General features: G+C 44.4%; 234 protein-coding genes, 1 tRNA gene, 15 pseudogenes, 3 riboswitches and 1 other annotated feature (2 of these 254 cut by a window edge). Of the genes and pseudogenes, 111 read left to right on the top strand and 139 right to left on the bottom strand.

The window, feature by feature from the left end; all coding sequences use genetic code 11:
- Nucleotides 1-238 carry the 5' end (the start) of a cupin domain-containing protein gene (locus tag AC0OMA_RS06850; protein ID WP_033884358.1) on the bottom strand. 260 nt of this gene lie to the left of the window's left edge, so the window shows 238 of its 498 coding nt (coding positions 1-238); it begins with the start codon at nt 236-238; its stop codon lies off the left edge, out of view.
- 131 nt (nt 239-369) lie between these two features.
- Here AC0OMA_RS06850 and AC0OMA_RS06845 point away from each other — a divergent pair, with 131 nt between their 5' ends.
- The 3 genes from AC0OMA_RS06845 (at nt 370) to AC0OMA_RS06835 (ending at nt 2,968) form a co-directional block, all read left to right on the top strand.
- Complete coding sequence (locus AC0OMA_RS06845; RefSeq protein WP_167559924.1) at nt 370-1,344, top strand: DMT family transporter; 975 nt, start codon at nt 370-372, stop codon at nt 1,342-1,344.
- A 119-nt stretch (nt 1,345-1,463) separates the two neighbouring features.
- Complete coding sequence (locus AC0OMA_RS06840) at nt 1,464-2,216, top strand: ABC transporter ATP-binding protein (protein ID WP_251218243.1); 753 nt, start codon at nt 1,464-1,466, stop codon at nt 2,214-2,216.
- Nucleotides 2,216-2,968 (top strand): ABC transporter permease, encoded by a 753-nt coding sequence (locus tag AC0OMA_RS06835; protein WP_003232776.1) that lies wholly within the window; start codon nt 2,216-2,218, stop codon nt 2,966-2,968. Before AC0OMA_RS06840 ends, AC0OMA_RS06835 begins: the two co-directional genes overlap by 1 nt.
- 45 nt (nt 2,969-3,013) lie before the next feature.
- Here the strand turns inward: AC0OMA_RS06835 and AC0OMA_RS06830 are convergent, their stop codons facing one another.
- On the bottom strand, nt 3,014-3,829 hold the full coding sequence (locus AC0OMA_RS06830; RefSeq protein WP_047182466.1) for a uroporphyrinogen-III synthase: 816 nt from the start codon (nt 3,827-3,829) through the stop codon (nt 3,014-3,016).
- A 173-nt stretch (nt 3,830-4,002) separates the two neighbouring features.
- Between AC0OMA_RS06830 and AC0OMA_RS06825 the strand changes: the two genes are divergently transcribed.
- Nucleotides 4,003-4,191, top strand: coding sequence for a DUF8096 family protein (locus tag AC0OMA_RS06825; protein ID WP_003232781.1), 189 nt, complete (start codon nt 4,003-4,005; stop codon nt 4,189-4,191).
- 40 nt (nt 4,192-4,231) lie between these two features.
- Here AC0OMA_RS06825 and AC0OMA_RS06820 read toward each other — a convergent pair whose 3' ends face one another.
- Together AC0OMA_RS06820 and yjiB are read right to left on the bottom strand one after the other, a co-directional pair.
- Complete coding sequence (locus AC0OMA_RS06820; protein WP_327844295.1) at nt 4,232-5,410, bottom strand: glycosyltransferase; 1,179 nt, start codon at nt 5,408-5,410, stop codon at nt 4,232-4,234.
- A gap of 22 nt (nt 5,411-5,432) precedes the next feature.
- A complete protein-coding gene (gene yjiB / locus AC0OMA_RS06815) occupies nt 5,433-6,623 on the bottom strand; it encodes a monooxygenase YjiB (RefSeq protein ID WP_474221995.1) in 1,191 nt (396 codons plus the stop codon).
- A 390-nt stretch (nt 6,624-7,013) separates the two neighbouring features.
- On the opposite strand from yjiB, the gene AC0OMA_RS06810 reads away from it, so the two are divergent.
- A complete protein-coding gene (locus AC0OMA_RS06810) occupies nt 7,014-7,292 on the top strand; it encodes a hypothetical protein (RefSeq protein WP_003232791.1) in 279 nt (92 codons plus the stop codon).
- Nucleotides 7,293-7,322: 30 nt separating this feature from the next.
- Here AC0OMA_RS06810 and AC0OMA_RS06805 read toward each other — a convergent pair whose 3' ends face one another.
- The 4 genes and pseudogenes from AC0OMA_RS06805 to fdhF form a co-directional block, all read right to left on the bottom strand.
- Nucleotides 7,323-7,949 (bottom strand): NUDIX hydrolase, encoded by a 627-nt coding sequence (locus AC0OMA_RS06805; protein WP_100506162.1) that lies wholly within the window; start codon nt 7,947-7,949, stop codon nt 7,323-7,325.
- A 73-nt stretch (nt 7,950-8,022) separates the two neighbouring features.
- Nucleotides 8,023-8,668, bottom strand: a pseudogene (locus AC0OMA_RS06800) (DUF4352 domain-containing protein).
- Nucleotides 8,669-8,864: 196 nt separating this feature from the next.
- The gene (locus AC0OMA_RS06795) at nt 8,865-9,425 is read right to left on the bottom strand and encodes a helical membrane plugin domain-containing protein (protein WP_029726254.1); all 561 of its coding nucleotides are present in this window, start codon (nt 9,423-9,425) and stop codon (nt 8,865-8,867) included.
- Nucleotides 9,418-12,375, bottom strand: coding sequence for a formate dehydrogenase subunit alpha (gene fdhF, locus AC0OMA_RS06790; protein WP_181218917.1), 2,958 nt, complete (start codon nt 12,373-12,375; stop codon nt 9,418-9,420). The genes AC0OMA_RS06795 and fdhF overlap by 8 nt, the downstream gene beginning before the upstream one ends.
- Before the next feature lie 145 nt (nt 12,376-12,520).
- Here fdhF and AC0OMA_RS06785 point away from each other — a divergent pair, with 145 nt between their 5' ends.
- Together AC0OMA_RS06785 and AC0OMA_RS06780 are read left to right on the top strand one after the other, a co-directional pair.
- Nucleotides 12,521-13,096, top strand: coding sequence for a YjgB family protein (locus tag AC0OMA_RS06785; RefSeq protein WP_181218914.1), 576 nt, complete (start codon nt 12,521-12,523; stop codon nt 13,094-13,096).
- 101 nt (nt 13,097-13,197) lie between these two features.
- Nucleotides 13,198-13,596: a ribosomal maturation YjgA family protein gene (locus AC0OMA_RS06780; protein WP_009967034.1), complete on the top strand. Its 399-nt coding sequence runs from the start codon at nt 13,198-13,200 to the stop codon at nt 13,594-13,596.
- A gap of 8 nt (nt 13,597-13,604) precedes the next feature.
- On the opposite strand, the pseudogene AC0OMA_RS06775 reads toward AC0OMA_RS06780, so the two are convergent.
- A pseudogene (locus AC0OMA_RS06775) lies at nt 13,605-14,489 on the bottom strand (DUF2268 domain-containing putative Zn-dependent protease).
- Nucleotides 14,490-14,615: 126 nt separating this feature from the next.
- Between AC0OMA_RS06775 and AC0OMA_RS06770 the strand changes: the two are divergent.
- Nucleotides 14,616-14,783 (top strand): YjfB family protein, encoded by a 168-nt coding sequence (locus tag AC0OMA_RS06770; RefSeq protein WP_014476499.1) that lies wholly within the window; start codon nt 14,616-14,618, stop codon nt 14,781-14,783.
- A 128-nt stretch (nt 14,784-14,911) separates the two neighbouring features.
- Nucleotides 14,912-15,385 (top strand): YjfA family protein, encoded by a 474-nt coding sequence (locus tag AC0OMA_RS06765; RefSeq protein WP_015383395.1) that lies wholly within the window; start codon nt 14,912-14,914, stop codon nt 15,383-15,385.
- A 39-nt stretch (nt 15,386-15,424) separates the two neighbouring features.
- Here AC0OMA_RS06765 and pdaC read toward each other — a convergent pair whose 3' ends face one another.
- Nucleotides 15,425-16,828 carry a peptidoglycan-N-acetylmuramic acid deacetylase PdaC gene (pdaC, locus tag AC0OMA_RS06760; protein WP_181218912.1) on the bottom strand — a complete coding sequence of 468 codons (1,404 nt, stop codon included), beginning with the start codon at nt 16,826-16,828 and terminating at the stop codon, nt 15,425-15,427.
- Between the two features lie 253 nt (nt 16,829-17,081).
- Here pdaC and cotT point away from each other — a divergent pair, with 253 nt between their 5' ends.
- The 4 genes from cotT (at nt 17,082) to AC0OMA_RS06740 (ending at nt 19,737) form a co-directional block, all read left to right on the top strand.
- Nucleotides 17,082-17,315, top strand: coding sequence for a spore coat protein CotT (gene cotT / locus AC0OMA_RS06755; RefSeq protein ID WP_014479515.1), 234 nt, complete (start codon nt 17,082-17,084; stop codon nt 17,313-17,315).
- A gap of 111 nt (nt 17,316-17,426) precedes the next feature.
- On the top strand, nt 17,427-18,428 hold the full coding sequence (gene cyoE / locus AC0OMA_RS06750) for a heme o synthase (protein WP_174616633.1): 1,002 nt from the start codon (nt 17,427-17,429) through the stop codon (nt 18,426-18,428).
- A gap of 619 nt (nt 18,429-19,047) precedes the next feature.
- On the top strand, nt 19,048-19,377 hold the full coding sequence (locus AC0OMA_RS06745) for a YjdJ family protein (RefSeq protein ID WP_003232822.1): 330 nt from the start codon (nt 19,048-19,050) through the stop codon (nt 19,375-19,377).
- A gap of 165 nt (nt 19,378-19,542) precedes the next feature.
- Entirely contained in the window at nt 19,543-19,737 is a 195-nt protein-coding gene (locus AC0OMA_RS06740; RefSeq protein WP_024572451.1) for a DUF4177 domain-containing protein, read from the top strand.
- 40 nt (nt 19,738-19,777) lie between these two features.
- On the opposite strand, the gene ybaK is transcribed toward AC0OMA_RS06740, so the two are convergent.
- Nucleotides 19,778-20,257 carry a Cys-tRNA(Pro) deacylase gene (gene ybaK, locus AC0OMA_RS06735; protein WP_474221994.1) on the bottom strand — a complete coding sequence of 160 codons (480 nt, stop codon included), beginning with the start codon at nt 20,255-20,257 and terminating at the stop codon, nt 19,778-19,780.
- Between the two features lie 228 nt (nt 20,258-20,485).
- Here ybaK and AC0OMA_RS06730 point away from each other — a divergent pair, with 228 nt between their 5' ends.
- Nucleotides 20,486-20,881, top strand: a complete 396-nt coding sequence (locus AC0OMA_RS06730) for a hypothetical protein (RefSeq protein WP_009967031.1) — start codon at nt 20,486-20,488, stop codon at nt 20,879-20,881.
- Nucleotides 20,882-21,099: 218 nt separating this feature from the next.
- On the top strand, nt 21,100-21,606 hold the full coding sequence (locus tag AC0OMA_RS06725; protein ID WP_474221993.1) for a GNAT family N-acetyltransferase: 507 nt from the start codon (nt 21,100-21,102) through the stop codon (nt 21,604-21,606).
- A gap of 45 nt (nt 21,607-21,651) precedes the next feature.
- On the opposite strand, the gene AC0OMA_RS06720 is transcribed toward AC0OMA_RS06725, so the two are convergent.
- The 4 genes from AC0OMA_RS06720 to manR all read right to left on the bottom strand — a co-directional run bounded on the left by AC0OMA_RS06720 (nt 21,652) and on the right by manR (nt 27,313).
- Nucleotides 21,652-22,134: a YjdF family protein gene (locus AC0OMA_RS06720; protein WP_080030658.1), complete on the bottom strand. Its 483-nt coding sequence runs from the start codon at nt 22,132-22,134 to the stop codon at nt 21,652-21,654.
- A gap of 169 nt (nt 22,135-22,303) precedes the next feature.
- Nucleotides 22,304-23,251 carry a mannose-6-phosphate isomerase, class I gene (manA, locus tag AC0OMA_RS06715; RefSeq protein WP_322839555.1) on the bottom strand — a complete coding sequence of 316 codons (948 nt, stop codon included), beginning with the start codon at nt 23,249-23,251 and terminating at the stop codon, nt 22,304-22,306.
- A gap of 14 nt (nt 23,252-23,265) precedes the next feature.
- Nucleotides 23,266-25,218 (bottom strand): PTS mannose transporter subunit IIABC, encoded by a 1,953-nt coding sequence (gene manP, locus AC0OMA_RS06710; protein WP_322839554.1) that lies wholly within the window; start codon nt 25,216-25,218, stop codon nt 23,266-23,268.
- Nucleotides 25,219-25,366: 148 nt separating this feature from the next.
- Complete coding sequence (gene manR / locus AC0OMA_RS06705; RefSeq protein ID WP_047182458.1) at nt 25,367-27,313, bottom strand: mannose transport/utilization transcriptional regulator ManR; 1,947 nt, start codon at nt 27,311-27,313, stop codon at nt 25,367-25,369.
- A 561-nt stretch (nt 27,314-27,874) separates the two neighbouring features.
- Between manR and AC0OMA_RS06700 the strand changes: the two genes are divergently transcribed.
- A complete protein-coding gene (locus AC0OMA_RS06700) occupies nt 27,875-28,222 on the top strand; it encodes a BLB8/JUQZ-1 family protein (protein WP_003232839.1) in 348 nt (115 codons plus the stop codon).
- 159 nt (nt 28,223-28,381) lie between these two features.
- Here AC0OMA_RS06700 and AC0OMA_RS06695 read toward each other — a convergent pair whose 3' ends face one another.
- Together AC0OMA_RS06695 and AC0OMA_RS06690 are read right to left on the bottom strand one after the other, a co-directional pair.
- On the bottom strand, nt 28,382-29,137 hold the full coding sequence (locus AC0OMA_RS06695) for an SDR family oxidoreductase (RefSeq protein WP_181218903.1): 756 nt from the start codon (nt 29,135-29,137) through the stop codon (nt 28,382-28,384).
- A 239-nt stretch (nt 29,138-29,376) separates the two neighbouring features.
- The gene (locus AC0OMA_RS06690) at nt 29,377-29,694 is read right to left on the bottom strand and encodes a putative quinol monooxygenase (RefSeq protein WP_080009786.1); all 318 of its coding nucleotides are present in this window, start codon (nt 29,692-29,694) and stop codon (nt 29,377-29,379) included.
- 113 nt (nt 29,695-29,807) lie between these two features.
- Between AC0OMA_RS06690 and AC0OMA_RS06685 the strand changes: the two genes are divergently transcribed.
- Nucleotides 29,808-30,209 carry a hypothetical protein gene (locus tag AC0OMA_RS06685; RefSeq protein ID WP_252494321.1) on the top strand — a complete coding sequence of 134 codons (402 nt, stop codon included), beginning with the start codon at nt 29,808-29,810 and terminating at the stop codon, nt 30,207-30,209.
- 491 nt (nt 30,210-30,700) lie between these two features.
- Here the strand turns inward: AC0OMA_RS06685 and AC0OMA_RS06680 are convergent, their stop codons facing one another.
- Complete coding sequence (locus tag AC0OMA_RS06680) at nt 30,701-31,081, bottom strand: hypothetical protein (RefSeq protein ID WP_063335057.1); 381 nt, start codon at nt 31,079-31,081, stop codon at nt 30,701-30,703.
- Between the two features lie 197 nt (nt 31,082-31,278).
- On the opposite strand from AC0OMA_RS06680, the gene AC0OMA_RS06675 reads away from it, so the two are divergent.
- On the top strand, nt 31,279-31,938 hold the full coding sequence (locus AC0OMA_RS06675; protein ID WP_100506172.1) for a hypothetical protein: 660 nt from the start codon (nt 31,279-31,281) through the stop codon (nt 31,936-31,938).
- Between the two features lie 33 nt (nt 31,939-31,971).
- Here AC0OMA_RS06675 and AC0OMA_RS06670 read toward each other — a convergent pair.
- A pseudogene (locus tag AC0OMA_RS06670) lies at nt 31,972-32,076 on the bottom strand (peptidoglycan-binding domain-containing protein); the annotation flags it as partial.
- Nucleotides 32,077-32,212: 136 nt separating this feature from the next.
- On the opposite strand from AC0OMA_RS06670, the gene AC0OMA_RS06665 reads away from it, so the two are divergent.
- The 3 genes and pseudogenes from AC0OMA_RS06665 to AC0OMA_RS06655 all read left to right on the top strand — a co-directional run.
- A complete protein-coding gene (locus AC0OMA_RS06665) occupies nt 32,213-34,027 on the top strand; it encodes a T7SS effector LXG polymorphic toxin (RefSeq protein ID WP_181218901.1) in 1,815 nt (604 codons plus the stop codon).
- Nucleotides 34,028-34,047: 20 nt separating this feature from the next.
- Nucleotides 34,048-34,368 (top strand): hypothetical protein, encoded by a 321-nt coding sequence (locus tag AC0OMA_RS06660; RefSeq protein WP_063335055.1) that lies wholly within the window; start codon nt 34,048-34,050, stop codon nt 34,366-34,368.
- A gap of 61 nt (nt 34,369-34,429) precedes the next feature.
- Nucleotides 34,430-34,774 (top strand): annotated as a pseudogene (locus tag AC0OMA_RS06655) (tyrosine-type recombinase/integrase); the annotation flags it as partial.
- A gap of 130 nt (nt 34,775-34,904) precedes the next feature.
- On the opposite strand, the gene AC0OMA_RS06650 reads toward AC0OMA_RS06655, so the two are convergent.
- Nucleotides 34,905-34,977, bottom strand: a tRNA-Val gene (locus tag AC0OMA_RS06650).
- Nucleotides 34,978-35,145: 168 nt separating this feature from the next.
- On the opposite strand from AC0OMA_RS06650, the gene AC0OMA_RS06645 reads away from it, so the two are divergent.
- The gene (locus tag AC0OMA_RS06645) at nt 35,146-36,336 is read left to right on the top strand and encodes a DUF819 family protein (protein ID WP_322840043.1); all 1,191 of its coding nucleotides are present in this window, start codon (nt 35,146-35,148) and stop codon (nt 36,334-36,336) included.
- A 69-nt stretch (nt 36,337-36,405) separates the two neighbouring features.
- A pseudogene (locus tag AC0OMA_RS06640) lies at nt 36,406-36,943 on the top strand (GNAT family N-acetyltransferase).
- 29 nt (nt 36,944-36,972) lie between these two features.
- Here the strand turns inward: AC0OMA_RS06640 and metC are convergent.
- Both metC and metI read right to left on the bottom strand, forming a co-directional pair.
- Nucleotides 36,973-38,145 carry a cystathionine beta-lyase gene (metC, locus tag AC0OMA_RS06635; protein ID WP_015483095.1) on the bottom strand — a complete coding sequence of 391 codons (1,173 nt, stop codon included), beginning with the start codon at nt 38,143-38,145 and terminating at the stop codon, nt 36,973-36,975.
- Entirely contained in the window at nt 38,138-39,259 is a 1,122-nt protein-coding gene (metI, locus tag AC0OMA_RS06630) for a cystathionine gamma-synthase/O-acetylhomoserine thiolyase (protein WP_003232857.1), read from the bottom strand. Before metI ends, metC begins: the two co-directional genes overlap by 8 nt.
- Nucleotides 39,260-39,326: 67 nt before the next feature.
- Nucleotides 39,327-39,446: riboswitch (SAM riboswitch) on the bottom strand.
- A gap of 167 nt (nt 39,447-39,613) precedes the next feature.
- Here metI and AC0OMA_RS06625 point away from each other — a divergent pair.
- From AC0OMA_RS06625 to AC0OMA_RS06615, 3 genes are read left to right on the top strand one after another with little or no spacing between them, the layout of a single operon-like run.
- Complete coding sequence (locus tag AC0OMA_RS06625; protein ID WP_015383376.1) at nt 39,614-40,336, top strand: esterase family protein; 723 nt, start codon at nt 39,614-39,616, stop codon at nt 40,334-40,336.
- Nucleotides 40,337-40,372: 36 nt separating this feature from the next.
- On the top strand, nt 40,373-40,888 hold the full coding sequence (locus AC0OMA_RS06620) for a YjcG family protein (RefSeq protein WP_015383375.1): 516 nt from the start codon (nt 40,373-40,375) through the stop codon (nt 40,886-40,888).
- Between the two features lie 3 nt (nt 40,889-40,891).
- Nucleotides 40,892-41,314 (top strand): GNAT family N-acetyltransferase, encoded by a 423-nt coding sequence (locus AC0OMA_RS06615; protein ID WP_015383374.1) that lies wholly within the window; start codon nt 40,892-40,894, stop codon nt 41,312-41,314.
- 71 nt (nt 41,315-41,385) lie between these two features.
- On the opposite strand, the gene AC0OMA_RS06610 is transcribed toward AC0OMA_RS06615, so the two are convergent.
- On the bottom strand, nt 41,386-41,640 hold the full coding sequence (locus AC0OMA_RS06610) for a hypothetical protein (protein WP_003232866.1): 255 nt from the start codon (nt 41,638-41,640) through the stop codon (nt 41,386-41,388).
- Between the two features lie 116 nt (nt 41,641-41,756).
- Between AC0OMA_RS06610 and AC0OMA_RS06605 the strand changes: the two are divergent.
- Nucleotides 41,757-44,037: pseudogene (locus tag AC0OMA_RS06605) on the top strand (ATP-dependent helicase).
- A 73-nt stretch (nt 44,038-44,110) separates the two neighbouring features.
- On the opposite strand, the gene spoVIF reads toward AC0OMA_RS06605, so the two are convergent.
- The 4 genes from spoVIF to yjcA form a co-directional block, all read right to left on the bottom strand.
- Nucleotides 44,111-44,365: a sporulation-specific transcription regulator SpoVIF gene (gene spoVIF, locus AC0OMA_RS06600; RefSeq protein ID WP_014479471.1), complete on the bottom strand. Its 255-nt coding sequence runs from the start codon at nt 44,363-44,365 to the stop codon at nt 44,111-44,113.
- 132 nt (nt 44,366-44,497) lie between these two features.
- The gene (gene yjcZ / locus AC0OMA_RS06595) at nt 44,498-44,647 is read right to left on the bottom strand and encodes a sporulation protein YjcZ (RefSeq protein WP_003232872.1); all 150 of its coding nucleotides are present in this window, start codon (nt 44,645-44,647) and stop codon (nt 44,498-44,500) included.
- Between the two features lie 81 nt (nt 44,648-44,728).
- Nucleotides 44,729-44,935, bottom strand: a complete 207-nt coding sequence (locus tag AC0OMA_RS06590; protein ID WP_017695696.1) for a hypothetical protein — start codon at nt 44,933-44,935, stop codon at nt 44,729-44,731.
- A 280-nt stretch (nt 44,936-45,215) separates the two neighbouring features.
- On the bottom strand, nt 45,216-45,572 hold the full coding sequence (yjcA, locus tag AC0OMA_RS06585) for a sporulation protein YjcA (protein WP_014476457.1): 357 nt from the start codon (nt 45,570-45,572) through the stop codon (nt 45,216-45,218).
- Nucleotides 45,573-45,731: 159 nt separating this feature from the next.
- Between yjcA and cotV the strand changes: the two genes are divergently transcribed.
- The 5 genes from cotV to cotZ all read left to right on the top strand — a co-directional run bounded on the left by cotV (nt 45,732) and on the right by cotZ (nt 48,308).
- Complete coding sequence (gene cotV / locus AC0OMA_RS06580) at nt 45,732-46,118, top strand: spore coat protein CotV (protein WP_015483093.1); 387 nt, start codon at nt 45,732-45,734, stop codon at nt 46,116-46,118.
- A gap of 40 nt (nt 46,119-46,158) precedes the next feature.
- Entirely contained in the window at nt 46,159-46,488 is a 330-nt protein-coding gene (gene cotW / locus AC0OMA_RS06575; protein WP_014476455.1) for a spore coat protein CotW, read from the top strand.
- Nucleotides 46,489-46,576: 88 nt separating this feature from the next.
- On the top strand, nt 46,577-47,092 hold the full coding sequence (cotX, locus tag AC0OMA_RS06570; RefSeq protein WP_014476454.1) for a spore coat protein CotX: 516 nt from the start codon (nt 46,577-46,579) through the stop codon (nt 47,090-47,092).
- A gap of 150 nt (nt 47,093-47,242) precedes the next feature.
- The gene (cotY, locus tag AC0OMA_RS06565) at nt 47,243-47,731 is read left to right on the top strand and encodes a spore coat protein CotY (protein WP_003239243.1); all 489 of its coding nucleotides are present in this window, start codon (nt 47,243-47,245) and stop codon (nt 47,729-47,731) included.
- A 127-nt stretch (nt 47,732-47,858) separates the two neighbouring features.
- Complete coding sequence (gene cotZ, locus AC0OMA_RS06560; RefSeq protein WP_003239244.1) at nt 47,859-48,308, top strand: spore coat protein CotZ; 450 nt, start codon at nt 47,859-47,861, stop codon at nt 48,306-48,308.
- A 93-nt stretch (nt 48,309-48,401) separates the two neighbouring features.
- Here cotZ and cotO read toward each other — a convergent pair whose 3' ends face one another.
- From cotO to AC0OMA_RS06510, 10 genes are all read right to left on the bottom strand, one after another.
- Nucleotides 48,402-49,085, bottom strand: coding sequence for a spore coat protein CotO (gene cotO, locus AC0OMA_RS06555; RefSeq protein WP_015383369.1), 684 nt, complete (start codon nt 49,083-49,085; stop codon nt 48,402-48,404).
- 100 nt (nt 49,086-49,185) lie between these two features.
- On the bottom strand, nt 49,186-49,962 hold the full coding sequence (fabI, locus tag AC0OMA_RS06550) for an enoyl-ACP reductase FabI (RefSeq protein WP_003232896.1): 777 nt from the start codon (nt 49,960-49,962) through the stop codon (nt 49,186-49,188).
- A gap of 135 nt (nt 49,963-50,097) precedes the next feature.
- Nucleotides 50,098-50,913 (bottom strand): bifunctional hydroxymethylpyrimidine kinase/phosphomethylpyrimidine kinase, encoded by an 816-nt coding sequence (gene thiD, locus AC0OMA_RS06545; protein ID WP_251218232.1) that lies wholly within the window; start codon nt 50,911-50,913, stop codon nt 50,098-50,100.
- A gap of 18 nt (nt 50,914-50,931) precedes the next feature.
- On the bottom strand, nt 50,932-51,942 hold the full coding sequence (gene thiF, locus AC0OMA_RS06540; RefSeq protein WP_047182439.1) for a thiazole biosynthesis adenylyltransferase ThiF: 1,011 nt from the start codon (nt 51,940-51,942) through the stop codon (nt 50,932-50,934).
- Entirely contained in the window at nt 51,939-52,709 is a 771-nt protein-coding gene (gene thiG / locus AC0OMA_RS06535; protein WP_010886483.1) for a thiazole synthase, read from the bottom strand. The genes thiF and thiG overlap by 4 nt, the downstream gene beginning before the upstream one ends.
- Nucleotides 52,706-52,906, bottom strand: a complete 201-nt coding sequence (gene thiS / locus AC0OMA_RS06530) for a sulfur carrier protein ThiS (protein WP_072173897.1) — start codon at nt 52,904-52,906, stop codon at nt 52,706-52,708. Before thiS ends, thiG begins: the two co-directional genes overlap by 4 nt.
- A complete protein-coding gene (thiO, locus tag AC0OMA_RS06525; RefSeq protein WP_474221990.1) occupies nt 52,906-54,015 on the bottom strand; it encodes a glycine oxidase ThiO in 1,110 nt (369 codons plus the stop codon). Before thiO ends, thiS begins: the two co-directional genes overlap by 1 nt.
- Nucleotides 53,999-54,616, bottom strand: a complete 618-nt coding sequence (tenI, locus tag AC0OMA_RS06520) for a thiazole tautomerase TenI (protein ID WP_474221989.1) — start codon at nt 54,614-54,616, stop codon at nt 53,999-54,001. Before tenI ends, thiO begins: the two co-directional genes overlap by 17 nt.
- Nucleotides 54,591-55,301 (bottom strand): thiaminase II, encoded by a 711-nt coding sequence (tenA, locus tag AC0OMA_RS06515; RefSeq protein WP_015383363.1) that lies wholly within the window; start codon nt 55,299-55,301, stop codon nt 54,591-54,593. Before tenA ends, tenI begins: the two co-directional genes overlap by 26 nt.
- A gap of 78 nt (nt 55,302-55,379) precedes the next feature.
- Nucleotides 55,380-55,488: riboswitch (TPP riboswitch) on the bottom strand.
- A 61-nt stretch (nt 55,489-55,549) separates the two neighbouring features.
- Nucleotides 55,550-57,394 (bottom strand): monovalent cation:proton antiporter family protein, encoded by a 1,845-nt coding sequence (locus tag AC0OMA_RS06510; protein ID WP_015383362.1) that lies wholly within the window; start codon nt 57,392-57,394, stop codon nt 55,550-55,552.
- 232 nt (nt 57,395-57,626) lie between these two features.
- Between AC0OMA_RS06510 and prpE the strand changes: the two genes are divergently transcribed.
- Nucleotides 57,627-58,361: a bis(5'-nucleosyl)-tetraphosphatase PrpE gene (prpE, locus tag AC0OMA_RS06505; protein ID WP_015383361.1), complete on the top strand. Its 735-nt coding sequence runs from the start codon at nt 57,627-57,629 to the stop codon at nt 58,359-58,361.
- 12 nt (nt 58,362-58,373) lie between these two features.
- Here prpE and AC0OMA_RS06500 read toward each other — a convergent pair whose 3' ends face one another.
- From AC0OMA_RS06500 to AC0OMA_RS06485, 4 genes are read right to left on the bottom strand one after another with little or no spacing between them, the layout of a single operon-like run.
- Nucleotides 58,374-59,273: an RluA family pseudouridine synthase gene (locus AC0OMA_RS06500; protein WP_474221988.1), complete on the bottom strand. Its 900-nt coding sequence runs from the start codon at nt 59,271-59,273 to the stop codon at nt 58,374-58,376.
- 14 nt (nt 59,274-59,287) lie between these two features.
- Entirely contained in the window at nt 59,288-60,088 is an 801-nt protein-coding gene (locus AC0OMA_RS06495; protein WP_003232918.1) for an NAD kinase, read from the bottom strand.
- An 18-nt stretch (nt 60,089-60,106) separates the two neighbouring features.
- Entirely contained in the window at nt 60,107-60,742 is a 636-nt protein-coding gene (yjbM, locus tag AC0OMA_RS06490) for a GTP diphosphokinase (protein ID WP_003245294.1), read from the bottom strand.
- 28 nt (nt 60,743-60,770) lie between these two features.
- Entirely contained in the window at nt 60,771-61,139 is a 369-nt protein-coding gene (locus AC0OMA_RS06485) for a UPF0738 family protein (protein WP_003232922.1), read from the bottom strand.
- Between the two features lie 124 nt (nt 61,140-61,263).
- Here AC0OMA_RS06485 and AC0OMA_RS06480 point away from each other — a divergent pair, with 124 nt between their 5' ends.
- From AC0OMA_RS06480 to AC0OMA_RS06460, 5 genes are all read left to right on the top strand, one after another.
- Nucleotides 61,264-61,836 carry a CYTH domain-containing protein gene (locus AC0OMA_RS06480; protein WP_015252351.1) on the top strand — a complete coding sequence of 191 codons (573 nt, stop codon included), beginning with the start codon at nt 61,264-61,266 and terminating at the stop codon, nt 61,834-61,836.
- Nucleotides 61,837-61,850: 14 nt separating this feature from the next.
- Nucleotides 61,851-62,585: a bifunctional muramidase/murein lytic transglycosylase gene (cwlQ, locus tag AC0OMA_RS06475; protein WP_474221987.1), complete on the top strand. Its 735-nt coding sequence runs from the start codon at nt 61,851-61,853 to the stop codon at nt 62,583-62,585.
- 254 nt (nt 62,586-62,839) lie between these two features.
- Nucleotides 62,840-63,238, top strand: coding sequence for a globin domain-containing protein (locus AC0OMA_RS06470; RefSeq protein ID WP_003232928.1), 399 nt, complete (start codon nt 62,840-62,842; stop codon nt 63,236-63,238).
- Entirely contained in the window at nt 63,235-64,134 is a 900-nt protein-coding gene (gene spxH / locus AC0OMA_RS06465; protein WP_003245184.1) for a protease adaptor protein SpxH, read from the top strand. Before AC0OMA_RS06470 ends, spxH begins: the two co-directional genes overlap by 4 nt.
- A 314-nt stretch (nt 64,135-64,448) precedes the next feature.
- Nucleotides 64,449-64,616 carry a hypothetical protein gene (locus AC0OMA_RS06460; RefSeq protein ID WP_003244944.1) on the top strand — a complete coding sequence of 56 codons (168 nt, stop codon included), beginning with the start codon at nt 64,449-64,451 and terminating at the stop codon, nt 64,614-64,616.
- Nucleotides 64,617-64,653: 37 nt separating this feature from the next.
- On the opposite strand, the gene pepF is transcribed toward AC0OMA_RS06460, so the two are convergent.
- Entirely contained in the window at nt 64,654-66,483 is a 1,830-nt protein-coding gene (gene pepF / locus AC0OMA_RS06455; RefSeq protein WP_003245178.1) for an oligoendopeptidase F, read from the bottom strand.
- A gap of 229 nt (nt 66,484-66,712) precedes the next feature.
- Nucleotides 66,713-67,834 (bottom strand): competence protein CoiA, encoded by a 1,122-nt coding sequence (gene coiA / locus AC0OMA_RS06450; protein ID WP_474222424.1) that lies wholly within the window; start codon nt 67,832-67,834, stop codon nt 66,713-66,715.
- Between the two features lie 73 nt (nt 67,835-67,907).
- Here coiA and AC0OMA_RS06445 point away from each other — a divergent pair.
- Nucleotides 67,908-68,029: pseudogene (locus AC0OMA_RS06445) on the top strand (hypothetical protein).
- Here AC0OMA_RS06445 and mecA read toward each other — a convergent pair.
- Together mecA and AC0OMA_RS06435 are read right to left on the bottom strand one after the other, a co-directional pair.
- Nucleotides 68,024-68,680: an adaptor protein MecA gene (gene mecA / locus AC0OMA_RS06440; RefSeq protein WP_015383354.1), complete on the bottom strand. Its 657-nt coding sequence runs from the start codon at nt 68,678-68,680 to the stop codon at nt 68,024-68,026. The pseudogene AC0OMA_RS06445 and the gene mecA overlap by 6 nt on opposite strands.
- Entirely contained in the window at nt 68,647-68,787 is a 141-nt protein-coding gene (locus tag AC0OMA_RS06435) for a hypothetical protein (protein ID WP_119122854.1), read from the bottom strand. Before AC0OMA_RS06435 ends, mecA begins: the two co-directional genes overlap by 34 nt.
- Before the next feature lie 169 nt (nt 68,788-68,956).
- Between AC0OMA_RS06435 and AC0OMA_RS06430 the strand changes: the two genes are divergently transcribed.
- Nucleotides 68,957-69,613 (top strand): TerC family protein, encoded by a 657-nt coding sequence (locus AC0OMA_RS06430; RefSeq protein ID WP_024573350.1) that lies wholly within the window; start codon nt 68,957-68,959, stop codon nt 69,611-69,613.
- Between the two features lie 42 nt (nt 69,614-69,655).
- On the opposite strand, the gene spx is transcribed toward AC0OMA_RS06430, so the two are convergent.
- From spx to oppA, 8 genes are all read right to left on the bottom strand, one after another.
- A complete protein-coding gene (spx, locus tag AC0OMA_RS06425) occupies nt 69,656-70,051 on the bottom strand; it encodes a transcriptional regulator Spx (RefSeq protein WP_014476435.1) in 396 nt (131 codons plus the stop codon).
- Between the two features lie 180 nt (nt 70,052-70,231).
- On the bottom strand, nt 70,232-70,810 hold the full coding sequence (locus AC0OMA_RS06420) for a GNAT family N-acetyltransferase (protein ID WP_003224597.1): 579 nt from the start codon (nt 70,808-70,810) through the stop codon (nt 70,232-70,234).
- A gap of 162 nt (nt 70,811-70,972) precedes the next feature.
- Entirely contained in the window at nt 70,973-72,190 is a 1,218-nt protein-coding gene (locus tag AC0OMA_RS06415) for an MFS transporter (protein ID WP_474222423.1), read from the bottom strand.
- A gap of 105 nt (nt 72,191-72,295) precedes the next feature.
- The gene (gene oppF, locus AC0OMA_RS06410; RefSeq protein ID WP_047182432.1) at nt 72,296-73,213 is read right to left on the bottom strand and encodes an oligopeptide ABC transporter ATP-binding protein OppF; all 918 of its coding nucleotides are present in this window, start codon (nt 73,211-73,213) and stop codon (nt 72,296-72,298) included.
- A gap of 1 nt (nt 73,214) precedes the next feature.
- Nucleotides 73,215-74,291, bottom strand: a complete 1,077-nt coding sequence (gene oppD / locus AC0OMA_RS06405; RefSeq protein ID WP_077670618.1) for an oligopeptide ABC transporter ATP-binding protein OppD — start codon at nt 74,289-74,291, stop codon at nt 73,215-73,217.
- Nucleotides 74,292-74,295: 4 nt separating this feature from the next.
- Nucleotides 74,296-75,213, bottom strand: coding sequence for an oligopeptide ABC transporter permease OppC (gene oppC / locus AC0OMA_RS06400; RefSeq protein WP_003232954.1), 918 nt, complete (start codon nt 75,211-75,213; stop codon nt 74,296-74,298).
- Between the two features lie 3 nt (nt 75,214-75,216).
- Nucleotides 75,217-76,152 (bottom strand): oligopeptide ABC transporter permease OppB, encoded by a 936-nt coding sequence (oppB, locus tag AC0OMA_RS06395; RefSeq protein ID WP_003245554.1) that lies wholly within the window; start codon nt 76,150-76,152, stop codon nt 75,217-75,219.
- Between the two features lie 107 nt (nt 76,153-76,259).
- Entirely contained in the window at nt 76,260-77,897 is a 1,638-nt protein-coding gene (gene oppA / locus AC0OMA_RS06390; protein WP_015252360.1) for an oligopeptide ABC transporter substrate-binding protein OppA, read from the bottom strand.
- A gap of 470 nt (nt 77,898-78,367) precedes the next feature.
- Nucleotides 78,368-78,582: a binding site (T-box leader), on the top strand.
- A 58-nt stretch (nt 78,583-78,640) separates the two neighbouring features.
- On the opposite strand from oppA, the gene trpS reads away from it, so the two are divergent.
- Entirely contained in the window at nt 78,641-79,633 is a 993-nt protein-coding gene (gene trpS, locus AC0OMA_RS06385; protein ID WP_015483084.1) for a tryptophan--tRNA ligase, read from the top strand.
- A 34-nt stretch (nt 79,634-79,667) separates the two neighbouring features.
- On the opposite strand, the gene AC0OMA_RS06380 is transcribed toward trpS, so the two are convergent.
- From AC0OMA_RS06380 to fabH, 9 genes and pseudogenes are all read right to left on the bottom strand, one after another.
- Nucleotides 79,668-80,420 carry a YjbA family protein gene (locus tag AC0OMA_RS06380; protein WP_003239298.1) on the bottom strand — a complete coding sequence of 251 codons (753 nt, stop codon included), beginning with the start codon at nt 80,418-80,420 and terminating at the stop codon, nt 79,668-79,670.
- 205 nt (nt 80,421-80,625) lie between these two features.
- Nucleotides 80,626-81,540 carry an oligopeptide ABC transporter permease gene (gene opp4C / locus AC0OMA_RS06375; protein ID WP_474221986.1) on the bottom strand — a complete coding sequence of 305 codons (915 nt, stop codon included), beginning with the start codon at nt 81,538-81,540 and terminating at the stop codon, nt 80,626-80,628.
- A 15-nt stretch (nt 81,541-81,555) separates the two neighbouring features.
- A pseudogene (locus tag AC0OMA_RS06370) lies at nt 81,556-82,507 on the bottom strand (ABC transporter permease).
- 78 nt (nt 82,508-82,585) lie between these two features.
- On the bottom strand, nt 82,586-84,214 hold the full coding sequence (locus AC0OMA_RS06365) for a peptide-binding protein (protein WP_187955979.1): 1,629 nt from the start codon (nt 84,212-84,214) through the stop codon (nt 82,586-82,588).
- A gap of 87 nt (nt 84,215-84,301) precedes the next feature.
- Nucleotides 84,302-85,291, bottom strand: coding sequence for an oligopeptide ABC transporter ATP-binding protein AppF (appF, locus tag AC0OMA_RS06360; protein WP_474221985.1), 990 nt, complete (start codon nt 85,289-85,291; stop codon nt 84,302-84,304).
- Nucleotides 85,288-86,274, bottom strand: coding sequence for an oligopeptide ABC transporter ATP-binding protein AppD (gene appD, locus AC0OMA_RS06355; protein WP_322840032.1), 987 nt, complete (start codon nt 86,272-86,274; stop codon nt 85,288-85,290). Before appD ends, appF begins: the two co-directional genes overlap by 4 nt.
- A 191-nt stretch (nt 86,275-86,465) precedes the next feature.
- Entirely contained in the window at nt 86,466-87,251 is a 786-nt protein-coding gene (locus AC0OMA_RS06350) for a DUF2268 domain-containing putative Zn-dependent protease (protein WP_309529712.1), read from the bottom strand.
- A gap of 75 nt (nt 87,252-87,326) precedes the next feature.
- Nucleotides 87,327-88,568 (bottom strand): beta-ketoacyl-ACP synthase II, encoded by a 1,242-nt coding sequence (gene fabF, locus AC0OMA_RS06345; protein WP_003244890.1) that lies wholly within the window; start codon nt 88,566-88,568, stop codon nt 87,327-87,329.
- Between the two features lie 22 nt (nt 88,569-88,590).
- Entirely contained in the window at nt 88,591-89,529 is a 939-nt protein-coding gene (fabH, locus tag AC0OMA_RS06340; RefSeq protein ID WP_015483083.1) for a beta-ketoacyl-ACP synthase III, read from the bottom strand.
- Nucleotides 89,530-89,693: 164 nt separating this feature from the next.
- Between fabH and yjzB the strand changes: the two genes are divergently transcribed.
- The gene (gene yjzB / locus AC0OMA_RS06335) at nt 89,694-89,957 is read left to right on the top strand and encodes a spore coat protein YjzB (RefSeq protein ID WP_322840031.1); all 264 of its coding nucleotides are present in this window, start codon (nt 89,694-89,696) and stop codon (nt 89,955-89,957) included.
- A 29-nt stretch (nt 89,958-89,986) separates the two neighbouring features.
- On the opposite strand, the gene comZ is transcribed toward yjzB, so the two are convergent.
- From comZ to AC0OMA_RS06315, 4 genes and pseudogenes are all read right to left on the bottom strand, one after another.
- A complete protein-coding gene (gene comZ / locus AC0OMA_RS06330; protein ID WP_003224559.1) occupies nt 89,987-90,178 on the bottom strand; it encodes a ComG operon transcriptional repressor ComZ in 192 nt (63 codons plus the stop codon).
- A 14-nt stretch (nt 90,179-90,192) separates the two neighbouring features.
- Nucleotides 90,193-91,145: pseudogene (gene med / locus AC0OMA_RS06325) on the bottom strand (transcriptional regulator Med).
- 89 nt (nt 91,146-91,234) lie between these two features.
- Nucleotides 91,235-91,792 (bottom strand): hypothetical protein, encoded by a 558-nt coding sequence (locus AC0OMA_RS06320; protein WP_322840030.1) that lies wholly within the window; start codon nt 91,790-91,792, stop codon nt 91,235-91,237.
- A gap of 81 nt (nt 91,793-91,873) precedes the next feature.
- Nucleotides 91,874-92,608 carry a hypothetical protein gene (locus AC0OMA_RS06315; RefSeq protein WP_474221984.1) on the bottom strand — a complete coding sequence of 245 codons (735 nt, stop codon included), beginning with the start codon at nt 92,606-92,608 and terminating at the stop codon, nt 91,874-91,876.
- 250 nt (nt 92,609-92,858) lie between these two features.
- Here AC0OMA_RS06315 and AC0OMA_RS06310 point away from each other — a divergent pair, with 250 nt between their 5' ends.
- A complete protein-coding gene (locus AC0OMA_RS06310; protein ID WP_003245236.1) occupies nt 92,859-93,044 on the top strand; it encodes a YjzD family protein in 186 nt (61 codons plus the stop codon).
- A 45-nt stretch (nt 93,045-93,089) separates the two neighbouring features.
- On the opposite strand, the gene AC0OMA_RS06305 is transcribed toward AC0OMA_RS06310, so the two are convergent.
- The 13 genes from AC0OMA_RS06305 to AC0OMA_RS06245 all read right to left on the bottom strand — a co-directional run bounded on the left by AC0OMA_RS06305 (nt 93,090) and on the right by AC0OMA_RS06245 (nt 106,353).
- Entirely contained in the window at nt 93,090-93,269 is a 180-nt protein-coding gene (locus AC0OMA_RS06305) for a YjzC family protein (protein ID WP_003245356.1), read from the bottom strand.
- A gap of 85 nt (nt 93,270-93,354) precedes the next feature.
- A complete protein-coding gene (gene argF, locus AC0OMA_RS06300) occupies nt 93,355-94,314 on the bottom strand; it encodes an ornithine carbamoyltransferase (protein WP_100506189.1) in 960 nt (319 codons plus the stop codon).
- Entirely contained in the window at nt 94,302-97,394 is a 3,093-nt protein-coding gene (locus AC0OMA_RS06295) for a carbamoyl phosphate synthase large subunit (protein ID WP_474221983.1), read from the bottom strand. Before AC0OMA_RS06295 ends, argF begins: the two co-directional genes overlap by 13 nt.
- On the bottom strand, nt 97,387-98,448 hold the full coding sequence (locus tag AC0OMA_RS06290) for a carbamoyl phosphate synthase small subunit (protein WP_474221982.1): 1,062 nt from the start codon (nt 98,446-98,448) through the stop codon (nt 97,387-97,389). The genes AC0OMA_RS06295 and AC0OMA_RS06290 overlap by 8 nt, the downstream gene beginning before the upstream one ends.
- 72 nt (nt 98,449-98,520) lie before the next feature.
- Nucleotides 98,521-99,678, bottom strand: a complete 1,158-nt coding sequence (locus tag AC0OMA_RS06285) for an acetylornithine transaminase (RefSeq protein WP_474221981.1) — start codon at nt 99,676-99,678, stop codon at nt 98,521-98,523.
- Entirely contained in the window at nt 99,675-100,451 is a 777-nt protein-coding gene (gene argB / locus AC0OMA_RS06280) for an acetylglutamate kinase (protein ID WP_339202494.1), read from the bottom strand. The genes AC0OMA_RS06285 and argB overlap by 4 nt, the downstream gene beginning before the upstream one ends.
- Before the next feature lie 14 nt (nt 100,452-100,465).
- A complete protein-coding gene (gene argJ, locus AC0OMA_RS06275; RefSeq protein WP_474221980.1) occupies nt 100,466-101,686 on the bottom strand; it encodes a bifunctional ornithine acetyltransferase/N-acetylglutamate synthase in 1,221 nt (406 codons plus the stop codon).
- 19 nt (nt 101,687-101,705) lie between these two features.
- Nucleotides 101,706-102,743 carry an N-acetyl-gamma-glutamyl-phosphate reductase gene (gene argC, locus AC0OMA_RS06270; RefSeq protein WP_474221979.1) on the bottom strand — a complete coding sequence of 346 codons (1,038 nt, stop codon included), beginning with the start codon at nt 102,741-102,743 and terminating at the stop codon, nt 101,706-101,708.
- Between the two features lie 204 nt (nt 102,744-102,947).
- Complete coding sequence (locus AC0OMA_RS06265) at nt 102,948-103,487, bottom strand: MFS transporter (protein ID WP_046340226.1); 540 nt, start codon at nt 103,485-103,487, stop codon at nt 102,948-102,950.
- Nucleotides 103,487-104,917, bottom strand: a complete 1,431-nt coding sequence (locus tag AC0OMA_RS06260; RefSeq protein ID WP_181218819.1) for an FAD-binding oxidoreductase — start codon at nt 104,915-104,917, stop codon at nt 103,487-103,489. Before AC0OMA_RS06260 ends, AC0OMA_RS06265 begins: the two co-directional genes overlap by 1 nt.
- 61 nt (nt 104,918-104,978) lie before the next feature.
- Entirely contained in the window at nt 104,979-105,149 is a 171-nt protein-coding gene (locus tag AC0OMA_RS06255) for a YqaE/Pmp3 family membrane protein (protein ID WP_003232996.1), read from the bottom strand.
- Between the two features lie 64 nt (nt 105,150-105,213).
- Nucleotides 105,214-105,522 carry a metal-sulfur cluster assembly factor gene (locus tag AC0OMA_RS06250; RefSeq protein WP_014479422.1) on the bottom strand — a complete coding sequence of 103 codons (309 nt, stop codon included), beginning with the start codon at nt 105,520-105,522 and terminating at the stop codon, nt 105,214-105,216.
- 63 nt (nt 105,523-105,585) lie between these two features.
- Nucleotides 105,586-106,353: a prolyl oligopeptidase family serine peptidase gene (locus AC0OMA_RS06245; protein WP_100506196.1), complete on the bottom strand. Its 768-nt coding sequence runs from the start codon at nt 106,351-106,353 to the stop codon at nt 105,586-105,588.
- Between the two features lie 120 nt (nt 106,354-106,473).
- On the opposite strand from AC0OMA_RS06245, the gene yitU reads away from it, so the two are divergent.
- From yitU to AC0OMA_RS06230, 3 genes are all read left to right on the top strand, one after another.
- On the top strand, nt 106,474-107,286 hold the full coding sequence (gene yitU / locus AC0OMA_RS06240) for a 5-amino-6-(5-phospho-D-ribitylamino)uracil phosphatase YitU (RefSeq protein WP_014476412.1): 813 nt from the start codon (nt 106,474-106,476) through the stop codon (nt 107,284-107,286).
- A 103-nt stretch (nt 107,287-107,389) separates the two neighbouring features.
- Nucleotides 107,390-107,542 carry a hypothetical protein gene (locus tag AC0OMA_RS06235; protein ID WP_015483078.1) on the top strand — a complete coding sequence of 51 codons (153 nt, stop codon included), beginning with the start codon at nt 107,390-107,392 and terminating at the stop codon, nt 107,540-107,542.
- Nucleotides 107,543-107,740, top strand: a complete 198-nt coding sequence (locus AC0OMA_RS06230) for a DUF3813 domain-containing protein (RefSeq protein ID WP_003245613.1) — start codon at nt 107,543-107,545, stop codon at nt 107,738-107,740.
- 30 nt (nt 107,741-107,770) lie between these two features.
- Here the strand turns inward: AC0OMA_RS06230 and AC0OMA_RS06225 are convergent, their stop codons facing one another.
- Together AC0OMA_RS06225 and AC0OMA_RS06220 are read right to left on the bottom strand one after the other, a co-directional pair.
- Nucleotides 107,771-108,226, bottom strand: a complete 456-nt coding sequence (locus AC0OMA_RS06225; RefSeq protein ID WP_047182417.1) for a BsuPI-related putative proteinase inhibitor — start codon at nt 108,224-108,226, stop codon at nt 107,771-107,773.
- An 18-nt stretch (nt 108,227-108,244) separates the two neighbouring features.
- On the bottom strand, nt 108,245-109,087 hold the full coding sequence (locus AC0OMA_RS06220; RefSeq protein WP_003245017.1) for a YitT family protein: 843 nt from the start codon (nt 109,085-109,087) through the stop codon (nt 108,245-108,247).
- Between the two features lie 137 nt (nt 109,088-109,224).
- Between AC0OMA_RS06220 and AC0OMA_RS06215 the strand changes: the two genes are divergently transcribed.
- Entirely contained in the window at nt 109,225-110,076 is an 852-nt protein-coding gene (locus AC0OMA_RS06215) for a DegV family protein (RefSeq protein ID WP_015252379.1), read from the top strand.
- Nucleotides 110,077-110,121: 45 nt separating this feature from the next.
- Here AC0OMA_RS06215 and nprB read toward each other — a convergent pair whose 3' ends face one another.
- The 4 genes from nprB to AC0OMA_RS06195 form a co-directional block, all read right to left on the bottom strand.
- Complete coding sequence (gene nprB, locus AC0OMA_RS06210; protein WP_474221978.1) at nt 110,122-111,738, bottom strand: neutral protease NprB; 1,617 nt, start codon at nt 111,736-111,738, stop codon at nt 110,122-110,124.
- A gap of 135 nt (nt 111,739-111,873) precedes the next feature.
- A complete protein-coding gene (locus AC0OMA_RS06205) occupies nt 111,874-112,167 on the bottom strand; it encodes a DUF3784 domain-containing protein (RefSeq protein WP_003233021.1) in 294 nt (97 codons plus the stop codon).
- Nucleotides 112,168-112,186: 19 nt separating this feature from the next.
- Complete coding sequence (locus AC0OMA_RS06200; protein WP_017695665.1) at nt 112,187-112,774, bottom strand: HAAS signaling domain-containing protein; 588 nt, start codon at nt 112,772-112,774, stop codon at nt 112,187-112,189.
- A complete protein-coding gene (locus AC0OMA_RS06195) occupies nt 112,771-113,118 on the bottom strand; it encodes a PadR family transcriptional regulator (RefSeq protein WP_003245674.1) in 348 nt (115 codons plus the stop codon). The genes AC0OMA_RS06200 and AC0OMA_RS06195 overlap by 4 nt, the downstream gene beginning before the upstream one ends.
- Before the next feature lie 177 nt (nt 113,119-113,295).
- Between AC0OMA_RS06195 and AC0OMA_RS06190 the strand changes: the two genes are divergently transcribed.
- The 3 genes from AC0OMA_RS06190 to AC0OMA_RS06180 are packed head-to-tail and all read left to right on the top strand — an operon-like array spanning nt 113,296 to nt 115,327.
- Nucleotides 113,296-113,832 (top strand): SdpA family antimicrobial peptide system protein, encoded by a 537-nt coding sequence (locus tag AC0OMA_RS06190; RefSeq protein ID WP_015383323.1) that lies wholly within the window; start codon nt 113,296-113,298, stop codon nt 113,830-113,832.
- Complete coding sequence (locus tag AC0OMA_RS06185) at nt 113,817-114,746, top strand: sporulation-delaying protein SdpB family protein (protein WP_003233028.1); 930 nt, start codon at nt 113,817-113,819, stop codon at nt 114,744-114,746. The genes AC0OMA_RS06190 and AC0OMA_RS06185 overlap by 16 nt, the downstream gene beginning before the upstream one ends.
- Nucleotides 114,743-115,327: a sporulation delaying protein family toxin gene (locus AC0OMA_RS06180; RefSeq protein WP_003244950.1), complete on the top strand. Its 585-nt coding sequence runs from the start codon at nt 114,743-114,745 to the stop codon at nt 115,325-115,327. Before AC0OMA_RS06185 ends, AC0OMA_RS06180 begins: the two co-directional genes overlap by 4 nt.
- A 51-nt stretch (nt 115,328-115,378) precedes the next feature.
- On the opposite strand, the pseudogene AC0OMA_RS06175 reads toward AC0OMA_RS06180, so the two are convergent.
- Nucleotides 115,379-116,276 (bottom strand): annotated as a pseudogene (locus tag AC0OMA_RS06175) (CvfB family protein).
- A gap of 98 nt (nt 116,277-116,374) precedes the next feature.
- On the opposite strand from AC0OMA_RS06175, the gene AC0OMA_RS06170 reads away from it, so the two are divergent.
- The 7 genes from AC0OMA_RS06170 to AC0OMA_RS06140 all read left to right on the top strand — a co-directional run bounded on the left by AC0OMA_RS06170 (nt 116,375) and on the right by AC0OMA_RS06140 (nt 123,640).
- Nucleotides 116,375-116,866 carry a YajQ family cyclic di-GMP-binding protein gene (locus AC0OMA_RS06170; protein WP_047182413.1) on the top strand — a complete coding sequence of 164 codons (492 nt, stop codon included), beginning with the start codon at nt 116,375-116,377 and terminating at the stop codon, nt 116,864-116,866.
- Between the two features lie 106 nt (nt 116,867-116,972).
- Nucleotides 116,973-117,090: riboswitch (SAM riboswitch) on the top strand.
- 89 nt (nt 117,091-117,179) lie between these two features.
- The gene (locus AC0OMA_RS06165) at nt 117,180-119,018 is read left to right on the top strand and encodes a bifunctional homocysteine S-methyltransferase/methylenetetrahydrofolate reductase (RefSeq protein WP_047182412.1); all 1,839 of its coding nucleotides are present in this window, start codon (nt 117,180-117,182) and stop codon (nt 119,016-119,018) included.
- Nucleotides 119,019-119,108: 90 nt separating this feature from the next.
- A complete protein-coding gene (locus AC0OMA_RS06160) occupies nt 119,109-119,558 on the top strand; it encodes a GNAT family N-acetyltransferase (RefSeq protein WP_029726279.1) in 450 nt (149 codons plus the stop codon).
- A 4-nt stretch (nt 119,559-119,562) separates the two neighbouring features.
- Nucleotides 119,563-120,411 carry a GNAT family N-acetyltransferase gene (locus AC0OMA_RS06155; RefSeq protein WP_474221977.1) on the top strand — a complete coding sequence of 283 codons (849 nt, stop codon included), beginning with the start codon at nt 119,563-119,565 and terminating at the stop codon, nt 120,409-120,411.
- A 111-nt stretch (nt 120,412-120,522) separates the two neighbouring features.
- Nucleotides 120,523-121,791 (top strand): MFS transporter, encoded by a 1,269-nt coding sequence (locus AC0OMA_RS06150; RefSeq protein ID WP_047182410.1) that lies wholly within the window; start codon nt 120,523-120,525, stop codon nt 121,789-121,791.
- Between the two features lie 8 nt (nt 121,792-121,799).
- Nucleotides 121,800-122,915 carry a mandelate racemase/muconate lactonizing enzyme family protein gene (locus AC0OMA_RS06145; RefSeq protein WP_327830558.1) on the top strand — a complete coding sequence of 372 codons (1,116 nt, stop codon included), beginning with the start codon at nt 121,800-121,802 and terminating at the stop codon, nt 122,913-122,915.
- 95 nt (nt 122,916-123,010) lie between these two features.
- The gene (locus AC0OMA_RS06140) at nt 123,011-123,640 is read left to right on the top strand and encodes a YitT family protein (protein ID WP_009966972.1); all 630 of its coding nucleotides are present in this window, start codon (nt 123,011-123,013) and stop codon (nt 123,638-123,640) included.
- 44 nt (nt 123,641-123,684) lie between these two features.
- Here the strand turns inward: AC0OMA_RS06140 and AC0OMA_RS06135 are convergent, their stop codons facing one another.
- Together AC0OMA_RS06135 and AC0OMA_RS06130 are read right to left on the bottom strand one after the other, a co-directional pair.
- Entirely contained in the window at nt 123,685-124,443 is a 759-nt protein-coding gene (locus tag AC0OMA_RS06135; protein ID WP_327830557.1) for a phosphosulfolactate synthase, read from the bottom strand.
- Nucleotides 124,440-125,126, bottom strand: coding sequence for a 2-phosphosulfolactate phosphatase (locus tag AC0OMA_RS06130; protein ID WP_063335023.1), 687 nt, complete (start codon nt 125,124-125,126; stop codon nt 124,440-124,442). The genes AC0OMA_RS06135 and AC0OMA_RS06130 overlap by 4 nt, the downstream gene beginning before the upstream one ends.
- Nucleotides 125,127-125,312: 186 nt before the next feature.
- On the opposite strand from AC0OMA_RS06130, the gene AC0OMA_RS06125 reads away from it, so the two are divergent.
- The 3 genes from AC0OMA_RS06125 to cysC all read left to right on the top strand — a co-directional run bounded on the left by AC0OMA_RS06125 (nt 125,313) and on the right by cysC (nt 127,901).
- Complete coding sequence (locus tag AC0OMA_RS06125; protein ID WP_080467289.1) at nt 125,313-126,023, top strand: phosphoadenylyl-sulfate reductase; 711 nt, start codon at nt 125,313-125,315, stop codon at nt 126,021-126,023.
- A 112-nt stretch (nt 126,024-126,135) separates the two neighbouring features.
- Nucleotides 126,136-127,305 (top strand): sulfate adenylyltransferase, encoded by a 1,170-nt coding sequence (gene sat, locus AC0OMA_RS06120; RefSeq protein ID WP_367147917.1) that lies wholly within the window; start codon nt 126,136-126,138, stop codon nt 127,303-127,305.
- A complete protein-coding gene (cysC, locus tag AC0OMA_RS06115) occupies nt 127,302-127,901 on the top strand; it encodes an adenylyl-sulfate kinase (RefSeq protein ID WP_309529725.1) in 600 nt (199 codons plus the stop codon). The genes sat and cysC overlap by 4 nt, the downstream gene beginning before the upstream one ends.
- Before the next feature lie 27 nt (nt 127,902-127,928).
- On the opposite strand, the gene AC0OMA_RS06110 is transcribed toward cysC, so the two are convergent.
- On the bottom strand, nt 127,929-128,735 hold the full coding sequence (locus AC0OMA_RS06110; protein ID WP_367147918.1) for an alpha/beta fold hydrolase: 807 nt from the start codon (nt 128,733-128,735) through the stop codon (nt 127,929-127,931).
- A gap of 205 nt (nt 128,736-128,940) precedes the next feature.
- On the opposite strand from AC0OMA_RS06110, the gene AC0OMA_RS06105 reads away from it, so the two are divergent.
- Entirely contained in the window at nt 128,941-129,579 is a 639-nt protein-coding gene (locus tag AC0OMA_RS06105) for a pentapeptide repeat-containing protein (RefSeq protein ID WP_474221976.1), read from the top strand.
- A gap of 7 nt (nt 129,580-129,586) precedes the next feature.
- Here AC0OMA_RS06105 and AC0OMA_RS06100 read toward each other — a convergent pair whose 3' ends face one another.
- Nucleotides 129,587-131,041, bottom strand: a complete 1,455-nt coding sequence (locus AC0OMA_RS06100) for an aminotransferase-like domain-containing protein (protein WP_100506204.1) — start codon at nt 131,039-131,041, stop codon at nt 129,587-129,589.
- 66 nt (nt 131,042-131,107) lie between these two features.
- Between AC0OMA_RS06100 and AC0OMA_RS06095 the strand changes: the two genes are divergently transcribed.
- Both AC0OMA_RS06095 and AC0OMA_RS06090 read left to right on the top strand, forming a co-directional pair.
- On the top strand, nt 131,108-131,770 hold the full coding sequence (locus AC0OMA_RS06095; RefSeq protein ID WP_100506205.1) for a LysE family transporter: 663 nt from the start codon (nt 131,108-131,110) through the stop codon (nt 131,768-131,770).
- A 49-nt stretch (nt 131,771-131,819) separates the two neighbouring features.
- On the top strand, nt 131,820-132,329 hold the full coding sequence (locus AC0OMA_RS06090) for a DinB family protein (RefSeq protein ID WP_047182401.1): 510 nt from the start codon (nt 131,820-131,822) through the stop codon (nt 132,327-132,329).
- Nucleotides 132,330-132,379: 50 nt separating this feature from the next.
- On the opposite strand, the gene iolX is transcribed toward AC0OMA_RS06090, so the two are convergent.
- The 3 genes from iolX to AC0OMA_RS06075 all read right to left on the bottom strand — a co-directional run bounded on the left by iolX (nt 132,380) and on the right by AC0OMA_RS06075 (nt 135,511).
- Complete coding sequence (iolX, locus tag AC0OMA_RS06085) at nt 132,380-133,408, bottom strand: scyllo-inositol 2-dehydrogenase (protein WP_474221975.1); 1,029 nt, start codon at nt 133,406-133,408, stop codon at nt 132,380-132,382.
- A 208-nt stretch (nt 133,409-133,616) separates the two neighbouring features.
- Nucleotides 133,617-134,630 carry a transcriptional regulator DegA gene (gene degA / locus AC0OMA_RS06080; RefSeq protein ID WP_474221974.1) on the bottom strand — a complete coding sequence of 338 codons (1,014 nt, stop codon included), beginning with the start codon at nt 134,628-134,630 and terminating at the stop codon, nt 133,617-133,619.
- Nucleotides 134,631-134,647: 17 nt separating this feature from the next.
- Nucleotides 134,648-135,511 (bottom strand): AraC family transcriptional regulator, encoded by an 864-nt coding sequence (locus AC0OMA_RS06075; RefSeq protein WP_003245539.1) that lies wholly within the window; start codon nt 135,509-135,511, stop codon nt 134,648-134,650.
- A 123-nt stretch (nt 135,512-135,634) separates the two neighbouring features.
- On the opposite strand from AC0OMA_RS06075, the gene AC0OMA_RS06070 reads away from it, so the two are divergent.
- Entirely contained in the window at nt 135,635-137,002 is a 1,368-nt protein-coding gene (locus AC0OMA_RS06070) for an MATE family efflux transporter (RefSeq protein WP_014476390.1), read from the top strand.
- A 29-nt stretch (nt 137,003-137,031) separates the two neighbouring features.
- Here AC0OMA_RS06070 and AC0OMA_RS06065 read toward each other — a convergent pair.
- Together AC0OMA_RS06065 and asnB are read right to left on the bottom strand one after the other, a co-directional pair.
- Nucleotides 137,032-137,861, bottom strand: a pseudogene (locus tag AC0OMA_RS06065) (phytoene/squalene synthase family protein).
- 81 nt (nt 137,862-137,942) lie between these two features.
- Nucleotides 137,943-139,787 (bottom strand): asparagine synthase (glutamine-hydrolyzing), encoded by a 1,845-nt coding sequence (gene asnB, locus AC0OMA_RS06060; protein ID WP_015383301.1) that lies wholly within the window; start codon nt 139,785-139,787, stop codon nt 137,943-137,945.
- A gap of 145 nt (nt 139,788-139,932) precedes the next feature.
- Here asnB and AC0OMA_RS06055 point away from each other — a divergent pair, with 145 nt between their 5' ends.
- Nucleotides 139,933-140,514 carry a DUF2777 domain-containing protein gene (locus tag AC0OMA_RS06055; RefSeq protein ID WP_072692655.1) on the top strand — a complete coding sequence of 194 codons (582 nt, stop codon included), beginning with the start codon at nt 139,933-139,935 and terminating at the stop codon, nt 140,512-140,514.
- Nucleotides 140,515-140,544: 30 nt separating this feature from the next.
- Here the strand turns inward: AC0OMA_RS06055 and wprA are convergent, their stop codons facing one another.
- From wprA to AC0OMA_RS06040, 3 genes are all read right to left on the bottom strand, one after another.
- Nucleotides 140,545-143,229 carry a cell wall-associated protease WprA gene (gene wprA / locus AC0OMA_RS06050; RefSeq protein WP_474221973.1) on the bottom strand — a complete coding sequence of 895 codons (2,685 nt, stop codon included), beginning with the start codon at nt 143,227-143,229 and terminating at the stop codon, nt 140,545-140,547.
- 167 nt (nt 143,230-143,396) lie between these two features.
- Complete coding sequence (locus AC0OMA_RS06045) at nt 143,397-143,753, bottom strand: YisL family protein (protein WP_014479397.1); 357 nt, start codon at nt 143,751-143,753, stop codon at nt 143,397-143,399.
- 115 nt (nt 143,754-143,868) lie between these two features.
- On the bottom strand, nt 143,869-144,774 hold the full coding sequence (locus tag AC0OMA_RS06040) for a fumarylacetoacetate hydrolase family protein (RefSeq protein WP_015383297.1): 906 nt from the start codon (nt 144,772-144,774) through the stop codon (nt 143,869-143,871).
- Between the two features lie 154 nt (nt 144,775-144,928).
- Between AC0OMA_RS06040 and AC0OMA_RS06035 the strand changes: the two genes are divergently transcribed.
- The 8 genes from AC0OMA_RS06035 (at nt 144,929) to AC0OMA_RS06000 (ending at nt 148,524) form a co-directional block, all read left to right on the top strand.
- Nucleotides 144,929-145,852 (top strand): CotH kinase family protein, encoded by a 924-nt coding sequence (locus AC0OMA_RS06035; RefSeq protein WP_322840018.1) that lies wholly within the window; start codon nt 144,929-144,931, stop codon nt 145,850-145,852.
- Between the two features lie 145 nt (nt 145,853-145,997).
- Complete coding sequence (gene yisI / locus AC0OMA_RS06030; protein WP_003233086.1) at nt 145,998-146,168, top strand: aspartyl-phosphate phosphatase YisI; 171 nt, start codon at nt 145,998-146,000, stop codon at nt 146,166-146,168.
- Nucleotides 146,169-146,589: 421 nt separating this feature from the next.
- A complete protein-coding gene (locus AC0OMA_RS06025; RefSeq protein WP_003233088.1) occupies nt 146,590-146,811 on the top strand; it encodes a spore germination protein in 222 nt (73 codons plus the stop codon).
- A gap of 14 nt (nt 146,812-146,825) precedes the next feature.
- Complete coding sequence (locus tag AC0OMA_RS06020; RefSeq protein WP_015483061.1) at nt 146,826-147,059, top strand: spore germination protein GerPB; 234 nt, start codon at nt 146,826-146,828, stop codon at nt 147,057-147,059.
- Nucleotides 147,060-147,082: 23 nt separating this feature from the next.
- On the top strand, nt 147,083-147,700 hold the full coding sequence (gene gerPC, locus AC0OMA_RS06015) for a spore germination protein GerPC (RefSeq protein WP_014476381.1): 618 nt from the start codon (nt 147,083-147,085) through the stop codon (nt 147,698-147,700).
- Nucleotides 147,697-147,873, top strand: a complete 177-nt coding sequence (gene gerPD, locus AC0OMA_RS06010; RefSeq protein ID WP_014476380.1) for a spore germination protein GerPD — start codon at nt 147,697-147,699, stop codon at nt 147,871-147,873. Before gerPC ends, gerPD begins: the two co-directional genes overlap by 4 nt.
- Nucleotides 147,873-148,274, top strand: a complete 402-nt coding sequence (locus AC0OMA_RS06005; protein ID WP_046340225.1) for a spore germination protein GerPE — start codon at nt 147,873-147,875, stop codon at nt 148,272-148,274. Before gerPD ends, AC0OMA_RS06005 begins: the two co-directional genes overlap by 1 nt.
- 31 nt (nt 148,275-148,305) lie before the next feature.
- Nucleotides 148,306-148,524, top strand: a complete 219-nt coding sequence (locus AC0OMA_RS06000) for a spore germination protein (protein WP_003233096.1) — start codon at nt 148,306-148,308, stop codon at nt 148,522-148,524.
- Between the two features lie 36 nt (nt 148,525-148,560).
- Here AC0OMA_RS06000 and hlpB read toward each other — a convergent pair whose 3' ends face one another.
- The 5 genes from hlpB to addB form a co-directional block, all read right to left on the bottom strand.
- On the bottom strand, nt 148,561-148,863 hold the full coding sequence (gene hlpB, locus AC0OMA_RS05995) for an HNH nuclease-like protein HlpB (RefSeq protein WP_003233097.1): 303 nt from the start codon (nt 148,861-148,863) through the stop codon (nt 148,561-148,563).
- A 13-nt stretch (nt 148,864-148,876) separates the two neighbouring features.
- Nucleotides 148,877-152,269 carry an exonuclease subunit SbcC gene (gene sbcC, locus AC0OMA_RS05990; protein WP_474221972.1) on the bottom strand — a complete coding sequence of 1,131 codons (3,393 nt, stop codon included), beginning with the start codon at nt 152,267-152,269 and terminating at the stop codon, nt 148,877-148,879.
- Entirely contained in the window at nt 152,266-153,441 is a 1,176-nt protein-coding gene (sbcD, locus tag AC0OMA_RS05985; protein WP_047182392.1) for an exonuclease subunit SbcD, read from the bottom strand. Before sbcD ends, sbcC begins: the two co-directional genes overlap by 4 nt.
- 71 nt (nt 153,442-153,512) lie before the next feature.
- Nucleotides 153,513-157,211 carry a helicase-exonuclease AddAB subunit AddA gene (gene addA, locus AC0OMA_RS05980; protein ID WP_474221971.1) on the bottom strand — a complete coding sequence of 1,233 codons (3,699 nt, stop codon included), beginning with the start codon at nt 157,209-157,211 and terminating at the stop codon, nt 153,513-153,515.
- A complete protein-coding gene (gene addB, locus AC0OMA_RS05975; protein ID WP_474221970.1) occupies nt 157,198-160,698 on the bottom strand; it encodes a helicase-exonuclease AddAB subunit AddB in 3,501 nt (1,166 codons plus the stop codon). The genes addA and addB overlap by 14 nt, the downstream gene beginning before the upstream one ends.
- 183 nt (nt 160,699-160,881) lie before the next feature.
- On the opposite strand from addB, the gene AC0OMA_RS05970 reads away from it, so the two are divergent.
- Nucleotides 160,882-161,319 (top strand): ferritin family protein, encoded by a 438-nt coding sequence (locus tag AC0OMA_RS05970; RefSeq protein ID WP_047182389.1) that lies wholly within the window; start codon nt 160,882-160,884, stop codon nt 161,317-161,319.
- Between the two features lie 117 nt (nt 161,320-161,436).
- The gene (locus AC0OMA_RS05965; protein ID WP_009966950.1) at nt 161,437-161,763 is read left to right on the top strand and encodes a four-helix bundle copper-binding protein; all 327 of its coding nucleotides are present in this window, start codon (nt 161,437-161,439) and stop codon (nt 161,761-161,763) included.
- Between the two features lie 29 nt (nt 161,764-161,792).
- Here AC0OMA_RS05965 and AC0OMA_RS05960 read toward each other — a convergent pair whose 3' ends face one another.
- A complete protein-coding gene (locus tag AC0OMA_RS05960; protein ID WP_474221969.1) occupies nt 161,793-163,520 on the bottom strand; it encodes an ABC transporter substrate-binding protein in 1,728 nt (575 codons plus the stop codon).
- A gap of 113 nt (nt 163,521-163,633) precedes the next feature.
- Here AC0OMA_RS05960 and AC0OMA_RS05955 point away from each other — a divergent pair, with 113 nt between their 5' ends.
- Nucleotides 163,634-164,839: an MDR family MFS transporter gene (locus AC0OMA_RS05955; RefSeq protein ID WP_474221968.1), complete on the top strand. Its 1,206-nt coding sequence runs from the start codon at nt 163,634-163,636 to the stop codon at nt 164,837-164,839.
- Between the two features lie 106 nt (nt 164,840-164,945).
- On the top strand, nt 164,946-166,100 hold the full coding sequence (locus tag AC0OMA_RS05950) for an AbrB family transcriptional regulator (protein ID WP_015383286.1): 1,155 nt from the start codon (nt 164,946-164,948) through the stop codon (nt 166,098-166,100).
- Between the two features lie 220 nt (nt 166,101-166,320).
- Here the strand turns inward: AC0OMA_RS05950 and ntdR are convergent, their stop codons facing one another.
- Nucleotides 166,321-167,310: an NTD biosynthesis operon transcriptional regulator NtdR gene (ntdR, locus tag AC0OMA_RS05945; protein WP_474221967.1), complete on the bottom strand. Its 990-nt coding sequence runs from the start codon at nt 167,308-167,310 to the stop codon at nt 166,321-166,323.
- A 103-nt stretch (nt 167,311-167,413) separates the two neighbouring features.
- On the opposite strand from ntdR, the gene ntdA reads away from it, so the two are divergent.
- The 4 genes from ntdA to glcP all read left to right on the top strand — a co-directional run bounded on the left by ntdA (nt 167,414) and on the right by glcP (nt 171,902).
- Nucleotides 167,414-168,739, top strand: coding sequence for a 3-dehydro-glucose-6-phosphate--glutamate transaminase (gene ntdA / locus AC0OMA_RS05940; protein ID WP_474221966.1), 1,326 nt, complete (start codon nt 167,414-167,416; stop codon nt 168,737-168,739).
- Nucleotides 168,711-169,559: a kanosamine-6-phosphate phosphatase gene (ntdB, locus tag AC0OMA_RS05935; protein ID WP_100506216.1), complete on the top strand. Its 849-nt coding sequence runs from the start codon at nt 168,711-168,713 to the stop codon at nt 169,557-169,559. Before ntdA ends, ntdB begins: the two co-directional genes overlap by 29 nt.
- 13 nt (nt 169,560-169,572) lie before the next feature.
- Nucleotides 169,573-170,625, top strand: coding sequence for a glucose-6-phosphate 3-dehydrogenase NdtC (gene ntdC, locus AC0OMA_RS05930; protein WP_474221965.1), 1,053 nt, complete (start codon nt 169,573-169,575; stop codon nt 170,623-170,625).
- 71 nt (nt 170,626-170,696) lie between these two features.
- Entirely contained in the window at nt 170,697-171,902 is a 1,206-nt protein-coding gene (gene glcP, locus AC0OMA_RS05925) for a glucose/mannose transporter GlcP (RefSeq protein WP_015383281.1), read from the top strand.
- Nucleotides 171,903-172,059: 157 nt separating this feature from the next.
- Here the strand turns inward: glcP and AC0OMA_RS05920 are convergent, their stop codons facing one another.
- The 4 genes from AC0OMA_RS05920 to AC0OMA_RS05905 all read right to left on the bottom strand — a co-directional run bounded on the left by AC0OMA_RS05920 (nt 172,060) and on the right by AC0OMA_RS05905 (nt 175,474).
- Complete coding sequence (locus tag AC0OMA_RS05920) at nt 172,060-172,587, bottom strand: MarR family transcriptional regulator (protein ID WP_327830545.1); 528 nt, start codon at nt 172,585-172,587, stop codon at nt 172,060-172,062.
- 76 nt (nt 172,588-172,663) lie between these two features.
- Nucleotides 172,664-174,163: a monooxygenase gene (locus AC0OMA_RS05915; protein ID WP_327844235.1), complete on the bottom strand. Its 1,500-nt coding sequence runs from the start codon at nt 174,161-174,163 to the stop codon at nt 172,664-172,666.
- A 179-nt stretch (nt 174,164-174,342) separates the two neighbouring features.
- A complete protein-coding gene (gene lepB / locus AC0OMA_RS05910; RefSeq protein ID WP_003233128.1) occupies nt 174,343-174,849 on the bottom strand; it encodes a signal peptidase I in 507 nt (168 codons plus the stop codon).
- A 1-nt stretch (nt 174,850) separates the two neighbouring features.
- Nucleotides 174,851-175,474 carry a TVP38/TMEM64 family protein gene (locus AC0OMA_RS05905; protein WP_010886465.1) on the bottom strand — a complete coding sequence of 208 codons (624 nt, stop codon included), beginning with the start codon at nt 175,472-175,474 and terminating at the stop codon, nt 174,851-174,853.
- Nucleotides 175,475-175,625: 151 nt separating this feature from the next.
- Between AC0OMA_RS05905 and AC0OMA_RS05900 the strand changes: the two genes are divergently transcribed.
- The 3 genes from AC0OMA_RS05900 (at nt 175,626) to AC0OMA_RS05890 (ending at nt 177,862) form a co-directional block, all read left to right on the top strand.
- A complete protein-coding gene (locus AC0OMA_RS05900; RefSeq protein ID WP_474221964.1) occupies nt 175,626-175,988 on the top strand; it encodes a YhjD family protein in 363 nt (120 codons plus the stop codon).
- Between the two features lie 207 nt (nt 175,989-176,195).
- Nucleotides 176,196-176,396 (top strand): DUF3311 domain-containing protein, encoded by a 201-nt coding sequence (locus tag AC0OMA_RS05895; RefSeq protein ID WP_003224377.1) that lies wholly within the window; start codon nt 176,196-176,198, stop codon nt 176,394-176,396.
- A complete protein-coding gene (locus AC0OMA_RS05890) occupies nt 176,393-177,862 on the top strand; it encodes a sodium:solute symporter family protein (RefSeq protein WP_063334996.1) in 1,470 nt (489 codons plus the stop codon). Before AC0OMA_RS05895 ends, AC0OMA_RS05890 begins: the two co-directional genes overlap by 4 nt.
- Before the next feature lie 43 nt (nt 177,863-177,905).
- Here AC0OMA_RS05890 and AC0OMA_RS05885 read toward each other — a convergent pair whose 3' ends face one another.
- Entirely contained in the window at nt 177,906-178,175 is a 270-nt protein-coding gene (locus tag AC0OMA_RS05885) for an excalibur calcium-binding domain-containing protein (protein WP_015483052.1), read from the bottom strand.
- Nucleotides 178,176-178,392: 217 nt separating this feature from the next.
- Here AC0OMA_RS05885 and AC0OMA_RS05880 point away from each other — a divergent pair, with 217 nt between their 5' ends.
- Nucleotides 178,393-179,292 (top strand): SDR family oxidoreductase, encoded by a 900-nt coding sequence (locus AC0OMA_RS05880; protein WP_063334995.1) that lies wholly within the window; start codon nt 178,393-178,395, stop codon nt 179,290-179,292.
- A 46-nt stretch (nt 179,293-179,338) separates the two neighbouring features.
- Here the strand turns inward: AC0OMA_RS05880 and comK are convergent, their stop codons facing one another.
- Complete coding sequence (comK, locus tag AC0OMA_RS05875; RefSeq protein WP_015483050.1) at nt 179,339-179,917, bottom strand: competence transcription factor ComK; 579 nt, start codon at nt 179,915-179,917, stop codon at nt 179,339-179,341.
- Nucleotides 179,918-180,209: 292 nt separating this feature from the next.
- On the opposite strand from comK, the gene AC0OMA_RS05870 reads away from it, so the two are divergent.
- Entirely contained in the window at nt 180,210-180,443 is a 234-nt protein-coding gene (locus tag AC0OMA_RS05870) for an IDEAL domain-containing protein (RefSeq protein WP_003233142.1), read from the top strand.
- A gap of 27 nt (nt 180,444-180,470) precedes the next feature.
- Here the strand turns inward: AC0OMA_RS05870 and AC0OMA_RS05865 are convergent, their stop codons facing one another.
- The gene (locus AC0OMA_RS05865) at nt 180,471-181,328 is read right to left on the bottom strand and encodes an SDR family oxidoreductase (protein WP_015483049.1); all 858 of its coding nucleotides are present in this window, start codon (nt 181,326-181,328) and stop codon (nt 180,471-180,473) included.
- 111 nt (nt 181,329-181,439) lie between these two features.
- Between AC0OMA_RS05865 and AC0OMA_RS05860 the strand changes: the two genes are divergently transcribed.
- The 7 genes and pseudogenes from AC0OMA_RS05860 (at nt 181,440) to phoE (ending at nt 188,289) form a co-directional block, all read left to right on the top strand.
- Nucleotides 181,440-182,969 (top strand): FAD-dependent oxidoreductase, encoded by a 1,530-nt coding sequence (locus tag AC0OMA_RS05860; protein ID WP_268549576.1) that lies wholly within the window; start codon nt 181,440-181,442, stop codon nt 182,967-182,969.
- A 54-nt stretch (nt 182,970-183,023) separates the two neighbouring features.
- Nucleotides 183,024-183,650, top strand: a pseudogene (locus tag AC0OMA_RS05855) (protoglobin domain-containing protein); the annotation flags it as partial.
- A gap of 240 nt (nt 183,651-183,890) precedes the next feature.
- Entirely contained in the window at nt 183,891-184,406 is a 516-nt protein-coding gene (locus tag AC0OMA_RS05850) for a methyl-accepting chemotaxis protein (protein WP_416720726.1), read from the top strand.
- Nucleotides 184,407-184,540: 134 nt separating this feature from the next.
- Nucleotides 184,541-185,101, top strand: coding sequence for a biotin transporter BioY (locus AC0OMA_RS05845; RefSeq protein ID WP_181218742.1), 561 nt, complete (start codon nt 184,541-184,543; stop codon nt 185,099-185,101).
- Nucleotides 185,102-185,105: 4 nt separating this feature from the next.
- A pseudogene (locus AC0OMA_RS05840) lies at nt 185,106-186,546 on the top strand (acyl-CoA synthetase).
- The gene (locus AC0OMA_RS05835; RefSeq protein ID WP_474221963.1) at nt 186,543-187,637 is read left to right on the top strand and encodes an acetyl-CoA C-acyltransferase; all 1,095 of its coding nucleotides are present in this window, start codon (nt 186,543-186,545) and stop codon (nt 187,635-187,637) included. Before AC0OMA_RS05840 ends, AC0OMA_RS05835 begins: the two are co-directional and overlap by 4 nt.
- Nucleotides 187,638-187,707: 70 nt before the next feature.
- Nucleotides 187,708-188,289, top strand: a complete 582-nt coding sequence (phoE, locus tag AC0OMA_RS05830; protein ID WP_003233157.1) for a phosphatase PhoE — start codon at nt 187,708-187,710, stop codon at nt 188,287-188,289.
- Between the two features lie 31 nt (nt 188,290-188,320).
- Here phoE and AC0OMA_RS05825 read toward each other — a convergent pair whose 3' ends face one another.
- The 3 genes and pseudogenes from AC0OMA_RS05825 to AC0OMA_RS05815 form a co-directional block, all read right to left on the bottom strand.
- Complete coding sequence (locus AC0OMA_RS05825) at nt 188,321-189,292, bottom strand: ABC transporter substrate-binding protein (protein ID WP_063334991.1); 972 nt, start codon at nt 189,290-189,292, stop codon at nt 188,321-188,323.
- A 215-nt stretch (nt 189,293-189,507) separates the two neighbouring features.
- On the bottom strand, nt 189,508-190,500 hold the full coding sequence (locus AC0OMA_RS05820; RefSeq protein WP_181218738.1) for an NADPH:quinone oxidoreductase family protein: 993 nt from the start codon (nt 190,498-190,500) through the stop codon (nt 189,508-189,510).
- A 71-nt stretch (nt 190,501-190,571) separates the two neighbouring features.
- A pseudogene (locus AC0OMA_RS05815) lies at nt 190,572-190,999 on the bottom strand (N-acetyltransferase family protein).
- A gap of 426 nt (nt 191,000-191,425) precedes the next feature.
- Here AC0OMA_RS05815 and aprE point away from each other — a divergent pair.
- On the top strand, nt 191,426-192,571 hold the full coding sequence (aprE, locus tag AC0OMA_RS05810; RefSeq protein WP_046340224.1) for a subtilisin AprE: 1,146 nt from the start codon (nt 191,426-191,428) through the stop codon (nt 192,569-192,571).
- A 38-nt stretch (nt 192,572-192,609) separates the two neighbouring features.
- Here the strand turns inward: aprE and AC0OMA_RS05805 are convergent, their stop codons facing one another.
- Nucleotides 192,610-193,890, bottom strand: coding sequence for a M48 family metallopeptidase (locus tag AC0OMA_RS05805; RefSeq protein WP_015383266.1), 1,281 nt, complete (start codon nt 193,888-193,890; stop codon nt 192,610-192,612).
- Nucleotides 193,891-194,038: 148 nt separating this feature from the next.
- Between AC0OMA_RS05805 and AC0OMA_RS05800 the strand changes: the two genes are divergently transcribed.
- Complete coding sequence (locus tag AC0OMA_RS05800) at nt 194,039-194,434, top strand: YhfM domain-containing protein (protein WP_181218736.1); 396 nt, start codon at nt 194,039-194,041, stop codon at nt 194,432-194,434.
- 38 nt (nt 194,435-194,472) lie between these two features.
- Here AC0OMA_RS05800 and lcfB read toward each other — a convergent pair whose 3' ends face one another.
- The 4 genes from lcfB to AC0OMA_RS05780 form a co-directional block, all read right to left on the bottom strand.
- Nucleotides 194,473-196,014, bottom strand: a complete 1,542-nt coding sequence (gene lcfB / locus AC0OMA_RS05795; protein WP_181218735.1) for a long-chain-fatty-acid--CoA ligase LcfB — start codon at nt 196,012-196,014, stop codon at nt 194,473-194,475.
- A 117-nt stretch (nt 196,015-196,131) separates the two neighbouring features.
- The gene (locus AC0OMA_RS05790) at nt 196,132-196,776 is read right to left on the bottom strand and encodes an SDR family oxidoreductase (protein WP_181218733.1); all 645 of its coding nucleotides are present in this window, start codon (nt 196,774-196,776) and stop codon (nt 196,132-196,134) included.
- Nucleotides 196,777-196,840: 64 nt separating this feature from the next.
- Entirely contained in the window at nt 196,841-197,836 is a 996-nt protein-coding gene (gene lplJ / locus AC0OMA_RS05785; protein WP_014479356.1) for a lipoate--protein ligase LplJ, read from the bottom strand.
- A gap of 12 nt (nt 197,837-197,848) precedes the next feature.
- A complete protein-coding gene (locus tag AC0OMA_RS05780) occupies nt 197,849-198,583 on the bottom strand; it encodes an MBL fold metallo-hydrolase (RefSeq protein WP_474221962.1) in 735 nt (244 codons plus the stop codon).
- A 157-nt stretch (nt 198,584-198,740) separates the two neighbouring features.
- On the opposite strand from AC0OMA_RS05780, the gene yhfH reads away from it, so the two are divergent.
- Together yhfH and gltT are read left to right on the top strand one after the other, a co-directional pair.
- On the top strand, nt 198,741-198,875 hold the full coding sequence (yhfH, locus tag AC0OMA_RS05775) for a protein YhfH (RefSeq protein WP_003244802.1): 135 nt from the start codon (nt 198,741-198,743) through the stop codon (nt 198,873-198,875).
- A 270-nt stretch (nt 198,876-199,145) separates the two neighbouring features.
- Nucleotides 199,146-200,435 (top strand): glutamate/proton symporter GltT, encoded by a 1,290-nt coding sequence (gene gltT / locus AC0OMA_RS05770; protein ID WP_003245579.1) that lies wholly within the window; start codon nt 199,146-199,148, stop codon nt 200,433-200,435.
- A 36-nt stretch (nt 200,436-200,471) separates the two neighbouring features.
- Here gltT and AC0OMA_RS05765 read toward each other — a convergent pair whose 3' ends face one another.
- Both AC0OMA_RS05765 and AC0OMA_RS05760 read right to left on the bottom strand, forming a co-directional pair.
- Nucleotides 200,472-200,879, bottom strand: coding sequence for an ASCH domain-containing protein (locus AC0OMA_RS05765; protein ID WP_047182373.1), 408 nt, complete (start codon nt 200,877-200,879; stop codon nt 200,472-200,474).
- Between the two features lie 12 nt (nt 200,880-200,891).
- Entirely contained in the window at nt 200,892-201,932 is a 1,041-nt protein-coding gene (locus AC0OMA_RS05760; RefSeq protein ID WP_474221961.1) for a M42 family metallopeptidase, read from the bottom strand.
- A gap of 137 nt (nt 201,933-202,069) precedes the next feature.
- On the opposite strand from AC0OMA_RS05760, the gene AC0OMA_RS05755 reads away from it, so the two are divergent.
- A complete protein-coding gene (locus AC0OMA_RS05755) occupies nt 202,070-202,264 on the top strand; it encodes a hypothetical protein (protein WP_041517777.1) in 195 nt (64 codons plus the stop codon).
- 83 nt (nt 202,265-202,347) lie between these two features.
- Here AC0OMA_RS05755 and AC0OMA_RS05750 read toward each other — a convergent pair whose 3' ends face one another.
- On the bottom strand, nt 202,348-203,124 hold the full coding sequence (locus AC0OMA_RS05750) for a YhfC family intramembrane metalloprotease (RefSeq protein WP_227057349.1): 777 nt from the start codon (nt 203,122-203,124) through the stop codon (nt 202,348-202,350).
- 130 nt (nt 203,125-203,254) lie between these two features.
- Between AC0OMA_RS05750 and fabHB the strand changes: the two genes are divergently transcribed.
- A complete protein-coding gene (fabHB, locus tag AC0OMA_RS05745) occupies nt 203,255-204,232 on the top strand; it encodes a beta-ketoacyl-ACP synthase III FabHB (RefSeq protein ID WP_003233200.1) in 978 nt (325 codons plus the stop codon).
- 41 nt (nt 204,233-204,273) lie between these two features.
- On the opposite strand, the gene AC0OMA_RS05740 is transcribed toward fabHB, so the two are convergent.
- The 6 genes from AC0OMA_RS05740 to AC0OMA_RS05715 form a co-directional block, all read right to left on the bottom strand.
- Nucleotides 204,274-206,601 carry a YhgE/Pip domain-containing protein gene (locus AC0OMA_RS05740; protein WP_181218729.1) on the bottom strand — a complete coding sequence of 776 codons (2,328 nt, stop codon included), beginning with the start codon at nt 206,599-206,601 and terminating at the stop codon, nt 204,274-204,276.
- Between the two features lie 70 nt (nt 206,602-206,671).
- A complete protein-coding gene (locus AC0OMA_RS05735; protein WP_014479348.1) occupies nt 206,672-207,247 on the bottom strand; it encodes a TetR/AcrR family transcriptional regulator in 576 nt (191 codons plus the stop codon).
- 146 nt (nt 207,248-207,393) lie between these two features.
- On the bottom strand, nt 207,394-208,806 hold the full coding sequence (gene hemY / locus AC0OMA_RS05730) for a protoporphyrinogen oxidase (protein ID WP_181218726.1): 1,413 nt from the start codon (nt 208,804-208,806) through the stop codon (nt 207,394-207,396).
- Between the two features lie 14 nt (nt 208,807-208,820).
- Entirely contained in the window at nt 208,821-209,753 is a 933-nt protein-coding gene (gene hemH / locus AC0OMA_RS05725; protein ID WP_014663414.1) for a ferrochelatase, read from the bottom strand.
- 71 nt (nt 209,754-209,824) lie between these two features.
- Nucleotides 209,825-210,886 (bottom strand): uroporphyrinogen decarboxylase, encoded by a 1,062-nt coding sequence (gene hemE, locus AC0OMA_RS05720; RefSeq protein WP_015483035.1) that lies wholly within the window; start codon nt 210,884-210,886, stop codon nt 209,825-209,827.
- Between the two features lie 121 nt (nt 210,887-211,007).
- A complete protein-coding gene (locus AC0OMA_RS05715; protein WP_474221960.1) occupies nt 211,008-213,152 on the bottom strand; it encodes a transglycosylase domain-containing protein in 2,145 nt (714 codons plus the stop codon).
- Nucleotides 213,153-213,273: 121 nt separating this feature from the next.
- Here AC0OMA_RS05715 and hmoB point away from each other — a divergent pair, with 121 nt between their 5' ends.
- The 4 genes and pseudogenes from hmoB to sndC all read left to right on the top strand — a co-directional run bounded on the left by hmoB (nt 213,274) and on the right by sndC (nt 216,856).
- The gene (hmoB, locus tag AC0OMA_RS05710) at nt 213,274-213,774 is read left to right on the top strand and encodes a heme-degrading oxygenase HmoB (RefSeq protein ID WP_181218722.1); all 501 of its coding nucleotides are present in this window, start codon (nt 213,274-213,276) and stop codon (nt 213,772-213,774) included.
- A gap of 44 nt (nt 213,775-213,818) precedes the next feature.
- Nucleotides 213,819-214,136 (top strand): annotated as a pseudogene (locus AC0OMA_RS05705) (hypothetical protein).
- Nucleotides 214,137-214,201: 65 nt separating this feature from the next.
- Nucleotides 214,202-215,593, top strand: coding sequence for a hypothetical protein (locus tag AC0OMA_RS05700; RefSeq protein WP_181218719.1), 1,392 nt, complete (start codon nt 214,202-214,204; stop codon nt 215,591-215,593).
- 72 nt (nt 215,594-215,665) lie between these two features.
- Nucleotides 215,666-216,856: an N-acetyl amino acid acetylase SndC gene (gene sndC / locus AC0OMA_RS05695; RefSeq protein ID WP_181218717.1), complete on the top strand. Its 1,191-nt coding sequence runs from the start codon at nt 215,666-215,668 to the stop codon at nt 216,854-216,856.
- Nucleotides 216,857-216,873: 17 nt separating this feature from the next.
- Here the strand turns inward: sndC and AC0OMA_RS05690 are convergent, their stop codons facing one another.
- The 3 genes from AC0OMA_RS05690 to ecsA are packed head-to-tail and all read right to left on the bottom strand — an operon-like array spanning nt 216,874 to nt 219,566.
- Nucleotides 216,874-217,584, bottom strand: coding sequence for an EcsC family protein (locus AC0OMA_RS05690; RefSeq protein WP_047182363.1), 711 nt, complete (start codon nt 217,582-217,584; stop codon nt 216,874-216,876).
- Nucleotides 217,585-217,603: 19 nt separating this feature from the next.
- Entirely contained in the window at nt 217,604-218,830 is a 1,227-nt protein-coding gene (gene ecsB, locus AC0OMA_RS05685) for an ABC transporter permease EcsB (protein ID WP_181218714.1), read from the bottom strand.
- A complete protein-coding gene (gene ecsA, locus AC0OMA_RS05680) occupies nt 218,823-219,566 on the bottom strand; it encodes an ABC transporter ATP-binding protein EcsA (RefSeq protein WP_003233230.1) in 744 nt (247 codons plus the stop codon). Before ecsA ends, ecsB begins: the two co-directional genes overlap by 8 nt.
- Nucleotides 219,567-220,052: 486 nt before the next feature.
- On the opposite strand from ecsA, the gene AC0OMA_RS05675 reads away from it, so the two are divergent.
- The 3 genes from AC0OMA_RS05675 (at nt 220,053) to trpP (ending at nt 222,359) form a co-directional block, all read left to right on the top strand.
- Nucleotides 220,053-220,490 carry an HIT family protein gene (locus tag AC0OMA_RS05675; protein ID WP_003233231.1) on the top strand — a complete coding sequence of 146 codons (438 nt, stop codon included), beginning with the start codon at nt 220,053-220,055 and terminating at the stop codon, nt 220,488-220,490.
- Between the two features lie 146 nt (nt 220,491-220,636).
- Nucleotides 220,637-221,716: a 3-phosphoserine/phosphohydroxythreonine transaminase gene (gene serC / locus AC0OMA_RS05670; protein ID WP_047182362.1), complete on the top strand. Its 1,080-nt coding sequence runs from the start codon at nt 220,637-220,639 to the stop codon at nt 221,714-221,716.
- Between the two features lie 124 nt (nt 221,717-221,840).
- The gene (gene trpP / locus AC0OMA_RS05665; protein WP_003233236.1) at nt 221,841-222,359 is read left to right on the top strand and encodes a tryptophan transporter TrpP; all 519 of its coding nucleotides are present in this window, start codon (nt 221,841-221,843) and stop codon (nt 222,357-222,359) included.
- 73 nt (nt 222,360-222,432) lie between these two features.
- Here trpP and yhzF read toward each other — a convergent pair whose 3' ends face one another.
- Nucleotides 222,433-222,624, bottom strand: a complete 192-nt coding sequence (yhzF, locus tag AC0OMA_RS05660) for a membrane protein YhzF (protein ID WP_014476318.1) — start codon at nt 222,622-222,624, stop codon at nt 222,433-222,435.
- Between the two features lie 128 nt (nt 222,625-222,752).
- Between yhzF and AC0OMA_RS05655 the strand changes: the two genes are divergently transcribed.
- Nucleotides 222,753-223,109 carry a YtxH domain-containing protein gene (locus tag AC0OMA_RS05655; protein WP_003245875.1) on the top strand — a complete coding sequence of 119 codons (357 nt, stop codon included), beginning with the start codon at nt 222,753-222,755 and terminating at the stop codon, nt 223,107-223,109.
- A gap of 177 nt (nt 223,110-223,286) precedes the next feature.
- A complete protein-coding gene (locus AC0OMA_RS05650; protein WP_003239501.1) occupies nt 223,287-223,898 on the top strand; it encodes an HTH-type transcriptional regulator Hpr in 612 nt (203 codons plus the stop codon).
- Here the strand turns inward: AC0OMA_RS05650 and AC0OMA_RS05645 are convergent.
- Nucleotides 223,895-224,236: a YhaI family protein gene (locus tag AC0OMA_RS05645; RefSeq protein WP_009966921.1), complete on the bottom strand. Its 342-nt coding sequence runs from the start codon at nt 224,234-224,236 to the stop codon at nt 223,895-223,897. The two genes, AC0OMA_RS05650 and AC0OMA_RS05645, sit on opposite strands and share 4 nt — an antisense overlap.
- A gap of 207 nt (nt 224,237-224,443) precedes the next feature.
- Between AC0OMA_RS05645 and AC0OMA_RS05640 the strand changes: the two genes are divergently transcribed.
- Together AC0OMA_RS05640 and AC0OMA_RS05635 are read left to right on the top strand one after the other, a co-directional pair.
- A complete protein-coding gene (locus AC0OMA_RS05640; protein ID WP_003245590.1) occupies nt 224,444-224,962 on the top strand; it encodes a DUF3267 domain-containing protein in 519 nt (172 codons plus the stop codon).
- Between the two features lie 107 nt (nt 224,963-225,069).
- Nucleotides 225,070-225,252, top strand: coding sequence for a hypothetical protein (locus AC0OMA_RS05635; protein ID WP_024571667.1), 183 nt, complete (start codon nt 225,070-225,072; stop codon nt 225,250-225,252).
- Nucleotides 225,253-225,304: 52 nt separating this feature from the next.
- On the opposite strand, the gene yhzE2 is transcribed toward AC0OMA_RS05635, so the two are convergent.
- Both yhzE2 and yhzE1 read right to left on the bottom strand, forming a co-directional pair.
- Nucleotides 225,305-225,391 (bottom strand): sporulation protein YhzE2, encoded by an 87-nt coding sequence (gene yhzE2 / locus AC0OMA_RS05630; protein ID WP_003155248.1) that lies wholly within the window; start codon nt 225,389-225,391, stop codon nt 225,305-225,307.
- A 124-nt stretch (nt 225,392-225,515) separates the two neighbouring features.
- Nucleotides 225,516-225,602, bottom strand: a complete 87-nt coding sequence (yhzE1, locus tag AC0OMA_RS05625; protein ID WP_003327753.1) for a sporulation protein YhzE1 — start codon at nt 225,600-225,602, stop codon at nt 225,516-225,518.
- A 159-nt stretch (nt 225,603-225,761) separates the two neighbouring features.
- Between yhzE1 and prsA the strand changes: the two genes are divergently transcribed.
- Nucleotides 225,762-226,640, top strand: a complete 879-nt coding sequence (prsA, locus tag AC0OMA_RS05620) for a peptidylprolyl isomerase PrsA (RefSeq protein ID WP_015383240.1) — start codon at nt 225,762-225,764, stop codon at nt 226,638-226,640.
- A 40-nt stretch (nt 226,641-226,680) separates the two neighbouring features.
- Here prsA and yhaL read toward each other — a convergent pair whose 3' ends face one another.
- The 3 genes from yhaL to sbcE all read right to left on the bottom strand — a co-directional run.
- The gene (yhaL, locus tag AC0OMA_RS05615; RefSeq protein WP_003233252.1) at nt 226,681-226,893 is read right to left on the bottom strand and encodes a sporulation protein YhaL; all 213 of its coding nucleotides are present in this window, start codon (nt 226,891-226,893) and stop codon (nt 226,681-226,683) included.
- A gap of 124 nt (nt 226,894-227,017) precedes the next feature.
- Nucleotides 227,018-227,962, bottom strand: a complete 945-nt coding sequence (yhaM, locus tag AC0OMA_RS05610) for a 3'-5' exoribonuclease YhaM (protein WP_003245698.1) — start codon at nt 227,960-227,962, stop codon at nt 227,018-227,020.
- A 73-nt stretch (nt 227,963-228,035) separates the two neighbouring features.
- Nucleotides 228,036-229,126: the 3' portion of a DNA repair/recombination ATPase SbcE gene (sbcE, locus tag AC0OMA_RS05605; RefSeq protein ID WP_474221959.1), read on the bottom strand. It continues 1,801 nt past the right edge of the window; only the last 1,091 of its 2,892 coding nucleotides appear in the window; its start codon lies off the right edge, out of view — the gene reads right to left on this strand; the stop codon is at nt 228,036-228,038.

Raw genomic sequence — 229,126 nt, 5'->3', positions numbered from 1 at the left:
CAAACTGAATCACAGCCTCTCCCCTAAGGGCAATCAGGACTTCATGCGTATTGCTGTGATAATGATGGTATGGAAAAACACTCCCTGACCAGCTGTTTGACCAGCCATGCCGGATGACGATCCGCTCTGCCAGTCCGGTGTCCTTAAGCGCGTTTTGATACACCACGAGCGGAAAATCAGGGTGATTCGGAATCCTGCCGTCATCCGGAAAGAAGTATGTCTGTGTCTCTTTTTCCATCAATTACACCTCCCTTTTTTGTCTTCCACACATAGCGGTTCGCAAAACATGATGTTTTTCTCATGATTCCATTGATCTGCATGATACCGAATAGTATAGTATAAAAAAATAATGCCAGAATGAGGGATATCATGAAAGCTATCGTTATCGGAATATTGGCTTCACTCTTTTTCGCCGTTACCTTTATATTAAACAGAGCGATGGAGTTATCAGGAGGCAGCTGGCTTTGGAGCTCTTCGCTGCGCTTTATTTTTATGGTGCCATTTTTATGTTTGATTGTCATCATGAGAGGGACATTCACGCCTCTCTTACTAGAGATGAGGAAAAAGCCGTTTTATTGGATCAAATGGAGCTTCGTCGGCTTCGTGCTTTTTTACGCGCCGATTACATTTGCGGCTGCATACGGTCCGGGGTGGCTCATAGCCGGAACCTGGCAAATTACAATTGTAGCCGGGGTGCTCTTATCTCCTTTGTTTTATGTCAAACAAGATATGCCGGGCGGTCCGCAGCTCGTTCGCCAAAAGATTCCCCTGGTTTCACTTGGCACTTCCATGATCATCCTGATTGGAGCGGCTCTGATTCAGCTTCAGCATGCAGAATCGCTTTCTGGGAGGATGCTGCTTTTCAGTGTGCTGCCGGTTGTCATTGCGGCTTTTGCCTATCCGTTAGGAAACAGGAGAATGCTCGAAGAATACGGAGGCAGGCTTGATACATTTCAGCGCGTGCTTGGAATGACATTGGCAAGCCTTCCATTCTGGCTTATATTAGCAGCTTACGGCTGGTGGTCAGATGGCCTTCCAACAGCAAGTCAAACCGTTCAATCCTTTATCGTTGCCATCAGCTCAGGCATCATTGCGACGGTTTTATTTTTCTGGGCCACTGATATGGTAAGAGACAATCCGCAAAAACTCGCAGCTGTTGAAGCCACTCAATCCGGTGAAGTGATTTTCGCGCTGCTTGGTGAAATTGTTCTGCTGTCAGGCGTTTTCCCATCTCTTTTATCATTTGCCGGTTTATTCATTATAATAGCGGGGATGATGTTACATACCTTCGCTTCACAGCCGAGAAAACCGAAAAAGAAAGCACAGTCAAATCTGACTGCGTAGCATCTGCAGGAGAATGGGTGAAAGCCTGTTCTCCTTTATTTGTGCTACCAAAAGGGATCTGTTTCACGTTATAGTTAAATATAATGTCAGCCTACTTATATTGAAAGGTGATTATTGTAATGGAAGCAAACGATCAAACACAAAACATACCAGCCATCTCCTTCAGATCAGTCAGAAAAAGCTATAAACAAGATGGACAAACCTATGATGTGCTGCAGGATGTCACCGGAGACATTCAACAGGGCGAAATCGTAGCCGTTTTAGGTCCTTCCGGCTCAGGCAAAAGCACCCTCCTTTCTATGTGTAATTTAATGAGAACGCCTGACAGCGGCGAAGTCAACATATACGGAAAGGAAGTCAGAGAATGGAATGTCAATGAGCTGAGGCGAACGGCAGCCCTCGCGTTTCAATCGGCTCCCGTGCTCGACGGGACAGTGCGTGACAATTTAAGTCTTGTACAAAGGCTGCATCAATCCCAGCTGTACTCTCCTGAAAAGCTGGCTTCTCTTGCAGGGCTGCCGCCAGAGTTGTTAGACAGAAGCGCCAGAGACTTATCGGGCGGGCAGCGGCAAAGACTGTCACTGGCCAGAACGCTCTCAAATCCTTCCTCCATTCTATTGTTGGACGAAATCACATCGGCCTTGGACCCGGTTTCTGCTCTTGAGATTGAAGAACTGATCAAACGTCAGCATCAAGAGAAAAAATGGACAGTCATGTGGGTCACTCATAATATGGAGCAGGCAAAACGAGTAGCCGATACCATTTGGTTTATGGCAGATGGCCGGCTGCTTGAAATCGCAGAAACCGACACATTTTTCTCCGCTCCGCAGCATGAAGCAGCGAAAGAATTTTTGAAGGGAGGCACTCGGTAATGGATTACCTTTCTCTCTCTTTAACGATGATCTTTGTTTTGATCGCCTTGTTTTTATCAAAATCCTTTAAAGCCGGTGTAGAAAAAGACATGATCATCGCCACCATCCGGGCCGCGGTGCAGCTGCTTATCATCGGTTATGTTTTGTCGCTGATTTTTCGCGGAGACCACCCTGTTTTTATCCTGCTGATGGTGCTGTTAATGCTCGCGGTGGCGGCACAAAATGTCATCAAGCGAAAGAAAAATACTATCGGTTCGTTTTGGAGGGTGTTTGCCGCGTTAGCAATCGTAGAAATTGTGACGCAGGGAATTCTGCTGTCTCTTCATATCATTCCGCTTACGGCACGATATGTCATTCCGATCAGCGGGATGGTCATCGGAAATTCGATGGTGCTCTCAAGTTTGTTTCTAAACCGGCTCAACTCAGAAGTCGGCGTTCGCAAAGAAGAAATTCAATTAATATTGTCACTTGGCGGCACACCGAAGCAATCCATACAGCGCATTCTTACGTCAGCGATGAAAATGAGTATGATCCCGACGCTCGAAAGCCAGAAAACACTGGGTCTTGTTCAGCTTCCCGGCATGATGACTGGCCAGATTCTAGCCGGCGCGGACCCGATTCAGGCAGTACGCTTTCAACTCTTAATCGTGTTTACAACGATGGCCTCAGCCGCGCTGACTTGTGTAATCTTAAGCGTGCTGACATACCCATCATTATTCACCGTTCATCAGCAGCTGAAGCAGAATGAATGACAGACAAAAGCCGCTTTCCAAGGGAAAAGCGGCTTTTTGTACTTGTTATTCCTTTTCTTCATAATACTTGGCCAGCTCAACAATCATCGCACCCATCCGCTCAATCTCTGGCGCAAGCAGTCTCGTAATGCCCTCTTCCCGCAGTGCTTCAGCAGTCACTTTTCCGACAGCAGCTGCGATGGCACGTTCTTCGAATACCTTCTTCACTTCATTGATATAACCTCGCCCCTTAGCAAAATCAAACAGGGAACGAACCTGAATGGCCGTTGTAAAACAAACGGCATCGATCTCACCGTTCATCAGCTCTCGGCATAACCGCTCCACCGTTTCCTCCTCCGGCGGGATGTGCTGATAAGGCAGAATCGGCAGGACAGACGCGCCTTTTTCTTCAAGAAATGCCATGAGAGCCGGCGCTTTTTCGCCATGAAGCTGTACCATGACTGTTTTTCCTGAAAAGTCGTGAGGCTCCAAAGAACGGATTAAGCCTCTTGTTGTCCCGTCTTCATCCGAAGCTTCCGGTGTGATCCCAAGCTTTTTCAGCGCAGACAGCGTTTTGTATCCCCTGCATGCCGCTTTCGCTTGGCGAATGGCCTGCAGAAACTCATCTTTCAGTCCAATTTTCTCTGCCATATCGACAAGAGTCTCCAACCCGATGCCTGTCGTGAAAATAACCCAGTCAGCTTTTTTTCCCTCCACAAACGTCCGCAAATCCGGCTCCACCTGCTTCTCTGCTAAGTAAACTGTACCTTGGAGAGGCCGGATGACAGGTATTCCGCCCTGTTTTTCAATGATTGTACTGATTTCTTCCGTTTTTCGTGAGCCACCGATTGCCACGCGTTTTCCAAGTAACCCTTTTCCCATACCCGTTTCCTCTCCTCTTTGCATAGGCTTTTTATGTATATAAGCTTAATAAAGCTATTTTGGCGCAAACCAAGGGAGAAATCAAGATAAACCAAAACCCCTAAAATCCATTGAATACGCCGGAAGCTTGCTGTAAGATAAACAGCAGACACGTCTTGTAACGGAGGGACGACATGGAAACAAAAAAAGAAGAATATGAAACAAAAGGCTACGATACATCGATTGTTTACGAATTCAATGAATATCCGGACGCCCGCAGCGGGCGCTGCGACAACTGTGATTACACACTGTTCAAAAGCTCTGTAAAAGGCGGAAAATTTCTTAGAGAATGCCGGAGATGCGGGATGAAAAAAAATATTTAAACAGAAAACCGAAATCAATTTGATTTCGGTTTTTATGTTTTTACTGCGGGACAGCGGATTTTTTCATAAACGCTTCAATCTCAGCTGCCGCACGCTCCGCTCCGCCAGCTTCTTTTACATCCTTTTGCATATTCTTGACGCGGCTGAGCAGCTCTTGATCACTGGATACAGCCTGAACCGCTTCCTGCAGGCTGGAAACAGTCACTTCCTCTTTCGGCAAATAAACGCCAAGGCCTAATTCATCAACCCGATTTGCAGTGAGCTCTTGCTCATACATTTGCGGAATGACGACAAGCGGCACACCTGCGTTCATCGCTTCCATCGTACTGTTCATCCCGCCATGAGAGATGAACAAATCAGCTTTCTCTAACACCTCAAGCTGCGGCACACTTTGGCGAATGGTAAAGTTAGCAGGAATATCCTCCAAGCTTTCTGGATCAATCGTTTTCCCAACCGACATGATTACTTGCCATGAAGAATCCCGAAATGCCTTGATGCACATCTTGTAAAATTCCGGCCATGCGTTAAACGCCGTACCCAAAGAAATCAGCATAAGCGGGCGATCATCCTTGTCAATCAACAGGCTTTCTTTCTCCTTCCGGTCTCCGAGGGAGGGGCCGACAAAACAGAAACGGTCATCGAACGTCTCATGCTGAATCTGAAAAGACTTCGGCATAAAGACAATATTTAATGCTTCCGGCACAGCTAACTGTTCAAATGAAACAGCCGGCAACTTCTCTTGCTCCAAGTAGGCTTTAAATTCAGCCTCTGCTTCTCTTATTTTTTTCAGCATGTCTTCATTTCCTAACTGAAAGGATTCATTTTGGGCATATGACGAACAGAGCTTAATGACCGGAACATTAAGCTTTTCAGCAAACAATTTTCCAGCCAGCGCAACAAAATCATAGATGATCAGATCAGGCTGATCATCCTTATATAACTCCTCAACCTGCGGCAGAATGCTGAGTGATTCTTTTAAAAGGCTGAGGGGCGCGTCATCCTTTTCCATCATCTCCCTGATTTGCTTAGGATCAATATTCAAGGATGTATGATAGATCAATGCCTCGCCACCGGCTTGCTGAACAGCGGGCGCAAACTCCTCAGTCGTCGCGTACGTGACACGATGCCCTTTCTCACAAAGCTTCTCTACTAAAGCAAGCGTAGGATTGACATGTCCGTACGCCGGGATATTGATCATCGAAATATGGTACTTTTTCATGAATCTCCAGTCTCCTTATCTATTACATTTTCACACGGAAGCTCTTTAATCCGTATATCACACTGTTTTCAATCGGAGTGATACTGACGCACTCCATATGAGGAAAAGCAGAAATCAAAGACGTTAACGCGATATTTGCTTCTAGACGGGCAAGCGGAGCCCCAAGGCAAAAATGGATGCCATGGCCAAACGCAATATGCGGGTTGGGATGGCGGCGGATATCAAACATGTGCGGCCCGTCAAACTTTGCTTCATCACGATTTGCCGATGCCACAAACGCCAAAACCATATCACCTTCTTTAATCAGGTGCCCCCCGATCTCCGTATCCCGCTTGGCAATCCGCCTCAAAACCGGGGCCGGTGCTCTGAAACGCAGGGCTTCCTCCACTGCCTGAGGCATCAGTTCAGGATGGCTGCGCAGTTCCTCGTAAACGCCTGGCGTTTCTAATATGCTGTACATCGCATTTGAAATCAGGTTTGTAGTGGTTTCATTTCCGGCCACCAGCAGCAGCGTGCAAAACGGAATCAGCTCTTCACCGGACAGCTTCTTGCCGGTTTCTTCCGCTTCCACTAAAATAGAAATAATATCCTGTGCCGGTTTGTTTCGCTTTTCTTCTATGATGCCGGCAAAAAACGCAGCCAGTTCTTCCTCACACTTATCTCGTTCTTCCAAAAAGGCTTTTTCAGCTTCTTCACTTTTATCCTTCGGTGTACTGACCAGAAGATCAGACCATGCTTTAAACTGATCCATATGCTTTGAAGGCACTCCCAGCAGCTCAGATATCACAATAACCGGAAGCGGGTATGAAAAATCGTGCACAAGGTCAAACTCACTACGCTCCTGAAATTTTTGAATCAGTTCATCTGTGATTTCTTGAATTCTCGGTTCCCATTGCTTCATCACACGCGGAGTGAAGGCTTTATTCACGACTGAACGGATTTTTGTATGCTTCGGCGGGTCCATGTTAATGATGGAATTTCCAATAGAGCTTGTCTGCTGCGGCATGTAACTGGAAAACAGCTCTTTATCCCCAACAACTTTTTTGACATCATCATAAAGAAAAATGCTCCACACTTGGTTTTCTTCATCAAAGGAAACAGGCGCATCCGCTCTCATCGATTCGTACCATGGAAATGGATGATACGCATCCTGTTTGTTTTTCCCATTGAGCAGCGCTCGCTGCAAGGCTTGCCGGCGGTTTAACACATTCATGTATGGTCACTCCCCTTGAAAGAATTCAGCAATTAATGTTCTACTTCACCTCCCGCTTTCGAAAAAGAGAGGGACTACCACAAATAATCAAATTGATAACAGCAGGCAGGCGATCACGATGTTCGATGCAGGCATCATATATTCCCCCTCGAATTTCGTTCATCTTACCATAATCTTTCAATTTTTTTCTATTCTGCACTGCTGTTTTGGCTCACAACGTGACCTTAGGCATAAGCACGCAAATCCAATATGGATTCAATTGCACCGCTCCGCTAAAAAAACGTCTCTGTTTTCAACCAAATGCACTAACTCCAAAAATGACTTTCCCATTATGTAAAATAAGCTGATTCTATGATTAAATAGAAGGTAAAAGGTGAAGGAGAGAACAACGTGGCAGCACAGACTGATTACAAAAAACAAGTTGTCGGCATCCTACTTTCACTTGCATTCGTACTGTTTGTGTTCTCTTTTTCTGAGAGACATGAAAAACCGCTTGTTGAGGGAAAAAAACAGGAAAACTGGCATACTGTCGTCGACAAAGCCTCTGTCAAAATTTATGGCAGCCGATTAGTTGAAGAAAACAAATTAAAGCAAAAACTCGGCCATAAACAAGCCGATTCTATTTTGACCCTTCTGAAACTCGCCAACGAAAAACACATTACATTATAAAAAAGAAAGAGCCCATAGGCTCTTTCTTTTTTAGTCAAATATCGTTTTCTTGTCCGGATGGCGCAAAAAGTCAAACAGCATGCTAAGCTGTGAGGGTGTGTTTCGTTTAGGAGAAAGCGGCGGGAGGCTGTCTTCCGGAAAAAAAGCGGTATGATTCGTCTCGATCCCTGTTTCCCCCTGCCCGCCCGTCATGCTGCATGCGATGAAGATTTTATAATAGTGATAAGGCTGAGGGGGATGGGAGTGTTTATGGCTGTCTAGCACGGCCAGCAATCGAGACGGCTCTGTATCATACCCCGACTCTTCTTTGATTTCCTTGACGACGTTTTCAGCTGGCGATAAACCAATCTCGCAAAATCCACCCGGCAGCGACCACAGCTCATCATGCTTCTCCCGGACAAGCAAAATCTGATTCTCTCGGAATACTGCGCCGCGCACATCCGCTTTCGGTGTTGGATAGCCGCTCTCCCCACTCCATAAATCAGTGATAACTTCAATGTTCGTCTGTGAGTAATCCACCATCATTTCTGCACTGAGCTTCATTAGCTCTTCGTACCTCTCCCTGTCGTACACATCCTTGGAAAAAGCAAGCCCCGCCTGTGCGATCGCCCGAATCCGCTGTGCCCGTTCCAGCCATTTGGTTTGCACTTTTATCACTCTCCCCTTCACATTATTTGTCACTATAAAAAAAGCACGCTTCTTCCCTGATGAAAACGTGCTTTTTTTAATGCTATTTTTCTAATTTTATCAAATAATCTATATTGTATTTTGCGCTTTCTTCAATTCTATCACTTCCAGTATCTATTAAAAAAGGGTTATACACTAATGTGTAATTTTTCTGTTCCCCTTTGGGTATTACATAACTAACTACTCCTGTCACCTTTTTTCCTGACGCCAGATTCCCCCCCCAAAAACATTTTTCCTTTATCCTCCAATGAAATGACTGAGCGAACTGATTTATTCTTCTTGTCTTTCAGATCTAATCCTAATCGGTTGTATTCCATTGAACCTTTTCCAACGTATTCTAGGGTCACTTCTATAATTAACCGCTCTTCATTATCTTTTACTGTTTTTGTTTTATCATAGTCTTTTCCACCCAAATCTCCATATTGGCCATTCTGTTCACGATCCACTTTATTCACCGTGAAATTAATATCATTTACTTTAATTGTTTCTCCTATTTTATGTATTTGATCATCTTTTTTTGTCTTCGGCTCACCGCCTTTTTTCAATTCCTTATCAAGTTCCTTTTCAAGCTCTTCTTGCGATTTTTTCTCTTTCGGTTTTTCCTTCTCTGACGCATCGCTCGATTGGCTGCAAGCTGAAAGCGCTAACCCGATCGTCAAGACAAATAATAGTAATAAGACTTTTTTCATGATTGTTCCCCCATCTAAAGTAATCGATTTCTATTATAATCAGATTTTTCCTTTTCTTAACAGGTAAGAAAGTAACGATTATTTCTATCTCATTCATCACAATCTTACTTCTTCCTAGTATTTGAATATTTTTTACTAGTCCAATAGACCTTTTTATCAAAAAACCCGAGCTGGCTGAAGCCGCTCGGGCGGGAGATCAATCTCGTTTATTCATTCCTCTTTTCTCTCGAGGTTCCTGATGATGTTTTTGGTGTTCCGGAGGCTGCGTCGTGCGTTCCAGCTCCTTTGTATCTTGTCCCATTCCTTTTAAAAAGGAAAAGAGCAGTGTAATTGATTTGTTGATTTCCGGGTCTTTTAGCGAGCGGATAATATCAAAATAACCTGTCTTTTCTTCGCTGTTTTTCTGCTCTACAGCACTTGCCACTCCCGCATTTACTTTCAAAATGAGGGGCTCCAGCTGCTTCACGTCCAGCATGCCGAGTGTCCCAAACAGAAGAAGCAGATTTTTCAGCGTATTGGCTGTTTCCTCTGTATCTGCCTTTTTCACCAGAATATCAAGAACTTTATCCCCTTGACCAAAAAGGCCGCGGAGCAACGGCAGGACACCGCGCTCGTTCATATGGCCCAGCATATGCAAGGTTTCGAGAATCGCTTCTTTGTGATCAACTAGAGCATCTTCAATTTCCCGCAAATCACGCTTCCGCTGATCCTCTTCGGTTACCTCGATTTTTTGGATTCGTTTAATCGCTTTAGCCATTATGGCCCATCCCCCTTTTCACAGCGTCACCAGGGAAAATATAATCCTTCCGCGCCCATTTCTTTTGAACCTGCACACCGATTTGCGGCTGCGGATTGCCGTTGCGGTGGTTGATCTTAGGCAGCGGGCTGATTCCGTCGTGCTTCAAAATTTCCATCTTGGCCGATGTTTCTTTGTAAGCAGGCGTATCGGTATCCTTATCGGCATGGCTGCCTGTTAACAGGTTGATCGCCGCTTCCCCTGAATCGTTCATTGGCAGATATACTTCCTTCCCTTTGACTCGATCAGTAATCAGGCACTTCACTTTGACATTTCCGAAAGGCGATGTGAGTCTGACGAGGGTTCCGTCCTGAATCCCTCGTTCTGCCGCAAGCTCAGGAGAAATTTCTAAGAACACTTCCGGTGTTTTCTCCGAAATCCCTTTTGATTTGTAAGTCAGATTCCCTTCGTGGAAATGCTCCAAGAGCCGCCCATTGTTGACATGGATATCATATTCCTCACCGAATTCCTCAGGCTCTGTCCACTGGACAGGGTAGAGAATGGCCTTGCCGTCCGGGAAAGGGAAGCGCTCTATAAAGAGTAAAGGCGAATCCTTTCCATCAGCGTTTACAGGCCATTGCAGGGAATTATAGCCTTCAAGACGTTCATAGGTGACACCGGCATAAATCGGCGACAGCTTGGCTGCTTCCTCCATAATGTCTGCAGGATGCTCATAGTGCCAGCCGGCGCCAAGCTTATTGGCAACCTCCATAATAATCTGCCAATCCGGCTTTGATTCGCCCAGCGGTTCAAATACCTGATACAAACGCTGAATCCGGCGTTCTGTGTTTGTAAAGGTTCCTTCTTTTTCAAGGCTTGGGCTCGCAGGAAGAACCACATCAGCAAACTCCGCTGTACGTGAAAGGAAAATGTCCTGCACCACAAAGAAATCAAGCTTTTCATATGCGGCGTGTACATGATTGATGTTGGAATCCACCAGGCCCATTTCTTCACCTTTTACATACATCGCTTTCAGCTGTCCGGAATGGATTTTTTCAATCATTTCGTGGTTGGTCATACCCGGCTCCTTCGGCAGCGGCACGCCCCACGCCCGCTCGTATTTTTGGCGGACTTGTTCGTCCGTCACTTTTTCATAGCCCGGCATTCTGTCAGGCATGCTTCCGAAGTCACTTGCTCCCTGCACATTGTTATGGCCGCGCAATGGGTAAGAACCTGCTCCCGGTTTTCCGTAGTTTCCTGTCACAAGCAGCAGATTAGATATCGCCGTGCTCGTGTCGCTTCCTCCAATGTGCTGTGTCACGCCCATCGCCCACAATGCGCACACACTGTCAGCTTGCCCGATCATCTCTGCCATTTGGATAAGGGTTTCTCGATCAATCCCGGTTTTCTCCTCGGCATATTCAAGTGTGTACGGCGCGAGGCTTTTTACATATTCATCCCGTCCGTTCACTCTTTCTCTCAAAAATCGTTCATCGGCCTTGCCGTTTTCTATTAAATATTTGGCGATCGCATTCAGCCAGACGATATCCGATCCGGCACGCGGCTGGACAAATAAATCGGAGCGTTCTGCCATTTCGTGTTTTCTGATATCCGAGACGATCACTTTCTGCCCTCTTAGCTTATGAGCCCGTTTAATGCGAGTGGATAAGACTGGATGCGACTCAGACGTGTTCGAACCGATAATCAAAACAAGGTCCGCTTGCGCGATATCTGTAATTGATCCTGAATCACCGCCATAGCCGACTGTCCGGAACAGGCCGGCAGTCGCAGGAGATTGGCAATAGCGAGAGCAGTTGTCCACATTATTTGTGCCAATGACCCCTCTGGCCAGCTTTTGCATAAGATAGGATTCTTCATTTGTACATTTAGAAGATGTAATAAAAGCGAGAGAATCCGGGCCAAACGCCTCTTTTAATTCCGTGAACTTGCTGGCGATCAGCGATAACGCCTCCTCCCACTCTGCTTCACGGAAATGGTCACCTTCACGGATCAGCGGCTTTGTCAGGCGTTCTTCGCTGTTAACGAAATCCCAGCCGAACTTGCCTTTCACACAAGTAGAAATGCCGTTGGCTGGCGCTTCCTCCTGCGGCTCTACTTTCAGAATGTCTCTGCCCTTTGTCCAGACATCAAAGCTGCAGCCGACGCCGCAATACGTGCAGACGGTTTTCGTTTTTTTGATTCGTTCATCACGCATGGCGGATTCCATATCAGAAATGGCGAGAATCGAGCCGTAGCCTGTCTCTACGCCTTTCGTGATCTCGATCATCGGTCGCAGCGTTTCGTTATTGATGCCTGTTAAATATCCGGCTTCCCCTTCCATTCCTTTTTCCATCATCGCGTTGCACGGACAGACCGTTGAACAATGGCCGCATGACACACATGACGACTCATTGATCGGCACGTCGTTATCCCAAATGACACGCGGGCGTTCCCGCTCCCAGTCAATGGTCAGCGTTTCAGTTACCTGAACGTCCTGGCATGCTTCAACACAGCGCCCGCACAAAATACATTGATCTGGATCATACCGATAAAACGGATGGGATTCATCCTTATGGTATGGCTTGTGATCAAACGGAATGCTTTGGTGATTGATTTTCATTTCCTTCACCGTATTATGTATTTCGCATCCCCCATTGTTGTAATCGCAAACTGTACAATAAAGCTCATGATTATATAAAATCTTGTCCATCCCGATGACTTGCGCTTTTTTCACGTCAGGCGAGAGCGTATCAATGATATCCCCATCCTTTAATTCAGCGGAGCACGACCTCTTCAGCTCACCATTGATGCTGACGATGCACGTATCACATGTTTCAATCGGCCCTAAGCTTGGATGATAGCAAACTTGCGGCACTTCTATCGAGCTGTTATTCAAAAGCTGCAGCACCGTCTGTTCCTCGGACGCTTCCATTTCAACGCCGTTTATTGTGATTGTTTTCTTGCCAGCCATCTCCATTCCCCTTTCTTGCTTTATATACCGAATTACCTATTTCAGTTCCCTTACAACAACTTAATAAAACATACAAAGCGCACTCACATGTTTTATTGCACAAACACAGGGAAACGGAATGGTAGATCAATAAGGAGGGATCAACATGAAAAAGACAATGTCTGCTATTACCGCGGCGGCAGCAATAACAAGTTGTTTTACAGGCTTTGGGGCTGCGTCCTTTTCAGCACCGGCAAAGGCCGCAGCTCAAACAAACACGCTCTCCGAAAACACGAATCAATCAGCCGCCGAGCTTGTCAAAAACCTCTATAACACCGCCTATAAAGGGGAAATGCCTCAGCAGGCGCAAGGCCTCACCATTAACAAAAGCACAAAAGGCGATGTCCATGCTGCGTTTGGGGAACCGGAAAGACCAGTCGGGGGAGACAATCGATTTGATTTATATCACTGGAATATGGGACAGCCGGGCTACGGATTTTCCTATCATAAAGACATGACAATTTCAGAAATCCGCTACTTTGGAACCGGTGTGGAACGGCAGCTGAATTTAGGCGGAGTTACGCCGGAAGTGCTGCAGAAGCAATTAGGACCAGCAAATCGGGTGTTAACCGTCCCGTTTACCGATGAAATCGATTATGTATATGATACAGGCCGCTATGAACTCCATTTTGTAATAGGCACGGATCAGACAGCCGACCATGTAAACCTAAAAGCAAAATAAACACCCTACGCGGCTATTCAGCCGCTTTTTTTAGTGGACAAATAAAAGCTATATTCCTTACAATACAGGGAGATGAAACAGAGACGGGGTATCAATTCGCAATGAAGCGAAATCGTTGGATATATGCAGTTTTCACCATACTGATCATTGGGCTGGGGCTTGGTTCCAGAGCATTCTCCAGTGTTCTTCCTGATACCCTCAATACTTATCTGGGAGACTCGTTGTGGGCCGCCATGATCTTTACGGGATGCGGATTTCTATTTCGGAAGCTGAAGACAATGATAACGGGCATTATCAGTCTTTCTTTCTGTTTTGTCATTGAATTCAGCCAGCTCTATCATGCCGAATGGATCGACCAGATTAGGGATACTTCTCTTGGCGGACTTGTACTGGGGTACGGTTTTTTATGGAGCGATATCGAAGCATATACAATCGGAATTGCCGCCTGTGCCGCCATAGAACTGCTGGTTTTGGGAATTAAAAAGCGCCGCTGTATGTGACGCTTTTTTCATGTAGAAAACAGCCCGCATTGAGAAAGAATGGTCTTCGCATCCAAACGTGTGGCCTCGCTTATCGTGATATGATGTTGATTCATAAATGACTGAACGGCATGATATCCAACCGCATAACCTGCAAAAGCCGATAAACCTGCAGGCTTAAAGCCTTGGTCGTTAGCAATTGGATCACCAAACATATAACGGCTGACTTCCGAAAATCCTTTCACATCCAGCACCTCATTAATCACATCAATGGAATATTGCAAATCCTCATGATCAAAACGAGTTACCCAAGGGTCCAATCGTTCCGCACCAAACAGCTCTCTGGCGAATGAATCCGCCAATCCTTCAATCACAAGATAATCCCCGACACTTACAGAGCCATGATGAAAATCTATATACGAAAACCGCACATTATGATGAAACTCATGAGCAATAATTGAAGGAATCCTTGGCAGGTTATAACGGTTCGGATCAATCCATACATGAACAAAGTCCGGTATCCCGCCAAACTCGCAGTAGCCTTTTTGCAGCTGAAGTTTATTTGGATCAGCGATATAAAGGCCGAATTTGATCTCCTCTGCATTCACCCGCAGCTGTTCGCGCTCAGCAAAAAATATGCATTGCAAAAGTGCAGATTCAGCTGTCTCTGAAACATATGATTCTTTCAGTATTTGCAGTGCTTTCTGGCCGCTTTCAGCATCACGGACATCCAAATAGCAGCCATGATCACATCATAGCCGTTTGGCTCCTTCGCTTTCAGCGGAACTTGGATGGGTCCACATCTTTTCAAACGGCCTCATCATCGTACACCGAAATTCATCTTCTCTTTTCTGTTCTTCCATTGAAAACAGCTTTTCGTATTGCTCAAAGGTCTTTTCCATTACAAGATTCATCCTGATTCCCTCCTTGTCAAAAACATACGATATGCCGCAGCGTAAGGGTCAACAGCGAAAATTAAGCCATTTTTCACTGTAAAATGATACAAAGCCGCCGATAGGTAAGGCATAGGAGGTGGAACGATGGATATTCCTGCTTTATCAGTTGCGATGCATCAAGCATCCCTTGCCCAGAATGTTAATATCGCTTTAACGAAAAAAATGCTGGACACCGCCCAGCAAAATGCCGATCAAACCTTAAAGATGATTCAGCATCCGACTCTCGGACAAACTATTGATGTAAAAGCTTAACCTCACACCAAAGGCGGCCAATAACTCCATCCTCCCGGCCGCCTTTATTGTTCACAAAAAAGCATGCATGTTTTGATTGTTCCTCCGTATGATTTATTGTTTGCCATATTAAGGAGGTCATAAAGGATATGAAAAGACTGTTTACGAAGGCTTTATTGATGTTATTCGCAGTAGTATTTGTTTTTGCCGTCAAAGGAGTACCCGCCAATGCGGAAACCCATGCCTACGATGGAAAAAGCCCTTATTACAATGATTGTGCGTCCAGCGGCTCTACAAAAAAATCCTCAAACTTAGTGAATGCCAGCAATCAAGTCATCGGAGTAGTCGAGCTTAAATTCAGCAGTACATGTAAAACGGCTTGGGCAAAAATCACGATGAATAATACATTGACGTCTGGCTTTGAAGCAAATGCGGAGATTACCCGGAACACGGACGGAAAGAGATATAATTGTGATTCTGCAGGCGGCAATGGAAAAGCGGTGGCCGGCCAAAAGTCTTGCTATACACCGATGGTATATGATTTAGATCCAAGGACTTCTTACGCTTTCGGCAAGTATTCAGGACCAAACTTAAATGTTTGGGCCACCACAGGCTCTTATTAAATAGAAAAAAGGCTGTCCGTACGGACAGCCTTTTTTAATTTATTTCGATTCTCTTTGTTTTTTAACCTCTTCAAGCTGAGAAACTGTCACCAATTGATAGCCTTGATCGGTGAGCTTTTTCATAATTTCATCGGCCGCATCAGCAGAGGTGCGGTAAATATCGTGAATCAAAATGGTTCTTCCATCTCCCGCCTGATTCATGACACGGTCAACAATTGTTTTTTTGTTACGGTCTTTCCAATCTTCCGGGTCAACATCCCATAACGCAACATCCATTTTCATTTGACTCCGCAGTTCATCATTAATGCCGCCGTATGGGGGTCTTACAAGCGTCGGACGGTATCCGCTTATTTTTTCAATGATGTCTTGCGTATCATTGATCTGCTTTAACGCTTCTTTCACTGAAAGCCTTGTGAGAAGCGGATGGCTCCATGAATGGTTCCCCACCTCATTTCCTTCTTTCAGCATTCTTATTAGCGTTTCCGGATAATATTGAACCCTGCTCCCCAAAACAAAAAACGTGGCATGACCCTTATATTTCTTCAAGGAGTCTAGAATCTGATTTGTTGTCGCAGGATTCGGGCCGTCGTCGAAAGTAAGCGCAATGACTTTTTGATTTGGATCAACCGTTTCCTCTTTGGGTAAAGAAATCACTTCATGCTTCGGCTTTTGTTCTTTGATTTTATTTTTATTTTTTGCTTTATCAATATATTGTTCTTTCAGAATGTCTTTTAAAAGACTTTTTTTAATGGCAATCGATTGCTCTCCAAGATAGCCTGCTGCAACCTGATATGTGTCAAAGTAAAGTTCGATATAATCCTCCTTGATGGCAAAGCGGCTGAAATTTTCTTTTTTCGGAGCCGTCCCTTCCTTTAACAGTGCATCGTCCGCTGCAATGTCCTTATTCTTTTTCAGCTCATGATAAGCGATTAACGAAAGCTTATGTAAGTAGTCAGCGTCCTCTTTGAAAATATCATCAATGGAAAGAAACGCTTGTTTACTAAAATCATAGTTAAACGTTTTTTTCACGGTTTGCCCGTGTGCCCCGCCGATGTATTTATATTCATTAAATACAATCGCCACTGTCTGTTTGGCATAATGGACAATTTTATAATCAACATTTAATTCGTTGCGTTTTGTCGTATGCTCTTGGTCAACGTCTTTTGTTTCCTTTTGAAATTGACGAACCTCTTTTTCTGCGAATCTTTTTAATGCCGAATCCATTTTTTCATTTTTGAAAACGGGATAGTTAACCGCGTAATTAAAAGTTTTCCCGTCATTCACAAGCGTTGCGATCTCAACATTCCCATATTGAGAATCAGTTCTTACTTTATTCATGACCGTTTCTTTTTTCAATGAATGATTATGGAAAAAGCCGATAAGGCCCACCACACATACAACTGCTATTAATACATGAAACCATTTGATTCTTTTTGCTAACAACAAAAACTCCTTCTTTCGTAGCCATTTCGATTTACTCTTCATCAGTTGGAACTGTATCTATTTAGAAATGTTCTTGTAACATTGTAGTAACATTTATTTCACATTTGTAATACTATGAGATTTAGAAGTTCATGTCAATCCTTTTTAAGGAATTTCATCATAAAAAAAACCGAGTTTCATGAATGTACATACACCCAACTTAAGCATCAGGAATATGGTAAAAGGAATAAAAAAAGCTAGGGAGGTTTTCCTCTTGGATTACCCTTTGAATGAACAGCCATTTGAACAAATTACCCCTTATGATGAAAGACAGCCTTATTATTATCCGCGTCCGAGACGGCCATTTTATCCGCCTTATTATTATCCGTTCTACCCGTTTTATCCGCGCCCGCCTTATTACTACCCGCGCCCGCGACCGCCTTACTACCCTTGGTACGGTTACGGCGGCGGTTATGGCGGAGGATATGGCGGAGGTTACGGTTACTAGTCGCCGCATATCAAAATGGGGGCAGTCCAGCTCCCCATTTTTTTATTTTAAAAATGACAATATCATGACAAATATAGGAAATAATTGTGATTCCGTCCCCCTCTTGTTACGATAACAAAAGCATGCAGTTTTAGGGGGAGGCGTCTATTTTTGGAGAATACAAGAGATTCTGCAGCCATATCTGAAACAAAATACATAAAAGCTTCGAACCGGGTAACCATTTACGATTTTATCAAACTTGCAAAACCCGGCATTATCATATCAAACTCGATAGCAGCCTTCGGCGGATTTTGGATCGCGTTTGCAAGCGCAGAAAAAACGTTAACCGGAATGGCTTTTTTGATGACAATGGTGACAGCAATGTTGGGAACCGCGTTTGTGATGGCTTCCGGCACTGTCTATAACAACTATTTTGATCGGCATATGGACGCAAAAATGGCACGCACTCGCAGCAGGGCCTCGGTCACAGGGAAAATGCCGCCAGCCATGATCTTAACATATGGCTCTGTTTTAGGAATCGCAGGTCTTGCCATGCTTTATTCCCTCAATCCATTAACGGCCTTTCTCGGACTGGCCGCCTTTATTTTTTATGCGATCATCTATACGGTATGGGTGAAACGAACGTCTGTGTGGAGCACATTTGTCGGGAGCTTTCCAGGTGCTGCGCCGCCATTGATGGGGTATTGTGCCGTAACCGGTGACCTCAGTATGACAGCAGTGCTGTTGTACACGATTATGTTTCTGTGGCAGCCGCCGCATTTTTGGGCGATTGGGATAAGACGCAAAGAGGAATATCGTGCCGCTGGCGTTCCGCTCTTGCCAGTAGTCAAAGGCAACCATGTAACAAAAATAAAAATGATGCAATATATTGCCGTCCTGGTGCCGGTCACGCTATTATTTCCTTTCTCTCTCGGCACCGGCCATATAAGCCCATTTTATTTCTTAGCCGCCTTGGTTCTCGGAGGCATATGGATCAAAAAAAGCATCAAAGGATTCAAAACAGACGATGACGTGAAGTGGGCAAAGGATATGTTTGTCTACTCGCTTATTTATTTTTGCTTGCTGTTCTTCATCATGATGATCGATTCATTTATGATGTTTCTGATCAGATGATGCAAAAAGAGCCACACATTAATGTGACTCTTTTTTATTTGAAAAAACAGCATCTAATAGAAATGTCACGGCAAAAAACACAGCCATGCAAATCAAAAATCGTATAATCTCACTCAAAATCCAGCTATCAGCTATGCGCATACCATCAGTTTCTCGAAGGGTTGCGCATATTGAAAAAATCATGAGTATGTTTTTTAGGGTTTCTTTATTCATAAAATACCATCGCTTTCTCGATAGGATGACTTAAAGGCAATGAGATAAGTCATAAAGATATAAAATGTGTCGCATCGTTGCATGTTTTGATTGAAAGAAATCATTGTTTTTTTGCCAGCCAATTGTAAAGCTCAGGCAAACAGATGAAAACCGTTTCTGTGAAAAAGCAGATCTAATCGAATGCTTCTATACTCTCTCCACAAATAAAAAATGCTAAGAAATACATTTGTTTCTCTAATCTATAAACCCGCGCTCTTTTTCCATCATCAGGTATTATAAGTCAAAAACAAACAAAAAAATAGACTTGCGTTTGAGTTGCATGAAAGTGAAATTGCAAGAATAACCCATACGGTGATAATATATTGTTTGATTTTCCCATATTCATAGATCTGGAGGTCATACAAAAGTGAAGGGAATATTTTTAGTTGTTCAGCTTGGATTTTCTATTATGGTATTTCTGTTTTTAGCTGCTGTTAATTGGTATCAAGGAAGCGAGCTTGTTTCAGATCGATTTGATTGGAACTATACTGCTAAACTCTCAAAACTGCTAAATGGAATTGATGCCGTCAGCAGCCCCAAACAAATTTCACAGCTTGATTTTTTCATCTACTCCGCTAAACATTACCCTGTTATGAGTGCGTTAATGATCATCTCCTTCTTATATGTTCTGGCCGCTCTTTTTTTACTTATATACTCAGTCAAATGCAATAAGCAAGAGATTCATTTGGACTGCTGACCCGGTGACATTCGTTTTATAGCCCCTTAACTCTTTCCAGATGCATACAGGCAGCTGGCATAAATGTATTTGTTTTAGTGAGGGAAATATACTTTCGGACCTTAACCTAGGTTTTCGGAACTTCTTGCTCAATTATACGTATACCTTAATAGGAGGGATCAAACGATGAAAGAATATGAATTCGTAAGAGTTGAGCTGAGCACGATGAGAAGAAGGCCTAAAGAAGACTACCAGCAAATCATCCATGATTATGCAAAAAGAGGCTGGAGATTCGTTCAGATTTTCGCTCCCAGTATAGATGGGTATGGGGCAGCTGCTTATTTTGAAATCATATTTGAAAGAGATACGGAAAAAGCTTAATCGACATGACTAAGCTTTTTCGTTTCCCCTATATCTGCATCTATACAATTTCTGCAAATGCGGCATCACATGATCTGGCTATATCTTGTGGCGCCAACTTTAGCTGCATACCGATTTTCCCTGCACTCACAATGATAAAATCAAGCGTTTCTGCAGATGAATCAATATAGGTCGGGAACAATTTTTTCATGCCAATTGGCGAGCAGCCGCCGCGAAGATAGCCAGTTACCGCTAATAGCTCCTTCATTGCAATCATTTCTATTTTCTTTTCCCCTGTCACCTTTGCTGCCTTTTTTACATCTAACTCTTCTGAAACGGGTACAACAAAGACATAATAATGATTTGTTCCTGCTGCTGCAACCAACGTTTTATATACATATTTCACAGGATAACCGATTTTTTCCGAAACAGAGATGCCATCTACAGGCTGGCCGTCTGTTTTATACCCTAATACCTCATAAGAGATGTTCTGCTGTTCTATCAGACGAACCGCATTTGTTTTTGCCATTTTTTTCGCCATTGTTTTCACCCACTATCAAAATGATGTATGTCTAACTTCTTGCAGTAATATGTAAATTCTATCATCCTAACCTGCATTTTCAAGGTTACTAGCATTGAATCAACGAAAGGACAAATTGATTTCCTTGGACGCCTATAGCCCATTATTAGTCTACATGGAACAAAACAGGAATGAACAAATAACTCCCACATACAATTTGTATGAATGGAAAATAAAGGAGTGGTTGCTTTGTATCATTACTTTTATGGCCCTGCGTTAATTCCTTACTTTTCACATACTCATAACCCTCAAAGAAGTCCAGACTTTTCAGAAAGACAGCGAAGAAGAGAAATCACATTGACTGTAGATGGCTTTGTCCCCCCATCTTCCACCGAAGATCTTGGAGACGGCTTTTATTCTTACGCATGGACGAACCAACAGGTCATCAATCCAGGTGAATACTTAGTTTGTCATCTAGAAGGAAGAGATATCAACGTGATAAATGGTGGGTTCACTCCGCGCGATACTGCTCCATTGTATGCAGTAGCAAGCTTTCCAAGACGAAGAAACCAATGGGTCATTATCATTCATAATCCTGTGCAAACCCAAAGAGCCATATCGCTTTATTTGATTGCGAAAAGGTAGCACAACATGTTATCAGAAACCCTGCATTCAGGAACAGAAAAACGGGTAGGGACACATTAACATCAGCATTTTCCTACCCGTTTTTGGGCTGGGCAAACTCTCACCTGTCACTCTTTCAATCCCCCTCAATTTTTTCATCTTTCTCTACTGCCAAGGTATCAGAGAAAATTGTTATATGTTATCATTATTCCCAGTAAAAAGAAAAGAGGATTAGATATATGGTTCTCCTTGAAACGAATCGATTACGTTTAAAAACGATTGATATTCCCCTTCTTGACGCCGCGTCTAAACAAGATCATCAGGCTATCAAAGACTTAGGTTATGAAACAAATGGTGAATGGCCAAATTCTGATTTTTTTGAAGCGATACCTTATTTCCGCGAGATTTTAGTCAAAAACAATGGAACAAAAGGATTTGATTCATGGATTATTGTAAAGAAGGACAGTCATGAAATTGTTGGGGGAACTGGATTTTTAGGTGAACCAGACGAAAATGGCATGATTGAAATCGGTTTTGCAACAAATAAAAGTCATCGCCGCAAAGGTTATTGTGTGGAAGCCGCCCAAAAACTAATAAACTGGGCATTAAGCCAAGAAACAGTAAACCGGATCACCGCAAGATGCGAACATGATAATCTAGGCTCACAAAAAACCTTGGAGAAGTTAGGGTTTATATTGGATCATAAATCAGCGGATTATAAACATTGGATATATGTTACAAAGTAGAGTTCTTAATTACAAAAGCAGGCACTGCGCCTGCTTTTGTTTGGATTATTTACCTCTGTGCTTCTTTTTCGCTTTTTGCTTTTTGAGCATATACCTTTGCTCTTTTACATGTTCTCGTTGTTCTTTCATTATTTGTTTTTTCTTTTGCTTTCTTGCTTCAAGCTCTAGCTTTATCGCCTCTTGAGCTTTAGAAGCTACTCCGGCGTTTTTCAACTCTTTTGAAACCTGGCGCTGCAATCTTTTTGGATTGATCTTTTTTTGACGTCTGCCTTGTAAACTCACTCCTTCCTGCTCAGCTTGGGCCATCATATTCAAAAGTTGGTTATGAACAAACTCTAATACTTCAGAATCCCTCGGCTCTTTGCCAAAAAGATGACGAAAGGCTCTTAGCTTTCCATTGTTCACAACTTCAACAACGCCTACCCAAAACTGACCATCGTAGTAAATCGTTAATTTCATAACGATTCCCTCCTCATAAAAGATATTAAAGAATGATGGACATCCCGAGGAGGGGAAGGTTACTGACATTCTCAATCATGCATCCGGACTACCAACCGAATCGTGTTTTTTCATTCTTTACCATATACAGAAAAGAGTGTAACATTTCTTCTCCAACTATTGAACTCTTATTTTATTTAGATCATTGCTGGAGAATAGGAGTGTTCACTCGCAAATTTATTTCTCAAGCCCTGCTATGTTACAGATGGGAGACGATACATTCTGCATATCCTTCGAGTTTAAATTCTCCAAGACCGTGAGGCAGCAACATATGATCTCCTTTTTTGAAAGGATAGACATACTCACCAGAGATCATACGGCCCTCCCCTTCAATCACACTGATAAGAAGGAATGGTTTTTGCTGCTTTAAGCTTGCTGATCCTGATAAGTTCCATTTCCCCACCGAAAAGTAAGCGCATTCAACTAATGTCGTTGTAAGCAAATCCTCAATTTGTTCATGGTGAACCGTTTGCCGCTCTGGAATAGATGGGACCTCTATCACTTCGATGCTCTTTTTCAGATGAAGCTCGCGCAGCTTGCCTTCTGCATCTTTTCGGTCATAATCATATAATCTGTAGGTTGTGTCTGAGTTCTGCTGCGTCTCTAAAGCAAGAATACCTTTTCCAATCGCATGAACAGTACCGCTTGGCACATAGAAAAAATCCCCCGGCTTTACCTTTACACGGCGCAAGAGCTCATCCCATTCTCCACGCTCTATCATGGTAGTTAGTTCTTCCTTTGTTGTTGCATTGTGGCCATAAATAATCTCGGCATCTTTTTGGCAGTCAATAATGTACCAGCATTCTGTTTTTCCAAGCTCACCGTTTTCATGTATGTTGGCATATTCATCATTCGGATGCACCTGAACAGATAAGTCCTGGTCAGCATCTAATATTTTTGTAAGCAGAGGGAAACGGTCCCCTTCAAGCTGTCCGAATAAATGTCTGTGATGTTCCCATAATTCGCTGAGCGTGAACCCCTTATACATTCCGTTTTGAACAACGCTTTGACCATTTTGATGCGCGGCAAAAGCCCAGCACTCTCCTGTTCGTTGTGACGGAAGGGTATAGCCAAAATCAGCTAAAGCGGTCCCGCCCCAAATTCTTTCTTTGAAAACAGGCTTGAAAAATAACGGTTCAGTCGTCATGAAAATCCCCCGCTTTATTCGATTTCTTCCAGCAGCTTGTAGGCTTCTTCTGTTGTTTTCACGGAAAGCAGCCGCTTCCTATAATTGTCATCCATTAGCTTTCGAGATAGCATCTGCAGTATTTTGAGATGCTGGTTTCCCCCGCTCTCTTTCGGTACAGCAATCATAAAGATTAATTTAGCTTCTGATCCATCCAGGCTATTCCAATCAACGCCTGATCGTTTGATCCCAAAGGCAACACTCGGCTCCCTGACCGCCTCAGACTTTCCGTGCGGAATTGCGATATTCATGCCGATCGCCGTTGTTCCCTGTTGTTCACGATTCAAAATGGCTTGTTTAAACCCGCTCTCTGAAAATAGCGCACCTCTTCGGGACAATTTCTGAATCAATTCATCTATGATGTCATCCCTCGTTTCCCCCGATAAATTTGGTTCAATTAATTCCGGGCTGATAATATCTGTCAGTTTTTTGATTTCCGACATCTCAGCTTTTTGGCTTTGATTTGGCTGCTTTATTTCATTTGCTGCCGCAGCTTCACTTGGCGCGGAGGGCGGTGCAGTTTCACTGAGCACAGGAGACGCCGTAATATCCTTTTTTAGTACATTGACGAACAGAGCAGTGACAAGAGATCCTGCAATCACAGCAATAAAAAACATCAAGACATGATCAACTGCGCCAAGCACTGCAACGATAGGTCCGCCGTGCGCCACTCTGTCTCCCACATTGCCAATCATGGCTATCACAGAACCTGTCATAGAACCTGCCATAATACTTGGAATGACTCGAAGAGGATCCTGCGCCGCAAATGGAATCGCTCCTTCAGTAATGCCGAAGAGTCCCATCGTAAATGCTGCTTTCCCCATTTCTCTTTGAGATGCCTCGAATTTTCTTTTTCCTAAAAACGTCGCAATGCCAAGACCAATCGGCGGGATGCAAATGGCGACAGCAATTGGTCCCATAATTTCATAATTTCCTTCTCCAATCATTGCCGATCCAAACAGAAACGCCACCTTATTTACGGGACCGCCCATATCAAATGAGATCATTGCCCCTAAAATCAATGCCAGAAGGATCGAGCTCGACCCTTTCATCCCCGCCAGCCAAACTGTTAAAGAGGCGAAAATTTGAGCTACAGGCGCGCCGATCAAAAACACAAACGCTAAACCTACAATCAGTGATGCAAACACCGGAATAATAATAATCGGCATAATCGGCTGGATGGCTTTTGGAACTTTTAATTTTTTGATCCCAAGTGCAGCGTATCCGGCCAAAAACCCGGCAATAATCCCCCCGAGAAATCCGGCGCCGCTTGCGCTGTCATAAAAACTTCCAGTCGCCGCAATATATCCGCCGATCATCCCTGGCACAAGCCCCGGTTTATCAGCGATGCTATAGGCGATATAGCCGGCTAAAATCGGAATCATAAATGAAAATGAAGCACTGCCGATCTGTTCAATCGTTTTCCAGAAGGAATCATCCGGAATAACTAAGCCTTTAGGTGTTTTCTCCCCTCCAAGCGTTAATGCAACCGCTATCAATAATCCGCCGACAACAATGAAAGGAACCATAAATGAAACGCCGTTCATTAAATGACGGTAAATTGGATTTTGTTTCTTCTCCTGATGATTGACGGATTCCGATTTTAAAGCGGAACGATAAACCGGTATATCCCCGTTAAGAGCTTTTTGAATCAATTCTTCCGGTTTGCGGATGCCGTCCTGTACCCCCACAGACAGCAGTTTTTTGCCTATAAACCGGTCTTTGTTTACCGAGCGGTCTGCAGCAATAATGATTGCATCCGCTTCGCGAATTTCCTCTTCGGTTAGCTTATTTTCGACACCAATTCCCCCCTGGGTCTCAACTTTGATGCTAACGCCCAGTCTGTCAGCAGCTTTTTGCAGATTTTCCGCTGCCATATACGTATGGGCGATTCCATTCGGACAAGATGTAATCGCTAACAGTTTCATAGGAAACCTCCTTTAAAGTGTGAATAATAAGATCTTGTCTCAACTGTATACCGAAATCAGCTCATTAAAATCGCTTTTTTTACCATAGGCTTCCGGTAATAAAGGCATTTTTCCCTATAACAAAAAAAGCAAGGAATAATCCCTGCTTTTAATAATCCAAATGAGATAAAAATGTCATGACATTGGCTTCTTTCGTCAGCTTCTGGACGAAGGCCGGCTGCTCGCTAAGATATGAAAGCTCGCTAAACAGCTGCTTTGTCATGGTTTGATCCTCGTGTTTGACAGCCAGCATAAAAACGAGCGAAACTTTTTCATTTCCCCATTCAAGCGGCTCCTTTAATGTGGCAATCGCGATTGCTGATTGTTTAATAAATTTAGCGTTTGCATGAGGAATGGCAATGCCTGACCCAATATTTGTCGCCGACATTTTTTCCCTCATCACCGCATGAACCGCATAGTCCTTATCAACATAGCCTTTCTCACACAAAGCTGTCGCCAGCTGTTCGATTAACTTGTAGCGATGCTCCGCCTCCTGCTGCAAAAAAACCAAAAAAGGAGTCGTATTGTTCAGCATCTGAAACGTTTTTTGTTTTTGGCGGTGTGATTCGCCCAGATGACGTATAAACGCACTTAATTTCTTCTCTTCGCCAGGCTCTAAAAGCGGAGACACAACAATATGGGGAACCGTTATATTCTCCAGCGCAATGGTGGATATGACAAGATCAATATCCTCATGCTTTTTGATATAATCCTTTAAATCGGCCTTTGCAATACAGGCCATTACAGCGATTTGATGACATTTCCGTTCAATTTTTGTCCGCAGCAATTGTGACATCCCAATCCCCATGTGGCAGACGATAATCGCCTTTTTATGTGTCTCGCTGTTGCACTGCATCCGTTCGATCGCTGCCTGAAAATGCAATGTCAAATATGCTGCCTCTTCCTCAGGAATATGAAGATCAAATGTTTGATTGATATCTTCCAAAACATCAATGATGAGGTGGAACAAATAAGGGTACATCTTTTTGATGTCATTGAGCATAGGATTTGCTACAGAAAGATCGTAGCTCAGCCGTTGTAGCACAGTATTGAGATGAATGTTCAAACCATTGATCAAATCCTGATCCTTATGAAAATCCATCATTTTCAGCTCTGAAACACGATTGATTAAATGCCCTACAACCTTAGGAAGCACAGCATTTTCAAGGTTCTCTTCTGTCTGCAATGGATAACGAACTTTACCGCCCAATATATGTAATGTTAAGTACACGGCTTCTTCTTCAGGGAAGCGGATTGCAAAAACCGGTTCAAGCCGCTGTAAACAAGCAAATGTCCATTGATATTCTTTCCTCTTTCTTACTGCCGCCATTTCTTTTGGGGACAATGAAATCGGCTGCTTCATTTTGATGCGGCGGACCATTAACAATGTATGCAGCAGCAAGCTTTCAAACGTTTCGTCTGTGAAATAGAGGGCATGCTTTTTTTGTAGTGATTTGATTTCTTTCGTCACAAAGTCTACTTCATAATGTAAAAACTTACTTTTAATAAATTGGCTGGTAAACTCTGTATTGTGAATCAAATCAGATATTCTTGCCAATGCCTTTCTTTTATTTCTTTCGTTCCCTTCAACCTTTAATCCAAGCCGCTGCCTAGAAACCAGTGTGAGATCAAAACGCTTCAGCCACTCTTCTACTGCGTATAAATCCTTTTTTATGGAAGATCGATTGACAAAATGCCGAGCAGCAATGTCTTTTGCGGAAACAGGCTTCGGATTCATTAATAAGTCATAAGCAATGTGCAGCATTCTTTCTTCATCGCTCCGCTGCCTAGAAGAAAAATGTTCAGTATGTAATTGTTGGCTTAGCCAGGTCCTTTCCTGTTCTTCTATATGTAAATAAACGCCCAACCCTGGTTTTCGAATAAGCTGTGCATGAGAATGCTCATTGAGATAATCCTCGATCACTTTCAAATCATTCCGGATTGTTTTTTCAGAACACTGTACCCTATCTGCGAAATCTTGCACAACTAAATAGTCATCAGGTTCAGATAACAACAGATACAAAATCTCTTTTTGTCTTGTATTTATGTATTCCATCTGTTTTTCTATCCTTCCTGTCAGTATCTACTTGAGCAAATTGATAGTATAAGTATACTATATAAGAAACCGTTTACATTATAAAATAAAATCATAGAGACAAAAGTTTCGTTTTTTACCGAAGCTTCCGGAAAAAAGCGATTTTTATATTCTTTGAGTTTGCTATGTAATGTATTTTTTATCGTTATTCAGCAGAAATTCATAAAAATACTCCAATTCTTCACCTATTTAGAACGAGGATTTTCTAATGTATGAGTACGAAAATAAGAACATGATGAAGAAAAGTGATTTGGTATCTTCGGGGATAAAGTGCAGGTAACAAAATTTCCACACGCTCAACAAACTAATAACCATCAAATGTGTGCTATTAACATTTTAAGGATGGCCATTCTCTCTCAGCAATTTTCAATCATAAATACAAACTCTGTGCAGAGCACACAATAGTCTTAGCTCAAATCAATTGATCGTTCACATATTATTAACATTTATTTACAAGGAAAATAATTACTTTTATTGAATTGTTATAGTGCAAGACAAAAAACTTTAAAGGAGTGTTTCAAAATGAATTTCAAAAAAACTGTTGTTTCTGCTTTATCGATTTCTGCGTTAGCTCTGTCGGTCAGCGGGGTAGCTTCAGCTCATGAAATAAACTCCACACCTACTGAAGTAAAGAACATTTCTATTTCACCTACACATGTTATCAAGATTCAAGACTATAATTTACCTCTAAAAGTTGGAGAAACCTATTCTGTTAAAAATAATTCAGCTACTCGTTATTGGACTGATAACCAAAAAGTTGCTGAAGTCGATCAAAATGGTTTAGTGACGGCTAAATCAAAAGGGAAAGCCACGATTACTTTGTTTAAAGGTACTGCAGTATTCGGAAAAGTATATGTAACGGTTTATTAATCTCTTATCCGCCAGATTTTCTGGATGTAAAACACGCATGAATAAAATAAGGTCCCCCTCTAAAAAGAGAAGGGACCTTATTTTAATTCAATTGCGCTTCAAGTTTAGATTTAGTTTTGGGAATACATCATACATTGGTGTATATTGTGTTTCAGTAGCTTAACCCCGAATAAATCCACCTTCTGAATGAATAATTTGTCCAGTTATCCATTCAGCCTCATCACTTGCAAGAAAAGCAATCATTCGTGCCGCATCATCTGGTGTGCCAATACGCCCCATTGGAAATTTAGGTGAAAGAAAATTTCTTATTTCATCTGTCATCCATGTAGAATCTGTTGGACCTGGGTTTACAGCGTTAACAGTGATGCCCAATGGTGCAAGTTCTTGTGATAACGACCTAGTAAAGGCAGAAATAGCTCCTTTAGTAGCTGCATACGCTAACTCCCCAGGCAAAGGACCTAAATCCTGCCCTGATGTCATATTGATGATTCTTCCTGATAGTAAATTAGATTTTTTAAACCGACGGGCGAATTCAACACAAAGAAGAAAATTCGATCTCATATTAACCGCATAATGATCATCAAGTGATTTAGCATCTAACGATACATAATTATCACTTGCGGAATGAGCTGCATTATTAATAAGGATGGAAGGATATCCTAATTTATCTGAAATTTTTTCATGTATTGTGAATGCAGCATGTGCATCTGATAAATCAATTTTCATTGCCTCACAGCGCACACCCATACGTAAAATTTCTTGTTGAAATTCTTCTATCCAGGCCGCATCAGAATTCCAGTGAGTAAAGAAAATATGTATACCTTGTGAGGCTAACTTACGACAAATAGCAGTACCAATATCCCCTTGACTGCTTGCTCCTGTAATTAGTGCAATTTTTTCTTGAGAATGACTCATTATTTTAACCTCCAATTTATACGGAGTATCTCCATTATTATGGTAACAAGTTCTCCAAAGAATATAATCCATGAAATCAAACAGAGCTGACTTTGAATACATTTCAAAATCAGCTCAAAAAAAACATTTTCGTCTCAAAAAATATTAAATAGAAAAAAATAAGAGTTGGACAACAATTTACTACTTAATCACAAGTGGCTGATTCTAAGTCATTGAATGTCTTTTTTTTAAAGAGCCTTTCAATCATTCACATTGCTTTTCATTAACCATTCTACTTCCGTTAATTCTTGTTTTTGAACGTCTATTGTGTGTTTTTTCGTGAAATGGGTTTTCACAGCTTCTTCGTTTTCCCAAATCTCCCAAAGCATTATTTTACGTTCTGATGGCTCAAGCGGATAAGCATGGAATGTAATACAACCCTCTTCTTTGTTCGTTTCTTCCTCAAGTTTTTTGAATTCCTTCATTATCTCATTAAGGTCTTTATCACTGATGATTTTTAAACATGCCGTTATGTAATGCATCGAAATTCCCCCTCCCATCATTTTATGGCTTTTCATTATAACATTTTCTTGAAAAAGATAGATGCCATTTATAAATCATTAAACGAGAGATTTAGTCATTGCTCTAACATATTATCGCGAAGCCGAAAAATATCTTGATTTATTAAATCTTGAAGAAAATCGCCTATGAAATTCATAAGAATCGAAAGCACATTTATGAGTCCAAAGCGATTTTTAATCTGGCGTATGTCAAAGCAAAGAAGAATGATTTAAAGGCTGCGTTAGAATTATACCAGGAAGGTCAGAAGGTTGCTTCCCGACACAACAACCAGGAAGTAACCGAGAAATTAAAACTGGTTAAAGGTCTTTATTTATCATTTGACTTACAAACACTTAGAGAAGTGTTCAAGTTCTTCAAAGAGAAAAACCTTTATGGTGATATGGAAGAATACGCTGTTGCTGTTGCTGATTTTTTGACCAACAAAGAAGACAGACATGATGCGGTCGATTTTTATCAAATGGCAATTGAAGCACGTAAACAAATTCAAAGGGGGAAACAAACATTTAAATGAAAAAATGTAAAATTGCAATTTGTTTAGCGCTCTTGCTTGGCATTGTTGGAGTATCCAGCGCTTCATACGCTCTTTCTGAGCAGTCCACTTATAAGGTCGCAGATAGAGCAGCAACTTAATATGATATTAAGAAATAACCTCATTTTGGACTTTAGAAATGGGGTTTTTATTTTATCTTCTCAACTCAATATTATTCCTGAGTTTTCATTTAAATCATATACTGCATTAATAAACCGACAGCCCCTATAAAAAGTAAAAAACCCTTGCGCAGCAAGGGTTTAAGCTATGATTCCGACTGGGCTCGAACCAGGGATCACTACCCTGTCACAAGGTAGCGATTATGTTCTGACACGAACAGACGTTTTATTCCCAAACCCTATTTTATAGGGTTTTCTTACATAAGTTTCTGATTAAAAATATTCCTTTTTGTTTGATTAAATTTGTATAAAGCCCGCCTAAAAAACGTCGGGCTTTTAATTAATTCTTGTTGGTTATACTGTTTTACAGTTGTTGGTTTTGGGCTGTAATAAGATGGTCAGGGCTATACCTGATGCCAGAGTTAAAAAATAGCCACATAGCATCAAATAGGGGGCGATTTCGTTTTTGAGAAAATAAAGCCCAAAGAGAATAACGGCTGTACCGATAGTGAAATAAATCGGCTTTTTACTTTTCAAAGTCAAACGGCTTGATTGAGAAAACTTTTTGTAGATTAAAGGCAAGCCGGTATAAACCCCTATGAAAAATGTAAATAAAATAGACCAAAGGAAACCGATTGGCGAGAAATAGCTCTCGGAAAATATTCCGTCGAAAGCCCAATTGCTCAACACAACGAAGCCAAATAGATAAACAAATGCCAATATGATCTTGACCATGATATCCCTCCCCTACAATCCAATATACACGTGATATAAGGTTGTTTAAATGGGTAAAACCATTCATTTACTTTTCAATCTTCCCGCTTCTTCAAAGCCTAATACTTTAATCAATAGCACCATTTGTTACTTTCGTCTCATTTACCAATATTATACACCAAGATAAGATGGGGACGAAAACATTAAGGAGGGATAAAATGAAAAAATTACTTGTGGGTGTGGTTTTTGCCCTAGCTTTGAGTTTTTCATCTCTGTTTAGTCCTCAAAGTGCAAATGCTGCCGAAAAAGTGGACAAGAATTCTGATCTGATTATTGATAAGGCGACCTTTCACGAGGTAACAAAACAAAAAAACTTAAGAACCCTTTCATCTGAGAAAATCCCAACTGTTAAAGAAGTGAATAAGGCTTTAAACAGTATGCATGTCAGCAAAGATCATCCATATCAAGAAATTGATCTCGGTAATGGTTTCACTGTGGAAATGGGCGTCAGTACAGATATGGGAATGGAAAAGATAAAAACACAGGCCACCCAAAATAAAACTGCAAGTGGTTATTACGCTGTAAAGTTTACAGGGATAAAATTATATGATATTCGAGTAAGTGACAACTATTCATACGAATATGGAAAGAAAATAACAAAGTGGGAAAGCCCGCCAAGTGCATCCGCTTCAGGTTTTGCTGGCTGGAATGGTAAAATCACTTCCAAGAAAATTGCAAACATTGATAAAACAGCTAAGGATGCAATCGCCAATTCTGATTACACGTTTGTAAAGTATGGAGGTAACCGCCACGGCCATATGGAATTACGATTCACTGCAACCGGAAACTGGTACACACATCACGTTTCTATTAAATAAGAGAAAAAGTCCTCCCAATCGGGAAGGGCTTTTTTATTTAAGAAGGGATTCGAGCTTCGCTTTAGTTTTCGGGCCATAAATGCCATTAGGATTTAAACCATTCATCAGCTGGAATCGTCTTACTGCGTCATTAGTTTCCAAACAAATAATCCGAATAGGTAAATTGACACATATCAAATTATTCATTTCACACTTTTGAATTACACCGCTGTCTATTTCTTCATTTTCCCATGGTAAAATCTTGTTGGAGCTATTCAAACGAAAGGATATGATCATGAAAGTATTTGAAGCCAAATCACTGCTTTCAGAAGCAGATAGACGCGCAAAGGAATACAAGGAATTAAGAAGTCAGATGGTCAATCTAAAAAAGGCTTTTAAAGCTGTAGCTGATTTAGATGACAGTGAGTTTTCCGGCAAAGGCGCCGACAACATTAAAGCATTTTATCAAGACCATGCAGGTGTAGCTGACAATTGGATTGACTTACTTGATATGAAAATTGCTTTCTTGACAAGCATTTCAGGCACTCTAGAGGACGCCAGCTTATCTGATGCTTATATAGAAGAATCCTTCTTAGAACACGAGCTGGCTAACGCCTACACAAAATCAAAATCTATTATGTCTGAACAAAAGAAAGCCATGAAAGATATCTTACATGATATCGACGATATCCTTCCGCTTGATCTGTTTTCAACTGAGGACTTTAAAGACGAACTCGCCGATGCGGAGGACAAACGCAAAAAAACAGTCGATAAACTAGGCAGCGTGGACGAAGCACTTGTTTCTGAATATGCCCAGTCAGAGCCAAATGAGCAATTCATCAAGAAGGACTTTCAAAAGCTTGAGGAATCCACAGGCAAAGGCAAGAATGCCGCACCTATCCACTACAATGCCAAGGCATACCGTGAAAGTGACATACATAAGAAAAAAGGCGATATTGAGAAAAAAACTGAAGCTTATTTGAAGATCAAGAAAGATGAAGCGAAAGAACGAGAAATCAAAGAGTTGAAGAAGAAGCTAGCTAATGGCGTGACGGATCCGGATGAATACTTAGAAATTGCCAAGAAAGTCGGCTATGAGAACCTTACCCCTGAACAGCTTGAATTTGTTTCATTTCTTGAACAGCGTAAAGCTTTCATGGATAACGGAAAAGAAGTGTTGCAAATCATAGGTGATGGCGCCAAGGGTGCGATTGTTGGTATATACGATCTTGCCAAGGATACCGGTGAAGGAGCCATTCAATTCGGATGGAATATCGGTTGGACAATTGACAACTTAAACAAGGATCCTCAAAAAGTGCTGGATACCGTTTTGGAATACGACTATCAAGCTGCCTTTCAAAGTATGGTTGACACATTGAAGGATAATTGGGATAAAAAAATGATTCACGGGGATGCATATACACGGATGCACTATGTTACTTATTTGGGCGGAAGTCTTCTGTTATTGAAAGGTGGAAAGTCCTCTGTCTCAACAGGATCGAAGGATCTTGCTACAGTTGGGAAAGTAGCTGGTGGCACAATTAAGAAAGGTGGTCAGTCCGTAAAACAGTTTGTCAAATCTCCTGTCAATCGGTATACTCCTGCATTAGAAGGAATTCTTCAAGATGCTGAGAAAACCATTAACGTGAAAAATACTCCGCTGCTTAAAAGCATTGCGGAAGATAAAAAAGAGAGTGTTCTCAGAAGATCTGAACGTTCTAACAATAAGGATACGGGTAAATATAATACGGGAACGATAAAACACATTTACCATGGTGAAATTAATAGACGCGGTAAAGCGGTTGGATATCATCATGAAAGTATGATGGGTGGAAAAATTATACCTGGATCCGAGAAAACACCTGATAAAAATGGTGTCTATGAAGCCAATGTTGAAATAAGTGGGAAGAGAAAAATAGCCAAATCTAGTTTTTTTCCGAAGGAATGGAATCGTGTAGATGTGTTAAAAGCTATTGATGAAGCGTATCAAAATAAAAAAAAGATAGGTGCTAATAAGTTTATAGGTGAAAATTCAACAGGAATCAAAATAGAAATGTTCTTAAATAAGGATGGTTCAATAGCCACTGCCTATCCTTTGTATAATAAATAGCATAGAAGGTGAAAAACAAGATGAGATATTCATATGAATTTAAAAAAGATCCATTTGGTATAACAAGAATAATACTACCGGAAAAATTAACTGTTTTCTCGGACGTTTTTGAGGATATTTCAACAAAAGAGGAAGCAGACGAGTATATTGGATACGTTAAGAAGGTTTTAACAGGAGATTATGAAGACTTTGAAATTACGTTGAATGCTACAAGTATAATAATTAAGAAAAACATGACAATAGCTGAGCATCATTACCGGGTTGATGAGCCTTTTGAAAGTATTATAGAAACTGATGAGTTTTTAGAGTTGATTTTAATATGGAAAGAGACGATAGAATAGATAATTGGATATTGAAGATATAATTACTTAAGCGCTTGATTGTCTTTTTAGGCAACAAGTGGAAAAATTGTTGCTTCGCGATGCCTGGGAAGGCGGAGAACATCAATATATATTTCACAGTGGTAAAGGAAAACCTTACTACTATACAACCCCTACCGCAAAATGGACAAAAATAAAAAAGAAGTACGGCCTAAAAGATGTTCGTCTTCATGACTTGCGGCATACTATGGTGGCTCTCCTTATAGAAGCTGGAGAAAGTCTCAGTGCTATTCAAAGAAGAGCTGGACACGCCAGTGCTCGAACAACTAGTGATATTTATGGTCATGTTACCGGGAAACTCGAAAATAGCACAGTAAAACACTTTAACCAGTTCGATCCTAGAAACCTAGCACAAAAACAGAGTTGATTTTGAAATCCTCTTCAAAATCAGCTCAAAAAAATAATTTCCTCCCCAATTCGTCCCCAACTCGATGAATGATAACAAAATCAATAAATAAGCAAAGTAAAAAACCCTTGCTACGCAAGGGTTTAAGCTATGATTCCGACTGGGCTCGAACCAGCGACCTCTACCCTGTCAAGGTAGCGCTCTCCCAGCTGAGCTACGGAATCATGATATGTATGGCTGGGTATGTTGTTGTCTTTCTGACAAGTTCTATTATATAACCTTCCCTTCTATTCGTCAACTGCTTTTTCAGAAAAACTTTTTTTGGACTTGCTGTTCTGTTCCCCGGCCATTATAATATGTCTTAATTTTCTAACAATAGGGGTGATGGGGTTTTGCATTCTTTGATTTCTTCCGATGATGTTTGGATATTATGGGGGTTTATTGCGGTGTGGGCGGCAGTGAGCATCGGGCTGGAGCAGCGCTTTAAGTGGGCGTCCGCTGTGTCGGGTGCTATTATCGCCCTGGCAGGTGCTATGGTGTTTACAAATGTAGGAGTGTTTCCTGTTGAGTCGCCTGTGTATGACACTGTGTGGTCTTATGTGGTACCACTGGCGATACCACTTTTATTGTTTCAGATCAATGTTAGGCAAATTTTTAAGGAAAGCAGGCGTTTGCTGTTTATTTTTCTGATTAGCTCCGTTGGAACAGTGCTTGGCAGTATCCTGGCTTTTTTTCTACTCAAACAGCATATTCCTTACTTAGATAAAATCGGTGGGATGATCAGCGCCTCTTATATCGGCGGCGGGATCAACTTTGCGGCGATGGCGGCAAAATTTGAGACGCCTGGTGAATATGTGTCGGCTACCGTTGTGGCTGATAATTTTATGATGGCGCTTTTGTTTTTTATTTTAATCAGCATTCCTGCACTCAAATGGTTTCAGCGGCATTATGCCATGCCGTTTGAAGAGAAGGTAAAAGCCGATGGAAACAGCGGAAACAGTGCTGAAAGCTATTGGAAACGGAAGGATGTTTCCTTAAAGGATATCGCATTTAATGCCGGTGCTGCTTTCGCGCTTGTTGCGGTGAGTATGAAGGTTTCCGGTTATTTGAAAAGCATTTTTTCTCATCCCCTGCTGACCGGTACGCTTGGCGATCAGTACCTGGTGCTTACGTCTTTAACTGTTCTTATCATTTTTCTTTTCCCGCGTTTTTTTGAAAGGCTCAATGGATCTCAGGAGCTTGGAACCTTTTTGATTTATTTGTTTTTTGTGGTGATCGGCATTCCTGCAGATCTCCGCTTAATCGTCACGAATGCGCCTCTTATTCTATTATTCGTGTTTATCATTGCGATCAGCAATTTATCAGTTTCCTTAGCTGCCGGAAAATTGTTCCGTGTGCGGCTTGAAGAAATTCTGCTCGCCGTCAACGCTACTGTCGGGGGACCGACGACTGCGGCTGCGATGGCAATTGCCAAGGGATGGCGGGAGCTTGTCGCCCCGATCATGCTTGTCGGTACGCTCGGCTACTTAATCGGCAACTATGTTGGCACTTTTATGGGAAATTGGTTTTCTTCCTTCTTATAAAAAGGATATTTGCATTTCCCTGAGAATAATGTAAGAGGAATGCTGACATGAGAACGGAGAGATCACTGTATGTTAAAAGGAAAAACCATTTATGTTAGACCTTTAGAAGTAACGGATGCCGAAGAAAATCTGCGGCTGCAAAGCGAAAATCGAGATTTTTTCGAACAGTTTTCTATGATACGCGCAGACGATTACTATACGGTTGAGGGGCAAAGAAAACGGATAACCGAGTATCAGGAAAGACTTGAGAAAGATGAAGAATATCATTTTGGCATCTTACAGCGTCAGACGATAGATTAATCGGGACGGTTTCGCTCTTTCAAATCATCCGTGGCGCGCTGCAAACTGCGTTCATTGGGTATAAGCCCATAATGGAAAGGGCATTATGACAGAGGCAGTCAGATTGGTTGTTGATTATGCGTTCCACGAATTGAAACTGCATCGGATTGAAGCCGGTGTGATGCCCCGTAATCTCGGGTCCATGCGTGTTTTAGAAAAAGCGGGATTTCATAAAGAAGGCATCGCCCGAAAAAATGTGAAAATTAACGGCGTTTGGGAGGATCATCAAGTCCTCGCGATTCTGAATCCTGATGACGAACAATACTAAAAGAAGCCGGGACATCCCCGGCTTCTTTTTTAACGAACCGCAACTGGAGCAATTTCTTTCAGCGCTTGTTCGAAATCGTGTTCTAAATCGTCTGCATGTTCGACGCCCACACTCAGACGGAGCAGGCCATCAGTGATACCGCGTTTTTCACGCTCTTCCTTAGGCATTGCCGCGTGAGACATCGTTGCCGGATAGGACAAAATTGATTCCACTGCGCCAAGGCTGACAGCGAAGACCGGCAGTGACACATTCTCGACTAATTTCTTAACGGCCTCTTTGCTTTCAAGCTCAAAAGATAGCACGGCGCCCGCTCCCTTCGACTGGCTTTTATGGGTTTCAGCGCCGGGATGATCAGCCAGTCCCGGATAATACACGCGCTTCACCGCCGGGTGCTTCTGGAAAAATTCCGCAAGCCGCTGGGCTGTTTGACTCGCTTTCTCTAAACGGACCTGCAATGTTTTTAATCCGCGCAGGACAAGCCAGCAATCCTGTACGCCAAGGACGGCGCCGAACGCGTTTTGCAGCTTATACAGCTTCTTCCCAAGCTCTTCATCTTTGACAGCAGCCAAACCTGAGAGCACATCGCTGTGTCCGCTTAAGAATTTTGTCGCGCTGTGAAGTACAATATCCACGCCGAGATCAAGCGGACGCTGCAGTGCCGGCGTCATAAATGTATTGTCCAGAAAGGTCAGGCAGCCGTTTTCTTTTGCAAGCTGAACAACCGCTTTAATATCCGTAATCCCAAGTGTCGGATTTGATGGCGTCTCCATATAAATGACCTTTGTGTTCGGCTTGATGCTCCGCGCCAATTCATTACGATCCGTCATGTCGACAAACGTATGCTCAATGCCAAACCGGGTCAGCACCTCTGTCACCATACGGAAGGTTCCGCCGTATACATCTTCTGTCACAAGAACGTGATCACCCTGTGACAGCAGTAAAAATGCTGTTGAGATAGCAGCCATGCCTGAACTGAAAGCAAATCCTCTTGTTCCGCCTTCCAATGCGGCAATTGTTTCTTCGAGAGCTGTTCTTGTCGGCGTGCCAGAGCGGCTGTAATCATATGCCCCGAACTCTTCAAATGAAGATTGGTGAAAAGTCGAGGCGTGCTGAATCGGTACACTGACCGCCCCGGTTCCGCCGTCTGTTTTAAATGGATTGTGCACGAGCTGGGTTTCAAGCGTCCAATTGTGTTTACTCAAATGAAACAGCTCCCTCTTTGACCTGACATAATGCCTGCTTTAGATCCTCTTTTAAATCTTCCGCATGTTCAATTCCGACAGAAAAGCGCAGCAAACGATTGCACACCCCGTTTGCGATGCGGATCTCTTCAGGAATATCCATGTGCGTCTGGGTCGCAGGGTATGTAATAAAGCTTTCCACCCCGCCGAGACTTTCTGCAAAACAAATGGTCTTCAGTGCTTTTAAAAACGGATTGACCCATTCTTCTTTTTGCAGACGGAAGGACAGCATGCCGCCTTTTCCGGGATACAGCACATCCGAAATTTCTTCCTGCTCTTCTAAAAACGCCGCAAGCTCCTGCGCGTTTGCCTGATGCTGACGCATTCTGAGGCTCAGCGTCTTCATTCCTCTCATCAGAAGCCACGAATCAAATGGCGGCAGGACAGCGCCGATTGCATTTTGATGCTGAAACATTTCCTCTCCGAGCCGCTCATCCTTCACCACGACAAGCCCAGCAAGCAGATCGTTATGCCCGCCTAAATACTTGGTTGCGCTGTGAATGACAATGTCAGCTCCCAGCTCAAGCGGCCGCTGCAAGACCGGTGTATAAAATGTATTATCTACGATCAGCAGAAGACCGTGCTCCTTTGTAATCCGGGCAATATGTTCAATGTCCGCCTCCTGCATGAGGGGGTTTGTCGGCGTTTCCACAAACACCGCTTTTGTATTCGGCGTAATCTTAGAGCGTAAACAGTCCTCATCGCTGAAATCATCATAATGAAAAGTCAATCCGTATTTTTTCCATTCATTTTCAAATAAACGGTACGTGCCGCCATATAGGTCCGATGAAACGATCAGTTCATCTCCGCTTTTAAACAGCGCCATAATCGTTTGGATAGCAGCCATTCCCGAACTAAAGGCAAGCCCTCTTGCGCCGTTTTCTAAGTTAGCGATGGCGTCCTCAACAAGCTGGCGTGTCGGATTTTTTGTGCGGACATAATCAAATCCAGTTGATTCTCCGATCCCTCTGTGGCGGTATGCTGTTGATAAATAAATAGGAGCACTCACTGTTCCCGTGACTTCATCGCTTCGGTTCCCAATTTGGGCTAATTTCGTTTCAACGTGCTGTGACATATAGCTGACACCTTCCCTTTTCAAAATAAAAACCCCTTCTTCATAAGAAGAAGGGGTTTAACGCTTCTTCTTATCTTCCAAGCATAAAAACGCTTGCTGGATTTAGCACCTTGGCGCTTTGCACATGCAAAACAAGCCGGTTGCTGAGGTTTCTAAGGGCCAGTCCCTCCACCTCTCACGATAAGAAATATCGATTTCAATTTTCTGATTGTTTTATATTAGCGCAATTCACAGTTTATTTCAACACTTTTTTCTTCGTGTGTCGAACCGTTTAAAGAGAGAAATTTCTAATAATTCATGGTACAATAATTGAAAATGCAAGAAAGTATAGTGATGTCCTGGAGGAATGTTTTTATGGCACCGAAAAACGGCACAGTGCAAGAAAAGAAATTCTTTTCAAAAGAGCTTAACGAGGAAATGACCTTACTTGTTTATCTGCCGTCCAACTACTCCCCGCTTTATAAATACCATGTCATTATCGCGCAGGACGGCCACGATTATTTCAGGCTGGGGAGAATCGGCAGACAGGTTGAGGAATTGCTGTCGAAACGCGAAATAGACCGGAGCATTATTATCGGTGTTCCTTATAAGGATGTAAAAGAGCGCAGAAACACCTATCATCCGGAGGGTTCAAAATTTTCGGCGTATAAACGGTTCATCGCCCATGAGCTCGTTCCTTTTGCAGATGATGAGTATCCAACCTATCAGATCGGTTACGGCCGAACGCTGATCGGTGATTCGCTCGGAGCAACCGTGTCACTTATGACAGCGCTTGATTATCCGAATATGTTTGGCAACATCATCATGCAGTCTCCCTATGTTGACAAACACGTACTAGAAGCCGTAAAACAGTCAGACGATATCAAACACCTCTCTATTTATCACCAAATTGGAACAAAAGAAACTGACGTCCACACGACAGACGGGAACATCCTGGACTTTACAGAACCGAACCAGGAGCTGAAGCAGCTGCTGGAGAAGAAGCTTTCTGATTATTATTTTGAGCCATTTGACGGAGACCACAAATGGACATACTGGCAGCCGCTCATCACCCCGGCGCTGAAAAAAATGCTTTAACACTCTATCATACTTTATTTCCAGGAGGGACATAATATGAAATACGGAATCGTTTTATTTCCATCAAAAAAGCTCCAAGACCTTGCAAACTCTTACAGAAAGCGCTATGACCCAAGCTACTCTCTGATCCCGCCTCATTTGACGCTGAGAGCATCCTTTGAATGCGCGGAGGAGAAAGCGGATCAGCTCGTATCACATTTAAGAAACATCGCAAAAGAGTCCCACCCAATCGTTCTCAAAATGACAAAATACAGCTCATTTGCGCCTGTTAATAATGTCATTTATATTAAAGCAGAACCGACGGAAGAGTTAAAAACACTCAATGAAAAGCTATACACCGGTGTGTTGGCAGGCGAACAGGAATATAATTTCGTTCCGCATGTGACGGTCGGCCAAAATCTTTCCGACGACGAGCATTCAGATGTGCTGGGACAATTAAAAATGCAGGAAGTGTCGCATGAAGAAATCGTTGACCGTTTCCACTTGCTTTACCAGTTGGAAAACGGATCGTGGACAGTATATGAAACCTTCTTGCTAGGCAGAGGAGAATAATGTTTGAAAGCAGTTATCGCAAAAAGTGAAGAACAACTGAAAGATGCATTCTATGTAAGAGAAGAAGTCTTTGTCAAAGAACAAAACGTGCCTGCTGAAGAAGAAATTGACGAACTTGAAAATGAGTCAGAGCATATCGTCGTGTATGACGGTGAAAAGCCTGTCGGCGCTGGAAGATGGCGCATGAAGGACGGCTACGGCAAGTTAGAGCGGATTTGCGTACTGAAAAGCCACCGCTCAGCCGGTGTCGGCGGCATCATTATGAAAGCGCTCGAAAAAGCCGCGGCAGACGGAGGCGCTTCCGGTTTCATTTTAAACGCGCAAACACAGGCTGTGCCGTTTTACAAGAAACACGGGTATCGCGTGCTTTCTGAAAAAGAATTCCTCGATGCCGGCATTCCGCACTTACAAATGATGAAGGACTGAACGCATCCGGATCTTTTGAGATCCGGATTTTTACTGCATATAAAAAACCGTTCTCTGGTATGAACGGTTTTTTATACATATCGATTAATATATGTGCCCATTCCTTTTTCTCGCAACCTCTTATAAAGAGAGCGCTTACGTTTCATCTCGTTTACTTTTCTTTCAGCGGCCGTTTGATTCTCCTGCTGCTTTTCCAGTTCTTTGTATACCCGCTGAAACGGGACATAGCTGATTTTTTCGGTTCCGGCATAATCCTGCTTATGTCCAATCGTTCTATTAGCATATTGAGCGTATTGCTGGTTCTGAATTTGACCTGCATATATCATACAATACCCACCCCTCTGCTGTCTCTTTTCCCTTAAACTTACTTTTTGAAACACATTTCTTTTGATATGATAGTCATTGTCTGTAATGAACACCTTTTGATTGGGAGGACCCCTTTTTGAAATGCGCCCGACTGAATGATAGAATCATACATTTACATACATATTCGAGAGAACATTATCAATTCCTCTTTGAAGAGGGAATAAAAGGACATTTATTTTGTTCTCATTGCGGAAAGCCCGTTCTGTTACGGCTTAACATCGCCGATCCGCCAGAGTTTATCCATCGCCAGCCAGGCGATTTTCCGGCATGTGAGGAGGCGTGCGAACCGAAGCCCGCTAAAGAGGAAAAAAAAAGAAGACGATCAGGAATCTGGTGTCATTCGTTTACCCAAGGGAAAAGCGATCGCCGCTGACCCGTCCCCAGCTGTTACGGAATGGCACCGTCCTAGAAGCATTAAACCAGGAACACCATTTGTGCCAAAAACAATAGAACCCGATACGAGCCTTTTTCCGTCTGTCGGTTTAAACACGGATCAACTGAAAGCTGTCACGGAAACAGAGGGCCCGCTGCTTGTGCTTGCAGGTGCGGGGAGCGGAAAAACACGGGTGCTGACAGCCCGTGCCGCCCACATGATCGAACACTTAGGCATACCGCCTGAAAATATGCTGCTTGTCACCTTTACAACAAAAGCTGTCGCTGAAATGAAAGAGCGTATGGCGAACCAGTACGGATTACAGCCGGCAAAAGTCAGAAGACTTGTGACAGGAACATTCCACAGTCTGTTTTATAAGATCTTGTATCACTCTAATTCTGCTAAATGGAACGGTGAGCATCTGCTGAAAATGGAGTGGCAGCGGGAACAATATATCAAAAAAGCACTCTATGAAGAGGGCATCGATGAGAAAGAATTCCCAGTTGACCAAGCCCTGCAGCAGATCGGTTTTTGGAAAAACACTTATGTCCCAAATGAACGCATCCCTCTAAAAGATGAGTGGGAAAAACAAGTTTATCGTTTATATGAACATTATGAACGTCAGAAAAAAGAACACAGCCAATTTGATTTTGATGACATGGCTTCAGCCTGCTATGAATTGTTTATCGAGCGGCCTGACCTTCTGGAACAATATCAATCTCGGTTTACGTATATCTTAATTGATGAGTTTCAGGACATTAATCCGGTTCAATACAAAATCATGCAAATGCTCGCCAGCCCGGAGCAAAACCTGTGCTGTGTCGGAGACGATGACCAGTCCATCTACGCGTTTCGCGGAAGCAATCCGTCTTTCATTCTTGATTTTCAAAAGGATTATCCGGGAGCGAAGACGATCTATTTAACTGCGAACTACAGGTCTACGCACCCGATTGTCTCTAGTGCTGATATCGTCGTGAAAAAGAACAAAAACAGATATGCCAAAACGCTTGAAGCGGCCCGCGATGACATTCAGGTCCCTGTGCTGTTTTATCCTTATGATGAAGAGGAAGAAGCCACAATGGTCGTTTCCGATATCAAAGAAAAAATTCAAAATGGAGCCAGTCCAGAAGACTTTGCGGTTCTTTACCGCACAAACAGCGGAGGCCGTGCTATATATGAAAGGCTTCATCAATCGTCAATTCCGTATACAGCTGACCGCGGCGTCCAATCGTTTTACAGCAGACGGATCGTCCGCCAGATTCTCGCCTACTTGTATGCCAGCCAAAATGAGGATGACACCGAAGCGATTAAACACTTGCTTCCCGCCTTGTTTTTAAAACAGTCCGCTTTGAATACGCTGAAGGCGCTCTCGATTACAGAGGACTGTACCATGATCAAAGCGCTGGCCAAATTGCCTGATCTGAAGCCATTCCAGCTGGACAAAATCAAGAAAATCGTACCGTTTTTTGCAAGCCTCCGCACGATGAAGCCCGTAGAAGCCATCACCTTTGCAGAAGGAAAAATGGGCTTCTCCGAGTATTTAAAAAAGCGGGGCAATGAGGGCAACAAGCTGGAAAAGGGTTCCGATGACCTGCGCGACATCAAGGTTGTCGCCAAGAAGTTCAAAACGATTCCTGACTTTCTTGCCCACGTAGACCATATGAGGGCCGCTGAGAAAAACAGAACAGATGAACATGGCGTTCAGCTGATGACCATTCACCGGTCAAAAGGCCTTGAATTCAAAACAGTCTACGTGTTAGGCACTGTAGACGGCTCGATTCCGCACGATTTCTCATTAGAAACGGCAAGAAAAGGAGACGAGGCCGCTCTTGAGGAGGAAAGACGCCTTTTATATGTAGCCATGACCAGGGCGAAACAGCATTTATATTTGTCTTGCCCCGCTAACAGGCGCGGCAAAACAGCCAACCGCTCAAGATTTTTGTATCCCCTGCTACAGAAAGCAAGACAGCCCTTGCATCATTAACAGCCCGGCAGATTACTGCCGGGTTTTTACTGTAAAAAAAGGCCCGCTGCAGTGAGTCAGCCAGGCCATCCACTTATTTATTATCCATCATTTTAGAAATCGTGCCAAAATCAAGCTTTTCTTTTCCGCTTGTAATAGATTCCACAATTTTATCTTCTAATTCTTTTGGTACGCGTCTGTTTGCGAGCTGCGCTACGCGGTTAATCACACTGCGCACTGTATTTTCATCTTTAAAATTAGCGTTTTGGAGTGATCCGGCAAGATTCATTACATCCTGCATCTTCACACCTGTTTTCTTTTCGATGTTCTTAAAAAATTGATTATCCATAATGCGCCTCCTTTTGGCGGAGTAATACGGTATTGTATGAATGCACATAATACAATGTGCTTTTCCAACATTTTTAAAAATAAACACAAGGCAAGGAAGCACGGGTTATAACCCGTACTTCCTCAATACATCTTAAAAGAAAGATGCACCTACGATGATGAGGAGAATGAATAATACGACCAACAAAACAAATGTTGAACCATAGCCGCCGCCGTAACCGCCAGCATAACCGCCATAACAGCCGCCGCCGTAGCCGCCGCCGAATCCGTATCCAAAGCCCATAGATAAGCACCTCCTTTACTCTCTATACACTATGTGAGCTGCTTGGATCGGCTTGGATATTCGCATAGGGCGTTTGCGGATTTACGATTGATCATATTGAGCTTGATGTTTTTTAAGTAAGGCCTCCGTTTTTTCAGCCAGCTCTTCAATCTCATCTTCAAATTCCAGACCGGCTTTATCAAATGCATCCAAGTCTTTTCTGATGCGGCCCATCGTGTCTTCATACTCTTTTTGCTTTTGTTCGTGTGGTTCATATCTTCCTTCTATCCATTTTTCAAACTCATTCACTTTTATCCCCCCGCTTATGATATATGCTGAGCGAGGCCGCCCCGTTAAAAAACAAAAAACCGGAGTTCTCCGGTTTCTTTGCCAGGCTATTGAGGCTTTTTCTTTTTATTTCCGCACCCGCAGCCTTTCTTTTTTATCTTTTTTGATTGATACGATGAATCTGTATATGGAGATTTTTGGGAAGGTTTATGATACTGATTCATTTTTGTCCCCTTCCTTTCCTTATGTCATATATGCTACTTTATGCGTATTCTGACAGAAAGTTGCTGGTAGTAACGCCTTATTCTTGCAGCCATTTTGATACGAGCGTTTCTATGATGCCGGCAAGGCCGGCGATCGCCAAAAGTAAAATCAGCCACTGCGCCGCTTGCGGGATCAACGCCTGGCATAAAATCAAAAAGCCGGCGCACCACACGCCTGTGCACCAATAGCAGCTCAGCAATTCACCAATAAACGCCCTGACACCGGTTCCCTTAATCACGATATAGGTTTCAATGTTCCCGTCCGCATCCTTTTCTTCCTTCTCTTCATGAAACAGACTGCGAAGCGGCGCCATAATCGTGTCAAACACCAGCAGGCGGGCGAGCCGAAAGACCGCAAGCGATAGAAGAACAATTGTCAGCCCATTTATAACCACTCGTTCACTCCTTTGCCAATCATGATCCCTTCACATATATGCCAAAACCCTATTCTTCATGAATTGTATCTTGTCCGGCAGAAAATTGGTTATTTTTATTATTCCGCTCTGCACCCCATTTGCATTATATAGAGTATGGATAAGAAAGGAGTGAAGGTTATGTCATTTGAAGAAAAAGTCGAATCCCTGCACCCTGCAATATTTGAGCAATTATCAAGCGAATTCGAACAGCAGATCGAAGTCATTGATTGCGAAAATATCACAATTGACACGTCACATATAACAGCTGCCCTTTCTATACAAGCCTTGGTGACAACAATGATTATCCTGGCAACACAGCTCGTCATCGCCGACGAGGACTTGGCTGACGCAGTGGCAAGCGAAATTCTTATTCTCGATAACTCGCAAATTAAAAAAAGAACCATCATTAAAATTATCAACAGCCGCAACATCAAAATTACTTTGTCTGCCGACGAAATAATAACCTTTGTACAAATTTTGCTTCAGGTGCTTAACAGCATTCTCCTTGAAATTGACGTCCTTTAACCCTTTCTTTTCACAAACTTAAAAGCCGAGGTGAAAACAAATGTCAGATAACGATAAAATCAAAGAAGAGCTTGAAAAGCTTCCGGAAGCTGATCCAATGACGAAAATGCTGGTTCAAAATATCTTTCTTAAACACGGTGTCACGAAAGACAAAATGAAAAAAGTATCAGATGAAGAAAAAGAAATGCTCTTGAATCTGGTAAAAGACTTGCAGGCTAAATCAGCTGCATTAGTTGAAAATCAAAAGAAGAAAAAAGAAGAAGCCGCCGCGCAAGAGAAAAAGAACGAAAAACCGCTAAGCCGGAGAGAACAATTAATTGAACAGCTCAGACAAAGACGTCAAAACAATAACAATTCAAACCAATCATAAAAAATAGGGTTCTTCATCAGGATATATGCCTCAGTCAAAGTAAGAGGCTCGCTCATTTAATAACAGTAAAAGAAAAGGAGGAATAGATATGGAAAGCAGACCATACTCTTGGGTTGCACTTGATCCTGACTGTGACCATCCGTTAGACGAAAAAGAAAAAGATAAAAAAGAAGAAAGAAAATGTCATTGCGATGTTTGCTGTAATGGCAATGGGTTTTTTGGCAACGACAATGCCTTCATTGACCAAAATCTGGCTCAGGCAAATCTCAATAAACAAGTCTCCGATGAAACAATTATTATCAGAGACTCTTGTGACATCAACGTTTCATCTACAGACGTTCAAGCCGTAACATCAGTTGTAACGGCGGTTAATGCAGCTGTCCTAACAGTAGCTCTCACATCCATTGCAGACGGAGTAATTGCCGAATTAGTCGCACAAGATTTGTTACAGCTTTCAGCTAACAAACAAGTAAACCGCCAAAAACTTCTCATCGAATGCTCCCGGGGCGTAAATATCACAACAGTAGATGCTGATATAGCAACATTGGTTTCCACAGCTACTAACACACTTGTGGCACTCTTAGCCATCACACTCGTCCTCTAACTCTAAAAGCAGAGCTAAAAACGCTCTGCTTTTTCTTATTTTCCAAGCATATGATGAATATATAGACGTTCACCCACACCAAGTGGGGCACGGGTACATATGTTGTTAAGGACTAAAGTCAAATACCCTATAAAGAAGGAGCTGAAATCAATGAGCTGCGGAAAAACCCATGGCCGGCATGAGAACTGTGTATGCGATGCAGTGGAAAAGATTTTAGCAGAGCAGGAGGCAGTTGAAGAACAGTGTCCGACTGGCTGCTATACCAACCTTTTAAACCCTACGATTGCTGGAAAAGACACAATTCCGTTTCTCGTTTTCGATAAAAAAGGCGGATTGTTCTCCACATTCGGAAACGTAGGGGGATTTGTGGATGATATGCAATGCTTTGAATCCATTTTCTTCCGCGTCGAAAAATTATGCGATTGCTGTGCAACACTTTCTATTTTACGCCCGGTCGATGTCAAAGGCGATACCTTAAGTGTTTGCCATCCTTGCGACCCGGATTTCTTCGGGCTAGAAAAAACAGATTTCTGCATTGAAGTGGATCTCGGATGCTTCTGCGCGATTCAGTGCCTGTCACCAGAGCTAGTTGACAGAACATCGCCTCATAAAGATAAAAAGCATCATCACAATGGATAAACACTTGTAAAGAGGAATCCCCTTCCAAACTCTATTACAGGTGCAAATCATTCAGCTGCTTCCAGCGTGAGGCAGCTGACTCTCCATCATTTCGCCAGTCTCAAATTTATAAGGCAGGAGGGATAATATGAGCCAGAAAACATCAAGCTGCGTGCGTGAAGCTGTAGAAAATATTGAAGAACTACAAAACGCTGTTGAAGAAGACTGCCCGACCGGCTGCCACTCTAAGCTTTTATCTGTAAGCCATTCGTTAGGCGACACAGTGCCTTTTGCAATATTTACATCAAAATCAACGCCATTAGTCGCCTTTGGAAATGTCGGCGAACTCGATAACGGCCCTTGCTTTAATACAGTATTTTTCAGGGTCGAAAGAGTGCATGGAAGCTGCGCAACACTGTCATTATTAATCGCATTTGACGAACACAAACACATTTTGGACTTCACCGATAAAGATACGGTGTGTGAAGTCTTCCGACTTGAAAAAACAAACTACTGTATTGAAGTTGACTTAGACTGCTTCTGCGCAATCAACTGCTTAAATCCTCGATTAATCAATCGTACACATCATCATCATTAATCATAAGCTGGAAAAGCTTGCAGGCCTGCAGGCTTTTCTCTAAGTAAAAAAAGCTGTCCGGCAACATCGACCGGGCAGCTTTTTTCTTTTTCGTTAAAAACCGAGCGGGTGCAAAGAGGTAATATCATCGATTGCAAGTTCGGTTGGGGCTCCGTTTCCGGTTGTGCGAAGCAGGACGGAATCATTTCTTCTTCCGACAATCACGCCCCTGTACGTTCTTCCATTGGCTTCAATCAAACAAAGCGCTCTCGGCATGTTATGAGGCAGCTTTGTTAAAAAATCAATTTTTTCATGAATAGACATCTTGCTCATCGGTTTCTTTACTTTTCTTGCCGGCGGTGCTTTTTCCTCCGCTTTGGCAGCATTATGGACAGCTTCCGGTTCTTTCTCAGGCTTCCGGGTCTCAAGTGCAGGCTCTTCCTTTTTTTCTGCTTTCGGGGGCTCGTGTTCGACGGTTTCTTCTACGGCCTGCGGCTCTGCTTTCTGTTCCTCCTGGCTTTTTATGTTCTCTGGCTCTCTCACCTCTTGTGTTTGCTGACTCACTGGTTCGGCTGCAGGCTTTTGGTCTTCTTGCAGGACATCCTGTGCCACGGCTTCCTCCTGCTGCTTCTCATGGTAAACCGGCTTTTCCTCAGCTTTTGGCGGAGCAGGTTTGTCGGCCTTTCTTTTGATGACAATCTCCTGCATGGATGACCTTGTAGTTTCTGCATAATCCGGCTGAACAATATACATGAGCGGTTTTTTATCCGCGTTTCTTTTCTTATTAGACATCTTCATCCCTCCGATTGTGTCATATTCTATCTATATGACAGAAAGCTGAAAATCAGAAGAAATAAAAAAGCAATCCCTATTCGGGATTGCTTGATATAGTTCCAGCTTAGCGGGCAGTGATATGGAAACCTGAATCAACGTGAAGATTTTCACCTGTAATCCCGCGGGACATATCGCTGAACAAGAACGCAGCTGTATCGCCCACCTCTTCAGGTGTTGTCGTGCGGCGAAGCGGTGCACGCTCTTCGATGTCTTTTAAGATAGAGTTGAAATCGCTGATGCCTTTAGCAGATAATGTTCTGATCGGGCCAGCAGAAATGCTGTTGACGCGGATATTTTCTTTTCCTAAGTCAGCAGCTAAATATTTCACACTTGCATCAAGAGAAGCTTTTGCTACACCCATGACGTTGTAGTTTGGCATCACAAGCTCTCCGCCAAGGTACGTCAAAGTGACAATGCTTCCGCCTTCAGTCATCATCGGGCGTGCCGCTTTGACAACAGCAGTCAGAGAATATGAGCTGATGTTATGAGCCAAAAGGAAGCCGTCACGATTTGTGTTTAAGTATTCGCCGACAAGTTCTTCTTTGTTGGCAAACGCGATACAATGCGCGATACCGTGGATTACACCGACCTGCTCCTTAATGCTTGCGAAGCAAGTTTCGATTTCTGCGTCGTTTGTTACATCGCAAGGAAGGATAATGGAATCATTGCGGTCTAACGTTCCGGCAAGCTCGTGAACGGATTTCTCCAGGCGTTCACCAGCGTATGTGAAAATCAAACGTGCGCCCGCTTCATGTAAAGAACGCGCAATGCCCCAGGCGATGCTGCGTTTGTTGGCTACCCCCATCACAACAATGTTGCGGCCTTCAAGTGAAAAATTCATATGTATAAAGCCTCCTATATTTAATAAAGACATAGTATTAGTACCTGATCTTAATTCCTATCATATCATAACCTTGTCCAGATGAAAAGCGCATACCGTAGCAAACGCAAAAGAGATCACCATCAGCTGGTGATCTCATCGGCTTGTATTTAAGCTATTTCGTTTAAAAGCGAAATGGTTTGTCGGCCCGTGTCCCGACCCGATGCCAAGCGTATTTTCCACCGCTTCGCGGACAAAGTTGGCCGCAACCTCAAATGCCTGATGGATGCTGTCTCCTTTAGCCGTTTGGGCCGTTAAAGCCGCAGCAAAGGTGCAGCCTGTGCCATGCGTATGCTTCGTATTGATATAAGGATGGGTGATTTGCATAAACATGCTGCCATCAAAAAGAAGGTCAGTAATGTGATTGTCCTCAGGCTGGTGCCCGCCTTTGATAATGACATGCCGCGCACCCATCTTGACGAGCTGCTCCGCTGCTTTTTTTCGGTCATCCAGCGAGCTGATTGTCATTCCTGTCAGCGTTTCTGCTTCCGGGACATTCGGCGTAATCGCGTAGCTTCTTGGAATGAGCAACTCCTTTAAGGTGGCAACTGACTCATCACGCAGCAAGGATGCCCCGCCCTTTGCGATCATAACCGGATCAACAATTACACGATTGAATCCGTACTCGTCAATTTTTCTCGCCACTTCTTCAATCATGTCGGCATTCCAGAGCATTCCCGTTTTTACTGCATCCGGCCTCAAATCCTCAGCAACAGCGTCAATTTGCTGTCTCAACGCCTCTACAGTCAGCGGATGCACCCCATGAACGCCAAGCGTATTTTGAGCGGTTACCGCCGTAATCGCAGACATTCCGAATACATCAAGCTCTTGAAAGGTTTTAATATCAGCCTGTATCCCCGCGCCGCCGCCTGAATCTGATCCGGCGATTGTCAATGCTTTATATATACTCACTACACTACACTCCTTTTATTACCCGATCCATTTATGATAAATGGATTTTGCCCGGGCAACATCATTTGTTCCATGGATCAAAGCTCTGCCGTCCCGGAACAGCACCATTTTCATATCATCCGAGCGGCAAGAAATTAAATACGGGTTCGCAGCTACTTCAAGCCCGGCCTGTCTCAGCTGACCGGCAAGCGCTTCAAGATCCGCTTCTTTTGTAACAGATGATCTGATCTGCACCGTGTTCCTGCCGCACAATACAGCCGCTTTTGTTTGATTTTCATATGACAAAAACGGAAAATCCTTTGTGCCGCAGCTTGGGCATGCGTCATGTTTGAGACTGGCCGCTCTCACTTCTGACCGCTCGTTTTTCCACAAGTCAAAGGAGCGCAGCACCGGCTCGCACTCCTCTCCCGTCAGCAGCTTCAACGCATCTGTTACCTGAAAGACTGCTACCTGCAAAACAGCCGGACTGATGATGCCGGCTGTGTCACATGTTGCTCCGCCAATCGGAAGTGTATCGAGCAAGCAATGCAGGCAAGGAGTAGAACCCGGCACCACGGTAAAGGTGAGGCCGTAGCTCCCTACACAGGCACCGTAAAGAAAAGGAATCCCTTCCTTTACCGCAGCATCATTTACGATCAGGCGGGTTTCAAAATTATCAGCCGCATCCACAATAATCGATGCATCCCTAATCAGCTCGAAGATATTTTCTGCTGTCACATCCATGACAAGGCCGGTCACATCAACATCGCTGTTAATCGAACGGAGACGGCGCTCCGCAGCGGCTGCTTTCGGCATTTCTTTTTTGACATCATCTTCTGTATACAGCTGCTGGCGCTGGAGGTTGCTCCATTCCACATAATCTCTGTCGGCAATTTTCACAGAGCCGACTCCCGCTCTCACCAGCATTTCTGCACTGGCTGTTCCGAGCGCGCCGGCGCCGATAATCACGGCGCGCGCTTCTTTCAATTTTTTCTGGCCGGATGAGCCGATCGGAGCAAACAGCTTCTGCCTTGAATACCTGCCCGTCATACAGGAAGACCTTCTCCCGGACTGCTTGCCGTTCCGTATTGCTTAAGCGGGATTCGGCCCGCCTCATAAGAAAGGCGTCCTGCTTCCACCGCGAGCTTCATGGCACGAGCCATTTTCACAGGATCGTCAGCGCCCGATACAGCCGTATTGAGCAGTACGCCATCCGCTCCAAGCTCCATTGCGTATGCCGCATCTTTAGGCGAGCCGATTCCAGCATCCACGATGACCGGCACTTTCGCCTGTTCAATAATAAATGACAGATTCAAAGGATTTAAGATTCCTTGTCCCGATCCAATCGGAGATGCACCCGGCATGATGGCATGAACGCCGAGCTCTTCCAGCTTTCTCGCCAGCACAACGTCATCCGACGTGTACGGGAGCACAATAAAGCCTTCTTCAAGAAGCTGTTCAGACGCTTTTAATGTCTCAACAGGGTCAGGCAGCAAGGAACGGCTGCATCCGATGACTTCAACTTTAATCATGTCACAAAGGCCTGACGCTTTTGCCAGCCTTGCAATCCGAACCGCTTCTTCAGCAGTACTGGCGCCCGCTGTATTCGGCAAAAGCGTATATTTGGATAAATCAAGCTGTTCCAGAAAATTCGGCTGAGATGCTTCAAAGATGTTCATTCTCCTTACAGCAAATGTTAAAATATCAGACTCAGAAACAGCTACTGCTTCCTTTTGAATGTCAAACGATGGGTATTTCCCCGTGCCTAGCAGCAATCTTGATTGAAATGATTTTCCGCCAATCGTTAACATGCTCATCCGCCTCCTACAAAATGGACAATTTCAATGACATCACGATCACAAAGCTCAACCTCGTGATAGCGTTCTTTCCCGATTATTTCTTTATTTCTTTCCACGATAACGATTTTATTTTCAAGCTGATACGACGCCAGCAGGTCTTGAATTGTACCTGTGTCTTTTTCCCACTTCACGTCTTTACCGTTCAGCTGTAGCATCATATCTGAACCGCCTCCTTGCGATCAATTCGGAATGCGTGCAGCCAGTCTTGGTTGACCTCTTTATTCATGATGAGATCACTGATCAAAGCGCCCGTTGCGGGAGCAAGCAGGATGCCATTTCTGAAATGACCAGCCGCAAATAAAATACGGCTGTCCTCAGGATGTCTGCCGATGTACGGTTTTCCATCCTTTGTTCCCGGCCGGAGTCCCGCCCAAAAACGATCCACCTTCATATTCTGTATAGCCGGCAGCATCGTTTTTGCTTTTTTCATAACCGATTCCAATCCGCCAAGATCTGGTGTTTCACTCCAGTCCCCCGGCTTCATTGTCGCGCCGACAACCAGTCTGCCGCTTTTTCTCGGTACGATATAGCAATGGTCATGATAAAGCGTTTTTGTCAGCGGGATATCATCATTCCAAACGGACAGGCACTCCCCTTTTACAGGGAGAAAAGCATTGTTCAGTCCGAGCTGTTTAAAAAACATTCCGCTCCACACCCCGCTGGCAACGACAACATGATTAGCCCATACGTCTCCACTAGGGGTCTTGATGGACAGGGCTTCACCGTCACGTTCGACATGCAGGACGGGCGTATGCTCAAAAATCTCCGCCCCAAGCATTTTTGCTGCTTTCACATATGCCTTGCAAACAAAATAAGGCTCCACATGCACATCATCCTGAATAAAAGATGCACCAAAGATGTCACCTGACGCATACGGCTCTTTTTCTAACACCTCTTCTTTTGAATACCAGCTGACAGAGTCCAAATCGTCCATCTGTCTCAGCTGCAGCACATCTTCTTCAGAAAATGCAAGCTTAAACATACCGCCGTTATGCTGCCTGATATCCACACCAGATAATGCATAAAGCTCTTCTCCAAGACCTTTGTACAGACGCTGACTGTGCATGGCGAAATCAAAAAACGCGTCACGTTCCTCGCATTCGGCATGGGCGCCCAGCATTCCGGCAGCGGCACTTGTCGTTCTGCTGCCCATTGTTCCGCTTTCAAACAATGCGGTGCTTTTGTTTTCCTTTGCCAAATGATAAGCAATCGCGGAACCGATAATTCCGCCTCCAATGACAACTGCATCATAATGCCTTTTCATAGCGCATCTCCTTTAGCTTGCGGGAATATCGTCTGGCAGCTTCCAAAGGGTCAGCGGAAGAAAAAATTCCCGACATGACAGCGATGCCATCTGCTCCTGCTTGTTTTACGTCTCTTAATCTGTCTGGCGTCATTCCGCCGATGGCAATAACCGGGATGGAAATCCGCTGTTTAATATCTGACAGCAAAGACACACCTCTGCCTTCAAGACCCTTTTTGCAATCTGTTTCAAACACATGGCCGAACAACACGTAGTCTGCGTCTTCCTTTTCTGCTTGAACCGCTTCCTCCAGTGAATGCACGGACCGCCCGATATGAAGGTGAGGAAATCTGGCTCTTACCTGCTTCGGCGAAAAGCTGCTGCTTGGCAGCTGCACGCGATGAATCGTAGAAAAAAGCGCAATATCCACGCGCCCGTTCATCACCAGTTTTCGTTTATCTATACCGCCTTCAAAAATAAGCTCGAGCAGTTTCAGAATATCTGCCGCCGATTTTGAGCGTTCCCGAATGTGAATAAAATCAACTTCATTCTGAATCGAAATGATGGTTCTCGCTAGCTCTTCTACCGGCTTGCAGTTATCCGTTATGGCGTGAAGCTCCACATTCCTCCACCTCTTTTATGCCGCGCTCCGACCAGCCTTCTTTTTGATAGGCCATTCCCCAAAATTGATATTCATAGAAGCTGGAGATGACAAAATTCTCTTTCATCTTGGCACGCACTTCCTCCGTGCTGTTTTCCGCCAGCTCATCAAAGCGGTTGATTTGCTCCTCAACCTGTTGTCTAAACCAGTCACCGCCGTACGTCCCAATCCACTTTTGATAAATCGGATGCCCAGGATCGCAATGCAGCAATTTCTCACCAACCTCGTAATAGAGCCAGTAGCATGGCAGCAAGGCCGCTAAGATTTCAGCGAAATTCCCACTCAAAACCGAACGGTACATATGGGATGTATAAGAGTACGCCGTAGGAGACGGCTTAAACGCCTTACGCTCTTCCTCGCTGATTTCCAACAGCTCGGCAAACTCGCGATGAAGCGCCATTTCCGCCTCATATGTACCTTGGGCATGGCTTGCCATCCTCCCCGTTGTAAAAAGGTCCTTCGCATAAGCTGCGCCAAATGACTGCACCTTTGCAAAATGCGTTAAGTAATAGGAATCCTGAAGTACGTAGTATTTAAAACGGTCAATCGGAAGCGTTCCGTCACCGATTCCTTGAACGAACGGATGGACAAAGCTCCCCTCCCACCATTCTGCGGCTGCGCTGCGGCATTCTTCTGAAAACTTCACAAATCATTCCCCCTCTGAAAATAAAAAAACCACTTTCCCGCAAGGAAAAGTGGTTTGGAATTGGCATAGTAAAATAACACAAATACCGCTCCACTTCCCTACGCAGGTCTGAACCTGTTCAAGTTATGAGGGTCTAAAAGTCACACTTTTATCTCAGTCCTTATGAAGGACACCCCTAGTGGTTAAACGAATACATATTGAATTGTTCTGCACCTCTATATTAACACGAATCCTTATTTGGTCAAGATTTATCCTTCCAATGTTTTCTTAAGATCCGTTACGTACCCCCGAGATCCGGTGACAATTAAGCGATCTCCCAGTTTCAGCCTTGTATCCCCATGAGGAACAATGCTGTCCACACCTCTGAAAATCCTGACAAAGATGACGTCACCTGTTAAAGGGAATTCCCGTAAAATCACACCGTCGTATTTACTGTTCTCCATATTAATTTGATACAGTGAAGACTCCTGGTTCGTGAGCAGCTTCATGACGCCAGGCGCTTCAATCAGTGCGCGAAGCAACGTTTTTGTCGACAGCAGAATAGAAAAGATGCTGATTCCCTGCTCCTTCAGAGCTGCTTCATGCTCCGGTGATCCTACGCTTGCAATGACTCTTTCTGTGCCTTTTTCTTTTGCAAGTAATGCAATGTCTGCATTCATATCTTCATTTCCTGTCGCCACAACGAGGATATCCGTTTCAAAAATGCCGAGTGATTCAAGCGTCTCGTGTTCATAGTCAGAAATTGTTTCAACAGCAAACACTGATTCTGACAGCTTTTCCTCTGCATTCTCTTGGTAGACGTGTACAACACGCACGTCATACTCTTCCTCTGGCAATTCGAGTGTAACAGGCAAAGTCATTTGATTGGCGCCGATGAACGTAATCGTCTTTTTCTCCTCCGGCTGCTCTTCCCGTTTGTATAATTTTTTAAAACAGATCGGCGTAAAAATACTTGCAATGACGGCTACTAAAATTAGCGCTCCTGACATATTTGCACTGATCACGTGAAGCTGCTGGCCGATTGTTGCAGCGGCAATCACGAGCGAAAGCGTTGATGTCAGCAAGAAACCAGACGCGAAAATGGTTCGGTTATCATACCACTTCTTTAAGTACATGACAGGAATGATTTTGCTGACTAACAGCGCCAGCAGCAGGAGCGGAATCATGATTAAAATTGTTTTATCCTGAAAAAGAGTCCAAATATCCAGCTTCACACCGACCATCACAAAGAAAATCGGTATTAAGAACCCATAACCAAATGAATCCAGCTGCTGAACAAGTTCTTTGTTTGGCGAAAGCAGGGAAACGAGAACCCCCGCTAAGAAAGCGCCGAGAATATTTTCCGCCCCAAGTGATTCAGACAGGGCAACGAGTACAATAATTAACGTAAAAATGGCACGCGTCCCGATCTGGATCGTCCCTTTTGACATGGACTGAACAAAAGAGCGATGTTTAAAGACCCGGCCGAAAAAGTATAGCACCACTCCGGCCGCAAACAGAATCATCAGGAGCCACATGTTTCCGCTGTCCTCTCCGTATAAAGAAGAAAAAACAGCAAGAAGAATCATCGTGGCCAAATCAGCAATAACAGCAACAAGCAAAATAATCTGCCCGATATTTGAATTCATGATCCGTTCTTCTTTTAATGTTGGAACGACAACGCCTAACGATATCGTTGAAATAATCAGGGTCATTAAAAAAGCATTTTGGATAAATCCAGCCAAGACGAACCCATAGGACAAGAGCAATGATAAAATAAAAATGCCGACAAAAATAATAGATGCCGCAGCAAACGTATTAGGCGCTTCCTTGCCGTTCGGCAGGAACTGCTTTTTCTTCCCTTTCTCAAACGATGAAAAATCAATTTCAAGCCCGCTTAAAAACATTAAAAAGATAAACCCAAGCATAGAAAGTGTCTGGAGCCAGGTGTCACCCTCCACAACTAAATTAAGGCCGCTTTTCCCAATAATCAGCCCCATAATGATTTCAGCAACAACAACCGGGATGCTGAGTTTAAACCGATGCAAAAGGATGGGTGTCAAAAATGCAACGATAAGTACAACAACTAAAGATGCGACAGATGTATGCGCCATAATAAGAACCTCCTTCTTTAGATCAGGGTTATGCCAGTTCTCACTCAAAGAACAAAACCTCATTTTTAAAAAACATAACGCGATTTTAACAAGGGTGATGATGAAAAATAAAGTAATATGGTCTTAATCCTGTTTAGAAAATGATTCTTCTATAATTTGCACATAAAAGCTTGTGATGACTCACAACACTTTGCTTCATAATAAATAAAACAATCGGTAAGGAGGATACCGCATGGCTTACGATATCATCAGCGATATTCATGGCTGCTATGACGAAATGACTGCATTAATCCAGAAGCTTGGCTATACAATCAAAAATGGAGTACCTGTCCACGAAGAAGGCAGGGTGCTTGTTTTTGCCGGAGATTTAACTGACAGAGGGCCTAAATCGATAGAGGTCATCCGATTTGTAGCAGGCGCTTACGAAAAAGGCGCTGTACGTTATGTCCCGGGAAACCATTGCAATAAATTATATCGTTACTTAAAAGGAAATCCGGTAAAAGTGATGCATGGTCTCGAAACAACAGCGGCAGAGCTTGAGGAACTTTCCAAAGATGAGAGAAAAGCAGTCAGTGAACAGTTTATGAAGCTGTACGAAACAGCGCCGCTTTACGACATCTTACATAATGGAGAATTAGTTGTCGCCCATGCTGGCATAAGAGCTGACGATATCGGCAAATATACCCGCAGAGTGAAGGACTTTGTGCTTTACGGTGACGTGACGGGTGAAACATATCCGGACGGCAGACCCGTCAGACGTGATTGGGCGGCAGCCTATAATGGAAAGGCTTGGGTGGTATACGGTCATACACCTGTGAAAGAGCCTCGGAAGGTCAATCGCACCATCAACATTGATACAGGCTGCGTGTTCGGAAATCAACTGACAGGCTTTCGCTTTCCAGAAATAGAAACCGTCTCTGTTCCAAGCTCCCTGCCTTACGACGAATCAAGATTTCGCCCCATATAAAAAAGGAGAGAATCAATGATTCTCTCCTTTTATCAGTTTTCTCATGTCCTGAGGCAGTGGAGCATGAAACGTCATGTTCTCCTGTGTCAGCGGATGGATAAACGAAAGATGCTCGCTGTGCAGAGCCTGCCGGCCAATTTCCTGTCTCGTTCCGCCGTACAGTGTATCGCCGCACAACGGGTGCCCGAGATAGCTCATATGAACACGAATTTGATGGGTTCGTCCAGTCTCAAGCTGCAATGCCACCGAGGTCATGTCATCATTTGCACATGTGACGTAAAAATGAGTAACAGCCTTCTGGCCGTCCGGTGTTACCGTCCGTTCAATAATACTGTCAGGATGTCTGCCAATCGGAGCATCGACTGTTCCCTCCATCTGTGCCATCCGCCCGTGAACCACTGCCGCATACCGGCGTTTCACAAGGCCTTTTTTTTGCGCAGACGATAAAATGGAGTGGGCAAATCGATGCTTGGCAACAAGCATGACACCAGATGTATCCCGGTCTAGCCGGGTGACAAGATGTACTGTCGCCCTCACTCCGGTTGTTTGATAATGATCAATAATTCCATTGGCAATGCTGCCGGAGGGATGCTCTCTCGAAGGGATTGATGACACATACGGCTGTTTGTTTATCACAAGCACATGTTCATCCTCATAAAGGATATCGAGCGGAACAGGCTCTGCCAACAGCGTCTCGCTCACCTGTTCCTCAGGAAACTTCACGATAAGAAGATCTCCCTCTTTCAAAACGTATTTAACCGTCACATGCTCACCGTTGATCAGCATGTCTCCCCCGCCAAACTTAATATCGGTCAGCAGACGTTTCGAAATTCCCAGTTCACCGGCATATTCTTTTACAGTCATCCCGTCCTCAGCGGAAGTAATGTTCTTTCTGATAAAAAAATGCTCCACGATATGTCCTCTTTCTATTCACCTTTTCCAATAAACGAATCCTGGACTCTTTTCCAAAATGGAAACGGACGGAATCTCGCAAACCGCACTTTTTCGGATGCAACCTGGCAGCGGATCGACTTTACATCTTTATGGAGAAGGGTTAAATGGTCAATCGTCACTTGAAAGTCAACTTCGTTTCTCGGCTTAATCATGCAATCATGATGGGATGGGAGAAGCAGAGGTGACCCGACCGTACGGAACACGCGGTTATTAATTGAAGCCATTTCCGCAAGCTGGATCGCCCTGATAGAGGGATGGATAATCGCTCCGCCCAGCGCCTTATTGTAGGCTGTGCTGCCTGATGGAGTTGACAGGCAGAGGCCGTCGCCCCGGAAGGTTTCAAAGAGCTGCCCTTTGATTTCCACATCTGCAACAAGGCTTCCTTCGATGCTTTTAATCGTACATTCATTCAAAGCTAAGTATCTTTCTTCCCGCTCGTTTTCGTGATAGGTCACAATGACTTCGAGAAGCGGATATTCGACTGTATGATACGGCGTTTTCGCGATGGCAAGAACAAGTTTTTCAATTTCATGAGGAACCCAGTCGGCATAAAAACCCAGATGACCTGTGTGAACGCCGACAAATGCTGTTTTGTCCAAGCGGTCGCTGTATCTGTGAAAAGCATACAAAAGCGTTCCGTCGCCTCCGACTGAAATAACGATTTCCGGTTCATTTTCATCCAGTTCCATATCAAAATCCAATAAATACGCCTGTATTTTGCTTTTCAGCGTATCAGAAACTTGATCTCCTTTTGATGATACGGCAAATTTCATGCTCTTCTTCCCCTTTACCTATTGTTGCTCGCTTCCTTTTTTCTTTCTTGAAAAGGCAGCTTGAGCTTCCTGTACTTCACCCCTGATCTCCGACATCTCTTCATCAAGCCGGGAAGCCGCTTCAGAAGCGCGCTGAAGCCTTAGTTTTACTTTTTCAGGAATGTTTCCGCTGTATTTATAATTCAATGAATGCTCAATGGTCGCCCAAAAATTCATCGCCAGTGTACGGATCTGTATTTCCACGAGAACATGCTTTTCTCCGGATACCGTCTGCAAAGGGTACAGCACAACAAGATGGTATGACCGGTATCCGCTCTCTTTATGTTCCGCAATATAATCTCTCTGATCCACGACGGTGAAATCTTTTCTGGCAAAAAGCATCTCTTTTACGATTTGGATGTCATCGACAAATTGGCACATGATTCTAAGGCCAGCAATGTCCTGCATGGTTTCAATTTCATGCAGCGGTATGCTTTTCCGTCTCGCTTTTTCAAGTATGCTCGCCACAGGCTTGACGCGTCCGGTCACAAATTCGATCGGTGAATGGTCGTCCTCGTATTCATATAGTGTGCGGATCCCCTTGAGCTTCACTTTCAACTCTTCGACAGCCTGGCGGTACGGCACTAAAAAACGCTCCCATTGTTTGTCATCCATCATACATCCCCCAATTCCGAACCAGTTTCTATAAAAACACGCGTTTCACTTTTTCTTCCATTTCTTCTCCGTAGTTTGCATTATCCTTTATATTTTCTAAAAGATATTCCAGCTCCTCATGCAGGCCTGCCAGTTCAATTGTTTGGTCTCCTGCCTCTAAAACAACCGGTATTTTTTGTGCATGGGCCTGCTTCAGTTCCGGCCATACATGTTCCTTTATAATGACATATTCAAAAGAATCAGCTAATTCAAGTATGTATACAAAAGCAAAGTGGTCAGAATCAACAAGCATTTGACCTGACGGCTTGCGTTCCGCTTCGTTTCCTTCTGTCTGACAGGCAAGGCGAAGCTGATCATCCGATAATGTTGCATTCAAAATTTCGATTCTGTTTTGCATAATGCTCTCCTTTTTTAAACAAAGTACAGATTCATTTTATCATATCGAGCTCGATATTGATAAACCTAACATCTAAAGAGATAATAGTAAAAATAAGATTTACAGGGCGGAAAGGAAGAGCATCATGAGCCAAGAAATTGAAATCGAATTTAAAAATATGCTGACCAAACAAGAATTCAAGAACATAGCAGCGGCACTCCAGCTGACAGAAAAAGATTTTACAGATCAAAAGAATCATTATTTTGATACAGACAGCTTCGCGCTGAAACAAAAACATGCTGCGCTTCGTATCCGCAGAAAAAACGGAAAGTATGTTCTTACATTAAAGGAGCCGGCTGATGTGGGGCTTCTGGAAACGCACCAGCAGCTTTCAGAGGTATCAGATCTCGCTGGATTTTCAGTTCCCGAGGGCCCTGTGAAGGACCAGCTGCACAAGCTTCAGATCGATACGGATGCCATTCAATACTTTGGATCTTTAGCAACAAACCGTGCGGAAAAAGAAACAGAAAAAGGCTTAATAGTTTTAGACCACAGCCGATATTTAAATAAAGAGGACTATGAAATTGAATTTGAGGCGGCGGATTGGCATGAGGGCAGACAAGCCTTCGAGAAGCTGCTTCAGCAATTCAGCATTCCTCAGCGCGAAACCAAAAATAAAATTCTGCGTTTTTATGAAGAAAAAAGAAAGTCTATATAAGGTGGAATGACATCGTGAATGTAACGAATTGGGCAGCTTCACTTCAGCTTCAGGCACTACAGTCCATATCTAATGCACGCAGCAGCTCGGACACTCAGAATACGGAAAGCCCGCTTTCAAGTTTTAGCTCTTTGCTCAGCCAATATACAAACGGTCTGGCATCTCAGCAATCAGCACCTTCTTCATCGCCAAGCCCGCTCAGCATGCTGAACAGCGCGAATACAACAGCGCCGTCACTGCTTTCAGCGTATGGGCTTAACTCATATACGAGCAGCAATTCAGGTTCAATCACAAAAGCGGCAGAAAGCACTGAAACAGCTGCTGCAGATTCAGCTTCAAACAAACATGAAGCAAATCAGATCAGTTCGGGAGACTTTTCTATTGACAGTGCGATTAAAAAAGCCGCTGATAAATATGGCGTTGATGAAAAACTGATCCGTGCCGTCATCAAACAGGAATCAGGCTTTAATGCAAAAGCGGTCAGCGGAGCAGGCGCGATGGGCCTCATGCAGCTGATGCCGTCAACAGCAAGCTCACTTGGCGTTTCCAATCCGCTTGATCCACAGCAAAATGTGGAGGGCGGAACGAAATATTTAAAACAAATGCTGGATAAATACGACGGCAATGTGTCTATGGCATTAGCGGCTTACAACGCCGGACCGGGAAATGTTGACCGATACGGAGGCATTCCTCCTTTCCAAGAAACGCAAAACTATGTAAAAAAAATAACTTCAGCTTATTACGCGTAACCAGAGGGGCTCTTTCCCTCTGGTTTTTTTGCGAAGTGAAATCTTACGCATTCCTGATTTTTATGTGATATGATATGAAATACAAACCCCGGCTGTCAGCCGAAATGAGTCATCATACGCAAAAAAGGCAGTTTGTTTGTAGAAATGATGCCTTGTTGCTAAAATAAACCTAGATGAAACAATGAAATACAGAAAATTACTTTTTGCAATAGGATTTATGATTCCTATTAGCCATATTTAAAGGAGTAGTCAACATGGGACAATCGTTTAACGCACCTTATGAAGCGATTGGAGAGGAACTTCTATCGCAACTTGTTGATACTTTTTATGAGCGTGTCGCGTCTCATCCTTTGCTGAAGCCGATTTTTCCAAGCGATTTGACAGAAACCGCCAGGAAACAGAAGCAATTTTTAACTCAGTATTTAGGCGGGCCTCCTCTTTATACTGAGGAGCACGGCCATCCTATGCTCAGAGCAAGGCATCTTCCCTTTCCAATTACAAACGAGAGAGCTGATGCGTGGCTCAGCTGTATGAAGGACGCAATGGACCATGTAGGGCTAGAGGGCGAAATTCGTGAGTTTTTGTTTGGCCGGCTGGAGTTGACAGCAAGGCATATGGTGAATCAAACGGAAGCGGAGGATCGATCATCTTGACAAACTATCAGCATGAGCTATACTTCGCCCATTGCCACGGTCATCCAAAAAAACCGCTTGAAATTTATATGTTTGTAGACCCTTTATGTCCTGAATGCTGGTCCTTAGAGCCCGTCATCAAAAAGCTGAAAATCAGATACGGACGTTTTTTCACCTTACGCATTATCGCTTCCGCAAGCCTTACCGCTTTAAATAAAAAGCGAAAAAAGCATCTTCTCGCAGAAGCATGGGAAAAGATCGCGAGCCGCTCTGGCATGTCATGTGACGGCAATGTCTGGTTCGAACAGGATCAGCCGCTTTCATCGCCTTATATGGCTGCTCTCGCTTTTAAAGCAGCCGAATTGCAAGGACGAAAAGCCGGCATGCAATTTCTCAGAAATATGCAGGAGAGCCTATTTGTTTCAAAGAAAAATATTACGGATGAAAACGTGCTTTTGGAGATTGCTGAAAATACAAGTCTCGATCTTGAAGAATTCAAAAAAGATCTGCATTCTCAAAGCGCGGTCAAGGCGCTTCAATGTGACATGAAAATTGCTGCTGAGATGGATGTTTCTGTTAATCCGACACTGACGTTTTTTAATACGCAGCATGAGGATGAAGGGCTTAAAGTTCCTGGCAGCTACTCATATGATGTATATGAAGAAATTTTATTTGAGATGCTTGGCGACGAGCCGAAGCCGTCGGAAACACCGCCTTTAGAATGTTTTATTGAATATTTCCGCTTCGTTGCCTCGAAGGAAATTGCTCTTGTATATGACCTGAGCCTTGAAGAGGTAGAAAAAGAAATGAAAAAACTGGCGTTTGCTAAAAAGGTTGCCAAGGTGGAAGCCAAACACGGAATGTTTTGGAAGTCTCTCAGCACTTATTCTGATGAATATCAATCATGTGAAAAATAGCCGCAGGCGTGCATATGCTTGAGGCTGTTTTTTTACGCCACGAACCAAACATACGTTCTGTTTTTAGTACTAAAGAAACCGCGCCGGGATAAGCGCGGTTTCATATGTCTTAACGACAACAAAGGGGATGGGAGAAATTTTTCACGGTCAAACAAAGGGGTAATGTTTGTTTGTGATCAATTTCACATCCTTATGATAACAAAAGATGTCGACTTTTGACAACCTCTATGCTTAATGTTCATATTTTTGTCACAAAACATAACGAAGTGCATTCACTCATATCCTTATAAGGAAAAAGGACGAGGAGGACCGCCATGATGTCTACTTTGATCTCAATTGTGTGCATTGCCGTTTTTTTCTGTCTGAATATCTTAGGCATGATGCATATGCTGCCGCTTTATATTACCTCTCCTCTGCTGTTTCTGTCTATTTTGTTTACCCTCTACCGCTTGAATCACCGGAAAACCTTTAAAGGGTTTTAAAAAAGCCTGTGCGTCATTTCCGCACAGGCTTACTTTTTTAAGACTGCTTGACTTTCATCAGCAGCTCTTCCATTTCATCAAGTTTTTCTTCAAACATTTTGCACGCGGCTTCGATTGGCTCTGGAGACGTCATATCAACGCCCGCTTTTTTCAGGACATCAATCGGGTATTGTGAGCTTCCCGCTTTCAGGAAGTCAATATAACGGTCAACCGCCGGCTTTCCTTCCTTCAAAATCTGGCTGCTTAATGCTTGGGCAGCGCTGTACCCTGTCGCATACTGATACACATAGTAATTGTAATAGAAGTGCGGAATACGCGACCATTCAAGGCCGATTTCCTTATCAATCACCATGCCGTCTCCAAAATACTTTTTATTCAGGTCGTAATAGACATTTGTCAGAAGCTCAGGTGTAAGCGGCTCGCCTTCTTGCGCCTTTGTATGGATCAGATGTTCAAATTCAGCGAACATCGTTTGTCTGAAGACCGTTCCCCTGAAGCCCTCAAGCATATGGTTGAGAATATATAAGCGCTGTTTTTCATCCTCTAAATTGTTCAGCAAATATTCGCCAAGGAGCGCTTCATTTGTCGTAGAAGCAACTTCCGCGACAAAGATACTGTAATTGCCGTATGGATAAGGCTGGTGCTTTCTCGTATAGTAGCTGTGTACGGAATGTCCAAACTCGTGCACGAGCGTAAAGAGATTATTGACGTTATTATGCCAGTTCATCAAAATATACGGATTCGTGCCGTAAGCTCCTGATGAATAAGCCCCATTGCGTTTGCCTTTATTCTCGTAAACGTCCACCCAGCGGTTTTCCAGTCCTTCTTTTAGGATAGAGGCATATTCTTCCCCTAAAGGTGCGAGGCCTTTCAGCATGTAATCTTTGGCTTCCTCGTATGTCACCTTCATCCCCGCATCTTTCACAAGCGGTGTATACAGGTCATAGATATGCACTTCATCAAGCTCAAGCACTTTCTTTCTCAGCGCAATATAGCGGTGCAGGAGCGGCAAATGCTTATTAATCGTCTTAACAAGGTTATCGTATACTTCCTCAGGAATACTGTTGTTAGAAAGCGCAGCCTCACGCGCTGACTTGTACTTCTTCACTCTCGCGTAGAAGTTGTCCTTTTTCACAGTGCCGCTAAGCGTCGTGGCCATTGTGTTTTTATATTGTCCGTACGTTTTATACACTGCGTCAAACGCATTTTTGCGGACTTCACGGTTTTCACTTTCCAAGAAATTAATAAAGTTGCCGTGAGTGATCTGTTTTTCATTCCCATCTTCGTCTTTAATGGACGGAAACGTTATATCTGCGTTATTTAACACGCTGAATGTATTTGAAGATGACCCCAGTACCTCGGAGGCTTCAGCAAGCAGCGCCTCTTCCTTCTCGCTCAGCACATGCGGACGTTCCTTTGTAATCTCCTCAATCGCATGAGAGTACAGCTTCAATTCTTCTTTTTCGAGAATGAACTGCTGCAGTTTGTCTTCTTCTATGGATAAAATCTCCGGAACCAAATAAGCTGTCGCGCTTGCGGCCTGTGTATACAGGTTTCCCGCCTTGTCATTCAGCCCCTGGTAAAAGGAGTTCCCAGTATCCTGGTCAGAGCGCATATGCGCATATGTGTACAGCCTACCCAGCCGCTCCATCACTTTATCTTGATACGTAAGAGCCTCGTATAAATGATCAGCTGAATCTGCCAGCTTTCCTTTATACTTAGATAAATTCGGAATTAATTCTTTTACAGCTTGAAATTCTTTATTCCAGGCCTCATCACTAGGAAAAATATCCTCAAGTCTCCATGTGTCTTCTGCCTTTACCTCACTTCTGTCAGGCAGTTGGTTTGCTTTTTTTTCCTCAGCCATGGTGATCCCCCTCGTCTTCTTTGATTCAAGCCAATTGAAAAAACAGCTGTTTCTCAATAAACTTGTGTTGTGAATATCTTCCGGTTTTTCACTGCCTTTTGTCAAATCATATGCAGTAATGAAGAGAACGAATGCCAAAAAAGCAGTAAAAACACGAAAAACCTTTCCTTTTGTGCCTTTCACAGCCTGCCCACCACCTTTGTCTTAGGGTGAGCCAAATAAGACAAACTCATTCTATAAAACAGCTGCGGTCTCTTTCTATGAGATCCTGCATTGAGTGTATGCCACCTGCAGGCTGATTCAGCACATATACTTCTTTCTGAGTCTCCCTTAAAAATCCCTTCTTGCACAAAAAATCAATATACTGTTTAACCGCTTCTGAAAGACACTCTTCGCTGCATTCAAACCTGAGTGCAATGTTCTTATTATGAATGTGCAGTTTGCACTGCTGCAAAACGGCTGAAAAATGAATTGGCGCACGTTTACCTCCAAGATCCGACATAAACAAATAAAGAAACCCCTGCCACACAAAAACCGGACTCTTAAAAACTGCCCCTTTTCTAACAGGAACAAACACTTCAGTCGGCAGAAAAGAAAAAGGTGTCTGCCGCTTCTCATAAAACAGCAGCCTAAGGCGATTTGTTTCCTTTGAGTTAAACCGATGGGGTTTATGGCGAAAACGGTGAATCGCTTTCGTCCAGCCTGAATATTGAATTGAGGGTTTCGGTTCAGTGAAAAAAAGATCGTCTACACCTGCCCGATGGATAGGGATCGTTTGGACTGAGGAATAAGAATGGTTTGTGTAGAATGGAATGATGTGGCTAAGCCGGAGAAAAGAACGCCTTTCAGGACAATAACATATCAGTTCTCTGTATGGACTTGCATTGATAAACTGCCAATGAAAAGCTGAAAGCTGATAAAAGGACGAAGCAGTCCGTTTTAAGCGGCTGTATCCCATAATCCACTGCGGGATGATTCCTTCTTGTTTGAAGCCCTCTGTCCGCTTCTGAAAGACATTTGGTGCGATAGTGGCGCATTGATATTCAACAGCAAGCATATGCTCCTTGATCCTTGCCATGACGTCCGGTCTTTGGTTGATTGTCCTTATATACGGCTCCAATATTGGTGAAGCCCGTTGTATTTTCAGCCATACATACAGCTGTCTTTTTCCTTCTAAGTGGTAGGCGCTTTCCGGTTCGATGTCTATGGAGCAGGACTTGTTCTGTTTATGGGCAAAATGCGGCGCTTTTTGAAGTCCGAGCTTCACAGCTAGCTCTCCCCCGCATACCGGACAGAAGAACCGTCTCCGCTTTAATTTCTGGTTTTGCTGAGCGCCTAAAAGGTGAAACATTTGGCCGTCTTCAGTCACAGCACTAAACAATTGTCATCTCTCCTTTCCAGATGAAGTATACTTTCTGGAAAAGATGATCAACTCCTGTTCGCTGTATTTCTGCTTGTCTATATGTTTTTGATTTTTCACATCTCTAAAAAGGCATTTTCGTGCATAAAAAAAACCGATTTCCGGAAGGAAATCGGTTTGCTATGATGCAAAGTGTTTTTTTATCGTTTCTAGAGCATGCTCTGAAATAATCAGCTTGCCGTACTCTTCAAGACGGTGTATGCTGATTGAGGATTCAGTTGCGTACTCCAGCAGGATGCTTAGCTGATTTTCAACCTCTTCATCAGTCATATTGCAAAAATCTACATATAAATAATATCGGTTCTCAAACGAATATAAAGTCGTTTTGCTTCCGTTAACGTTCAAATTAGATAGAGAAATAACATCCTCAAAATCGCCAAATCGCAAGACAAATTGAAGCTTTTGCTCCTTCTCTTCCTGATTGACGGCTTGCTCTTCTTTCTGGAAATCATCCAGCAAGGCGTCAAGATCCTCAGATGCTGGTTCTTGCTTTTTATCCTCAGGAATCGGCAGTTCGAGCTTTTGTCCGTCTTTGGAAAGCTGGGCTTTTGTGACGATGATTTCTAATCCTTTGTCCAGTGCCTGAACTTGAATCCAAAGTGGGCCTTCCACAGCGAATTCCTCTTCTTCATGAACTTCATCCATGACTTCCCAGAAAAGTTCTTCACTGCGCTCACGGTTATACCAAATTTCTTCTCTGTCAAAACCGCGATCTTCAATATCTCCGTAAGACATATAAAATTTTACTGTATGCTCGTTAATTCTTTCAATTTCCATTTGCCAACCTTCCCTTCTATATAAGATGTTGAAGGGACATCTAAGCTCCCGATTAATTGTACTTTACTACACTTTACCCATTCCGTCCACATCTTAACCTTAACCAAGGCCAGTGTGAATTCCTTTGTATTTCTATTTTATGATAAAACAGTCACAAAAGAAATAAAAATGCACCTTTGCCTAAAAAACGGCAGATCAGGCGGCTGATATCATAAAATATGACCTGTCTCATATAGTAGTAGTACAAGCGAAGGACTGAAAGCGAGGTGCCGCTTCATGGAGCATGACTATCTGATTTCTCTGCTTGTCATTGTTGGGATTGACCTGATCCTCGGCGGAGATAATGCGGTTGTCATTGCCATGGCCAGCAGACATTTGCCGGACAAGCAAAGACAGCAGGCCATTATTCTCGGAACATTTATTGCCGTTGCCATGAGAATCGGATTAACAAGTGCAGCTGTATATCTTTTGAACATTCCGTTCTTGCAGTGCGCCGGCGGAATTTTCCTGCTGTATTTAGGATATCAGCTGCTGATTGAAAAAAAAGACACGCAGCACATTAAAAGCAGCACCTCCCTGTGGAGAGCAATACGAACGATTGTGCTTGCAGATCTCTTTATGTCCCTGGACAACGTCATCGCAGTTGCGGGAGCATCACACGGTGAGTTTTCTCTCGTTGTTATAGGTTTGTGTGTATCGGTTCCGGTTATTATTTGGGGCAGCAAACTCATCCATATTGCACTAGAGAAAATACCGCTTCTGATTTACGCGGGAAGCGGGCTGCTTGCTTATACTGGCGGAGAAATGATTGTCAGAGACAAAAAGCTGTCTCTTTTTATGGCGCAGCACGGCACAGTTGAAACGCTCCTCCCCATTTTGACAGTTGCGTTTGTCATCCTTGCGAGCATTTATTACCAGCAGGTTGAGAAATAAAAGAAGGCTGATCACTCAGCCTTCTTTTGATGATACGATCTATTAGTTTGCCAAACGCTGTGCTTCTCTTAATTGGAAAGAGCGAACTTTTCTTGGCAGGAAACGTCTGATTTCGTCTTCGTTATATCCGACCTGCAAACGTTTTTCGTCAATGATGATCGGACGGCGAAGCAACCCTGGATGCTCGTTGATCAAGCGGTACAAATCTTGCAGCGGCATAGATTCAACGTTCACATTCAGTTTTTGGAATACTTTTGAACGGGTTGAGATGATTTCATCTGTTCCATCCTCAGTCATTCGAAGAATTTGTTTTATTTCATCAATTGATAAAGGTTCAGAGAAAATGTTTCTTTCTACAAATGGAATATCGTGCTCCTCGAGCCACGCTCTCGCCTTTCTGCATGAAGTACAGCTTGGTGATGTGTATAGTGTAACCATTCATCTTCACTCCTCTAATTAGTAGGATGAACATCTATTTTATTCTTAAATTGAAATTACTCTAAAAAAGGAATCTTTACAGGTATTATACTATAAAAAAGTAAGTGTGAACAGTATCCTAAGAAAAAAATGTGTCAATCCAGCAAATTTTTAATGTTCATGATATGTTCTAATTCTCAATTAGCTTAACTGATCGAAAATATTTTTTTGTTTTTCTTCATCAATGAGTTTCAGGACTTCATCCGTTTTTTCGTACGATTCCCCGTACCATTTCTCGTCTTTATAAGTATGAATGTTTTCATATGTCTGTTTCATGGCTTCAAGAATTTCTTCTTCTGATTCTGTTTTTGGTGACCAGTACAGAATCTCCATCTTGTTTACTTCATTCGTAGCCAATGACCGGCGCCGGTACCCAATTGACTGAGCATGCTTGAAATGCTCTCTTTGATAAAACCTCAGGCGTTTTTCTGTATCAGTATCATCTTCATCCACAGGTTCCACCTCGAGCAATATGGGCTTATTTTTCTTTTTCAGCTTCGCGATCAATTTGCCGCCAAGCCCCTGCCCTCTTGCATCCTTAGACACATACAGATAATCAACGAAGATAAAAGAATCGAATTCCGCAAACATTAAAATATGATGTTTGCCTTCATCTTTATGATAAATATCGCTTCGCTCTTTCAGAAGAGCTTCCATATGCGCTTTTGATTTCATTTCTTCAATTGGAAAGTACTCGCTAAGCTTTTCATACCAGTTCATTGATTTGCTCCTTATGAGTTCGTTGTCTTCATACTTTTAGATATACCCCATTTCTTCTTGTTTAAACAGCCTTACATCTATAAAGACGTGCGAACTTCCGCCATGGTTTCATTTTTTTTCAGCAAAACGGAGCCAGCTGCTCCGTTCATTTTGAAGTGTTTCTCATTGAACTCGATTTTCCCGCCTGTAATGAATCAGGCGGGGCTGCGCCAGTGCAATCAGAAATGTCATGATATATAATGCAGCAGCCGCGATAAAAGCTATTTTCGCACCAGCAGCATCAGCCACTAGCCCTATAATGGAGTAGGTGACGCCTGACCAAGGAGTCAAAATTGCATTTTTTGCAGCCATGATTCCGATTCGTTTCTGCTCGGGAATAACCTCCTGCAGCATGGTTTCCTGGCAAATATCACGCACCTGATAAAAAGGCCCCATTGCAGCACAAGCCAGAGCGCATAAAAATGGGACTGGAGAAAATGAAAACAAAAGGGTCAGCGCCGACATTACAAGCGAGCTGAACATAATGGCATAGCCCATATTCCGCTCAAAAAAAGAAGAAAAACGAATGGCAATCACACTGCCGACAATTGCGCCTATAAAATAGGAAGCGTTAAACATCCCCCACCACACCTCTGTTTCATGCAAAACAGCCGCAGTAAATGCGAGGAGAATAGCAGATGACCATACGGAACCCGCCAAAGCTTCTATCATGTCCATTATAGTAATGTCTCTTACAATAGGGATGATCATTAAATCCTTCCATATACTTCTGGCAGATGCTGTTTCAGCAGTTCCTACAGACTCTTCTTCATTTACATGCAGCACACTGATGGAAGCACCCGATAGAACAAACAGGCAAATGGCAGTGTCGACAACGAGTTCAAAAGGGACGGCGTACGTCAGAAGGCCTCCAAGGCCCCAGCCTGCTGTTAAGAACAATTGATTCGAGAGGGAGATCACACCATTCGCTTTTACATATTGCTTCTTTGAAACAATAATCGGCAGCAGCGCAAATCTTGCTGGCTGAAAAAAAGCGCCCGCGAAGGAAAAACAAAACACAAACAGCAGCGTAATCCAAAAGAATGCCTGTCCGTGATGAGTGACGCTGTATGCAATCAGTATTGTAAAGACCGCTCTCAGCAGATTCGCCCCCACAAGCACCTTTTTAAAACCGAGAATGCGAAGCACCGGAGAGACGCAAAAGCTTGCTGCTATACTCGCAAACGACATGAACGATAAAATAAGACCCGCCAAAAAAACGGAGTCAGTCATTTGATAGACCCGGACCATTAAAACGATTGTGACGAGGACTCCTGCTAAAGATTGAAAAGATTGAGACAGCAATAGCGCAAAAACATTTTTGTTATGCAGAAATTGAATCGTATTTCGCCTCCGCTTTTTCCTCTAATTGTAAATGTTATCATTCTCACTTTCTATGAAGACGCAAAAAAATCCTTCAAGAGATTCTCTTGAAGGATTGATGAATCATGAAAAAGCTTTAAATTCGGTTTCCGTGCACATCACAAAATGTCCCGGTTTGACTTCACGGAATTCCATCGTTTCCCCATCTTTTAATTGATGGACGGACGGATCATATTTCTGGCGGACGCGATTTCTCTCATAGTCCGGATCTGGAAGCGGAATCGCAGAAAGCAATGATTTTGTATACGGGTGAAGCGGATTTTCATAAAGCTCATCTGCCGGCGCAAGCTCAACCAGTTTCCCGAAATACATGACTCCAATGCGGTCACTGATGTATTTGACCATCGATAAATCGTGGGCAATAAACAGGTATGTGAGCCCTTTTTCTTTTTGCAGTTCTTTCATTAAATTCACGACCTGCGCTTGAATGGATACATCCAAAGCGGAAATCGGCTCATCCGCGATAATGAATTCCGGATCAACAGCAAGAGCTCTGGCAATCCCGATTCTTTGGCGCTGGCCGCCGGAAAATTCATGCGGATAGCGGTTCGCGTGTTCCTTGTTTAAACCAACTGTTTCCAATAGTTCATGAACCCTCTGCATCCGCTCTTTTTTTGTTTTCGCCAGCTTATGAATATCAAGGCCTTCAGCAATAATATCAGCAACTGTCATTCTCGGATTCAGGGATGCATATGGGTCTTGGAAAATCATCTGCATTTTGCGGTTGAATTCCAGCAGCTTTTTCCGCGATTTTCTCCCGTGCACATTTTCACCGTTAAACAGCACCTCACCATCGGTTGCTTCGTACAGCCGGATAATGCTTCGGCCTGTTGTCGATTTACCGCAGCCAGATTCACCAACCAGCCCTAATGTTTCACCTTTATAGATATCAAATGATAAATCATCTACAGCCTTAACCGTGCCCCTCGGCGTGACAAAGTGCTGTTTTAAATGTTTGATTTCTAATAATTTTTCAGTCAATTCATTCACCTTCTCTCACTAAGACAGGTTTTTCATACGTATTTGCCAGTTTACGCATTTTCGCTTTTACCGCTTCAGGCGGCTCTACCTTTGGCGCGTCAGGATGAAGCAGCCACGATTTTACATAATGAGTATCGGATACCTTAAACATTGGCGGCTCCTGTTCAAAATCGATTTTCATCGCATAAGAGCTCCGCAGGGCAAAAGCATCTCCTTTTGGCGGGTTTGTCAAATCAGGCGGCGTGCCCGGAATTGCAGTCAGCTCTTCCTCACCTGAACTTTCCAGTGTCGGCATGGATGCAAGAAGCCCCCAAGTGTATGGATGTCTCGGATCATAGAAGATTTCGTCTACCGTACCGGTTTCTACAATCTGTCCCGCGTACATGACAGCGACCCGGTCAGCAACATTAGCCACAACACCAAGATCGTGTGTGATAAAGATGATGGACGTGTCAATTTTCTTTTGCAAATCCTTCATTAATTCCAAAATTTGCGCTTGAATCGTTACATCAAGAGCAGTTGTCGGCTCATCGGCGATCAGAAGCTTCGGATTCGCTGCAAGCGCCATGGCAATGACAACCCGCTGTCTCATCCCGCCTGAAAATTCATGCGGAAATTGGTTCACCCGCTTTTCCGGCATTGGGATACCGACTAATTCCAGCAGTTCAACCGCGCGTTTTTTAGCCGCTTCCTTCGAGATCTTCTCGTGTTTAAAAAGCACTTCCGTAATTTGTTTACCGACCTTCATCGTTGGATTTAAAGAGGTCATCGGATCTTGGAATATCATGCCGATCTCTTTTCCCCGGACATTTTGCATTTCTTTTTCGGACAGCGGCACCAGATCCTTTCCTTCAAACAGGATCTCACCGCGTTTGAAATAACCCGGAGGCATTGGAATCAGCTTCATAATCGCTTGAGAGGTTACACTTTTTCCGGAACCTGATTCTCCAACAATGGCCAGCGTCTCTCCTTTATCCAGATGGAAATTCACTCCGCGGATTGCCTGGACCTCTCCGCCATATGTTTTAAATGAAATTGCTAAATCTTTTACTTCTAATAGGCGTGTCACCCGTATCACTCCCTTATTTACGTAACTTAGGATCCAATGCGTCTCTTAATCCGTCGCCGACAACGTTAAAACCAAACATTGTAATGCAGATAAATCCGGCAGGGAAGAATAAACGCCACGGATAATAGGTCAATGCAGGCAATCCGTCAGAAGCCATCGTTCCCCAGCTTGCCAGCGGAGCTGGAACACCAAGTCCCAAATAGCTTAAAAAGGCTTCTGTGAAAATCGCAGTAGGAACTGTCAGTGTCATCGTGACCAAAATAGAACCCATTGCGTTTGGCACGATATGTTTAAACAGAAGACGGGATGTTTTTGCACCCAGTGTCTGTGAAGCAAGCACATACTCCTGATTCTTCAGCTGCAGCACTTGTCCGCGCACGATTCTGGCCATATTAATCCAGCCTGTAATCGTCATGGCAATAATAATCGTAAATAGACCTTTCGGAAGAACAACCATCAGTAAGATAACCATTAATAATGAAGGAACTGCCCAAAGGATATCAGCGATACGCATCATGATTTCATCCGTTCTGCCTCCGCGGAAGCCTGAAATGCTCCCCCAAATGACGCCGATCAGCAAATCAAGAACAGCAGCTGCAACACCAATAAAGATTGAGATTCGCGCCCCTACCCATGTACGGACGAAAATGTCCCGTCCAAGATCATCTGTTCCGAACCAGTGATCTTTTGAAGGCGGCTTATCCGCATTTAAGAGATTAGTAGTTGAATAATCATACCTTGAGAACATCGGCGCAAAAATTGCCATAAGGATAATAAGTACGATAATGATAAGCCCGACCATTGCAAGCTTATTGCTGCGGAAGCGAAGCATCGCATCTTTCCAGAGGGAAAGGCTCTTTTTACTTATTTTTTCTGCATCGCCGGCATTCGCTGCGGCTGGTTCAAACATGTTTTTTGGAATGTTCTGCATGGCCTAGGCTCCTTTCTTTGCTTTGGAAAGCTTGATTCTTGGATCAATAATGCCGTATAACACATCTACGATTAATACACACAATAGCAAGATGACACTGAAGAACACCGTTACACCCATAATGACCGTATAATCACGGTTTGTAATACTGTTGACGAAGTGTGCACCAAGCCCCGGGATCCCAAAAATGGTTTCAATAATGAAGCTCCCCGTTAAGACCTGTGCGGCCATCGGGCCCATATATGTAACAACCGGCAAAAGCGCGTTTCGAATGGCGTGCCGCACTGTAACCGCTGGGCGGGAAAGCCCTTTCGCTTTCGCTGTGCGGATATAATCACTGTTTAACACTTCGATCATGCTTGAACGGGAAAGTCTGGCAATAAACGCCATCGGCATGGAAGCAAGTGCGATTGAAGGCAAAAAGGTGTATGCCCAGGAATCCCACCCCGCGACCGGAAACAGCCCAAGCTTCATGGAGAACACATATTGCAGAACAGCCGCCATGATAAAGCTCGGAACCGAAATACCAAATATCGTTAAAATCGCGACGGTATAATCCTGCCACTTATTATGGTAAAGGGCTGCAATGACCCCAAACAATACACCTAACGCTAAAGCGAGGAGAATAGCTTCTGCTCCAAGAGTAAATGAAACGGGGAAACCTGAACTGATCAGGTCGTTAACACTCTGACCTTTATATTTAAATGACGGTCCGAAATCCCACATTGCAACTGATTTCAAATAACTTACATATTGTACAAACAACGGCTTGTCCAAGCCATAATGCGCATTTAAATTTGCTTCAATTTCAGGCGGAAGCTTTTTCTCACCTGAAAATGGCCCGCCCGGTGCTGCTTGCATTAAGAAGAATGTCACAGTTACAATCACAAATAGTGTGATAATCATATAGACTAAGCGTCTTCCGATATATTTTAGCAAGGGGGAACACCTCCATGGTTTTTACATTTTTATACTCCATCAGTAAGAAAGGTATATGGGGCTTTTCTCCCCATATACCTTGAGGTCTTTTATTTTCAGACGTAGCCTTATTTAAAATATGCGTTTCTGAAATAAACCTCACCAGTACCTGGCATGATAACACCTTTTAGGTTTTCATCCTGTACCCAAGTATCAGTATAGAAATAGATTGGGGCAACCGGCATTTCATCAATGAAAATACCTTCTGCTTTTTTCAGCAGCTCTGCACGTTTTGTTTTATCTGTTTCAGTTTGTGACTGATTCAGAAGCTTTTTGAATTCTGGATTTTCCCAGCCTGTATCGTTATTTCCTCCGTTTTTGTCACGGAACAATTCAAGGAAGTTGATAGGATCATTGAAGTCGCCGAGCCAGCCCATACGGCCGATTTGATAATCTTGGCTGTGGAGCTTATCAATATAGACATTCCACTCTGAGTTATCAAGCTCAACATCAACGCCTAAATTTTTCTTCCACATTTCTTGTACTGCTTGAGCGATTTTCGCGTGTGCGTCATCAGTGTTGTAAGACAATTTGATTTTTGGCAAATCAGATGCCTTGCTTAAGCCCATTTCTTTTAGGCCTTTATCAAGGTATTCTTTTGCTGTTTTGACATCATTGTCTTTGAAGTAGCCTTCTTTGTTATCCTCAAATCCCTTCATTGTAGGCGGCACTGCAGCCATTGCCGGGATTTGCTCTCCTTGCGTAACGTTTTTAACAATCGACTGACGGTCAAGCGAATATGTTAAAGCTTTACGGATATTTACGTTGTCTAATGGCTTAGCTTCAGTGTTGAATTTGTACCAATACACACCTGCAATCGGCTCAACATGTAAAGAACCGTCTTTTTTCAGGGTCGGCAGGGATTCTGTTGGAAGCTGTCCGAGCGGCATACCGGCCCAATCAAGTTCGCCAGCTTGGAATTTTTTCAGTTCCGTATTGTTATTGTTGATCATAACCATATCGATTTTCTTCAGTTTGACTTTGTCTTTATCCCAATACTGGTCATTTTTTTCGAGAGTAATAGAACCGCTGTGTTTCCATGCCGTCATTTTGAACGGCCCGTTTGATACATAATCATCTCCGGCATTTGTATTCCACTTTTTATTTTTCTCTGCAATTTTCTTATTGATCGGCATATACGTATAGAACGCAGTTAATTCAGTGAAATATGGAGTCGGGTTATTTAATTCAACCTTCAGCGTTTTGTCATTCACAGCTTTTACTGCCACATCATCTAGGCTGCCTTTGCCGGTATTCGCCGCTTCAGCACCTTTTATGTAGTAGAGCTGGTAAGCGTATTGTGATTCGTTATTAGGATCAAGCGCCCATTTCCAAGCATATTCAAAATCTTGTGCTGTTACAGGGTCTCCATTAGACCATTTCACACCATCACGAATGGTAAATGTATATGTCTTTCCGTCCTTGCTCGTTTCAATTTTAGAAGCCATGCCTTCTTCAGGCTCACCATCTGCATTGATACGTGTCAATCCTTCAAAAGTCTGACGGATGACACCGCCTGATACTGAATCATTTGCCAATCCCGGATGTAAGGAGAACGGCTCAGTTTTAATATTAATGTTAAGTGTCGTCTTTCCTTTACTGTCCTTTTTCCCTTCACCGTTTGATCCGCTGCCGCCAAAGCCGCACGCGCTCAGCACGAGAGTGAAAATGAGCATCAACGTGACAATCGACCAACGTTTTTTCATATTCGCAAACCCCCTAATAATAATTTTCAGCTCCTTACGGCTAAATCCTCAGAAATATCAGACAAATGAACCTGAGTTTCCATAACTTTTATTCTGTTCCGTCTTTTCTGATTATTTTTGTAAAAAAGCTGTAACAATAGAGTGAACAAGTTCATTATAATGAAACAAATAATTTATTGCAATATTATTTTATCAATTTAAAATATTTAAACTTCGTTAGTTTTTCTTCCATGAACATAATATCCTTCTACCATTTAAAGCATAAATTGATTAAAAACTTTTTCATGTGTTTTCTGCCCATATTGCTTTTTACATATAATATCTGCCTGTTTTTACGCTGATAGCAGTTATCATTTAAGGATTTTACAACACGCGTGTTATTTATATTATTACAATTTTACTGGAAAAAAGAATGTTTTTTCATGATGACAATTGGTTATAATTGATTTATAATGAAGCAATCAAAAGAAAAGCTTGCTATGAAAAAGAGTAGTACACATTTCACCTGTTTGAAGAGAGTCTGCGGTGCTGGGAGCAGATAACGGGCAATGTGGAATGGACTTTGGAGCAGCTGACCGAACTGGAAAAAAGTAGGCTCAGCCGGAGCAGTCTCCGTTACAAACGTCAGAGTGATTCCATTTTAATGGAATAATCAGGGTGGTACCACGGTTCATTCGTCCCTTTTTTACAGGGGATGAATGAGCCTTTTTTATTATGTTTTAAGAAATGAGGTTGATGTTTTCATGAAACAAACGATTTTTTCAGGCATTCAGCCAAGCGGCTCAGTGACGCTCGGCAACTATATCGGTGCAATGAAGCAGTTTGTCGAACTGCAGCATGATTATAACAGCTATTTTTGCATCGTGGACCAGCATGCGATAACTGTTCCTCAAGACCGGCTTGAGCTTAGAAAGAATATCCGCAATCTCGCAGCGCTTTACTTAGCTGTCGGACTTGATCCAGAAAAAGCAACATTGTTTATTCAATCAGAGGTCCCCGCGCATGCGCAGGCCGGATGGATGATGCAGTGTGTCGCATATATCGGCGAGCTTGAGCGGATGACTCAATTTAAGGACAAATCCAAAGGCAATGAAGCTGTCGTCTCCGGCCTGTTAACATATCCGCCGCTGATGGCCGCTGATATTCTGCTGTACGGAACGGATCTTGTACCTGTCGGCGAGGATCAAAAGCAGCACCTTGAGCTGACGCGGAATCTTGCAGAACGATTCAACAAAAAATACAACGACATCTTTACGATTCCGGAAGTGAAAATTCCAAAAGTCGGTGCACGTATCATGTCTCTGAATGATCCGCTGAAGAAAATGAGCAAATCTGATCCGAATCAGAAAGCTTATATTACCCTGCTGGATGAACCGAAGCTTCTTGAAAAGAAAATCAAAAGCGCTGTGACAGATTCTGAAGGCATTGTGAAATTTGATAAAGAAAACAAACCGGGCGTTTCCAACCTTCTTACGATTTATTCAATCCTCGGCAATACGACAATTGAAGAGCTTGAAGCAAAGTACGAAGGAAAAGGCTACGGCGAGTTTAAAGGTGATTTGGCAGAAGTCGTGGTGAACGCATTAAAACCGATCCAGGACCGCTATTATGAGCTGATAGAATCTGAAGAATTAGACCGGATTCTTGATGAAGGCGCGGAACGAGCGAACCGGACAGCAAACAAAATGCTGAAAAAAATGGAGAATGCCATGGGTCTTGGAAGAAAAAGACGCTAATCAAAAAACCGCTCTTTGCAAAGAGCGGTTTTTTTCAGTTTACCTTTGATTCGTTTTCCATTTCCCAAAGCTTTTCGAAAAAAGGCTGACCTTTTATTAGGTTTTCGCAAAAAGCTAGGTGCTTGTCCGACCAGCCTTCAATTGTTTCGTTATACAGCATGTCCCAAATCTCTTCAAAGCTCATCCTTTTGATTTGTTCATACATATGCGGATTCCACTCTGTGTACCAGTAGCCGATTTCAGCCCGGTTTTTCAGCCCTTTTAATTGGTCAAGCGCCATAAACATCAGCTGCTTGATTTGCCGTTCTTTTCTAGTCAGTCCTCTGACATGTTCTGGTGCTAATGATAAGATGTGATATTCCTTGGAGGATTCCAGCTTCTTTGGCTCAAATTCATATGTTTCAGGCTCTACATCTTTCACCATTTCATAAACGAGCTGCTCCTGTCTTGGGATCAGACGGCTTTTTCTGACAGGGATCGTGTAGCCGATCGTGTCGACAGCTAAAATGCCGATTCCGTCTGTTACGACAAAACAATACTCAAGCTTTGTCCGCTCATGATTTTTCCGAATGTACGATTTCTGATGTACGTCTTCAAGCAAACCTTTCGGAAGCTCTGACAAATCGTTTTCTATGTAATGAAACAGTACTGACGGCACCCTTAGCAGCGGCACCTGATCCAAAAGCTCAACCGTATCTTCCTTGCGCCATTCGTGAAAGTGGCATACATTGTAGCCATTTTCTTCCCCTTCAAACCAATTGACCCACACATCATGAAGAAATAACATCTCTAACCCCTCACTTTTATAAAAACTGTTGTCCACAGTATAGGCAAGGGATAGAGAAATTATTCCAAAGAGATTGAGGAAATCTGGAATCACTAGTTTTATGTAAGAATCACAAAAAGCAGATCTCTTTGTATATTTTCTGACAAAAGGAGACCTGCTTTTTTTCTGATTTGGTGATATTTTATAACAGATATGATATTCATTTTTATTTAATATTTTTCGGGTCAAGCGCATCCCGCAGGCCATCACCGACAAAGTTGAAGCATAAAACGGTCATTAAAATAAATAGCCCGGGAAATAACGGGTACCACCATGCTTGAATCATTAATGTAAAGTTTTGAGCATCCTGAAGCATGTTTCCCCAGCTAGCGATTGGCGGCTGGATACCGAAACCCAAATAGCTTAGCGTTGATTCAGCTAGAATGACACTGCCTACTTTTAGAGTAGCGGAGACAATAATTGGTCCAATACAATTCGGTAATATATGCGAAAAAATAATTTTGTGATTTTTTGTGCCTATTGTTTTAGCAGCCAATACAAATTCCCTTGACCTTAGAGATAAAAACTCACCTCTGACTAGTCTCGCTGTTGTAGTCCAACCCGTCAAAGAAAAAATCAAAATTAACTTATCCATTCCGGGTTGAAAAATTGTAACCAAGGTAATAAGCAGAAAAATATCAGGAATAGATAAGACTACGTCGACAGCCCTCATTAATACAGCATCTACTATTCCTTTAAAGTACCCTGCTACAGCTCCAACAACCGTACCTATAGTAATCGCACCAATTACTGAAGCAAAACCGACTAATAAAGACACACGAGCTCCATATAACACCCTTGTAAATATATCTCGCCCAAATTTATCCGTTCCCATTAGATTTTTAGGGCTTGGCGGCTTCAGTTTGTTTAAAAGTGATTGACTCTCAGGTGAGTAAGGCGCAATAAAAGGGGCAAAGACTGCCATTAAAATAATAACTGTTAATATGATACCCCCAACAACAGCAAGCTTATTTTTGAAAAATTTCTCAAAAAAGATCCTAGTCATTGTTTCTGGTTTTTTTCTAATATTTTCTTTTAGCTTTACCTCATTAGAGGAAGCCGCAGTGTTTGGATGTGCCATATGTGTCTCCCCCTTTTAATATTCAATTCTCGGATCAACTAATGCATACAAAATATCTGCAATCAAGTTCCCCAGTACAACCAAAACAGCAGAAATTACAGTCATGGCCATAATAACCGGATAATCTCGAGAGAATGCCGAATCAATAAATAACTTCCCTAATCCCGGCCAAGTAAAAATCTGTTCAACTACTACAGCACCGCCAATAAATGAAGGGATCATCAATCCGAAAATTGTAATAACAGGCAGAAGGCCATTTCTCAATCCATGTTTGAAAATAACTTTATTTTCCTTAAAACCTTTTGCACGAGCTGTTCTAATATAATCCTGTTTTAATACATCGAGCATACTAGATCGAGTATAACGAGTAATACCTGCCATATCAGCAGTTGCTAAAACAAACGCAGGTAAAATTAAATGATGGAGCCTGTCAATAATGCTAAAGTCAGCGTTTAAAGTGCTGACACCCCCCGTAGGAAACCAGCCGAGATTTACGGAAAGAACCATTATAAGAATTAATCCGAACCAGAAATTTGGTATTGCCAGCCCTAAAAATGACGTGACAGTTATACCATAGTCAAGCTTAGAATAAGGGCGTTTTGCAGAAAGAACACCGAAGGGAATTGAAATCAGAAGAGCAACAAGAGTTGAAAAAACCATAAGCACCAGAGTATTCGGTAAACGTGAAAGGATTAGATCGGAAACTGGTGTCCCCTTTTTTTACAATAGATGTCCCAAAGTCGCCTTGGAGCATATTTCCTAGCCATTTTAAGTATTGAACAGGTTCTGGATCATTGAGCCCGTACTTTTCAATAAATTTCGCTCTGTCAGCTTGGCTGATTGTCGGATCCATCATAAGTGACATCGGGTCACCTGGCGCCGCTTTCATTATCGCAAATGATAAAATTGTAATGCCCAAAAGAATTGGCAGAGACATTAATGTTCGACGAACAATATATGTAACCATATTCTTGTCCCCTTTTCTAAAATAGGATAAAGAGGAAAGGATGCTTGCTTGATCCTCCCCTCTCTAGGGATTTAATTATTATTGTTCAAGCCACCATTTTTCAATATGATATAAGTCATTTTTCGGATGGAATACATATCCATTCATGTTTGTCGGGATTGCCCTATGATAATTGTAATAAAACAGGAATGAATAAGGCTGATCCTCAGCAATCAATTTATAGATTTCTTCATATTTTTTCTGATATTCTTTTCTATCTGTAATAGACTTAGCTTCTTCTAAAAGTTTATCGACTTTAGGATTCTTATACCATATGTTGTTTAATCCGTTCTTAGATTGACTGGAGTGGAAAATCGAAAATTGATCTGGGAATGTAGCCAAGCTCCAACCGAGCAGTAGTGCATCATAATCCCAATTCGGTGCGCTTGTTTGTTCAATAAGAGCACTAAATTCTACAATTTGCGGTTTTGCTTCAATTCCTACTTCTTTAAGTTGCTGCTGAACAACAACTGCTAAATCCTCCCGAATCTTATTACCCTGGTTAGTTTTAATGGTAAATGAAAATTTCTTTCCGTCCTTATCAAGGTAACCGTCTCCATCTGTATCTTTCCATCCTGCTTCTTCCAAGAGCTTTTTAGCCTTTTTAGGATTGTAATCAAATGTAGGTACATCACCTTTTGGATAGTTCCAAGAAAGCGGACTTTCAGGAACATTTGCAACTTTACCATCACCGTTTAACACCTGATCTACCATTGCTTTTCGATCAAGTGCATACGTAAGAGCTTGGCGGACTTTTTTGTCTTTAAATAATTCGTTTTTTTCATTCCATCCAATATAGCTGTAGTTCAAACCAAGATCTGATTTAACTTGCACATTATCAAATGTTTTAACTGTCTCAAAGTCTGTGCCTGGTACAACAAAGAAGTCAATATCTCCAGCTTTTAATTGAGCAACAGCTGCATTAGAATCAGGAATCGTCTTAACTGTCACTGTATCTAAATACGGTCTTCCGCCATAATAGTCATCATTTGCTTCAAGTTTTACATAATCGCCCTTCTTCCATTCAACAAACTTGAATGGACCCGAACCAATTGGATTCTTCCTGTTAAATTCATTTTCTCCTAAATCTGCAACTGGCACTTTCCCTAAAATGTGTTTAGGCAGAATACCGTAACTGTCTAAAACAACATTGTAAAAATACGCATCCTTTTTCTTTAATTTAAATTCAACTTCATAATCACCTTTTTTTGTAACAGATTTTAGTGATTCAAAACCAGAACCCCGTTCACCATTATAGTCCTTGTTTAAAGGGATGCTATAAGTGAAAACAACGTCATCGGCTGTAAGTTCTTTTCCATCATGGAATTTTACACCTTTTCTAATTTTGACATCATAAGTCAGGCCATCTTTGGATTCCGTTACTTTCTCAGCTAAAGCAGGTTTCACATTTAGTTTTTCATCCGTTTCTAATAATGTACTATAGATCATCCCTTCAATATCTGAACTGGAAACGTCTGTAGAATAGAGTGGATTAAACAACGTTGGCTCCCCAGTTGAACCAACAACCAAATCCCCGCCTTGTTGCGGTTTGCCTGCTGATTTTTTCTCGCTGCTGTTGCTTGATTTTGATCCCGAGCAGGCTGATAAAAAAATGGCCAGAACCATCAATACACTTAGCATCATCAGTGCGGTTTTCCGTCTTTTCATTAGATATTCCCCCTCTTGAAATGTTCGTTCTTCTCAGCTGTTGTTTATGTAGTGTGCATACCCCCTCTCAAAGCTGTGCGGGCAACATTAGCTATAAAGGTGACAAGCCACAAAGTGGCTGGGAGCAGCTACTTTAAATTCTGGTATTTGTTCCTTGCATATCGGTTTTGCAACAGGACATCTTGTGTGGAATACGCAGCCTTTTGGCGGGTTGGCCGGACTTGGCAGTTCTCCCTTCAGGACAATGCGTTCACGTTTGACAGATCCTCTTTTTCTTGTAACCGGAACGGAGGATAAAAGCGCTTGGGTATATGGGTGAAGCGGGTTGTCATAAAGCTCATGCTTGCCGGTCAGTTCCATCATTTTGCCAAGATACATTACTCCGACTCTGTCGCTGATATGGCGGACGACACTCAGATCATGAGAGATAAATAGATACGTAAGATTAAATTCTTCCTGTAATTCCTCCATCAAGTTAATCACTTGGGCCTGAATGGATACATCAAGTGCGGAAACCGGCTCATCTGCAATGATCAGCTCTGGATTCAAAGTGAGTGCTCTGGCAATGCCGATCCGCTGACGCTGGCCGCCTGAAAACTCATGGGGATAACGGCCGGCAAACGACGGGTGAAGCCCTACTCTTGCAAGCAGCTCTTCAACTTTTTCGTTTCGTTCACGCATGGTATACATGTTGTGCGTATTAAACGGCTCCTTTATGATGGAACGCAGGGTCTTTCTCGGGTTTAACGAAGCAAATGGATCTTGGAAAACCATTTGAATATTTTTGCGGACACTCTTCCGCAGCTTCTCCTCTGACAGATTGGAAATATCCTGCCCTTTAAAAAGAATTTGACCCTCTGTCGGTTTGTACAGTCTGATCATCGTTCTGCCGGCAGTCGATTTTCCGCAGCCCGACTCTCCAACGATTCCGAGTGTTTCTCCTTTTTTTAACGAAAATGAAACACCATCCACCGCTTTTACATCACCGACTTTTCTTTGAAAAAGGCCTGACCGGATCGGAAAGTATTTTTTTACGTCACGAAGCTCTAAGATTGTTTCTTGATTAGCTGCTGTCATGATTGTTCGGCACCCTCTTCCTCATATAAAAAGCATCTCACCGTTCTTCCGCTTTTGTGTGTCAAAAGCGAAGGCTGATTTGTCCAGCACTTATCCATAGCTTTCGGGCACCTTGGGGCAAAACGGCACCCCGGCGGCAGATTATCCGGTGTAGGCACACTGCCTTTAATCGCATTTAATTTATCAATCTCTCCATCTATAACAGGAATTGACGTAAGCAGGCCTTCTGTATACGGATGAAGCGGTTCTAAAAATAAGTCATCAACGGTAGCGTTTTCTACGACTTGTCCGCAGTACATGACAATTACTCTATCGGCAGCCTCAGACACGACACCTAAGTCGTGTGTGATGAGAAGAATCGATGTATTGAACTTCTGACAGAGATCTTTCATGAGCTCCAGCACCTGGGCTTGTATTGTCACATCCAGCGCTGTCGTTGGTTCATCGGCAATGAGCAGTTTAGGATTACAGCTCAGTGCGATGGCAATCATCACCCTCTGTCTCATACCGCCGGACAGCCGATGCGGGTACTCCTTCATAATTTGCTCCGCCCGGGAGAAACCGACCATCTGCAAGAGTTTAACAGCTCGTTGATGGGCTTCTTTTTTCTTCATGTTTTTATGGTAAATCAGCACTTCGGTAATTTGTTCTCCGATTGTTAACACCGGATTAAGGGAGGTCATTGGTTCCTGAAAGATCATGGATACTTCGTTACCGCGGATTTTGCAATAATCGTTTTCAGTGAATGAGGTGAGGTCTTTGTCTTCGAGTTTAATAGAGCCGTCCATGATTTTTCCGCCTGAGCTTTGGACGAGGCCCATAATTGATAAAGAAGTAATGCTTTTTCCGGAGCCCGATTCACCTACAAGCGCGACGGTTTCGCCTTTGCTGATGTGAAAATCGACTCCGTCAACCGCAGGGATCGGCTCCTTTTTCCTGAAAAAATAAGTCTTTAAATTATTCACTTCTAAAAGTGTGCTCATGCTAGCTCCCCTTTCCCCCCTCTTGTCGTCAAACGTTTTCAAGAGAAAGCAATCCCCTTATTCAGAAATAATAAATAATATTGAATTATCGAAAAATTTTATAGTTGTATATTATTACAATCATTTTGCAAAATCAAGAATTTTTTAGGATAAATGTAATATTATTAATGAAATTCCATTATTTTATCCTTTTAAAGCATTGCATCCAAAAAGGTTTCAGCAGGAATGGACAGTCCGTCTGCGGCGCTTGCCTTGCTGGCGGTTAAATATTTTTTTACAATATTGAATCCAACTGCGTATCCAAGCATTTTCGGCTGATATCCTTTGCCGAATAACAGCTGGGGAAATAATCGATTATCCCGTTTGATATCCCGATGGGGCGCAATCTTTTTTTCATATAAAGACTGAAGCTGTTCCGGTGTATACCAAGTCGTCCATTCAGCCGTTTGACTTCGGCCGAACCTCTCATAAACAGCATATTCCGCCAGCCCTTCCATGATGATTGTATCAAGTAATGTGACATCCTTTTCCTCTTTTGTCAGATGACCTAACCGGCAAACGTGATGATACTCATGCGTCATAAGGGCAGATACCGACCCAAAATCTAAATCTGACGAAAGAAAAAGAAACATTTTGTCTTGAAAGGCGAGTCCTGATTTTGATCCGAATTCTAAACGGATTCTCCTGTTTCGTTCATCAACCGGCAGCGTGACAATTGGTACATTAGGACCTTGCCATTTGTTTTTGAGGTACTGTTCTTCCTTTTGGATATGTCCGTAAAAACCTTTTTCCTTCAGCTTGGAAACAGTCTGAATACCCTCTTTTATGTTTTTAAACATCCCATGATGCTGAAGATGCCCCAGAATGCCCTTCCAGTTCTTTTTCTCCGCACCTGAAAAAAGCGGGATAATGTAATGCGCCAAATCATCTATTGAATCAGCCTCCCTGAGCCAGCTATATGTTTGTTCTACACTCATGTGATCGCCTCCTCTTTTAATCCTATGCACACAAAAAAAACCGGCTACCCTTTAAGGGCAGCCGGTTTGGCTTGATTATGATTGATATTTCTTAAAGATTAATGTTGCGTTGTGTCCGCCGAATCCTAATGAGTTGCTGAGAACATAATTAAGTTCCTGTCTGCGGGCTTCATCAGGCACATAATCCAAATCACATTCTTCGTCAGGTGTTTGAATATTGATTGTCGGCGGAATCACGCCTTCTTTAATGGCCAGGATAGAGAAAATGGCTTCAATACCGCCGGCTGCTCCTAAGAGGTGGCCTGTCATCGATTTTGTAGAGCTTACCGCAAGTTTATGCGCATGCTCACCGAAAACGGTCTTAATCGCCATTGTTTCGTATTTGTCGTTGTAATACGTGCTTGTCCCGTGAGCATTGATGTAATCAATTTCCTCAGGTGCAATGCCTGCATCTTTAATGGCTTCTTGCATCGCTCTCGCTCCGCCTTCACCGTCTTGGGCCGGTGCTGTGATATGATAAGCGTCTCCGGTTGAGCCGTAGCCGACAATTTCTCCGTAAATTTTAGCGCCGCGGGCCAGGGCATGCTCAAGTTCTTCAAGAACGATAATCCCTGCACCTTCCCCCATGACAAAGCCATCACGGTTTTTATCAAACGGGCGACTCGCTGTTTTCGGATCTGGATTAGTAGACAGCGCTTTGTTGGCACTAAAGCCGGCGAATGACATTCTTGTCAGCGGCGCTTCTGTTCCGCCTGTGACCATCACGTCTGCATCACCACGCTGAATAACCTTAAACGCGTCACCGATGGAGTTCGTTCCTGTAGCACATGCTGTAACCGTACAAGAGTTCACCCCTTTTGCTCCTAATGCAATAGAAATCTGGCCTGTCGCCATGTCAGGAATCATCATTGGCACGAAAAACGGGCTTACCCGCCTTGGGCCTTTTGTTAAGAAGATTTCAAATTGAGACTCTAGTGTTTCAAGTCCTCCGATACCGGAGCCTACCCAAACACCGACTCTCGGCGCGATTTCATCGGTAATGTTAAGATCTGCATCTTCAACCGCCATTTTCGCAGCCACAACCGCATATTGTGTAAAGCGGTCCATTTTTCTGGCTTCTTTTTTATCCATATAATCTTCAACATTAAAATCTTTTAATTCAGCGGCAACTTTTGCCGGATATTCTTCAGCGTCAACACGAGTGATCGGACCGATTCCGGACACACCGTTGATTGCGTTATTCCAACTTGTATCGACGTCGTTGCCAAGTGGAGATAATGCTCCAAGTCCTGTAACAACTACTCTTTTTTTAGTCATCTTGTGTGCACCTCACCTTTTTTTATCGGCCCCAGCGGATAGCAATGGCGCCCCATGTTAGTCCTCCGCCGAACCCTACCATAACGACCACATCGCCGTCTTTGATTTTACCGGCTTCCAATTCTTCTACAAGAGAGATCGGAATGGATGCGGCAGAAGTATTTCCATATTTATGAACAGTTTTAGACATCTTTTCGACAGGAAGCTCTAAACGCTCGCGAGCAGCTTCCATGATACGGATGTTCGCCTGATGCGGAATCAAAAAGTCGACATCCTCTTTTGAAAGTCCGGCTTTTTCAATGACATTTACGCATGATTCTCCCATTTGGCGGACTGCAAATTTGAAAACTTCTCGTCCATTCATGATTGTATGTCGTTTTTCATTCAGATACAAGTGCTGACCGCCTGTGCCGTCGGCTCCTAGTTCAAATGAAAGGATTCCTCTGTCATCACTGACTGGTCCGACTACCGCAGCGCCTGCTCCGTCTCCAAACAGAACGGCTGTATTGCGGTCTTCCCAGTCGGTAATGCTTGAGAGCTTCTCTACACCGACAACTAGAACATGCTTGTAGGTTCCGGATTCAATAAATTGTTTACCGGTTACAACCCCGTACATGAAGCCCGCACAAGCCGCGCTGATATCCATAGCACACGCTTTCTTCGCGCCGAGCTGTTCTTGAATCATACAAGAGACCGTAGGAAATGACTGATCAGGTGTAACAGTTGCAACCAAGATCATATCCAGATCCTCAGCAGCCACTTCAGCTTGTTCCAGCGCATTTTTCGCTGCAGCAAGAGCCATATGTGATGAAAACACATCATCTGCTGCGATTCTTCTTTCTTCTATTCCTGTTCTTGTACGAATCCACTCGTCAGAAGTTTCAACCATTTTTTCAAGATCATGATTTGTTAAAACCTTCTCAGGAATGTAACGTCCAACACCAAGTATTCCAGCTTTCATAAGGGAAGACTCCTTTATATCTTAAATTTAGAAGATCAATCAGGTTGTGATCAATTATTAGTATCAGGTACTAATTCTATCCTATTTTTTTTCACATGGCAATATATTCGTCTAAACTATCAGTTCATCTTACTCATAGAGTATGGTATATGGAAAGGAGGCGTATGCAGTTGGATGTGTTTTCAAGAATGATGTTCGGCGATGCAGCAAAACCAACAGAAGAGAAGGAGGAACAGCAAGAGGAGGTTTCTCAGGTTTCTCAGGTTTCTCAGGTTTCTCAGGTTTCTCAGACAAACGACGAAGAGACGATTAATTACATGCATATTATGGACCAAATCGGTTCAATTATGAACTCTCTTGATCAAATCAAGCCCGCTTTAAAGGAGCTTGCGCCCATGCTCTCCGCTATTAAAAAGAAAATCATGTGAAAAGCCACTTTCAAAAAAGTGGCTTCTTCTTATTCTGTTTCAGATTTAGCGTCAGACTTGCCAAGCTCATAAGCTTCCGCCATTACCGTTGTAAATAGATTCATAAACGGCTGGATGGCCTCCATTGAGAGCTCAATGCCTGATTTCTCAAGCTGTTCTTTCGCTTCAGGGAGATATTTCATGGCAATTTGCAAGAATTCAAGTGATTTTTCGTGCTGCATGTGACGTCACTCCATTACTCGTTTTTTGGCAGCTCGCCTGTTTTGTTGTATGTTTTGATCAGCTTGGCGATTCTTTGCTGAAAGTCTTTGTCGACGAGCGGGCTGAATGTTCCCATCTCAACGACTCCCGTATTCAGGTCGTAGTAATGATCGCCGCCCTCAAGGGTGCCTTTATTAAATTGTTCAGCAATGATTTCATAGGCCTTGTCCACATTTTGCACCGTGCTGGTTAATACGGTATTCTCGCCCAGATCCGATTGATCTGTGACGTAGCCAATGGCATAAAGACCGTCTTTTTTGATTTGCTGAATAACAGGAACATTATACCCGTCTCCGGCGGGATACACAACATCCGCGCCTTCGTTCTTCATTTTCTGATAAAGCTTTACTGCTGTTGTATCATCATCCCAATGATCCGTATATTTCGTATTTACCTCTATATCCGGATTTTCATACTTGGCCCTTTGATAAAACCGTCCACCTCAGGCTGCCACGTAAAGGAAGCAATTACACCGACCTGATTCGTTTTCGACATATGGGCAGCAGTCATTCCTCCAAAAAAGCCCATTGCTTCCCCGCTAAAATGGACACTCGTTACATTATCAGCTTTCGCTTTCGCATTGGAAATGACGAATTCCATATCTGGATAATCTTCGCCGACCAAGTTAAACACCTCAGCATATTCACTCCCATGGCCGTAGAGCAGATTGACGCCCCTCTTATGAAAATCCTCAATCGCATTTATGATATCTTCTTCTGTTTTAACGCCTTCTTTATAATAGACGTCCACATTGTATTTGGATTGTATATTCAGTAATCCTTTATACCCTTTTGTACCCCATACGAGGTCATTAATCGTATCAGGAAAGAGCATGCCGACCTTCTCAATTTTTCCTTTGAACGGAGTTTGTCCACATCCACTCAATAAAAGGAGGACAGAAAAGATCATGACAAGCCTTGTGATCAAGTCATGTTCAACTCCTTTTGACAAGCTATAACATGTTTATTTTTATACGTTTATTGTATCTAGAAAACTCGAAACATGGAAGGTTTTTCTTAATATTTGTCGAAAATTGATGAAAATTGTCTTTTCCACTCGATAATTTTTGTTTTTGCTTCTTCTTTTGAGGTTTTTTCTGTGACTTGCAATTCAAAAAACTGATCTTTGCTATGACGGCTTGATCCTAACAGGAATCTCAGCAACTCGTCAGCCACGTCGTTTGTGTAATAGCCGTCTTCCTCTGTTTCTTCTTTCCATGGCCCATACATTTTCGGCAGGATCACGGTTTTTTCCGAGCCTGTTTTTTCACGTTTTTCCCATTCTTTTCGGTCTTCTTCATATACTAAAATATAAGGAGAATCACATTGGTCTAAAGGCAAAAAACTTCCGAACTGGATACAAATTGTATCATAATTTTGGTCTCCAATGTGTTCAAGCTGGCGAAAGAGTTCATTTCTCCCAAGCCACATGAGTCTTTCTTCTAAGTACATTTGTCTCATTTTATCTTCTGTTTCCGCCAGAACAACGTCAACATGTATGCCTTCATCCATCATTCGCTCACATAATGAAAGGCCGAAAAATTCGTCCGCACCTACAATCAGCGTTGATTCCATTGCATCTGCCGCCCTTCCGGTTTTTCATTTCCCAAAATAAAACAGCCTCCGCAAAAGAGAAGGCTGTTGTCATTATATTCTCTATAATTCTTTTTCATGACTGTGAAAGAATTTGCAAATTGATGCATAAATTCTGCTTGGATGCTCAAATAAATGAAATGTCATGTCGACCGGTGAGCCTTGCTTTTGCTGTTTTTCCTTGAAAACTTCTGCATGTACACTGTAGGGATATGGAGATCCGGTCATACGCTGCCATATATGAACCGGTACGCTGCTCGGGTAGCTTTGAATTGTTTTATAACGAAGCGCTTCCGCTTCTTTTTCAGAAATTCCGTAGCTTTTCGAAACTTCTTTCAAAAATTGCTTATAGAAAAATTTATTTTCTTTTTCCGATTCATAATGTGCCTGAAGATCGAGACAAGGATTCAACATTGCGGCTGAGCGGATATGATCCGGGGAAAAACGAAGCAGTTCATCGGCCACGAGAGCACCCATGCCTTCTGCTAATATATGAATCTTCGGATTGAGGATTTCCTGCTTCAGCACAGAATGTATCAGCTGTTTGGCATAGGTGACTGCTTTTTCCGCCCCCCAATGCCTTCCGAACAGATTGCTGTTAAAAAGAGTATATCCTTCATTCCTCAACATGCTCAGAAGCTGATTTCTGCCGTAATGCTGCTGCCAAAAGCTTGAATCATGTCCGACAAAGTGGGTTCTGTCCCCCAAGATAAAGATGCCGAAGCCGTTCGGGCGATAGGGCAGATGAATGACATTATGCTCCGTTCCCAGTTGAAAGTATCTTTCCGTTATTCCCATCGCTTGCCCGCCTCCTTTCACACTTCATCTCACGCTATCTTATGTAAATAGAAAAGAAACGAATAAGGTAAAGTCCTAGCCTTTTACATTTTTGGCTATTATACTGATTGACGTTTTTTATATTTTACCATTAAAGTGTGACGAATCAGACTCTTTTGTCACCTCACTTTCTGCTAAAATTGGATTCCCCCTTCGCTTTTTGTATGGTATGATAACTTTTAGAATAGAATGAGAAGGACGAGGTGGAAACGTGCGATATATTATTGCCTTTATTTGGACGTTCCTTTTATCACATATGGCATGCTACTTGGTTGCAAGCATGAACAGCGTTACGTATAATTTCAAAACATCATCTGTCATTGCTGTTGTACTGTATGTCTTAATCATGGTTTTAGCAGAAATCATGCCTATGAACAAAAATGCAAGCCAGCATTAAAAAGCCAAAAACCCAAAACATTTATTGTTTTGGGTTTTTTAGTGGTCACGGCTTTCTTTTGTAGGTCCACAGCCGGTTGTGGTTTGATGTTTCGGGAAACATTTCCCCTGCTGACAGATGGACCTTTTGAGGGTTTTTAACCATACTCCCTGTCTCGCCGATTTCTACGTAGACACCGTTATTAGGCGCTTTCTGTCCGGGCCGGAATTGGTGCTGCTGTCCCACTGTTTTTCCTCCTTTTCCTTTTTGCTGTAGTATGCGCCTAAGCGGCTGTGAATATGTTGCCATCAAAAAAACTGCTGAGTTTGGCTCAGCAGTTTTTTGATGATTCACCTTTATATAAAATGGCCTTCAGCAGTGCTTTTTGCACATGAAGACGGTTTTCCGCCTGCTGGAACACTGCAGAGTTCGGCCCGTCAATAATCTCCGCAGTCACTTCTTCCTCACGATGCGCAGGGAGACAATGTAAAAATGTATAGTCAGGCTTGGCATGGCTGACTAGCGCCGCATTCACCTGATAAGGCGCAAAGACAGCAAGACGTTCTTTCTCTTCCGCTTCCTGCCCCATGCTTGTAAACACATCAGAATAAATCACGTCCGCGTCTTTTACAGCTTCAATCGGATCATCTGTCAGCGTGATAGAAGAGCCGGATTGAAGTGCATATGTCTTTGCCGCTTCAGCTGCTTCATCTAACACTTCATATCCCTTTGGTGAAGCGATCGAGATATCACAGCCCATTTTCGCGCAGCCGATCATCAAGGAGTGCGCCACGTTATTTCCGTCACCGATGTATGCGACTTTTACGCCTTTAAGCTTCCCTTTTATCTCCTTAATCGTCAAGAGATCCGCCAGCGCCTGGCATGGGTGGTATTTATCGGTAAGTCCATTGATCACCGGAATGTCAGCTTCTTTGGCAAGTTCCTCCACCTTTTCATGTTCAAAGGTCCGGATCATGATGGCATCCACATAGCCTGACAGCACTTTTGCCGTATCAGCGACAGTCTCACCGCGCCCCAGCTGCAGATCTTTCTGGCTTAGAAAGAGGGCGTTCCCGCCCAGCTGCGCCATGCCCGCTTCAAATGAAACACGGGTCCGCGTTGATGATTTTTCAAAAATCATCGCCAAGGTTTTGCCATGGAATATAGGCTGAATTTTGTTTTGTTTCAGCTCACCGGCTTCTGCGAGCAAGGCGTTTATGTCCTGTTCACTAAGGTCCTTTAACGTTAATAAATCTTTTCCGTATAAACTGGTTTGCGTCACTGTGTGCATGATGCCACTTCCTTTTTATAGAGGTCTTTGAGAGATACAGGTTGCGGATGGCCTGAACTGCTTTGTAAGAACGCCCGCACAGTTTCTTCTTCTGTAAAGACAGGGATGCCGTGCGTCATGGCTTCCAAACGTTCTTTGCGTGCTTCTTCAGAACCGCTCAGATTGATGTGGAGCGATTTTCCTTCCTGTTCCATCCATGAGACAAATGTCCCTTCATGTATTGTAAAACCTGCGTTTTCTGCTAACTCCTTCACATCTTCCGGAACGTTTTGCAAATAAATGCTTCCTTTTTGACTCCAGACTCTTGTATAGATTTTTTTCAAGGCGCTGTTGGCATCATATGCGACACACATGCCTTCTCCCGTTGATTTCATTTCCGGCCCAAGCTTGACATCCACATCCTGGATCGCATGAGAAGAAAAAACAGGGAACTTCACGGCAACTCCATGATGATTTTGAACTGCCGGATTTAGATCTTTTAAGGACGCTCCCGCCAGCAGACGTGTGGCGAGCGGAATCATCGGAACGCCCATTACTTTGCTGACGACAGGAACCGTGCGGCTCGCTCTAGGATTCACTTCGAGAACGAGTATGTTTCCATTGTCGATCACAAATTGGATGTTCATGATGCCTTTAAATGAAAGTTTTCGAGCAATTTTTTGTGCGGCATCTTTCATGCCCTGCTGCAGCCCGCTCGTGATGGACGGTCCCGGAAGAATGGCAAAGCTGTCCCCCGAATGGACACCTGCCCGTTCAATATGCTCGGTATATGTCGGGATAAAGACATCCTCGCCGTCGGAAATCAAATCAATTTCGACTTCCTTTCCAGACACATACTGATCAATCAAAATCGGATATGGCATGCTGTCCTCATCATTCAGCAGCTGAGAAAGCTGGGCTTGCGAGTCAACAATGATCATGCCCATTCCGCCGATAACGTAAGATGGACGAATTAACACCGGATAGCCAATCTCACTGGCTTTTGAAGCGGCTTCTTCTTTTGTATAGGCAATTTCTCCTTTTGCGTGCTTCAATCCCAGCTCGTCAAGAAGCTGATAGAATTGATCCCGATCCTCTAACACGTCGAGCGTTTGAAATGATGTGCCAAGAAGAGTGATGCCGGCTTTCTCGAGCGCTTCAGCAGCATTGATTGCAGTTTGGCCGCCGAATTGCACAATTGCAAAATCAATATTTTCCTGCTCCGCCACGTTTACAATATGCTCCGTTGTCATCGGTTCAAAATACAGGCGGTCCGCAATTTCATAATCGGTGCTGACCGTTTCCGGGTTATTGTTAATCATGATGGTTTCGAACCCAAGCTCTTGCAGTGTCAGCACACCGTGAACAGCACTGTAATCAAATTCAACGCCTTGGCCGATCCGAATCGGGCCTGATCCGATAATGAGCGCGCGTTTTTTCTCTTTGCGGCTGATGTCTCCATCGGTCTCTCCGAAATATGTGGAGTAAAAATAGTTTGTTTTTGCATCAAACTCTGCCGCGCATGTATCTACGATTTTAAAGGAAGGCGTAATGCCCATCTCCTTGCGAAGCGCGCGCACCTCTTCTTCTGTTTTGCTGATCAGCGAGGCAATCGTTGCGTCTGAGAATCCCTTTTCCTTTGCTTTCTTCAATAATTCAAAAGTGAGATCGCTCCCTGCTTCCATCAGGCGGTTTTCCAATTTGATGATGTTGTCAAAGGTATGAAGGAAAAACGGATCAATTTTTGTTTTTTCATGGATGTCATCAATCGAGACGCTGCGGCTCAACAGCTCCATGACAACGAAAAATCTGCGGTCATCCGGAGTGATTGCCAAACCCCATAGCGTATCAATTGACAACCCGCTGAGCTCTGGAAGGTGTGTCCCGATATTTTTTAATTCAAGCGACGCGGCTGCCTTTTGTATCGCCGCTTCTAAATTCCGTTCAATCGCCATCACTTCACCGGTGGCTTTCATTTTTGTGCCAAGCTTGCGATCTGCGTTTTTGAATTTATCAAACGGCCAGCGCGGAAATTTGACGATCACATAGTCCAGTGCCGGTTCAAAGCTTGCGTAAGTCGAGCCTGTGAGCGGATTTTTCAGCTCGTCAAGGGTGTATCCGACTGCCAGTTTCGCGGCCATCTTCGCAATCGGATAACCGGTCGCTTTAGATGCGAGAGCCGATGACCGGCTTACACGCGGATTCACTTCAATGACGTAATATTGCTTGCTGAATGGATCAAGCGCGAATTGAATGTTGCAGCCGCCTACAACATCAAGTGCTGAGATGATCGTCAGACTTGCTGTCCGCAGCATTTGATAGTCTTCGTCTGTCAATGTTTGTGACGGCGCCACAACGATAGAGTCACCTGTATGCACGCCGACCGGATCGATATTTTCCATATTGCAGACGGTAATGCATGTGTTATTGCTGTCACGCATGACTTCATATTCAATTTCTTTAAAACCGGCAATGCTTTTTTCGACAAGGCATTGATTGATCGGACTTGCTAATAGCGCCTGTTTAATCATAGCTGTAAAGGCTTCTTTATCAGGGGCGATTCCTCCGCCCTTTCCGCCTAATGTGTAAGCCGGTCTGATAATAACAGGAAAACCGATGGATTCCGCAAAATGGAGGGCATCGGCCTCGTTATCAACAATTTCACTCTCCGGCACGGGCTGTTTTAATTCATTCATTAACGAACGGAATTTTTCCCGGTCTTCTCCTTTTTGTATCGTTTCAACGGATGTGCCGAGAAGTTTGACGCCGTGCTCTTTTAAAACACCCGTTTCTTCAAGCTCCACCGCTAAATTCAACGCGGTCTGACCGCCTAAATTGGCAAGAAGCCCATCAGGCCGTTCTTTCTTAATGATGGCTGTCAGGCTTTCTGCTGTCAGAGGCTCAAAATAAATTTCATCAGCGAAGGCTTCATCAGTCATAATTGTCGCCGGATTGCTGTTGACGAGAATCACCCGGTAGCCCTCCTCCTTCAGCGCGATGCAACCTTGAGTGCCTGAATAATCAAATTCTGCTGCCTGCCCGATGATGATCGGGCCTGAGCCGATTACTAATATGCTTGAAATACTGGTGTCTTTAGGCATGCGCGATTTCTCTCCTTGCTGGTATCACATTCTTTAGATAATCATCAAAAATCCATTCGCTTTCCGCCGGTCCGGGATGTGCTTCCGGGTGGAATTGAACACTCATGACAGGCAGTTTTTTATGGACAAGCCCTTCAACTGACGTATCATTGACATGATGAAACCTGATCGTGAGCTCTTCTTCATTAATCGACTGTTCATCAACCACATAGCTGTGGTTTTGGCTTGTCATAAAGACCCGTTTCGTCTCACGGTCGATGACCGGATGATTAGCTCCCCTGTGCCCGAATGGCAGCTTAAAAGTATTCCCTCCGACCGCGAGCGCGATCAGCTGATGTCCGAGACAAATGCCGAGAGTCGGAAAGCGGCTGATGATGCTTTTGATCTTTCCTAAATATGGCTGAATGGCTTTCGGATCTCCAGGTCCGTTCGATAGCACAATGCCATCGGGTTTGATGTTGTATACGGCCTCCATTTGCTGGTATGGCACCACGGTAACCTTGCAGCCTCGTTTGACAAGTGATGATGCGATTGACTTTTTATAGCCAAAATCAATGAGAGCGATGTGTTTATTCCCGTCGCCAAATGTGCTGATTTTCTGGGCGGAAGCCTGCTCTGCCACATTCTCTGGTTGAAGGGCAATCTCAGCTCCTTCTTTAGAGGTTGTGACTGTCGCACCCATCGTCCCGTTTGCCCGGATTTTCTTCACGACAGCCCTCGTATCAACATGGGTTAACAGCGGAATGTTCCATTTCTGTAAATACTCCTTGAGGCTGTATACCGCTTCATAATGAGAAAAGTGATCACACGCCTCATAGACAACCGCGGCTTTTACTTGCGGTTTCTTGCTTTCAAAATCCTTTTCATTTATGCCGTAGTTGCCAATCAGCGGGTAGGTAAATACTATAATCTGTCCCTTATATGATGGATCTGTCAGCACTTCCTGGTAGCCTGTCATTCCTGTGAAAAAAACAGCTTCTCCCGTGCAGTTTTCATGACCGTCCAGCTCGCCGCTGAACGATGTCCCATCTTCTAACACTAAATAACCTTCCATCTAACAGCCCACCTCTTGATGAATAATTAATTATAAAAATGAATTTTTATGCCTTTATATCGAAAAAAAAAATCACTGGTTTACAGCGGAATGATGAGCGATTGCCTGTTTCAGCTTGCTGACGGCTTCTGCTATTTCATCCTTAGTCACGGTGAGCGGCGGCAGCAGCCGAATCACGTTCGGGCCGGCCGGCAATACAAGCAAGCCTAATGTCTGCAATTCAGCAATAATGTCAGCAACCGGGCCATCACACTCAATTCCAAGCATTAATCCTTTACCTCGGATTTGTTTAACAAAAGGGCTCTTTAGCTCTGCCTCAAGCTGTTCTTTTAAAAGCGCCCCTTTGTCAGCAGCCTCTTGCAAAAAGTCAGGCTGGAATACAATTTGCAATGTGGCATTCACAGCAGCCATCGCCAGCATGTTTCCTCCGAAAGTCGTTCCGTGAGAACCAGGGGTAAACGCTTCTCCAAGTTGTTTCTTTCCGATGACAGCGCCGACCGGAAAGCCGTTTCCCAATCCTTTGGCGACTGTGATGATATCCGGTGAGAGTCCGAAGTGCTCATATGCGAAGCCTTTTCCCGTCCGTCCGATGCCGGTCTGGATTTCATCAATGATGAGAAGGGCTTGCTTTTCCTTGCAAAACGACTGTACGGCTGATAAAAATTCAGCACTCGCCGGATTGACTCCTCCTTCTCCCTGCACTGTTTCAAGCATCACCGCGGCAATATCGTCTTCCTCCCCAAGAGCTTTAAAAGCAGAAGGATCATTGTATGGCAGGTAGTGAAAGCCTTCAAGCATCGGGCCGAAGCCTGTTTTGATTTTATCCTGTCCGGTCGCAGCCATCCCTGCATACGTGCGGCCATGGAACGACTGAAGAAAAGTGATGATTTTTGTTTTTCCAGTTGCTTTTCTGGCAAGCTTTATCGCACCTTCATTCGCCTCCGCGCCGCTGTTGCAGAAAAAGACAAGATCTCCTGCACTATGCGCTGCCAGCTTCTGCGCCGCTTGCTCTTGGAGACTGTTTTGAAACAGGTTGGATACGTGCCATACGCTGTCAAGCTGTTTTTTGACTGCCTCTGTCACCGCTTCATGACAGTGTCCTAGATTTGATACCGCAATCCCCTGAATGAAATCGAGGTACGTTTTGCCGTTTTGATCCTCAACGTACGTTCCCTTTGCTTTTTTGATGTCAATATCCCAACGGCCGTAGGTTTGAAACAAGCTGCTCATGAAACAGCCTCCTTTGCTTTGACGATTTTTGTCCCTTGAAAGGTTTGTTCTGCGAAGAATGATCCTTTTCCGTTTACGATCATGACTTCAGACACCTGATCTGATAAAGCTGACAAGGCTGAATTGACCTTCGGGATCATCCCTCCTGTGATCACTTCCTGCTTGATCAGCATCTGAATCTCCTTAGAGGTCAGGACGTCCAGACGCTGCTTTTCCTTCATGATTCCATCGACATCCGTGACGAACATCAGCTTATCGGCTTCAAGCGCTCCGGCGACTGCTGAAGCAGCCAGATCAGCATTTACATTCAGCGTTTTGCAGTCGCTTGTCATAGACAGCGGCGCAATAACGGGGATGATGCCATTTTCCATCAGCGCGTTCACCATGGACGCATCGACTTTTTTGATTTCTCCCACTTCTCCGTATGTTTCCGGATCTAGATAATCAGCCTCCAAAAGACCGCCATCCTTACCAGAAATGCCTGCGGCTCGCAGTCCGTGTTTGGCAAGCTCAGCAACGAAAAATTTATTGACAGAACCGGATAAAACCATTTCCGCCACTTCCAGCACCGGCTTCGTTGTTTTCCTCTGTCCGCCCGAAAACTCTGTCTTGATATTTAACCGTTTCAGCATATTTGTGATTTCCGGTCCCCCGCCATGTACGATCGCCAGCTTCCAGCCTGACGCCATCAGCTCTTTCAGATTTTGAAAAAATTCCTCCGACAGCTCACGGATGACACTTCCCCCGCATTTAAAAACGATTGTTTTCTTCATTTCGCTCCCCTTTATTACGTGCGATAGCTCGCGTTAATTTTGATATAGTCATAGGTCAGGTCACAGCCCCACGCTCTCCCGTTTCCGTCCCCCTCATCCATCTTGATGACAATGGTGATTTCATCTCCTTCAAGGTATTCCTTGGCGAGAGATTCAGAGAATGGCTGAGGTTCGTTATTCTTAAACAGGCATTGGCCGCCAAGATAAACCTCTACTTCTTCTGCCGTCACCTGTGCTGCGGAGTGTCCGATGGCTCCGATGATCCGCCCCCAGTTGGCATCTGTTCCGTATACTGCCGTTTTTACAAGATTTGAGCCAACAATCTTTTTGGCAATGACGTTTGCATCAAGATTATTTTTTGCCCCCTGTACTTGGGCTTCAATTAGTTTTGTCGCGCCTTCTCCGTCTCTGGCAATCTCTTTAGCCAGATCCTCACAAGTGAGCAAGAGCGCTTTTTTAAAGACCGGCCAGTCTGGATGGTCTTCTGTCAGGCACTCGTTTTCGGCGCAGCCATTCGCCATAACTAATACCATGTCGTTCGTGGATGTTTCTCCGTCAACTGTGATTTGGTTAAATGAAACGTCAGTGATTTCCCGAAGCGCCTTTTGCAGCGCTTTTTCTTCGATTGCCGCGTCAGTTGTCACAAATCCCAGCATCGTGGCCATGTTCGGGTGTATCATCCCTGAGCCTTTGGCCGCTCCGCCGATCGTGACTGTTTTGCCGCCGATTGCCAGTTCATAGCACGTCTGCTTAATCACCGTATCGGTTGTTAAGATCGCTTCTTCAAAATCGCCTGATCCCGCAGGTGTTTCTTTCAGCAGCTCGATCCCCGCGTGGATTTTTTCCATGTCTAAATGCTCGCCGATGACGCCAGTTGATGAAACAGCGACAAGCTCCGGCTCAATGCCAAGCTGTGAAGCAAGGCTCTCCCGCATTGTGTATGCGTCCTTTAAGCCCTGTTCTCCCGTGCAGGCATTGGCAATGGCACTGTTGACGATGACGGCTTTCAGTGTCGGTCCGTGCTTTAAGCTGTCTTGTGTCACTTTGATCGGAGCAGCCTGAAAGTGGCTTTGGGTATAAACCGCTGCGCTCACAGCCGGTGTCTCGCTGATAATGACGCCGAGGTCTTTTTTCGAGTAACGCAGCCCGCAATGCACACCCTTTGCCTGAAACCCTTTTGGCGAGGATACATCACCTGTTACTTTTACAATTTGATCTTCACTTAACTGAATCATGGTTCGATTCTCTCCCGTTCTATGGATAAATTGGCGTGATGGTGAGTCCAGTTTCTTCATTCCAGCCATTCATCAAATTAAAGTTTTGCACTGCCTGACCGGCGGCACCCTTCATTAAATTATCGATTACCGAGACGATCGTGACTCTGTTCGTTCTCTCATCGAGGGTCACGGCGATATCACAGAAATTGCTGCCGCACACTTCTTTCGTTTGCGGGTACTGACCTTTTGGCCTCACTCTCACAAAATATGAATCTTGGTAAAATTCCGAATATAAATCATACAGGTCATCTGCGGATAGATCACAGGTTAATCTGGTATACATCGTCGCCATGATGCCCCTTGTCATCGGAACCAAGTGAGCCGAAAATGTAATGGGCCCGAGGCCTGGCTGCCATTCATTCAGCGCCTGCTCAATTTCCGGCGTATGCTGATGTTCATTGACTTTATAAATTTTAAAATTGTCGTTCAGCTCAGAAAAATGGGTTCCCATGGATGCTTTTCTTCCCGCTCCGGAAACACCCGTCTTCGCGTCAACGATAACAAAAGATTCATCGAGCAGTTTCTTTTGAGCCAATGGCGCGAGGCCAAGCAAAACAGCTGTTGGAAAACAGCCTGGATTGGCAATGAGTTTCGCCTGTTGAATTTGCTGTTGATTCAGTTCTGCCAGACCGTATACCGCCTCTTGAATCACCGCCTTCGGTGCCGCTGTCCGTTTATACCATTTTTCATATTCAGCCGGTTCTTGTATCCTCAGATCACCTGACAGATCAATGACCGGAATTCCCGCGTCTGCCAGCTTTGGAGTCAATTCACTTGATACTCCGGGCGGCGCAGCGAGAAACATGATATCTATTTCGTGTTTGATCATATTCATATCAATCGGCTTCAGCTTCTGATCCGCTAAGCCGGTAAGATGAGGATAACCCTCGCTATAGACATTCCCCTCTCCGCTGGATGAATAAAGTATGCATTCCTCTGCATGAGGATGATGCGAGAGAATCCTGACAAGTTCGGTGCCTCCATATCCTGTAGCACCTACAATTCCTATTTTCAAAACAAGTTCACCCTCTTGGTCTTTGTGAAATTATTTAACATTATAACATGAATAAAAATTAATTCAATCGTATATTTAATATTTTTATTCATTTATAAATTTTCTGTTCAATGGAAATTCCGCTCAAAAAAATCAGCACGACTCCAGCAGAAAACGTTGATGTGTCGCCGCTTTTCAGCCGCATAAAAAAACAGGCTGACCGCGTCAGCCTGTTTTCATCATCATCAATCCACTGAAAAAATATAGAATAGAGCTTGCATAAAAAATCATTTGCACTGTGAAAAAGTCAGCGAGAAAACCCCCGAGCATAATGGCTGCTGCTGAAAAGACAGCTGTCCAAAAATGGTAATTCCCAATCTTCTTTCCACGCTCTCCGCTGTCTGTAAAATTAGCGATCAGCACTTTTTCTCCATGCTTTTGCATCGCTCCAAAGAGCCCTAACAGCACTTGGACGATATACACTTGAACGACGCTTCCGATATGCGGGACATATAAAAGCAGAACAGCCATCCCCCACGAGTTCAGAAGCAGAAAATAACGGCTGTCAAACCTTTCAGACAGCCGTCCGAGGAGCGGGTAAATGAGCGCTCCGCTCAACCCGAACAATCCGTAGGAAAAACCGAACTGTGTGTAGCTTGAGCCGATATTTTTCACAAACAGAATATAAAACGGAAAGATTAAGCTGCTTGCGAAAAACACGCTGCTTTGTGATAATGTCAGCCATTTTAATTTGTTTTTCCCCATCATTTATACCTCTGATAAAAGTAATTCATAAAGCGCTCATCCGGGTCATAGGTTCGTTTTTTCTGAAAAAACGCTTCACTTTTCGGATATGCCTGCCTCATTTGCGCTTTTGTCTGGTAGGTCATATAAGGCAGATAATAGCTGCCGCCGTGCTTGATGGCAACGTCTGTCATGCGCCTGATGATTCGGGCAGTATCTGCCTGGTCTTCTTTTGAAAAACCCTCGTTTATTAATAGCACGAGCGAAAACATATCGTCCTTCGCATAGGAAAGGTCGGCCTTTTCATTTTTCTGCACGTAGCGGATCGTAATGTTCAGCAGGTTCAGATCTTCGTCCGACAGCGTTTGTCTCAGGTCATCAATATAGGACCCATACTCCTTCACGGGCACAAAATATTCTTGCAAAACATCTGTGTTGTCATTGTTTTCATACTCAAGAAACTTAGATTCGGACCGCATGACGTTATTGCGTGAAATCTCTGTGCCGTTTTGGCTCAGAAAATAGGATTGCTGTGTGTCCCACAGCCAATTCCTGCCCCATTCATACCGTCTTGACAAACCGAGTGCAAACTTTGTGGCTCCCGTATACTCATCTTCTTTGAGATCGCTGTATGATGGCAGTTGATCCTGGTGATCAGCCAATACGTAATTTGTGACATACATGTCTTTCAGAAATCCTTTTTTCGCTGTTGAAATTCGCGCCAGATGCATTCGGACATCTGGATTTCCTTTTACATGCTTTGAAAAATAGTCTGCGTATGTGCTGTAATTCATTTTTTCTGTCTTCATGACATACAGCTCATCATCTGTCAGCTCAAGCGTTACATCAAGAATCACGCCAAAAAGACCGTACCCTCCGATGACCGCCGTAAACAAATCATCTTTTGGAGTGACAGTGATAATCGTCCCGTCAGCTTTTAAAAGCCGGAATGATTTAACTGTATCAATCAGCGAGCCGTAGCGAATATCACGCCCGTGTGCATTTGCGCTGAGAGATCCGCCGATTGTAAAAATGTTTTGTGACTGCATGACTTTTACCGCGAGTCCGTATGGATTCACGTATTTCTGGATATCATTCCACGTTGCACCGCTTTGCACCCTGATGGTTTTCTTCTCTTGATCGAGTGACAGGATTTTGTTGTAGCCCGTCATGTCGAGAACGATGCCGTCCTCATAATATGTATGGCCGCCCATGGAGTGCTGGGCCCCGGCGATTGAAATTTTTATGTTTTTTCGATTTGCCTCTTTGACTGTGTCAATGAGCGTTTCCTCTTCCTGCCCTTTCACTGTCTGCTTTATTTTTACAGGCATCAGGCGGCTGACATCCGTCATCTCGCTTGTGTCTGTTTTTTGCTCTGAGTTCACAGAGTACGCAAACAGGGCCGCATACGCGCCAGTACAAAGCGCGAATGCAAGCAATTTCTTTTTCATAGTGCTCTCCCTGCTGTTTTTTATGACCATTATACCATGACTGCGTCCTCATTTTTCCAAATTATCTTCTTGCCCGTTTTTCGGCACGGCGGTCGGCGACGATAAAGCAGGCGTGAATCGCGCCCGGCAGCCAAAAGATACAGGTCAATATGAGATTCAGCAAGGCCTGAAACGGTTTTCCCGAAAACAAAACAGCAAGCGGCGGGCATAAAACTGCCAGCAGGTACATCATTTCCTTTCACTCCTTTCAGCTGTAAAAAAGGACAGCCTCACATGTCAGGCTGTCCTCTTTTGTTTTATTGAATGCCAAGCGCAATTTTTGCGTATCTGGACATTTTATCCCTAGTCCAAGGCGGATTCCATACAATGTGAACCTCTGTGTCTTTCACTTCAGGAAGGTCCGCTAATGCTTTTTTCACCTCATCAACGATAATCGGCGCTAAAGGGCATCCCATTGATGTCAGTGTCATCGTCACGTGCGTTAAGCCGTCTTCATCCATGTCAACATCGTATACCAAACCAAGGTTCACGATATCAACGCCAAGCTCAGGATCGACAACCTGTTCCAGGGCGCCCATGATGTTTTCTTTTAATGCTTCTTCCACGTTCCCTCACTCCTTTTTTCTACAGTATAACGTAAATTCAGCTCTTGTTAATAACTTAGTGCTTTATAAGTACGTTTCAAACCATTCAATCGTTTTTAACACAGCTGCCCGCGGGACTTTATGGTCAGCGTTTTCATCTCCGATAAATTGCAGGCGTTCCGGCTGCTCGCTGTAATGGGATTTGATCGTGTCATAAAATGTCCGGGTCGGCGCGTAAGGCACGACCTTATCTTTTGCGCCGTGCCAAAATAAAAGCGGGCGCTGTTGCAGTTTCTCCGGCTGAAGGCTGAGATCCCGCAATTCGAGACGTTTCATCAGTTGCTGTACCTTCTCTTCCGGCACATCGATTTCAATGCCCTGAGATTGAATATGGTCAATCTGCTGCTGAAACAGCTCCACGTAATTGGGGCTTCCCATCAGGCTGACGCCGGCTTTTATCCAATCATATGCAGTCAAAGCGCCAAGCGTTGTGATGCCGCCCATTGACGTGCCTGCGAGACCGATGCGGCCGCCGTCTATCAGGCCCTCTTTTTCAAAATGGTTTTTAAGTACGCCGATCTCTTCAATCTCGTTAAGGACGATATCCCAAAAATGCCCCGCCAGCTCTTCGACAGCCATTTCTTCTCCCCGTTCCCCATGGTGCAAAGCCTCCGGCAGAACGGCTCTAAAACCCTTCTCCGCAAGCAGATAAGCAATATGAAGGTTGTGTTCCTTCGCGCTTGTAAAACCATGTATAAAGATCACGAGAGGAACAGCGCGGTGCCTGTTCTCTTCCTTTACAATATGTAAAAACGGAATACCGGAAACGGTTTGATTCTCAATTTGTATCACAATGTGCCCCTCCTTAGGATAACCATAATCATAAGTGTAACATGTAGACAATAAAGATGGTAAAAAGCTACACTGTAAGTAAGGCAAAACAAGCAAAATCTAAGGTTAAAGGAGCTTTTCATGGAGACAAAACCCTATTTAATCGCATTAGATTTAGATGGAACATTATTAAAGGATGATAAAACCATATCTGAAAACACCCTTCAGACGATACAGCGCCTAAAAGATGACGGGCATTATGTCTGCATCTCAACAGGCCGTCCGTATCGTTCAAGTTCCATGTACTACCAGCAGATGGAGCTGACAACGCCAATTGTCAATTTTAACGGAGCATTTGTCCATCATCCGCAAGACGACAGCTGGGGGCGGTATCATACGTCACTGCCGCTTGATGTTGTCAAACAGCTCGTGGATATCAGCGAGAGCTACAACGTACATAACGTGCTTGCTGAAGTGATTGACGACGTATACTTTCATTACCATGATGAGCACCTGATAGATGCCTTTAACATGAACACAACAAATGTAACAGTCGGAGACTTGAGGGAAAATCTTGGTGAAGATGTGACGTCTGTACTCATACATGCAAAAGAAGAGGATGTGCCGGCAATACGCTCATATTTATCGGATGTGCATGCCGAGGTAATCGACCATAGAAGATGGGCCGCGCCGTGGCATGTCATTGAAATTATCAAAAGCGGCATGAATAAAGCGGTCGGCCTGCAGAAAATCAGCGATTATTACGGCGTGCCGAGGGAGCGGATCATTGCTTTCGGGGATGAGGATAACGATTTGGAAATGCTTGAATTTGCAGGCTGCGGCGTTGCAATGGGAAATGGAATTGACGCGGTCAAGCAGATTGCCAACCGAACAACGGCTACAAATGAAGAGGACGGCGTGGCAAGGTTTTTGAAAGAATATTTCTCACTTTAAAGAAGGTCCGTATTAATTTTTCCCACTCATAAACCTTACTTTACACCACCATACTATTGAAGACGACTCATCTCGTCAAAGTATGGAAGGGGGCAGTCTCAAAATGGGTAAACGAAGCAAATCCAGAAGGTTTATTCAGCAGGGTAAAGACTCCATCGGGCTACACGCCGCAAAATTTCCATATCGGTCTACTTTAGAAGAAGCTCATCAGCATGCCGCGGCACGAGACTCGGCTGAAAGGCAGTATGAATATTAAATGAGAAATGAACTGTTTCAGCAGGCAAAATCATTTGTTCAACAGGCGGTCATGGTGACAAACGGCTTTGAGGAAGGCGATCAGGAGCAAGCGATTCTGAGAGCCAAAAATGCTGTATCTTCTGCGTATGCCAATTCGACAGATGCGGAACGTCAACAGCTGCATCAATTTCAAAATCAGCTGGACAAACTGCAATAAAAAAGGGCTATGGCGACTCGCCATAGCCTCTTATTTGACTTCAAACTGCTGAACAGCCTGAACCTGCTTGAGATTTTCCGCCCTGCCCTTAAATGTCACCTTTACCTCATAGGTTCCGGGCTCAGGGACTTCCTTCCACACATCAGAGAAATCATATGTTTCTCCAGATTCAAGCGTCATGTTTTGAAAAGCCTGCGTAAACATTTTGTCTTTCGAATAACGGTATCTTTCTTTGTGCTCAGAATCATACACGACAAGTTCAAATTTTTGCCCTGTGCTGAATTGAAACTCAATAGCACGTTCGCTTTGGTTCTTCAGCGACATGTTAAACTTGATTTGTTCAGGCTCCTGAATTGCGTCAATAGATAAAACAACCTCTTGATTCTCCATTCCGCCTGATACCTCCTTATCGGGTTCTGTCTGCTCATCTTTCCCGCAGCCTATCAAAAGCAGCACGGGGAGGAGCATCACAAGCAGCCGTTTCACGACTTCCACCTGCTTTCGTCAGTCTTTTCTAAAGAAACCAAAAATCCCAGTCGTTTGAACAATGTTCGTAAATGCTTTCGGATCAACTTCTTTGACGATCTTTTCTAAATCGTACAGTTCATACCTCGTGATGACGATAATCATCATTTCTTTCTGTTCGTTCGTAAAAGCTCCTTTTGCCGGAACAGTTGTGATGCCGCGCACCATTTTTCCGTAAATGGCTTCCTTGATTTCGTCCGCTTTTTTCGTCACGATCATTGCCGTGAGCTTCATGTGGCGAGTGTGAATGGCGTCGATCACCCTCGTTGTCACATATAGTGTAACCAGGGTATATAATGCTTTCTCCCAACCTTGCAATAATCCTGCAGTCAAGATGATAATCCCGTTCAGAATGAAGAAATACGTGCCGACGGGTTTATCCTTCCACTTTGCGAGCACCATGGCGACGATATCAAGCCCGCCTGTCGAAGCTCCGTATTTTAATGTTAAGCCGATACCGACTGCGGAAATGACGCCGCCGAACACCGCGTTCAGCAAAATGTCATGTGACAGGCTTGTTTCCGGCAAGATCCCCATAAACAGAGTAGTGAGTGCGACACTTAAAATGCTGTAAACCGTAAACGATTTGCCGACCTTCAGCCAACCTAAAATACCGACCGGGATGTTTAAGAGGAACAAGAGCGTTCCCGTCGATATGTAAAAGGGGGCATATTGATCAACGACGCTTGATAAAAGCTGGGCAACACCTGTAAATCCGCTGGCATATACATCTGCCGGAATCAAAAATAAGTTCAGCCCGGCAGCATTGAGTAAAGCGCCGATGATGACGATGAGTAATTTTTTTGTTTGATCTAGTACCATGGCATGTTCCTCCGCTCTTTCTTCTTTATTATGTTTTCCCTTAAAACAAATATTTGAACACGATTTTGGCAAATTAATATGATATAGTTGGCTTAACTCTCATGATAACGAGCGATAACGGAAAGAAGGGAAGCAATATGACAGTTCATCTCATCGCTGACAGCGCCACTGATTTGCCTCGTTCTTATTTTGAAGAAAAAGGCATTGGCTTTATTCCACTCAGGGTTTCTCTCGGCGATAAAGAATTCGAAGATGCAGTCACAATTCAAGCGGATCAAATATTTGAAGCGATGCAAAATGGAGAAACGCCTAAGACGTCCCAAGCCTCACCGCAAACGATTAAAAATGTGTTTTTGCAATATGCCGAAACAGGTGATCCCGCTCTTTACATTGCCTTTTCCTCAGGTCTCTCCGGCACGTATCAGACAGCTGTAATGATCGCCAATGAAGTGAAGGAGGAATTCCCCGATTTCGATTTGCGGGTCATTGATTCCAAATGCGCTTCATTAGGATACGGTCTGGCTGTCCGGCATGCTGCCGATCTCTGTATCAACGGGAATACAATACAAGAAATTGAAACGTCTGTAAAGAACTTTTGCAGCCAGCTTGAACACATTTTTACCGTTGATGATTTAACATATCTCGCGAGGGGCGGCCGGATATCCAAAACGTCCGCTTTTGTCGGCGGCCTGTTGAATATTAAACCGCTGCTTCAGATGGAGGACGGCAAGCTTGTGCCTCTGGAAAAAATCCGCGGACAGAAGAAACTTTTCAAACGGATCATCGAGCTTATGAAAGAGCGCGGGGATGATTGGAGCAATCAAACCGTCGGGATCAGCTACGCCGCGAACAAAGAAAAAGCCACGGACATGAAACACCTGATTGAGGAAGCGTTCAAGCCGAAAGAAATCATTATGCATCCAATCAGTTCAGCAATCGGCTCGCATGCCGGTCCAGGTACATTGGCGATATTCTTTTTAAGAAAATGAGCAAACAAAAACAGTCAGGACACAGGTCTGACTGTTTTTGTTTGCTCATAGAATGCCGACAGCCTCATACGCCTTTTCGACTGAAGCTGATTGCTTCGAGCCTTCACCGTATAAATCATTGGCAGCTTCAATCGCCGCTTGCTTCATCATGCTGAAATCTGTAGACGCTGTTACATAATATGTTAAAGCCCGATAGTAAATTTGTTCACTTGCTTCACGCCCAATCCCTTCAACCTGTACATCGTGGTGCACGCCTCCTTCTGCAAGAAGATAAGCTGCTTTATTGTGAATGGACGAATTGATATGGACTCCGCCATAATCCTCTGTTCCTGTGTAGCGGTTCGAGTAATGATCTGGATTTCCCTGCTTAGATGGGTCCTCCAATGACCGCAATGAATCTCCTGCAATATCAGGAGTATAGACATCTTCGCCGATCTCCCAATCATCACGGTCAGCCATCGCGCCCATAATGTCAGAAATGGACTCATTTAATGCACCGGGTTCTCCTTGATATAAAAGACCGGCGGAATACTGTGTGACTGCGTGTGTGATTTCATGCGCGACAATGTCGAGCGATCCAGACAGCGGCTTAAATTTCGAACCGTCTCCATCCCCGTATACCATCTGGACACCGTTCCACGCAGCATTGTTCCATTGTTTGCCGACATGCACGGTAGACGTAATCCTTGCTCCGTTTTGATCAAAAGAATCACGGCCAAATGTCTTGCTGTAATAATCGTAAACGGCTTGCGCATTTGCGTGTGCGTCCACAGCCGCAGGTTCATTAAATACGGACGTGAGGCTGACTATTTCTTTGCCCGTATACCCGATCAGTTGAGACAAAAGCGTAAACAAGGTTTCGTTCAGGTTCTTCGCGTCAAACGTATTGATCCCTTTTCCCCTTGTTTCGTCAGCCAAATAAAAGCGCCCATTTTGTTCTGTGACGTCAAAGCTTTTTTCATCACCTGACACGCCGATTCCTGTACCTGCCGCTTCATGAATGGCATTAAAGGACTCAATGACTTTTCCGTTTTTGGCATCGATGAAATAATGCCAATAGCCAGGCTCAGGTTCAGATGTCGAGAGTCTCACAAGGTAGGCGAGATCATATTCACCGTCGTGTGGATAGATATATAATTCGCCTTTTGGTTCCCCATCAAGATAATCAATTTTTCCAATGGAAGCCTCGAGCTCACGCCTCGCTGTATGTATTGCTTTTTGCTCAGAAATAGACGGTGTGATGGAGACGTCCTTGATTTGCGGATGCACCTTTCCAAAGAAACTTTTCACTTGTTTGTTTTCCTTCATCGCGACCGCTTGTTCAAAGCCGTAAATCGGAATTCCTTTGTAAACCTCCGTTACTTTAAAAAACGTTTGTTTTGTCTTTGGATCCTTTATGGTTTTCGAAATGCGAAAATGGCTGTTCGCATTTCCTTTGAGCTTAAACTGCGTTTGATGCTTGTCAAGATAGGAAAATAGCGATTCTTTCTGGTTTGTGTTTTGTACCGGCTTCTGCGGTGACTTTTCGATGATGTATGAAGGGGTTTGATACGTATGGTCGTATTTGATGCTTTGATCAGCTGAAGCATGTGTTACAAAAACCATTTGGGCCGCCGTGCATAAGCCGGCCAGTAATAGAGATGTCTTGGTCAGGTTGCGCAAAACACCACATCCTTCCTATTTTGGAATCTATCATTTTTCTTCATCCTATCAAAAATACAAAAACTTGTATGTGGTGCTTCGTTCTTATTTTCCCAAAAAAGAAGGGCAGAGATATTTCGCTCTGCCCTTCTTTTTCTACTCTACTAATTTTTTATTGACATAAATAATAACCCCTGCTCCATATGCCAGTATAAGCGGAGGTATGAGCTGCTCCTGACCTTGAAATGAGATAAAACTATTCAGCAAAATGAACAAACCGGAATTCAAGAAAAAGTAGCCTGCTATTCTGGCCAGCCGATCTTTATCCCGTATACGCGCCTCGTTAAACCCAGCCAGCATCCAGGTTTGTTTTTTGATTCCGACAAAATAGGCAACCACAAAGAATAAAAGCGCGATGACAATTAATAGATAATTGATGCTGATTTCCATCTTACAGCCTCCTACAAGATTACTTGATGTTAAGAAAAAGAAAAAAAGCGGCACAGCTTACTGCAATCAGCAGCAGGACGACAAGCGCATTGAGGAACGGGCTCAAAAGAAGCAGCACTGCTAAAAACAGCAGATAAACCGCACCGACTCGCGAAATCTTGACAATCTCCTTTTGAGAGCGCATTTTGTTTTTTCTGACACCTGCAAACATCATCAATTTTTTCCGCTTCCATACATATCCGGCGAGCACCATTAAATAAACAGCCAGCGGCAGATGTCTGAAGTCGGACGGCAGCAGCGGCAGGGCGATAATTGTGACAATGAGAAGGACCGAAAGCCAGCTTTTGCCCAATAAAGACCTCCTCCTTTTCGTCTCTCCCCCATCACCCATCATCAATTCGGCAAGCTCCTTCGGATGAGAAAATTCAGATTCAACAGCTTCCTGCAGTTCCTCTTCACTAAGGCCGGCTTTGATTCTGTCTTGAACGAAAGCGGTGATATGCCCCTTTAATTCGTCGATAGCGTTTTCTCTCTCTACATCAGGCATATTCGCCAGCTCTGCATTTAGTTCCTCCATGTATCGGTCAATGATAAGCTGTCCATTCATAGCAAATCCCCCGATAAAGACAGTAAGGCTTGATGGGTTTCCAGGTATTTCTCCAGCCGTTCTTTTAACATTTCTTCTCCTTTTTGCGTCATTTTGTAATACTTTCTTTTCGGGCCGTCCAGTGAATCTTCCCAAAAAAATTCGATCCATCCCTTCTCGGTCATACGTTTCAGAATCGGATAAATCGCTCCCTCTGAAATAGCCAGCGCCGAGGTGGTTTTTAAGGATGACGTCAGCTCATAACCGTACATCGGTTTAGAACGCAGCAGGGATAGGATGGCTAGCTCGAAAATCCCTTTTCGAAATTGAACAATCCAACGGTCATTAACTTGATTCGTTTTCATGGTTTAAATATATCGAAAAAAACACTATATATCAATCACATATAGCAGTGTAAAATGTCCTGTTTTTTCTTTTAACAAAAATGGAATTTCTCATACTTTTTAACCTTTTTATTACATAAATGTTTTTATATTATGAAAAGTGTAAAAACGATTCTTCAGGTTAAAAGGAGCAGTCGAATGCAGAAATCGATATCATTTTTTGTCATTTTTTCAATCCTTTGGGGTTCGCTATTTCTGTTTTCTATTATTGGCAGCTTAGGGACAACCCCGATTCCGCTGACAAAGGACTCCAAATTTCTCATGTCCAGCATCCTCCCTCAGGGCTGGGGCTTTTTTAGCAAAAATCCGCGTGATACTGCAATCGGCTTATATGAGGCTGAAAATGCCAGCGCCAAGGTCAGATGGCCCAATATGAGGGCTGACAACCTATTCGGCCTGTATCGGTATGGGCGGTCACAAGGCGTTGAAATGGGCGTGATCTACAGCCAAGTCAGCAAGGAACAGTGGACAGCATGTAAAGAAAAGGACCTCGGCGCATGCAAAAGCAAAGCCAAAACCGTGCAATTAAAAACACCCGCTCCCCGCCCGCTGCTTTGTGGCAGCTACTATTTGACGAAAGAGGATATTGTTCCTTGGAGCTATTCTAAATACACCCCTTCGTCTTATCAGGTAAAAAGCATAGTCAAGGTTGTGATCTCATGCTCGAAAACATAAAACAGACCATCACCAGATGGGACGAAAGAAACCCGTGGACAAATGTATACGGCCTCGCGCGAAGCATTATTGCGCTATCCAGCCTGCTGACGCTGCTCATCAATCACCCGAGCCTCATTATGAAGCCAGCCAGCGGGATCAGCAGCTATCCAGCTTGTAAAATGAATCTCAGTCTCTTTTGCCTCGGCGAAAATAACTATATGATGTTAAATCTTTTCAGGTGGGTCTGCATTGCCATTCTGGTGCTTGTTGTCATTGGCTGGCGCCCCAGAATCACCGGGGTTCTGCATTGGTATGTCAGTTACAGCCTGCAGTCATCACTGATCGTCATCGACGGAGGCGAGCAGGCAGCAGCCGTCATGACCTTTTTATTGCTTCCCATCACGCTGACCGATCCGAGAAAATGGCATTGGAGTACGAGACCTATAGAGGGCAAAAGAACACTTGGAAAAATAACAGCTTTTATTTCTTATTTTGTGATCAGAATCCAAGTGGCGGTGCTTTATTTTCACTCTACCGTCGCTAAGCTGTCTCAGCAGGAATGGGTGGACGGAACGGCCGTCTATTATTTCGCCCAGGAAAAAACCATTGGCTTCAACGGCTTTTTTCAGGCGTTAACGAAGCCAATTGTAACAAGTCCGTTCGTGGTGATTCCGACATGGGGGACGCTGCTGGTTCAAATTGTCATCTTCGCGGCGCTGTTTGCGCCGAAGAAGCATTGGAGATTGATTTTGATCATCGCTGTTTTTATGCATGAGATTTTTGCAGTCATGCTGGGCCTCATCAGTTTTTCGATTATCATGGCCGGCATTTTGATATTGTATCTCACTCCTATCGATTCCACGATTCAATTTACATATATTCGCAGACTGTTGTGGAATAAAAAACACAAGAAGGGAGAGGTTTCAGTTTGAAGAAGGCGTTTCTAGTATTTTTGTCGGTTGTATTGGTGACGACTGTGTTTTTGGTGAAGCAGCAAGAAAGTGTGGCACAGGCAAAGCAGCTTGAGTATTCAGGTGAGGAAATTTTTAAAGGCTTTGTGTTTGCCCAAGGGGAAGTTGGCAAACAGCTTCCAGAGGTCTTTAATAAAGCGATGACAGACAAACTCAACACAAAACAGGCAAAGGCTTTTGCCAATCAGGTTGTCGCTGATATTAAAAAAGAGGATGCTGACTTTTTTGATAACCTGAAGAAAGCTGTTTACAGCAAAGATGCATTGAAAGTGGATGAACTGCTGAAAAAAGCAGGTCAAATCGTTGAAGAGAAAGTAGAAGCTGCAAAGGAAATCGCCGCTTCCAAGGATGATACATCCAGAGTTCAGGCCGAGCTTGTCAACACTGTTGATACCGCTAACTATTTCTATTATGTTTCTTATGTTGCTGCAGCCGGTGCCCTGATTCTGATCATTCTCGCCATTGATATTACGCCGATTGCGATTTCAGACAATGTGGATCGCGAAATGGCAATCAGAACGCTGGTTGATGAATTAAACTAGACATAAAAAACGGCTCGCTCCGCAGTCTGCTGCAGGCGAGCCGTTTTCATGCTATTTTTTCTCGTATGTCCATCCATTTTCCTGATACACTTTTCCGTTTTTCATCAAATGGCCCAGCGCGCGTTTAAAGGCGGCTTTGCTCATATTAAAACGTTCTCTGATATCGTCAGGCTGGCTTTTGTCACTGTACGGCATGGCACCGTTTCTCATTCTCATATACGTTAGAATGCACTCAGCATCAACTGACATTGCATCCTGTTTTCTCGGTAGCAGCGACAAGTTTACTGAACCGTCTTCTTTCACTTGAATCACCCGTCCTGTGACTCTTGAACCCAGTCTTGGCTCCTCTTTTCTTTCTGACGGGTGAATAAAACAGCGGATACCGTCATCCGTGATCACGAATGAACCCGATGCGATCAGCCTGTACACCGTACCTGTCAGCTCTTTATTCATCAGATCTTCTGAAGCGTCGGTAAACAGTTCGCTGATGATATCTTCCGGCGCTGGTTTCGCAAACATGCGCCCCCGGTTCGTCACCTTCAGCATACAGTAAAGTTTGTCCCCTTTTTGCGGCCAGACATCTTCGTACGGGGGCAAATGCTCAGTTGCGACTAGTGCGTCCTTCGATAAACCGACATCAACGAAAACGCCCATATCTTCCACTTTATCTACCACTTCAACCCAGCCATATTCATCCGCGCTGATGACCGGAATTTTCATCGTGGCCGCAAGCCTTTCCTGCTGGTCGACGTATATAAAGACTTCTACTTCGTCTCTGTCCTCGATATCCTCAGTCATTTCACTGTTATGTAAGAGAATCGTATCTTCCCCATCGGTTAAAAAGTAACCGAAGTCGGTTTGGTGATCTATACTCAAGGTTAATTGCTGCCCTGGTCTCATGCTATCGTCCTTCCTGTTCCGCTTATTCCTCTGCGGATTTTGTTAACATTTTTTCCAATCATCACAAATTGATTCTTTGTTCTGTTGGAAGTTTCTCTTTATTCTACTATAATCAACACATAAGTTAAATGTTATGGAGGTTTTCATATGGCAAAAGAAAGCTCATTTGATATTGTATCCAAGGTGGAATTGCCTGAAGTGCAAAACGCAATCCAAATCGCACTGAAGGAAATCAGTACCCGATATGACTTTAAAGGCAGCAAAAGCGACATTTCTTTAGATAAAGAGGAGCTGGTCCTCGTTTCCGATGACGAATTCAAATTAAGCCAGCTGAAAGATGTGCTGGTCAGCAAATTGATTAAACGAAACGTACCGACAAAAAACATTGATTACGGCAAGGTTGAAAACGCGTCAGGCGGAACGGTACGCCAGCGTGCAAAGCTTGTTCAAGGCATTGACAAGGACAACGCAAAAAAAATCAATACGATCATCAAAAACTCCGGACTGAAAGTAAAGTCTCAGGTGCAGGATGATCAAGTGCGTGTCACCGGAAAAAACAAAGATGACCTGCAGCAGCTTATCTCAGCTGTGCGGGGAGCAGATCTGCCAATTGACGTTCAATTTATAAATTTCAGATAAATTTTCTGATTCCTATTGATTATTGTCTTTATTTTCGGTAAATTTGGAGAAAGGGAAAAACGCCAGGTATCTTTTGGCACTTCCTGACACGAAAATTTCATATCCGTTCTTATCAAGAGAAGCAGAGGGACTGGCCCGACGAAGCTTCAGCAACCGGTGTAATGGCGATCAGCCATGACCAAGGTGCTAAATCCAGCAAGCTCGAACAGCTTGGAAGATAAGAAGAGACAAAATCACTGACAAAGTCTTCTTCTTAAGAGGACTTTTTTTATTTCTCTTTTTTCCTTGCTGATGTGAATAAAGGAGGCAGACAATGGGACTTTTAGAAGATTTGCAAAGACAGGTGTTAATCGGTGACGGCGCCATGGGGACACTCCTCTACTCCTATGGCATTGACAGGTGTTTTGAGGAGCTCAATATTTCAAAGCCGGAGGAAATTCAGCGCATACATAAAGCGTACGTTGAAGCGGGAGCCAACATTATTCAAACGAATACGTACGGGGCCAACTATATTAAATTATCCAGACACGGGCTTGAGGATGACATCAAAAAAATGAATCAGGAAGCCGTAAAGATCGCGCGGGCTTCAGCAGGCGATGCATACGTGCTTGGAACGATGGGCGGCATACGCACATTTAATAAAAACGCGTACAGTCTTGACGAAATTAAGCGCAGCTTCCGCGAGCAGCTGTACCTGCTGCTGCATGAAGAGCCGGATGGCTTGCTGTTAGAAACATATTATGATTTGGAAGAAGCCCGTGAAGTGCTGAAAATCGCGCGCAAAGAGACTGATCTTCCGATTATGCTCAATGTCTCCATGCACGAGCAAGGCGTATTGCAGGACGGAACGCCGCTTTCTGACGCATTGCGCTCGATTGCGGATCTCGGAGCTGATATTGTCGGCATTAACTGCCGCCTCGGCCCTTATCACATGATTGAAGCGCTCAGCGAAGTGCCGATTTTTGATGACGTATTCTTATCCGTTTATCCGAACAGCAGTCTTCCTTCGCTTGAAGAGGGACGGCTCGTCTATGAAACAGACGACACGTATTTTCAAAACAGCGCGTCAGAATTCCGTAAGCAAGGCGCGCGGATTATCGGCGGCTGCTGCGGCACAACGCCGAATCACATCCGGGCGATGGCGGAAGCAGTTGGCGGGCTGGCTCCGATTACGGAAAAAGAAGTCAAAACCCGGGCGAAAGAATTCATTTCTGTTCATCATGAGCGAACCGAGCCCGGCCTGGATGAGATCGCGGCGAAAAAACGCTCTATTATCGTAGAACTGGACCCGCCAAAAAAACTAAGCTTTGACAAATTTCTATCGGCGGCGGCTGAATTAAAAGAAGCGGGAATCGATGCCCTGACACTCGCCGACAATTCTCTGGCGACCCCGCGGATCAGCAATGTTGCCTGCGGCGCCCTTGTCAAGCAGCAGCTCGATATGCGTTCCCTTGTCCATATTACGTGCCGTGACCGTAACATTATCGGCTTACAGTCACATTTAATGGGCCTTGATACGTTAGGGCTGAATGACGTGCTTGCTATTACAGGTGACCCTTCTAAAATCGGGGATTTTCCTGGTGCGACGTCTGTATATGATTTAACATCTTTTGATTTAATCAGGCTGATCAAACAATTCAATGAAGGTCTGTCTCTGTCTGGAAAACCGCTCGGCAAGAAAACGAATTTCTCAGTTGCTGCTGCATTTAATCCTAACGTCCGCCATCTGGATAAAGCGGTAAAACGGCTTGAGAAAAAAATAGATTGCGGCGCAGATTATTTTGTTTCTCAGCCTGTCTATTCCGAGCAGCAGCTTGTCGATATCCATAATGAAACAAAACATCTGAAGACGCCGATCTATATCGGCATCATGCCGCTGACAAGCAGCCGGAATGCCGAATTCATCCATAATGAAATTCCCGGCATTAAGCTGTCTGATACGATTCGCGAAAAAATGGCCCATGCCGGTGAAGATAAAGAAAAGCAAAAGGCGGAAAGCCTTGCGATTGCACGCTCCCTGCTGGATACGGCATGCGAGCTGTTCAACGGCATCTACTTGATAACGCCTTTCCTCAGATCTGACTTAACCGCTGAGCTCACTTCATATATTCAGCAAAAAGATGAGCAGCGCCAAAATATCTTTTTGCATTAATCCCTTAAAAGACTGTCTGATCCAATCGGGCGGTCTTTTTCAACGGGATTCGTGTTACGATATAGAAAAACAGTCATGAGGAGGATCATTATGCTCGAAGTCAAAACCATTTCCGCGGAAGATACATATGAAATCCGGCACCGCATTCTGCGCCCCCATCAATCCATTGAACAATGCAAATATGAAGAGGATCATGCAAAAGGCTCCTTTCATCTCGGCGCGTTTTTTGAAGGGAAGCTGATCAGCATCGCTTCTTTTTCCCCGCAAAATCAGCCATTAATAACAGAATCCCCAGCATATCGGCTGAGAGGTATGGCAACGCTTGAAGGATATCGCGATCAAAAAGGCGGGAGCACGCTGATCAAACACGCGGAAGAGAAACTGGCAAAGAACGGCGTTCAGGCAGTCTGGTGCAATGCCAGAAGCCATGTGAAAGGCTACTATTCAAAACTTGGCTGGGAAGAACTCGGCGAACCGTTTGAGATTCCCGGCATAGGCACACATATCATCATGTATAAAAAACTCGAAACAAGCAGGTGATCTTATGAACGTAGTGGATGAGCTGATTGAGCTTCATGAAGAACATGTTTCCGGCTTATTGCGGCTTTGCGGGCAAGCCGGGTGGCCGGATTATGGCGAACAAGAGCTGAAACTGCTTGTTCAGCAGGGACGCTTTTTCGGTTATCAAAATGTCAGCGGTGATATTATTTCCTGCATCGGCTTGTTTTTGTTTGGCCGTCTTGCTTCTATCGGCCTCGTTATCGTGGACAAAGAATATCAACGGCTCGGTCTCGGCCGGCGTATGGTAAACGCCTGTATCACCCAAACGGGTGAAAACACCGCCATCAGGCTTTGCGCCACAAAAGAAGGTTTGCTCCTTTATGAAAAAGCAGGTTTTCATACGGCAGGTTCAGTGCGAAAGTACAGCTGTCACAGTTTTCAACCTTATACAAAAAAGCTTGACGCTGAACTGACATCCTTTAGAGAACAAGACTTTCACGACTTAACCGCGGCGGATCTGGCTGCCTTTGGCGGAGATCGATCAAACCTTTTGCAGCAGCTTATTTCTGCTTCATGCGAATGTATCATCGCCAGAAATCATGACGGACAGCTAATTGGCTACGGACTTTCTGTACAGACACCGGCCAATTTGAAATTCGGTCCCATCATCGCTCCATCATCAGATGTTGCAGCACAGATAATTAACAGGCTGGCGGCCGGCAAACAAGGGCCGGTGCGAATCGATATACCGAGTGAACACACGTCTCTGCATGACAGCCTGATAGAAATGGGCTTTCATAAAGATGATGAACCTCCGCTTTTGTTCTATCAGAAAAAAGCACCTATTCAAAATGGACACTTATATGCTTTGATTTCACAGGCGCTCGGTTAACCCTCTTTTTTCCCGAACAGGTATCTTCTGTTCGGTTTTTTGCTGTCTGATCGCTGAATAAACGAAGCCATCAGGGACATTCTAAGCAGAAGAAAAGGAGTGTGCTCTGAGATGGAATCATCAAAACAAAATAACGGAATGACGATTGTAGCAATCGGTTCAATCCCTTTAATATTAACCCTAGGAAACTCGATGCTTATTCCGATTTTGCCAAAAATGAAATCTGAACTTCATTTATCACAATTTCAAGTCAGTCTCGTGATCACAGTATTTTCCTTGATTGCAGCATTTGCGATTCCGATTGTCGGTTATCTCGCAGACCGATTCTCAAGGAAAGTCATCATTATTCCCTGCTTAATTTTGTATGGTGCCGGCGGTTTGTTAGCCGGGTTTGCGGCAGGTTTTTTTGATAATGCCTTTCCTTGGGTCATGGCAGGACGTGCGCTTCAGGGAATCGGGGCAGCCGGAACCGGCCCAATTGCCATGGCACTGACGGGAGATCTGTTTAAAGGCGCCCAGGAGAGCAAGGTGCTCGGCCTTGTTGAAGCTTCAAACGGCATGGGGAAAGTGCTTTCACCGATCATTGGCTCGCTGATCGCCCTGCTTGTCTGGTATGGCGCGTTTTTTGCCTTTCCTGTGTTTTGTATCATTTCGATCGTACTGACTTGGATTTTTATTAAAGAAAAGAAAAAGGAAAAAGAACCGCCACCAATCGGAAAATATGCAAAAGGGCTGTTAAGTGTCTTTAAACATGAAGGCAGATGGCTGTTTACCGCTTATTTAGCAGGTGCGACCTGTTTGTTTACTTTATTCGGCATCCTGTTTTATCTCTCAGATGTTCTTGAAAAAACATACGACACCGACGGCGTGAAAAAAGGCTTAATTTTAGCGATTCCGCTTTTGGTTATGTGTGTGACGTCTTATACAACAGGAAGCAAAATCGGGCAAAAGCAATCGTTAATGAAAAAGCTGATCGTACTTGGATTGGCGTTCATGACCGTATCCTACGCGGCACTGTCATTCATTGAAAATCTTGTCCTTTTTATCAGTGTTCTTGTACTGAGCAGTATAGGCTCAGGTCTTGTCCTTCCTTGTGTGAACAGTTTTATTACCGGGGCTGTCGGCAAGGAAAGACGGGGATTTGTCACCTCGCTGTACGGCTCTGTACGTTTCTTAGGGGTAGCGATCGGTCCTCCGATTTTCGGCCGCCTGATGCAATGGTCCAGACCCGGCATGTTTTTAAGCATTGCGGGATTGACTCTCGTTGTCGGGATTCTTGTGATGATGCTCATCCATGTGAAGCAAAACAATGAAGAAACAAAAGAAAAAGAAGACCCTAAAATGGCTGGAAATCGGCTCCAGCCCGCTGAGGAAAGGTAGCACCCAGTGTGAAAATTGTACGGATTGAAACCTTTCCGCTATTTCACCGATTAGAAAAGCCATATGGAGATGCTAATGGGTTTAAACGATATCGGACTTGTTATCTCATCAGGATTATCACCGAAAGCGGGATAGACGGCTGGGGAGAATGCGTTGATTGGCTCCCTGCTCTCCATGTCGGTTTTACGAAGCGGATCATCCCGTTTCTATTAGGAAAACAGGCTGGCAGCCGCCTGTCATTAGTGCGCACGATTCAAAAATGGCACCAGCGGGCGGCCTCCGCTGTAAGCATGGCGCTGACAGAGATTGCAGCCAAAGCTGCGGATTGTTCGGTATGCGAATTATGGGGCGGGGGATACAGAGAGGAGATTCCTGTGTACGCGTCTTTTCAATCGTACTCAGACTCCCCGCAATGGATCAGCCGCTCAGTCTCCAATGTTGAAGCCCAGTTGAAAAAAGGTTTTGAGCAAATCAAAGTCAAAATTGGCGGGACTTCATTCAAAGAGGATGTCCGGCACATCAATGCGCTGCAGCATACAGCAGGCAGCTCCATTACGATGATTCTGGACGCAAACCAAAGCTACGATGCCGCTGCAGCTTTTAAATGGGAGCGCTATTTCTCCGAATGGACGAACATTGGCTGGCTTGAGGAGCCTTTACCCTTTGATCAGCCGCAGGATTACGCTATGCTTCGAAGCCGTTTGTCTGTTCCTGTTGCCGGCGGAGAAAACATGAAAGGCCCGGCGCAATTTGTGCCTCTCCTTTCACAGCGCTGTTTGGATATCATTCAGCCCGATGTCATGCATGTCAACGGAATTGATGAGTTTCGGGACTGCCTCCAGCTCGCGCGTTATTTTGGCGTCAGAGCATCCGCCCATGCATATGACGGATCGCTCTCACGGCTCTATGCTTTATTTGCACAAGCCTGTCTGCCCCCATGGTCTAAAATGAAGAACGATCACATTGAACCGATCGAGTGGGACGTCATGGAGAATCCTTTTACAGATCTCGTCAGCCTGCAGCCTTCAAAAGGAATGGTCCACATCCCGAAAGGAAAAGGCATTGGAACAGAGATCAATATGGAGATCGTCAATCGCTACAAGTGGGATGGCTCAGCATATTAAGCTGGGCCATTTCTTTATTTTGAGACATAAATCATGGACAGCCTCATAAAATGAAAACAGCGGACAAGTCTTTTCATAAAGGAGCAAATGACTTAATGGCTGAACTGCTGATGAAAGCAAAACTTACGTTTATGATTGTCGTAGGCGGCGTACTACAGGGACTCGGCATGTCCTTGTTTTTATTTCCGCATGATATTCCGACAGGCGGTGCAGCAGGTATTGCGGTGCTATTGCATTATCTGTTTCAAATCCCCCACGGGTTTTCAGTGTGGGCTGTGAATGTATCAATGCTTTTTACCGCTTTAAAATGGCTGGAGATGAGAACATTCACCGGCACCCTTGCTTCTATCACCGTCACCTCTGTCTCGGTATTGATCTTTGATGCGGTTTTTCCGGATATCACATCTAATCTGTGGCTTGATCTGGCAAGCGGCGCAGTGTTATTGGGACTCGGCATCGGACTTTTATACAAATATAAAATTTCGAACGGAGGATTCGGAGCCCTTGCTCTGATGATTTCTATCTACCGCGGCGGGAATCCTGGAACGATCCTGCTCATCATGAATTGCATCATTTTTATGGTCACCGCGTCTATTATTGACTGGGGCATCGTCATTCAAGCCCTGATATGCCAAGTGATATCGACAAGAGTCATCGACTTCATCTACAACATCCGTCTGACCTCACTTCCCTATCTCACGCCTATGTACCGCCATAAAAAATAATAGGCAGAGGCTCTCTTCACGACGAGAGCCCCGCAGCCGCTGCTTTACAGAAAAAAGGTATCAGATCTTAGCCCTAAACGCAGCGTTTCCAACGCGATGGCATCATGAAATGGAATATTGGCCAGATTCACATTCGGCCCGATTTTTTGAATAAACCCTTGCTGAAGCGTTTTGTTAGGCGCTTCAAAAATCAGCCTGTTGATATCAATATCCGAGGAAATGATGTCGTCAACAATTTGAAACCTGACATCGCCGCTGCTGGAACAGATCCCTCCCGTTCCGCTTTCTCTGGCTTCTGTAATCACTTTTTCCGCGCCCGCTTCCATATCCTCAACGATATATTCAAGCCATTCCTCAGAGCTTTGCCGGCTTGCTAATTCCTCATCCTTGCTGCCCACCTCACTGAGCACAAGAAATTCATCAGAAAAATCGGCAATGTAAGCCGCTTTCTCTTTATTTGTCATCGGGAGCGTACCGTTTGAAATCTCAATATATTCACAGCCGAAATAGGTGCAGTACCGATGAAATTCATTCACTTTTTTCTGGCTTACGTACTTCTCAAACAGTGTGCCGCCAAAGAAAAATGTAATGTCATGTTCTTTCAGTGTGCTGATTTTTTCTTCAAGATCTTTCGTAAGTAATGATGTGCCCCAGCCGAATTTCACAAAATCAATATAGTCGGACGCTCCGGCTATGACATCTTTGAAAAATTGCAAGGGATAGCCGTTATCAATTAAGATGGACTGCCCGGTTTCTCTCGGCTTGTTTGTTCTCACTGGCAATTCTAGTGAAAAATCATTCATATTATGACCCTCTCTATCGTTGGAACTTCTCCATCCTGTTTCACTTTCATCACGAAATCGCCCGTCAGTTCTTTTGTACAGTAAACGATGTCTTCCGAATCAAACAATGGCTGGCGGCTGTCAAAAAATTTCTCCGCAACAGAAGAGCGTTTTATTCTTTCAATCGCCTCCTCAGCCGTTACCGCATTTGTCCCTTCAATGATGCCTTTGATATACTCCGCACACGCCATATCGTCATCACCTGATGGGTGGGAAGCCACAATGTTCATGACACAATCATTTGCGGCCAGCTTTTTCACATGCTCTGCCGTTGTTTTGGCATTGGAAAATCCAGTTACGAACAGGTGCTTTGCGTTCAGCGCCCCCAATGCCGCTGTGACGCCGTTTGTTGTTTTCTGGATCAGGCGCTTATCCGCCATATCCTGCCCAGCCATGCGTTTTGGAGAATTATCTAAATCAAATCCGCTGATACCGACCCCCTTTTCCTCTCCCGTCAAAACATAATCCGGATAGGTGTCTTTCAGCACAAAGGCTTCATCAGCTGTCCGGACCAACAAAATCTCTTTCGCCCCGCCGATAAACGCATAATGGGCGACCGTAAAGGCTCTGATGACATCAATGATGATGTTAATATCAGCCGGGGCAAGCGAATGATGATGCCCCTGATAAATGGCAATCGGCATACTACCTCTCCTTGGGCATAAAACCATTTTGCTAAAAAGCATATTCAGCCGGGCTCTTAATGGTTCCGCACCTCATCTTAGGCGGGCGCGGCACCTAAAAACCCTGAACCTTTATGCAAAAAATGAATAGTCTGCCTATAACTCGATCAATAGATAAAAAAAGCAAATGCAAACGGGGGGAAAACATTGAACGAAACCATCACATATGACACATGGAACGACATGCTGTCCAAACAGATAACGGATCAATTGATCGATGAGCTTGATGTGTTGAAATGGGCTTACCGAACGTACGGAGAAAAGATTGTGTACGCATGCAGCTTTGGCGCAGAAGGAATGGTGCTTCTCGACTTAATATCAAAAATCAACAAAAACGCGCACATCATCTTTTTGGATACCGGGCTTCATTTTCAGGAAACATATGAGCTGATCGAGACCGTCAAAGAGCGATATCCGGGATTTGCAATCCAGATGCTCGAACCCGAGCTGAGCTTAACAGAACAGGGGACGAAGTACGGTGGAGAGCTGTGGAAGCATAACCCGAACCTCTGCTGCCAATTGCGGAAAATCGAACCGCTCAAAAAGCACCTGTCCGGCATGACAGCTTGGATTTCAGGACTGCGCCGGGAGCAGTCACCAACGAGAAAGCATATTCAATACGTAAACCTGGACCAGAAGTTTGAGCTCATCAAAATTTGCCCGCTCATCCACTGGACATGGGATGACGTTTGGACGTACATCCGCCTGCACAATTTGCCTTATAACAAACTGCACGATCAACATTATCCGAGCATAGGCTGTGAAATGTGTACATTGCCTTCCTCGGACCCGAACGATGAGAGGGCTGGAAGATGGGCCGGACGGGAGAAAACAGAATGCGGCCTGCATCAGGAATAGCGGATGGCAGGTTCTTGCTGTGAGAATCGAAATGATGTTAAGGCGCTGATGTCAAACTTTCATTAAGTGCAGAAAAGAAAACAAGGAAACGTATAAATGGAGGTTGAACACGTTGAATGGAAACGAGCCCCACGGAGGGGTATTAATCAACCGCTGTGATCCCGCATGCCATTTTGAAGGGTGCGCGTGCCAAGCAGAGCTGGATCAGCTTGCACTGAGCGATCTGGAGCTTATCGCGATCGGCGGATACAGCCCGTTAACAGGTTTTTTGGGAGAAAAAGATTATCATTCCGTTGTGAAAGAGATGAGGCTGGCAAACGGCTTGCCGTGGAGCCTGCCGATTACGCTGCCTGTCGGAGAAAAAACAGCAAAACAGCTGTCTGCCGGAGATCACGTCAAGCTTGTGAAAGACGGTGTTACCTACGGCATGATCACAGTCACCGATATATACCAGCCTGATAAAACACAAGAAGCACTGTCTGTTTTTAAAACAAACGATCCTGCCCACCCAGGCATAAAAAAATTGCTGGCTCGCCCGGATTACTATATCGGAGGGCCTATCACGGTCAGCCGCCTGCCTGACAAATCTTTCGAACAGTTTTATGCAACGCCCGCAGAAACAAGAGCGGCCTTTGAAAAACTCGGCTGGAAAACGATTGTCGGCTTTCAAACCAGGAACCCTGTTCACAGAGCGCATGAATATATTCAAAAAACAGCGTTAGAAACGGTCGACGGTCTGCTGCTTCACCCGCTTGTCGGAGAAACAAAGTCAGACGATATCCCCAGCGATATCAGAATGGAGAGCTACCAGGCTTTGCTTAATCACTATTATCCAAAGGATCGTGTCATGTTATCGGTTTTCCCTGCCGCCATGCGTTATGCAGGTCCGCGGGAAGCGATTTTCCATGCGCTCGTCCGAAAAAATTACGGCTGCACTCATTTTATTGTAGGCCGTGATCACGCGGGTGTCGGCAGCTACTATGGAACATACGACGCCCAAAATATTTTTCAATCATTCACAGAGGAAGAGCTGGGCATCAAGCCGCTGTTTTTTGAGCACAGCTTTTATTGCCGAAAATGCGGAAACATGGGCACCTCCAAAACATGTCCGCACAGCTCAAGAGACCACATCCACTTATCAGGCACAAAAGTGAGAGAGCTTCTCCGCCAAGGCAAAAAGCCGCCTAAAGAATTCAGCCGGCCTGAGGTCGCAGCCGTGCTGATCAAGGGACTTCACCAACAGCCTGTTGCCATCAAGCAAAACAGCGGGGAATTGCAATGACACACAATCCGAACATCATTTGGCATCCCGCTGCCATCTCAAAGTCTGACAGACAGTCCTTAAACGGACACAAAAGCTGCGTCCTCTGGTTTACAGGTTTGTCCGGCTCCGGAAAATCGGTGCTGGCCAATGCAGTCGATGAAAAACTTTACCGCAAGGGCATTCAAAGCTATGTGCTTGATGGTGATAATATCCGCCACGGCTTAAACAAAGATCTTGGATTTCAGACTGGTGACAGGATTGAAAACATCCGCCGGATCGGAGAAGTGGCGAAGCTGTTTGTCGACAGCGGGCAAATGATTTTAACGGCTTTTATTTCTCCATTCAGAGAGGATCGGGACATGGTTAGAGCACTCTTTCCTAAAGGTGAGTTCTTCGAAATTTATGTGAAGTGCCCGCTGCATGTTTGTGAACAGCGCGATCCAAAAGGGCTTTACAAAAAAGCGCGAAACGGAGAGATCAAACATTTCACCGGGATCGATTCTCCGTATGAAGCGCCGCTTTCACCCGATTTCATCATTGAGTCAAACCAGACCTCTATTTCCGATGGAGCTGATCTCATCATTAACGCACTGCAAAACAGAGGTATTATATAAAAAACCCGATCAATGTCGGGTTTTTTCTTATGAGTTGGAGAACTGCGCAATCAAACTGTTGATCTTCTCTTTTTCCTCATAAAATGCTCCGTGCCCGCTGTTTGCAAACGGAACCAATTCCGACTGTTTGATGCCGCGCTTCAATTCTTTCGCAAAATCAAACGGCGCAATTCTATCCTTTCTCCCGTGCAGGATCAGCGTCGGCTCCTTGATTGCAGCAAGTTCCTTTCTGAGATCTTCGTCTCTTAATGCGATGCCCGAATGGATCGTCCCGTAGGAGGAAGCCTCCAGCATCAGATTGAGAAACCACTGTCTAAAATCTGGAGACACTTTTTTCTCAAAAAACTGTTTCCCTAAATCAGCCAGTGTTTTGGGCCGATCAGCTTTGAACAATTCAATCATATCGTCAATATCCTGCTTCCTCATCCCGTACGGATAACCCGGGCGTTTTGTAAATGCGGGTGCCGCTGCAGACAGTAAAATCAGCTTATCAATATCGGCTCCTTCATGCCTTGCCATATAACGGATTGCAATGGCGCCGCCCATCGAAAAACCGGCAAGAATCGCATTCTCAAGCTGCAGCGTATAAATGACTGCCTTCACATCATCAGCCATCGTGTCATAATCGTAGCCTTCCCAAGGGCGGTCAGATTGCCCATATCCCCGTAAATCAACGCCGATAAAACGAAATCCCCTTTTCGGAAGCTCATTCATTTGATATTCAAACATCCTATGATTCAACGGCCACCCGTGCAAAAAGATGATCGGCCTTCCATGTCCGATATCCTCTACAAACAGTGTCACATGCTCCTCGGTTTTGACGTAATGCCCCATTCCGCATTCCTCCTGTTCCCTTTGGCTTTCCCGGCCTGTAAACGCCTTGACGTATAGGAAGCTTTCCATTTATGCTTACAAAACAAGCGGGCTGCTGTACCAAGAAAAGGCTCTTCACGATTTACTATATGTATCAATTTCCTTAACGATCTATTAAATTGAACCCGGAAGCCTCTGTTTTTCGGGCAGCAAAGGATGTCATCACATGAATAAAATCGCAATTCAAAAACCGAACATACCGGAAAACCTGCAAACCGCAGATTTTCATGATGCCGTGACGCAGGATGATGTAATCAGCATGCATTTGTTTGAAGATTGTACAATCTGCGGCGAAGATATCGAAAGACTTTGTGTGGAAAAAACGGTATTCAGAAATGTCGTCTTTATCGATGTGTCTTTTCGGCATATTGAACTGACCGATGTGATCTTTGAAAAATGCGATTTATCAAACGCCGATTTCAGCGGGGCTGTCATTCACAGAACTTCTGTTAAGCAGTCAAAAATGGTTGGAATGAATGTGGCGGAAGCAACGCTGCGGAATGTTTCATTCGAGGAATGCCACGGACATTTCAGCTCATTTTCGTACTCAAATATGAGACAAGTTCGATTTGATCACTGTGCTCTTATGCAAAGTGAATGCAGCAATACGGTGCTCCAGCAGACACACTTTGACAGGTGCGAATTGGAAGGCGCCAACTTTACCGGCACGTCCCTTCAGAACATGGACATCAGCACGTGCCGTTTTGAACAGCTTCATGTCTCCCTCGACAAATTGAAAGGCTGCAAAATCGCACCTGAGCATGCGATTGCCTTCGCCAGGGCACTGGGAGCTGTCATCGTATAACCAAAGCCTAGGACATCATCAGGCGGCGTGCTGTTTCGGCTGCCGCTTTAATGCCAGTTTCCAAATCTCCAAGAGATGCATAGGAATATGACAGCCTGATGCTGTTTCGGTCTTCACCGTCATAAATGTAGCCGGGATTCATAAGCACCTGCCGTTTCAGCAATCCATAAAAGAAACGGCTGACAGGCAGGTTTTTGTGAAATGTCACCCAAATATAAAAGCCGCCTGCGGGAATCCGCCACGTGGCAATGTCCCCGGCATACCGCTCGAGAAAATGAACGGCGGCGTCTCTCCTTTGTTTGAGCATCCTGCGTACCCAAGTCAGATGCTCTTCATAATATCCCTGTGACAGCCACTCGGCAGCCGCCCACTGGGACAGGCCGCTTGATCCGTAGTCTGTCTGCATTTTAATGTCCGCCAGCCTTTCAATAACCGGCTCCGGACCGGCAAGCCAGCCGATTCGCAGACCGGGGCTAACCGTTTTTGAAAACGTGCCCAGATACAGAATATTGCCCTCATGATCCCTTGCTTTCAACGGCTGCGGCGGTTTTTCTTCAAACCATAAATCACCGTACGCATCATCCTCAATGATGGGCAGCTGCTCTTTTTTTGACAGGCTGATGATCTCTTTCCTTCGCTGCTCTGACATGACTGTGCCTGTCGGATTATGAAACGACGGAATCGTGTAAAGCAGCTGTCCTCCATATTGTTTTCGATTAGAAGAAACAAGCCCCGCTTTGACCCCTTCATCATCCATCGGCAAGCCGCGAAGCCGCATCCCAGCTGATTGAAATACATGCAAGGATTGAAGGTAGGACGGCTTCTCCGTCAAAATGACAGAATCTCGTTTTAAAAGTCCAATTGAGATGAGCTGAAGTGCCTGAAGTGCACCGGACACAATTAAAATTGCAGACGGTGACACATGAATCTTCTTTCCTTTTAAATGGTCGGCCACTGCCTCCCGCAGCTGACGGTTTCCTTTCGGCTGCTCATATCCTAAAGACAGGGCGCCCGGATTGATTTGCTGAAACATCCGTCCAATTGTGTCAGCAGGCACAAGATCCGGTGAAAGTTCTCCAGTTCCTAATCTGATGATATCCGCTCTTGGTTCGTTCTGATTAATAGCTTGAATGATGGAAGAATTGGCGCGATGAATGCCTGAACGGACGTAATCGCTCCAATCAAGCGGAGGCTCAGCCGCCAGCACGCTCCAAGTACTGTTTACAACCTTCGTACCGCCGCCTCTTCTTCCCTCTAACAAGCCTTGAGACGTGAGTTCATCTATGGCTGCTGTGACTGTGCTGCGGTTGACTTGAAACATGTCGGCCAGCGTTCTCTGTGAGGGGATTTTCGTCCCTACAGCCCACTCTCCGTGAAGAATCTTGTCTTTCATATATTGTTCGATCTGCCGATGCAGCGGAACATCCGACTTTCGGCTTGGCTGCCATTGCGACAAGGTCATGCCCCCCTTTTTTACACATTATACATTTGGCTGGTTCCTAACCCAACCAAATGGCTGGAGACTTTAGTGACAATCTCTCTTATGATTGAAAAAAAATGTGAAGGGAGCTTTTTCAGCATGAATACAATCATTCACGGAATTGTGCTCGCGTTTGGCTTAATTTTGCCGCTGGGAGTGCAGAATGTGTTTATTTTTCAGCAAGGCGCGTGGCAAAAGCATATTTGGCGGGCTCTCCCAGCTGTCATCAGTGCTTCAGTCTGCGATACCCTGTTAATCGTATTAGCCGTTGCGGGCGTATCTGTCATTGTGCAGGAGCTGCCTGTGTTTGAGACAGTCATGATGGCCGGCGGATTTTTATTTTTGCTCTATATGGGCTGGGTGACTTGGAACAGCCGTCCGAACACAAGCCAAAATGAGAAACATACGTTCACACCAAAAAAGCAAGCTGCGTTTGCGGCCGCTGTTTCTCTTTTAAACCCGCATGCCATTCTGGACACGATCGGCGTCATCGGCACGAGCTCTCTTCAATATTCGGGGCTTGAGAAATGGCTCTTTATGGCCGCTTGCATCGCTGTGTCTTGGATTTGGTTTATCAGCCTTGCAATAGCGGGCCGGCTGTTTCAGACGATAGATACGAGCGGCAGGCTTATGCTGATCGTAAACAAATGCTCTGCAGCGGTAATGTGGGCAGCGGCAGGATATTTTGGGGTGTCACTCTTTTGCAATTGAAGGAGAAACAGATGAAAACAACGAATTTCTTAGAAAAGGGGGCATGCTGATGACTGATGCAAAACAGTTTTATGACTATCATTCTTGGGCAAACAAGAAAATATTTAACCATATCGAAAACCTGCCGGAGGAAACTGCCTATCAAGAAGTAAAGAGCGTATTTCCTTCTGTCAGCGACGTGCTGCTTCATATGTGCAGGGCTGACTACATTTGGCTGAATGTTCTTTCGGGAGTGGCCTACCAAGAGATTATAGACAGCGCAGGCAAATTAGAGTCCGCGCAAGGTAATATGGCAGCGATTAAACAGCACGCTGCCGAGCTGGAGTCACAGTATCATGATTTCTTCAGCCGCCAGACGGACTTAGAACAGACCTTCACAATGCAGCATCCGAAACTAGGTACACTGGAATCAACCTATGCAGACACCATCCTGCATGTCGTCAATCACGGCACTTACCACAGAGGGAACGTAACCGCCATGCTGAGACAGCTGGGCCATTCTGGCGTACCTACTGATTATATGTACTATTTATATGAGAAAAGAGAAAGCAAGGGCTAAAATGTCCTTGCTTTTTTTTGCGGAAAGCCTCAAATGAAACATACTAGCTTTTACATACCGGTATAAGCACGCTTCACATCTAGCTGTACCGGCCTGCCGCTTCGAAAGGAATTGGTTGCGGCGATGCCCACTTCTAAATTGATTGTCGCATCAATATCTGTCACAATCGGTGTTTTTCCATTCCGGACACACTCGGCGAAATGCTGAAGCTCTAAGCAGTAGGCTTCATGAAAACGAGTTTGAAAGTCTGGAATGATATCAAAACTGCTCCCTTTAGCCGATAGGATGGTCACATGTTGATTTCTCAATGTCCCTATGAAAATACTGCCCTCTGTCCCGATAATCTCCGCCCGGATGTCATGTCCGTATGGAGAGGTTCTGCTTGCCTCGACGTCCCCCGCTGCGCCGGAGTCAAATTCAATATACGTCATCGCCTGATCCACATCGCCATACTGCTCCATGAACGGATTGTTCAGAATCCTGCCGTGTCCTGAAACAGAAGTGATTTCCGCCCCTAGCAAATAACGGGCCATATCATAGTCATGGATGGAACAGTCAATAAAAATTCCACCGCTGTGTTTGATAAATTCTGCGGGAGGCGCGCCTTGGTCGCGCGTAAAGCCTTTATAATAGATAGGTTTGCCGATTTCTCCAGCGTCGATCCGCCGTTTGGCATCTGCGTATGCTGGATCGAATCGTCTCATAAAGCCGACTTGGCAGATGACACCTGTCTCTTTCACTTTTTCAGAAACTGCTCTTGATTCCTCAAGGCTTAATGTCAGCGGTTTTTCAACGAAGATCTGTTTGCCGTTCTCGGCTGCTTTGATGATCATATCACCATGTGTGCTTGTCGGCGTTACAATAATGACAGCGTCAATGCCGGGATCTTCTAACACTTCATACGGGTCCTCTGACCATTTTTCGATACCGAATTCTCTGGCAACCTGCTCCGCTCTCCCTTTTAACGGATCACTGACACTAACCAGCTTTGCTCCCGGTACACTGGTGACAAGATTTTTCGCATGATCATAACCGAGCCTTCCTAATCCTAATACAGCGCACCTTACTTGATGTTCCACGTCCCATCCTCTCCTTTAACTCATTTCAGGCTCGCTTTGAGAAAGCGCTTTCTCTTAACCGCTAAAAAAACAGCGGTTCTATCCGCTCTACCATTTTGCGCAAGCGCTTTCTCAAAAGATGATTTCATTTTACACTGCCTTTGGTTTACACGCAATATGTTTTTTTGGCTTCAACTGTCATAATGAAAAAACCCGCTCATTAGCGGGTTCATGTGTTGAGCGGTGATGTAGAATGTCTGACTACAAGCTCAGGCGGGAGCACTATTTTTTGTTTCGCCTTTCGTTTTCCCTCTATTGCTTCTGCCAGCAGTTCGATGACGCTCCGTCCCATCTCTTTTATCGGCTGGGCTACGGTTGTCAGGGGCGGAGCCGCCATTTCTGCGAGTATCGTATTATCAAAACCAATGATAGAAAGATCATCCGGCACTTTTATGCCTCTTATTCTCGCAGCTTGTATGGCGGCACAGGCCAATACGTCGTTGAAGGCAAAAATAGCAGTCGGAACGTTCCTGTCGAGCAATTTTCCCGCTTCTTCCTTGCCGCTTTCCAAGGAAAACCGCGTCTGGATGATAAGTGATTCATCAATGGGCACGCCCGCTTCCTCCATCGCCTGACGGAAGCCTTTGATTCTATTTTTTTCGCCTGTCGTTGAACCGTCTCCGATAATGCAGGCGATGTTCGTATGGCCGAGTGACAGAAGATGCTTGGCAGCCTCATATCCGCCACGAACGTCATCTATCACAACAATATCCATCGGAAGAAGCGGCTTATCCTGAGAAATCATGGCAATCGGAATCTGTTCACTGGCGATCTCCTCCAAAGCAGACATACTGTCATGGCTTTCAATCCCTGTTGCAAAAATAATGCCATCCACCTTTTTCTGTTTCAGCACAGAAAAATATTTTGTTTCTTTTTTCGGATCGTAATCGGTGCTGCAAATCAACATTTGAAAACCGAGCTCATCCGCTCTTTCCTCAATGCTTTTGGCCAGTTCGCCGTAAAACGGATTTGAAATATCAGGCGCCACGAGAGCTATCATATTCGTTCGTTTTCCCGTTAACGCCGCGGCGTGGACATTGGGCGTGTATGCCATTTCATTCATGACATTCATGACCTTCTGCCGTGTTTTGTCGCTGATTCTCCCCGTCTTGTTAATCACACGCGACACAGTTGTGATCGAGACACCCGCCGCCTTTGCCACATCGTAAATTGTTGTTTTCATGTTCATCCCTCGTCTGGTTATTGAACTTTCCGGCTGACAATTTTCCGGTATTCAATTGGTGAAATGCCTTCTATCTGCTTAAAGAGTTTTGAAAAGTATGTCGGATCTTCCATTCCGACCGTTTCCGCAATAACGCCCATTTTATCATTTGTAGAGGATAAAAGACGCTTCGCCTCTGTCATTCTCACCCGGTTCGTGTATTGTGCCGGAGTTACGCCGAGCACCTGCTGCATGCAGCGGCTCACATAATCCTGATGATAGTGAAGGGCGAGCGACAGATCCTTGATTGTCGTCTTTTCCTTATAGTGCTCCTGTAAGTACCGGGCCGCCTCCCAGGCTACCCGCTCTTTCGCAGACGGTATTTGGAACGCTTCTTTTTGAAGATGCAGCATCAGCTCCTCAAATAAGATTTGCTTTCTGAGCGGCAAATCAGAGTTTTCCGCGGAGTAATCGATCAGCTTTTCAAACTGCTGCGCCATAAACTGCGGGCGCTGCACCTTGCCTTTTCTCGGCAAGGCCAATCCGTAGCGGGCCGGCTCTTCGAAGCTCCCTTTTTCCTGCTGAAGCTCAGACCAGTTGCTGCCTCCCTTTGCCGTAAATTCATATCGATGTTCATCGAAGTGAAGCCAATAGTAGGAGGTTGCTTCATCACTGCCCTTCGTCCCGTAGTGTTCAAGACCGGGAGAAAGCAAGATGTACTCGCCGCCTTCAACAGAAAACGATGTTTCATTTTCCGTTATATATAACGTTCCCTGTTTGACATATATCAGATCAAACACGGAGAATACACGTTTCACATGGGTTTCTCCTTTTTTAAAAACCCCTTCCCCAGCTGCGATAAATACCGGAAAAGGCGGGACTGTAAACAGGATGCGAGGCATTTGAATCATCCTCCTTTTTAAGTCGGATTTTTACAAGAAGTATCGTTTCTATCCCTTTTTATTATAAGGAAATGGAGGTACACTTTAAAACGTTGATTTTATTTACGAAAGGGGTTAGACACTATGAAACAAGCTGTCTTCAAATCAACTGCTTTGAAAAAACCCGCTGACAAAACGTTCTCATTATTTTCGCTTACTTGGCCGATCTTTATTGAGGTCTCATTATATATGTTTATGGGTAATGCCGATACACTGATGCTCAGCCAATACTCGGATAACAGCGTGGCAGCAGTCGGCGTCAGCAACCAGATTTTAAATTTAATTATCGTGATGTTCAGCTTTATCGCAACAGGAACGACCGTTATCATTTCACAATTTCTAGGCTCACGGCAAAAGAAAGAAGCCATGGAAGTCGCTTATGTGTCAATCGGCGCCAACTTCTTCATCAGCCTGGCCATCAGCGCCGTCGTCTTTTTTGCGGCTGTCCCTCTGCTTCATATGATGGGATTATCAAACGCACTGATGCCTGATGCGAAAGTCTTTTTACAAGTTGTCGGAGGTCTGTCCTTTATTCAGGCTTTAATCATGACATTCAGCGCGATCTTAAAAAGCTACGGCTACACAAAAGATACAATGTTTGTCACTATCGGCATGAACATTTTAAACATTGCCGGAAACTTTGTTGTGATCTTCGGTTTGTTCGGCTTTCCTGTTCTCGGCGTTGCCGGTGTGGCCATGTCCACATCTATCGCCCGCGTCATCGGATTAATCGCGATGATTGTGATTGTCAACAAACGCATTCAGCTGAAGATGTCGCTGAAAAAAGTCTTTCATATGCATAAAGAGCATTTGCGCAAGCTGCTGAAAATCGGCATTCCTTCTGCGGGAGAGCAGCTTTCATACAACCTTTCGCAAATGATTGTCACGTATTTTATCGCCATCATGGGCGCGCAGGCGTTGACAACAAAAGTGTATACGCAAAATATTACGATGTTTATTTTGCTGTTCGGCACTGCGATCAGCCAGGGTACACAAATCTTAATCGGCCGTTATATCGGCGGCAAACAATTTGATGCCGCTTATGAGCGCTGCATGAAGAGCTTATATTGGGCACTCGGAATTGCTGCGGCTACCTCTGTTTTGATGACGATCTTTTCAAAAGACCTGATCGGACTCTTCACACAAAGCCCTGACATTATAGCAACTGCAAGCCTATTGATTGCCATGACCATTATCCTTGAACCAGGCCGCTCGTTTAATGTCATTATCATTAACTCTCTGCGGGCCGCGGGGGATGCGAAATTCCCGGTTTACATGGCAATGATTTCAATGTGGGGCATCGGCCTCCCGCTTGCTTATCTTTTCGGCATCCACCTCGGTTTCGGTCTTGCCGGCATTTGGATTTCTTTTATCGCGGATGAATGGGTCCGGGGAATCTTAATGTACAGAAGATGGCGCTCACGTATCTGGATTCAAAAAGGTATGGCGTAACACCCGGCTCAATCAAGCCCGGGTGTTTTTTAGATATCAGACAGAATCTGCTTCACTTCGGTCTCTGTGAGAGCGAAGTGATGTTGAAATACATCGTGCTGCTTCGCCCGGATTTTTTCTAAAACAGCCCGGTACAAATGAAGAGCGGCTTTCACCGTTTTTTGAGAATACTGCGGAAATAGCGGCAAGGCATCCTGACACTCTTCAAGGTAGGCTTCTGCTTCAAAAGCGATATACTCCCACGTCATTGTGAACGCCTTATTCACGACGCCCTTTTGAAGGTCGTCCTCTGTATATCCAAATTGCTGCATCACTTCCCGAGGGATACGGCTTTTTTGCTGTTGGCCAGTGCCGAAATCTCTCAGAATCCGAATCAGCTGAATCGCTAAACCGAGAGAACCAGCTGCATGTGTCAGCTGGTTCTGATGCCGGCGCGCCATAATCGGGAGCAGCATCAATCCTGCTGCGCCGCCTGTCTGGTATGCGTGCATGAGCAATTCATCAAGGTTTCCAAACGGTTTATCTTCCGCTTTCTGTGTGGCAATGAACTCACGGAATGGCTCGCTGTCCAGTGTAAAGGTTTGGTACGCATGGCCGAAAGCCTTCCACAAAAAATGATTCCCGTTATACGTACCGGAAAAAACATCTTCCGCCTCAGCTTCAATGGCAGATAACGCCTTCTCATCCGCATTGGCTGCCGTATGGCAAAACGCCATAACAGCCCATGCTGCCTGCCTTTGCTTCAGCGGTAGAAGCCAAAATGCTTTGTAACAGGCTGGTTCGCGGGCGCTGACGATCTGGCCGCATTGCTGATAGGCTTCTTTTATCTCTTTCATTTCTTTTCACTCCTATGTATCACTGCTTCTTCAAGTCTATTATGTTTTCTCGCAATTGTATATGAAGAAAAAGCCGATTCCTTTGAGCAGAATCGGCTTTTTCTTTATCCTTCATCAATATCAATGCGATACGCTTCAAACCATGTATGAATTTGAGCAAGATGGGCGATCAGCTGAGGCCCCTTCATGAGCTGCCCGAACCACGGCACCTTGAAGGAGGAGCCTTCCGTTTCTAAAAGCTGATCTAATTGTTTTCTGTCCAGCAAGGTATGGAGCACGGAGTCCTTTTGGCTTCTGATCGTTTTCAGCCATTCGCTGACGCCTTTTGTATATTCCGGATGATGTGTTTTCGGATACGGGCTTTTTTTGCGATACAGAATGTCATCAGGCAAAATGCCTTCAAGCGCTTTTCGCAAAATGCCTTTTTCCCGATTATCATGCATTTTCATTTCCCACGGAATATTCCAAACATATTCCACAAGCCGGTGATCGGCGAACGGCACCCGCACTTCCAAGCTCGCCCCCATGCTCATGCGATCCTTCCGATCCAAAAGGTTCGTCATAAACCAAAGCATATTTAAATAGAACAGCTGTCTTCTTGCTTTATCCACACCCGTTTCTCCGTCTAATAATGGCGTTTCTGCCAAGGTTTCTTCATATTTGGCATTTACGTATTCTTTCAGATTCAATTTTTTCTGCCATGAGTCAGAAAGCAGCTTGATCCGCTCCTCCGTTGATCTCATCCATGGAAAGCCAGACTCAACATCTGCCGTATGGAACCACGGGTACCCGCCGAAAATCTCATCCGCGCACTCTCCCGATAGGCTGACGACAAAGTCCTTTTTGATTTCCCGGCAAAACCACAGCAGGGATGAGTCGACATCCGCCATTCCCGGCAAGTCTTTGACCAGTACAGCTTCCTCCAAATGATCAACGAGATCTTTTTGGCTGATGACGCATTTGTGGTGCGTTGTGCCGAAAGCCTCTGTCATTTTTTCAATCCATGGTCCGTCATCATTCGGCTGAAAAGCGCTTGCTTGAAAATATTTATCGTTCTCTTCGTAATCAATCGAATAAGTATGAAGCGGTGCTTTTCCTTCCTTTTCAAAATGGCCCGCCGCAATCGCTGTAATTGCGCTTGAGTCCAGACCGCCTGATAGGAATGTGCAAACCGGCACATCCGACACAAGCTGCCGCGTCACCGCGTCCTGAAATAACGATCTGACATTGGCAACCGTGTCATCAAAACTGTCCGTATGTTTTTCGCTTTCAACATTCCAATAACGCCAAATATTAAGTCCGTCTTTGGAAAATGTCAGCGCATGAGCCGGGCGGATTTCTTTTATGCCTTTAAATATGCCAGTGCCCGGGGTTCTGGACGGTCCAAGACCGAAAATTTCAGAAAGTCCCGTTCTGTCCACTCGCGCTTTTATATCAGGGTGCGCGAGGATTGCCTTAATTTCTGATCCGAAGAGAAATGAAGAGCCTTCCTTCGTGTAAAAAAACGGCTTTACGCCGAGACGGTCTCTCGCGGCAAACAGCAGATTACGCTTTTCATCCCACACAGCGAAAGCGAATATGCCATTGAGATGGTCGACACAGTCTTCCTGCCATTCGATGTAGCTGTGCAGAAGTACCTCGGTATCTGACGTACGTTCGAATTGATGGCCCCGCGCCCGCAATTCTTTGCGCAAATCTTCCGTGTTATAAAGCTCGCCATTGTAAATAATGGTGTACGTATCCCCTTTATAGGTACACGCCATCGGCTGGCGTCCGCCTTCAATATCAACAACCGCAAGTCTTTTATGTCCGAATAAAACATGGTGCTCCCCCCAAACGTTTGAATCATCAGGCCCTCGTTTGGAAAGAGTGTCTGTCATTCTGTCCATCGTTTGTTTTTCCTGGACGAGCTGCTTTTTAAAATCGACCCAACCCGTAATTCCACACATGTGACATCAGCTCCAATCCCGTTTCTTTCGTAACAATTTCGTTTCTTTCAGCACCTTAGTAAGTTTATGCATCTATAGGCAGATAGTTGATTTGTCCATAAAAGAGTTGTATGGGACAGGCTTGAATTGGAAAGAAAAGAGAGGAATGAAGAAAAAGGAGACAGCATGGATGAAACGGAAACAATTGTTATATACAGAGGAACGAAAGTGGGAATACGGCACCATCCTCATTGAAGACGGCATCTGCTTAATCGAAAACGGTGAAGGCGATATACTGCTGGCGGACAGTCTCCAACACAGCCCAATCTGGATCCATCATAAAGGAAAGTGGGAGCAAGCCGGCTTTCAGGACAAGTTGGTTTTGGCATGCGGGGCAGAAAACATCTCCCTTTCCGGCGGAGAACGCATCCGCTATGAGAAATCAGTCAAGCGGCCGCTCATGGCGCTTTTGGATTCGCTTGACGACGAAACCTTTCTCGCATTTCTACAGCACTTGCACAGCTTCGGCTTATCGGTATTCGATTGCGTCTTTTCTTATAATAAAGGAGTCTTTTCGAATACTTCGGCGGGGCAGGGTGTGTCCTTTTATCACTTTTCAAATGACACCGCACAATGCGCGATGCAGCATCACTACAGCAGCGAAGGGACAGGAGACCGTTTTGAATGGACGGCTTCAAACGGAAAGCGATCCATTATGTATTCAGCAGTCCAACGGGGGCGCAAATAAAAAAGCGGTGCATCGAGCACCGCTTTTTGGTTACTTTTCAACAACAACTTTTGCTTCCTTGCTTTCTTTTTTATCTGTATCCGCAGCCGTGACGTACAGCACCGTTCCGGCTTTTTGTTTTTTGATTTTCACCGAAAACGTTCCTTTTGCGTCAGCTTTGGCAGAAGCAATGACTTTCTTTGATTTGTTTTTCACTCTGATCATCGCTTTGCTGTTTGCCTTCCCTTTTACTGCCGTATCCTTCGTTTTCACCGCGTTTACTTTCGGTGTGCCGGAAGGTTTTCCTTTGACGACGACAACTTTATACGATGTTTTCGCATCGCCTTTTGTTGCTTTCACATACAGTACTTGATCCTGTTTTTGAGTCGCGATATTAACCTTGAACGCATTGTCTTTTCCGGCTTTGGCGCTGCCGAGTTTCTTTTTGCCGTTCATCACCTCGATAAGTGTGCCTTCCTTCGCGTTTCCTCTGACAGCTGTTTGAGTGCTTTCCAGCTTGTTGACCTTAAGTTGTAAATCAGCTGCGCTGACAGCCTTCATGACATTCAGCCGCCCGTAGCCTGAATGCCAGTCTACACCAGGTGTCTTCGGAATTTCAATCGGATCGCCATAATCGTCATACAACTCTTCTTTTCCGCCATCGACACTTTCAAAGGAAATATCATCTGCCGTCTTTTTCAACATATCCTCAACTTCTGTTCTTTTCAGTTTAGGATTTTGAGCAAACAGCAATCCTGCAGCAGCGGCAGCATACGGCGTCGCCATAGACGTTCCGCTCATGTACGTGACATTTCCGTTCGGCACTAAGCTCGGGATATCCGACCCTGGAGCAGAGATGTCCAGACCTTTTCCATAGTTAGAGAAATCAGCGGTCATATCCATGCGGTTCGTTGCGCCGACCGACATCACATATTTAGAAGATGCAGGATAAGATAAGGCATTTTCTCCATCATTCCCGCTGGCTGCGGCAATCAAGACATTTTTGTCAGCTGCGTACTTCAAAGCAAATTCAAGCACGCGGCTGTAGCCTCCGCCTAAACTTAAATTAATCACCTTTGCTCCTTTGTCAGCAGCATATTTGATGCCGAGAGCAATTTGTTCAGTATCTCCGGAACCTGCGGAATCAAGCACTTTTACAGGGATGATTTTTGCTTTGGCATTCAATCCTGTCATTGAATAGCCGTTATCGCTTTGGGCCGCAATAATGCCTGCGACATGCGTCCCATGCCCCTGATCATCCATTGCATTGTTATTTCGTCCGACAAAATTGTGTCCGAGATCTGTTCTTACTTTTCCTTTTAAATCAGCAAGCGTGCTGTCTACGCCTGTGTCTACTACTGCAATGAGTGTATCGTTAAGCTTGCGTTTGGACAGCAATGTGTTGGCAGGCTCATATTTCACATCCGCGTTTTTGACACCGCCGTTTTCACCGTTGTTTTTAAGCGGCCATTGATAAGGGTACTGAATATCGTTTGCCAGGCTTTTGTATTCCTGTACGGGTTCCGCAAACTCTACATTGGACATCTTGGATAGTGTCGCAGCAGCGCTTTTGACCCTTTTGGCGCTTGCCGTATATGCGCCGTTCTGTTTCTCATCTTTCGGAAGTTCAAATGAATATAGATTGTCAAACAGTTTCTTTGCCTTTTTCACATTAGAAATGTCTTTTTTCGATTGCGCGCTTGCAGAAAAGCCCTTCATTTCATTATGTACGGATGAGAGGCTTTTATTGTCCTTCACCTTGAAAATAACCTTTGTTGTCTGAACTTCACTTTTTGCTGCAATATTGTTTTCTGTTAAAATGGCTCCTGCTGTTTTGCCTTGCAGCTGCTTCATATTTAGTCGGTCCGCTTGTTTCTTTATCTCCTCTTTAAGGAATGACGGGACTGATTGTAAAGCTTTATCATATAGCCGGTTGATCGCTTTTTGATCCTTTTCAGTGACCTTATACGAAGATGATGCTCCGTTTTCTGACACATCGTCAAATAACGGCTTTAATGTCACAAGATCCCGATAGATTTCATTTCTTGCTGTTTTATTGAGTGCGAGCTTTGCAACGATAAACGGTGCTGCCTTGTAATAAAGGCTTGTCAGTTCTTTGCCTTCTGCTGTTTGGCTCAGCTGCTCATCACGAATCGCTCTCAACTTATCCAGGATGCCTTTTCCTGATTTCTTCTGATCGACACTCATTTCAACCGGACAAGCTTCTTCCTCTTCTAAATCTGACGGCTGTTTTTTGGTGCCTTTATACCCGATCGTATACTTGGCTTCTGTAGCTGCTTCTGCCGTTCCGCCGTCCTCTGGCTCTTCTTCTCCGAGGTATTCAACTTTTACATAGTAAGGGCCGCTCCACGCGTATGGAAAAATGACTTCGCTTTTTCCATCCTCCGCTGTGAAAGAACGGTACATCTCAAACGTTTCATCTTTAAGCGCTTTTTCCTTACTTGGATATACAGATACATTCAGTACTGAATCACTCTTTACGGTCAGTGCCATATGTGAGTTTTTCTGAATATCCGTTGCTCCCGGGGTCACTTTGTACCATTTCACCTGTTCCGGCTCCTTCATGGCGCCTGTCTGCTCTTTGCCGTTTTCCAGAGCAGCCGCCTGATCGATCGCGCCGGCCGCTGCAGCTTTGGTTCCCGGAGAAAAAAGGCTGAAAATCAGTGCAAAAATAAGCACTGCCGCCACAAACGAGCTGAATTTTCTGCGTTTCATGTTATCCCTCCTGCAAAATAATGAATCTCCTTGAAGGTATCATAATTTCATAGGACGAGATACCGCTTACAGGGAATTTTAAGGTTATTTTAAATGATTTGGAATATAAGGGGATAAATATAAAAAAACCCAACTCTATCAAAGAGCCGGGTTCATAGGTTTTTCTATTAAAACAATTGAAAACCGATTGGCAAATGCAGACCGAGCAGCACTGTCAGCAAAAGGACAATGACGAAGCCGATCCACAGGCCTCCTGTTGATTTTTCTTTTTTCTTGCGGATGAGGAGCATTTCCATCAGGCCGATGGTGATAATGCCCAGAATCATTTTGCCGGCGTATTCTCCGTTCCAGTTGGCAAAACGGACAAACAGCTCAGCTCCTGTCAAAATAATAAGGATATAGAATAACCGCAGAATCATATGAGTGATTTTTGCGCCTTTTGCACTTCCTGACGAATACAGCGAGTAGCTGACGAAAAGCAGAATCAGCGCTACCACCCATGTCGTAATATGTAGGTGTGTCATACATGTTCCCCCTATCAGATAAATTACCCCACTTATAGTACCATGAACTTGTCCTCTGCCACAAAGATGATTATCAGAAAAAACTGGCGGGTCCGGGTCCGCCCTCCAGTTTTATTCAGCCAATTTGGTTTGACAGCGTTCCGATCGGGTCAATTGTAATATCAATTTTGTCACCTGACCGCAAGAATTTTGGAGGCGTAAACCCCTTGCCGACACCAGACGGCGTACCGGTGGCAATGATGTCGCCCGCTTCAAGCGTCATCCCCTTTGAGAGGGTTTCAATTAATTCCGGAATGGAAAAGATCATATCGCTTGCCGAACCGGATTGGCGCAGCTCGCCGTTGACTCTTGTTTCAACCTTGAGGCGCTCTGGCTCCTGAATAGATGATTTATGTACAAGCACGGGCCCCATCGGACATGTCGTATCCAAGCTTTTTCCGATAAAAAACTGCTTATGCCTTTTTTGCAGATCACGCGCCGTGATATCATTCACAATCGTATATCCGAAAACATGGTCATATGCATCTTCTTTTGAAATGCGGGTCCCGCTTTTTCCGATCACGACAGCAAGTTCTCCCTCATAATCAAGCTGAGAGGTAACCTCTTCATGGCTCTTTACGATATCACCATGCCCCGTAACCGTTATCGGCGATTTTGTAAATACCATCGGATGCTCCGGAATATCAGCCTCGCTTCCCATTTCAATCGCGTGATCCCGGTAGTTTTTGCCGATGCAGATGATATTTTTTGATGGCTTCGGAATGGGTGCATGGAGCTTCACCTCAGATAATGAATACATAAATGATCCCAGCTCATCATTCGGTTTCTTTGCCCACTCGGCCAGCTGCCTTGCATGCGCAACGAATTTATCCCCTTCTGCGATACATTCAATCAGCGATCCCGGAATCGTCTCAAGTTCAAACAGTTTTTTTTCAGCCTTTTGCAAATCCATAATTTTCTCATCGTCAATGATCAGGCCGACAAACATTCGGTTGTAAAGTTCCCCTGTCGCAAATTTCATGTTATTCCTCCATCATCTTTTAAATCAGAATGCTCCTTCATGTATTCTCTGTCGAATGCTGAAATCCCTTTTTCTCAATTCCGTTTTCATTTCGTTTCAGGACGGGCTTGCTCTACATATCATACAAATGTCGTTTTGAGAAGGAGGAAAGAATATGGAACGCGTGCATTTATTTTTTCATCGGGAGCAGCTGAAAAGGAAAGGTACTGCCAAGGGGCTTTTCGTAACAGATCGATCTGTTTCTCCCATTCTTCTCACACAGCGTGACAGAGCGGAAAAGGCATCCTATGAAATCAGCTGGGAAAAGTCTCTGCTTGGTGAAAGGACACTTTTTTTGAATGCAGAACAGGATGATCCGTCCCTGATGCGGCGCAGACTCGCCTATTGTTTTTTTGACCAGATCGGCGTACCTGCTCCCGCTGCCTCGTACAGCTTTCTGACAATCAATGGCCAGCCTGAAGGCATTTATTTGAACATCAAGAACCATCAGCCAGCCGGTAAAACGAGTTACGGAGCAAAGACGGCCGATCCAAGGGTTCCGTTGTCCCTTTTTAACAATGATTCCTCGGCATTCTTACATGAATTTTTCATACTGATCCGCACAGCCGGAGATGACGAATTGGCTGAAAGGATTAAATTGTATCTGGATGTCAAGCTGTTTTTTTTGTGGCTGATCGGCAACGCCTGCACCAATCAAGGCTTTTACTACACATTTTGTTTAAACGAATCCGGTCGGCTTTACGTTTCCCCGATGGAGACAAGATCGCTTGCCGTACAAGAATGGTATGAAGAAGACCCGCTTCTGGCAAAAGGAAAGACGCTTTCCTCAAGGCTTCTATCCATTACCGCCTTCCGGTCGCAATATCACACCTTAATGAAAAACGTGCTGAAGCGGTCGTTTACTATTGAACGATTATCTCCTCTCATCAACGAATGGTACCTTGACATTTGTCAAAGTGCTGCTGATGATCCTTTTATCAAAAAAAGCCCCTTTCAGATCGAAAAGGAGCAGACAAACATACTTAGAGAAATGGAGGAACGGCAGGACTTTTTGCAAGCACACTTAGCAAGACTTTAGTCCTTTCTCCATTAAAAAAGGCCGCAGCAAAAATTGTCGCTTTTTTAGTCAAATTGACGAAAGGCAACCTTTTGAGCCAAAATAGGTTATACTAACGATATCCTGTATTTATATCAAAATAAAATCTAGAATTGGAGATAGCGTAATGAACAGTAAAATTGAAGAAATGAGGATCACACTAATTGAAACCGCACAAAAATACGGCATGAATTCAAAAGAAACGATTCAATGCAGCCAAGAGCTGGATATCCTGCTGAATACCCGGATTAAAGAAGAAATGATTTTTGGGAGATATCTTGAAAACTCCCGTATGTAAATCATTTTCTATAACGATTAGAATACACCACATGTAACTCCGCTTTTTGCTCAGCACTTCTGAGATATACCTCAGGGCGAGAATGTGCCCGCCCAAAAATCGAATACCGCAGCACGACATACTCCAAAAAGCATTCTACACGCAAAAACACCAAAGAAATAAACAAAAATCACCATAGGCGGATAGCGGCATCCTTCGCCGCAATTCCGCTCAATTTATACCCAACATCCTCTTTTGCCATGTTTAAACATAACGGCACGAAAAATAAAACGCTTTCATCAAGAGCCGATATGTCCCCTTTAAATTTCTCTCACACATATGTGCGTTTGTCATAAGCTATCGTGAATAGCCCAATTGAAATCAGAATTGTCATTTCACTTTACCTGTCTTTTTTTAATTTTTCAACAAAGGATGTGCTCGTATGCCGGCCATTGTCGGAGCGTTTAAAATTAATGCGATTGGTACGAGCGGAGTCGTTCACATCGGGGACTGCATTACGATTTCTCCTCAGGCTCAGGTCAGAACGTTTGCCGGTGCTGGCAGCTTTAATACCGGCGACAGCCTCAAGGTGATGAATTATCAAAACGCGACGAATGTGTATGACAATGATGCGGTTGATCAGCCGATCGTGGCCAATGCGTAAAAGGAGTGAGGCTCATGAACTTCTATATTAATCAAACCATTCAAATCAACTATCTCCGGCTGGAATCAATCAGCAACTCCTCCATTCTGCAAATCGGGAGCGCCGGATCAATCAAGTCTCTGTCAAATTTGTATAATACAGGGAGTTATGTAGAGGCCGCACCTGAGGTAGCCTCCGCGGGGCAGCCAGTTGAATTACAGGGGCCTTCTACAGGTTCATTGGTCCCGCTCCAGCCTCCTGGCCGTTAATCATATGAAAGAGGTGAAAGAACATGTATGATCAATCTGTTTCCTCTTACCTGCAAAACTTGAATTCCTTCGTTCAGCAGCAGGCGATTCACATTCAGCAGCTCGAACGTCAGCTGAAAGAGATTCAAACTGAAATGAATACGATGAAACAGCGGCCGGCCACTACCATTGAGCGTGTGGAGTATAAATTTGATCAGCTGAAAATCGAAAGGCTCGACGGGACTTTGAATATCGGCTTAAATCCGACTGACCCGAACAGCGTCCAAAACTTTGAAGTCAGCCAGTCGACACCGCAAATCGGGATGATGCAGCAGGAAGAGAGCGCTCAGCTCATGCAGCAGATCCGCCAGAATGTCGACATGTACTTAACCGAGGAAATCCCAGATATTTTGGAACAGCTTGAAAACCAATATGACAGCAGACTTGACGATACAAACAGACATCATGTCATTGAAGACATCAGAAAACAAATGGACAGCCGGATTCACTATTATATGTCCCATATCAAAAAAGAAGAAAATACACCGCCTGCACAATATGCAGAACATATCGCTGAGCATGTGAAGCGTGATGTCATCCGCGCTGTAGAACACTTTCTGGAGCATATTCCATCAGAAATGAAAGGAGATGAGCAAGCATGATCTTTACAGTCATCAACCGCAGCTTGGAAGTCGGGGACATCCGGATGAACGGTGTGTCCAGTTCCTCCGTTTTCCACATCGGAGACACTGAATCCATCTACCTGTCTTCTATTTTTGATACACCGCCTGAATCTCTTATCATCGGGCCGTTTGCTCCGATTGCGCCAGAATAATGCTTAAACGCATATCACGCATCAGACTAGTTAAGTTTAATTCCCTCGGGATCGCAAGTGTGTTTCAAGTTGGCGACACAAATGAAATCGATATGAGTGTAAAAGTATTTGCTGTTCAGCGTTCTCGGTCCACGTTTTACCATAATGAAGGCTCATTTAACAAAAAGGAGTATCAGATCTTTCAGCAGCAGGCAGTGAAGCCGATTCCCGAAACAGGTGTACAAAGCGCATTTTGCCACGAGGTGCCGGCTATTTATGTTCGCAGCATCAAAATTCAAGGGGTGTCCGCCTCTTCTGTTTTACATGCTGGTTCAGCTTCGCTTATCCGCGGTGATGCGAGAATCAAACATATCAGACAGATTCAGTCTCCGCGCTCACAATCGCCCGCCAAGAACATATAATAAACAGAGACTTCGATAAAGGGTGTCGTTTATGCCAGCAATTGTCGGGCCTATAGCTATCAATTCCATATCGGGCGGAGTCGTAAACTTTGGTGATTCCTTTTACCTTTCTCCGAAAAGCTCTTCAAAATCTGCGCTCGGTTCGGGAGCAGGAAACACGGGAGATTTCCTTCTATTAAATAACGCAGTCAACGCGACAAATTATATAGACCCCGATGTCAACGATCAGGATATGGTTGGAAACGGATAAAAGCAGCCGCTCTGCAAAGAGAGGGCTGCTTTTTAGTCATTTTTTCTTTTTTCGTTCATTTGATTTCTTTGTTTTGATCAGCTTCTCAGGCGGCTGTTTTCTGATCCATTTGACAAACCGGGCAAGCTCTGGATCGCTTCTGAGTTCAGCCATTCCGTTTAAACGTACAGCGAGCTCTTGATTGGTATATAAGGCATGAATCTGTTTATGGCAAGGAATACAGAGCATCGCTGTCGGCAAAAACGTTCCGCCTTCCTCTTTCGGTGTGAGATGATGCTCTGTCAGCTGGACATCGCTCCGGCCGCACAGCTCACATATTCCGGCAGTCTGCTTTGCCATATCCGCTCCTCCCTTACATCAACTCAAGTGATACCCGCGTACCGCGGCCGCTCGGTTCAGCCGGATGGACGATCAGCTTTTTCGGAAGCCGTGCACGCAGTTCCTGCACATGGCTGATGACACCGACAGCCAGATTGTCTGACTGAAGTTTTTCCAAGGCCGTTACAACCGTATCAAGCAGATCTTGATCCAGTGTGCCGAAGCCTTCATCTAAGAAAAAGAACTGAAGCGGGTATTCCCCGCGAAGCTGGATCTGCGCAGACAGCGCAAGAGCAAGTGAAAGCGAGGTGAGGAAGGTCTCTCCTCCAGACAAACTGGAAACCGGGCGTCTTACGCCTCCATTCGCGTCATCCCGCATCACGAAGCCGCCTTCTGAATCTACTTCGATGGCATAGCGCTGTCTTGTCAGCATACTGAGTCTTGCTGAGGCGTCCCTCGCAACGCTTTCAAGCTGCTCCTCAGCTAAAAATTCGACGAAGGTATTGCCTTTAAACACAGCTTGCAGCTTGTCCAGCCTGTCGATATGCGTCTGCCATTTTTTCAGTTCAGCTTCAATTTCATTAAACCGTTTATGATGTTCGCGAATGACAGCCAGTGCTTTTGCTGCCGCGCCTTTTTCCTCTATAGCAATGCCAAATGCGTCCTCAGCTTCTTGTAATGCTGCAACGGTTTCGTTCCATTCGCTCTCTGATAATGCTCTGCCGGCAAGTATCTCTGCTACTCGTTTTAAGTTTGCAGCATTTTGCTTCATTTTATCCATAAACTGGTCTATGCCGGTTTTCATCTTTTCAAGTTCATCAGCTGGGATGAGACTTTGTTCAACCTCCTCAGTCCGGGTAATGGAGGTGTTTTTTGTATGCTCAAGCCAAGCAGCTTTTGCTTTTTCCAATCTGCCCTTCGCCTCTTGAAGAGTGAGCTCGCTTGCAGAAGCGCGGCTTTTCGCCTGGTTGAGCTTCATTTGGGCGCTTTGCAGTTCTTCATATAAAGATTGTTCTTTTTCCTTTAACAGCTTTAGATCCTGCTGGACAGAGCGGAGTTTGATTTGAATCGAATCTCCTTTTGCATAATCTCCGAGTTCGTGCTCATAATCAGCTATCACGCTCTTGATGCGTTCAGCCGCATAATGAAGCTCCAGCTTTTCCCGTTCAAGCCGGTGTCCAGATTCCCGCAGTTTTTCCTTTTGTGCTTCATGCTCAGCAAGAAACGCGATACTCTTCTCAATTCGTTTTTCACATTCTTCTGCAGCCCGGTCCTTTTCTTCAATGGCTTGCTGCCATTTTTCTGCTTCGTCCACAGATTGATTCTGAAATGCTTCTTTAAACATGTTCAGACTGCCGTCCATTGAGGATTGAAGCTCGCTGATGATGCTTTCAATACGGTCAGCTTCTCTTTTTTCAAAACCGATTTTTTCATTAAGCTGCTCGGCCTTTTTTAAAGACTCCTGATAGGCGCCAATCATTTGTGCCATTCGTGTCTTAACAGAAAGAATGTCCTGCTTGATTCGTTTCCATTCAAATTTGGCAGTTTCAAATGCTTCATACACCGGCTGATGTTCGAAGGAAGCTGCCGCTTCAAGGTTCTGTGCTTGAATTGTCTGCAAAAACGGACACTGTTCAATAAAGCGCGCGGACTGTTCTTCAAGCGTAATTTTGGCTGAAAGAATCTCCTGGCTGAGAGCTGCAGCTTCCGTCAATAACACATCTGTCCGTTTGATGTCCTCTTCAAGATGGCTGTCGGCTTCATACGTTTCATGTACTGAGGCAGATGGATCATGATCGGTTGAACCGCATACCGGGCAAGGCTTTCCGGCAGTCAGCTTTTGGGCTAACTCTTTTGTCAGCAGTGCCACCCTTGCTTTTTCACGCTGTAAGTGAAGCGTGTGTTGACTCTTTCTAGTCTCTTCCGTCATACGTGTTAATGAGCGTTCCGTTTCGCACACCAAATGGTACACAGTTTGAACTGCCTCATATGCCTGAATGATGTTGTTTTCTTCTGCTTCCGTCTTTTGAACGAGTGTATTCTTCTCTTCATTTATCTTCTGAAGCACGAGGTTCAATTCGTCACTTCGTTTTTTCTCTTTTTTGATTTGTTCCTCGGTTTGTCTGATGCGCAATGCCATTTCTGCGGCCTGCTGGCAGCTTTTTCGCTCATCGGATGTCACCTGCAGGGATTTGAGCTGCTGTTTCAATTCTGTCTGTCTGTTTTGCCCTCGTGTCAGGCGGTCTGTTACGGTCTCTAATTCATTCATGACAGATTGAAGAGCCTCTTCTTTCTGGCGAAGGTCAGCCTTTTTGCGCTCTTCCTCTTGCTTGGCCTCACTCAGTTTGATTTCGATTTCCTGCAAGCGTGAAAGCTGTTCCTGTTTGGTTAAAAGCTCAGGCTCTTTCTCGCTTTTATGCTGGCGCCACGCTTCATACTCTTCATGTTTTTGCTGAAAGAAAGCTGTCCGGTCTGCTAAATCCTTTTGGGCTAGCGTTTGTTCCTTTTCAGCTTGCTCCTCATGCTGGATCGCTTCTGCGTACCGGTCCGCATAGGGCTTAAGGGCTGCTGCTGTTTCTGCTTCCAGCAGGCGTTTTTGCATACTGTCTATATGCGGCTGTTCTTCTGCGAGACGTTTTTCCTCTTCTTCATAAGCGGATTTTTCCTTTTGGACATTCCATATCTCCTGATGCTCTGTAAACCGCTCCTTCGCCTGATTACGGTTCTTCCTCATCGCTTCCAGCCGGGCTTCAGCTTGTTCGAGAGCCTTTTCAGCCTGCTCAACTGCCTCTGAGCTCGCCTCACCGAGACCGGACTGTTCAGCAAGCATTTCATTTTTTCTCGCATTGGCTTCCTGCGCCTGCCGTCTCAGCTTTTTCACAAGCCTGTCTCCATATTGCTCCAAATTAAATAAACGCTGAAGCATATGCCTGCGCTCTGCCCCTTTTAAAGACAGAAATTCAGCAAATTTCCCTTGGGGCAGCACCACCGCTCTCGTAAAATCGTCGATCGTCAGCCCTAAGAGCTCCTCAACTCTTTTATTCACTTCGCTGGCTTTATCAGCCAGCACCGTATGCTCATCCTTGATTTCGATGAAGCGGCAAAGTGCCGTTTTCACCTTCATTTCATCCGTTCTCTTAAACACACGCTCGACTTTGTATGAGATTTGGTGATTCGTCTGAAGCGCAAAGGTAAAGGAAACAGACAGCGTATCTTCCGCCTGGTTTAAGATACCGTGCGTATTATTCGCCGCCCGTTCCACCTTTCCGTATAAAGCAAGCGTCATTGCGTCGAGAATAGAGGATTTACCGCTTCCTGTCGGGCCGAAAATGCCGAAAACACCGGCACCGGAAAGGCCTTCAAAATCTATCGTCTGCTCCTCTCTAAAGCTATGGAGCCCCTTAATGCTTAAAGCGATCGGCTTCATTTCGCATCCTCCTCTTCAACGCCTGATGCAAGCTCTAAAAACAGCTTCACCATTTCTTCATCCGGCATCGCACCGCCAGTTTGTTTTTCATAAAATTTCTTAAAGCGGTCCTCGATTGAGACATGTTTAACCTCGATCCGTTCCCGGTCTTTGTTCTGTTCTTCAAAAACCGGCCTGATATGGATAAAGCCCGGGTGCGCCTTCCGCAGCCTGTGAATCTCTTCAAGTGACAGCTGGTCCGCGACACGGATTTCCAGGTCAATCCAAGCATTCTGATCTCTGCCTTCATCCAGCCAGCTATATACCTCACTCAATCCATTTGCCGCTTTCCACTTCACAAGTGGCTTGCCGCTTGATAATAACACCTCTTGCCAAGTGGCCTCTTCCCCAGGCTTTGCGTCCACAATCGTCACTGATTTAGCGTAGCCCGCTTCAGAAAAGCTGTAGGCGAGCGGAGATCCTGAATAACGCGCAAGCGTCCGCGCCCGCTTGATCGTTTGCGGGCGATGCAAATGGCCGAGCGCAACGTAAGCGGCATCTGCCGGCAGGCTTTCAGCAGCCACCGTGTATGCACCGCCGACTTCAATCGGCCGCTCTGAATCGGTTTGGTTTCCGCCTGCCACATAAATATGGCTGGCGGCAATCTTCACTGCATCGTTCCGGAACCGGCTTGTCATATGCTCAAACGCCTGCCTGATTTTCACATCATAGTGATCACGGAGCAGCTTTTCATCAAACGTATCGGATAGCACTTCATTTAACCGCGCTTCAGATGGGTACGCCAGTGCTCCAACCGCCAAAAGCTCTCCTGCTGAAGGCACTTCAATATGAATCGGCTCTGTTGTCGGATAACCGATTAAATGAATGCCGTTTTCATGTGTCAGCGGTGAAGCGGCGGACAAACGGTCAGGATTATCGTGGTTTCCGGCAATGACGACGATCGGGCGCTTTCCTCTGTCGCTAAGCGCAGACAGGCTTTCATAAAACAGCTGCTCGGCTAAAGCTGGCGGGTTTACGGTGTCAAATGCATCCCCCGCCATTACAATGGCATCGATCTGCTCATCCTTTACAATCGTATTCATTTCATCCAGCACATCGGCCTGTTCACTCAGCCTGCTTCTTCCTTCAAGCGTTTTTCCAAGATGCCAGTCAGCCGTATGTAAAATCCGCAAATGCTTTCACCTCTCTTTTATATAGAAAACGAGACCCGCTCCGCCTAAAATTCCGGAGCTTATGGATCTCGCTATAATGTGAGAATGTGCCCCCCGTCAAAGAAATAAAGCGCACATCCCTTTACCTTTGTTTTTGCAATTTGCTCAACTGCCTTTGTGTACAGCTGAATTTGCGTTTCATATCGTTTCTTCAAGATCGGGACCGCTCCTTCAAATCCATGCTGGAATTTGCCCTCAATCCGGTCCGACTTATAATCCAATAGATATAATCCGTCCTCAGTTTCATAGAGACAGTCAATGATACCCTGAACTAAAAGCGGCTCATCCGCCTCCTGTGCATCAGGATAGATCTCCTTGGCCGGAAGCGCTAAGCTGAATGGTATTTCCCGGTCCTTCCACTTAGCGCCGATCAGCTGTCCGCCGATTTCTGTATGGAAAAATTGCACGATTTCTTCTATATCAATAGCGTCTTTTTGTTCTTCAGTGAGAAGCTCTTTTTCATAAAGCCTTTGAACCGTCTGCTCAGCTTCTTCTATCGACGGTACATGTGACAGCGGGATATGCTGCATAACCGTATGCATGGCAGTCCCTTTCTCTGCAGCTGTCAGGCCTTTTTTCATCATAAAAGCGGGACGTCTGTACAGAATGCTTCCATCAGCCGGTTTTACAGGGGCCCTGCCGCTGTATTCATCCTCGTACTCTCTTTTTCTTTTGATCTCAGAAACCGATTGCTTTGTCTGAATTTGCGTCACCTCGTGATGCGGGTATGTCCAGCTCAGCTGCTTGCGGGCTTTTTCATCAAACGCAAACGAGCCGGGAACTGGTTCACCTCGGCGGATCGCTTCTAGGCGCTCGCTTTTTTCTTCCATTCTTTCTTCCAGATCATCATCAAGCAAATCATAGGAATGGATCATTTGAACGGCAAAACGAGCCGGGTGATCTGAGATATCAGCGTGAGCTGGCACACCAGCCAAATCCTCCAAGTCTCTGTGCCTGGCAAGAGCCGGCCCGATGAAATCTAGATACGTTTTCGCCTGATAGCGGTCAAATTCCGGCAGAAGCCAATCAGTTTGGGACGCGGATGCCTGCCATTTTGCAAGCTGTTTCTGATGATCCTTACATGAGCCAATCAGAAACAGCTTTTCCTTCGCTCTCGTTAATGCAACATAGAGAACACGCAATTCCTCTGACAGCAGCTCCCTGCGCATTTTTTTCTTCATCGCAATGAGCGGAAGTGTCGGATAGCTGATGCGTAATTGCGGATGAATATACTTCGTGCCAAATCCGAGCTCCTTGTCCAGCAGGTACGATTTATTTAAATCCATCATGTTGAAATTCCGGCCGAGACCTGCTGCAAACACGACTGGAAATTCGAGCCCTTTGCTGCTGTGGATCGTCATTAAGCGGACAACATCCTCCTGCTCGCTGAGCGCTCTCGCCGTACCAAGATCATCGCCCCGCTCCTGCATGCGTTCGATAAACCGCAGGAAACGGAACAAGCCGCGAAATGCCGTTGATTCATATTGACGCGCCCTGTCATAAAGAACACGCAAATTGGCCTGGCGCTGTTTTCCGCCCGGCATCCCGCCGACATAATCCATATATTTGGTGTCGCGGTACACTTCCCAAATCAGCTCAGATACTGAGTGGTTTTTCGAAAACGCGCGCCATTTTTGCAGATGTCCGTAAAACGTATTTAACTTTTGATAAAGCTCATCGTTCCGGTCACCAGCAGCCAGGTAGTCTTTCATCGCCTCATAGTACGGCGCTTTTTTATTTTCAAGCCGGATCAAAGACAGCTCGTTTTCATCTGCTCCGACAATCGGCGAGCGCAGCACAGAGGCAAGCGGTATATCTTGATACGGATTATCAATCACCTTCAGCACAGAAAGCGCGACGGCGACTTCGACCGCTTCAAAATAGCCTGACGTTAAATTGGCGTAAATCGGTATGCCCTGTGCTCTCAGCTCCTCCATGATTTGCGGAGCCCACGGCATCGAACGGAGCAAAATCACGATATCTCGGTATTGAATATTGCGATGTGTTTTCTTTTTTCCGTCATACACCTTAAATGGCGATGAAATCAGCTTGCGAATTTCCTTAGCGATGGCTTTTGCCTCAAACTGCACCGTTTCAAGCTCTTCTGCTTCCTCGCTTGCATCCGTATCTTCTGCGTTGTCGATCAGCAGCAGCTCTGTTTCCGTCTCGTCATTGTCCGGATACGTTGCACCAAGCTTCAGCTCAGCCTGCTCGTCATAATCGACCTCACCGATTTTGCCGCCCATCAGCTGTTTAAATAAAAAGTTTGTGCTGTCTAAAATATCAGCCCGGCTTCGGAAATTTTTATTTAAATCGATTTTCCGCCCCGTGCCTTCTCCGCTCTCTGTAAATCGTTTGTATTTAGAAAGGAAAAGAAGCGGCTCCGCAAGCCTGAATCGATAAATCGACTGTTTGACATCTCCTACCATAAACAGGTTACCGGTCTCCTCCGGCCCGCTTGTGACAAGCTGCAGAATCGACTCCTGCACGAGGTTGGTATCCTGATATTCATCAACGAGCACCTCATGAAACTGTTCCTGATAAAACCTCGCAGCCTCGCTCGGCTCACGTTCACCTTTGTCATTCTCAGCTGTCAAAATCGCTAAACAGTAATGCTCCAAATCAGAAAAATCGATGATTGATTTTTCCTGTTTCGCAGCTTCGAATCGTTTTCCATAGCTGATGACAAGCTGTACGAGCGTTTCAATGACAGGCTTCATCTCGGCTAGGCTTTTCAAGTGCTGTTCAGGACTTCGCGTGAAGTAGTCGGTTTTGAGCTTTTCAAGCAGTTTTTTTGCGCCGTTTCTCAAATCTGTCGCCTCATCAAGGAGCGCTGGATCGAACTCATCCCCTTTTACTGCTTTGGCACGCTTAAAAGAGACGGCGGGCACCCGCTTATATAGTTCACTGAAATCGTCCTGATGCTGAATCAGTTCATCAATCTGCGCAAGATCATCAAGAAAATTGTCAGCACGCGGCGCCGGGCCGCCCGGCGCTTTCGTCAGCTCAAGCGCGCGCAAGAGCTTTTCCTTCGCCCCGTTAAGCACCATCGCAATATCTTCTTTGACATATTGATAAAACGGCAGCTCCTCGATGGCGTTCTTTTCTGATACATCATACAAATGAACAAAGCTTTCCAGCCACGCCTCGGGGTTGGGATGGGATCGGGAATACTCGTACACCTGTTTAACGAGAAATTGCAGATCCAGATCGTGCCGGTCTGTCGTATAGCGGTCAACAAGCTCAAAAAATGCCTTTTCACCCTTTGCATATTCGTCTTCAAACAGCTCGTCAAGCACTTCATCACCGAGCAGCTCGCCTTCCGTCTGATCAGCTATCCGAAAGCCCGGATCAAGATCGATCAAGTAGTAATATTTCTTCAGCACTTGCAGGCAAAAGGAATGAAGCGTCGAAATGCTGGCCCGGTTTAAAAGAGACAGCTGGCGTCTGATATGCAGCGAGCCGGGGCGCTGTACAAGCTCTTTTTCCAAGGCTTCTGCGATTCGGTGCTTCATCTCTGCCGCTGAGGCGTTTGTAAATGTCACAACGAGAAGACGGTCTACATCTATTGGGTTTTCCTCCGCGGTGATTTTCCGAATCATTCGTTCAACGAGCACAGCGGTTTTACCAGAGCCCGCAGCCGCTGCCACAAGAATATCCTGGCCGGTTGAAACAATGGCATTCCATTGGTCATCTGTCCATGTGCTGTCTGCCGGTTTAGGAATGTTCATTGCCATCCGCCTCCTTTTTTATCCACTCAAGTATTGTCTTGTCCTTTTCAGCCTTTAATGGGCGATACTCGTTTTCTTCCAGTGATTCATCAAATTGGCATACTGATTTGAACGCACAGTATGTGCACGGCGTCTTGTTCTTCATTTTGTACGGCTCAATGGATACGCGCCCGTCGGTGATTTGTTCGCCCGCTTCCTGGAAGGTGCGGCGCACATGCTTTGTCAAAAGATCAAATTCCTTTTCACCGACTGCTGCCGAGTCTGATCTAAGAGATCCGTCTTTTTTCAAGCCGGCGTTTATGATATTTGACCGTCCCTCTTGAAGGGTTGTATCCATGAGGCGAACCACTTCCTGATCACCGAGGAGCAAGCCCTTCATTTTAAATTTCTTAAAGATCTCCTGTTCAATCTCGTCAAGCCCAAGCGGGAGATTAGATTGAATCATCGGGTCATGAATATGGAAATACAGCACTCCGGCAGGCGTCGCCCTCATCCCGAGCCAGTCAGCTGAATGTGTAATCGATAAATCAAGGTACGTCAGCATTTGCAGTGCCAATCCGTAATATACTTCCGCTAAGTCAAGCCCTTTGTCGCTTGATTTATAATCGACAATCCTGAGGAGCAGGCCTTTTGAGCTTTCAGCCTTATCAACACGGTCAATTCGCCCGACGAGTTCCATCGTACAGCCGTTTTTCAGTTGAAAGGTCAGCGGCGGAAGCGGCCCTTTTCCTCCAAAGCCCAGTTCAAGCCCGATCGGTACGAATCCGCTCGCTTTCGCATGCTCGCTTAAAATGCCGGACACACGTGTCACAATTTTTTGCAGTTTTTCCTTCACATAATAATGCCGGTTTGAGCTGAGCAGAATTTCCTTTTGCAGTTTCGGTGCCAGCCGCTCTACCGCATCATAGGAAAACAGCTCGCACTGCTCCTTCGTTAAATCGCGCCAATCCAGCTTTTGCTCACGCAGCCTGTCAGAAATCAGCTTTAAGCTGGAATGAAACAGCTGGCCGATATCCGGTGCTTCAAGCTTGAAGAATTGCCGTTCCTTCAAATGCAGCCCGTGTGACGCAAAATGGGAAAACGGGCATGCGTTAAAGGTTTCCATTCTCGATACACTGCCCTGAATGCGTTCCCCATAGAGCTGTCTCGACACGCTGCGTTCAAGCTGCTTCACTTCATTCCGGAAAAACAGGCTTGAGAACAGCTTTTTCGACTGCAGCCTGTCCGGCTCACTCATCAGCACATTGTACGTGCTCCACCAGACGTCGCTGATGTCGTATTCCCGTGTCCATAACCTGAGCTGGCTCGCGGTAAAGGACTGTGCCACGCTTTTATTCACGACATACATCAGCTGTTCCTCATCGCTGACCTGTTCAGGTTCATTTGTTAACAGGCGCTCCTTATGATGCGGAAACAGTTCTTCCAGCCGCTTAACGATCATCGACGGCAAAAGCGTTTTTCCTTCCGCATCAGCAATCGGATACGATACGTAAAGCCGGTCAGACGGACTTGAAAACGCCATGTAGATGAGGAAGTGCTCATCAAGCAAACGCTCCCGTCCGCCTGAGGATAGCTCAACCCCTATCGTTTTCAGCCATTCCCGGTCATCATCCGACAGGACCCCGTTTTCATCAGGGCGTGCCGGCAGAACGCCGTCGTTTGCCCCGAGCACAAAGGTGCAGGAGGTGCCATACATTCTGGACAAATCCATATTGCCGACAAACACCTGGTCAAGCGCAGGCGGAATTAGAGAAAATGTAAGCGACTCCGCGCCGGCTTCTATCATTTGCTGAAACAAATCAAGAGAAATCTCATCGTCTCCCATCATTTCAACAAACTCCTCAAGCAGCTGAATGACTGCGTCCCACGCCTGCTGATGCTGCTGCGCTTCAATGATTCTGCCGTCATCCTCAGCACGCTGCCTTTCCTGATCCAGCTTCAGCGGCACATCCGTCTCTTCTAAATAACGATAGAGCGACTCCGCCTTCTCTTGAACCGTCTTCGCTTTTTTCATGCGTTTTTGAAGCTGAAAAAGCGGCGGAACAATCCAATCGCGGGTGTCATTCAACATGTTTTCCATTTCGATTTCCTGATCAGTCTGCGCAAAATCATCATCCAATGACACAAAACGCCTGTATTGGAACCGATCGCCCTTTGTCCAGCGGTCGCCTTTAATACCATAGGCGATACAGTAATTTTCGAGCTGATCGACCTGTTCTCTCACTTTGGCCTTCGGTTCATTGAGCGGGAATAGCAGTTCGGTTTTCACGCAGCGAAACACCGCTTCATAACGCCAATTCCCTTTCAGAACATCAAGGCTTGACCGGATAAATTCAATTAACGGATGGTTCAGCATAGATGCTTTTCCGTCAATGAAATAAGGAATCTCGTAATCTGCGAAAACTTCCTTCACCATATCCTTGTAGTCTTCCGGCTGGCGCGCAAGAATTGCTACATCCTTATAGCGATATCCCTTCTCTCTGACTAGGGCGTGAATTTCCCGGGCAATGCCTTCCAGCTCAGCTCGTCTGTTTGCGGCCTGCATCACAGTAAGGGCTTCTTGTTTTTCTGCGTATGGAACGGCCGGACGCGCTTCATACTGTGCCTCTAGATGCGCCAATTCCGGCGTCTTTGTATGCCGCTCAGTCCCGCTCAGCTCTTTATACGTAATGTCCAAATTCAGTTCCTTCGCCTTCTGATGCAGGCGGTAATAGGTTTTCCCCGTCATTCTGAACAATTCCAGTTCATGCGGCTCCCGCTCATATGACGGCTTGTCCGCTGTGAGCGAAAACGTGATATGCTCCGCATGAACCATAAGCTGCTCCAACACCCTGAATTCCTGCGGTGTAAACTGATAAAAGCCATCCACATAGATATGGGCGCCTTTTATATCTTCCGCAAGCGGGATATGCTCTGCCAGCAATGTCAAATAATCCTCAGAGTGAAGATATTGGTCTGCGAGGCTTTTTTCCATTTGCTGATACAGAATTGATAAGTCATGGAGCTTTTCAGATAAAACACGTTCTCCGCGATACTCGGAAGCCGTTCCGCTTTCCGCCATCCGGCGGATATCCTCCGGTTCCAGACAATAGCGCTTAAACTCTGTCAGCATCCGCTCAACCTGTGCGGTAAACCCGCTTTTGTCACTCGCTTTTTGATAGACTTTGAACTCCTGTTTATGCTCCTCAATGAGCTTCCGCAGGAGCATTTGTACGCCGGTGCTCGTCAGAAACGGCCTGCTCATTCCTCCCGTATGCTGGAGGACGCGCCAAGCCAATCGTGAAAAACTGAACACTTGAGCGCGTATCATCCCGCCCATATCTGGCGTTTTAGCAAGCTCGTATTCCATTAAAAACGTCATTTGATCCGGGACTAGAAAAATGATCGGCTTCCCGAATGGAGCCCGGCGCAATTCATCCTGAATGCTGTTGATGATCAGCTTCGTTTTTCCACTCCCGGACCTGCCTACTAAAAACTCTGCTCCCAAATTAGAAGACCCCTCTCTTTTTATCTCTATATATTTTATCGAATGTTGACGAAAATGACCAATCTGATCTATTGGTAAAAACGGCCTTTTCACATATAAAAAGCTGATTATCTCCGCACATCTCTCCCTGCCCAACATATACTTTTACAGAAGCCCAATTCCTAAGAATGGAGTTGAACCCCCTTGCATTACAGCTACTATCCCTATCCGGTGCCATACAGGGAAGATCCTGTTTTGATTCGGAATTTGCAGAAGGCCATCAACGGAGAATTCAGTGCAATTCAATGCTACCGCAAGCTTGCCGAACTCGCCCACAGCGATGAGGTCAGAAAACAGATTGAAGAAATCAGGCGTGACGAGATTCGCCACCTCCGTGAATTTTCCACACTATATGGTTCAATTACCGGCAAACACATCATGCCGAAACAAACGGAAGAATGCCCGGACGATTTCACAAGAGGACTGGACGCCGCTTTTAAAGATGAACAAGAAACCGTCGACTTTTACTTGCGTGCGGCCGAGGAAACGTCAAACTTAAAAGCAAAAGGCGTCTTTACGCGCGCAGCACGTGATGAACAAAATCACGCTGTCTGGTTCCTATACTATCTGATGGAACGTTAGATATACCCGTTCAGGGTATATGTACATATCCCCTTAGCTAAAAACACACTCCCCTGTTTTTTTCAAATGCAGCCGGGAAACATAAAACCATATACTGTCATACAGGGGGAATCAACCATGGAGCAATATTCTGAAGCTTGTATTGAGGCTTGCATCGATTGTATGAAGGCTTGCAATCATTGTTTTACTAAATGCTTGGAAGAAAGCGTGCAGCATCATCTCAGCGGATGCATCCGGCTTGACAGGGAATGCGCGGATATTTGCGCGCTGGCGGTCAAAGCCATGCAAACGGACAGCCCGTTTATGAAAGAAATTTGTGCACTTTGCGCCGATATTTGTGAAGCATGCGGCACTGAATGCGGAAAGCACGATCATGATCATTGCCAAGCATGTGCGAAAGCCTGCTTCACCTGTGCTGAACAATGCCGCAGCATGGCAGCGTAAAAAAGAGGGTTCAAAAAAGAACCCTCTTTTTATTTGGACAGCCATACGGAGTACAAATCAATCCATCCCTCTTCATCAAGCACCAGGCCTTTTACATTTTTACTTGATGTCACCTGGAGCACATTTTGATACAGCGGGATCGCATTCAGCTCCTGTTTCATCTGCCGGTCAATGTCACGCAGGATGTCGATTCTCGAACAGCGGTCAGGCATGGAAAACATCCGCTCTGTCATTCCTAAGCAAATCTGTGTCAACTTTTCAGATAGATGCTGATACAAGAAACTGTTCTCCGACAGCAGCAAATGCAGAAAACCAAACTCGCTGTCTTGATAAAACGTCGCACTGTCATGAATGATATCCGCCATCTGCACGGTTTCCGGCCGTCGCAGATCAGCAGCATCACAGAATTGAAGTGTAAGCCTGATACCGTGCTGGGCGCAAATATTTTGAATCCATTCGGCGTCCTCACGATGATCCGTTTCCGAAAAGGTATAAAGCACGATTGTTTCGCCCTCGTATCCGCTTTTCTTCAACAATTCAGATGGTGAAACGCCCTCCCACTCAAAAGAACTCGGATGCAAAAAGGACGTAACCGGGATTCTTCGGTGCCCTCCCGCTTCACGAACGAGCCGTTCAGAGGAAATCAGCAGCCGGAGTGCTTTTCTAAAGCTTCGGTGCCGAAGAGGCCCCTTCTTTTTCAGATTGAGTGACAAATACTGAACATGCCGCTCATCAAAAACAGTTTGCTGCTCAGGACATGTTTGTTTTTCTTGAATGGTAAAACCGTTCATCTCTCCGGCTTGCTCAGAAAACACAAACTCAACGCGATCCAAATAGGGGCGTCCCTTGAAGTAGCGCTCATTGGCTTCAAGCACAAGCATCCCGCTGTGTTGCTGATTCATCTGAAAAGGCCCTGTTCCATTTTTCCCGCCGCCCTGTTCTGCTGGCAGTATGGACAGCCGTTCATCACAAAGAGCATACGGCAAAAGCGCATTCGGCTTATCGAGTATGAGTTCCACACAATAAGGGCCCTTTTCTAAGACTTGTTTCACTCCGTGCAGAAGCCATTTATACGGGTTGTCAGCCAGTTCCAAAAAGCGCTGAAATGTAAACGCAACGTCCCGCGATGTCAGCGGCTGTCCATTATGAAATGACACACCTTTTCGAAGAAAAAATCTCCATTGTTTTTTTTCGACCTCTTCCCATCCATGAACCAAATGAGGCTTTGGCTCCTGCATATCCGAATCAAACGTGAAGAGTGTATCAAATATCTGTTTGACGAAATGGCCCTCAGACCGTAAAAATATTTGGCATGGATCCAAACTGCTGACAGATTCAGGCGTGATGAACAGCCGCAGAACATCCTTCGCCCCATTCTCGCCTGTCTCCGTCACAAATCCGAATACCTCTGAAAGCCACATGTTATATTCGTTTTGAAGCCCTGGAAACGCGGACTGATACTGCTGAAGCAGCTCCTTTGCCTTTTTAAGCTTTCCTGACATGGTATATTCCTTGGCAGTTTGAAGAAGCAGTTCCTCAGGCCTCCGAAGAAACGCGATTTTAGATTTGCGGCCGCGCCCCGCCCCGCTTTCCCGGATAATCCAATTGCTGTTCTCCAGCTTATGTAAAATGAGCTTTGCATTTCTTTCTGTACAAAATAAACAGTCGGCAATCTCAGTGAGCGTCATTTCGTTCATTTGCCCATACTCGGCGCAGCCTGTTTTTACAAGCGCCACGTAGTGCTCTATTAGCTTCAATCCCCGCACCTCCCGACAAAAGGGGAATTTTTATCTCTTCTTTTCTTCACTTTTTGGGCCGCCGCTCCTTCTATACACTACTACTATATCAAACAGCGAAAGGCGGCGATCACATGTTGACCAGTTTTCACTCTATAAAATCGAGATATACCGCTCCCGTTCGGCTCCGCTTTTTCGGCGAATTGCTGACAAGCTTGACAGGTGCAATGATGGGACCTTTTATGGTGCTGTATCTGCATGAACAATTAAACGGCAGTATCATGATGCCAATGCTGATCATCAGCCTTCAGCCATTTGCTGATATTTTCCTGACGCTCGCTGCAGGAAAGGCGGCGGACCGGCTTGGGCGGCGCACAGCGATTTTGACCGCATTGCTTCTTCAATCAGCGGCAATGACAGGGTTTGTATTTGCTGAGCATGCGTATGTTTTCGCTATTCTCTATGTCATGAATGGCATCGGAAGATCGTTGTACATTCCCGCTTCCCGCGCCCAAATCGCTGAAAGTACGCCGGAAAGCAGACGTTCGGAAGTGTTTGCGGTCATCAATGCGATCTATTCGGCGGGCCTGACGGCAGGGCCGCTTGTCGGGATGCTTCTGTACAATCATAACCCCGTGTGGATATTCGCATTAGATGCTGCGGCATTGTTTATCTACTTTCTGATCGCTGCACTGAAACTGCCTGAGACAAAGTCGCTACGCCCAGCTGTTACCCCGAAAATGTCCGCGAGCTTTACGATATACAGGCCTGTCCTGCTTCTTTTGCTGCTTTCTCTCCCCATCAGCATGTTATATGCACAAACAGAAACAACATACAGGCTGTTCAGCAAAAACATGTTTTCTGATTATCTGTCCATGCTGACCATCTATTCAGCAGCAAAAGCTTTATTCAGCTGTGTTCTCCAAGTACCTCTTGTCAAAGGGACCGAAAAGCTTTCAATGAAAACGATCCTCCTCATTACTTATATTTGCTACTCCCTTGCGGCTGCCGGTTTTGCATGCTCAACCTCCCTGACAATGCTTTTAGTGACGGCAGCGGTGATGACGGTTGGCGAAAGCATCGGGCTAACCCACATCCAGACCTTCATATCGAAATTGGCGCCGCCTCATTTGCTGGGCCGGTTTTATGCTGTCTATGGTCTGCATTGGGATATATCCCGCTCAATCGGACCGCTGGCAGGCGGGCTGATCCTGACATCATTTGGCGGAGAAGTGATTTTTTACGCTCTTGCCGTGTGTCTGCTGACAGCGGGTTTATCTCTGACTTACACAATAGAGAAGATCGAACACAAGGTCATAAGAAAAGTGAATCGCTTATAGAAAATAATTCATAATTTCTTTATCAACAAAAATATACTATAGTAATAAATACATTCACTACGTGAACAATTGGAGTGTTACGTGAAAAAGGAAGAAGGGTTTTACATTGAAGAAAGACGAAAATCTCCTCAAAGATCTATGGTTTATCGCAATCAGTGCAGCCGGGGGGTTTATTCTTTCATTAACCGGAATATCAATTGGATGGATGATCGGAACACTGATTGTCGCCTGCTGCCTCGCTATGATACGGCCGGCATGGCTGATGATGGCACCAGACCAAAAAGGAATTAACCGACGATGGCTCGCCCTTGGGCAGATGATCCTCGGCATCGAATTGGGCCAAAAGCTGAATTTATCCGTTCTCTCTGTTCTCAAAGACCATTGGTTTTCAGTCGGCGTTATGCTGATATTGTCTATCCTGCTGGCTATGCTGTCAGGATATGTGCTTTGGCGTTTCAGCAAAACGGATATGATGACTAGCTTTGTCGGCACCGCTCCCGGCGGGCTTTCCGCCATGCCGAGCATCGCACAGGAAGTAGGCGCTAATACCGCTATAGTCAGCCTCGTTCAAATGATGCGTGTGCTGCTCGTGGTGCTTTCCATTCCGTTTTTAGTCATTCTGATCTATACAAAACAAGATCGTACCGCAAGTGCCGCAGCAGAGACGATTTCTTCTGCAACGACAGATTTTAGGCTCGCTCCCGTTTTGTGGACCGTCATTCTTATTCTCGCTGCCTGGGGAGCTTGCAAAGCTGCGAAATTTTTAAAATTTCCAGCTCCATGGCTGCTCGGCAGCATGCTCGGTGTAGCAATTGTACATGTTGGCGGAGCTGCGGTGACAGGGCACGACATGACGGCATGGTGGCCATCACAAGCTAACCATGTATCACAAGTATTTCTCGGGGCAACGATCGGCTCTAAGATGTACAAAAGCATGTTTGCCGGTGTCACCCGTATTATCATCGTCGGGTTTGTCTCGTCCGTCGGTTTAATCGCAGCAATGTTTTTGAGCGCCGTGATCGTTTCCGAGCTGACAGGAATTTCGCTCATCACTTCTGTTCTGGCATTTGCGCCCGGCGGGATTGCAGAGATGGCGACGACGTCAGTTACCTTACATGCTGATTCCACCTTTGTCGTTGCGGTTCAGGTCATTCGCGTCATTCTGGTTATTGCCCTGCTGCCGCCGTTTTATCGCCTGCTTCACCATCTTCATGGTGAAAAAAAAGACAAAAAGAGCTCGATTAGCGGCAGTAATGCCTAGTTGAAAAAAGGGTTCAAGAACTTTTAAATCGCAAACCATCGAGATGGGGAAATATAAGTGGATATTTCGTTGTTAATGGATCAGATTTGAAGTGAGTGCTGCCAGAGGGTGAAATGAAAGGCAAAGAAATAATTGACGACTTACTAATTGAAAAAGAGGTTAAAATGAATAACCTCTTTTTCTTATATAAAGATATAAAATGATAAAGAGAAATCTATCATTACGTTGATTCTCTTATAATAAGTTTTGTTGGCAGTTTAATAATTCTTCTGTTTAAAGAAGTGTTACCCGAAATATACTCGATCATTTTCAACACAGCCTGTTGCCCTAATTCTATTATGGGAATATCAATTGTTGTGATGGTCGGAGTCACTACTTGGCAAATCGATTGGTTGTCAAAACCAATTACAGCTAAGTCTTCTGGAACGTTAAAGCCATTTTTCATTGCCTGTTTAATAATCCCTGCGGCGACTTGATCATTTCCTGTAAATATTGCTGAGGGTCTGTCCTTTAGATCCTTTAACTTATGAAAAACTCGAAAGCCATCCTCGATATTAAACATTTCGCCGAATATCCATTCGCTTCTATGATGTAAATTGTAATCTTGTAAAGCTTTCAAGTAACCCTCTTTCCTCTGACATTGAGCTTCGCTATATGGAGTATCAAAACAAAACCCAATTTTTTTATGCCCTCTTTCAATTAAATGTACTACCCCCATGTATGCGGCTTCAAATTCATCATACCCAATTATCGTGATGTCCGCTGAGTGATGATATTCATTACATAATAAGATAGGACCATACTTTAAGAAAGGGGATATCTGATCCCATTCATTTTCTAAAGTTCCAAGAATAATACCATCCACTTCTTTATGTTTCAATAACTCTAATAATTCTAGCTCCGTCTGTTTGTCATAAAAGGTCTGAAATACAATTACCTTGTAATTCTTAAACAGTGCTTCATGAGAGACCCCTTTTATTAATTGAGCAAAAAATGGATGGTCGATACTCGGAACCGATAAAGCTATCGTTTGTGTCTTATTTCTCCTAAAATTCCGAGCTAAATAATTGGGAGTGTAGTCAAGATCGTTAATTGCCTTTAAGATCATATCTCTTTTTTCTTTTGACACATACGGATGATTATTCAATACTCTTGACACTGTGGTTTTAGACACATTGCATAATTTTGCTATTTCATCAATTGTAGGCATATTTTCCCTTCCTTAAAAAAGTTGTTGACATGTTACCGATTTCAGAAATTAGGATAAATTTGTAATAAATTTTTAGATTATAAAATCATTGGAGGTACTGTTCATGCAAAAACAGGTTAAGATTTCAGGTAAAAACAAAGAAAACATGTCACTATTAAAACACTTAAAAGGTGACGTACAAGGAAAAGAACTTGTTATTGAAGACAGTATTGTAAACGAGCAGTGGAAACAAGTATTAAAGGAAAAGATAGATATTGAACATGATCTTTTCAACTATCAAAAAAATCGTGAAATCAGTAAAGTCCCTTTTTTGCCTGTAGACAGATTAATAACCAATGATGAAGTGGAAGATATCTTAAATACATTAACTGAAGTTTTGCCAACTGGAAAATTTACGAGTGGCCCCTATTTAGAGCAATTCGAAAAAGTTTTATCTACATATTTACATAAAAGGTATGTAATTGCAACCAGCAGTGGAACCGATGCTATTATGATAGGTTTATTGGCTTTAGGGTTAAACCCAGGGGATGAAGTGATCATGCCGGCTAATAGCTTTTCAGCTACTGAAAATGCTGTGTTAGCTTTGGGAGGCGTTCCTATCTATGTAGATATTAACCCGCAAACATTCTGCATCGATCCTGACAAAATTGAAGAAGCAATCACTCCTTATACAAAGTTTATTCTACCTGTGCATTTATACGGAAAACATTCAGACATGCAGCATATCCGTCAAATCGCAAATCGTTATAAATTGAAAGTAATTGAAGATGCCTGCCAAGGAATTGGCCTGACAGACTTAGGAAAGTATGCAGACATCACTACATTAAGTTTTAATCCCTATAAGAATTTTGGTGTATGTGGCAAAGCTGGGGCAATAGCAACTGATAATGAAGAACTCGCTAAAAAATGCATTCAATTTAGTTATCATGGTTTTGAAGTAAATGTGAAAAATAAGAAAGTCATCAATTTTGGATTTAATTCAAAAATGGACAATTTACAGGCAGCAATTGGTTTAGAGAGAATGAAGTACCTTTCATTAAACAACTTCAAAAGACTGTTCTTGGCGGATAGATACATTACCCAATTAGCAGAGTTGCAGAATAAAGGCTTTATTGAATTACCAGAATTAAGTGAAGATCATGTATGGCATCTGTTTCCTATTAAGGTAAGAACAGAAGATAGGGCAGATATCATGACTAAATTAAATGAAGATTTTGGTGTTCAAACAGATGTATATTATCCAATACTGTCTCATATGCAAAAAACTCCTTTAGTACAGGACAAGTATGCAGGACTCCAATTGGTTCATACGGAAAAGGCTCATAGTCAGGTACTGCATTTGCCTTTATATCCGTCATTTACTTTAGAAGAACAAGACAGAGTAATGGAGGGACTGTTTCATGTTATTAAGCAAGAAATCGGAGTATAAAACGTTATCCACGGTTGAACATCCTCAGTATATTGTTTTTTGTGATTTTGATGAAACGTATTTTCCGCATACAATCGACGAACAAAAACTACAAGACATCTATGAACTCGAAGACTATCTAGAACAAAAAAGTAAAGATGGGGAACTAATAATCGGATGGGTTACTGGGAGCAGTATAGAATCTATTCTCGATAAAATGGGACGAGGAAAATTTAGATATTTTCCGCATTTTATAGCTAGTGATCTTGGAACTGAAATTACGTACTTTTCTGAGCATAACTTCGGACAGCAAGATAATAAGTGGAACAGTCGCATAAATGAAGGGTTTAGTAAAGAAAAGGTTGAAAAACTTGTGAAACAGCTGCATGAAAATCATAACATTCTTTTGAATCCTCAAACTCAATTAGGAAAGTCACGGTATAAGCATAACTTCTACTATCAGGAACAAGATGAAATAAACGACAAGAAGAACCTATTAGCAATTGAAAAAATCTGCGAGGAATACGGCGTTTCAGTAAATATAAATCGGTGTAATCCCTTAGCAGGCGATCCAGAAGACAGCTATGATGTAGATTTTATCCCCATAGGAACAGGAAAGAATGAAATTGTAACGTTTATGTTAGAGAAATACAATCTAAATACCGAAAGAGCTATCGCATTTGGGGATAGTGGAAATGATGTTCGTATGTTACAGACAGTAGGGAATGGATATCTGCTAAAAAATGCAACACAGGAAGCCAAAAACTTGCACCACCTTATAACTGATAGTGAGTACTCAAAAGGAATTACTAATACCCTAAAAAAATTAATTGGATCATGAGGAGGAAATAAAAATGAAGAAGATAGGCATCATAGGTGCAGGTGGTATTGCAAGAGCGCATGCAACTGCTTTATCTACAATAAAAAATGCAGAGTTAGTAGGGGTATATGACATAAATCAACAAAATGCGGAAAGCTTTGTGAAAACTTTCGGCGGGAAGTCATTTGAAAACGCAGATGAACTAATTGATGCCTCAGAAGGTTTAATTGTAGCATCACCAAACTTTTGCCATAAAGAACATGCTTTGCAAGCATTAGGAAAACATAAGCATGTTTTGTGTGAAAAGCCTATGGCTATTTCTCTTGAAGAAGCAAGCATAATGAAAGATACTGCTGAAAGGTTGAGCGTAAGAGCCAGTATGGGATTTAATTATAGATATTTATCTTACGTAAATATCTTAAAAAGCTTAATTATCAATAATGAACTAGGTAACATCCTGTCCATAAAAGTACACTTCAAGAAAAATAGTGCACTTAGGCGTAAGAAGTTTACTTGGAGAGATGACGCTAACAGTAAGAAGACGAGTGGATCATTGGGGGATCTGGGTATTCACCTTATTGACATGGTATGGTATTTGTTTGAGAGTGATTTCATCACAGAATCAGTAAGGGCAAAAATGAACACAAATGTAAAAACAAAAGAGGATAAACAGGTACTCGTAGATGACTATGCAGAAATTTATGGCCAGCTGAAGAACAAGGTATTTGTAAATATCATCACATCAAAATGTTCTGTACCTGGAGACTGTGGTTTTAGCATTGAGGTAGTTGGACACAAAAAAGAGTTTAAATACCACACAGGTAATCCTCACGTTTACAAGCTCATAGATGGCTTGAACGTGGTAGACTGCCCAGTACCGCAAAGCCTATTAAACGATCCGCCAAACGAGTTTTATGGATGGGCTGATTCTTTTAGAAGCGAGTTAATCAATTGGATTGCATCAACTCAGAATGATTGGGTTGAGATCCCTTCTTTTAGTGATGGTTTTAGATCTCAGGAAGTGTTAGAAATGTTCTTTGAGAAAGACAGCAACTCTCAACCAATGTCTGTTTCAGCAGTCAACTAGTATTTCAAAGAGAGAAGTTACTAAAAAAGCAGGAATTTATTTTCCTGCTTTTTCATATAGGGGTGAAATGAATGTTAAGAGGGACATATTTATTTGGATATGCTTTCTTTTTTACAGTAGGTATTATCCATATATCAACAGGGAGTTTGACACCATTTCTATTAGAGTCTTTTAACAAGACAACAGATGATATTTCAGTCATAATCTTCTTTCAGTTTACCGGATTTCTAAGCGGAGTATTAATCGCACCGTTAATGATTAAGAAATACAGTCATTTTAGGACACTTACTTTAGCTTTGACAATAATGCTTGCAGCGTTAAGTATCTTTTTTCTAACTAAGGATTGGTATTATATTATTGTAATGGCTTTTCTCTTAGGATATGGAGCAGGCACATTAGAAACGACAGTTGGTTCATTTGTTATAGCTAATTTCGAAAGTAATGCAGAAAAAATGAGTAAGCTGGAAGTTCTCTTTGGATTAGGCGCTTTATCTTTCCCATTATTAATTAATTCCTTCATAGATATCAATAACTGGTTTTTACCGTATTACTGTATATTCACCTTTTTATTCGTCCTATTCGTAGGGTGGTTAATTTTCTTGTCCAAGAACCGAAAGTACGCTAAGAATGCCAACCAACAAGTGACCTTTCCAGATGGAGGAGCATTTCAATACTTTATAGGAGATAGAAAAAAATCAAAGCAATTAGGCTTTTTTGTATTTTTCGCTTTCCTATATGCTGGAATTGAAACAAATTTTGCCAACTTTTTACCTTCAATCATGATAAACCAAGACAATGAACAAATTAGTCTTATAAGTGTCTCCTTTTTCTGGGTAGGGATCATCATAGGAAGAATACTGATTGGTTTAGTAAGTAGAAGGCTTGATTTTTCCAAATACCTCCTTTTTAGCTGTAGTTGTTTAATTGTTTTGTTGATTGCTTTCTCTTATATAAGTAACCCAATACTTCAATTGGGTGGTACATTTTTGATTGGCCTAAGTATAGCAGGCATATTTCCCATTGCTTTAACACTAGCATCAATCATTATTCAGAAGTACGTTGACGAAGTTACAAGTTTATTTATTGCTTCGGCAAGTTTCGGAGGAGCGATAATCTCTTTCTTAATTGGATGGAGTTTAAATCAGGATACGATCTTATTAACCATGGGAATATTTACAACTATGGCGGTCATTCTAGTAGGTATTTCTGTAAAGATTAGGAGAACTAAAACAGAAGACCCTATTTCACTTGAAAACAAAGCATCAAAAACACAGTAGAAAACGTATAAAATAAAGATACTAATAGACATATCGTATAAGCAGTGCAAATTCCTGAACATCTTGAATTTCATTCTTCAAGAGGAAATCTGATTTACGTTACAGCCTTGAAAAAGAAAGAAGAACCGCGAAAAACACGCACCGCAGTGCGTGTTTTTTATTTAAAAATGCTAGGAAGCCCCCCTTCAATTTCTTCTGACGACGGATACCATTTTGTCACCAGATCCCGAAACAGCCGTTCCGCAAAAAGAATCTCTTCCTCAGTATAGCGGTCAAAAAATGACAGAAAACGCTGTTCAGCCTTCTGATGATAATATTTGTGCAAACTGTGCAGCTTTTTTCCAGCAGGCGTCAATCGGAAGTAGACCTCCTTTTTATTATCGCTGAGCTGTGTTCTGTGAAGGAAGCCTGCGCCGAGCAATTTTGTGCTGATGCGTGATACAGTCGCTTTTGTCGTATTCATTTTTTCTGCTATCGACGTGACATTAATTGGTTCATTGTCCCCAACACAGGATAGAACATGAATTTCAGTCATCGTCAATTGAGTTTTACTCCCGTGCTCTACATCCAGCTTCCTCAATTCGTCAGATAAAAAGGCTTTAATAAGCCCCTCCCATTTCTCCTGCTGATGAATGAGCTCCGCATACAATTCAAAAAGATTGCGTTTCGTATGATCTGTGTTCATCGGGTTTTCCATCCTTTTTCATTCGATTGTTTCTTCTATCATACCGTTTTGTTACAGATGAAACAATCGAATTGAATTATACTCGGCTGGTGACGGAAAACCAGCGGCTGATCCCTTTTTGAATCACCTCGGCACAATCGGGCGCTGATGCATCCACCGCCCAGGCTACATGTCCATCAGGACGAATCAATATGGTATGCACATCCCGCAACTTTTCATTCGGTTCTGCAAGCGAGGCCGTTACCGTACGTAAGCCTTTCACTACGATATGATCATCAGCTTCCTGCCTCAATGACAGCAAAACGAATGTCCCGTTTTGGAGAAAGCTGTACAGCCGTTCCGAATTGCCGTCGGAAAGAATCAGCTCCATGTCAGGGAGCCTTGCCCCGTTCAAACGATTCGGCGGCATGGTACGATCAGCTTCATATCTGACATCGAGTGCAGAAATTTGCCCTGCTACATATCGATTCACATCAGGGAAGGCCAGCAGCTCCGACATCATGCTTCGCAAATGGAGGCCTGCTTGACTGAAATCGATCAGCTTTGTCTGTGCCTCTGTGTTTCTGAGGAGCCCTTCAGCTGCCGGATGCCGCTCGTCATGGTAGCTGTCCAAAAGCCACGAAGGCGCAGAGCCTTTGATGGCCGCCGCCAGTTTCCATCCGAGGTTCATTGCATCCTGAAGGCCGACATTCAGCCCTTGCCCGCCCGCCGGAAAATGAATATGCGCGGCATCACCCGCAAGAAAGATTCTGCCGTCCCGATACCGGTTCGCTTGGCGCGCGGCGTTCCCGAACCGCGACATCCACGAAGGGTCGCTTAAACCAAAGTCAGTTCCGCAAATTCGCAGGAGGTCAGCTTTCAGCTCTTCCTCAGTCACAGGCACATCTTTCGGCGTTTGCGTGCGATAAGGGCTGATCACAACGACACGATATCGGTCTGAAGATAACGGAACAATCATAACACCGCCCTCTTTTGTGCAAAGGGACAGCACGCCTGACGGCGGCGGAGAAAGGAGCACCACATCCCCAAGCGCAGCGGTGACAGTGCTGTCTGTTCCCGGAAACTCAATTTTCGCCTGTTTCCGGACGGTACTTCCGGCGCCGTCTGCCCCAACGGCAAACTTGCTTGTGATCGTCCGTACACTGCCGTCCAGATCCTTAAAGATCGTTTGGACCGTTTCCCCGTTTTGCGTAACCGCCAGCGCCTCGGCACCCCGAAACACCTCTGTTCCCAGGCTTCGTGCATGATCTTCAAGAAGCTTTTCTGTTTTTGACTGCGGGAGCAAAAGCGTGTAAGGACAGCTCGTATCCAAGCCTGAAAAATCCAGACGGGTATCCAGCATTGAAAAATGTCCGGAAGGTATCTTGCTTCCCTTGGATACGAACCGCTCTAAAATCCCTCTCATCTCAAGGAGCTCCAGCGTTCGGGGGTGCAGCGTCAACGCCTTGGAATGCGGAACAGGTTTTTCAAGCCGTTCAATCACACATGTTCCCACTCCGGCCATCGCAAGCTCAGAAGCCAGCATAAATCCTACCGGCCCTCCTCCTATAATCACTGCTTCATATTTCATCATCATTCACCACTCCTTTTGTTTCATACAAAACGAACAAAATCTAATAAAAACAACTCATAATCAAAAAACAACCGTTTTTTTGTTACGTGCGTAACAATATTGATTATAGCTCCTTACAAATTTTTCTTCAACACATTTTTCCAAACGGCATACAAAAAGACGCCTCTTCCATTAGCGTCTTTTTATTCGGCATCAGAAATCACACCGACAATATTTTTTTCTCTTATCGGACCAAAATGCCGGCTGTCGAAGCTGTATATGCGATTATCTCCAACGACAAAATATTTTCCTTTCGGCACCTTGCTTGTTCCCGTCACATCTTTCAAAGAAAAATCACCCGTTACATGGCTGCCGGCAGAAACAGATTTCAAATGCTTCAAAAATGGCTCAGCAACCTGCTTTCCGTTCACATACAGCTGATCATCTTTATATTTGATCGTTTCACCGGGCAAGCCGATTACCCGTTTAATCAGCACTTTATGATCAGGGCCTTTAAAAAGGACGATGTCAAAACGATGGATGGTTTTAAATCGATGCGAAAATTTATTGACCAACAATTCGTTTCCTTCCTGGAAGGTCGGGTTCATACTGACGCCTTCTACCTTGTAATCAATAAAGACAGCATTTTTAACCTGAATGGCGAGAACAACGGACACTACACCGGCAAGAAACCAAAACCGTTTTTTCATGTTACTGTCTCCCTCCATCATGCTCACGCTGACTGGCTCTTACATGCAGATACCGCTCCACCTTTTTGCCGACATACCATAAGACAGTGATCACCAATACGGCGATGACCGTTCGAATCGGCTGTGTAATCAGCGCGTGCAGATCATATCCGATGAAGCTGATCATAAAAATCATGACAAGCTTCCCCGAGGCTGCCGCCAAAATAAACGGCCGCGTTCCGATCCTTGACAAACCGGCAACAACATTCACCGCGGCTGACGGTGTAAATGGAAAACAAAGCAGAAGAAACATGGGACCGAAGCCGTGTCTTTCCACCCATAACATCAGCTTTCTGACAGACGGATGACTGCGGATAAATCCAAGCAATTTTCTCTGTCCGTATTGACGGACAATCAAAAAGACGAGAATGGAACCAGCAGTTGATCCCGCCCAGGACAGGATGAATCCTTCCCACAAGCCAAACGAGTTCGTATTCGCCACCACAAACACGATCAGTGGCAAAAACGGGAGAAATGCTTCAATTAAAGGCAGCAGCACAGCAATGAGCGGACCGAAAGCCCTATAGCTTTGAAATAATTCAGTTAAATGTTCTTGTGTCAAATAGGATAAAAAATGCTCCAACATTTATACTCCTTACCAGGTTTGTCTATCCTTATTCTACACATTATCAGCAGAAAACTAAAAAGTTTTGGTGATTTTTTCTGTCTTGAAACATTTCACCAGCCGATATAGAATACAAATAGAACAAACGTTCCCTTAGAAGGAAGGAGTCAACATGCCAAATCTGCAGGAGGAAATATACGATTTAATTGAACGGGCTCTCTTTTTGCCCATGGCCATTACGATTTTTAACCGTGATCTCGCCGGAATTGAAGAAAGCACATTAAAATTGAAGCATCCTTATAAACAGCTTATCAGCGAATCATTAAAAATAGCACAAAAGGATTTGATGGAAGTCAGAAAAGAACTGAGGAAAAGAAAAATTGCAATCCGCAAGACGGAACGCGATGAGGCCTTTACGCTCTATACATTTGTCATCGACGGTTATGAAGAAAACCACCGCTATTTTAATCCGCGAATCCGTGAGCAGGTCAGCGAATTATTAACATACTATCTATTTGCCCCAGACAGACTCTGAGCCTTTTGAATCATACTGCCCGTTCCCTCTTCGGGCGATTCAGAGTATTAATTTCAGACAATTCACACTATACAAACAAAATAAATTTATTTATAATTCGAACCACAGCCTTTCACCCTAAAAAGTGACATGTACTGCCATATCTGCGACATCATTTTCAGTACGCTTGGGCTTGTACACCCCATTCCTAAATAGAAGGAGGATTCTATGAAACTGATTCACGTTCTTGCCGCTTTGCCCTTTATCGGAATCTTACTCGGCATCCCTTTTGCAAATAAGGTGACCCCCTATGTGTTCGGCATGCCGTTTATTCTTGCCTATATTGTGATGTGGGCTCTTTTGACCTCTGCGCTGATGGCGATTGTATATGTCCTCGACAAGGAAAATAAAAAGGAGGAAGCAGAATGAATGCAGCACTCATCATCATTTTCGGTGTCCTGCTCTTGAGTATTTTTCTCGGTATACGCGCCCAAAAAGGAAAAGACATGAACCTGGAGCAGTGGACGGTCGGAGGGCGCGGCTTCGGAACTGTTTTCGTCTTCCTTTTGATGGCAGGCGAAATTTATACTACTTTTACGTTTCTCGGCGGCAGCGGCTGGGCCTACGGAAAAGGCGGTCCAGCCTTTTATATCATCGCCTACGGATGTCTGGCCTACATCCTTTCTTACTGGCTTCTTCCGGCAGTTTGGACGTACGCGAAACAGCATAAACTGATGTCGCAGTCTGATTTTTTCACAAAAAAATACAACAGTCCGCTGCTCGGCATTCTCGTTTCACTGGTCGGCATCGCCGCACTCATTCCCTATCTTGTACTGCAGCTGAAAGGCCTCGGGCTGATTGTATCGGAAACCTCGTACGGCAAAATCACCCCGACCGCCGCCATCTGGATCGGCGCTGTTTCCATCACGGTTTATGTTATGGTTTCAGGCATTCACGGGTCTGCCTGGATATCGGTTGTGAAGGACATCATGATTCTGGTTGTCGTTCTGTTTTTAGGTGTGTATTTGCCAATTCATTACTACGGCGGATTTCAAGACATGTTTCAGCAGATTGAAACGGCAAAGCCTGGCTTTCTTACGCTCCCCGAATCGGGACAAAGTGTGGCCTGGTTCAGTTCAACCGTACTCTTGACAGCGCTCGGGTTTTACATGTGGCCTCACACGTTTTCCGCCTCGTATTCAGCTGAAAATCCAAAAGTCTTTCGCAAAAACGCCATCATCATGCCTTTGTACCAGCTGGTCCTGCTCTTCGTCCTTTTCGTCGGCTTTGCGGCTATCCTGCAAGTTCCAGATCTGAAAGACGCAGACGGGGATCTGTCGCTTTTGAGACTGTCTCTGCAAACATTTGACCCTTGGTTTGTCGGAATTATCGGTGCTGCCGGACTGCTGACAGCACTTGTGCCAGGGTCTATGATCTTAATGTCCGCCTCCACGCTGTTTGCAAAAAATGTGTACAAGGTAATCGCGCCCCGCACGACAGAACAGCAAGTATCGGCTCTTGCTAAGTTTTTAGTGCCGGTGATTGCGCTGATTTCGGTGTATTTTACCTTCAAAGGCGGGAATACCATCGTTACGTTGCTTTTGATGGGCTACAGCCTTGTCACACAGCTATTCCCCGCCCTTTTGTTCAGCCTGTTCAAGCATAATATGGTGACAAAGCAAGGAGCCTTCGCCGGCATTATTGCAGGTGTCGGAGCAGTTACTTATATTACAATGACGGAAACGACCATCGGCACTTTATTTCCGGCGCTGCCGCAAGCCGCAAAAGACTTGAATGTAGGCATCGTCGCCCTGCTTTTGAATATCACGGTCATGATGGCAGTCAGCCTTATGACAAGGAAGGCGAAAAGCGCTGCGGCCGATCAGGCAGCTTAAGCAATAGAAAAAGCAATCTGGACACCAGATTGCTTTTTCTTATTTACCGTTCACAGGCGATAAGATCTTTATCGCGGTCTTTCTTTTTATTGGCATCATAAAGGTCCTTAGAGACGTAAGGCTTGTACTTTGTTTTTCCGCCTTTGTTTTTCGCCTTCGAAGTGCGGGCCACTCCGCCTTTGTATACTTTGTTTAACTCCTTGCAGTTCTTATAAACCTTCACCTTTGTTTTGGCTTCCGCCACATGGTCAGCTCCGTATGAAAAACCGAAAACGAGACCGAGTGACAGCAAAATCGCCGCCGCTTTTTTCATGACGATTCACTCTCCCAATACCCAATATTTAGTTGATTTATAGCTCGAATTTATCATAATTCATATAGCCTTATTTGACAAGATAAATATGGAAGAAGGCTTTGTTTTTTCTTGTTTTCTTTGGTCCTTCAGTGTTCAAACTGCCAACACATGTTTTTCTGCTTATGCTCAGGGGTACACATACGAATGTACACCAAACAGAAAAGGAGCGTTGCTGATGTCTGATTCAAATCTTACGAATCCTATAAAAGCATTTTTTCATGATGAATTTCCCGAACAATATCAAGAACCGCCAGGCCTGCAAAAGAACATGAAGCCTGTCCCTGATTGCGGAGAAAAAAGCTACAAAGGATCAGGTAAACTAACGGGTCGAAAAGCACTTGTCACGGGCGGCGATTCCGGTATCGGCCGCGCTGCCGCGATTGCTTACGCCAGAGAAGGTGCCGATGTGGCCATTAACTACTTGCCCGAGGAACAGCCAGATGCTGAAGAGGTAAAAGAACTGATTGAAGCAGAAGGCCGAAAAGCAGTGCTGATCCCCGGAGATTTGAGCGACGAATCCTTTTGCCAAGATCTAGTCAAACAGTCGCATCACGAACTCGGCGGACTTGATGTGCTAGCGCTCGTTGCAGGCAAACAGCAAGCGGTCGAAAACATCGAAGATCTGCCTACTGAACAAATCTATAAAACATTTGAAGTGAACGTCTTTTCCCTTTACTGGGTTGTAAAAGCGGCGCTTCCGTATTTGCCGGAGGGAGCTTCAATTATCACAACTACCTCAGTTGAAGGCTATAATCCAAGCCCGATGCTGTTAGATTACGCAGCAACGAAAAACGCCATTATCGGCTTTACCGTCGGACTGGGAAAACAGCTTGCTTCCAAAGGCATCAGAGTAAATTCAGTTGCGCCCGGACCAATTTGGACACCGCTGCAAATTTCCGGCGGACAGCCGACGGAAAACATCCCGAAATTCGGACAAGGCACGCCGCCAGCTCCATTACATCGCGCTGGACAGCCAGTGGAATTGGCCGATGTTTATGTATTTCTAGCTTCAGAGAATTCAAGCTATGTGACATCTCAGGTATATGGCATCACCGGAGGAATTCCGACGGCATAGCTTTATGAAAGGAGCTGCCCTGTTCGGTCAGCTCCTTCCTATTTTTCTAATACCGTTCCCCGAGCTCACGCAAAATAAAATCATAAATCATCTTCGTCCGCTCTTCTTTCGGGTACAGCATAAATTCCTGTCTTTTCGGAACGCTGTGGTCGATTCTGTCTTGGAATTTGGTTCTGAGCCACGCTGTTCGGTATACCTGGTTCTCGAACGAATTATAAGAGATCGGCAGCTCCATCGTTTTCCCATTCGAAAACGTCACTTCCGTATCGTCGAATTCAGTCGCTTTGAATTCTTTTACATGCACATGGGAAATCCAGCCGCATTGGGGTCTTGTCGAAGAAAGTGTAGGGAATAAAAAGATTTGGTTCGAAGGGTCCACCATGATTGGCGGCTTGTGTGAAATTTTTGTCACTTCATAAGTTCCTGCTTTTCTTCCCGCATAGCTTGATCCAAAAAATCGGCAGCTTCTGTCGACAATTTGCAGCGGCTTCATGTTGACATAAAACACGCAATCTTTTTCAATAATTCTGGAACAGATTTTGCCGTCTATTTCTTCTGGCAGCACGGCAATTGTTGCGCCGTTCACTTCATACGATTCTAAAGGTGCGTCTGTTTTCTGACTCATATTATGGCCTCCATCCTTTTTCTGCAAAATTTATACTAATAATCTATCATCTGTTTTTGTAAAACGACAGGTTTTTTTAACATTTAAGATAAAATCATCTTTTAATGATATTTAATGGTACTAAATTACTAGTAATAAACCGATTTTACTTTCATAAGACTTGCCGGTTTACGGCATTTTGCAGGATATGTCGATAGATTGCCGAGTATTAGTTGTCTAAAAATTATAAAAATTTATTGATTTTTTCGACCGTTATCCATATACTATAAAAAAGGCATTGGGGGGATTCTTTATGAAAGAGAAAAAATCGTACACTGAGCTCATGAAGTCCCGCAACACGCAAAAAACAAAAGAATTCGATGTCACAATGACGGATATTTACATTCAAATGGTGCTCGATGAATCCTTGTATAACCGTCGGCTTGCCATGCTGACGGACCAAATTAACAAAGCCTTGGACGAAAAAGATAAAGATGCGTTTCTTACGCTCTCTAAAGAATATGCAGCGCTCAAGCAGAGCGAATAAGCCAATCCTTCAAGGATTGGCTTTTTATTATCCGTTCACAATTGTTCCGCCATTGACGTGAATCGTCTGTCCTGTGACGTATGTGGAATCGTCGCTGGCAAGGTATAGATAGCTTGGCGCCACTTCGACCGGCTGTCCCGGGCGTTCCATCGGCACGTCTGAACCAAACACTTCCACGTCTTTTGCGGCAAAGCTGGCCGGGATAAGCGGTGTCCAAATGGGACCCGGTGCCACTGCATTGACCCGTATGCCCTGCTGAACAAGCGACTGGGAAAGGGACCTTGTAAACGTAACGATCGCGCCTTTTGTCGCTGAATAATCAATCAGCGTTTTATTGCCTTTATAGGCGGTAATTGAAGCGGTATTAATAATAGAGCTCCCTTTTTTTAAATGAGGCAGCACTGCCTTTGTTAAGTAAAACATGGAAAAAATGTTTGTTTGGAAGGTTCTGATCAGCTGGTGGCTGGTGATTTTTTCAATGCTGGGCTGGACATGCTGCTCAGCTGCATTGTTAACCAATATATCAATGGATGGAAACACTTGGCTTGCCTGCGCGACCACATCATTGCAAAACGCTTCATCCCCGACATCTCCTGCAATCAGCAGGCATTTTACCCCTTCCTTTTCTACATACTGCTTTGTTTCCTCGGCGTCCTGATGTTCATTCAAATACACAATGACCACATTAGCCCCTTCTTTTGCGAATAACACCGAGACAGCGCGTCCAATCCCGCTGTCTCCTCCAGTAATAATAGCGGTTTTGCCCTCTAATTTTTTCGCTTTCTTCGGCTTATCAAAAACCGGACGCGGGTCCATGAGATATTCAAAACCAGGCTGCTGGTTCTGGTGCTGAGGCGGTAATGTTTTCTTTTTTTGATTCGCCAATGAAATCACTCCTTTTCAACCTTATTATGTTATGAACAATGCCTGCTTCCTATGTATGAAAAGATAGAATATGGAAAAATTAAGAATAAATCTGATTGGAGGTATAACGGCTTGGCTAATCAACATTTTGCAAAGGAAGCACCTGAAACATACTGGAAAACATCAACTGACCTGCCTTCTTTTCCTGCGCTTCAAGAGGACACTGAATGTGACGTCACCATTATCGGAGGCGGGATTACAGGAATCACAACGGCATATGAACTTACGAAGAGAGGCTTCCGTGTCGTTTTGATTGAAGCAAATCAGGTTCTTAACGGAACCACTGCGCATACAACTGCTAAAGTTACCGCACAGCATGACATGATATACGACGAATTTATCCGCAATTTCGGATTAAACCATGCGAGGCTTTATTATGAAGCAAACCAAAATGCAATTGATTACATAAAAGGCATTGTGGATGAACATCAAATTGATTGTGAATGGATCGAGCAAGACGCATATCTTTATACGGCAAATGAAAACGCTGTTCAAAAAATCCGCACCGAGCATGAGGCATACACAAAGCTCGGAATTGAAAGAGACCTTATCAAGGATCTTCCAATTCCCTTAGGTTCTAAGCTGGCGCTTGTCATGAAGAATCAAGCTCAATTTCATCCGCTTCAATACTTAAAAGCGCTTCTGGAGCAAATTGTTCAAAAAGGCGGCCGAATTTATGAAGAGACCGTTGCGCTTGATATCAAAAAAGGCGAAAGGCCCGAAGTGGTAACAAAAAGCCGGCACGCTATTAAGAGCCGCTTTATCATATGCTGTTCCCACTTCCCTTTTTATGACGGAGGCGGATTATATGCTGCGAGAATGTACTCCGACAGATCTTATGTCCTTGCCATCAAGCCGAAGATCGAGTATCCCGAGGGCATGTATTTGAGTATCGATCAACCGTCAGTGGCGCTCCGCTATACGGTTGTAAACGGTGAAAAGCTGATTCTCTTCAGCGGAGTAAGCCATAAAACAGGCCAGGGAAAAGCCATGTCTACACATTATGAAACACTAAGACAACTGGCCGAAAGCACCATCGGCATCGAAAGCATTCCATATTATTGGTCCACCCAAGATCTAGTGACGATCGATAAAATCCCGTTTATCGGGCCGATGTCGGAAAATGAGGACAATATTCTAGTAGCGACCGGGTTTAAAAAATGGGGCATGACGTCCTCAGCAGTCGCAGCTACTTTATTGTCAGACCTTGTGGAGAAAAAAGACAATCCATACGAAAGCATTTTCACTCCGTCCCGTTTCCATCTGAATCCCGGGTTGCAGAAAGTGATTTCCTACAATGCCGATGTCGCCAAGCATTTGATTAAAGGAAAGCTTGAAAAGCCTGATGTCCAATTTGAAGACATTTCGCCAGGAGAAGGGAAAGCCGTCACCATAAACGGTAGGCGAGCGGGAGCATTTCGGGATGAGACAGGCTGCCTCCATCTCGTTGATACGACTTGTACCCATTTAGGCTGCGAGGTCGAGTGGAACGACAGTGAGCATACGTGGGATTGTCCGTGCCACGGATCACGCTTTAAGCCATCTGGCGAAGTTGTAGAGGGTCCGGCCATTAAACCATTAAAACAAATAGATCTCGATTAAACCGTTCATTTTAATGAACGGTTTTTCAAATATTTTTCATCTGCAGCTTCATTCATGTTTCCCTTGGCCGATAAAAAAGAAAAAGGCTTAAAAAGCCAAAAAGTAAAAATTATATTTTTCCCAAGGGGGATCATTGTATTGTTATTTAAAAAAGACAGAAAACAAGAAACAGCTTACTTTTCAGATTCAAACGGACAACAAAAAAACCGCATTCAGCTCACAAACAAACATGCAGATGTCAAAAAACAGCTCAAAATGGTCAGGTTGGGAGATGCTGAGCTTTACGTGTTAGAGCAGCTTCAGCCACTCATTCAAGAAAATATCGTATGCATCGTTGATGCGTTTTATAAAAACCTTGACCATGAAAGCTCATTGATGGATATCATTAATGATCACAGCTCAGTTGACCGCTTAAAACAAACGTTAAAACGGCATATTCAGGAAATGTTTGCAGGCGTTATCGATGATGAATTTATTGAAAAGCGTAACCGAATCGCCTCCATCCATTTAAGAATCGGCCTTTTGCCAAAATGGTATATGGGTGCGTTTCAAGAGCTTCTTTTGTCAATGATTGACATTTACGAAGCGTCCATTACAAATCAGCAAGAACTGCTGAAAGCCATTAAAGCAACAACAAAAATCTTGAACTTAGAACAGCAGCTTGTCCTTGAAGCGTTTCAAAGCGAGTACAACCAAACCCGCGATGAACAAGAAGAAAAGAAAAACCTTCTTCATCAGAAAATTCAAGAAACCTCTGGATCGATTGCCAATCTGTTTTCAGAAACAAGCAGATCAGTTCAAGAGCTTGTGGACAAATCTGAAGGCATTTCTCAAGCATCCAAAGCCGGCACTGTAACATCCAGCACTGTTGAAGAAAAGTCGATCGGCGGAAAAAAAGAGCTAGAAGTCCAGCAAAAACAGATGAACAAAATTGACACAAGCCTTGTCCAAATCGAAAAAGAAATGGTCAAGCTGGATGAAATCGCGCAGCAAATTGAAAAAATCTTCGGCATCGTCACAGGCATAGCTGAACAAACAAACCTTCTCTCGCTCAATGCATCTATTGAATCCGCCCGCGCCGGAGAACACGGCAAAGGCTTTGCTGTCGTGGCAAATGAAGTACGGAAGCTTTCTGAGGACACGAAAAAAACCGTCTCTACTGTTTCTGAGCTTGTGAACAATACGAATACACAAATCAACATTGTATCCAAGCATATCAAAGACGTGAATGAGCTAGTCAGCGACAGTAAAGAAAAAATGACGCAAATTAACCGCTTATTCGATGAAATCGTCTACAGCATGAAAATCAGCAAAGAGCAATCAGGCAAAATCGACGTCGATCTGCAAGCCTTTCTTGGAGGGCTTCAGGAAGTCAGCCGCGCCGTTTCCCATGTGGCCGCTTCCGTTGATTCGCTTGTCATCCTGACAGAAGAATAACCATCAAAAACCGGTCTGCCATACGGCCGGTTTTTTTGCGTTCATTATGTAAACTTAAATCAAAAATCAGTTGACATAATAATTACCTGCATTTATTGTATAACCATATTTGATTACTGTTTGGAGGATTTCACATGCTGAAATTAATCGACATGATGCATATTGCTATTTTCACCGCACTGATGGCAGTGCTCGGCTTTATGCCCCCTCTCTTCTTTTCCTTTACACCTGTTCCGATTACATTGCAAACGCTTGGTGTCATGTTGGCAGGCAGCATCCTCAGGCCAAAGTCTGCTTTCTTAAGCCAGCTTGTCTTTTTGCTGCTCGTCGCCTTCGGAGCGCCGCTGTTGCCCGGCGGACGAGGCGGTTTTGGTGTGTTTTTCGGACCGAGCGCAGGCTTTTTGATTGCTTATCCCCTCGCTTCATTGCTGATCAGCTTAGCCGCTAACAGGCTGCGGAAGGTGACAGTATTGCGTCTCTTTTTCACTCATATTGTATTCGGCATCATCTTTATTTATCTGCTTGGTATACCGGTACAAGCTTTTATCATGCATATTGATTTGTCACAGGCCGCCTTCATGAGCCTTGCATATGTGCCCGGTGATTTGATAAAAGCGGCTGGATCTGCATTTCTGGCGATAAAAATCACTCAAGCCTTGTCTCTTTCTGATACGATGTTTACGAAAGGAGGCTGATTTTATGACAATTACTCATACCTATTCATCTATTGCCGCAACATCGCCCGGACGTGTGGCGATCCAGACTGAATCGGAGCAAATCACGTACCAGGATTGGGATCGGCTTGTCTTTCAAACCGCAAATTGGCTGCGGTCACAGCCGAGCATGCCGAATCGTGTGGCGATCCTGCTCCCAAATAGTCTGGCGTTTTTACAGCTGTTTGCCGGAGCCGCAGCGGCTGGATGTACGGCAATTCCCATCGACACACGCTGGAGCCCGGCTGAATGCAAGGAGAGGCTGTCCATAAGCAATGCGGATCTTGTGGTTACTTTAGCCTTTTTCAAAAACAAACTGACAGATAGCCAGACACCTGTTGTTTTTCTGGATAACTGTATGGCAGATATTTCTGAAGCAGCCGCTGATCCCTTGCCTACCATTGATCCGGAGCACCCTTTTTATATGGGATTTACATCGGGCTCGACAGGAAAACCGAAGGCCTTTACGCGATCTCACCGCTCATGGATAGAGAGCTTTACCTGTACAGAAACAGATTTTTCGATTTCATCAAATGACACGGTATTGATTCCCGGGACGTTAATGTCCTCTCACTTCTTATACGGGGCAGTCAGCACTTTGTTTCTCGGAGGAACCGTTTGTTTGCTGAAAAAGTTTTCTCCTGCCAAAGCGAAGGAATGGCTGTGCCGTGAATCCATCAGTGTTCTCTATACCGTACCGACGATGACAGACGCCCTCACAAGAATTGAGGGTTTTCCCGACAGTCCTGTCAAAATCATTTCATCCGGCGCAGACTGGCCGGCAGAATCCAAGAAGAAGCTTGCCGCTGCATGGCCTCATCTCAAGCTGTACGATTTTTACGGCACATCAGAGCTTAGTTTTGTGACGTTTTCTTCACCGGAAGACAGCAAACGGAAGCCGCATTCAGCGGGCCGCCCTTTTCATAATGTCCGGATCGAAATCCGCAACGCTGAAGGAGAATGCTGTCAGCCAGGGGAAGTCGGAAAAATATTTGTCAAAAGCCCGATGCGGTTTTCCGGCTATGTGAACGGCAGCACACCAGATGAATGGATGACAGTGGATGATATGGGCTATGTTGATGAGGATGGCTTTCTATACATATCAGGAAGAGAAAACGGGATGATCGTGTACGGAGGATTAAATATTTTCCCAGAAGAAATTGAACGTGTGCTTCTCGCCTGCCCAGAGGTTGAAAGCGCGGCTGTCGTTGGCATTCACGACGAGTATTGGGGAGAAATCGCTGTAGCTGTCATTCTTGGAAACGCTAATGCCAGAACACTGAAAGCCTGGTGTAAACAGAAATTAGCCTCCTATAAAATCCCGAAAAAATGGGTGTTTGCAGACAGCTTGCCGGAAACGAGCAGCGGAAAAATTGCCCGTTCCAGAGTGAAAAAATGGCTGGAAAAGGGACGTACAGTATAAATGAATGCGGTTATTGTTGATGCAAAACGAACGATCTTTGGAAATCAAAACGGACTGCTGAAGCCCTTCCTGCCGGAGGATTTGGCGGCTTCCATCATCCGCTGTCTCAGCCGAAAGCTAGAGGATCAAATTGACGAGGTCATTCTCGGAAATGCTACCGGCAGAGGCGGCAACCTCGCCAGACTGTCAGCCCTTCAAGCCGGACTGCCTTTATCGGTTCCCGGAATGACAATTGACAGACAGTGCGGCTCCGGCCTTGAAGCTGTGCGCTATGCCTGCAGCCTTATTCAAGCGGGAGCCGGCACGATGTATATCGCGGGCGGCTCAGAAAGCAGCAGCCAATCCCCTTTTTCAGAACGGGCCCGCTTTTCTCCAGATGCCATCGGCGATCCCGACATGGGAATCGCAGCAGAATATACGGCAGCACGTTATTCCATCAGCAGAAACATGCAGGATGAGTACGCGCTTCTCAGCCATCAACGCAGCAGGAACGCGCATGATGGAGGATTTTACCGTGAAGAAATTGTTCCTCTCGGGGAATTGGAGACAGACGAAGCATTTTTGAAAACACGTCCGATAAAAGCGATTATTCCCCGCGCAAAGCCGGTTTTCGACACCAGCTCCGGAACAGTCACAGCAGCCAACAGCAGCGGCATAGCAGACGGAGCAGCGGCTCTTTTGGTAATGAAAGAAGAAAAAGCGGCAGCCCTGGGACTTAAGCCTGTGCTCCGGTTTATCGGCAGCGCAGTCAGCGGGATTCATCCCAACTATCCGCCCGCGGCTCCGGTTGATGCGATCCGTAATCTCTTACATACACACGATGTAACACCTGATGATATCGGTTTATTTGAAATCAATGAAGCCTTTGCCGTCAAAATTTGTGTCTGCTCGCAAGAACTCGGCATTCCCTTTTCAAAAATCAATGTGCGCGGCGGCGCATTAGCTCTTGGCCATCCATACGGTGCATCAGGTGCAGCTCTGGTAACCAGATTGTTTTATGAAGCGAAAAGACGGACAGACTGTCAATATGCTGTTGCAGCCATCGGAAGCGGCGGCGGAATCGGGCTGGCTTTATTATTTGAAGTTCTTGCATAGGCTTTTTCATAGGATGCACGCTTTCGATTTAGTATAATAGTGATATGAATAAAGTCAGGAAGGGGATTTTATGACAGCCGTTTGTTTAGTAAGACATGGAGAAACCGATTGGAACCTGCAGCAAAAATGCCAAGGCAAAACCGATATTCCGCTAAACGCAACAGGTGAACGCCAAGCAAGAGAAACCGGAGAATATGTAAAGGACTTTTCTTGGGATATTATCGTGACGAGCCCGCTGAAAAGAGCGAAAAGAACCGCGGAAATTATTAATGAATATCTGCATCTTCCGATTGTCGAGATGGATGATTTTAAGGAGCGCGATTACGGCGACGCGGAGGGCATGCCGCTGGAGGAACGGACAAAGCGCTATCCGGATAACATCTATCCGAATATGGAAACGTTAGAAGAACTCACTGACAGGCTGATGGGCGGTTTGGCAAAAGTGAACCAGGCGTACCCAAACAAGAAGGTACTGATCGTGGCGCACGGTGCGGCAATTCACGCCCTGCTGACGGAAATATCGGGCGGTGACCCGGAGCTTCAAAGCACGCGCCTCGTCAACGCCTGCCTCAGCAACATTGAATTTGCAGAAGAAAAATGGCGGATAAAAGACTATAATATCAACAGCCACTTATCCGGCTTTATCAAATAAGAAAAAGACAGGTGTTTGCCTGTCTTTTCTTTTATTTCTTATCAGCCGGCATCTCTTTTTGAAGCTCGTCCAAAATGGCATTCGCCCCGTCTACACTGCGGCGCAAAGACCACACCGCACGGTCCACGTGGTATACATGCCCATTTTTCACTGCCTTCAGCTTTTTCCAAAGGACATTCTTTTCGATCGGGCGTTTACCGTCGGCGTCGAGGTCATCTGTTTTTCCTGTCATCAGGATGATCACATCCGGATCTGTTTTCAGCAGCTGCTCCAGTGTCATTTTCATATTCACAGAGTCGCCGCCATTGCTTGAATCGCTATTACCTGACGTACTGATTGCATATCGATAGCCGACCTGTGTTAAAAGTCTTGATGTAAAGAAGTTTTCATCCCTGGCCATAATCGTATCATTTGTATTTCCGATCAAAAGCACGGACTGGCTGTTCGCGCTGATTTTCTGCTTTGTCTCGCTAAGCTTTTCTTCATGCGCCGTCAGCTTTTTCTCCATTTCCTTCTCCTTGCTGACTGCTTTTGCAATCGTAAGTGAAGCGTCAATTGTATCCTGATAATCAGCATTTAAATTATTAAGCGCAATCGTCGGCGCTATTTTTTTCAGCTGATCGTACACCTTCTTATGCCGGGTCGTGTCAGCAATAATTAAATCGGGTTTTAATGAAGCGATTTTTTCCATGCTTGGCTGTGAGCGAGTGCCGACAGATGTGTAGCCGTCAATTTTCTTCAGCACATCCTTGTTGATCAGCTGCTTCGCTTTGTTGTCATCGGCAACCCCGACAGGCGTAATGCCGAGATCAAGTAGTGTATCAATAAAACCAAGCTCAAGAACAACAACCCGCTTCGGATGCTCAGGCACATCTGTCTTCCCTAAATCATGTGTTACCGCCACTTTATGTTCTTTACTGTTTTGATTGCCGCTTGAAGACGAGCAAGCAGCCGTTAAGACAGAAAGAAGTAAAACTGTAAGAATAATCAGTGTTTTTTTCATATGTTCCAGTCTCTCCTGTTGGTAGTTTCTATGGTTAAGATGTCCAAGAGTAGTATAACACGGAATGAGAATCATTATCACCAATTATTTTAAAATGAGAAGAGAAAGTTCGGCTTACAGGAAAATCTTGTTTCGCGACACAGCAGTTCAGCAGCTGATCATCCTGTCCACAAAAAAGCTTGCAGAAAAATAACATTCTCTGCAAGCTGATCCTGTTAAAGCTTCACAATCACTCTTCCTTGAATGCGATTTTGCAAAATATCTTTTAACGCACCCGGCGTTTCTTCCAATGATACTTCCCTGTCTACGATGGTCAGCAGCTGATCAGGCTTGAGATCAGAAGACATGCGCTTCCAAACAGCGGCTCTGACGTCCATCGGACAGTATACTGAATCGATTCCGAGCAGGCTTACTCCGCGAAGAATAAAAGGATACACCGTTGCCGGAACTTCTCCTCCTCCGGTTAAGCCGCTCACCGCGACAGATCCGCCGTATTGAATTTTGCTTAAAAGCGAGGCAAGCTGTTTTCCGCCGACTGGATCAACCGCTCCCTGCCATTGCTGCTTGGACAGCGCCTTAAGCGTTCCGTCATAGACATCTTCCCTGCTGATTACTTCGCTTGCACCGAGCTGTTCCAAATAATCAGCCGCCTCCCGGTTTCCGGTGCTTGCCACCACATCATAGCCCCGCTTGTTCAGCATCGATACCGCAATTCCGCCGACACCGCCAGTTGCTCCTGTGACTAGCACGCTGCCTTTTTCCGGAGACAGACCGTTCTGTTCAAGCCGATGCACTGATAACGCCGCAGTAAATCCCGCCGTTCCGTACACCATCGCTTCTTTTAACGAAAGATTCTGTGGCAAAGGCACCAGCCAGTCACCAGGCACCGAAGCGTATTCACTTAATCCGCCATCACGGGAGACACCGAGCTCATAGCTTGTCGCGATCACCTCATCCCCCTCCGCAAAACGCGGATCATTGGAAGAGACGACCGTACCCGCAGCATCAATGCCTAAAATAAGCGGATACTCTCTGACGATATTGCCTCCTGCTTTTCCGGCCAGACCATCTTTGTAATTAATGCCGGAATAAGCAACTTTAATCAGGACACCATCCTTCGGCAAATCCTCTGTTGATATGGTTTTCACATGGACTGAAACATCATCGGCATTTTTTTCTGCCTGCAATGCTTGAAATAACGTTGACATTCGGCACACTCCTTTTCATTTATATCGTAACCGAAGAACGTTCAAAAAACCAAATCATCAAGCCGCCATTTTCACTTCGCCGGCACATTGAGACGATAATGGACAAATGCGGTATCCTCTTCATAGCCGTTTTGCTCATACAAGCTTCTTGCCTTCCGGTTGTGGTGCTCAGTCTGAAGTGCTAAACATTTTGCCCCCCTGCATAAAGCAGCCGGCCACCGGCTCCCTTTGTACGCGCCTGAGGAACGACAAATAAGTCATTTAATATGTAGATCCTTTTCATTGACACAGAAGAAAACGTTGGATAGAGCTGGGTAAAGCCTATGAATTCTCCATTTTCTTCTGCTATCAAAATAACAGACTCGTGATTTTCCAAACGAGCTTTCAAAAAAGCCTCTGCCCCTTGCAAATCAGATGCCTGTCTATAAAATTCCCGATATTGGTTAAACAACGGCGCAATGGCGGCCACATCTGATGTCTTTGCTTGGCGAATGTTCATCTCATTTCTTCCTCCCTCTTCTATCCCTAATAGAATTTTCTGTAAAGTTTATTTTCCAGAATACTTTTATCATCATGCATTGAAAAAATATCACGATAATATCCATTGTTCTCACGGAAACACATGCAGGTCATTTGAACGAATTTTTTCGACAGGATTTTGCCGGGACTCAGGAGCATTTAACCTAAAAAAGCATGACATTTCAGCATAATGAACATTTACTCATGTCTATTTTCGTTCTTTTCTGTACGAAAGTAGTTATTTCGAGTCTCTACGGAAATAGCGAGAGATGATATACCTAAATAGAGATAAAATCATCTCAAAAAAATGGGTCTACTAAAATATTATTCCATCTATTACAATAAATTCACAGAATAGTCTTTTAAGTAAGTCTACTCTGAATTTTTTAAAAGGAGAGGGTAAAGAGTGAGAAGCAAAAAATTGTGGATCAGCTTGTTGTTTGCGTTAACGTTAATCTTTACGATGGCGTTCAGCAACATGTCTGCGCAGGCTGCCGGAAAAAGCAGTACAGAAAAGAAATACATTGTTGGATTTAAACAGACAATGAGTGCCATGAGTTCCGCCAAGAAAAAGGATGTTATTTCTGAAAAAGGCGGAAAGGTTCAAAAGCAGTTTAAGTATGTTAACGCAGCCGCAGCAACATTGGATGAAAAAGCTGTAAAAGAATTGAAACAAGATCCGAGCGTTGCATATGTGGAAGAAGATCATATTGCACATGAATATGCGCAATCTGTTCCTTACGGCATTTCTCAAATTAAAGCGCCGGCTCTTCACTCTCAAGGCTACACAGGCTCTAACGTAAAAGTAGCTGTTATCGACAGCGGAATTGACTCTTCTCATCCTGACTTAAACGTCAGAGGCGGAGCAAGCTTCGTACCTTCTGAAACAAACCCATACCAGGACGGCAGTTCTCACGGCACACACGTAGCCGGTACGATTGCCGCTCTTAATAACACAATCGGTGTTCTGGGCGTAGCGCCAAACGCATCGTTATATGCAGTAAAAGTTCTTGACTCAACAGGAAGCGGCCAATACAGCTGGATTATTAACGGCATTGAGTGGGCTATTTCCAACAATATGGATGTTATCAACATGAGCCTTGGCGGACCTTCTGGATCTACAGCTCTGAAAACAGTCGTTGATAAAGCAGTTTCCAGCGGTATCGTCGTTGCTGCCGCTGCCGGAAACGAAGGTTCATCGGGCAGCACAAGCACAGTCGGCTACCCTGCAAAATATCCTTCTACCATTGCGGTAGGTGCGGTAAACAGCAGCAACCAAAGAGCTTCATTCTCAAGCGCAGGTTCTGAGCTTGATGTAATGGCTCCTGGCGTGTCCATCCAAAGCACACTTCCTGGAGGCACTTACGGTGCTTACAACGGAACGTCAATGGCGACTCCTCACGTTGCCGGAGCAGCAGCGCTAATTCTTTCTAAGCATCCGACTTGGACAAACGCGCAAGTCCGTGATCGTTTAGAAAGCACTGCAACATATCTTGGAAACTCTTTCTACTATGGAAAAGGGTTAATCAACGTACAAGCAGCTGCACAATAATAGTAAAAAGAAGCAGGTTCCTCCATACCTGCTTCTTTTTATTTGTCAGCATCCTGATGTTCCGACGCATTCTCTTCTTTCTCCGCATGTTGAATCCGTTCCATGATCGACGGATGGCTGCCTCTGAAAATCTTCACAAGCACCGGAGGATCAACCTGGCTCAGCCCCGTCACGGCCAAATCCTGAAACGTTTTAACAGCGGCTTCTCTGTTCTCTGTCAACTCGATCCCATACTGGTCAGCCTTATTCTCCTGATAACGCGAGACAGCATTAGAAAAAGGCGTCACCGCAAAGCTCAAAACAGAAAACAAAAGCAATAACAGCGGAAGTGCCGCAAGATCATGCCGCCCTTCTAAATGAAACATGCTGCGGGTTAGGCGAACCGTCCGCTTGTAAAGCTTATCAATGACATAAAATCCAGCGAGCGACACGAGCAAATAGCCGGCCAGTCCGATATAGACGTGCTTCATGACATAATGGCCCATTTCATGGCCCATAATAAACAGAATTTCTGAATCGTCAAGTTTGTTCAGCGTCGTATCCCACAATACAATCCGTTTGTTGGCCCCAATTCCTGTAACATAGGCATTCAGCGCATTTGTTTTTTCTGACATGTTCACTTCATATACATGATCAGCCGGAATATTGGCTTCATCTGCCAGCTCTAAAATTTTGCTTTCAAGCTCTTTGTTTTTCAGCGGATAAAAATCATTGTATAAAGGATCGATAATGACCGGCTGAATAAAAAACAGAAAAAGCGAAAACGGCACTGTTAACAGCCAGGCGTATAACCACCATTTTTTTTCATGCCTTTTGATCAGCCAATAAAAAACGAGAATGCAAAGCGCAAAGATTGGAAAGCTGATCCAAAAGCTGATAACCTGATCCTTAGCCCAGCTGGCCGTTGTCTGTGTGGAAATGTTATAGTCAAGCGATACTTGATAGCCTATCCAATCTAAAGGCAGCGTCACCAATGTTGTAATCAGCAAAAGCACAAAGACAAAACCAACGGTCTGCAAAAACCGAAAAGACACGGCCGCTTCCATCCATTTCTTGATTTTCTTTGAAACACCGCTGACCAGCAGAACAAAAAACAGAAACCAATCAAGTGGTACCCCGATAAAAAATAAAAAATTCTTGACATTCGAATACTGCTCGGCCACTGCCAACTCAGACGGCTTCATGAAAGAAGCCGGATCAGCCTGCGTCCCTTTCACGGCTTCCGGTATTGCGGAATCACCCGACAGGAAAAAATACCAATAAAAAAACAGCCCGTACAGCACGTAAGCAAGTCCTGCTGCCGCAATCCACTTGCGCATAACGCCTCACTCCTCACATCAACCCGTTACTTCTATTCTAATCATAAATTCAAATTCTTAGAACCAAGCTGTGTTCCGCACTTTTCCATCCTTTTAAGCATGGAAAGCCTGATCGCTGGGAAAACTAACAATGTTTGGAGTGATGCAAATGAAAAAAATAGTGGCAGCCATCGTGGTAATCGGTCTTGTGTTTATAGCATTTTTCTATCTTTACAGCCGATCAGGCGATGTGTATCAATCGGTAGACGCGGATTTGATCACACTGTCTTCAAGCGGCCAGGAAGATATCGAGATTGAAAAAAGACAGCACGTCAAAGATATGCTGGATATTATGAATCAGGGAAAACAGGTGAAGACAGAAAAAACATCAGCCCCTGATTACGAAGGGGCAATCAAGTTTCATAAAGACCGGTATGACTCATTCAGACTATGGATTGACGGCAGCCAGCAAGCCGTTTTTTTGAAGGATGGCACATACTACAAATTAAGCAAAAATGATACAAAGGCGCTGCTAAATATTATTAAAAAAGAAGCAAAGGATTGAAAATGAAAAAGCGAAGCTAACCGCTTCGCTTTTTCATTTTATTGGGGCAAAATATCTCTCAGTGCCCGTCTGAGCATTTTCCCCGTCGCATTTTTCGGAATATCGTCAAGAAACGTAATGGCGGCAGGCCGCTTGTATTTTGCCAGATGCTTTTCACAGTGCTTCATGATGTCCTCTTCTGTTACCCCAGAGCGTTTCGGCACCACATATCCCTTTACCGCTTCCCCGCTTTGGGGGTCCGGCACGCCGATGACAACCCCCTCCTTGACGTCCGGATGGCTGTACAGCACCTCCTCCACCTCCCGCGGATACACATTGTATCCTCCTACAATGATCATGTCTTTTTTCCGGTCAACAATGTAAAAATAGCCGTCCTCATCCCGTCTTGCCAAGTCCCCCGTATAAAGCCAGCCGTCTTTTAAGGCATGCTCTGTTTCCATCGGCATTTTATAATAGCCCTTCATCACATTGGGGCCTTTCACGATCAATTCGCCGACCTGGTGAGCAGGCAGCTCGCGTCCGAGCGGATCTACGACCTTGTTTTCGACATGTAAGATACTTGTCCCTATGGAGCCCGGCTTTCTGCCCCTGTCAAACGGGTTAAAGCACGTGACGGGTGATGCTTCCGAGAGCCCGTAGCCTTCCAAAATGGTAACACCGAATTTTTCTTCAAACGCCGTCAGCAACGCGACTGGCATGGCCGCGCCTCCCGAAATGCACAGCCGGATGGAAGAAAAATCATCTTTCTTTCCGTTTTCATGCTGAAACAAGTAATTATACATCGTAGGTACACCGGCAAAAATGGTCGCCTGCTGCTGCTTAACAAGCTTAAAAACAGATGCCGGACTGAATTGAGGCTCAATCAAGACAGTTGCGCCGCTCATCAGCGGTGCATTCATGCAGACGGTTAAACAAAACACGTGAAACATGGGAAGAGCGCAGACCACATTGTCCCTCTCATCCATTCCCAAATAGCCTGCGACATCGTTGGCATTGCTGTACAAATTCTGATGAGTCAGCATCGCGCCTTTCGGTTTTCCAGTCGTTCCTGACGTATATAAAATAACCGCGGTATCATCAGGGACAGGTTCTTGGTTTTGTTTAACGGCAGATGTCGGCCGCAATATTTTTGCAAACGTTGTCATTTTCATCCTGACCTCTGGGTCCGCAGCTTCCGGCTCGGCCTCTCCCGTCTGGCATAAAATGACGAGCTCAACCTTTGGCAGCGATTCATGCATGCTCTCATAAAGCGGCAAAAGCTGGCTAACGCCCACGATCGCCTTTACATCACCATTTGTCAGCATATAACCAATTTCTGTCGGCGTGTACAACGGATTGATGGGAACAACCACGATCCCAGCTTTTAAAGCGCCAAAAAACGCGATGATAAAATCAGGCGAATTGCCAAGCAGCAAAGCTAGATGGTCCCCTTTCTCCATACCGGCTTCCTGAAGGCCGTCCGCAAATCGCTGAATATGTTCATTCAGCTCTTGATACGTCATCTTGTGATCTTTAAACCTGCATGCGATGCTGTCGGGCTTCTCAGATGCTGTTTCTTCCAATTTTGAAACAAGATTCATTCTCCCACCCCTTAAAGTGAATGAATAGTCATTCATTATTGAAGCCAAGCTTTCTCCTCCATTATAGAGAAACAGAAAAAAACACTCAAGAGCAAAAAGCCCTGAGTGTCAGTACTGTCATAGTTTCTTCAATGCTTCGGCAATCGGCGTATCTCCTTCTGTCAGATCAAAGGCCCGATTTTCCGTATTCTTCTCATCTAAAGAGGCAATGACCGTTTTTGCAACGTCATCACGGGAAATAAATCCCCGCTCCAGATCCTTCGCTGCTGAAACAGTTCCCGTTCCAGGCTCATTGCGAAGGCCTCCCGGACGGATAATCGTATAGGTTAAACCGCTCGCTACCAGAATTTTATCAGCATAATGCTTGGCCACATAATAAGGTTTGAGTGCCTCATTCCAATTTTCACGGTGATGGGCTTGCAGGGCGCTGACCATAATAAACCGTTTGATTCCGGCAATGTCCGCAGCTTCAATGGCTTTTGCCGCTCCATCAAGATCCACCAGCAGCGTTTTATCATAGCCTGTGCTGCCGCCGGAACCGGCTGTGAAAATGATCGCGTCACAGCCTTTTGCCGCAGCGGCGATTTCTTCCGGACTGCCCTCCAGATTCGCAAGCACAGCTTCTGCACCGGCAACTTCAAGAGACGCTTTCTGTTCTTCTTTTCTGACCATCGCTCTGATGGAATGATCAGGATTATCTTGGAATAAAGAGACGAGTCTTTGCCCGATTTGTCCGTTCGCTCCGATTAAAAACACTTTCATGTGAATCCCTCCTGCCTCCATTATTTCAAAAACACAACCGCTCTTTCAAACGATGTGTTTTGCCTTAATAAATCAGATCAAGGAAATCCTCTTTCGTAATGTTCCCAAAGTAATGCTTGAGATTCACACCTTCGAGCACATCAGCGATGACGCTGCGTTCGTATTGTTTTCCGACCAGCAGGTTTTCAATTTCAGATACATCACCGACACCAAAGAAATCTCCGAAGATTTTGCAGTCCTCGATTTTGCCTTTCTTGACTTCCAGGCGCAAATCGATCGATCCAACCGGATAACGCTTCGAATGATTAAGGTTAAATTTCGGCGAGCGGCCGTAGTTCCAATCCCAATTCTGATAGCGCTCTTTCGAAATTTGATGAATGGTCTCCCAATCTTTTTCCGTCAGCTTATACTCCGGCACGTTTCCAATGTCGTTTGTGTTAAAAATATGGCGAAGCAAATGGCTGCGGAATTCTTCGGTGGTCATTTTATCATCGAGAAACTCACTGATGTTTGCCACTCGGCTTCTGATCGATTTGATGCCTTTTGATTCAATTTTATCCTTTTTCACCTTTAATGCTGATACAACATGATCAATGGCTGAATCAAACATGAGGGTGCCGTGGCTGAAAATACGGCCTTTCGTTGCAAACTGAGCGTTTCCGGATATTTTCCGGCCATCTACTACAATGTCGTTCCGGCCGCTTAATTCGGCTTCAACCCCAAGCTGATGTAACGCCTGAATCACCGGCTCAGTGAATTTTTTAAAGTTATGAAAGCTGTCCCCGTCATCCTTGGTAATAAAGCTGAAGTTCAAGTTCCCCAGATCATGGTACACAGCGCCCCCGCCTGATAAACGGCGGACGACGATAATCCCGTTTTCCTCAACATATTTTGTATTGATTTCTTCTATTGTATTTTGGTTTTTCCCAATGATAATAGACGGTTGATTCACATAAAAGAGCAAATATTGCTGTTCAGGGTCTAAATGCTTGACACAGTACTCCTCGATAGCAAGATTGATCCGCGGATCATTGATATTTTGATTGTCTATAAATAACATGGTGCTCCTCCTTTATCCTTCCCACACAAAACCTGATTTCGCAATATTCACTTCTCCGTTAAAAACGGTTTTCGCTTCTTTGCGAAGGTTGTCATGCACGCCAAAATGCGGCAAATGTGTCAGCAGCAGTTCTCCCGCTCCCGCTTCTTTTGCAATGCGCCCGGCTTCCAGGCTGTTCATATGGCCTGCACTTGTTCCGTCTTGATCGGCATAAAAATTGCATTCCGAGATCAATAAATCAGCATCTTTCGAAAACGGTATAAATGAATCCTGATAGCTGGAATCAGCAGTATAAACGACAGTGTGGCTGCCGTCAGTAATCCGCATGGCATAGCACGTCACCGGGTGAATCGTTTTTAAAAAGGTGATCGTAAACGGACCGGCAGTCAGCGGCTGATCCGGCTGATAGGCGATCCCTTTTGTATGTGTTTTATATGTAAGCTTTTGAAACTGTTCTATATCAGCATCATGTGCGTAAATCGGAAGCGTATGCTCTCCTTTGCCGAGAAACGAACCGACTTGCTTGGCAAATTGAAGCGGCCCGATATCAGCGATATGGTCATGGTGATAATGAGACAGAACGACCGCATCCAGCTTTTCCGCCGGCACATATCCGAACAGCTTAGACAATACGGCACTGCCGCAATCAACAAGCAGAGAGTAATCACCTGATTGAAACAAATAGCCTGACGTCGCTTCATTTGAGGCCGGAAAACCGCCATAGCATCCGATAACTGTAACTTTCATAATGTCCTCCTATCTTTTCAAAAAAATTGATCCTCCTTCAATATACCCATTTTTCTTGAAAAAAGCATGTTTTAAACATTGTATCAAAACAGTTATTGATTTTTTCAATCTGTTATATTACAATGAAATCACTACAAAGGGGAAAGAGGGATTGGTTATGCTGGGGAAAATCACAGAATTTTTTAGAAACCTGCCTTCGAAAAAGTGTGCGGAATGCGGAAAAAAGATAGAAGAGCAGCATGAGTGCTATGGTAATATCTGCAATGACTGTATAAAAGTAAACGATTTGTAATGAGCGAAAATCCCGTGCCTTACGCGTGGGATTTTCTTATTTTTTCACATATCTCTTAATTTTGAAATAATAGTCAGGTTAGGTCAAAGCTCACCTGTTTTTAGATAATTCTGGTGATTATCATTATGTCATTGAATATTCTTTATTTTCGAAATATAATTTACTATAGACGAATTGATTTCTTATCTATTATAATTTGATCTAATAGTGAGATTAAATATATGTCTATTCATGATATATGTTGATACTTTGTTTTTTGGGAGGTAATCTATGAAAAGAATTAAGTTTGGATTAGCCACACAAATATTCGTTGGACTTATTCTAGGTGTCATTGTTGGCGTCATTTGGTATGGCAACCCAGCATTGCCTACTTACCTGCAGCCAATCGGGGATCTCTTTTTACGCTTAATCAAAATGATAGTGATTCCTATTGTTGTCTCCAGCTTAATCATCGGTGTAGCCGGTGCAGGAAATGGAAAGCAAGTCGGTAAATTAGGCTTCAGAACGATTCTGTACTTCGAGATCATCACGACTTTTGCCATTATTCTCGGACTAGCCCTTGCAAACATCTTCCATCCGGGTACAGGAGTTAATATACACGAAGCTCAAAAATCGGACATCAGTCAATATGTTGAAACTGAAAAAGAACAAAGTAATAAATCAGTGGCGGAAACGTTCCTCCATATTGTGCCGACAAACTTCTTCCAGTCATTGGTCGAAGGGGATCTTCTAGCCATCATCTGCTTTACAGTACTATTTGCATTGGGTATTTCCGCGATCGGTGAAAGAGGCAAGCCTGTATTAGCCTTTTTTGAAGGTGTATCCCATGCCATGTTCCACGTTGTAAACCTTGTGATGAAAGTGGCGCCATTCGGCGTTTTCGCTCTTATCGGTGTGACTGTGTCTAAATTCGGACTCGGTTCTCTTATCTCTCTCGGAAAGCTCGTCGGATTGGTTTATGTCGCGCTTGCTTTCTTCTTAATTGTTATTTTCGGGATTGTCGCAAAAATTGCCGGCATCAGTATCTTCAAGTTTCTTGCTTACATGAAGGACGAGATCTTACTGGCGTTCAGTACGTCCAGCTCTGAAACGGTTCTTCCGCGTATCATGGAAAAAATGGAGAAAATCGGATGTCCGAAAGGCATTGTTTCATTTGTCATTCCGATCGGTTACACGTTTAACTTAGACGGTTCCGTTCTCTATCAATCTATTGCCGCACTCTTTTTAGCACAGGTATATGGCATTGATTTGACGATTTGGCACCAAATTACGCTTGTGCTCGTCTTAATGGTGACATCTAAAGGGATGGCTGCCGTGCCTGGTACTTCTTTTGTTGTCTTGCTTGCAACGCTTGGCACCATCGGCGTTCCGGCTGAAGGACTTGCCTTTATTGCCGGCGTAGACCGCATCATGGATATGGCACGTACAGTTGTCAACCTGACTGGTAACGCGCTTGCTGCCGTTGTGATGTCTAAATGGGAAGGCATGTTTAATCCTGCGAAAGCAGAAACTGTTATGTCCCAATCGAAAACAGAACAAAACGCAACCATTTCTGGTTAATGAAAAGCCTGCGGGGTTCTTGCCCCGCAGGTTTTTTTAATCTTTAACAAGCACAAACAGCTCTGTAATCAAAACAGTATCCTCATTCAGCTCCAGTTCACCGCTTTTGATCAGTTCCGCCCATGCCATCTGATGATCCTCTTGAAACTCCTCAATTCGGTCTCCATTGCCCTCTCCTTTGACTAACCTCATATCAGGCGCACCAAAGGTGGTTTCAAAGACATCTGTTACTTTTATATTGCATCTTGGATTGTCATGTTTATCATAAACGGTAACAAGCTGACCCGCTGTTTGATAAACGTCCCTCAATTCATCTTTTGAATACAATGATTTCGGCGCACACGTGGCGGTTTTTTCTCCGGCAAGGATCTGCTGAATCAGCTGTTCTCCCAACCCGTCATCACCTTCCCAGCCGAATGTGCTTTTCAGCTTATAAATCTTCATTGGTCCTCCCCCTTATACCATTGGTGACTGTACATAGTAATACAGAAGCTTAGCGGTATGGCGAAGAGATGATTTATGGGTGCGTTCAAATGCATGGGAAGCATCAATTCCCGGCCCTATGAGGCCATGCACAATATCATGCCCGGATTTGATCGCTGCTGACGCATCAGACCCGTAGTACGGATAGATATCAAGCTTATAGTCGATATGATGCTTCTCGGCTAATTGAACTAAATGCTTTCTGAGCTGATAATGATACGGCCCGCTCGCATCCTTCACACAGATTGATACTGAATATTCATCAGTCGCCTGCCCGTCACCGATAGCCCCCATATCAACCGCCAAATATTCAACTGTTTCAGGAGGAATATTCGAATTTCCGCCGTAACCGATTTCTTCATTATTGGAAATAAGAAAATGGGTTGTATACGGCAGCTCAATGTCTTCTGTTTGAATTTGATGAATTAAGCGGAGCAATAAGGCGACGCTTGCTTTGTCATCCAAATGGCGCGATTTAATAAATCCGCTTGATGTGATCTCGACACGTGGATCAAACGACACAAAGTCTCCGACGCCAACGCCAAGCTCCTCCGTATCTTTCCGGCAGTGAACAGGTTCATCTAGGCGGATCTCCATATTCTCTTGATTCCGCTCAGCCTTTCCCGCGTCTTTGTATACGTGCACAGACGTTTGATGCATTAAAATTGTGCCTGTGTACGTTTTTCCCGAGGCGGTTTCAATTTGGCAATACTCCCCCTCAATCGAGTTGTAGCGAAACCCGCCGATTAAGTCGATTTTCAGCCGGCCGTCCGCTTTAATCTCCTTCACCATAGCGCCGAGGGTGTCAACGTGCGCTGTCAGCATACGATGCCGGGATGTGTCGCGTCCTGGAAGCGTTGCAATTAAGCCGCCCTTGTGGTTCCGAACCGTTTCTACCTTCCATTCTTTTAAAAGGCTTTCAATATAATTGATCACCTCATATGTATTTCCTGTCGGGCTTGGGATCGATACAAGTTCTTTAATGAGCTCCATCGTTTTACGTACGGACGTCATAGGGCATTCCTCCTTTTATTTTCTACTTAAAATATACTCTTTTCCCGAGGGACCCGTCCAATCTTTTCCTATCAATCTCTCATATGCTGTAGAGAGCATGGGAAGAGGAGGGATATCTATGTGCTGTCGTCATTCACATGAACAGAAATGTCGTTGTCACGATTGGTTCGATGATTTTTGGTTCTTTGACGAGTGGTTCGATAAAGATTTCCACGACCATTGCAAGAAAAAGAAAGAATGCCATGACCCTTGCGAGAAGAAGAAGAAAAAGAAACACCATTGTTTCTCTTGTAAAAAACACAGACATTCTTGCTGTCATTGCTAAAGACTGAATCAGAAATATTCTGATGACCCATGCTTAATGAATATTTCCATTCACATTTTTCCAAGCGGGCATTGCTGCTGCTTGGACCTTTTATTGAAACACCCTTTTTGCTTTTACAATCCAATAAACTGATAAAGCCGCTATAAGAGCAACAATGATTTCAACAGCAGCAGCATGCTCTATGATTCCTCTCTGATATAAAACCGCCGGTACATTAAACAGTGCATGTAAAAGAATAGAATACAACAAAAACAGCGGCCGGCGGCTTTTAACCGCGTACAAAACAAGCAGAGACAGCCCAATTTGGACGGCAATGGCACTGATTCTTTCTATTCCGCCCAGCATCCATTCATACGAAGGAGTATGCAGCAGCTGCTCCTGTATCGGCAAAAGCGCCTGTTTGACGTCGCCATTGACCAAAAGCTGTTCAAACGTCCCGCTATTGATTGCAAATGCGTATACAATAAGTGAGATAGAGGACAAGCCTGTAATCAGGATGGCTTCAAGCCCGCCATGGCCTGCCCCGAAAGCCAGACCATCCGCCCAGGTATGATGGCGCTTCATAAAAAATCGCATCATCATATACCTTCCGCACTCCTCAAAAATTCCGGCCATCAAGCAGCCGTAAATGCCATACCATAATGGATGTTGCATCGCTTCTTTCGTCATTTCATTCACTTGCAGTACATAAACATGAACGCCGCCTTCCAGCAGCTGAGCGAAGACAAGAAACGTGAGAGCGCCAATAAAAAACACTTTAAGCGAGGCGCCATACTTTCGCTTAAACCATACAATCAGCCCGATTGGCAACAGAAATGCAATAGCCCCGGATAATGCCAAAAAGACTACTGCTTCTTGACTGACCATTTTTCAGCCTCCTTTTTCTTTTTCATAGATTCCCTATTCTACACTTCTCTTTTTTTGTAAAAAAACCTTCTTTTTTTAGTACCAGATACTAATATCTAGTGTTATAATCTGACCATAAGGAGTGATTCATATGTCAAAAGCAAAAATTACAGCTATCGGCACCTATGCGCCGAGCAGACGCTTAACCAATGCAGATTTAGAAAAGATCGTTGATACCTCTGATGAATGGATCGTTCAGCGCACAGGAATGAGAGAACGCCGGATTGCGGATGAACATCAATTTACCTCTGATTTATGCATAGAAGCTGTGAAGAATCTCAAGAGCCGTTATAAAGGAACACTTGATGATGTCGATATGATCCTCGTTGCCACAACCACATCCGATTACGCCTTTCCGAGTACGGCATGCCGCGTACAGGAATATTTCGGCTGGGAAAGCACCGGCGCGCTGGATATTAATGCGACATGCGCCGGGCTGACTTACGGCCTCCATTTGGCAAATGGATTGATCACATCTGGCCTTCATCAAAAAATTCTCGTGATCGCCGGAGAGACGTTATCAAAGGTAACGGATTATACCGATCGAACGACATGCGTTCTGTTCGGCGATGCCGCGGGTGCGCTGTTAGTGGAACGAGATGAAGAGACGCCGGGATTTCTTGCGTCTGTACAAGGAACAAGCGGGAACGGCGGCGATATTTTGTATCGTGCCGGACTGCGAAATGAAATAAACGGTGTGCAGCTTGTCGGTTCTGGAAAAATGGTGCAAAACGGACGCGAGGTATATAAATGGGCCGCACGAACCGTCCCTGGCGAATTTGAACGGCTTTTACATAAAGCAGGACTCAGCTCTGATGATCTCGATTGGTTTGTTCCTCACAGCGCCAACTTGCGCATGATCGAGTCAATTTGTGAAAAAACACCGTTCCCGATTGAAAAAACGCTCACTAGTGTTGAGCACTACGGAAACACGTCTTCGGTTTCAATTGTTTTGGCGCTCGATCTCGCAGTGAAAGCCGGGAAGCTGAAAAAAGATCAAATCGTTTTGCTTTTCGGGTTTGGCGGCGGATTAACCTATACAGGATTGCTTATTAAATGGGGAATGTAACAAAAAAAGAACTTGTTTCCAAGGAAACAAGTTCTTTTTCTTTATGAAGCCGGCTGTTCTTCTGATGATTCTTCCTTCCGGCTTAACATTGTAAAGTAAGTAATGCTTAGTGCAATCATGACGAGGGCGATGCCGATTAAGACGCCGGCCATCTGCCACATGTAGCCAAAGTCACCGTTTGAAATGACTGCTCTGAATCCGTTAATGCTGTAGGTCATCGGCAATGCGCCATGGATGACTTGATAGAAATTCGGAAGCAATTCAAGCGGGAAGGTTCCTCCGCTCGCTCCCAGCTGCAGCACTAAAATAATGACTGCGATAAAACGTCCAGGGTTGCCCATCGTTGTAGCCAAAAATTGAATCATCGCCAGGAAAGCTAGACTCGTAATGATCGTAAACACGTAAAATCTCCACGTGCTCTCTACCTCGAGACCAATTCCCAATAGAAGAACCGTCGCCACAATCAATGATTGAATGATTCCTACAAGCATCATGACATTGAATTTGCTGAAGAACCACTCAAAACCGTTTCTCGGACGTCCTGACGCTTCCTTCAGCGGGAAGACAACCGTCAGCATGATGCCGCCGACATATAAGCCCATTGACAGGATATAAGGTGTCAGCCCTGTACCGTAGTTAGGAACGGAATGAATGGCATCATCTTTGGTTTTAACCGGATCTGCAAACATGCCATATGTTTGATCATCAGCATCGATATCTCCTGTTTGGTCAGCCGCATCCTTCAGCTTACTAGACAACTCTCCTGTGCCGTCCAACAGCTTGCCTAAACCTGTATCAAGTGATGCAGATCCGTCTGCAAGTTTTGATGATCCGCTTTGGACCTGTTTAGACCCGTCTAACAGCTTAAACAATCCGCCTGATACTTGGCTGCTTCCTGTCACCAATTGCTCTGAGCCCGCTTTTGCTTTTGCGAACTGCTTATTATATTCACCGATGCCCGCTGTCAGTTTAGTTTGGCCATCTGTCAGCTTCTGTGAACCATTGTATATCTTATCAGCTCCCTCAGTTAATCTGTCAATTGCATCTTGGATTGTTTTTGCGCCGTTATAAAGCTTAGATGTAGCTTCCGGCATGGCTTTCACCTGCGCCACCTGCGCTTTCACGTCTTCAAGAGAGCTTTTTATCGTTGCGATGTCAGGCAGCTGATCAGCTGCAGGTAGCTGGCTTAATATTTGATCAAAATCAGGCGCATCAACTTGCGAAAGCTTTTTCTCAACAGAATTAATCAGCTGGCTTTTTTGCTCTGCTGTTAAGAAATCACTCGAATTGATGACATTTTTAAATGTCTGATCACGGTTTTTCAAACTGTTTTCAAAGTCAGTCAGCTGTTTTTTGAATTCCTTCATTGCAGTTTCTGACTTTTCCAGATTGTTTACAGCTGTTTCAAGCTTCGTTAAATCGAGCGCATTAATGAGCTTTTCCGCTTTTGCTGCTTTCTCAGAACCTTCTTGGGCTTTACTGTTGAGCTGATCCAGCCCGTTAGTCAGATTAGGCGTACCCTTCTGCACCTTTTGAAGTCCGGCAAGAAGTTCATTCATCTTGCTTGTCAGCTCGCCTGATCCTGCTGCAAGCTGACTAGATTTATCATAAATCTGGTTGCTGCTGTCCTGGAATTTCCCAAGCGAGCTGTCAAGTGATTGGATGCCGCTCGTCACCTGAGCCGCTCCATCTGCAAGCTGCGCTGTTTTGTCACTGATGGTAGCGGTGCTTTCCTTCAGCTTCGCCAGATTTTCTTTCAGCTGGGCGCTTCCGTTTTTCGCATCCTTTGTGCCGTCATCAATTTTTTTCGCGCCGCTGCTCGCGTCGCTCAAACCTTTTGCGATATCTTTAAAGTTATCAAAAATAACTTTCGTATATTGCTCGGTCACTTCTTTTGAAACAGAGGCTTTCAGTTTATCAATTGCTTTTTCGCCGATCGTTGCCCCTACATAGTTGGACCCTGCATTTGTATGGTATTTCAGATCCAATTTTTTCGGATTTTTGTCTAATACAGTGCTGGCATTCTTAGAAAAATCCTCAGGAATCTCGACAACTAAATAATATTTTTGATTCAATAAGTCCTTTAACGATTGGTCGAGATCATTGGAAAAATGCCAATCAAAGTTGTTATTATCCTTTAATTCTTTGACCAGATCATCACCGATTTGAAGTTTTTCTCCTTCATACGTTGCTCCCTTGTCTTGGTTGACGACAACGACAGGCAGCTGGTCAACTGTGCCGTACGGGTCCCAATAAGCCTTTAAGAATACGCCGCTGTAAATAAGCGGGACAAACAAAATGGCAATGATGGGAATCAATAATTTTTTACTTGTTACGATGTCTTTCCACTGACTTCGTATTGTGTTCATCCTGATGCCTCCATTCTAAAACTGACTCATCATGAAAAATGGTCATTTTCTTGCAAAGAGAAAGGATTATCTAGTTCGCTGACAATCCTTTGACAACATACAATTCAAGCAGTCCCGCAATTGTCTCTTTATCAAGCGGGGGGTGTTGTTTTTCCCAGTCAAAAATGAGCGCGATATACAGCTTCAGCATCACAAAGGCTGTCAGCTCAGGGTCGCACGGCTTGATTGCGCCGCTTTTGATCCCGTCTTCAATCTTACTTTTGATATAAGAAAGTATGGCTCGCTCCATTTTCTGGATCACTTCCTGAACAGCCATTGTACCAATCTCGGCATTCTCTTGGAAAATTTTAATCGTCAGCTGATGTGTTTTCCTGAACTCCAGAATGGCAAACAGCGCTCTGTGCACATTTTCATGGAACGGAAGGTTCGGCTCCATCGCTTCATCCGCTTTTTGCTTCATTTCCTTTAATAAAGTAGTGAAAATCTCGTCAAACAGCTCTTCTTTGTTTTTGAAAAAAGTATAAATGGTTCCCTTCCCCACGTTCGCAAGTTTTGCGACAAGATCCATTGTCGTCGCTTTATACCCGAACTGCGTGAAAGACTTTGTAGCCGCCTCCAAAATGAGCTTTTTTCGATCTATTGACATTGTATTCACCTCGAAACTGACCGTTTGAACATTTTAGTCATTAAGTACATATGCAAATGTATCATAACCTGCCGTTCAATTCAATCATTTTTTTACACAATATTGCCATTGCACATCAAAAAAACCTCCGCGATAAAGCGGAGGTTTTAGCTGAATAAATAGGTAAGCGCGTCAGACACGGCAGCTTTTCCTTGATCAATGCAGTCGGGAATACCGACACCTTCGAAAGAAGCGCCTGTCATATAAACACCCGGATACGCAGATGCAAGTGCTTCACGCAGCTCCTTGATACGCTGCTTATGGCCGACATGGTACTGCGGCATGCTTTCATGCCATCGGGTGACACATGTCATTTCCGGCTCGCCGTTTATGTTCATGACTTTCTTTAAGTCTTCTAACACAATGTTGATAATGTCATTATCTGATAGATCGACAATGGATTCGTCTCCGGCTTTTCCGACATATGCCCGAAGCAGCGTTTTGCCTTCCGGCGCTGCGTGCGGCCATTTTTTATTCGTCCACGTACAGGCTGTGATCGCAAAGTCACTGTTTCTTGAAATGACAAAACCCGTGCCCTCATGCTCCATTTGGACGGAGCCTTCAGGGAAACCTAAAGCGACGTTTGCCACGGATGTGGAGTGCATATTTTTCAAATGAGAAATGGCAGGAAGCTCAGAAAGCATTCCCGCAGCCGCTTTATGCGGAGCAGTCACAATTACTGAATCAGCATCAAGTGTGACGCCGTTATCCAGTTCGAGCGAATAGCCAGAGCCGCTATACCTGAGTTTGGTCACTTTTGTGCCTTTATACACCTTCGTCAACTCTAACTGCTTTTCGATCTCTTCTACGAGGGTCTGCAAACCGGTTGACAGAGTCTGGAACTGCCCTTGTTTTTTTGCCGTCAGCTGCTGGCCTGAGCCTTGAGGCCTTGTTTTTTTCATGCCGAGAATCAGGCTTCTATGTTTTTGTTCCGTCTGGTAAAATTGCGGGAATGTCGACATCAGGCTGAGCTTGTCAATGTCGCCTGCGTAGATTCCTGATAGAAGCGGCTCGATTAAGTTCTCGACCACTTCATCTCCGACACGTCTGCGGAAGAATTCTCCCAATGACTGATCATCCTTTGTTTTGCTTGCAGGCAGGATGAAATCCATAGCAGCTCTCGCCTTCCCGGACAAGGAAAACAGACCCGTAGAAACAAACGGCGCAATTTTTGTCGGTATCCCCATTACAGCGCCCTTCGGCATTGGATGCAGGGTGCGGTTTACAAGCACATAGGATTGTCCAGTCGCATTGTTGACAAGCAAATGCTCAAGACCTAAGTCTTTAACAAGCTGCGGGGCGCTTTTCTTTCGTTCCAGAAATGAGTCTGGCCCTCTTTCGATGATATAGCCGTCTTTCTTGACAGTCTGGATTTTCCCGCCGACTCTCGGACTTGCCTCAACAAGTGTCAGCTCAAGCGGCAGATTCTTTTCTTTGATTTCTTTTTCCATATAGAAGGCGGCGGCTAAACCGGTAATGCCGCCGCCGATGATGACTACATGTTTTTTGCCGTCACTCATGTTCATCGCCTTCTTTAACGTCCTAATTTTTTTAATACGACTGTTGCCAAAGCATCAATAAATTCAGGCTTGGCATTTGGCATTTCCGGCCGGTAATAGCTTGCGCCGATATCGTCAGTAACCACTTTGCATTCATAATCATTATCATAAAGCACTTCTAAGTGATCCGCGACAAATCCAACAGGAACATATACAAATGCTTGATAGCCTTTTTGTTCGAATAAATCACGTGTTAAATCCTGAACATCGGGTCCGAGCCAAGGATCAGGCGTGTTCCCTTCACTTTGCCAGCCGACAGCATATTCGGAAACGCCTGCGCCTTCAGCAATCAATTTCGCCGATTCATGCAGCTGGTCCGGGTACGGGTCTCCAAATTCTTTGATTTTTTCCGGCAGGCTGTGTGCGGATACGATAAGCATTGCGTTTTCTCTTTCATCCTCAGGCATTGACGCATATGTTTCCTTCACTCGATCAACCCAATATGTCACGAACTTCGGTTCATCGTACCAGCTTTCAACTGACGTAATCGTTAAGCCGCCGAGTTTTTCAGCCTCTTCTTTGGCACGTTTGTTGTAGGACTGAACGCTGAACGTGGAGAAATGCGGCGCCAGCACGATGCTGACTGCTTCTGTAATGCCATCCTTATGCATCTCTGCTACGGCGTCTTCAATAAACGGCTCGATATGCTTCAGTCCGATATACGCTTTAAATGTAATCTCATCCTGAATTTCATTCAAGTGCTGTTCCAGATTATGCGCCTGCTCTTCTGTGATTTTGGCAAGCGGTGAAATGCCGCCAATCGCTTCGTATCTGTCTTTCAAATCTTGAAGCATTTCAGGTTCAGGCTTTCTGCCTCTTCTGATATGTGTATAATAACGTTCAATATCTTCTTCCTTATAAGGCGTGCCGTACGCCATCACGAGAAGCCCCATTTTCTTTCTACTCACTGTTTACACCCTCTTTAATGATCTGATACAAACATTTTGACAGGATATCATTAAGATACCAAAAGATATGCTTAGGAATATTGACCCATTTTTTTATTTTGTGAATATTCATGGACAAATGCTGTCAGTTTTTTCAAAACCTCGGGACTGACGTCAGGAAATACCCCATGGCCAAGATTGAAAATGAAGCCGTCTGATTTCATACCCTGATCAAGTATTTCCTTTGTTTTCTTCTCAATGACTTCCCATGGCGCAAGCAAAATGGACGGGTCCAGGTTGCCCTGCACTGTTTTAGTAATTCCTTTTGATCTGGCTTCATCAATGCCGAGTCTCCAGTCAAGCCCGACAACATCGAGAGGTAGGTCATGCCAATCACCTGCAAGATGGCTTGCGCCAACGCCAAACATGATCAGCGGCACATTCTCCTTTGCGAGCTCTGAAAAAATCCGGTTCATTACGGGTTTGATGTATGTTCTGTAATCTGCCTGATTCAATGCGCCGACCCACGAATCAAAGATTTGAATCGCTTTTGCGCCTGCCTCAATCTGCGCTTTCACGTACACGATGATCATGTCGGCAAGCTTGGACATCAGCAGATTCCATGCATCCGGCATGCTGTACATGAAGGCTTTTGTTTTATTGTAGTTTTTCGACGGGCCGCCTTCGATCATATAGCTTGCAAGCGTAAAAGGCGCACCTGAGAAACCGATGAGCGGGACGTTCAGCTGCTCATTGACAAGCAGTTTAATTGTCTCAAGCACGTACGGCACGTCCTGTTTCGGATCAATTTGGCCGAGTTTTTCAATGTCCGCCAGAGACCGGATTGGCTGATCAATCACAGGACCGATCCCGTTTTTGATTTCAACATCCACACCGATTGACGGCAGCGGCGTCATGATATCTTTATAAAGGATTGCAGCATCGACTCCGTATTGCTCAACCGGCAGTCTTGTGACATACGCACAAAGTTCGGGCTGATGGGTGATCTCAAACAATCCGTACTTTTCCTTCAGCTTGCGGTATTCCGGCTGTGAGCGCCCTGCTTGCCTCATATACCACACAGGCGTGTGATCCGCTTTTTCTCCCCGCGCAGCTTTTAAAAACGTCTCGTTAAACGTTTCTCGTTTACTCATCTGATTTCCACCTTTCATACGGCAACCATACGTTCGTATTTCTTGACTTATTACACTATACCTTGTTTTAGGCAAATGGTATAGAAATGTAGCTCAAAGTTCAAAAAATCGCCGAATTCCATTAAGAGGAAAACAATTTTGGCTGAACGTAATCGGTTCCTTCCCCTTCTCTTTTTGTCTGTGTATTATAAGGCACAATTTTATAAGACGCGCCCGAAAATAAGTTGGCATAAGGAATTTCATAGCTTCCCTTCCCTTCAACCGAATCAAGAAGCGTCTCCTTGCCTTCCTTGTTTACATAAATTCTGTATACGGCCCGATCATCCTCTTGAGCGTCCCACTTTAATTCAATAGTAAAGAGCCCCGCTGCTTTAAATGTGTAATCGGCTGTGAGTGTTTTGACCGGCTTCAGCTCAATCGGGCTTTCCAGTTCTTTAACGTTTTTAGGCTTTGTGAACACATGACCGGTTTCTCCTGCCTGTGTCAAAATATCCTTAAACAGCCGCGTCGGGTATGAGCTCCCGGCTTTCAAATAATGGCTTTGATCCGTTTTGTCATAGCCCATCCAGACTGCCCCGGTTATTTTCGGCGTATAGCCTGCAAACCAGGCGTCCTTTGTCGCGCCGGAGACGCCTGTATAAGATGTAGAACCTGTTTTTCCCGCCAGGTCCCCGTGATAGGTGCCGGACGTGGCCGTTCCCTTTTTGACTACCTGCTGCAGCATTCTCGTCATATTCCAAGACGTCTGCTTGCTGAAAACCCGCTTTCCTTCCTCTTTATGATCGGCTATTGTTTCTCCGTCTTCATCCATTATGCTCGAGATAAAGAAGGGTTCCGTATACGTTCCATTCGCGGCAAATGTATGAAACGCGCCGGCAAGCTGGAGCGGCGAAACGCCTTTTTCCAAGCCTCCTAAAGCAAGGGCAAGGCCTTCATCAGGGATATCAATGCCGTTTGCTTTCAAATAAGATTTTCCTGTTTCGACGCCGATCTCATTCAGCGTCCATACAGCCGGCGCGTTTTTGCTGTACGTAATGGCGTCAGACATAGTGACTTCGCCCTCATACCGGCTGTCGTAGTTTTTCGGCGTATAATCTCCGTAGGACTGCAAGTCATCCTTCAATAGAGAATATGGCTTAAATTTCTTTTCCTGCATCGCCGGTCCGTATACGGCAAGCGGCTTAAATGTGGAACCCGGCTGGCGGACAGCTGTGACACGGTTATATCCTTTGGATGTGTAATCCCTTCCGCCGATGGCCGCTTCTACACCGCCTGTCTTGTTATTAATAAAGACCGCGCTTCCCTCGGCATTCTGATCTGTTCCGGGATAATAGCTCCCCTCTTTCATCACCTGGTAAGCCGTCTTCTGCAGCTTCGAATCGAGCGGCACCTTGATCGTGTACCCGCCTTGAAGAAGCTGCTCTCCGGAAATGGAATACTTGTCTTCTGCCTCTTTGATCACAAGGTCAATGTAGCTGTCAAACCAAGGTGTTTCCGACTGTTTCTTCACATGCAGTCCAAGCGTTCGGCCCTGTGCGGTGACAGCCTCTTTCGCACTGATATAGCCTTGGTCATTCATCATACCTAGAATTGTATCACGCCGCTCCTTATTTTTATCAGGGTGCAAAATCGGAGAGTACGTAGAAGGCGCCTTCGGAATAGCGGCCAAAACAGCGCCTTCAGATACAGTCAAATCTTTTACTTCTTTATTAAAATAATAGTGGGACGCCGCTTGTATGCCGTAGACCCCGTGTCCGAAGTAAAGCTGGTTCAAATACATTTCAAGCAGCTTGTCCTTGCTGTAATCCCGTTCAAGATTGATCGCAATGATCACTTCTTTTGTTTTTCTTAGAAATGTTTTGTCATGTGTCAGAAAAATATTTTTGGCAAGCTGCTGGGTGATCGTGCTTCCGCCTTCCACCTTTCCGCCTGCTAATATATCGCGATACACTGCCCTTCCGACAGATTTTGCATCAATGCCGTGATGCTCATAGAACCTTTTATCCTCAACAGCGATAAACGCTTCTCTGACCTGCTTTGGAATCTCATTGATCGAGACCGGCTCGCGATTTTCTGTATACAGGCTTGCAACCTCATCTCCGTTTTGATCAACAATTTTTGAAGAAGCATGAAGAATAAGCTTTTTTTCATCTATGACATAATGGCCGAGAAAAATAATTGAAATATATCCTATTAAAGCGAGAAAAGCAGTTAACACTAAAATAATGATAGGTATAAAAAGTTTCTTTTTCTTTATCTTAAACATGAACTCACCTCGCCTTTCTAAAGGTAGTATGGGAAAAATTGTTTGGAATTATGTTCGAAGCACTCGCCAATAGAAACTTATACCATTGTTTTGATATACTAGCAAGCAGGAGGTGGCTGATATGAAGGTTTATATTACATATGGGACAGCCGATTTTTTAAAAACGATCGTAGAGAAGCATCCCTCAGAAAATATCCTTTTGATGCAGGGGCAGGAAAACGCCATTTTGATTCATGAAACAAACGGAGATACCGTTTTCCAGGCACCACACGCTTATGAAGTCATTGACCAAGTCGGAGAGATCAAACATCCCGGTTTTGCAGTATTGAACAATATTGCCGTCACTGAGGAAGGGCGTCCGCTGTTTGAAAACAGATTTAAAAACAGAGCGGGAAAAGTCGAAAACGAGCCTGGCTTTGAAGCCATTCGAGTGCTCCGTCCGCTTGACAGTGACACCTATGTCATTCTGACCTTGTGGGAAACGGAAAGCGCCTTTCAAGACTGGCAGCAGTCCGGTTCTTACAAAGAAGCCCACAAAAAACGCGATACATCTGCCGGAATTGACACAACGTCCATCTTCTCCCGGCCTTCCTATGTCACCACATATTTCGCTGTCGAATAGCTGCCGGCATGTCCGGCAGCTTATTTTATTGGGAGGAAAGCAAAATGAAGCATACTTGCCCAGTCTGCGGGTTTAAGGGATTGGCTGAACCGCCATATGATCATGAAGGCAATCATTCTCATGAAATCTGCCCGTGCTGCGGTTTTCAGTTCGGATTTGATGAGTACGAGATGCAGCACGAGGATGGTTCATATGTAGAGCCATCGGAAAGCATCATCGCCTATAGAAAAAACTGGCTTGCTGAAGGGTGCGTCATTTTTTCTCCTGAATGCTTCCCAAAACATCTGCAAAAAGCGAATAGAGTATTAATGCATCATCTGATTGAGCAGCTGAAACAAATCAATGTTCATCTTCCATCATAACCCTCCCCTCTGTCCCGGCACCTTCCGCCCGCCTATGAATAATCTGTAAGCGGAAGGAGTGATCGATGATGGAAGTCGGGATTTTGTCTGTCCATGTTCTGTATGTGTTTTTTATCGGTGCAATTATCCTATTTATGCTGCTGAGAAAAGACACGACATTTATTTCTCTATTCGGCATTTTTATCATATCGCTATGGGCCAGCCATTCACTTTCAGCTTCTGTCAGCAGTTTATTCCACAGCTTTATCTATGCGGCCGGCGAACTGCTGCCCACGATTTTCATCATTTGCTTTATCGTTTCGATGAGTGATTTGTTAACAAAAACAGGGATAAATGAAGCGATGATTTCTCCCTTTGCAAGCCTTGTGAGAGGTCCTGTGACTGCCTATTGGCTGATTGGCGGCCTGATGTTCGCCATTTCTCTCTTCTTCTGGCCTTCTCCGGGTGTCGCTTTGATCGGCGCCGTCCTGCTCCCCGCAGCCGCACGTGCCGGTTTGACGCCTCTTGCCGCGGCCATGGCCATGAACTTATTCGGACACGGTTTTGCCCTGTCAGGAGACTTTGTCATTCAAGCGGCGCCAAAGCTGACTGCGGATGCAGCAGGCATTCCAGTCGGTGATGTCGTCTCGGCCAGCATTCCGCTTGTGCTGATTATGGGTGTGACCACAACAACCGCTGCCTTTATCATGATTCAGCGCGAACGCAAAAAACAGGAGTCTCCCGCTTCTTTTTCCCCCGTTCTTTCCGGTGAACAAGACAACTCGCTGTACTTGCCAAAACGCCTGCGGTCCATACTGGCTTTTTTGATTCCGCTTGCCTTTCTTACAGATATCGCCTGCATGCTCTTGTTTAACCTACAAGGAAATGATGCCACCGCGTTAATTGGCGGGTCTGCAATCTGTATCCTCCTTACCGTTCATTTTTTCGTGTATAAGCATAAAGGGCTTGAAAAAATCACCGGCTATTTTATTGACGGATTTAAGTTCGGTTTTAAGGTTTTCGGCCCCGTCATCCCGATTGCCGCTTTCTTTTATCTTGGCGACTCAGGCTATGAGAGCATACTGGGCACTTCACTCCCTAAAGGTTCCCACGGCATTGTCAACGATCTTGGCATTGCTTTATCCCATATGATGCCTATGTCAAAGGAGCTTGCCGCCGCTGCATTAACTGCCGCTGGAGCCATAACAGGCCTTGACGGCTCAGGATTTTCCGGCATTTCTCTCGCTGGCTCCATCGCAAAGCTCTTTTCGTCCGCTCTCCATGCCGATCCCGCCGCTCTGACCGCACTCGGACAAATCTCTGCCATCTGGGTGGGCGGAGGAACACTGGTCCCATGGGCGCTGATTCCCGCCGCGGCCATTTGCAAAGTTGATCCTTTTGAGCTTGCCAGAAAAAACTTCATTCCAGTCGCGATTGGCCTTTTGGTGACAACCCTCGCAGCTGTGATGATGCTTTAAAACAGCACGAGTTGAAATATTCAGACTTTTTCTATACAATCATGGAAAAGCATAGAAAAGGGGGAAGCGGCTTTGTCCATATCCACACTGCAGAAAGAGATAAACAAACAGCTCGACAGCTGTTTTGAAGAAATGGTTGAGATCAGGCGCCATTTTCATATGTATCCTGAGCTCTCATTTCAAGAAGAAAAAACCGCCGCATTTATTGCTTCCTATTATGAATCGTTAGGAGTCCCAATCCGCACGAACGTCGGCGGCAGAGGGGTTTTAGCATATATAGAAGGAAGCGAACCCGGCCCTACAGTCGCTTTGAGGGCCGACTTTGACGCTCTCCCCATTCAAGATGAAAAAGATGTCCCTTACGCCTCCAAAGTGCCAGGTGTCATGCATGCATGCGGCCACGACGGCCACACCGCAGCTCTTCTCGCAGTGGCCAAGGTCCTTCACCAAAACAGACATGAACTGAAGGGAACATTTGTGATGATCCACCAGCATGCAGAAGAATATTATCCGGGAGGCGCAAAGCCAATGATTGATGACGGCTGTCTCGAAAATGCGGATGTGATATTCGGCACTCATCTTTGGGCAACTGAGCCGCTCGGAACCATCCTTTGCCGCCCCGGTGCCGTAATGGCGGCGGCAGACCGATTTACGATTAAAGTCTTCGGAAAGGGCGGCCACGGCGCTCATCCGCATGATACTAAAGACGCCGTCCTGATCGGTTCGCAAATCGTTTCCTCTTTGCAGCACATTGTCAGCCGCAAAGTCAATCCGATTCAATCCGCCGTCATTTCGACAGGCTCCTTCATCGCCGACAATCCGTTTAATGTCATCGCAGACCAAGCAGTACTCATCGGCACAGCGCGTTCTTTTGATGAAAATGTCCGGGACATTCTGGAGAAAGAAATTGAAGCGGTTGTAAAAGGAATATGCAGCATGCACGGCGCGTCCTATGAGTACACCTATGAACAGGGTTATCCGGCGGTTGTGAACCATACTGCCGAAACGAACCACTTGGTGAGCACCGCAAAGAATACCGAGGGCGTTCAGCAGGTCATTGACGGTGAACCGCAAATGGGCGGCGAGGATTTTGCTTATTACTTACAAAACGTGAAAGGCACTTTTTTCTTTACAGGTGCCGCTCCCGAACAGCCAGATCGAGTTTATTCCCACCACCATCCGAAATTTGATATCAACGAAAAAGCCATGCTGACAGCGGCAAAGGTCCTTGCCGGCGCTGCGATCACCTATCATCAGCTATAAAAAAACAGCCGGAGTGTTTATTCTCCGGCTGTTTCCTTTAATATCCTCAGATGAAAAACATGTCTTGCCGTTTCTCCAAGCTGAGCAAGCAGCTTATAATTGGCAATTCCGCCGACTGCCGCTCCTACGCCCGGCAAAAGCTGAAAAAGCTTCACGACGTCGATATAATCGCGATATTCCTGCTGGAACACTCTCCAGTCGATGCTCTTTTTCTCCGTCTCCCAATTTTCGATGACAGAAAAAAGCGATTTACGGCCATCGTCACTCGAAAATGCAAGCTGAAATACGAGCAGCAAAAACATCCTTTCTTGTGCATCCTTGACATCAAAGCCGTAAATGGAAGACAAGGTAAATAAACACTTCATCTTAATTGAAAGCAGCAGCGGAAAATCAGCAATGCCTAAAAAAATGCCGCCCGCTCCGGTGCCGACTCCCTCAGCAGCTGCCACTTTCTGATAAGAAACAATCGTTTTTTTCGCCAATTCGTTTTTTTCACTGAGCGACAGTGCGCTTGTATCCTTTTTATAAGTGATGATATTGGAGCCGGCCATTGTCGCTTCTACCATTTTTTTCACACTCTCGGTGACGACCGTATGGATTTTTTCAGGAATCCGTTCATTCACCTTCGTCTGCACACGCTTCGAAAAGCGTTCAAACATGGAACCCTTTCGCAAAAAATGCATTTTCCATTGCAAAGCTTCCTGCATCAGCAGCTGATTATCTGTCATTTGATTACCTCTTTTCAGTTCACAGCTTTCCGTGCTTTTTCAGCCTGGTTGTCATATAAGCAGGCAAAACAACAAAAATCAGAACGGCAGAACCGATCAGCGCGTACAGAAAACCGGTCAAGCCGGCTGCATAGGCAGATGCAACAGACATCAGCAGCGCTTGAATACTAAGTGCAGTTTTTAATAGAGAGAAATAGCTTTTCAGCTTTGTTTCTTTTTTCACAGGGTACAGCTCTTGAAGCGCCAGATGGTCAAAGTGGCCGAAGAGCGGCAGAAGCTGAATGCCCGTAATGAAAATGGCAAACACAGTCAAAACCGCTGCAATCAGTGGGCTAGCTGAGACATACATAATGATCAGCGCGAAAACGATCGTTAATCTGACAAGAATGCCCAAATAATCACTCGAACGCAAAAAGGCGCGGGTGAACATATAGGCAAATGTTTTGCGCTGTTCAAACGGCACAAGCCGCAGCAAAAAGTCGAGATAAGCTCTGCGTTTGGCTTGCTTTCGCAAATGCGGCACATCAGTAAACAGGTTGGCAATCCGATAGAAACGCTGCTTTCGTCTCAATTCGGACTCAATATGGCTTTCCCATTTAAAAGTTTTCCGTTTTGCTGAGGAAGACATATACAGATAAAGAACAGCCATAATGACATAGACGAGAAGCGCATACATATAAACAGATTGGAAAACAAAATAAAGAACGAGTGTATTCGCCGCAAAGCGAATGATGACGTCCATCCGTTTCATGCTGCGGTCGTTTTGGAAAGTCGTGCGCCATTCCATTACCTGATTCCACGCTTTCAGCAGCAACAGTTGGACAAAGACCGCGGCATACGATACGAGCGAAGCCCCCGGTGTGACTGCGAAATAAAGCGGCATCGCAACGATGCTCAGCGCAATAAGCGGAAACAGCTGAGACACATAGCTGTAGACAAACGCCTGCTTCAAGTAAGGCTCCATTTTTGCTTCAAGTGGCAATAAGAAAACAAGGTCAGCCTCCTTCAAAAGCGTTCGCACATAAGAGCTTGTCAACACGAGCGAAAACAGCACGGCCATCACCCAAAAGGACGGAAAGTGAGCGGGAATGTCCCGTATCCATTTGCTGTACCAGCTTGCAGCGCCTGCTAGAAAAAAAATCAAAACAATGACGAGGTGATCGTTGAGCATATATTTCATGTATGTTCTTGTTTCTTTGATATGCTCCTGCAGCCGCGACTGCCAAATATCAAGCATATTATTCATGGCCAGCGTCTTCCTTTGTAAGCTCAAGATACAAATCGTCCAGCGCCGCGTCCTTCATTCCAAACTGCTCTCTGAGCTCTGACAGCGTGCCGCGCGCCCGCACCTCGCCGTTATGTAAAATAATAAACGAATCGCAATAGCGTTCTGCCGTTGCCAAAATGTGTGTTGACATCAGTACGCTCGCCCCGCCTTTTTTCGCTTCATTCATCCGTTCAAGCAGCGCGTTAATGGCAAGCGGATCAAGCCCTAGAAAAGGCTCATCAATAATGTAGAGCGCAGGCTCTGCCAAAAAGGCGCACATAATCATAACCTTCTGCTTCATTCCTTTAGAAAAATGGGCCGGGAACCACTTCAGCCTCTTTTCCATTCGGAATTCCTTTAGTAGCGGAGGCAGCCTTTTCTCCATCGTTTCTTTTGACAGTCCATATGCCATGGCTGTTAGTTCAAGATGCTCCATCAGCGTCAATTCTTCGTATAAAACAGGTGTTTCAGGTATATAGGTAAATTGTGAACGGTAGCCTTCCGGATCCTCAGCAAACGTTTTACCGTTTAATTCGATTGAACCTTTATGCGGGTCCATCAGCCCGATGATGTGTCTGATTGTTGTACTTTTACCAGCACCATTCAGCCCGATTAAGCCGACAATTTGATTCGGTTCAAGGGTGAATGATACGTTTTTTAAAACCGGATTCCTTGTATATCCGCCGGTCAAGTCTTTTACCGATAGCAGAGACATAGTTTCTCCCCTTATAGTGTTTTTCTTCATAGTACCAAAAACAAGGCCTGATTTGAAACAATTCCCTTTTAACAAATGATGAATTTGCTGTCATAAAGAGACAGGTTCTGGACATCATAATAGTTGTAGAGGAAAAGCATATCAACTGAAAAATGAGGTGTTTGTCAAAGACGTCTTAGAAACAGTTGGATAGAAAATAAACATGTCCAATGCTCAAACCATTTCTCTTCACTGAATTGATGAATTCTTCATGTATGAAGCAAATTGTCAAATGAGGTGTTTATCGCAGGAATCGTTAGGCATTAAACAAGTCTTCATTTTATTGACAAATGAGGTGCTTACCAAAGGCATAACACATTTTCTTCATATAAGCTCTTCCTCTGCATTCAGGGTGAACGCTCGCCGTTCATCCTGTTTTCTATTTTCTGCATTTCTGTGGTACGATGAGTGTATACATACTAAACAATTTCATAAGGAGGAAGCCTCATGCATTGTGCAGAGAATTGTATCTTTTGTAAAATTATTGCCGGCGACATTCCATCCGCGAAGGTGTATGAAGATGAACATGTACTTGCCTTTCTTGATATCAGCCAAGTGACAAAAGGCCATACGCTTGTCATTCCGAAAACACATATTGAGAATGTATATGAATTTACAGATGAATTAGCAAAACAATATTTCCATGCGGTTCCGAAAATCGCCCGCGCTATCCGGGATGAATTTGAACCGATCGGCTTAAATACGCTGAACAATAACGGCGAAAAAGCTGGACAATCTGTGTTCCACTACCATATGCATATTATCCCTCGCTACGGAAAAGGAGATGGTTTCGGAGCGGTTTGGAAAACGCATGCTGATGATTATAAACCGGAGGATCTGCAGAACATCTCTTCCTCTATCGCAAAACGCCTGGCCTCATCATAAGATGAGGTTATTTTATTTTGTGAACATTTCGCAAACATCCGTCAATTTCTTTTGATAATTCTAATTTTTTATCAAAAAACTGAATTTTTGTGATAGGATAATTGTATTATTTTATACATTAACGTGGAAAACAGGGAGAGATCATAATGGAACGTACAACGAATTTTAACGCAGGTCCTGCAGCGCTGCCACTGGAAGTTCTGCAAAAAGCACAGAAAGAATTTATTGATTTTAACGAATCCGGCATGTCTGTTATGGAGCTTTCCCACCGCAGCAAAGAGTATGAAGCGGTGCACCAAAAAGCGAAAAGCCTCTTAATTGAACTGATGGGCATTCCGGAAGATTACGATATCTTGTTTCTTCAAGGCGGGGCAAGCCTTCAATTCTCAATGCTTCCGATGAACTTTTTAACACCTGAAAAAACCGCACATTTTGTCATGACAGGCGCTTGGTCTGAAAAAGCACTGGCAGAAACGAAACTGTTCGGGAACACGTCTATCATCGCTACTAGTGAAACAGACAATTACAGCTATATTCCAGAGGTTGACCTTACAAATGTAAAAGACGGCGCATATTTACATATCACATCCAACAATACAATTTTCGGCACTCAGTGGCAGGAGTTTCCGAATTCTCCAATTCCGCTCGTAGCCGACATGTCCAGCGATATTTTAAGCAGAAAAATCGATGTGTCTAAATTTGATGTGATCTACGGAGGCGCCCAAAAGAACCTCGGCCCTTCCGGCGTGACTGTAGTCATCATGAAAAAAAACTGGCTGAAAAATGAAAATGCGAACGTCCCAAAAATCCTGAAATATTCCACGCATGTCAAAGCGGATTCACTCTACAACACTCCGCCGACATTTGCGATTTATATGCTGAGCCTTGTTCTGGAATGGCTCAAGGAAAACGGCGGTGTGGAAGCTGTTGAACAGCGCAATGAACAAAAAGCGCAGGTTCTCTACAGCTGTATTGATGAAAGCAACGGCTTCTATAAAGGACATGCCAGAAAAGACAGCCGCTCACACATGAATGTCACCTTCACGCTTCGGGATGACGAATTAACGAAAACATTCGTTCAGAAAGCAAAAGATGCGAAGATGATCGGCCTTGGCGGACACCGTTCGGTGGGAGGCTGCCGCGCTTCTATTTATAACGCGGTCTCTCTCGAAGACTGTGAAAAATTAGCTGCGTTCATGAAGAAATTCCAGCAGGAAAATGAGTAAAAAGTCTGGCTATGTAAACCGTCCGTTTGGTATACTGTTTACATAACACATTCTGTAAAGCCTTCGCAATAAATGATGAGCATATTATTGGAGGGCAAAAAGCTTAGCAGAGGAGAGCATAGTTATGAAAACAAAAGAGTTAGTCATTATGGCTCTGTTTGCCGCAATCGGCGCAGCGCTTCATTCTATTATTCCGCCCTTTTTAGGCGGCATGAAACCAGATATGATGCTGATCATGATGTTCATGGGCATTCTGCTGTTCCCGCGAGTGCAAAATGTACTCGTCATCGGGATCGTGACCGGAATCATTTCCGCGCTTACAACCGCGTTTCCAGCTGGACAGATCCCTAACATCATTGATAAACCCGTATCAGCGTTTCTGTTCTTCTCCCTGTTTCTCTTGTTCAGAAAGAGCCGAAAAACAGGTGCAGCCGCTGTGCTGACAGTGATCGGGACCATCTTATCAGGAATTGTGTTTCTATCGTCAGCTTTATTGATCGTCGGTTTGCCGGGCGGTTTCGCCGCATTGTTCGCGGCTGTTGTTCTGCCGGCCGCTGTGCTGAATACAATCTCAATGATCATTATTTATCCGATTGTGCAAACCATTTTAAGACGTTCAAGCTTTATGGAAGCTGCTAAATAATTGTCACACAAAACCTCTTCCGCTTCCGGGAGAGGTTTTTTTGAACAGAGCGCTCGCAGCATGTCAGCATGTTTTAAGCGAGGAGTTTTGTGAAAAAGATAAGACATAGTGTAAAGGCGGTTCCGGTTGAACAAACAAGCGCTTTCTGCCGGATGACTTTCTTGGGCGGATAAGAAGCAGCCTGGCTGAGAAGTCTGATATAGTAAACAGCGCCTGAAGCGAAGGCAAGGGTGATGCAGGATAACACAATTAAAAAGACAGACAACCTTCTCCCTCCTTTTCACTTAAAAAATATGCTAAAATAAAGCAAGCTATGTATAGAAGTTCAGGCTTTCAACAAAAATGAAAAATGCTGAATGAATCCTATTTGAAGAAAAAGACGGGGTGATTGTAATGGCGAGCGGACGTTCTCTATTAACAGGACTATTCGTAGGCGGCATCATTGGAGGAGCAGCGGTTCTTCTTACTGCACCTTCCTCAGGAAAGCAGCTGCGTGAAAAAATGAAAACCAATTATGATTCTTTTGAAGAAACAATCAAACGCTTAAAGTCAGACGGGCTTGCATTAAAAGACCAGCTGATCAAAGCGGCAAAAGAAAGCACGGATGTTATTAAAGACGTGGGCGGCGAGCTCCAAACGTCAATTAAAAAATGGCAGGAAGAGATCAAGCCTCACCAGCAGGATCTGCAAAAAGAAATTGCCGATATCGAAGAGAAAATCAGACAGCTGGAGAAAACCTTACAAAACTAATATCCTATTCAAAAGAAAAAAATGCGGGCCAGAATTGGACCCGTATTTTTTTTGGCCGAAAAACCCTTTCGTCGCAATGGTTTGTGAATTTATTAAAAAATTCTTACATTTTCATCTTTATTAATCTTTATTTTATTGGCATAATAGAGAAAAAGAAAAAGAGAAGCAGGTGACGTAATGAATCGAGTGGAACCGCCCTATGATGTGAAAGAAGCTCTAGTCTTCACCCAGAAAATGGCTCAGCTTAGCAAGGCTCTTTGGAAATCAATCGAGAAGGATTGGCAGCAATGGCTCAAACCGTATGACCTGAATATTAATGAGCATCATATTTTATGGATTGCGTATCAATTGAATGGAGCTTCCATTTCTGAAATCGCGAAGTTCGGGGTCATGCACGTATCAACCGCATTCAACTTTTCAAAAAAGCTGGAAGAACGGGGATATTTAAGGTTCTCCAAACGGCTGAATGATAAACGGAACACATATGTCCAATTGACTGAGGAAGGTACCGAGGTATTCTGGAGCTTGCTTGAGGAATTTGATCCGACACGCAACGCTGTTTTTAAAGGGTCACAGCCTTTGTATCATTTATTCGGAAAATTTCCTGAAGTGGCAGAAATGATGTGTATGATACGCCATATCTACGGCGATGATTTTATGGAAATTTTCGAAACGTCACTCACCAATATTGACAATGACTTTGAAAGCGTAAACGGAAAACTGAAGAAAAAAGCAAAGGACAGTGCGGCGGATGAACCGGCTGAAGAGCTCGAACCTGTAAACAGTTAATCAAAATGCTTCATGATGTCGATAAAGACTTCCATCAGCTCTTGATAAAGCCCCTGCTCATACAGGGCAAAAATCGTTTCATGAACATCTAATTTTTCATTCAGCTGTCCGGCAAAAAGCGCAAGGAGCTTATCAAAGGTTACAAATCCTTGCGCTTTTTGTGTTGCCAGCTCTTCCGACAATTCATCGCATATCCTCATAACCGCTTCCCCTTCTTCCTTGCTCAGCCCTTTGTCAATGAGAAGCGCATAGAAGGGGTACCTGTCCATATCTACTGTTTTCACTAATAATTGTATGTAATATTCTAATCGCTCAATGCGATGATCCATCGAATCCATCCACATCACTTCTTTCTATCTTTAATCTTATTTTAGCTGATAATTCACTGAGAAGAAAGTTCTAACCCCATATTTCGCAGTTTGTTTGCTTGTTTCAAAAAAATACCTGCCGGATGATATTTTTTCTTAAAAAAGCATTGATTTTTTCTCTTGGGAGGAGTAAATTATTTTGAGATTCTATTCAAGATGTATGGAAGGATGACTTTGATGAATTGCTGGAAGACCATAAATCTCATGAAGGATTATGGCGCCGTTCGCATAATATTAACTGCTGTATGTTTTATGATTTTGGTTTTTATATCTACCTTTTTAGCTTTTGAGCTGCTGCGGCCTGGCACAAGCTTAAGCGATGAATATGTATCTTTATTCGGCGGTTTGCTCGTCGTTATTTTATTTGTACATAAAGTCATCCATGTCCTGCCAATCATCTGCAAAAAAAGAAAAATAGAAAAAAAGTTTTACATATTGCGCATGCGCACATGGAAACGTATACCAAAAACAACAATGCTCATTTCACTGGTAAGCCCGTTCTTGCTGATTACACCGGTATTGTTTTACGCAGCACTGGCATTTCCGAATCACGCTCATTATTTCTGCATGATCTCGGGCATTCACGCCGGCTACTGTCTGCCTGATTTCCTGCTGGCTCTCAAGCTGATAAAAGCACCGAAAACCGCTTTTATTGATCAGGAAGCAGACGGCTTGGATATTCTTGTTGAAAAGTAGTCAACCCCTGGTGCTGGTGGCGATTTTTCAATTTGCATTCTATCTTTTTTAATAAATATTTGGTAATGTAATATGGGACAGTTCAGAGAGAGGGGGAATCTCCCATCATTTTATTCTATTTTATCGTGGCTGCCGTGTTTATTTTATATTTCATAAACAGGCTCACCAATACATTATGCCTTGTCAGAGAGATTCCTGAAGAGCGGCAAGATAAGGTATTCCGATTTATTAATGTATCTATATTAATTTTACTGATCTCTTCGTTTGTGGAGATCTCCTTTACAGTGTAAATACGAAAGAAAGCATAGCTGCTGATGAAGCAGCTATGCTTTTTTATGTTGATTAGTACAGCCAAGAAGCGCCGATGATAATCAATAAAATAAATAACACAACCAATAAAGCGAATCCGCCTGCAAATACTTCACCCATCTTAAAAAGCACCTCCTGTAATAAGCTTTATTTACCAATTACATGTTATGCAATTCATGTTTGAAACGATTAGGCGCTAGTGAAAATAAAGGATCGCTTATGTTGCAAGCGATCCTCGGGCTGCTTAGTAGATGTAAGCTGCACCTACGATGATAAGCAAAATGAACAGTACTACGAGCAACGCGAATCCGTTAGAGTATCCTCCGCTCATGTTACATACCTCCTTTTCTTGATCAATATATAAGTATGTCGTCAGCAAAAGTTTGACTAGACGAATGCCCTTTATTTAAAATCTTTTTACAGAAAGCCACAATATGTTATGATACGCATAGGTAATTTAATTTGGAATGATTAGGAGTGTTTGAAACCAATGAAGAAAATCGCAATAGCAGCTATCACTGCTACAAGCATCCTCGCTCTCAGTGCTTGCAGCAGCGGCGACAAAGAAGTTATCGCAAAAACAGACGCAGGCGATGTCACAAAAGGCGAGCTTTACACAAACATGAAGAAAACAGCTGGCGCAAGCGTACTGACACAGCTAGTGCAAGAAAAAGTATTGGACAAGAAGTATAAAGTTTCGGATAAAGAAATTGACAACAAGCTGAAAGAATACAAAACGCAGCTTGGCGATCAATATACTGCCCTCGAAAAGCAATATGGCAAGGATTACCTGAAAGAACAAGTAAAATATGAATTGCTGACACAAAAAGCGGCTAAAGATAACATCAAAGTTACAGACGCCGATATCAAAGAATACTGGGAAGGCTTAAAAGGCAAAATCCGTGCAAGCCACATCCTTGTTGCTGATAAAAAGACAGCTGAAGAAGTAGAGAAAAAGCTGAAAAAAGGCGAGAAGTTTGAAGATCTTGCGAAAGAATACTCAACAGACAGCTCTGCTTCACAAGGCGGAGATCTAGGCTGGTTTGCAAAAGAAGGCCAAATGGACGAAACATTCAGCAAAGCTGCATTCAAATTAAAAACAGGTGAAGTCAGTGACCCTGTCAAAACGCAATACGGCTACCATATCATTAAAAAGACAGAAGAACGCGGCAAATACGATGATATGAAAAAAGAACTGAAATCTGAAGTGCTTGAACAAAAATTAAATGACAACGCAGCTGTTCAGGAAGCTGTTCAAAAAGTCATGAAGAAAGCTGACATCGAAGTAAAAGATAAAGATCTGAAAGACACATTTAATACATCTTCAACAAGCAACAGCACTTCTTCGCCTTCAAGCAGTTCTAAATAATAAAAAAGCTGTGCAGGCTCAATGAGCCGCACAGCTTTTTTTATGCGATGGAATGGTTTTGATTTTCTTCTTCATGCTGCTGAGAACTGCGGCGTTCTCGCTCCTTTTCCATCCTCTCCATATAAATCTGCCCTTCTTTTTCAATAAAAGCCTGGTCTACTTTTTCTTCCTCTTTGGCTGCCGCCACAAGTTTATATGCGCTGAAAATGATGCCTACAATACAAAGATACACCCACCATGGAAAAAATAACACGGGCTCCTCCCCCTTTGCATAGATTCTTTATTCTTAACCATATGCGGGAATGAGACGAGTTATGTGCGGGAAAGACGCATCAAAAAGGACTGAGCTGAATATGTCAGCATCAGTCCTTTTTACGTTATTTATGAAATGTCGGTTTATAAAAGGAACGGTTTTCCAGTGCAAATACGCGTTCAGTATACTCGCCCGGCTTCACGCGCTCAAGCGCTCTGTCCATCATATTCATTTTTGCATCCAGATTGTCTATATAGTGAAGAATTTCCGCTTCTTTCACCATCGGCGGTTTCGGGCTGCCCCATTCTGCTTTGCCGTGGTGACTCAAAATCAAATGCTGAAGAATTAACACCTCTTCAGAATCGATTTGAAGCTCCTCAGCCGCTTTAGAAAGCTCTGTCACCATGATTGAAATATGGCCGAGCAAATTGCCTTCAACCGTGTACGAAGTGGAAACAGGGCCGGACAGCTCCTTCACTTTTCCAAGATCATGCAGGATGACACCGGCGTAAAGCAGATCACGATCAAGAGACGGATATAAATCTGCTATTGCTTTCGCCAGGTTCAGCATAGAGACAACATGATACGCCAATCCTGAGACAAACTCATGGTGGTTTTTCGTAGCCGCCGGATAATCCATAAACTCAGCTTCGTGTTTTTTAACCAAGAACCTTGTGATTCGCTGGATATTCGGATTTTTCATTTCAAATATATATTGAGTGATGGTGTCCATCATTTCATTTTTCGGAATCGGCGCGGTTTCTAAAAAATCATCAATATTGACGTTTTCTTGCTCGCTTACCGGTCTGATATTTCTTAGCTTCAGCTGGGTGCGTCCGCGATAATGATGAACATCGCCGACGACCTTGACAATCGTCTGCGGCGCATAGGTCACTTCATCACTTTGCTTGGCATCCCACAGCTTCGCTTCAATATCGCCTGACTGGTCTTGCAGCATCAGCGTCAGAAACGGTTTTCCATTGCTTGCAATCCCTTTCGTCGAGGATTTAATCAATAGATACTGGTCCACCTGTTCGCCAACCTCATGTAGCATAATCCCTTTAGCCATTCTATTAAAGCTCCCTCCGTATCTTACATAATACCAGTATATCACATACCGATTTTCAGCTATAGAACCTCTTTTATGACACCAAATGGATGATTTGGCTGCTATGAAATGCATCTTTTACGTGCTCATGGCATGTAAAATACAAAATCTGCCTACCGCCTTCGGATAAATCATACAGAACATGTAATACACGTTTCAGCCTTTCCTGATCAAAATGAACAAAACTGTCGTCAAGCTGGAACGGAAGCATTGCCCCATCCTGGCGCGTAACGGCCAAAGCAAATCGGATCGCTGTATACAGCTGTTCACATGTCCCTTGTGACAGCTCTTCCGCATGATAGACAGTTCCATCGCCATGCATAACCATGATCGAATCATCCGTTTCAGAAAAATAAATGGTTTGGTAGTTTCCGTCAGTCAGAGGGCGGAAGAATTCTCCTGCTGTCTCCAGAAGGCGCGGAAGCTCGATTTTTTTATGCCGCTCCAATTTGTTTCTGATCACCTGTTTGACCATTTGTATCGAGGCCCATTTTTTAGCCGTTTCTTTTACACGTTCTTTTTGCATTTCGGTTTGAAGCTTGAGGTCTGAGACCAATCCCGAAGCCTCTAATTGTTCCTGTTTGACTGAGAGCAGTGCGATTTGGCTGCGGAGCTGCTCGATCTCCTCAGTCAGCCGCTCTTTTCTTTCATTCTCAACAAATTGCTTATCTTTCAATTCAGAAAGCGTATTGGAATCCGCCAGTTCAAGTTCCTCCGGGTGCCCGCCTTGAAGCTGTGCGTTTACGTGATGAAGCTTGTTCTCCGTATCCTTCAATTGCCTGCTGATGTCGGCTATGGCAAAAAACGCATCTCTGTCTTTTGCAGCAGCCGCGGCAAATAACTGTTTGATCTGTGCGTGGAAATACTGTATTTCTTGCTCAAGTTCAAGCATCTGTTCCTTTGTATAATGAATATCTGTTTCAATTTCCTTTTTTTGCTTCTCAATTTCTTTTTCACGTTCAATGTTTTTCCGCAATGTGTGAAGGGCGTCCGAAATGGAGATATCCTGACTCTGATTCACGGGACGAAGCATACTGACGCGTTCTTCGAATGTTCTCCGGTGCTTTTTCAGCCTGCCTGCTTCAATGGTCAGCTCATGCTTTTTCTTCACTTCTTTTTTAACAT

Source organism: Bacillus sp. AMCV2, assembly GCF_056033925.1.
The sequence above is the reverse complement of the archived record's forward strand: the minus strand, read 5'-3'. Positions and strand labels throughout refer to the sequence as shown.

Coding starts and splice junctions, on each gene's coding strand:
- AC0OMA_RS06155 (WP_474221977.1), top strand. CDS start 119,563: ATGAACGTAGTGGATGAGCTGATTGAGCTTCATGAAGAACATGTTTCC.
- serC (WP_047182362.1), top strand. CDS start 220,637: ATGGAACGTACAACGAATTTTAACGCAGGTCCTGCAGCGCTGCCACTG.
- AC0OMA_RS06380 (WP_003239298.1), bottom strand. CDS start 80,420: ATGTTATTTCTTCATGATGTGTGGGTCAATTGGTTTGAAGGGGAAGAA.
- AC0OMA_RS06255 (WP_003232996.1), bottom strand. CDS start 105,149: ATGATGTACCTGCTGGCAGTTTTATGCCCGCCGCTTGCTGTTTTGTTT.
- AC0OMA_RS05845 (WP_181218742.1), top strand. CDS start 184,541: ATGCTGAAATTAATCGACATGATGCATATTGCTATTTTCACCGCACTG.
- AC0OMA_RS06235 (WP_015483078.1), top strand. CDS start 107,390: ATGGGTAAACGAAGCAAATCCAGAAGGTTTATTCAGCAGGGTAAAGAC.
- ntdC (WP_474221965.1), top strand. CDS start 169,573: ATGAAGAAGATAGGCATCATAGGTGCAGGTGGTATTGCAAGAGCGCAT.
- comZ (WP_003224559.1), bottom strand. CDS start 90,178: ATGCAGCACGAAAAATCACTTGAATTCTTGCAAATTGCCATGAAATAT.
- AC0OMA_RS05640 (WP_003245590.1), top strand. CDS start 224,444: ATGAATTGCTGGAAGACCATAAATCTCATGAAGGATTATGGCGCCGTT.
- AC0OMA_RS06285 (WP_474221981.1), bottom strand. CDS start 99,678: ATGAGCAGCTTGTTTCAAACCTACGGCCGTTGGGATATTGACATCAAA.
- appF (WP_474221985.1), bottom strand. CDS start 85,291: ATGACAGCAGCTAATCAAGAAACAATCTTAGAGCTTCGTGACGTAAAA.
- AC0OMA_RS06215 (WP_015252379.1), top strand. CDS start 109,225: ATGACAGTTCATCTCATCGCTGACAGCGCCACTGATTTGCCTCGTTCT.
- argB (WP_339202494.1), bottom strand. CDS start 100,451: ATGAAGAAAACAATCGTTTTTAAATGCGGGGGAAGTGTCATCCGTGAG.
- spoVIF (WP_014479471.1), bottom strand. CDS start 44,365: ATGGATAATCAATTTTTTAAGAACATCGAAAAGAAAACAGGTGTGAAG.
- AC0OMA_RS06025 (WP_003233088.1), top strand. CDS start 146,590: ATGCCGGCCATTGTCGGAGCGTTTAAAATTAATGCGATTGGTACGAGC.
- AC0OMA_RS05870 (WP_003233142.1), top strand. CDS start 180,210: ATGAAAGAGAAAAAATCGTACACTGAGCTCATGAAGTCCCGCAACACG.
- AC0OMA_RS05825 (WP_063334991.1), bottom strand. CDS start 189,292: ATGAAAAAAACACTGATTATTCTTACAGTTTTACTTCTTTCTGTCTTA.
- AC0OMA_RS06150 (WP_047182410.1), top strand. CDS start 120,523: ATGGAATCATCAAAACAAAATAACGGAATGACGATTGTAGCAATCGGT.
- AC0OMA_RS06660 (WP_063335055.1), top strand. CDS start 34,048: ATGAGATATTCATATGAATTTAAAAAAGATCCATTTGGTATAACAAGA.
- AC0OMA_RS05645 (WP_009966921.1), bottom strand. CDS start 224,236: ATGGATTCGATGGATCATCGCATTGAGCGATTAGAATATTACATACAA.
- AC0OMA_RS05765 (WP_047182373.1), bottom strand. CDS start 200,879: ATGAAGATTTATAAGCTGAAAAGCACATTCGGCTGGGAAGGTGATGAC.
- AC0OMA_RS06665 (WP_181218901.1), top strand. CDS start 32,213: ATGAAAGTATTTGAAGCCAAATCACTGCTTTCAGAAGCAGATAGACGC.
- AC0OMA_RS06130 (WP_063335023.1), bottom strand. CDS start 125,126: ATGCCGATTGCCATTTATCAGGGGCATCATCATTCGCTTGCCCCGGCT.
- yhfH (WP_003244802.1), top strand. CDS start 198,741: ATGCTGGGGAAAATCACAGAATTTTTTAGAAACCTGCCTTCGAAAAAG.
- AC0OMA_RS06845 (WP_167559924.1), top strand. CDS start 370: ATGAAAGCTATCGTTATCGGAATATTGGCTTCACTCTTTTTCGCCGTT.
- AC0OMA_RS06740 (WP_024572451.1), top strand. CDS start 19,543: ATGAAAGAATATGAATTCGTAAGAGTTGAGCTGAGCACGATGAGAAGA.
- yjiB (WP_474221995.1), bottom strand. CDS start 6,623: ATGAATGTGTTAAACCGCCGGCAAGCCTTGCAGCGAGCGCTGCTCAAT.
- AC0OMA_RS06765 (WP_015383395.1), top strand. CDS start 14,912: ATGAAAAGACTGTTTACGAAGGCTTTATTGATGTTATTCGCAGTAGTA.
- gerPD (WP_014476380.1), top strand. CDS start 147,697: ATGATCTTTACAGTCATCAACCGCAGCTTGGAAGTCGGGGACATCCGG.
- AC0OMA_RS06005 (WP_046340225.1), top strand. CDS start 147,873: ATGCTTAAACGCATATCACGCATCAGACTAGTTAAGTTTAATTCCCTC.
- AC0OMA_RS05735 (WP_014479348.1), bottom strand. CDS start 207,247: ATGTCAATAGATCGAAAAAAGCTCATTTTGGAGGCGGCTACAAAGTCT.
- AC0OMA_RS06725 (WP_474221993.1), top strand. CDS start 21,100: ATGGTTCTCCTTGAAACGAATCGATTACGTTTAAAAACGATTGATATT.
- AC0OMA_RS06040 (WP_015383297.1), bottom strand. CDS start 144,774: ATGAAATTTGCGACAGGGGAACTTTACAACCGAATGTTTGTCGGCCTG.
- AC0OMA_RS05885 (WP_015483052.1), bottom strand. CDS start 178,175: ATGAAAAAAGCGGCGGCGATTTTGCTGTCACTCGGTCTCGTTTTCGGT.
- AC0OMA_RS06695 (WP_181218903.1), bottom strand. CDS start 29,137: ATGAGTCATTCTCAAGAAAAAATTGCACTAATTACAGGAGCAAGCAGT.
- thiO (WP_474221990.1), bottom strand. CDS start 54,015: ATGAAAAGGCATTATGATGCAGTTGTCATTGGAGGCGGAATTATCGGT.
- argJ (WP_474221980.1), bottom strand. CDS start 101,686: ATGATTCAGTTAAGTGAAGATCAAATTGTAAAAGTAACAGGTGATGTA.
- AC0OMA_RS06780 (WP_009967034.1), top strand. CDS start 13,198: ATGAAGCGAAATCGTTGGATATATGCAGTTTTCACCATACTGATCATT.
- pepF (WP_003245178.1), bottom strand. CDS start 66,483: ATGGCTGAGGAAAAAAAAGCAAACCAACTGCCTGACAGAAGTGAGGTA.
- AC0OMA_RS06700 (WP_003232839.1), top strand. CDS start 27,875: ATGAATTTCAAAAAAACTGTTGTTTCTGCTTTATCGATTTCTGCGTTA.
- AC0OMA_RS05715 (WP_474221960.1), bottom strand. CDS start 213,152: ATGTTTAAGATAAAGAAAAAGAAACTTTTTATACCTATCATTATTTTA.
- AC0OMA_RS05760 (WP_474221961.1), bottom strand. CDS start 201,932: ATGACGTCCGTACGTAAAACGATGGAGCTCATTAAAGAACTTGTATCG.
- AC0OMA_RS06365 (WP_187955979.1), bottom strand. CDS start 84,214: ATGAAAAGACGGAAAACCGCACTGATGATGCTAAGTGTATTGATGGTT.
- coiA (WP_474222424.1), bottom strand. CDS start 67,834: ATGTTTCACCTTTTAGGCGCTCAGCAAAACCAGAAATTAAAGCGGAGA.
- AC0OMA_RS05675 (WP_003233231.1), top strand. CDS start 220,053: ATGCATTGTGCAGAGAATTGTATCTTTTGTAAAATTATTGCCGGCGAC.
- AC0OMA_RS06105 (WP_474221976.1), top strand. CDS start 128,941: ATGAATAAAATCGCAATTCAAAAACCGAACATACCGGAAAACCTGCAA.
- ntdA (WP_474221966.1), top strand. CDS start 167,414: ATGCAAAAACAGGTTAAGATTTCAGGTAAAAACAAAGAAAACATGTCA.
- AC0OMA_RS05655 (WP_003245875.1), top strand. CDS start 222,753: ATGGCGAGCGGACGTTCTCTATTAACAGGACTATTCGTAGGCGGCATC.
- yitU (WP_014476412.1), top strand. CDS start 106,474: ATGGAGACAAAACCCTATTTAATCGCATTAGATTTAGATGGAACATTA.
- hlpB (WP_003233097.1), bottom strand. CDS start 148,863: ATGGCAAAGCAGACTGCCGGAATATGTGAGCTGTGCGGCCGGAGCGAT.
- manP (WP_322839554.1), bottom strand. CDS start 25,218: ATGAAACTGTTAGCGATTACATCTTGTCCGAATGGAATCGCCCATACG.
- ecsA (WP_003233230.1), bottom strand. CDS start 219,566: ATGTCTCTGCTATCGGTAAAAGACTTGACCGGCGGATATACAAGGAAT.
- AC0OMA_RS05880 (WP_063334995.1), top strand. CDS start 178,393: ATGTCTGATTCAAATCTTACGAATCCTATAAAAGCATTTTTTCATGAT.
- AC0OMA_RS06840 (WP_251218243.1), top strand. CDS start 1,464: ATGGAAGCAAACGATCAAACACAAAACATACCAGCCATCTCCTTCAGA.
- asnB (WP_015383301.1), bottom strand. CDS start 139,787: ATGTGTGGAATTACGGGTTGGGTCGATTTTAAAAAGCAGCTCGTCCAG.
- AC0OMA_RS05820 (WP_181218738.1), bottom strand. CDS start 190,500: ATGTCAACGTTATTTCAAGCATTGCAGGCAGAAAAAAATGCCGATGAT.
- AC0OMA_RS06100 (WP_100506204.1), bottom strand. CDS start 131,041: ATGACCTTGTCGCAATGGCAGCCAAGCCGAAAGTCGGATGTTCCGCTG.
- AC0OMA_RS06055 (WP_072692655.1), top strand. CDS start 139,933: ATGAAGAAAAAGGAGACAGCATGGATGAAACGGAAACAATTGTTATAT.
- AC0OMA_RS06140 (WP_009966972.1), top strand. CDS start 123,011: ATGGCTGAACTGCTGATGAAAGCAAAACTTACGTTTATGATTGTCGTA.
- AC0OMA_RS05800 (WP_181218736.1), top strand. CDS start 194,039: ATGAAAAAAATAGTGGCAGCCATCGTGGTAATCGGTCTTGTGTTTATA.
- lcfB (WP_181218735.1), bottom strand. CDS start 196,014: ATGAATCTTGTTTCAAAATTGGAAGAAACAGCATCTGAGAAGCCCGAC.
- AC0OMA_RS05915 (WP_327844235.1), bottom strand. CDS start 174,163: ATGATGATGAAATATGAAGCAGTGATTATAGGAGGAGGGCCGGTAGGA.
- AC0OMA_RS06625 (WP_015383376.1), top strand. CDS start 39,614: ATGGCACCGAAAAACGGCACAGTGCAAGAAAAGAAATTCTTTTCAAAA.
- AC0OMA_RS06020 (WP_015483061.1), top strand. CDS start 146,826: ATGAACTTCTATATTAATCAAACCATTCAAATCAACTATCTCCGGCTG.
- AC0OMA_RS06000 (WP_003233096.1), top strand. CDS start 148,306: ATGCCAGCAATTGTCGGGCCTATAGCTATCAATTCCATATCGGGCGGA.
- yhzE1 (WP_003327753.1), bottom strand. CDS start 225,602: ATGAGCGGAGGATACTCTAACGGATTCGCGTTGCTCGTAGTACTGTTC.
- AC0OMA_RS06185 (WP_003233028.1), top strand. CDS start 113,817: ATGCTCGAAAACATAAAACAGACCATCACCAGATGGGACGAAAGAAAC.
- cotW (WP_014476455.1), top strand. CDS start 46,159: ATGTCAGATAACGATAAAATCAAAGAAGAGCTTGAAAAGCTTCCGGAA.
- AC0OMA_RS06265 (WP_046340226.1), bottom strand. CDS start 103,487: ATGGGGAAAAACAAATTAAAATGGCTGACATTATCACAAAGCAGCGTG.
- trpP (WP_003233236.1), top strand. CDS start 221,841: ATGAAAACAAAAGAGTTAGTCATTATGGCTCTGTTTGCCGCAATCGGC.
- AC0OMA_RS05920 (WP_327830545.1), bottom strand. CDS start 172,587: ATGAACACAGATCATACGAAACGCAATCTTTTTGAATTGTATGCGGAG.
- AC0OMA_RS06110 (WP_367147918.1), bottom strand. CDS start 128,735: ATGGGGCATTACGTCAAAACCGAGGAGCATGTGACACTGTTTGTAGAG.
- AC0OMA_RS06195 (WP_003245674.1), bottom strand. CDS start 113,118: ATGAAAACGAATCAAGTTAATGACCGTTGGATTGTTCAATTTCGAAAA.
- thiS (WP_072173897.1), bottom strand. CDS start 52,906: ATGCTACAGCTGAACGGTAAAGACGTGAAGTGGGAAAAAGACACAGGT.
- lepB (WP_003233128.1), bottom strand. CDS start 174,849: ATGAAAAAACGGTTTTGGTTTCTTGCCGGTGTAGTGTCCGTTGTTCTC.
- AC0OMA_RS06260 (WP_181218819.1), bottom strand. CDS start 104,917: ATGAAAAAGAAATTGCTTGCATTCGCGCTTTGTACTGGCGCGTATGCG.
- AC0OMA_RS06835 (WP_003232776.1), top strand. CDS start 2,216: ATGGATTACCTTTCTCTCTCTTTAACGATGATCTTTGTTTTGATCGCC.
- yjzB (WP_322840031.1), top strand. CDS start 89,694: ATGCAGTTGGATGTGTTTTCAAGAATGATGTTCGGCGATGCAGCAAAA.
- AC0OMA_RS05955 (WP_474221968.1), top strand. CDS start 163,634: ATGTTGACCAGTTTTCACTCTATAAAATCGAGATATACCGCTCCCGTT.
- AC0OMA_RS06470 (WP_003232928.1), top strand. CDS start 62,840: ATGGGACAATCGTTTAACGCACCTTATGAAGCGATTGGAGAGGAACTT.
- metI (WP_003232857.1), bottom strand. CDS start 39,259: ATGTCACAGCACGTTGAAACGAAATTAGCCCAAATTGGGAACCGAAGC.
- manA (WP_322839555.1), bottom strand. CDS start 23,251: ATGACGACTGAACCGTTATTTTTCAAGCCTGTTTTCAAAGAAAGAATT.
- AC0OMA_RS06350 (WP_309529712.1), bottom strand. CDS start 87,251: ATGAGTGTAGAACAAACATATAGCTGGCTCAGGGAGGCTGATTCAATA.
- AC0OMA_RS06220 (WP_003245017.1), bottom strand. CDS start 109,087: ATGGTACTAGATCAAACAAAAAAATTACTCATCGTCATCATCGGCGCT.
- gltT (WP_003245579.1), top strand. CDS start 199,146: ATGAAAAGAATTAAGTTTGGATTAGCCACACAAATATTCGTTGGACTT.
- hmoB (WP_181218722.1), top strand. CDS start 213,274: ATGAAGGTTTATATTACATATGGGACAGCCGATTTTTTAAAAACGATC.
- AC0OMA_RS06135 (WP_327830557.1), bottom strand. CDS start 124,443: ATGAATGATTTTTCACTAGAATTGCCAGTGAGAACAAACAAGCCGAGA.
- hemY (WP_181218726.1), bottom strand. CDS start 208,806: ATGAGTGACGGCAAAAAACATGTAGTCATCATCGGCGGCGGCATTACC.
- manR (WP_047182458.1), bottom strand. CDS start 27,313: ATGGAATACATAAATACAAGACAAAAAGAGATTTTGTATCTGTTGTTA.
- AC0OMA_RS06290 (WP_474221982.1), bottom strand. CDS start 98,448: ATGGAAGGTTATTTAGTGTTAGAAGATGGGACATCGTTCAGCGGCGAG.
- appD (WP_322840032.1), bottom strand. CDS start 86,274: ATGAGCACACTTTTAGAAGTGAATAATTTAAAGACTTATTTTTTCAGG.
- yhaM (WP_003245698.1), bottom strand. CDS start 227,962: ATGGCTAAAGGGATTATGCTACATGAGGTTGGCGAACAGGTGGACCAG.
- mecA (WP_015383354.1), bottom strand. CDS start 68,680: ATGGAAATTGAAAGAATTAACGAGCATACAGTAAAATTTTATATGTCT.
- AC0OMA_RS06770 (WP_014476499.1), top strand. CDS start 14,616: ATGGATATTCCTGCTTTATCAGTTGCGATGCATCAAGCATCCCTTGCC.
- phoE (WP_003233157.1), top strand. CDS start 187,708: ATGACAGCCGTTTGTTTAGTAAGACATGGAGAAACCGATTGGAACCTG.
- AC0OMA_RS06075 (WP_003245539.1), bottom strand. CDS start 135,511: ATGCCTCGCATCCTGTTTACAGTCCCGCCTTTTCCGGTATTTATCGCA.
- AC0OMA_RS06200 (WP_017695665.1), bottom strand. CDS start 112,774: ATGAATGGACAGCTTATCATTGACCGATACATGGAGGAACTAAATGCA.
- spx (WP_014476435.1), bottom strand. CDS start 70,051: ATGGTTACACTATACACATCACCAAGCTGTACTTCATGCAGAAAGGCG.
- cotX (WP_014476454.1), top strand. CDS start 46,577: ATGGAAAGCAGACCATACTCTTGGGTTGCACTTGATCCTGACTGTGAC.
- AC0OMA_RS06610 (WP_003232866.1), bottom strand. CDS start 41,640: ATGATATATGCAGGTCAAATTCAGAACCAGCAATACGCTCAATATGCT.
- AC0OMA_RS05965 (WP_009966950.1), top strand. CDS start 161,437: ATGGAGCAATATTCTGAAGCTTGTATTGAGGCTTGCATCGATTGTATG.
- AC0OMA_RS06495 (WP_003232918.1), bottom strand. CDS start 60,088: ATGAAATTTGCCGTATCATCAAAAGGAGATCAAGTTTCTGATACGCTG.
- yhzE2 (WP_003155248.1), bottom strand. CDS start 225,391: ATGGGTGAAGTATTTGCAGGCGGATTCGCTTTATTGGTTGTGTTATTT.
- AC0OMA_RS06720 (WP_080030658.1), bottom strand. CDS start 22,134: ATGTCAGTAACCTTCCCCTCCTCGGGATGTCCATCATTCTTTAATATC.
- AC0OMA_RS05850 (WP_416720726.1), top strand. CDS start 183,891: ATGAACAAAATTGACACAAGCCTTGTCCAAATCGAAAAAGAAATGGTC.
- yjcZ (WP_003232872.1), bottom strand. CDS start 44,647: ATGGGCTTTGGATACGGATTCGGCGGCGGCTACGGCGGCGGCTGTTAT.
- AC0OMA_RS05700 (WP_181218719.1), top strand. CDS start 214,202: ATGATGGAAGTCGGGATTTTGTCTGTCCATGTTCTGTATGTGTTTTTT.
- yisI (WP_003233086.1), top strand. CDS start 145,998: ATGAACAGTAAAATTGAAGAAATGAGGATCACACTAATTGAAACCGCA.
- AC0OMA_RS05790 (WP_181218733.1), bottom strand. CDS start 196,776: ATGAAAGTGTTTTTAATCGGAGCGAACGGACAAATCGGGCAAAGACTC.
- AC0OMA_RS05740 (WP_181218729.1), bottom strand. CDS start 206,601: ATGAACACAATACGAAGTCAGTGGAAAGACATCGTAACAAGTAAAAAA.
- cysC (WP_309529725.1), top strand. CDS start 127,302: ATGACACACAATCCGAACATCATTTGGCATCCCGCTGCCATCTCAAAG.
- AC0OMA_RS05900 (WP_474221964.1), top strand. CDS start 175,626: ATGCCAAATCTGCAGGAGGAAATATACGATTTAATTGAACGGGCTCTC.
- ntdR (WP_474221967.1), bottom strand. CDS start 167,310: ATGCCTACAATTGATGAAATAGCAAAATTATGCAATGTGTCTAAAACC.
- thiG (WP_010886483.1), bottom strand. CDS start 52,709: ATGAGCATGTTAACGATTGGCGGAAAATCATTTCAATCAAGATTGCTG.
- AC0OMA_RS06035 (WP_322840018.1), top strand. CDS start 144,929: ATGGAACGCGTGCATTTATTTTTTCATCGGGAGCAGCTGAAAAGGAAA.
- AC0OMA_RS06160 (WP_029726279.1), top strand. CDS start 119,109: ATGCTCGAAGTCAAAACCATTTCCGCGGAAGATACATATGAAATCCGG.
- oppA (WP_015252360.1), bottom strand. CDS start 77,897: ATGAAAAAACGTTGGTCGATTGTCACGTTGATGCTCATTTTCACTCTC.
- AC0OMA_RS06620 (WP_015383375.1), top strand. CDS start 40,373: ATGAAATACGGAATCGTTTTATTTCCATCAAAAAAGCTCCAAGACCTT.
- AC0OMA_RS06820 (WP_327844295.1), bottom strand. CDS start 5,410: ATGAAAAAGTACCATATTTCGATGATCAATATCCCGGCGTACGGACAT.
- AC0OMA_RS06230 (WP_003245613.1), top strand. CDS start 107,543: ATGAGAAATGAACTGTTTCAGCAGGCAAAATCATTTGTTCAACAGGCG.
- sbcC (WP_474221972.1), bottom strand. CDS start 152,269: ATGAAGCCGATCGCTTTAAGCATTAAGGGGCTCCATAGCTTTAGAGAG.
- AC0OMA_RS05750 (WP_227057349.1), bottom strand. CDS start 203,124: ATGGTCAGTCAAGAAGCAGTAGTCTTTTTGGCATTATCCGGGGCTATT.
- hemE (WP_015483035.1), bottom strand. CDS start 210,886: ATGAGTAAACGAGAAACGTTTAACGAGACGTTTTTAAAAGCTGCGCGG.
- AC0OMA_RS06070 (WP_014476390.1), top strand. CDS start 135,635: ATGAAACAAGCTGTCTTCAAATCAACTGCTTTGAAAAAACCCGCTGAC.
- AC0OMA_RS06485 (WP_003232922.1), bottom strand. CDS start 61,139: ATGCAAAACAGAATCGAAATTTTGAATGCAACATTATCGGATGATCAG.
- AC0OMA_RS06460 (WP_003244944.1), top strand. CDS start 64,449: ATGATGTCTACTTTGATCTCAATTGTGTGCATTGCCGTTTTTTTCTGT.
- wprA (WP_474221973.1), bottom strand. CDS start 143,229: ATGAAACGCAGAAAATTCAGCTCGTTTGTGGCGGCAGTGCTTATTTTT.
- fabH (WP_015483083.1), bottom strand. CDS start 89,529: ATGAAAGCTGGAATACTTGGTGTTGGACGTTACATTCCTGAGAAGGTT.
- AC0OMA_RS05780 (WP_474221962.1), bottom strand. CDS start 198,583: ATGAAAGTTACAGTTATCGGATGCTATGGCGGTTTTCCGGCCTCAAAT.
- AC0OMA_RS06680 (WP_063335057.1), bottom strand. CDS start 31,081: ATGGTCAAGATCATATTGGCATTTGTTTATCTATTTGGCTTCGTTGTG.
- AC0OMA_RS06320 (WP_322840030.1), bottom strand. CDS start 91,792: ATGGAATCAACGCTGATTGTAGGTGCGGACGAATTTTTCGGCCTTTCA.
- AC0OMA_RS06190 (WP_015383323.1), top strand. CDS start 113,296: ATGCAGAAATCGATATCATTTTTTGTCATTTTTTCAATCCTTTGGGGT.
- AC0OMA_RS06690 (WP_080009786.1), bottom strand. CDS start 29,694: ATGAAAAGCCATAAAATGATGGGAGGGGGAATTTCGATGCATTACATA.
- ybaK (WP_474221994.1), bottom strand. CDS start 20,257: ATGGCGAAAAAAATGGCAAAAACAAATGCGGTTCGTCTGATAGAACAG.
- AC0OMA_RS05805 (WP_015383266.1), bottom strand. CDS start 193,890: ATGCGCAAGTGGATTGCGGCAGCAGGACTTGCTTACGTGCTGTACGGG.
- cotV (WP_015483093.1), top strand. CDS start 45,732: ATGTCATTTGAAGAAAAAGTCGAATCCCTGCACCCTGCAATATTTGAG.
- AC0OMA_RS05755 (WP_041517777.1), top strand. CDS start 202,070: ATGAACAGAAATGTCGTTGTCACGATTGGTTCGATGATTTTTGGTTCT.
- cotY (WP_003239243.1), top strand. CDS start 47,243: ATGAGCTGCGGAAAAACCCATGGCCGGCATGAGAACTGTGTATGCGAT.
- trpS (WP_015483084.1), top strand. CDS start 78,641: ATGAAACAAACGATTTTTTCAGGCATTCAGCCAAGCGGCTCAGTGACG.
- AC0OMA_RS05895 (WP_003224377.1), top strand. CDS start 176,196: ATGAAACTGATTCACGTTCTTGCCGCTTTGCCCTTTATCGGAATCTTA.
- opp4C (WP_474221986.1), bottom strand. CDS start 81,540: ATGGCACATCCAAACACTGCGGCTTCCTCTAATGAGGTAAAGCTAAAA.
- fabHB (WP_003233200.1), top strand. CDS start 203,255: ATGTCAAAAGCAAAAATTACAGCTATCGGCACCTATGCGCCGAGCAGA.
- AC0OMA_RS06295 (WP_474221983.1), bottom strand. CDS start 97,394: ATGCCTAAAGACACCAGTATTTCAAGCATATTAGTAATCGGCTCAGGC.
- AC0OMA_RS06315 (WP_474221984.1), bottom strand. CDS start 92,608: ATGGGAATAACGGAAAGATACTTTCAACTGGGAACGGAGCATAATGTC.
- thiF (WP_047182439.1), bottom strand. CDS start 51,942: ATGACGGGCAGGTATTCAAGGCAGAAGCTGTTTGCTCCGATCGGCTCA.
- AC0OMA_RS05690 (WP_047182363.1), bottom strand. CDS start 217,584: ATGACAGATAATCAGCTGCTGATGCAGGAAGCTTTGCAATGGAAAATG.
- prsA (WP_015383240.1), top strand. CDS start 225,762: ATGAAGAAAATCGCAATAGCAGCTATCACTGCTACAAGCATCCTCGCT.
- AC0OMA_RS06165 (WP_047182412.1), top strand. CDS start 117,180: ATGGGACTTTTAGAAGATTTGCAAAGACAGGTGTTAATCGGTGACGGC.
- AC0OMA_RS06825 (WP_003232781.1), top strand. CDS start 4,003: ATGGAAACAAAAAAAGAAGAATATGAAACAAAAGGCTACGATACATCG.
- cotZ (WP_003239244.1), top strand. CDS start 47,859: ATGAGCCAGAAAACATCAAGCTGCGTGCGTGAAGCTGTAGAAAATATT.
- AC0OMA_RS06420 (WP_003224597.1), bottom strand. CDS start 70,810: ATGAACTGGTATGAAAAGCTTAGCGAGTACTTTCCAATTGAAGAAATG.
- argF (WP_100506189.1), bottom strand. CDS start 94,314: ATGCACACAGTGACGCAAACCAGTTTATACGGAAAAGATTTATTAACG.
- yjbM (WP_003245294.1), bottom strand. CDS start 60,742: ATGGATGACAAACAATGGGAGCGTTTTTTAGTGCCGTACCGCCAGGCT.
- AC0OMA_RS05835 (WP_474221963.1), top strand. CDS start 186,543: ATGAATGCGGTTATTGTTGATGCAAAACGAACGATCTTTGGAAATCAA.
- fabF (WP_003244890.1), bottom strand. CDS start 88,568: ATGACTAAAAAAAGAGTAGTTGTTACAGGACTTGGAGCATTATCTCCA.
- fabI (WP_003232896.1), bottom strand. CDS start 49,962: ATGAATTTTTCACTTGAAGGCCGCAACATTGTTGTGATGGGGGTAGCC.
- AC0OMA_RS05650 (WP_003239501.1), top strand. CDS start 223,287: ATGAATCGAGTGGAACCGCCCTATGATGTGAAAGAAGCTCTAGTCTTC.
- prpE (WP_015383361.1), top strand. CDS start 57,627: ATGGCTTACGATATCATCAGCGATATTCATGGCTGCTATGACGAAATG.
- AC0OMA_RS06090 (WP_047182401.1), top strand. CDS start 131,820: ATGACTGATGCAAAACAGTTTTATGACTATCATTCTTGGGCAAACAAG.
- ecsB (WP_181218714.1), bottom strand. CDS start 218,830: ATGAATAATATGCTTGATATTTGGCAGTCGCGGCTGCAGGAGCATATC.
- AC0OMA_RS06430 (WP_024573350.1), top strand. CDS start 68,957: ATGGAGCATGACTATCTGATTTCTCTGCTTGTCATTGTTGGGATTGAC.
- degA (WP_474221974.1), bottom strand. CDS start 134,630: ATGAAAACAACAATTTACGATGTGGCAAAGGCGGCGGGTGTCTCGATC.
- AC0OMA_RS06170 (WP_047182413.1), top strand. CDS start 116,375: ATGGCAAAAGAAAGCTCATTTGATATTGTATCCAAGGTGGAATTGCCT.
- AC0OMA_RS06795 (WP_029726254.1), bottom strand. CDS start 9,425: ATGGCTAAAGCGATTAAACGAATCCAAAAAATCGAGGTAACCGAAGAG.
- cotO (WP_015383369.1), bottom strand. CDS start 49,085: ATGAAGATGTCTAATAAGAAAAGAAACGCGGATAAAAAACCGCTCATG.
- gerPC (WP_014476381.1), top strand. CDS start 147,083: ATGTATGATCAATCTGTTTCCTCTTACCTGCAAAACTTGAATTCCTTC.
- AC0OMA_RS06480 (WP_015252351.1), top strand. CDS start 61,264: ATGAGCCAAGAAATTGAAATCGAATTTAAAAATATGCTGACCAAACAA.
- comK (WP_015483050.1), bottom strand. CDS start 179,917: ATGAGTCAGAAAACAGACGCACCTTTAGAATCGTATGAAGTGAACGGC.
- AC0OMA_RS06205 (WP_003233021.1), bottom strand. CDS start 112,167: ATGGAAATCAGCATCAATTATCTATTAATTGTCATCGCGCTTTTATTC.
- AC0OMA_RS06785 (WP_181218914.1), top strand. CDS start 12,521: ATGAAAAAGACAATGTCTGCTATTACCGCGGCGGCAGCAATAACAAGT.
- AC0OMA_RS05890 (WP_063334996.1), top strand. CDS start 176,393: ATGAATGCAGCACTCATCATCATTTTCGGTGTCCTGCTCTTGAGTATT.
- lplJ (WP_014479356.1), bottom strand. CDS start 197,836: ATGTTATTTATAGACAATCAAAATATCAATGATCCGCGGATCAATCTT.
- fdhF (WP_181218917.1), bottom strand. CDS start 12,375: ATGGCTGGCAAGAAAACAATCACAATAAACGGCGTTGAAATGGAAGCG.
- ntdB (WP_100506216.1), top strand. CDS start 168,711: ATGTTATTAAGCAAGAAATCGGAGTATAAAACGTTATCCACGGTTGAA.
- addA (WP_474221971.1), bottom strand. CDS start 157,211: ATGAACATTCCTAAACCGGCAGACAGCACATGGACAGATGACCAATGG.
- AC0OMA_RS06045 (WP_014479397.1), bottom strand. CDS start 143,753: ATGACACACCTACATATTACGACATGGGTGGTAGCGCTGATTCTGCTT.
- AC0OMA_RS06830 (WP_047182466.1), bottom strand. CDS start 3,829: ATGGGAAAAGGGTTACTTGGAAAACGCGTGGCAATCGGTGGCTCACGA.
- AC0OMA_RS06675 (WP_100506172.1), top strand. CDS start 31,279: ATGAAAAAATTACTTGTGGGTGTGGTTTTTGCCCTAGCTTTGAGTTTT.
- AC0OMA_RS06510 (WP_015383362.1), bottom strand. CDS start 57,394: ATGGCGCATACATCTGTCGCATCTTTAGTTGTTGTACTTATCGTTGCA.
- AC0OMA_RS05905 (WP_010886465.1), bottom strand. CDS start 175,474: ATGTTGGAGCATTTTTTATCCTATTTGACACAAGAACATTTAACTGAA.
- oppC (WP_003232954.1), bottom strand. CDS start 75,213: ATGCAGAACATTCCAAAAAACATGTTTGAACCAGCCGCAGCGAATGCC.
- glcP (WP_015383281.1), top strand. CDS start 170,697: ATGTTAAGAGGGACATATTTATTTGGATATGCTTTCTTTTTTACAGTA.